Genomic DNA, 191,222 nt, shown 5'->3' on the forward strand with positions numbered 1-191,222 from the left:
GATCGGTGAGATTCGTGACCGTGAGACTGCTTCAATCGCAATCGAGGCGAGTTTGACTGGTCACTTGGTAATGTCGACGCTGCACACCAATACCGCCATTGGTGCGGTAACTCGTTTGCAAGATATGGGCATTGAGCCATTTTTGCTCTCATCCAGTATTACTGCGGTGATGTCACAACGTTTGGTGCGCTTACTGTGTAACCACTGTAAGACCCCGGATCAACCAACACCTGCCGAACAAGCCCATTTGAATCTGAAAGAATCTGACGTTGTCTATCGAGCCAACGGTTGTGAGCACTGCCACAACCAGGGTTATCGCGGACGAAGTGCGATTTACGAGTGGATTGAAATTGACCAAAAAATGCGCCAGCTCATTCACGAAGACGCAGGCGAGCAGGTCATGGAAGCCCAGGCCAGAAGCCAAGCAGATTCCATTACCGAACACGGTCGCAAACGCGTTCTTGCCGGCGACACCAGCATTGAAGAAGTCATGCGCGTAACGACAGCAATTTAATCATGGCCGCATTTACTTACACAGCATTAAACAATACCGGTAAAACGGTAAAAGGCATTATTGAAGGCGACAGCGAACGCCAGGTTCGCTCGCAACTGCGCAGCCAACAACTCAAGCCATTATCAGTAACAGCTGCTGGCGATAAAAAAGTAAAAGCCACCAACGGCAAAAATAAATCCTCATCAACTTCAGCTTTCGGTGGTCTTTTTGCGCCCAAATTAAGCACAAAAGAACGAGCACTCGTAACTCGTCAACTGGCATCGTTATTAATGTCGGGACTGCCGCTAGATGAATCTTTAAACACCGCCGCCAAACAGGCCACCAAAGAATCCACGCAGTCCATTTTGCTGAGCATTCGTGGCCGAGTTCTCGAAGGCCATTCACTGGCGCAAGCGTTCAGCGAACACCCAAAAAGCTTCGACAATATGTACCGCTCCATGGTGAAAGCGGGGGAATCCTCCGGTTATTTGGGCCAGGTACTTGAGCAATTAGCGGAATACATCGAGCGCAGCCAATACACAGCTAGCAAGCTAAAAATGGCCATGATTTACCCAATGGTATTGCTCGCGGTCAGTATTTCGGTTGTGGCAATTTTGATGGTCTTTGTCGTACCCGATCTGGTCGGCATGTTCCAGCGCAGCGAACGAGAATTACCTTTTATCACCAACCTGTTAATTGGCACGAGTAACGTACTAAGCAGCTACGGCCATTTTATTTTGATCGGCTTAGTAGCTTTGGTAGTGGGCTTTAAATACCTGCTGAAAAACGAAGATCGATTGCGCGCGTGGCACCGGTTTTTACTGCGTGTGCCCCTGATTAAAGACGTGATCTTACTGGCCGAAAGTTCTCGATTTGCCGGAACACTGAGTCTGTTATCAGAAAGTGGGGTTCCTTTACTGCAAGGGCTTCGCATTGCCACCCAAGTGTTGGGCAATACCGAATTACGCCACGCCTGTAGCGACGTTACTCGCTCAGTGCAAGAAGGTGGCGCTCTCAACAAAGCGTTGAAACAAGCCGGTTGGTTTCCACCTTTGCTGGTACAAATGACCGCCAGTGGTGAAGCCAACGGCACCTTGGATAAACAGTTAAAACACTGTGCGTCCAACCAAGAGCGCGAGCTGGAAATGACCTTGACGACGGTACTGGGTATTTTTGAGCCTGCCATCGTTGTCATTATGGGTGGCTCAATCGCATTTATTATGATGGCAATTTTGCTGCCAATCTTTGAACTCAATCAGCTGGTGTAGCTCTTAGAAATTACCGATTTACTTCAATTTTTAACGACTTAAGCAAGATGGAATAACCTTATGGACAGACGATCAAAACACTCGGGCTTCTCGCTCATCGAAATTATGGTGGTGTTGGTCATTATGGGGCTACTCGTAGGTATCGTTGCGCCAAATGTTTTGAAAAACGTCGATGATGCTAATGTTAAAACTGTCTACGCAGATTTTCGCAGTATCGAGACATCACTAAAGCTGTACCGCCTAGATAACTTTGTTTACCCATCTACCGAACAAGGTTTGTCAGCGCTAGTTGAAAAAACCGCTCTAGAGCCAGTACCGCGCAAATTCCCGCAAAGCGGCTACTTGGACGATTTACCAACCGATCCTTGGCAGCGTGAATACGTATACATCAGCCCAGGAGAAAGTCACGACTACGACCTAATCTCTTACGGCGCCGATGGCGTTCCAGGTGGTGAAGGTCAAAACGCCGACTTAAACGTTTGGAACAAGCCTGAATAAACGTGAATGCGATATCAACAAATCAACATCGACAACACCAGCGAGGATTCACCTTAATTGAAATCCTCGCGGTGATGTTTGTTATTGCCGTATTTGCTGGTATCGCCGCCGTTAATATCGTCGACTATGATCCCGCTGGAGAATTGCAGGATTACAGCGAAGATTTCTTCGCACAGCTCTCTTTTGGTGCCGATGAAGCCTTATTTACCGGCGAGCACGTCGGGTTAGTCCCGCAACTGAAAGAGCGGACCAACACCAGCCAGCTCAAAGATTTATGGGAATTGGCTTGGTATCGTTGGCGCGACGACGAGTGGCAAGAAATCACTGATATCGAACCGCTTTCACCACCCGATGTGATTCAGTTTGTTATTGAACTGGACGAAGAACCACTGGATTTGTGGGAATGGTTAGAATTTGAAGAACCAACCCCTGCGCTGATTTTTTACGGCGGTGGCGAAGCCTTAGAAGCCACCATTATTTTAGAAATTGATCCCGCCCGCGCCGACGGCATTGATTTTGAGTCTCGTACTCAGCACATGGACATTAACGGTTTAGGCCAAGTTATTTGGCGTGAACGCAAAGAAAGAGAAGATCGCGAAGCGGAATTTGGGAGATAATGCCATGGCTCACTCTATCTCTAAACACCGCAATCCAACACGCACTTTTCAGGGCGCCAAAATAGGCACAAAGCAGTCTGGCTTTACCATTATTGAAGTCATTATTGCGTTAACCATTGTCGCTGTTGCTTTGCCAGCTCTGCTCAATTTGGTGTTAATCCAAACCGATAACACGCATCATCTCAGAGAGCGAACCCTGGCCGAATACGTCGCCAGAAATCAGCTCAACACCCAACGCATTAACTACCAACTGACCGAGCGAATTCTAAACGGACGCCAAACCGGCACCGAAGAATTCAGCGGAATAGAGTGGCACTGGATTGCAGAGTCGGAAGAGACCGCAATCGACGAAATGCGCCGCATCAATATTTCCGTAGCGAGAACCCCACAAGACGCCAGAGACAACCCGAGCGCCCATTTATCAGGGTTTATCTATGAATAAACCAGCTCGTCATCTCTCGGTAGGTCAAACACCTCAAGCGCAAGGCTTCTCATTGATAGAAGTGTTGGTTGCGCTCGCTATTACGGCAACGATTCTGACGCTCGCTTATCAATCGCTGACCTCGGCCATTGACGGTTCTGAAAAAACTCAAGCGGCGATGGATGAAATAGATACCTTCGCACGGGCAATGCACATTTTAGAATCTGACTTTAAACACGTGGTTGCTCGCGACAGCGTCTTATTTAACGTCGAAAGCCCCAACGGTTTTGGGACCGACATCGACAACGAATACCTATTGAAATTTAACCGCGCGGGCCGACCCAATCCGGCCATGTTAAAACGCAGCGCGTTATTGCGAGTCGGCTATCGCTGGAGCGATAACATTCTCTACCGCGACACTTGGCCCGAGGCAGAAGAAGCAGTTATCGATGACGCACGCACGCTGGAACTTTTGCGCGATGTAACAGATTTTGAAATCCTCTACTTACCCTCTGACGCCGACGACAGAGACGGCCCTTGGGTGGACAGCTGGCCGGATCGCGGCACCTCAGGCATGCCCGTCGCCGTTGAAGTAACGCTCGAAACCGAAGAATTCGGTCGCATGAAACGATTATTTTTACTGAGCACCGAAGCCAATATTACCCGCCGTTCGAGTGACGACGATGACGGCAATGGTGATGGAAACAACGGTAATGGTAATAACGGAGGCAACGGCAATGGCGGCTAAGATCTCCACACATCGTCGCCAACAATCGGGCGTTGCACTCATTACTACACTGATTATTGTCGGCCTAGTGACTGCGCTGTCGATCGGTATTGCTGTATCCCACGAACGTACATTACTCAAAGCCGAGAGCCGATTTCACGGAAACCAAGCCTTGGAGTATCTTTTGGGCGCAGAAGAACTTGCCCGCTTTGTGCTTGATGAAGATTACAAGGAAGACCAGGAAGACCAAGAAGAAATAGACTCACTCGATGAAGCGTGGAATCAAGAGCAACAATTCCCGCTAGATGAAGGATCGCTGCTCGGCCAAATTTCCGACGCGCAAGCAAAATTTGATATCAACCGTCTGGCACGACAAGTTGCCACAGAAGATTCTGACAGAACCAGTCCGCAAGCGTATACCGCCGACCAGCGCCGCTTCATTCGACTGCTGCAAATTCTCGATGAAGAAGAGCCTATGTCGCTGACGGATGCACAAAGTGTGTTGGCACCCATCATTGATTGGCTGGATGAAGACGACACACCGTTTGGATTTGAAGGCGCGGAATCCCTCGATTATCAGCGCGAGGAACCGCCGGTGCGACCAACTAACGGGCCGATCAAAAGCATTACCGAGTTGCGGCTAGTAAAATCGATTACTCCAGAGCTCTACGATTTATTGGAGCCACACATTACCGCGCTGCCCGGTGGCGGTACCGGAATGAATTTAAATACCGCAAGCACAACGTTACTGCGGACTATTAATATAGAAAATGATTTTAGACCACTGTCGAAAGCGGACGCAGAACAAATACAATTAGATCGGGGAAGTGGCTACACCGTGTTTTCAGATTTTCTCGACGGTTCTGTGCCCACCACACTCAGACCTCAAGGCGACATCTCCGATGAAGGGCTGACTGTGTCCTCTGAATATTTTATTTTGTCCGCAAAAGTAGAGGTCGGTCGACAAAGGCGAGCCCAAACCAGTTTACTGTTTAGGAACGGCGAAGACACCGAAGTGATTCAACGCAGTGATTTTGGCTTGTAAATTAAGTTGCAAAATTATTGTGTTAACCAGAGCTTGGCAACGCAGTTATGTTTATCTTAAGTCTCAATGGCATGGCAGATAACACCAAACTCTGGATAAAGAAGTGAAATTAAGAACAAAGGCCTGTATGAAACGTCGGAAATTATCCGCGCACGGAAGTATATGAACAGATTAATCGTAATTTACGACAGCTTCTTACCCGACCAAAACCCGTTGGAACCAACGCTGACCTGGCGTTTGGCCCAAGACGGCGACTGGATGGGGCCTGAAACTCGCGGCACCGTCGAGCAACTTGCCGACGCCCAAGTCGAAGCGGGTGCAGAAATTTGGCTCACTCTGACCACACCGGAGGTGGTCATGGTAAACCAAGAGTTCTCCGCAAAAGAAAAGCGCCATCTCACCAATTTGATGCCTTACGAACTGGAAGACCAGTTGTTAGGCAACGTTGAAGATTTTCATTTTGCCTACGGCCACATCGTAGAAGATCAGGTGACCGTCGCTTACACCCCCATCGATTGGCTCACCATACTGATCGATTCCATCGAAAAAGCGGGCGTAGAAATCACTACCTGTTTGCCGCTGTTTTTGCTTCTACCTTGGGAAGCGAATCAATGGTCGATCCGCTGGTTGGGTGACGACAACCTGGCCGAAATTCACTACGGAAAAGACCTGGGCTTCTTAATCGAATTAGATCTGCTCAAAGACGCCCTGGAATCACTCAGCGCCACACTCGAAGAAAAGCATCGCCCGAAAGAAATTAAATTATTCGGGCAAACCTTCGAAGACTTGCAAGTGCTGCAAAATCACCTTCCAGAAAGCTTGCAAGAAATGGCGACCAGCCAGCAGTGGGATCAGTGGTTAAGCCTCAGCCTCGAAACCCTGCCACCGTTTAACCTGCGCCAGCAATCGCTGGGTCGTTCGCTGCCGGTCAATCGCTGGTGGGCGCAATGGCGACCTGCTGCTATTGCGGCGGGAATTGCAGCGGCGCTGTACTTAGGCGGCAACTGGATGCAAACCCATCAGTTAAAGCAAGAGCAACAAGCGCTGATCGCAGAAACCGAACGCACCTACCGCACAGTAATGCCACGTGGTGCATTGGCTGATCCCGAGTTGCAGTTGCGCAATCAGTTGTCGAAATTCAAATCCAATTCTTCCGGTTCTGGCCCGAGCGTAGTTGGTATGCTCGCGCAGATCACGCCGATGATCACTCAAGCGGACGAAATCTCGGTTAGAAACATGAACTTTATTGAAGGCGACATGCGCCTGAACATCGAGTCGCCGAGCTTCCAACAAATTGATCGCTTACGCGCCCAACTCGAAGATCAAAAATTGGCGGCCGAGCTTCTGGGAACCTCGTCTGTTCCCAACGGAGTTCAGGCGCGTTTAAGAATTAGGAGTAACCCATGAGCGCCATCGAACAATATTGGATGACGTTAACTCGCCGCGACCAAATCGCGCTGTTGATTTGCGGTTGTGCTGTGTCATTGGCCGCTATTTGGTGGTTGATCCTAGAACCGTCTGCAAAAGCGCTGGACAACCAAGTACTGTCTACACAATCGAGCGCAGAAAGACTAACTCGTGTACGCGACATGGCACTGGAACTTCAGCAGTATCGCTCAGGGGATACCACTCAAGTTTCCGGCGCACCTTTGAGCGAACTGATCGATCGCAGCCTTCGTGGTCGCGGTTTGCAAATGAGCAGCTTTCAGCCGGTGCGCGAAGGCGAGGTGAGACTGCGTTTAGAAGAAGCGGAATACACTAAGGTCGTGGGTTGGTTGCATCAAATGGAAAGCGAAGAAGGCCTGACCGCAAAAGAGCTTACCGTGACCCCAACCCGAACCAGTGGCCGAGTTTCGGTAAGTGTGCGCCTGGCGCGCTAAATTCATCGTTATTACTGAATGATTGCAACATGAGTCAATACAATATTCTCACCAAAAAACGCCTGTGGGCGATTCTGCTGATTTTACTGCTCGTATTGCTGGTGATGAGAACCCCGGCACAATGGGCAGCTTACGGTTTCACACAAGCGGTGCCGGGTCTTCGCATGGCGGAAATCAGCGGCAGCCTCTGGGACGGTCGCTCTGGCTCAACGCAAATATCCATCGACAGCGAACTCTACAGTCTGGGTGAATTCCACTGGGAAATCAGTCCGTTAAGCTTAGTCACCTTCTCGCCGTGTGCCGATGTCGACTTTTCGTTTCAAAAGCAAAATGCCAGCGGTTACGCCTGCGGCAGCGGCAACGTCATCAGCCTTTCTGACTTCGAACTCAATTTACCCGCAGAACTTGCGTCGTTGTTCGCACCAACACAACTAGCGGGTGATTTCTCACTGGTGGTTATTGAAGGCGAATTTGCCGGTAACCAGGTGGAAAAATTAAACGGCAATTTAGCCTGGCGCGACGGCGCTTTCCACGATGGCGAAAAATGGATCAAAGTTGGCAGTTTCGGCGCTTTGTTATCTGAAGACGGCCAGAAGGGCATTAATATCGATCTCGAAGATCTCGGCGGCCCAGTGATTGCCGATCTAGACGCCAACTTCAATCGAATCGTACGCCCGAACGACGACGTCGGCGTAGAATTTAAAGGCGAAGTAGGTGTTCGCGAATCGGCCCATCCCGATTTACAAACCATCCTTCCCACCATGGCCGGAGCAATCGGCGAACCATCTGAAAGAGGCTTTACGGTCGAATGGAGTCTTTAACCAAGACCCCCATTTTTCGATCTAAATCTAAACAACCGGCAATGTGGACTTTATTGCTGGTTGTTTTATTTAGCAGTCAATTTTCCCAAGCCGAATGGTTTCATAAAACCTGGCCCATCATGGGCACCGAAACCGGCGCGCGTTTTTGGCTCGACGATCCCAATTTCTCAGACCCCACTCAACAAAGCGAAGCACTGAAGGCTCAACAACAGAAAGCACAAGAGCTGCTTGAGTTGGTCCGTCAAGAAATGCACCGCATCGATGTTATTTACAGCCCCTATATCGACACCAGCGCATTATCGAAAATCAATGCAGCGGCGGCTTCGACCCCACAATTGCTGTCACAAGAATTCGCAGCACTGGTCGACAAAGCGCTGTGGGTCAGCCAAGCCAGTGGCGGCGCATTTGATATCACCTACGCTTCCGTCGGCCACTTGTACGACTATCGCAACAAGATCGCACCGGGCGACGAAGACATCAGCAAAACCTTACCGGCCATTGGCAGCGACCGTTTACTGTGGGACCGCAAAAATCGAACCCTAGCGTTTACCCATCCTTTGGTAAAAATTGATTTAGGCGGGCTTGCCAAAGGTTACGCCGTTGATCGCGGCGCAGAAATTCTAAGACATCACGGCATTAAACACGGCAGCGTGAATGCCGGTGGCGATACCGCTCTAATCGGCGACAATCGCGGTCGACCCTGGTTTGTCGGCGTTAAAAACCCACGCTTAACGGGCGAAGAAAAAAACTGGCAAGAACAGCAAGTTCTCAAACTACCTCTAATCAACGAAGCTATCTCCACATCCGGTGATTACGAGCGTTTCTTTATTGACGAGCAAGACGGCAAGCGCGTTCATCACATCATTAACCCAAGAACCGGTAAATCCAGCAATGGCTTAATCAGTGTCAGCGTCTTCGGGCCGCAAGGAATTAATACCGATCCTCTGTCTACTGCGATTTTCGTCATGGGTGTTGAAAAAGGGTTAAACTTAATCAACTCGATTCAGTCATACGAAGCGGTGCTGATAACAGATACAGGTAAAGTCTTGTATTCAGATGGATTAGTCGATCCAAATGCCAATTGATCGATATATATGGAAATCTTGTTGACTGAATTCACAATACTAAAGTTTTAGGTACGAATTTCGTCATTAATACCCGTTAATGTGCTCTTTTTGGCACTTCATATGTTTTTGCCTCGCGTATACTGTTTAAGTAAAAGAGAATTATCGGATTCTTTTTCCCTGACAACGCGCAGGCTCGGAATACAAAAAGGAGCAGGGTTGCCCACTTCAAAACCGGTCAGCCATTGCAAAGATTTAAATCAGGAGAACGCAGTTCCATGTCTGCAGCTTCAGTTTCGGTGATCAACCGAAGTCGTCAATTCGCATCGGCGATTCTTTTAGGTGCGAGCTTACTGCTCGGCACATCCTCAGCAACATTTGCCCAAGACAGCGAAAATTCGCAATCGGTCAGTGATCAAATCGAAGATCTAAAAAAGCAGGTTCTGAGTTTAAATCGCGACCTTCTGATTCTCGAAGAAGAATTGCTCTATCCAGCCAACAGCCAAGTAGCGGTTTATTTATCGATGGATGTGGGCGAGTTTTTCGAGCTCGATGCAGTAAAAGTACACATTGACGACAAACTGGTTGCCAGTGAACTCTACACCGAACACCAAGTTGACGCCCTGTTTCGCGGCGGTGTTCAGCGTTTGTATTTAGGAAATTTAAAAACCGGCGATCATCGCTTAACCGCATTTTTCACCGGCATCGGTCCGCAGGGGCGCGAGTACAAACGTGCCGCTGAGGTCAGCATTAACAAAGAAACAGAAGGTAAGGTTTACGAGCTTAAAATTGTAGACTCAACCGTTAAGTTGCAACCGGTGTTTGAAATTAAAGAATGGCAACTGTAGCGGCAAAAACCCTGCGCTTAAGCCTAGCCGCAGCAACACTCAGTGTTTGCTCGCTGGCCGCGGAAGCTGCAAAAAAAGAAGCACTCTCGTCCGTAGCAGATTTGAGCTACGGGGTTACCTTATACCACTATTTTCAAAACGATTACTTCAACGCGCTCAGTGAATTGTACGTCGCAAAAGAGCGCGGTGGCATCCAAGGTCACAGCGACAATCCGGCAATTATCGAAGGCGGTATCAGCTTAGCGTTTGGCATGCACAACACTGCCAGCGATTTATTCAATGAATTACTCGCCGATGAAAGCAAACCAACGTCGGTAAAAAACGCCGCTTGGTTAAATCTGTCAAAACTCGCCTACCAACGCAGCCAGTGGTCTACCGCCGCACAATCCTTAGCCAATCTCGACGCTGAAAATGCCAGTCATTTGGTGAATATCGAACGCCTTGCGTTACAAACCAATATCCATATTCATCAAGATAATCTGCAAGCGGCTGAAGATTCTTTGAATCTACTGATCGAATCCAAGGGCAAAAAAGACCCAACCGCGTGGCCGTATTATCTTCACCACAATCTCGCCAGCGCCTATGGTCGCAACGGCAATTTCAGCCAAGCGATTTCTCATTATCAATCGGTGTACGCGGCGGATTTAACCGAATACAGTTTGGAACCCGACCTACAGCTAGCACTGCGCGACAAAGCTCACACGGCTGCGGGTTTCAGTCACCTCGCACTCAATGAATACGAAGCCGCACAAGCCGAATTCAATCAGGTACGCTTGGTCGATGGCTTATCCAACCAGGCACTACTCGGCTCAGGTTGGGCCGCTTACGGTCAAGAAGTTTACGGCGATGCCATTCGCCCCTGGCAGGAATTGTTGCGACGCAGCTTGTTTGAACCCGAAGTGCAAGAAGCCAGCCTTGCCTTGCCTTTTGCCTACGAAAAAATGGGCGCTCAGGGCGAAGCGTTGCTCGCCTATCTCGACGCAGAAAATACCTACGAATCAGAACTCGACCGAATTGATACAGCCACCCGGGCGCTGTCCGATATCGCGCTGCTGCCGCTTTTGAATATCGAGGTTGATCGCAACAGCAATTGGCTCAACACACCTGAATTGGTTGAAGCGCCGATAATTAACTATCTGCAACGGCTCGTAACTCGCAACCAATTCCAAGCTCGCGTCCAAGAATTACGCGATATGCAGGCATTGATTGAAGAACTCACCGTTTGGGAACAAAAGCTCACTGATTACCAAGATTTGAATCAGGCCCGAACCGAGCAACGTGCGCAACAAGATCTCGAAATCCAAAACCGAGATTACGACACCTTAATTCAAACATTGGCCGAGCAAAAAGCCACTGTCGATACCGAAATCAGCCGTATTCGATCAGAAGAAGACTATTTTGCGCTCGCCACCGACCCAGACACACTGGATTTGATTAAACGCGCCAAGCGCTCGAAAGCACTGGCAGAAAAAGCCGGTGATTTAGTCAGCCCGCGCAAACAAGCCCAAGCCAAATTGTATTGGGGCATTCTCTACTGGCAGCAATCGCAAAATTTCCACGACAATTTGTGGACCTTGGAGCAACAGCGGGATTCTTTAGCGCGCGAAATAAGCACGGTTAAAGATTCATTCGATCGAGTCATGGACGCCAGCCACAACGCGCCCGACATCATTCCAATGCAACAGCGACTCGACCAAGCAGAGGCAGATATTGCTCAAAAACAAGACAATTTAACGCAACTGTTGGCCACCATCGAAAACGAACTGCGAACCGAATTATTGGCCGAGCTGGAACAGCAAAAGCTGCGCGTGCGTTTTTATCTGGCAGAAACCAAGCTCTCCATCGCCAGACTTTACGATACTCGCCCAATCGACGGCGACCTTCTGATCGATACTAACGAGCAAGAAACACATTCATTACCCGAAGTTTCTCCTGGCAGCGGCAACTCAGATATCAACGGTAATTCGATCATCGACGACGATACCTCCGCGCTAGACTCTGCACCGCAAGAGGAGGGCAGTGATGATGCGTAAGCCATTGCCTTTTACTCTGCGTCGACTGACCCTGGCCGTAACATTGGCAAGCTTAGCTGCGTGTTCGCGCGTCGATGTTGTCGAACCCGGCCCAACGTTAGAAAACCTTGAGCCAGCCCAGCTTCCCAATCCAACGTTACCGGTGCCAAGCATTTCTTTGGATGAAATCGAGCGCAGTTACCGCGAAGCCTTGGCAGTCGCAGACGATCCAGATACCCGTCGTAAAATTCTCATTCGCTTAGCCGGCCTCGAAATGGCACGCAGCGAAGAAGCTCTGGTGAACTCAACCGCACCAGGCCGATTCTTTGATAACTCCATTGCCCTGTACAAAGAGCTTATCGAGTTACAACGCAATCAACCGGCAACCGTGGCCACGCGCATAGACGAGTTGTTGTATCAACTGTCGAAAGCCTACGCATTGGACGGTCGCAGCAAAGAAGCCGACGAAGCACTGAGCCAATTGGCGGCGGAATACCCGGATTCGCCCTTTTTGGCAGAAGCCTATTTCCGGCGCGCAGAACGCAGTTTCAGCAGTCAAGATTACCGAATTTCATCGGATCGATACCAAGCGGTGGTCGACGCAGGGCCGAACACGGCGTTTTTCGAAAACTCCCTGTACATGCTTGGCTGGAGCCAATTTAAGCGCGAAATCTACGAAGATGCGATTGAGTCCTTCACTCAATTGCTGGACGTTTATTTGGTCGATGGCAGTGAATTCGAAATCTTAGAAGGCACGGAAAAAACCCTTGCCGAAGATACGCTGCGCGTAATGAGTTTGTCGTTCTCTTACCTTGAAGGTCCGGCGACCATTTCTGAAACCTACGAGCGCCTCGGCGAGCGACAATACGAGTATTTACTCTACCAAAGCTTGGCAAATCACTACTTAGGCAAAGAGCGCTACAACGACAGTGCTCTAACCTATCAAGCCTTTGTTGATCGCTACCCGTTGAGTGATCGCGCGCCAAGCTTCAGTGCGGAAAAAATTAACGTTTACGAACTCGGCGGCTTCCCCGATAAGTTGGTTCCGAACAAAGAGCAGTACGTTAATCTGTACGGAATTAACAGCGAATACTGGTCGGTAAAACCCGAATCAGTACTAGAAACGCTAAAACCCACACTGCACCAATTTCTAATCGAGTTAGCCAAATACCGCCACGCGCGCGCGCAAGCTTGGCAAAAAGCACTCGCCGAAAAACCCGATCAGAAATTCTTAGTTGAAGATCGAGAGATCGACGATACTTCTGTCATCGAAGAATTTATTTTGGCTGCACGCTGGTACAGCGAATTCGTGCAAACCTTTCCGGACGATCCAGAACGCGGCGAGATCAATTACCTATTGGCCGAAGCCCTTTACGATTCAGGCCAGCTTGAAGCGGCTTATCTGGAATACGAACGTGTCGCTTATGAGTTAGGCGAAGACCAACGTTCGGCAGAACTCGCAGCAGAAGCCGGTTACACCACCGTTTTGCTCGCACAACAGCTGTTGGATCGCGCCGAAGCCGAAAACGAACAGCTGCTTTGGAAAGACCAAGTCATCGCCAGCGGTGTTCGCTTTGCCGATAATTTTCCAAGTGACGATCGAGCCGTCGCGGTGTTAACGCAATCGGCCCAGGGCTATTTAGACGTTGGCAAACTGCCAGAAGCCATCGAAGCAGCACTGCGAGTGACGCAATGGCAACCACAAGCAGAGCCTGAGATTCTCAAAACCGCTTGGTTGATCGCCGCCCAAGGCCAGTTTGATACCGAGCAATTCGTCGCGTCCGAATTCAGTTATCAACAAGTGTTAGGCTTGCTCAGCACCGACGATCCACAACGCGATGGCATTATCGTGCGAATCGCTGCGAGTATTTATCAACAAGCCCAAGTGCTTATCGCGCAAGATAATCTGTCCGAAGCCGTTGACCAATTGCTGCGTGTTCGCACACAAGCGCCCAATACCGACATTGCTCGCACGTCTCATTACGACGCAGCCAACTATTTGATTGATCTTGAGCGTTGGTCACAAGCGCGCGATGAGCTGATCGAATTTCGCATTACCTATCCCAACCATTCTCTAACCCCAACCATTGGCCCAAAACTGGTGGTTGTTTATCAGGCACTGGAAAACTGGGCACAAGCGGCCGAAGAATTGTTGATTGTAATGGAGCAAGACAAAGATCCTGAGGTTCAACGGGAGTCTTTGTTGCTGGTCGCGGAATTGTTCGAGCGCGATGGCAACCTCGAAAAAGCCATTGATAATTATCGCCGTTACGCCCACACCTACCCAGATCCGTTTATTACCAACATGGAAGCTCAATTTAAAATGAGTGAGCTTTATGTCCAAACGGGCAGTGTCGATAAGCGTAATTTCTGGTTGCGCAAAATGGTGACCACACACGATCGTGCGGGCGAGAAAAAAACCGGGCGCAGTATGTTCTTGGCCGCCTGGTCGTCAAACGAACTGGCTGACCAACAATTTAAAATTTTCTCGGCCATCGAGCTGAAACTGCCGCTGCGCTCCAGCCTTAATAAAAAGCGATCGGCATTGGAAAAAACCTTAAAAGCGTACGAAAAAGCACTAAGTTACGACATCTTAGAAGTTTCTACACAAGCCAATTTCCAGGTCGGTGAAATCTATCGCCTGCTCAGTAAAGCCTTATTAGAGTCCGAGCGCCCCAACGGTTTATCAGACCTAGAACTCGAACAGTACGAAATTCTGCTCGAAGAGCAGGCTTATCCATTTGAAGATCAAGCGATCGCCGTTCATACCTCCAACACCGAACGGGCGTGGAACGGCGTTTACGACAAATGGGTGCAAGCCAGCTTCTCAGTGTTAGGGGGTCTTCTTCCCGGACGTTTCGACAAACCCGAACAAAGCCTAGAGGTCAGCGATGAAATTTTTTAAGCCGGTTTTCGTCGCCATTATTCTGCCGTTAGTCGCTCTTGGCGGCTGTAGTTCACAGTTTCCAATCAATATTGGTAAAGCAAGCGGCACAACCAGCGAAAATGCACAACAATCTGAAACACAAGCCAAAACTGATCAAACTAATCAGGAAGGTACACAAGAACTTGTTTCTGGTGAAAACGCCGACGGCGAACTCGCAGCATTAGAGCCTTTGCCGCCGCAAAATCCGTATTTGGCAAATCCTAAATCGGTACCAGAAAACATCGCCTTGTTGTTTGAGCAAGCCAAACAATTGCACATCGCCAAAGATTGGCCTGCGGCAGAATTGGCGTGGCAGGAAATTACCGTAAGCGCCCCGGAATTATCCGGCCCACACCTAAATTTAGGATTGGTGTATGAAGCAACGGATCGATTCGAACTCGCCGAAACCGCATACAGTGCGGCAATCAGCGCGAATTCGTTAAATCTCGATGCCTACAATCAACTGGCAATTTTGAAACGCAAGCAAGGCGAATTTGAGCAGGCAGAAACTCAGTATTTAAACGCGCTGTCGATTTGGCCTGATCACGCCAAGAGCCATCTCAACATCGCCATTTTGTACGATTTGTACATGGGAAGACTGGAGCCGGCGCTGGCCCACTATGAACAGTACCAAGCGCTCGCCGAAGCCCCAGAAAAACGCGTCGTCGGCTGGATCAGTGACTTGCGTCGACGCATCGACAGTTTGGCACAAAGCAGTGCCGGCAACTAAACCTGAATTCGAGATGTAGCAGATGAAGATAAACCGCCCAATACTGCTTACGATCGCGCCGCTTGCTTTGGTCGCGGGGTTTTGCTCACAAATTGCTTACGCTCAGGGTTCTCTGTCGATCGAAGAGACCATCACCGGTAACCAGGAACAACCCAAAGTTTTGTACATCGTGCCGTGGAAAACCGCTGCCGATAACGAAATCTTCGAGCAAACCATCAGTTCCCAGCTGCTCGGCTCGGTGTTCGAACACGTCGAACGCGCGGAGTTACGCCGGGAAGTTCTCTATCTTGAGAAGCTCGCGAAGGATCAAGAATCAACATCTGAATAGCGGTATTTAACAGTTTCGACGGTAAATTCCCTTTACTATTTTTACTAACTCTCACGCAGCGATTTGCGTGATAACTTTTTTGTGAATGTCAGGTAACAAGTTATGGACTTTATTAACAACGTGCTTCGCTTCTTCCAGGACGGTGGCTCTTTCATGTACCCAATTGCTCTGGTGTTGGTGATCGGATTAATCGTGACTGTTGAGCGTTGGATTTACCTAACCTACGCGAAGCAATCCAACCGTCGCGCTTTCAACCAAATCCTTCCGCTGTTGAAAAAGAAAGATTACTCATCGATTGTCAAAATGGGACAAACCGGTGGCGCACCAGTGAGCCGCATGGTTGCTGCTGGCGTGATTCGCATGAGCGAAAGCCCGCGTCGTGACGACATCGAATTGGCAATGGAAGAAGGCGTTTTAGAAACCATGCCGCGTCTTGAAAAACGCACCAACTACTTAGCAACATTGGCGAACATCGCAACGCTTTTGGGTCTTTTGGGTACCATTATCGGTCTTATCGCGGCATTTACCGCTGTTGCTAACGCTGATCCTACCGAAAAAGCAACGCTACTTTCACAGAGTATTTCGGTTGCGATGAACACCACGGCATTCGGTCTTATTGCGGCAATCCCACTGTTGTTAGCACACGCACTTCTGCAAACCAAAACCACAGAGATTATCGATAGCCTAGAGATGGCTGGCGTTAAATGCTTGAACGTATTAGCCGGTGGCGGCAGCGCAAAAACTCGAACCAATGACGCTGGCGCTACCGTACGCTAAATTCTGACCAACTGCCGGATGTAGCAATGTTTAAGCACAGGCGAAAACTGAATCAAGAAGCGGAACTCGACATTACGTCGTTTATGAACCTGATGATCATTCTGGTTCCCGTGTTACTGATGACGATGGTGTTTTCCCGAATTACGGTAATAGACCTGACATTACCGGAAGCCGGGGCAGGAGACGCCAGCGACACAGACAAACCCAAAGTTCTCGAAGTTGTTATTTTCGAGGATTTTATCGATGTAAATTACCCTGCAGGCACACGCCTTAAGCGTATTGAAAAGGTTGAAATTCCAAGTGAAGAGCCTGGGCAACCTGCCACTGTCGATTACAACTACCCATTACTGTCCCTGACGCTTCAAGAAATTAAGCGACAACTGAAAGAACAAGGTACCGAGAAGCGAGACGTATTGCTGTTGTCTCAGCCAGACACCAGTTATCAGACCTTAATTACCGCGATGGATACCGTGCGGTCATTTAAAACAGTTCTGATCACCGATGTCGTTGATGCCGAGTTGTTTCCACAGATTTCTCTGGGTGATGCGCCGACCAATGTGGTTGAGACAGCCGCAGCAGGAGGTGCTCAATGAAGCAATCCCTGCGCGCCAAACGCATGGCAAAACACCACAAGCGAACCGGCGGACAATCTAAGCTGAACCTGGTTTCGTTGATGGACATCTTCACCATCTTGGTGTTCTTCCTACTCATCAACTCTGATGACGTGGAAGTGCTGCAAAATAACGATGCCATCGAGCTGCCAGAATCCGTCTCAGAGCAAAAGCCAGACACCACCTTGGTGATCATGGCCAGTAACGAAGACCTTCTGGTCAACGGCCGCAGCCTCGCCAAAGTCGAAGACATTCTCGCCAGCGACGACCTTGAAATCCAAGTGCTTGCCGACGAGCTGATCTATCTGGCGGAACGTGCTGGACCGTTAACCGAACTCGAAGAAGATAAGGGCCGCGCCGTTACCATTATGGGCGATTCGGCCATTCCCTACGCTCTGCTTAAGCGCATCATGAGCACGTGTGCGGCGAACGAGTACCGCGATATTTCCATGGCCGTGTCGCAAGTCGCTGCCAATGACCCAATCGCACAAGATGGCACCGATTTAGGTACCACAGCGAATGGACAAGGGGAGGGCTAGCATGGCTTTAAACACTGCAATGCTAAACCTCAATTTGCCCTGGCAAACGATTGAGGATGAAAATAAACGGATCAAAAAGCTTTCCATTATTGGCTTGCTGATATTTTTGGTCCTCGCCATCGCGGTTCCGCTGATTCCTGTGCCCGAACTCACGCGCGAAGAAAAGGAGGCGCTACCTCCCGAACTGGCCCGAGTGATTTTAGAAAAGCAGGAATTGCCTGAACCAAAACCGGAACCCAAGCCAGAACCGGAGCCTGAACCCGAACCGGAACCTGAGCCAGAAGAACCGGAAATCGTCGAAAAGAAACCGCCACCACCGAAAATAGATCCGCGTGAAAAAGCGAAAAACAGCGGTTTAGTACAGTTTGCCGACGACCTTGCGCAGATGCGTGATGCTTTCGATGCCAACTCACTAAGTAATCGCTCACTTACTCGCGGTGAAGCACAGGCCGATCAGATTTCACGCTCAGTGATTGCCAACAAAGCAAAAACTACCAGCGGTGGAATCGACGTTGCGGCGACCAGTGTTGATACCGGCGGTGTCGCGCTTTCAGGCAAAGAAAACACGGTGGTTTCCAGCTCACTGGCTGACGCAGAAGGGAAAAATCCCGTTGCCGCGCCACGGCCTGGAACCGAGCGTAAGAAAGGCTTGAGAAGTAGTGAAGATGTACGTCTTACCATGGACCAAAATAACGGCCCAATCCAAGCGATTTATTTCCGTGAATTGCGCCGTGATCCAAGCCTAGAAGGTACCGTGAAAATTAAGATGATCATCGAACCGAATGGGGAAGTGTCAGATGTGATTCTGGTATCCAGCGAGTTGAATAACCCGGCTCTGGAGAGAAAAATTCTGGCTCGAATACGCTTAATTAACTTCGGTCCGAAAAATGTCTTACAGACGCCAGTCAATTACACGCTCAATCTTTTCCCGGCGTAAATTGATAACCTCTGATTCCAGACAAAAGAAACGCGGCTATTTAGCCGCGTTTTTAAATCAAGCCTTCTAACGATTTCAAATTAACTATCTACTAACCTATCAACTAAAGTACTAACTTCTCGGTTACTGCGTCATATCTTCCCGAAAAACGGGAAACAACACTCAAATTCCTTCTTACTGCACCTATATGCTTCCATCAGCCAGTTAGCATTGCTGAGTTTTCATTGGCTTAAATTCATTAGTACGCATTCTTCGACAACAGAGTAAAGGGCGTCATCACAAGGATTTTCAAATCCAGCAGAGGCGTCCAGGAGTTGATGTACTCAAGATCGCTCTTAACACGCGCTTCCATTTCTTCTATGTTCGCCGTCTCGCCACGAAAACCGCGAATCTGCGCCAAACCAGTCATTCCAGGCTTAACACGACCACGGGCCATGTACTGACGGATCTTGTCGCTGTAATACTGGTTGTGGGAAATTGCGTGGGGTCGTGGACCCACCAACGACATGCTGCCAAACAAAACATTAAACAGTTGTGGCAGTTCATCGAGGCTGGTTTTCCTCAAAAAATTGCCGATTGGCGTAATTCTGCTGTCACCGCGCGTAGCCTGTTGTACAAAGCCGTTTTCCTGGTGCTCGTACATACTGCGAAACTTATAAACATTAAACTTACTGCCGTCCCAACCGTCACGTTGTTGCTTAAAGATGATCGCACCAGAAGAGGTGTATTTCACCGCAGCGGCAATCACCAGCAATACCGGGCTCAAAGCAATGATCAGCAATCCGGCAAGAACACGATCAAACATACCTTTCACAAAGGATTTAAATCCGCTGTAGTGCGGTGTTTCGTTGAGTGTGATCAACGGCAAACCGCCAATCTCACGCACACAGTGATTTAACAGATCCAACTCATAAATATCAGGCACCCAAATAACATCGATTTGCTTGTGTTGAAGCGCTTGATAATACTGAGCAATTTCCGGCGTCTTAGCCAAGCTCAAGGTAATATAAACTCGGTTAATTTCCCGATTTTCAATTTTCTTTTCGATCTCTTTTAAATTTGCGATTAAATTTACCGAATCTGACAATTCTGGATTATTGAACTTGCCAGACAAATCGCAGATACCGACAATTTTTTCATCCAACCAAATGTTGTTTACCATCTTCGAAGCAAGTAATTCCACCGCGCTGCCGGAACCAATAATTACAGACGCCGTTCGCTTCGATGAACGATTGACTAAAAATAAGCGCAATCGAAAGCAAAAACCCGACACCAGTATTTGCGCGGCCAAGCTAGACACCAACCAGCCAAATAAAATACCGGGATCTAGCGCTTCTAATGTTGAAGTGAATACCGCAACGGAAATAATAATGGCAACGACCAACGCCCACGCGCGACTTAAACGAGACAACCCCGCTAAACCGACCAGTGATTTTCGACCGATACCTAATTTTGGATAAACTAATAACACCGAAAATGCAGTAATGGCACATAAAAATCGGCAGCCCGAATCAAAGGGGTGACCGGATAAATACAACTGCAAATACAATGGAAAAACTGCGGCAATTAAATATAAACAATATTCGATGTAGCGAAATAACCCATCGTGGGTCTGTAAAAGTCGTTTGTGGAAACGACCGGGTCTGATGTCTTCCTCCGCCTGCGATGAAACAAATGCAGGCAAATCCTGGGTTGAGTTCATGTGTAATTCCTTTTCCTTGGAGCTATTGAGCAGGGTTCACCTCTTCCTGAACAAAAGGTCAAATATTATCATTAGTTATTATTAATGTGCGTTTCATCACATTTTTTTTGTAGCTGTAAGCATAATTAAGCGCGTAAATTCACACAAGTGGCGCGTAAAAACGTTTTTATTCTTAAAATCGTTATTTTTATTTCATATCGAGGTATTCACGGGTTTTGGCCGGTTTTTAATTAGCAGCCGCTTGTGTACCCGTGTAAATCTGTACAAAAAATTTTGCAATCGTAAAAATAAGACGCCGTGTAATTTACAAAACAGCCGCGCCTTAAATACGAAAAAAATAAATCAGAAAAAATTAATTTATGCTTTTCTTAAAATAAAAAATATAATTTAAGAAGAATAATTATTCATTCGCAAACTTTTCTAAATCGTCACCAGCCAATCGATAAATAATCCATTCGCTTTGCGGTTTCGCACCAATGGACTGATAAAATTGAATTGCCGGTTCGTTCCAGTCCAAAACCGCCCACTCAAAACGTCCACAACCTTCTGAATAAGCAAGTTTAGCAAGGTATTTAATTAACGCCTTACCCGCACCCAAATTTCTATAATTAGGAGACACAAATAAATCTTCTAGATAAATACCTTTTTTGCCGAGCCAAGTTGAGTAATTGTAAAAATAAACTGCAAAACCGATCGGTTCATTATTGTATTCACATATTAACGCTTTCGTATTTGAGTCTTCGGAAAAAACCGTCGACTCAATACTTTCTTGCGTTGCTTGTACTTGGTCGAGTGCTTTTTCGTAAATCGCCAACTCTTTTATAAATTGAATAATTGTAGCGCTATCTTCAATGTTTGCTTTTCGAATACGTATTTCAGTCACGAATATTTTTCCTTTTTACAGTTCGTACTGTGTTTGTTCTATGTTTTTTCAATGTAAAAACAATAAAAAATGGCCAATCAATTTTTTATCGATTGGCCATTTTATAGAATCATTAATACTGAGAATATTAGAGTTCTTCTTCCGAACCTCGCCACTGTAAAATTTTAACGAGATTGGTTTGGCCACCGCTTCCAGAAATATCACCACAGGTAATCACAACGCGTTGACCACTGACCAGTTGCCCTGCGGCAGCGACAGTTTCAAGCGCCGAACGATAAACGTCATGGCCGTGTTCAGTTACATCATAAAAAATCGATTTCACGCCGCGATACAACGCCATTTTTCGGCACGTCACACGGTGGCGAGACAACGCATAAATGGGCAAGTGCGATTCTAAACGCGACATCAATAACGCCGTGCTACCCGACTCGGTCAAACAGATAATCGCACCGATGTTGTACAAATGATTGGCCGCATAAATGGCCGACATCGCAATGCACGTATCGATACCATAAAAAGTTTCTTCTACTGCGCGCTTGGTAATTTTTACATCCGGGTGCTGCTCCGCCCCCAAACACGTCGCCGCCATGGCGCGCACCACTTGAGCGGGAAAATTACCGGTGGCGGTTTCAGCTGATAACATCACCGCGTCGGTGCCATCCAGCACCGCATTGGCTACATCAAACACCTCAGCCCGTGTTGGCACCGGAGAACTGATCATCGATTCCATCATTTGCGTGGCCGTGATGACTGGTTTGTTAGCCAAACGAGCAAAACGAATAATTTTCTTTTGCACGCCAATTAATTGCGGGTCACCAATCTCAACGCCCAAATCACCACGTGCAACCATCACGCCATCGGAAGCTTCAATCAACGCTCGCAAGGTATCTTCCGACGCAACCGCTTCTGCGCGTTCAATCTTCGAGACAATACCGGTTTTAATGTTGGCTTGATTGAGTGCATCGCGCACCGGTTTTAAATCCGCAGCGCAACTGGGAAAAGAAACCGCTAAGTAATCGAGCTCTAACTCAATGGCGAGTTTTAAATCCTCTTCGTCTTTTGCCGTAATGGTCGGTGCCGACAAACCACCACCGAGACGATTTAAACCTTTGCGCGGCTTCAACGTACCGCCGGAAATAACTTTGCAGGTGACATCGGACTCATCCACCTGCATGACTTCCAATCGCATTAAGCCATCGTCGAGCAACAAGACATCACCTTTGGTCACAAATTTTGGCAATGCCTTGTAGCCAACGCTAATGCAGGTTTCGCTGTTGGGCTTATTGTCGTCGATAGTCAGTATAATTTCGGAGTCGTTGATCAATTCAACGGTATCTTTAACAAGATCACCGATGCGAATTTTGGGGCCCTGCAAATCCCCCAAAATGGCCGCGTTGCGATTTTTATTTTTGGCAACAGATCGAATGATTTCAGTTTGCTTTCGATGAGACTCGGCGCTGCCGTGGGAAAAATTCAACCGAAATACATTGACGCCTTCGTCCAACAAATTGGCAATCATTTCTGGGCTGGAAGAGGCGGGACCGACAGTCGCAACGATTTTTGTTCGTCGATGATAATGAGACATGATGTTTCCCAAGTTAGCGATTTACTGTAAACGTAATTTGAAACTCTGGTGAATCATCGCAGATTCGCGATCGTCTAAAAATAGAAACCGCACACTCGGTGCCTATGTTTCCAGAGTGCATTAATCAGAAACTCCTAAATCAGTATAATGGGATTTTAGGAATTCACCGAGATTGTGAATTAGCGATTTTCAGACAATAAAATCGCTGACAGAAAGGCAGGAAAGCGCCGGAGCGATCTCACGGCATCGCTCCGGCGTTTAAAAACACATTTAAAGCAGAATGCGCAGCGCTAAGACATAGACGCCGCAGCGCGAGCGGCTTGATCGTACAAGCCCGACAAGCCTCGCATGGTGGCGGCAATGTTCGACAGTTCTTCGGTATTTTTATCCAATCCGTTCAAGCTCGACAGCAAACATTGTCGACGCACTTCTCGGTATTCCTCACACAAATCGTGACCGGCTTTAGTAGTTGCGTAGAACACCTCTTTGCCGCGCTTGGTACCTTCTACCAACCCTAATTTAATCAGCTTTTTCAGCGAATAATTTACCGTGTGAGGATCTTCGATATTCAACATAAAGCTGATATCAATGCGGCGTTGCTCATTGTCGCGATGATGAATATTGTGCAGAGTTAATACATCCACCACGCTCAATTCGGCTTGACCGGCAGCGGCAGAGCAACGAACGATCCACTTGCTGAACGCGTTGTAGAGAATCGTCATGGCGAACTCCACTTCCGACAATGGCCACTCGCTGTCTTCGGCGAGGTGTTTAGAAGAAACGATTTTTCGGTTGTCTTGACTCATGACCAGAACGGTTCCATTGCGACAAAGACTTTGGACATTAGCTTTTGTGGACAAAATATCAAGAACTTTTTCACCACTGGTTCGATCCTTTAAATCGCGCCAAGCGATCGCGCAATGAGTCGCAACCCCAAACCGGCAGTCAGTACCAACACGCAACACCCGGCCAAATTTGCCGCCCACCCGTTAGTGTATTTGCCCAAAAGCTGGCGTTGGTTCAGTGCGTAAATCAAGAAACCGGCCATTACCGGCAACAGCAAGCCATTGGCGAACTGAGCGAGAATAATCAGCTGAATCGGTTTAATGCCCGTCAACGACAACACCGCACCAATAACCAGAATACTCAAACTAATGATGCGCGAGACCAACACTCGGCGTTGATCAGAGATATTTAAAATTTCCGACAGCGCATAGCTAGTCGCCAAAGGCGCGGTGATGGTACTGCTCAAACCTGCGGCAAACAGGCCCACCCCCAACAAATACTTAGAAAAACTGCCAAATAACGGCTCAAACTGAACCGCCATATCTGCCGCATTGGTGACACTTAAGCCTTGAGCAAAAATACTCGCTGCAGCCGTGGAGGCCACCAAAATTGCAATAATGCCGCCGAGACCAATGGACAAAACCGTGTCGGCACGGGCGGAGGCCAAATCGCGTTCGCCTTGCCAGCGATTTTTAGCCGCCGAGGCGTGAAGAAATAAATTGTAGGGCACAACAGTGGTACCAATAAGCGCGATAACGGTCAGCAAACTGCCGTCGGGAATTTTCGGAACGAAAAGCCCAGACAACATGGGTGATAACGCAGGCTTTACCGCAAAGAAAGTCAGTACAAATGCCAAGCCCATGATCAACACCAAACCAATCAAAAATTTTTCGATTTGGCGATAACTCCCAGCAAACAAAATGATGGCAGCAAACACAGACAACACCAAAACCGACGCTTTAAAAATCATCGTATTGTGCGAGGTAATCGCTTCAATACCGAGCGCCGCACCGGCTAGATTGCCCGCTTCGTAGGCGGCGTTACCGCCGAACAGTGCCAAGATGATCAGCACTGTTAGCGGCCATCGCCAAGGCGAGGTTTCCAGGCTTTGGTGCAAAACCGCACCCAGTCCTTTACCCGAAATCGTGCCTAAGCGGGCCGACATTTCTTGGAGCACAATGGTCGCGATGGTTGCAAACAATAGTGCCCACAACAGCGCAAAACCGTAATTGGCGCCAGCGAGAGTACACGCGGTGACCGTTCCAGGACCGATAAATGCGGCCGTCACCAATACACCTGGGCCAATATTCGTTAAACGCTTGATCATTGTTGCTTCCCTATCCGAAATTACACTGTCTGCCTTTAGCGACACCTATACCTTTACCTTTTATACCTTTATCTAGGGCAAAGCTTATTCCTCTTTGCCAAAACCGCCGCCGGTTGGCGTAACCACATTGATCGAATCCCCCGGTTCCACCGATTCGTGAGCGCAACCTCCGAGCGGAATTTCATGCCCGTCGGCTCGCTCAATCCAGTTTTTGCCAATTTCCCCGTCTTGGCCGCCGTGCAAACCGTAGGGTGGAATTTTGCGGTGATCGGATAAGATCGAGCATTGCATGGATTCTAAAAACCGGATGCGTCGATAAATTCCGTCGCCGGCATTCCATTTGCCGCACCCACCGGAACCGCGACGAATCGAAAACTCATCCAGCATGACGGGATACCGCGCTTCCATAATTTCTGGGTCGGTCAAACGGGTGTTGGTCATGTGCGTATGCACTGCCGCCGTACCATTGAAGCCTGGACCGGCAGGACTGCCCGAACAAATGGTTTCGTAGTATTGGTAGCGCGCATTGCCAAAGGTGAGATTGTTCATCGTGCCCTGGCTTGAGCCGAGCACACCCAAGGCCGCAAACAACGCATTGGTCACCGCTTGGCTAGTTTCTACGTTTCCGGCAACTACCGCTGCGGGATAGGTCGGGTTTAACATTGAACCGTCGGGAACCCGAATATCAATGGGTTTCATGCATCCGGCATTGAGCGGAATATCGTCGTTTACCAAGCACCGAAACACGTACAAAACCGCCGCCTGAGTAATCGCTTTGGGGGCGTTGAAATTGGTGTCTAACTGAGCGCTGGTACCAGTGAAATCCACCGCCGCCGAACGCGTGGTTTTATCGACCGTAATCTGAACCTGAACTTGAGCACCGGAATCTAGGCGATGGGTGAATTGACCATCGTCGAGTTTCATGATCGCCGCGCGAACCGATTCCTCGGCACTGGCCTGAATGTGGCCCATGTAGGCGTGAACCACATCGAGCGAATATTGCTTAACGAGCTTACGAAGCTCATTGGCACCGGTGTTGTTCGCCGCAATCTGAGCCATCAAATCGGCAATATTTTGATCGATATTCCTGGCCGGGTAGGGTGCTTTGCCAAGCTCTGCCCGGATTACCTCAGTTTGGAATTCGCCTTGATCCACCAACTTAACGCAATCGAGAATCACGCCTTCCTCGGTGATGTTCTTTCCTTTTGGTGACATCGAGCCCGGCGCAATGCCTCCGACATCTTCGTGGTGAGCACGACTGGCAAGATAAAAGATAATCTTCTGATTATCTTCGTCGTAAACGGGGGTTACGACGGTAATATCGGGAAGATGCGAGCCGCCGTTATAGGGATCGTTTTGCACAAACACATCGCCGGGGCGAATATTGTCAGCGCGATCAATAATCACCTTAACGCTGGAATCCATCGAGCCAAGATGCACCGGTACATGCGGCGCGTTCGCCACCAAATTGCCGTTGTTATCAAACACCGCACAGGAGAAATCTAAGCGCTCTTTCACGTTCACCGACTGCGACGTGTTACGCAAGACAATGCCCATTTGTTCGGCAACCGACATAAACAGGTTGTTAAAAATCTCTAAAGTGACGGGATCGTAAGCGCTGGTGACACTAGATGAAGCCTTAACGGGAGATGTCTCAGAACTAACGTTTTCAGAGACCTGAACGCGATCTAAGACAATGTGTTGATACTCAGTCACGCGGGCGCGCCAGTTGACCTCAACAACAATGGTGCCGGTGGCTTCGATGATAATGGCCGGGCCAACAATTTCGTGGCCAAAGGCAAGATCATCAATGTTGTAAACAGGCGTTTCGTGCCAGCAGCCTGCGGAATGCATCGGCCTGGTGATCACGGCTTCAGGTTTATTGATCGCAGCTTGTGTGGCGCGAATTTCCGGTGGCGATTCGCCGCCGCCAAAAGACGCTAAACCGACGGTTTCAACGACGATGGCTTTATCTTTAGCAACAAAGCCAAACTGACGCTTGTGGTGATTTTCGAAATCAGCCTGCATTTCAGCAATAGAAGCGCAAGCAACCTGAATACTGGTATCGGTGCCTTGGTAGCGTAACAACGCCCAAGGTTTGTGATTTATCTGAGACTGATCCAAGCCTTGTTCGGCTAAATCCTGGCAATTAATCTCGGTCAGCTTGCGGATACTTTGCGTAATTTGTTGGAGTATTTGCTCACTGAGAATTTCTTCGATCACTTCCTGGCGCTCGGTACTGACATCGGCCAAGCCCATACCGTAGGCCGACAACACACCCGACAGCGGATGCAAAAATATCGTGGTCATACCAAGGCGATCAGCCACCAAGCACGCGTGTTGACCACCGGCACCGCCAAAACAATTGAGCACGTAATTCTTAACGTCGTAACCGCGGGAAACAGAAATTTTCTTAATCGCCTGGGCCATGTGCTCAATGGCAACTTCGAGAAAACCCTCCGCAACCGCTTCTGGCGTGCGGCCGTCACCCATTTGCGCGCCGATATCGGCAAACGCTTGCAGAGCCGCCTGGCGGTCCAACGGTTGATTTTGATTGGGACCGAAAATGTGCGGGAAATAATCTGGCTGAATTTTCCCCAAACAGACGTTGATGTCGGTCACTGCTAATTGCCCGCCTCGGCGATAACACACCGGTCCGGGATTGGCACCGGCGGATTCTGGACCAACGCGAAACCGACTGCCGTCGTAAGAAAGCAGAGAACCGCCACCGGCAGCGACCGTATGAATGTACATCATCGGCACACGCATACGAACGCCCGCAACTTCGGTTTCATACACCTTTTCGTAATCACCGGCAAAATGAGAAACGTCGGTGGAGGTGCCCCCCATATCGAAACCGATGATTTTATCGAAACCGGCCAGCTTAGCCGTGTGTGTGGCGCCGACAATACCGCCAGCGGGGCCCGACAAAATGGCGTCGCGACCGCGGAATTTACTCGCGTCGGTAAGGCCACCGGACGATTGCATAAACAGCAATTTACCCGGTTGGTTTTGTTGGCCAACGGCTTCGGCAATACGATCGACGTAACGGCGCAAAATTGGCGTCAGATAGGCGTCAACAACGGTGGTTTCGCCACGCGGTACAATCTTGGTGAGCGGGCTGACTTCTTGGCTCGATGAAATTTGAGTAAAGCCAACTTCTTTCGCCAGCTCCGCTAATTTTTGTTCATGTTGAGGAAATCGATAGGCGTGCATTAACACGATGGCGACGGTGCGAAAGCCCTGATCGTAAGCGTCTTGCAAAGCGGCCAATGCGTGCTCGGTATCCAACGGTTTTAATACGTCGCCGTCGTGGTTGATTCGCTCTTTCACCTCAACAACCGTTTCGTACAAAAGCGTTGGCTTTTTGATGTTCAGGGCAAACGTTTCTGGCCGCGCTTGGTGGCCAATCTCCAAAATATCACCCAAACCTTCTGAAACCATCAACAGGGTGCGCTCGCCTTGGCGCTCAAGCAGCGCGTTGGTGGCGACCGTGGTGCCCATTTTTATCGCGCTAAAACTCTCAGCTGGAATGGCTTGTTCTGAGGTTAGCCCCAAGAATTCACGAATGCCTTGCAGTGCCGCGTCTTTGTATGCCTCGGGGTTTTCCGACAATAACTTCTTGGTGTGCAACTGACCTTCGGGATCTTTGGCCACGATGTCGGTAAAGGTACCGCCACGATCTATCCAGAATTGCCATTGATCTTTACTTCGGTATTGGAGCGAATTTTCCATGGGTCAAATATACCTATTGTCGAATATATCTATGGAGTTATTAATCAGAATGGATAGTTATTATTCATAATACGTTGACAATTTACCAACGTAAAGTCAACATAACCTACAAATCAGAATAAAAAACGTACATAAAATGGATTTTCTTGTCGGGTCAACTCGGCAGGTTTCCGAATAAAAGCCATTCATGAGAGCCGTATATCCAATTACTTGCTAGACACCTAAATAAGGGGAGAAAGAGTTGATATGAAGGGTTCGTTTACCAAATCTGCAATCGCGTGGTCTGTCGCCACCGCTGCATTAACCACCAGCAATGCCTTGCATTCACAAGAATCTGCCCGACAAACTCAGGCAGTGGAAGAAGTAGTCGTTACCGGCACCTACATCAAGCGCAAAAGCCAACTCGATACATCAACACCGCTGAGAACCTACGGACAGGATGAATTTTCAGCAGCAGGCATTAAAGACGCGCGCGATCTTATTCAGTCACTGACGATCAATGCCGGCTCTCAAAACAACGCCGATAACCTGACCCAAAACTTTACCGCCGGAACCTCAAACATTAACTTGCGCGGTTTAGGTGTCTCCCAAACTCTGGTGCTTCTCAACGGTAAACGTCAGGTGGTTTCTTCGGTGGTGACAGACCAAGGCTCAAGCTTTGTCGATACGGCTTCTCTGTTGCCTAACCTTGCCATTGAACGCGTCGAAATTTTAAAGGACGGCGCCTCGGCCATTTATGGATCAGATGCCGTCGCTGGGGTTGCCAACTTTATTACCCGAGACACCCTCGATGGCACCGAACTGCAAATCGAACGTCGCAGTCGTTCGGGCAACGGCTCTCAAGACGATACCAACATTGATTTTGCCTACGGTGGCGACCTCGGCGAAACCGGCCACGTACTTTTTGCCGCCAGTTACCTCGATCGCACCAGTTTATTGTTGGGCGAAGTGGATTTCTTGCGCCCAGCCACCAGCGGCTTCGGCAATCCGGGCAGTTACACCTTATCGTCCACCGGAGAAACCGTGCCGGACCCCAATTGTGTTGAAAACGGAGGCATCGACGGCGGCGCGTTTTGTCGGTTTGATTTTGGCCCGCAAGTCACTGCCGTGCCTGAAGAAGAGCGCTTACAAGCCTTTGCTCGCAGCACTTGGGATTGGGATGAAACCACGCAGGTTTGGGCAGAATTTGGTTACGCTCGCAACAAGGTCACACGAGAAGTATCACCCAGTTTTCCCGCTTTAAGCACGCCAACGGTATTGGCCTCCCACCCAGACAACCCGTTCGGCGAAGATGTTACGTTTTTGGGCCGCCCTTACGGTGTTGGTCAACCGACCGAACTGAATTTCTACGAACACACCACCACGCGTTTTGCCGTCGGTGCAGAAGGTGAAGTCAGCGATTCTGTGTCATGGAATTTCTCGTTTGTACGTGCCGCCAACGACGCAATCCTAAATCCAAGAGACGTGATTGCCTCAAATTTCCAAGCGGCATTAAACGGTTTTGGCGGCATCAATTGTGATCCCACCACAACGGCGGCGGGGGAAGGGGAGTGCTTGTACTTCAATCCGTTCAGCATTGACGATCCCGATAACGACGCCCTGCGCGATTTTATTATCGGCGATTACCTCGGCGATACCGAATCCGAGCTAGACGCGATTGAGTTTATTGTCTCTGGCAATGATTTGTTCGAATTACCCGGCGGTTCCGCAGGCTTTGCCATTGGTGCTCAGTACCGCGACGAATCGGTGTCTGCGGTTTACGATTCCATCACCCAACAAGACGGGTTTTCGTTCTTAATTGGCAACCAGAATTTCTCGGGCAGCCGTGATGTTTACGGTATTTTTGGTGAATTGCTGCTGCCGGTGAGCGACACCGTAGAAATCAGTGCCGCACTTCGCTACGAAGATTACGGCGGCAGCGTTGGCGACACGACCAATCCGAAATTATCGGTTCTTTGGGCGGCAACCGATTCTCTGTCTTTTAGATTCTCAGGCAGCAGTTCATTTCGAGCACCGTCGGTTCATCAGCTCCAAGGCGCGCAAACCAATTTCGCCAATATTTCTGACCCCAACAACAATGGCGAAAGCACGTTTGGTGGCAACCGAACCCTCGGCAATCCCGATTTAGCGCCGGAAGAATCCAACGCCTTTAACCTCGGTGCGTCTTATCAATTGGGCGCGTGGGATATTGATCTCGATTACTGGGATTTTTCGTTTGAAGATGTTCTGACCCGCGAGAGCTTAGTGGATGTGGTCAACGCCGATCCGAATGATCCAGAGCGTGTGGTCAGAACCTCTGCCGGAACCATTGCCATTGTCAATACGCAGTTTATTAACGCCGAATCCATCGATACATCGGGTATTGATCTCGCCTTAAAAGCCACCTACGACACCAACCTAGGCACCTTTTCGCCAATTTTCGATGCCACCTATGTATTGGATTACGAATTTACTTCCGGCGGTGTCACACGCGATGGCGCAGGCGCTCTCAACTTTAATACCGTGGGTAATCCAACGCCGGAATTACGCGCAAACCTGGGATTAAGTTGGTCTCGCGGTATTCATAACGCCAATGTTTTCGTTCGCCATGTTTCCAGTTACGACGACAACCGCGACCCAGAAAACATTGAGTCTATTGATTCGTTTAATACTCTTGATCTGCAATACAGCGTTGATTTGGGGGAGTTAATAAGAAGCGATTCTTCAACAGCACTTACGTTTGGCGTGATTAATGCGACCGGTGAAAACCCGCCATTTGTTGACGTTGCTGGGAGTTACGATTCTCGCACAGGCGATCCACGTGGGAGAAGAATTTATGTGAAAGCAGCGTTTTCTTTTTAACAGTGAAAACGGTTAAGACATGCATGTGATGAAGTTTTAGGTTGGTAACTCCAAAAACCTTTTGGCCAGCAGATAAGGACCACGAATTCTCTGCTGGCACTTTTTCTTTTATCAGTACTTTCTTCTTACTGTACGTTCTTAGCAATCCTTAGCAATCACTGACACAAAAGCGAACGCAGGAATTATTCGCCGTTAGCGTATAATCCCCGCGCACTGTGCTCTTTTATAAATACCTTGTTACTGCAATTTCGTTACAGCCATCTAGTTACAACCATCTAGTTACAACCATCTAGTTACAGCAAGGCCTCAATACGATTCATAATATCTTCCATACGACGCGCCGTAGCTCGGTACGGATCTGGTGTCGCCATATCTAAACCGGCTTTTTTGAGAATTTTATAAGCGTCGTCTGAACCACCGGCTTTTAACACATCAATAAATGCATCGCGGGTTTGTTCGTCACCGGCCAATAATTTTTCAGCAAACCACGCTGCACCAGACATCGATGTAGCGTATTGGAAGACGTAAAAGTTGTAGTAAAAGTGCGGAATGTAAGCCCATTCACTGGCATAAACATCATCGATTAATAACACGCCTTCATCGTGGCCGTGGTATTTTTTCAGAAGATCGCCATAAATTTCATTCAGGTTTGCACCAGTTAAAGGCTCACCAGCCTCAGCAGTTTCATGAATTTTTAATTCAAATTCAGCGAACATGGTTTGACGGAAAAAGGTACCGCGCACCGATTCTAACGCTTGCCCCAAATAAAAGAGTTTTTCTTCTTTGGTTTCAGCGCGTTCAATCAAATATTCTTCTAATAGAATCTCATTAATGATCGACGCGATTTCTGCGGTAAAAGTCGAGTAACTCGCTTTTAAATACGGCTGATTTTCGTTAGCCAACTGAGAATGAACCGCGTGACCAAATTCGTGAGCGTAGGTTGAAAGGCTGTTGTAATCGTCGTTGTGATTTAACAATACGTAAGGATGAACGTCATAGACACTGCCATTCATATAAGCACCCGAACGCTTACCCGGTTGTGGATAAACGTGGGACCAATCAGAATTTACAGCGGTTTTTAAATGCTCGTAATACTCTTCACCCAAAGGCTTGAGCACTTCTAGAGTGATAGCTTTGGATTCTTCGACACCGAATTTATCGTTTAGGGTAACCAACGGTGGGTAGATATCGTAGTAACGCATTTGCTCGATACCCAGAATTTCACCGCGTAATTTAAAGTAACGGTGCAATACCGGAAGCGCGTTATTCACCTCAGAAACCAGGGTTCGATACACTTCTTCAGGAAGGTTTTCTTGTTCTAACTCACGTTGTAATACCGAATCGTATTTACGCGCTTTGGTGGTAAAGATATTCGACTGAACTTCAGTGGATAAAATTTTACCGATGCTGTCGCGGTAGTCGTACCAGGTTTGCCAAAACGTATCGAACACCAATTTGCGATCTTCTCGGTTTGGCGCACTGCGGTAACGAGCGTAACCGGCTTGGTTTAGTGTGACTTTATCGCCAGAAGATAACTCGACTTCGGGCCATTTAACATCGGCGTTGACTAACAATTCGTAGATTTCGTTAGGGCTGCCTAGAACAGCGCTCGCAGAAGCCAGCAGAGTTTCGCCGTCCTCATCCAATAAATGGTCTGCGCTTTTTACGGTGGAGCGCAAATAATAATCGTAAGGCTTTAATCGAGGTTCTTTTTTGATGAAGCGTTCTACTTTTTTACCGCCAATTGCGAGTATTTCTGGGGAAATCCACGACGTTGCCTCGCCAAACTTGGTAAATATGGTGTTGGCTTTAGCAAACATGGCTTGGTTGGCTTCGTCGCGTTGATCGGTGTCGTGTTTCAAACTGGTATAAACGTAAACTCGAACCGCTTCTTTTTGTACGCTGGCAATTTTCTCCATTGCTGTTGCCATGGATTTAGCACTTTTCTTGAGGGTGCCGCGCAAATTTTCTAGGTCAGCTATTTCTTTCTGAACTGCTTCGTACGCTTTTTCCCACTGTTGATCGCTCGCGTAGATTTCAGTCAAATCCCAAGTGATTTGTGTTGGTTCGGCCGGTGTTGCTTCCTGAGCAAAAACCGATGCAGACATGCCAAAACTGGTGACAGCTGCTAACACAAGGGGCAGAAGTTTTTTTCTGTAGTTTTTATTCTTGGACGAGTCAGTCAAAGCCATAACTGTTCCTGATGTTTTTCAATTAAGTGATTAAGTTACCGAATTTTCAATTCATAAAAACCTGACGAGATTGCGTCTAAACACCGCATGAGTTTAAGCCTTGATAACACCGACCAACCATCACCGGAATTTACGACGCAGAAAAATACGCAGTTCGAATACGGTCACAATAGCGAACAAGATTGGCGTATTCGCGTGCCTTTTTATTGAGTGGGCCGTCGATTTCCACCTCAATCAGTTCCGCTAAATGGGCGTAGGCAATGGCATCAAAACTGGAGACGGTGTTGTTAAAAAAGAAATCGTTGTCGCCCAGTAAAACCGACAACTGATCGAGCGTGTCCGCCGCCATTGCCAAAACTTCGTCGGCGTTGTGACGGCTGATGCCTTGCTTGTTTAACGAACTTTTTACCATTCTTCTGGCCACCAACGGCGCGACCCAGCGCACTGGAATGGGAAAAGCTTTAAAGAATCTCGCTTTCACCACGCTCCAACCGTCATCGGCAAACCAACGGCTGTATACCGTCAGCCAATAAAAATACTCATCCAAAGACTTTGTGTATAAGTGGCTTTGCGCACGTTGCTCAGCACTCAAATGACCGTCTAAATCAACGCCGTAGTTTTGGTTGATGTGATCGATAATCATCGAAGAATCGGCAACGGTGGTATTACCATCAACGATAAACGGTAACTTGCCCTTTGGCGCTTTATTGACGTATTTCATGCCCGCTTTAATTTGATACTCAATACCGGCCATTTTCAGGTAGGTATACACCTTTAATACAAAAGGGCTCGCATCGGGCACACCGATTTGTTTACCGAATCCATACACGGTGATCATTGTCGTTGTCCTCGATTAATTGACAAAACGTGAGGCGCAATGAATGCATTTGACGCCCACAATTCTAAAAAGGTTTAAAAAGTTAAGCCTGGCTCTGTTACAGAATTACACTTTCAGAGAACTGGCGACGAATTCATGCAGCAAACCAACAGCTTCGCTGGTGTCGGGCTTTGGTGATAGCAGACTGATGCCAACGTGACCGAGATTGGGTAGCAGCGACACTGGCGCCAAAACCTTAAGACTACTGGGCACCGTGCTGCGGGCAAGGGCGGTCACACCTAAACCTTCTTCAATCGCAGTGGTAATGCCGGTCAAATCTGGGTTGGTGTACACCAAACGAAACTTACTGCGTGCGGCGGTTAAACGCTGAATGACCCGCTGGCGATAAACACACCCTTGCGGCGCGACAATTAAGGGAATGGGATTGTCGGCATCAAAATCTTCGCGGCCGTTCCCCACCCACACCAATTCCTCTTCTTTAACCAAACAATCACCGGCATCTTTGGTATGCAAATGCAGCGCTAAAATAAGATCGAATTCGTCTTTGTAGGGTTCTTGGAGCAGCTCTTTGGTCAACGCACTGGTGACTTCCAGCGTGACATTGGGGTAGGCGCGAACAAATCGGCCGACAATTTTGGGCAACAAGGTGGTGGCAAATTCGCTCGGAATGCCGAAATGGATTTTTCCATTGACCGAGGTTGAATGAAACTGAGCCAAGGCTTCGTCGTTGAGCGCCAAGATTTGCTTGGCGTAGCGATACATCAACTTGCCTTTGCTGTTGAGTTCAATTTGCAGCCCGTTGCGAGACAGCAGCTTTTGTCCGGTCAGATCTTGTAGGCGTTTTAATTGCAGGCTAATCGCCGGTTGAGAGCGTCCCAACACTTCAGCGGCAGCGGTAAAACCGCCCACTTCGACGATAGTCACGAACGTTCGTAGCAGATCGGTAGGGATATTGCGAAACATACGCTAATCCATATTTTATTTGCAGAATTAATACCTGCATTTCGACTATTAATTAAAATTATTGTAAATGTCCAGTTACACTTATAAAACGTTTATCTCTCACTTTTTGTCGACAACGAGCGTTCTATGTCAAACGATCAACAAGCCCTGTTAAACACACCGTTAGCGCCACTGCACGGAGAATTGGGAGCGAAAATGGTTCCTTTTGCGGGCTACTCGATGCCCGTGCAATACAGCGGCGTTAAACCGGAACATTTGCACACCCGAGAAAAAGCCGGCCTGTTTGATGTGTCACACATGGGCCAAGTGATCGTGAAAGGCGAGCACGCCTGCGCCGAGCTTGAGCGTTTAATTCCTGTCGATTTACAAGCGCTGGCCATTGGTCACCAAAGCTACGGTGTGCTTACCAATGAAAACGGCGGCATTATCGATGACCTTATCATTGCCCGCTGGCAAGAAGACGAATTCTTTATTGTTATCAACGCTGCATGTAAGCACAAAGACATAGAACACTTCAAAAAACATCTTATCCACAGCGAATTAGTAGAAATCAACGACCGCGCCCTAATTGCTCTGCAAGGCCCAAGTGCCGCAACAGTCATGGAATCCCTCTGCCCACAAGCAACAAAGCTTACGTTTATGCAGTGCGCAAAATTCGAAATTTCGGGCGAACTCTGTTTTATCAGCCGATCAGGATATACCGGTGAAGACGGTTTCGAAATATCCATTCCAGAAAACGCCGCCATCAACATTGCCGAGCAGATTCTCGCCTTTGACGATGTCAAACCCATTGGCCTTGGCGCCCGCGATTCGCTGCGTCTTGAGTCGGGTCTGTGCCTGTACGGCCAGGATTTACAAGACGACATTTCCGTTGTCGAGTCTTCGCTGGGATGGGCAATTTCTAAATCCCGTCGCCGCCAGGGCGAGCGCAGCGGCGATTTCCTCGGCGCAGAATTAATCTTTAAGCAGCAGCAAGACGGCGTTGGCAAAAAACGCGTCGGTTTTGCGGTAGACGCCAAAACTCCGGTTCGCGCCGGTAGCGACATCGTCGACAGCGACGGCAATGTAGTTGGCACCATCACCAGTGGTACCTTCAGCCCAAGCTTATCCCGCCCCATCGCCATGGGTTACGTCAACACCGACGTCAGTGCTGTTGGCACCTCGCTACACGCGTTAGTCAGAAACAAACCGGTGCCCATTTCAGTCGCCAAAATGCCGTTTGTTCCCCAAAACTATTTCCGCGGTTAACCGTTCCCGTCTTCTATTATTGTTAGTTAAACCTCCTGCCCTTGGGGCAGGCAAAGCCAGAGAGTATTGTTGAGCATGAGCTTGTTGCCTAATTCTTCCCAATCGCAATTGTTTTCGAAACGACATATCGGCCCAGAATCCGCCGACAAAAACACCATGCTGGACGCATTGGGCTTCAAGACCATGGAAGATTTTATCAACACGGTCGTGCCCGAAAGTATTCGCTCGCAACAACCGATGGATCTGCCGGCTGCGCAATCTGAAACCCAGGCACTGGCCACCTTAAAAGCCGCCGCCGAAGAGAATCGCGTGTGTAAATCGTTTATTGGCCAGGGCTACTACGGCACGCACACGCCAGCGGTAATTTTGCGCAATATTCTTGAAAACCCCGCTTGGTATACCGCCTACACGCCTTACCAACCTGAGATTTCCCAAGGTCGTTTGGAAGCTTTATTGAATTTCCAAACCATGATTACCGAGCTTACCGAACTCGATATCGCCAGCGCCTCACTGTTGGACGAAGCCACTGCCGCCGCCGAAGCCATGGCATTGTGTAAACGTGTGGGTAAGAACAAAGGCAATACGTTTTTTATCGATGCCAACTGTTTTGCTCAAACCATCGCAGTGGTTGAAACTCGCGCAGAGCCAATGGGCATTGAGATTAAAATCGGTAATCCTGAAACCGACATCACCGACGATTGTTTTGGCGCTTTGCTGCAAAATCCCGGCAGTAACGGCGAAGTTCGTGACTTTTCTGACGTTATCGAACAAGCGCACAGCCATAAAACCCTGGTCGCAGTGGCTGTGGATATGTTGAGCTTGGTGGTATTGAAAACCCCAGGCGCCATGAATGCCGACATCGCCATTGGCAGCTCTCAACGTTTTGGCGTGCCCATGGGCTTTGGCGGTCCACACGCCGGCTTTATGGCAACACGAGAGAATTTCAAACGCTCGCTGCCGGGCCGACTTGTGGGTGTTTCGCTCGATTCCAACGGCAATACTGCGCTGCGTTTAGCATTGCAAACCCGCGAACAGCACATTCGCCGTGAAAAGGCGACCTCCAACATTTGTACGGCCCAAGTTTTATTGGCCGTTATTGCCAGCATGTACGCGGTGTACCACGGCCCAGAAGGTTTATCCACAATTGCCAAAACCGTACACGCAAAAGCGGTTGCGACCGTTAAACTGCTTGAAACCCTTGGATTTAAAGCCACATCGAGTGAATTTTTCGATACTGTCACCATAAAAACCCCAGGGCTGGCACAAGAAATCCACAAAACTACACACAGTGCAGATATTAACTTACACGTTGTGGATAACGACCACGTGGGAATATCTGTGGATGAAACAACAGAAGCCGCTGACCTTACCACCTTAGTGAATTGTTTTGCTCAAGTTTCAAAAAATACCGACAACACAATTACCGAAAGCAATGTTATCGATGCGCTAAATGCAGCGAATTGGTCGGTAAGTAACGATAAACTTCGCCAAACGGCACCGTTAAGCCATCCGGTATTCAATCGCTACCACAGTGAAACCGAAATGCTGCGCTATTTGCGCAAACTCGCCGACAAAGACATCGCCCTTGATCGCGCTATGATTCCACTGGGCTCATGTACCATGAAGCTCAACGCGACCAGCGAAATGATTCCCGTCACTTGGCCCGAGTTTTCCGACATTCACCCCCACGCGCCAAAAGATCAGTCTTTGGGTTATCAACAGATGATTACCGAGTTGGAACAGTGGTTGTGTGAAATCACCGGTTACGACGCCGTCTCGCTGCAACCCAATGCTGGATCACAAGGCGAATACGCCGGGCTGCTGGCAATTCGCGCGTATCATCGCAGTCGCGGTGAGCAAAAGCGCAACATCTGCTTGATTCCAAGTTCGGCTCACGGCACCAATCCGGCATCCGCGCAAATGTGTGGCATGAAAGTAGTTGTGGTTGCTTGTGACAATGACGGCAACATCAACATCGACGACCTGCGCGAGAAAGCCGAAAAGCACAGCGAAGACCTCTCCGCCATTATGATCACCTATCCGTCGACCCACGGCGTGTTCGAAGATTCGGTGAAAGAAGTCTGCGCGATCGTCCACGATCATGGTGGCCAAGTGTATATCGATGGCGCCAACCTCAACGCCATGGTGGGCTTGTGCCAGCCGGGCAAATTTGGCGGCGATGTGTCTCACCTAAACTTGCACAAAACCTTCTGTATTCCCCACGGCGGCGGCGGCCCAGGCGTTGGTCCGGTGGCTGTGAAATCCCATTTGGCGGAATTTTTGCCCAATCACAAAGGTTTTGAAACTGTGGATAACGGCGTAGGACCAGTATCGGCAGCGCAATTTGGCAGCGCCAGTATTTTACCGATCACTTGGATGTACATTCAGATGATGGGCACCGACGGCCTTACCGATGCTACCGAGTCCGCCATCCTCAATGCCAACTACATTGCCAAACGTCTAGAAGGCGCCTATCCCGTGTTGTACACCGGTGACAATGGCTTGGTCGCCCACGAGTGCATCATCGACATGCGCCCAATCAAAGACGAAACGGGTGTCAGCGTTGATGACATTGCCAAACGCTTAATCGACTTCGGTTTCCACGCGCCAACCATGTCATTCCCCGTGGCAGGCACACTAATGATTGAGCCGACCGAGAGTGAATCCAAGCAAGAACTGGATCGATTTATCGACGCCATGCTCGCCATTAGGCAAGAAATCGACGCGGTAAAATCGGGAATCATCACCTACGAAAACTCACCACTGCACCATGCGCCGCACACCGCAGAATCACTGCTTTCCGACGAATGGACAAAACCCTACAGCCGCGAACAAGCCGCCTACCCAACCAAAACACTGCGCGACAACAAATACTGGCCACCAGTAGGGCGTGTGGATAACGTGCACGGGGATAAAAACCTAATTTGCGCGTGTTTGCCGCTTGAGGTTTATGAGGATTGATTGAAAATCGAAAGTCGATTCAACAGAGAGAAAACGCTCTGTTGAATTAAGTATCTTTTAAAATTAACCTCTTTGTCAGAAACGCAAGCGGTTATGCCTTAGTTAGATAAATTCTTTTATTAAATTAACAAAAAAATAAAACCGGAAAAGCAGAAGAAAAAGAGAGAATTAATGAGATAAAATCGGCAGAGATAAATTTCTCTGCCGTAAATGATTAAGGTTGAAAATATTTCACCCTATCGTTCTGGTGAATCCTCTTAAGAAAAATGCACAAGATCGTAAGGATAGAATTCATTGTCTTTAAATGAGTTGTCATCGATATTAAAAAATTTAACCACCAATGCAGCTTCCCAAGCCCAAAAGCCCTGATAATCATCTCCGATTGCAGCAACTAAAGAAGCGTAATCCCTGACACGATAAGTATTCTCAATACCTATCGAACTAAGACCTCCCAAATGACCCATAAATTTGGGCCAATCCTCTAGGTAAGTTTCTATTAGTTGTGGACGTTCGCTGGGTGGAGCATCAATTACTTTATCGAGCAAACCGAAGGTTTCTGGATTCATGCAAGTTTTAGCAACAACTCTATCGGGCTGAAAACTCTTTAAAACAGTATCGATTAAACGATCTTTTCCCGCCTTACATAAAAAGGGGGCAATCTCGGCAATTTTTGCCGGATCAGAACCAAAGCAAATAAACCAACATAACCAAGTGTACACAGAGTGGTAGGTTGACTCAGGACCATCGGGACGAATACCGGCTGTAGCCTCACTCTGATCACCTAAAGAAAAAATTTCTTCTGCACCATGTCGTTTCATTTCTTGACACAAAAACAAATAACGATCAGTGATTGGCAAAATAGCGCCGTTTTTTATTTCCGTTAAATCGTCACCTCTGGAATACATTCTTGGTACAACCTCGAGAGGCTCCTGTGTATAACCATTCCGTAATGGTCCTATTTTTTGGACCGGATGGGATTCTCGGTCACATGCTTTATTATAAAGTTCTACGCAGTTTCTACGAGATGCGAATTTAATAATTAAGTTAATACTCTTATCAAAAAACTCACGAGGCTTTCTATCATCTCGCATTGCGAAATACTCTCCATCCATAACCAAGACCTATTTTTCAGTCACTTTCATACCCACTATTTTCTAGTGGCACGAGGTGAGTAAATATCTCTATTAGAGGGCTCAAAACAGCTTTATGGCTGGCAATTTGCAAACTGACGATCAAGAAAACCACAAATAATAAAAACCAAGCACTGAACCAAAGCAGCAAATAAAACCTGCCATGTATTCTGCAATGGGACGATTTTTGGGATTGTGGGTTTTGGGATTCGCTTTGAATATCCCGGCGACAAACAGGGAAAACAGGAAGAAGGAAAGGATGACTTTAACAATAACGATAAATACGGCAAGCATCTCTGGAGTTTGGTCGTTGGTGAGTTTCGCTTAGTATAAACTCACCAAGATTCCAGAGATACTTACGATCTTCAATGGCGCTTAAGAGATGGCCTGAATCGCTTTTTTCGCGGTTTTGGTTGCCAGCTCGGTCAATTGAATCAAGATGCGGCGAATAAAACTTTTGGTGATGTCTTCGCGCTTATGCTTTACCTTAATGCCAATGGCTGCGGCCATTTTGCGAATCAACAATTCCACCCAAATACTGATGTTTTCGGCCAAGTTGATGCCTTTTGCGAGAATATAAGCCAATTTATCAGCTAAGGTGAAGCCGGTAATAAACGCACTTTGCAGACCAACCAATGCGGTTACTGCGACTTTTTTCAGTACGTAGATTAACGCTGAATCCAACCAACGCCAGAACGCAGAGCTTTGCGGGTTCACCATAGATTTTGACTTCAGCCAGTTTTCAATGGCGATTTCTACGGAGTAGGGCTCTCTTACGATGGATTTTAGCTGTTCCCAAGATTTGCCTTTCACAGACTCAACGTAGTTACTCATTTTGTGGGCTTCGCCACTGGCCAACGGCTGATTGGAAGGCAGGAAGAAACCGTTGTCTTTGTGCGGTGCGTGTACGTAAGGGTAGAGCGGCACCATCGGTACGGGATCAGTTCGGTGGTAGGAACGGTAGATGTTCTCTAGACCAATCTTGTTGGTGGTGCTGCGCGAGAAGATGGTGGTTCCCACACGCGGCTGACCGAAGGTGTACAAGCTTACCTTGTTGTTGGTGTTTCTCGCTGCCCAGTCTGCCGCGAGGGTAGCTACCGCGCCGCCTAAGCTGTGGCCAACGCAGTGGATGTTCTGGATGGATTTGCTGTGCTCGCCCAGAAAACGTTTGATGTCTGGCAGCATGCTTTTAAACGAATGATTAAACCCACTGTGAACCGGAATGCCTGAGTCCGACAACGAAATACCGATACGGGCATCGGTCAGCCAATCGGCGCGGTTATTGGCGGTGGTGGTGCCTCGGAACAACAAAAACAGATCGTTCGGGTGCTTATCGCCACCGAGGGCACAAGCACCGAAGTTGTCTTTGGTGTTGAGAATAATCCGGCCACCCACTTCTGATTTCAGGGTTTTGTTCACTTGAACGCCCTTGTCAGAAGATTGGCGAAAAACCGGATTGCTGAACAATAAATTGCTCATCTGTGGGTTTTGAATTAAGTAAATATCTCTTGCGAGTACTGCCGCTGCTTTCGGTGAAAGTGTGCTCATTCGTCGTCTTCCTTAAGTTCCGATATACCATCCCATACGCAGCTCGTTTCCATTACCACGCTATCGAACCGATAAGGGGTGAGGTCATCTGTGATTTCGCATTGAATTGCAGACGGTTTGCTACCGCCGAATTCGTCGAACATGTTTGCGGTGAATTTTCCTAAATTCCAGATAACGTATTCGTTACCTTCGTATACTGCGGTAATTCTTTGAGACACAACCAATTGCGCCAAAGGGTTCGAGCTGTAATCGTCCATTTCGACTGGGATTTGATAATTGCCAGCGTCGTCTGTGGTTACTGTTGTTGTCTCACCTTCTTCGTTTTTCCATTGTGTCCAGATTTTAATTTCAGTGTTTTTAGCCGGCTTACCATTAAAAAGTAGCTGGCCTTCCATTCCACTAAAAATGACAATTTGTTCTTTTTTATTATCATTAGAACTAAAAAATGACATTGATACTCCCTTAACCGAAAATGAGAATAAAATAACGAGTAAGAATAGCCTAACGCTTTGGGTGGTTATCATTATATATTCTGTATTCTATTTAAAATCTTGGACATCATCCGATGGCTTTTGATGGCTTTTGATGGCTTTGCAGACGCATCGTTGATTTTGTATGGCCTTACAAATCTTTAAAAGCATTTTTACAGACATTAACAAGCTCTGCCACTCTCAATAATTACTATATTGATGCTCATACAATTCTTTACCCAGATTTTTGCGCTGGTTCCTAATTAAAAAGCGAGCGACTGCAGAGAAAAGAGAGGAAGGGAAGGGAAGATTTTTACAATACAGATTGAGAGGTTATCACATTGAATTCAGCGGCCCACAGAGCAGGCCGCCATTCATTAGCGAATAAGTAATTAACCAACCAGTGATTAACGGGTAAGATAACTTTTAAACACTTAAGAATAAATTAAACGCAATAAAAGCGTTAATAAGCCACACCCGCCAAGGCGTTTTCATCATCAAATATGTATTTTGCGATATTCTTGATAATTGCGTCTTTGTTGCGATCCTGAAAACCCAACTCATGCAATCCTTTTAAATAATTCTTAAATGTCGGTGCTTGCTGCGGCGCTTTTTGATTGTATTTAAAGCCGAGTTCTATGTGAGAAAATATCGGCTCGTAGCCAAATAACTGCAAGCCTACGAGTTCGCGCGCAAACACGCGTGGATTTCCGTTTTCCCACAAAAGGCGCGGCACTTCTTGAAAAAGTTTGAGCCACGTTTCTTTCACATTCAGCTCTTTATAAGGGATATGTTCCGATTTTACGCCGCCGAATTTTTCCGTGTGTTTGGCAACAATGCCTGCGGGAATCTCTGAGCGGTTTGCGGGATTAGGGTTTGCTCGACGAGCCACAGGACGAGTTGTCAATCGATGCCAAACCTTTTGCTCGTCTTCATTAAGCGCGAAGTGAAAGCCTTGGTATTTGCGAATGCCGCCAAGGACAAACGCATCGTTAAGCGCAGGACTCCATCGTTTTGCACTTAAAATACTGCCCGGTCCCATCATTTTTACGGGCGGAGCTAAATAATGCAGACTCGAGGCAATTTTTCTACGCTCAAGCATCAGCTTTGAGACAAGAACTTTATCTTTGTCTTCTTGTGGTGACTTAGCGTTGGATGATAATCCGAAATTCATTAGCAAGCTGGGATCGGAACGAATCTTGGTATCGCCCAGTAATATTAGTTGCAACTGGTTGGGTGAAACGTTCTCATAGATTTTCCAGGCTGCGAGAATAAAATCTTCCCAAGTACCTTGGCTCCACGATTGACCGCCACTTTGAAAACCAAACCACTGATTATCTTTGTCGTATGTGTTTGAACACTCAGCAAGCTGGCGATAAAACTCCTGTTTATTCATAGTTCATACTCTCTTTAACGTGGTTTATTAAATGGATACATTACTGAGGGTTGCTAAGCTGCAACCAAGATTTACAGCGATTTAGTCTTTTTAGAAATTACCCATTGCAAGATTTTTATTTTGCGAGCAACTTGCCACTGTGCAAAAAATAAATTGATCAAACATTCCAATGAGCGACCTTTAAAATTCTAATTAAAAACGAATCAATGAATAAAAATAACAAGCTATTTTTGTTGATTAACGCTAATTACTGTTAATACGGTTTTTATTATCAGGAGGTTCTAAAGTTTCTGTATAAAAAAACTTGCGGCGCTGTTTGATTGTTTAGTGTAGAGAATCGAATTTAAATCGCAGATGAATGTGATCCCACTTTTCATATTTTTACCGGCATAAAAAAACCGGGCATCGCTCTCGCAATGCCCGGTTTTTAAAAAAGTGAAATACTTTTTATTGGACGGTTAAGGTCGCACTGAATCCGGCGGTGGTCGGGAATCGAGTGAGGTTAGGATCAGCACTGTCTCGCACATTCGATTGAATCTGAGTGGTTTGACCTGCGGTACCTAACGCTTGGAAAACCAAGTTAACCAAAGGCACCGAACCTTGCGGTTCGGTAAGCGAGGTTGAATTCACGACAACAATGGCGAAGTTACCTGGGTTGTTTTCATGAAAGCTGAAAACACCGGTAAAGTCGTCGCCTGTTGGGCTGGTCACATCAACCAGCTCAACAACAGCAGCGTCGAAAGTCACTTCGAACTCAACACCCGCGAAGACATTCGGGCCGGAGAAGAACAGGGTAGGTACGGTTACCTGATCCCCGCTCAGCACGGTTATGTCGGTGCTATCAAAAAATACATCACCTTCAAATTGCGCCGTCGCTTGTTGCCAAGAGAGGAGCAGTGTCATTACCAAAAGTAGTCGACTTAATTTCATGTTTTTACTCCTCAACCTCGATAGTTAGATCAATCCCTTCGCCGATCGCGACACCGTTATCAAAGGCTTGCACGCCACCGTTAAAGGTGTCACGCAACTGCGCAATCGGATCATCGTTATTTAGCGTTACACGTCTTGCCAACTCAACGTCTCTCTCCGCTGCACTCAAACCGGCAGGGAAGAAGTTGTTGATGAAGATCAGAGGTGATCCGCCGTTGCCGTTCTCACCGCGAGTAATCACGAACAAGTCGTTTGGTCCTCTCGGTAAATTGAGCGTGACATCTAATGTTGGGTTTTCTGGCACGGTAGTGGTCGCTACAGACTCACCGTTCACTTGCAGTTCGAATACGTCAGAAGCATCGACAGCACCGGTACTGTTGAAGAACGCACCTTGGTCACCGAAGGTCAAACTGATCGATACAATCGCACAGGCAATGTCGATGGTTTTGTTCTGCTCGGCTCCACGAACCTGAGCTTGAGCGCTGATGGCGGCAAATTGCTGGAACTGCATATCATCAGGATCAAAACACGCGAAGTTAGCCAGATCGCTGGAAACAAGGCTTAGGGTGCCACCGGTTGCCGCGTCTGGACCAAACACTTGGGTTGCATCCAATGGCAGCGGTTGATCGATGAACATCATTAAGAAGTTCATTCCGAAGCTTGATACAACACCGGCGATTTCACTGCCAGTCAGCATGCGGCCAGAAGTCTGCTCAATGTCGTCGGACAAACGGGCCAACAAGTCTTGATCGAGTAAATCCAACAGATCAACCAACGCACTTGAGGAAGTTCTTCCAGACAGTAGGTTGCGAATAATCTGATCTTCTAGGATTTGCAGCAACTGCTGATCACCCGTGTTATCCAACGCTTGGGCATCAACCACGTTTCTTAAGTTGTTGGCACCGCTGATTTCTAGCGTAGAGGTGATGTCAGAGGTCACGCCTACTGGCAATTCATCAGGAGAAGCGTCCAGCTCTAGCGCGAATTGGATGTCACCGAACAAGCTAGAAACCGTTGATGCAAAGGCCAGCTCTGAGGTCACAACCGGACACTGAGCAATCCAATCCTGGACTGCATCTGCAGGTAAGCTCTGAACCAACACCGATGACTCCAGTGCGTCACAGCTTAAGCCGATCAATGTGGTTGCTACTCGGCCGATATCCGCAGAATCTTGGATGTTACACAATTCCGGAACAACGGATTCACAGACTTCCAACAAACCGCTTGGGTTAGGAATGACACCGGAAGTAATGGTGTTATCCAAAACGGTCAATCGATCTCTGAAACCTTCCAAGCCATTCGCATAAAGCGTCTGCTGAAGCACGGCGGCGATTTGGCTGTCAGGGTTGTCATTGAGGATACCTCGGAACACATCCAATGCCGTGGCTAGATTCATTCGACCGACGGTTAAGGAGGAGGTCAACACGTCCATCTCTTCAACGGTTGCCGTCGCATTCAACAACAAGTCATCGAGAGAAATCTGTTGCAGCTCGTAAGCGCGTTCGAATTCATCTAAGAACGAAAGAATGTCTCCAGTTGCGTCTGCTGGGAATACAGGCAGGGCACCCAGTTCAACGGAGAAGTTATCCACACTTGGAACACCGCCACGGACAGACGTTACTTCTACATCAGCGGTCACACCGGATAACGCAGGGTCTGCCGGAATCGCGAAGTTAACGTAACCTTGCGCGAACTGGCTGGTCGACTGCACGGGAATACCGTCGACAGTAATCGACAAGCTATCAATAGGCGCGATCAGGTTCGGTGAAATCACCAGCGATGAACCACCCGGTAAATTCGTTGGCGGCGAGATGAATCGAGCCACAAATTCGTCCGCAGCAACGATATTGGCGATTAACTCAACGTCGGTCTGATTGAACTGGCCGTTAACATCAACGTCGGAGGCAACGATTTCAGTGCGATCCAACGGTTCACGCAAACCACCCAAACGCTGGGCCGCCAGTACGGCGTCGTCGAGGGTTATATCGCCGCTGTTGTTCACATCGCCCAACAGTGGGAAGTTAAAGTCTTCAGGGAATGGGTTACTTGGATCTGCAACGTTGATAATCACTTCGCTGCTGATCACTGGGTCCATACCAACAAACACTTGCGCGGTTACCGTAAAGCGGCCAGGCGCGGCAAAGCTAAAGTTGGTCGATGCACCTTCAAACATTTGACCGTCGCTGGTGGTAAACACAATGCGATCAAACACAGCGTTGGCCGGAGCTACGGTTGCAGTAAAGGGCAGTGATTGACCCGCAGTGGCAAGAGTCGTCGGAACATCGATGGCGACAAATTCTGCCATCTGTTCAGTAACAACCACGGTAATTTCTGAGGTTGTGATGGTTTGAGTGCCCGAGAAAACCTGCGCGGTAATGGTGAATTCACCCAAGCTATCAAAGCTGATGGTAGCAGGCGAGCCGTTGATTCTTTGGCCGTCGCTCGAGATAAACAACACGTCATCAACCACAGCGTCTGCTGGCATAACGTTCGCCGTTAAGGTCAACTCTTCGCCAATCACGGCTTGCAGTTCAGAACTGGTTACTGTGGCCGTGATTGCTGAGGCAACCGACACATTCACAGGCGTTGAGGTAATCTCTTCATCGCCGACAAATACCGTAGCCGTTACCGTGAAATCACCAGCGTTTGCGAAGCTAATGTTCGCAGGCGAACCCATAATGGTTTGGCCATCGCTGGTGGTAATCTCGATACGATCAAACGGCGCACCGGCAGGTGTCGTGGTTGCTGTGAAGGTGATGGATTCACCGACAAGCACATCGGTATTGGTAGCCGTCAAGGCAACGGTTGGCGCAGTAACCGCGACAGGGAAACTGCCAGCGTTAATAACTTCGTTACCAATGAACACCTGACCGGTGACGGTAAAGTTACCCACCTCTGGGAAAGTGACATCAACCGGTGAGCCTTCAAACTCTTGCACAACGCCGTCGCCATCGGTGTAGCTGAATAGAATGCGATCAGCGATGGTGCCTGCCGGTTGTAAATCCACCGAGAAGCTCACTGGCTCATTCACCAGAGCACTGCTCGCACCCGCCGTTGGATTGACCGTTGGTAGGCTTACAGTAATGGCAATAGGATCACTTGGGGTGGTTTCACCGTCGACCGTGACTTCACCGACAATGGTAAAGTTGCCGTCGTTAGGAATAGTCAGTGTGGCCGGAGAACCCGAAACACGAGCGACTTCGTTATCGCCACCGTCCAACAAAACAAACTCAATGGCGTCTGCCACGGTACCCGCAGGTTGAACTGTTGCCGTTAAGGCCAGATCGTCACCCACGGTTGGTGTGGTCGAACTGCTGGTGATCGAAACCGACACAGGCTCTTCGATAGTCACGGTTGTGACTTCGCTGACAATCTCATCGCCCACCAATAATTCAGTAGTGACCGTGAAAGTGCCTGCTTCTGGGAACGAAATCTCCGCCGGACTGCCTTCGAAGGTTCTTGCAGGAGTTTCGTTGGTGACAAAGCGAATCAAATCCACCGGAGCATCGGCTGGTGTCACATTAGCAGTGAAGGTGATCGGATCACCAATAACAGCTTCGGTTGCCGTGGTATTCACAACAATGGTCGGCGCTGAAATGGTTACCGGGAATGAACCGGCAGGAATCACTTCATCACCAATGAACACCTGGCCGGTCACGGTAAAGTCACCCGCTTCTGGGAAGGTAATGTCAGCCGGGGAACCTTCAACCTCTTGCACAACGCCGTCACCGTCGGTGTAGCTAAAGACGATGCGATCAGCAACCGTGCCTGCCGGTTGTAAATCTACCGAGAACGTCACTGGCTCGTTAACCAGCGCCGTATTGGCACCGGCGGTTGGAGTTACCGTCGGTAAGGTTGAAGTAATCGCAATTGGATCACTTGAGGTAGTTTCGTCGCCAACGGTAACTTCACCGACAATCGTGAAGTTGCCATCGTTTGGAATCGTGAGAGTCGCTGGAGAACCCGAAACACGATCCACTTCGTTACCGCCGTCGTCCAACAAGACAAATTCAATCGCATCGGCAACGGTGCCAGCAGGCTGAACGTCAGCGGTTAAGGTTAAATCATCGCCAACGGTTGGTGCGGTCGAGTTACTGGTGACCGAAACAGACACCGGCTCTTCGATAGTCACGGTAGTGACTTCGCTGACAATCTCATCGCCCACCAATAATTCGGTGGTAACCGTAAAGGTGCCTGCTTCTGGGAAAGAAATCTCTGCAGGGCTACCTTCGAAGGTTCTTGCAGGGGATTCATTAGTGACAAAGCGAATCAAATCCACCGGTGCGTTCGCAGGCGTCACGTTGGTGGTGAAGGTAATTGGCTCACCGATTAATGCTTCTGTTGCCGTGGTATCGACAACAATGGTTGGTGCATTAATGGTTACTGGGAAATCGCCCAACTCGATGACTTCTTCGCCGATAAAGACTTGACCGGTAACTGTAAAGTCACCCGCTTCTGGGAAGGTGATATCCACAGGCGAGCCATCAAACTCTTGCACAACGCCGTCACCGTCGATGTAACTGAAGACGATGCGATCGGCTTCTGTTCCTGCAGGCTGCAAGTCTACTGAGAAGGTCACAGGTTCGTTAACCAACGCTTCGTTTGCACCAACAGTTGGAGTAACGGTAGGTAGAGTCGAGGTAAACGCGATAGGATCGCTGGAGGTCACTTCACCTTCAACAGTCACTTCAACTACTGCCGTGAAATCACCTGCGTTCAACGCGTCATTAGTAACAACAAAGTTGCCGTCATCTGGGTTGAAGAATGTATCCGCAGGACCGGAAATACGCTCAACTTCATTGCCGCCGTCGTCAAAGATAATAACTTCAATCAATTCGGCAACCGCACCTTCGGGCTGAACGTCAACCGTTAAGGTTACTTCATCGCCTACAGTTGGTGTGGTTGTGCTGCTCGTGATAACAAGCGAAACCGGCTCTTCAATAGTCACCGTGGTTTCTTCGCTGATAACTTCATCGCCAACCACCAATTCAGTAGTGACGGTGAATTCACCCGCTTCTGGGAAGCTGATCTCAGCAGGCGAACCTTCAATGGTTCGACCATCACTGGTCACAAAGCGAATGACATCAACCGGTGCATCAACCGGATCAACATTCGCGGTAAAGGTAATTGGTTCGTCAATGAGCGCTTCGCTCGCCGTGGTATCGACTGTAATCGTTGGCGCGTTAACGGTGACCGGGAAGCTGCCGACTTCAATCACTTCGTCGCCAACAAATACTTGCGCGGTTACCGTAAAGTCACCCGATGAAGGGAAATTAATATCGGCTGGAGAACCTTCAAACTCTCGACCATCGCTGGTGGTAAATAAAATACGATCAGCAACCGTGCCTTCTGGTTGTAAATCAACCGTGAACGGCGAGGGTTCATTAACGAGAATATCTCGCGCCGTTAAATCGGCAGCGATTTCAGGAAGAGCGACATCAAAATTAAAGGTGTCGCTTTCAGTGGTTTCTCCGTCTACCGTTACTCGAGCGGTAACTGAGAAACTGCCTTCATTGGGGAAAGAAATTTCTGCAGAAGGACCTGGAATAACTCTGCCATCACTGGTAACAAATTCTACCGAATCAGCCACGGTTCCTTCGGGTAATACAGTTGCGGTAAATGTCGTTGGGTTGCCAACAACACCTTCTGTTCCAGAGCTAACCAGATCAACCGTCACTGGCGTTTCAGCGGTTACGCTAAATTCGTCTGTCGCAACAACTTCACCACCAGAAAATACTTGCGCGGTTACCGTAAAGTCGCCGTCGTTTGGAAAATTAAAAACGGCGGGTGAGCCTTCAACGGTACGACCGTCACTGGTTGTAAAAACAATGCGATCAACGTCGTCGGAACTTGGCAAAATGCTGGCGGTAAAAGTAATGTCTTCGCCAGTATTCACTTCTGGTCCAGGGCCAATAATATTAATAGAAATCGGCTCGTCTACAGTAATGACAGACTGTGACGTTGCGATAACATTATTGCCTGAGAAAACACGCGCGGTAACGGTAAAGTTACCGGCCTGTACAAAACTCAATTGCGCCGGAGAACCAACAACCGTTTGACCTTCGTTAGTACTGAATTCGATTCGATCAAATTGCACACTTGCCGGTGAAACGCTGGCGGAAAATGTAAATACATCGCCAACTGAACCGCTCGTTGCTGAACTGACGACGCTTACGTTTGCAGGCGCAGGTGGATTTGTTGGATCACCATCGCCATCACCGGAACCGTCGTCGCCGTTACCGGTATCACCACCGGAATTATCGTCGCCGCCGGAATTATCGCCACCTGTGTCGCCGCCGGAATTATCGCCACCTGTGTCGCCGCCGGTATCACCACCAGTGTCACCACCGCCGGAGTTGTCGCCACCGGAATCTCCCCCGGAATTATTACCGCCGCCTGTGGTCGGAGTTCCACCACTTGAAGAACCGCCAGAATCTGACGAGTTGTCGCCGGAACCACCGCTGCCGCCACTTGAGCACGCAGCCAGTAGGCATATTAAGCCCACCAGTAGGAAACGATTGATTTTCATAAAATGTCCTTTTTAATAATCCCTAAACCATCACGATCGAAGAAAAGTGTCGCGTAATTTTTCAAGCGGGGCGAACTAGGGGGAAACCTGCAAGTAAATAGATCACACTTTTTACTTACTCGCTAAATTTTGAACAATAAAATTATATTTATTTTTATTTTTCTCATCAACGAAGACTATTGTCTCTTCTGTTTTTTATTTATACAAACAGATCAAATAAAAATCTACATGTTTTCAATAAATGTAAAACACCAACAAAAATCCTAAGAAAAAGTTATTAAAAATTAACAACTTAAAGTGAGAAAAAACGTAAAAAAAATTTACGTTGTGTGCTCATAAATATTTATTACACGTTATTACACCTGATAAAACTTCCAGGCAATTAAATATTATTTAAACGATAAGAATAATATTTAAACAAAAGACAACCTCGAAACCAATTAATGACGAGGTTGTTTGAAATTAATTATTGTTCAACTTACGACATTTGGCTGATGTAAATCAACTTTTCTCTGTCTTCTAACCAACTCACCTCAAAGCTGTTGATCACTAGTTGATCAATTTCCTGTTTTGTAAAACCGCCTTCATCAATTAACGCAAAAAAGTTTTCATTTAGGTAGGCTCTAAAATAAGCAGGATCGTCCGAATTAATAGTGGCCTTTAAACCGAGCGTTAACATCGTACGAATTTCATCGGTTGTATAGGTTTGACAGACAAACTGATTCGATACCGGACAAATCGTCAAACCTAAATTTTTAGCTTTGACCGCTTTGGTTAATTCGGCTTGGTCCAAACAATTAATGCCGTGATCAATTCGGTCCACGTCTATTAATTCAATGCACTCGCGGATGTGGTCATGAATATCTTTTTGATGAACATCGCAATGCATGGTTAATTTATAACCTTCTTGCCGTGCTCGGGCGAAAACCTCGGCGAATTTACTCGGCGGATTGTCTTTTTCGTCCGAATCTAAGCCCACACCAATAATCCAGTCTTTAAAGGGCAACGACATCTGCAAGTGTTCCATTGCCGATTCTGCCGACATGTCGCGCAAGAAACACAGAATTAAATTGCTTTTAATGCCGAGTTTTTCTTCGGCGTCGATTTGGGCTCTGTGAATACCGGTGATCACGGTTTCAAAAGCAATACCACGCGTTGTGTGGCCTTGGGGATCAAAGAAGGGTTCAACGTAGACAATATTTTGCTGCTTAGCTTTTTCAAAATACCGCCAAGCCAACTCGTAAAAGTCTTGCTCGGTTTGCAACACGTGCATTCCGGCGTAGTAGATTTTAAGAAAAGAGGGCAGGTCGTAAAAATCGTACGCGGCGATCAACTCATCAATCGATTGGTACTCAAGTTCAATGTGGTTGCGTTGTGCAAGTTCAAAAATGTGCTCGGGCTCCAGTGTGCCCTCTAGATGCACATGAAGCTCCGCTTTGGGAAGGTTTGCGATGTACTCTTTCACGATTGTCCTCCAAATCATTTATTTTTAGTCGTTGGAGCAATCGCTGAGCCATCGCAAAACAGGTTAACGGATTTTTACTCAGTAAAACTGACCCGCTGGCCCCGGAAATACTACGGGCGTTTCCGATCCATCTTTGGCAACCGCACTGACGCCAAAAAAGTAATTATCGATAACGATGTTTTTAAGCTCGAATTCGCCGACGTTGCCGACAAATCGCGAATGCGTCCACTCAGACTCTGTCGTCAGTCGCCAATGCACTTTGTAACCGGCTAAATTGCTGGCAACGGATGGCTCGGGCAGATTCCAACTGAGATTCGTTGAAGGTGATACGGCACCAGTGATATCGACACGGTGTGGCACTGGCGGAGCACTGGCAATACCCGCCAAGGTGATGGCATTTAACGCCGTTAATTTTGCCGCGTAATCGGCATCAACACCGTCGATGGTATCGCCGTAGACTCGGCCGTCTTCAGTACGCAAGTCTTGATGCTGGCGGTCGTAGTGCTCGTGGGTTTCCATAATGCGCACGCCTGGAAATCCAGCGTCGTTAAACGGCCGGTGATGACCACCGCGACGGAAACGATCCAAACGATACACCATCATAACGTTTAAATTGGTCAGGTATTGGTCGCCTAACGTTTTTACATAGCGAGCCAAATTCCGCGACGGAGAATCCACCTCGCCACCGGTAAAGCGGCGCAAATTTGCTTCTTCCGGCGTTTCAACCGCACGCGTGCCTTCGGAAAATACTCGCACCGTGGTGTTGTCAATCACGCCATCGATGCCAGCGATATTTGAAATCATGTCGTTGTTAAGAATTCCCACCACATCCCATCGCTGATCTTTGGCGTACTGCGCAACAATTTTGCCGCCGAACAAGCCTTGCTCTTCTCCGGCAAGGGCTGCGTAAATAATGGTTCCGGGAAATTGGTAATCGGTCAGCACCCGCGCGGCCTCAAGGGTTCCTGCGACACCGGAGGCGTTGTCATTTGCGCCGGGACTTAAACTTTGAAAATTCATGGCGTCAGTAACACGGCTGTCGATATCGCCACTCATCATAATCACGCGATTAGGATCAACCGTGCCTTTTTGGATGGCGATAACACTGACCACTTCGGTTTTATTGGGTATGCGTTTTTCGCCTTCGACAAAATCCGAAACGTATTTCACCTCCAAACAGCCACCGCATTGTTTTGAAATAGCTTCGAATTCTTCAAAAATCCAACGTCGAGCGGCACCAATGCCTTGGCTTTTACTTTTAGTATCGGAAAGGGTGTGACGCGTACCAAAATTTACCAGCGTCTCGATATCGGAATAAATTCGCTCAGCACGGATATTTTCAGCGATGGTATAGAGCTTTGGAACTTCAGCCGGCGGCGCGACCCAATCGTTAGCCGCGTGCAATGCAATAGGAGCTGTAATCAACAAAGACGAGAAAGCAACAGCAGAATATCGAAAGTACTTCTTAAACCCAGCGAACACAAAACCCATTACACAGCACCCTTCTTCAATTGATTGGAAGTTTTTAGCCATCCAATGAAGAACGTGCCAGCCAGGCGAAACCTCACTATAGGAGGCTTTTGACTAACGCTGGCAGGGCAGGGCTTTGAACTTGTCGGCTTGAATATCAACAGCGCAATGAATCATCGCTGAGCCGCCTTGGGGAAAATAAAAATCCAAGGTTACTTCTACTGCCGTTTTGGTGATCGACAGTGATTCAACAAACACACCTTGGGAATCGCTGAACGCAAAGGTTTCACCATTTACGGTTAAAGACGTAAGCGCTAGGTAATCCACCACATCTAAACTCGGTGTGTTCAAACGTTCGATTTCAAGCTTGGGATTGATTTCCATATTGTGTTGAATAACGCGAACCAAACTTTTATTAACACGCTTAAGCTCAACGCCAGTAACACTGGTAGGAACCGAACTGCCACTGGCCGCGGCCAAAGGTTTAGGCTCGCTGGATACACAACCAGAAACCAATAAATAGCTGACAAACACCGTCGCTATTGAAAAAAACTGCGAATTTAAAAATCTCATTTACAATGCACAACTATTTAACGTTATTGATGAACTTAGAACGACGGCTAAATCGATCCGCCGGGACTTGCTTCCAGCGAGTTTGATCTGAGATCAATTTTTTAAAGCTCTCCAGATCATTACTTGCGGCGGGCTCCTGAATAAAGCGACGAGCCGCTGGCGTGTAATCGCCACGGAATTTTAAATCCACCAAAATATCTTTGATACCGTAATGGGTTGTATCCCACTGCAATTCACCGTAAAGATTGATGACGTCCTTTTTCGATGATATACGGATAACCTCGGAGGATTCCAGTTCATAACTGATATTAAATAACGTTAATTGCGCCTGTGGCGTGACTTGAAAATCCAACAAGTCGTTATCGACAATAAACCGCTCGGCGCGACTGCCAGACAAACCCACAGCTTTCGCCAACACATCAATGTGAGCCTGCTCAAGCTTTGCCCGAGTTAAATCCATTTTTACCTGCGCGGCACTTTTTAACTTAAGATCGTAACCACGACCCACCGTTAAACCCGAAGCAGAACTGGGAACGTGAAGTTTGCGGCTGTGGAATCGACCGCCTTCAGTGCCCTCGGAATCCCAAGTCACTACACCGGAAGTTGGCGGTGTTACGGTCTCTTTGGCAAATACGGAATCCAAAACACGTTTCAGTGCTTTAAAGCTTTTGCCATTGGGATCAATACGACCGTCTGGATTGGCGGTTTGTAAATGATTGGATTGGAAATGAGTAATTGCCTCGTTAACCTTGGCGTTATTTTTGTCGGACATCGGCAACGGCTTTAAGCCATTCTTTCGGTGATAAACATTGATTAACGCAATAACCAAGTGAACATCGTTCACATTATTACGCCCGCCTTTACCAACGGAACTGGATAACCTTAACGCCGACATAAAAAATTCCTTTTCTAGAATTAAATCGAACAATTAGAAAAACAGTTGGGGGATTAACTGTCAGTTGCGATAAATTCTAATTGTTTTGCCACCAAACCGTTTGTGACAGCGTTAGCAAACTCGGTATTTTTCACAATCGCAGACTCATAGCCATCACGTGTAAATTCGGTAGCGTTTAAATAGGTTTCTGATAAATTGGCGTTGGTTAAATTGGAGCCCATAAACAACACGCCATCTAAGTCAGCGCCGATTAAATTCGCATTGGTTAAATTGCAGTTTAGCAGCGAAGAATTAGACAGGTTAGCTTTGTGCAAATTAGCATTAGAAAAATCACAATCATCCAAGTTACAATTTTTTAAATTTACGCCCGATAAATCCATGCCGGAAAAATCAAGTCCGCTTAAATCCAACGACAGCAACACTTGATCTTTGTAGCGATTAAAGTTTTTTGCCTCTCGCAAACGTTTTAATTCTTTATCCGTTAAATTTCCAGAAACGTATCGTTCCTCTTTATTAAAATCAGCATTATTGTGATAACCACCACGCTCCCAAAAACCGAGTGTGTCTTCCTCAATTAATCGAATTTCTTTCAGCCACTTTAAACTTTTGTAAAAATATTTTGTGGGCGCAAAGGTTCGAACCGGAAAACCGTGCTCTATTGCCAAAGGTTCATCGTTAATTGCGTGCACCAACATAACATCGTCATTTAAGCAAACATCAAGAGGCAAACTGGTGTCGTGATCACGATCCGAATACGCAATAAACTGAACAAACTTTGCCGCTGGAACAATGCCAGATAACTCCAGCACATCGTTTAACATCACACCCGAAATCTTGTTACCCAATTTGCTCCAGCGAGTCACACAATGGATATCAAAGGTTTTAATCGTTTGCGGCAAATTGAGATAGTCATTCCAAGCGTATTGCTTTGGCTGCTCCACCAAACCAGTCACGCTTAGCTGCCAATTCTCGCGGGTAAGTTCCATACCCGAAGAAGACTCACCCACCACTGGGAATTTTTCCGTAGTTTGCTGACGAGGAGGGAGCTGTTCCATAACCGATACCTGTAGTTGTTCATATCACTCAATTTGAGGTAAGACGTACTGTACACCGCTAACAGCAAATGGGTATTCGCATTTCATAGTTATATCAGCTATTTATCCACAGCTCATTCATAACTATTTGTTCTTCTGATCGTCAAGTTTTCACAAGCCAGCTCGTGAACCCGCCAGCCAATAAGAGTACAGTTCTATCAATAACTGATGATGGAAAGAAGCAAAACCTGGAGAGCGTAATGACGGAGAAAAAACGAGATATTACCGAGCTTAGCTTGGATGAAATTTGTGATATTGCAGCGCAGGCGGGCCAAGAAGCTGGGATGGACAGCTTACAAGCAGGATTAGAAGTCGTTTCCCAAGAATTGGAAACAGGCCGATTTTATATCGAAAAGATAGGCGAAGGCGGCCAAATAGTAAAAAACTACATAACTGACGAAGAGTTAGAAAAGAGAAGTGGGGAGGGCACACCAGATGAGTGAACCCAAACCCAAAATGATTCTAATCGCCGGACCCAATGGTTCAGGAAAAACAACCCTAACGGAAAAACTCAAATCTGCTGGTGTTGATTTGGGAGAATATGTAAACCCTGACGATATTGCATTAACACTCGAAGGGAGTGGTGATGAAGTTGTCCGAAAGGCGCAGAAAATTGCAGAAAACAAACGCCAGGAATTACTTAATAGCGGCATAGCACATAGCTTTGAAAGCGTTATGTCCCATCATTCAAAGATAGAATATATGATCGCCGCAAAGGAAAAAGACTTTTATGTCATACTATTTTTTGTAGGTATTAATGATCCATCTATCAATGTAGAGCGTGTAACAAACCGAGTCGCAAAAGGCGGGCACGATGTCCCTACCGAAAAAATTCGCAGTCGCTACAAACGTACCATGAACATGTTGTATGAAGCTGCGATTACAGCGGATGAAGCAGTTATATTCGATAACACGCAACGCTCGGAGGGTTTGAAAAAAGCCGCCGTCGTTAAAAAAGGCCAACTAAAAAGCTTTGATCCCCGTTTTCCTTGGGTTCGAAAATATCTGGTAACAAAGTTTGATAGCGGATTTTAAGGTACCGATAATACCCGCTTTCAGGTCATTGATGACTGTATAACAGTGACCTGAACCATCTCCTCTAGAATCTAGTTCGACACATCACAATTTGATAAACCAACCAAAAACCGGTCAAATAAACGAATGTTCCAGATCCTACGGATGACATTTGTTTAATGAACGGAAGCACCCAATTCTACCTTTCTCGAAAACTGCACGATGGCGAACAAAAGTTCTATACAGAACAAGAACTTAGAGAATCAGAACATACTCAATATGTTGTTATACTCGCGGAGCCGGGGGCTGGGAAAAGTGAGTTGATGAGCAGTATTGCTAAGCAGCTCGGCACTAAAAGCATATCGGCAAATAGGTTTGTACGTTCTCAACTACCAGAATCATGTACAAACTTAGTAATAGACGCACTGGATGAATTAGCAGGCGCCAGTGATGAAAAGCTGCATGATCTTTTCTCAAAAATAGAAAACGTTAATCCTGACAGACTGATTATCTCCAGCCGATCGAGCGAATGGAATTCAAGTACAACTCAAATTTGCAAAGAATACATTGAAAAAAAGTTAATCAACCTTTGGCTTGAGCCTTTCAAGGAAGATGAGCAAAGGGCTATTTTTGATCACCACCGTCCAAATGAAGACTTCTTTCATTTTCAACGCCAAGTTGCTCGCTTTGATTTAGACGCCGTTTTACCCAACCCAGAATTCCTCAAACTACTAACAGACGCTTATATTGAAAGTAATCGCGAGTTTTCAGATAAACGAGACATCTTTCAAAAAGCCATCACATCTTTATCGAAGGAACACAACACCAAAATAGAAGCTAAGAAAAACAACCTTACAACAGGGGCGCGAATTGATGCCGCATCCGAGATATTCGCGAAACTTCTATTGGCCGGTTGTGAAGGAATAGCTTCTTTGGAAAGCCAAGAGACTTCACTTTTCCCTTATTTAAGAACGGTTTACAACGAAGACAAACCGGTGTTCGAAGTTCTAGAAACAAAACTCTTTAAACCAGCAGAAGATGAAAACCATCATTTACCCGTGCATAAAATAGTCTCTGAATACTGCGCAGCTAACTATTTTGTTCAGCGGATTACTAACCCAAAAGATGAATTAACACTTCGGCAATGCCTGTCGGTTATAGCTCCCAATAGCGTTACCAGAACAGAACTACGAGGGTTACTGGGGTGGATGGCAGCCCTTGGTAACGCTCACACTCAAGAAACACTCATCAAACTAGACCCATACGCTGTTCTCGCCAATGGTGACCCTTCACAACTAACACCATCGTCAAAACGCTTATTGATCCAACAGCTTCAAGTCGAAGAGGAAAAAGACCCATATTTTCGTCGAGCAGATTTGTGGAGACAGTTTAGTGTTGCTGGATTTTTTACCGATGATGTAATCCATGAGTTACATAAAATTTTACTTAATAGTAATGGAGGTCATTTACGAGATCTACTTCTAGAGTTGCTAGTGGGATCACCTGTAATTTCCCAACTTGAGAATGAATTAACTAATATTGCATTACGTACCAACATACAAGATCGAACCAGAAAGCTTGCTAGTCAATGCCTTTTCTCAAACTTAATCGATGTAGATCTTCAAATAATTGACACCTTGTTATCAAAAAAAGATATCACATCATTAGCGATAGTAGGTGATGCTTTTCACTCAAAAGGAATCGAAAATATCAATCTGAAGGTACTATGTAATTTTTTCTTCGCATGCTCTAACTTATACCCTGAGGAAGAAACTGCAATGGATAAAAATGGCGGACAAAGATTCTTTATAAAAGAAGTTGTATCTGCTCTAGAAATAACAACTTCAGAAATTCTACTTGACAAGCTATCTGAAAATTTAGAATGTAACTGTATTGAACAACACTATAGATGTACCTGTAAGACTGGCATTAGCAAAATAATAGGTATAATTCTAGATCACTACTTTACTATTAAAACAGATCAATTTAACCCTCATAAAATATGGAATTGGCTTAAAAATCTTCACTTTCATAGCCCTAAAGACCCTGAATACAGCCAGTCTGTCAAAATCTTACAAAACCATTATAATCTTAGACAAAAAATTATCCTTACTGCTTTCAGAAAGCTAACGAAAACAGAAGAGATACATAAAACAAAATGTTTTGATTTCGAATTCAAATGCCACTCTGGTTTATATTTCCAAGAAGACGATTATATTTTACTAGTTGAGTATGCTTATATAAATAAGAACTTTAGCTTATGGAATTATTTTCTTCCTAGAAAATCTTATCAATCAGGCAGAAGTCCAAAAAGCATCAATTCACTAAGAAAATTAATGAGAAAACAATCTCAGACAGATCGAGATTTTCTGAGAGAATGGACCTCAATTAACAGATACGCTCACCAAAAATATTTACAAGACAAAAAAGACGACTCACGCACAAGAAGAGCCATAAAAAAACACAGAAACAAAAATGATAAGGTCATAATCGACAACAGAATTTTTTATCAAAAAAATCGCACCAATATAGAAGCTGGAAAAAACTGGACAAGCTTATTAAACTTCTCAAACTATGTTCTTAAAGAGCCGGAAAAAATCAAAGATCATGTTAGTGATAAAAAGATTGTTATTAACTCACTAATAAACTGCATTAACAGTTTATCTAAAGATATTCCCAATGTAAGGGAAATTGCGCACCTAAAAACACAATCCAAATACTCACCTATAGCTCATGTTCTATATGCCTCTATAATAATAAAGTTCCGCGAGGATCGAACCCTTCATGAAATCGACAGAAATACCTTAACTTCGTTACGAGCAGTTTCGAATATTAGCTATAGAGGAATATCAAACTCGGAAAAAGAAACTCTTGCAAAAGAACTAGATAGATTAATTTTTACAGATGATGAGATAACGGAGAGTTTTCTAAGAGACTATTTTGAACCCCAGCTTAATTCAAACAACAAATTAATTGACTTTAGCTGCATCAGAGATGATTCCTCATTCAGCAAATTTAGAGGGACACTTTCAATAGATTGGTTGGAAAATATTCCTATTACATCAATCAACCCGCTACAAAATTTATTCGAACTTGCAATTGACCATTCAGATATAAAAACATTACGTAGAACTATACTAAGAAACTGTTCTAAATTATCCAAATCAGAACCGTTAGAGAATCTAGGTGAATTATTTGATTTTTGGTATATCCGTGCGTTTTATTTTTTAATAGATCCTCCAAATGAAATCTTGGATTATATAAGATCAAAAAAAGATAATTTACTTTTGTTTCGCAGATATTCTGGTAGTCACAGTCGTTATGACTACCCCAATTGGCCTAATCTGAATGCAACAAAAATTGACTTCCTATTAGAATCATTTATAGATTTTTGGCCGAAGGTTGAGCTATCGAAATTCTTTGGAAGCCATAGTTCTAAAGATGAAAAAGCATACAGGCTATTATCAGATTTGGTCTGGATGTTAGAGGCTAACGAATCTGAGGAATCTATGGATATTTTGAATAGATACCTAAATGATAAAAGGTTTTCCACCTTTCACAAAAAGATAAAAAGCATATTAACCAACAAAATTCGAGCAAAAGCTCACCAACAAACTAAAACACCAACAATTAGTAACATCACCAGATTTTTAGACGACAACCAGATAATATCAACGGGATCTCTACGTACCTTAATAATCGACGAATTACAAATCTACCAAGGTGAGATTAATGGTGGAGAATTTAACCCCGGTAGGCGTTTTTACAAAGATTATAAAATTAAAGAAAGGCTTGGGGAAACAGCATGCGCGGAGGTCATTGCTGAAAGATTACAAACTCGACTTGAACAACGACAAATTCAAATAACACCCGAACATCACTTAAAAGATGAGAAAAGAGCGGATTTTACCCTTAGAAAGCGAATAGAAAACCAAGATTTATTGCTGCCAGTAGAAGTAAAAGGGCAGTGGCATGAAGACCTTTATACTGCCGCAGAAGAGCAATTACATAAGTTTTATTCAAGACACCCAAATGCTGATTTTCAGGGTGTGTACTTAGTTATCTGGTTCGGTTCTCACGAAGTAGTCGCCAAAAGAAAAAAACATGGAATTAATTCAGCGATTGAATTGAAGGAATCAATCGAATGTGAAATTCCCTATGAACTTAGAAATCTTATTGATGTTTTCGTGTTAGACGTATCCGATGCGTAAAGTTATGTACTAGCTGACAATAAACACATCGGACTTTATATCCAAAACTACCGAGCAGGCGATAAAGAACACTGACCACGATCGGGATTAGGCTCAACTTTGGTTTTTAAAATTTCGCTCAGTTCCGACGCGCCACCGACATATTCTCCATCCAACCAAATTTGCGGAACAGTAACAGGGGTTTTTGGACCAATGATGGGTTTCACTCGCGCCAGCATTTCGTAGAGTGCTCTTGGCTCTTTGACAACGTCGCGGTAAACGAAGGGAATATTAGCTTCGGTTAAATATTTTTTTGCTCGAACGCAGTGTGGGCAGCTCTCTTTGCCAAAAACAACATTCTCGGTAATTGACGATCGTTTTGCGTAGGCATCGATTACGGCTTCTGTTAACAAGCCTCGATTTAACGCGCGGCCTTGGCTCACGATTTTGCCGTCGACGAGTACGATGGGTGCGTGCCAGCCACCTTTTAATAGCGGTTTCCACCATTCGCTTAGCCAATCACGCATGTCTAATTCGACGGGAATGCCTTCAAGCTCTGTGGCGATGGTGTCTTGAATAACGTCTTTAGTGAGGGAGCATTCTCCACAAGGAATATTGACCTTAAAAGGCCCCCATTGACCGGCCCAGCGGAAAACCGTAATAGTGACTGCTTGCTCAGACAAAACCCTTCTCCCGACATTAACGATAAGTTGGTGAATTAGAATGAGGGACTGATGTTTAGTTCATCGTAAAATATCACAAAAGTTGAGAGAATTTATTTAATCCTAAAAATATTTTGAATCACTTTTTACTAATAAATGGTTTTTATTTTTCATAAGGTTATAAAGAATAAATAGTATTTTTATTAGTCTTTAGCCAACAAACAACCAAACACCCACCCCCATCATTAAGCTGCCTGAAATCCGGTTGATTAACCGTACATTTTTAGAATGCCCCAATGCGCTCTTTAAGGCTTTTCCGCCAGTGGCATAGATGCTCATACAGATAAATTCGAAGGTTAAAATAATGGCGACCAACACAACCAGTTGCTGAACCAGTGGTTTTTCAACGTCAATGAATGGCGGTAGCAGCGAAATCATAAATGCCCAACCTTTTGGGTTGGCAATGGCGGTTAAGAATCCTTGCATGATCAAATCCCAATGGCGGCTTACATGGGTTTCTGTGTTGGCTTCGCTCAGCGCTAATCGGCCTTTTGATTGCCACATGGAGATGCCTAGATAAAACAAATAAGCCGCACCCACGGATTTTAAAATAGTGAACAACCAGGGGTAGTTGAGCATGATGGAAGAAATCCCCAATACTGCGGCAACCGATACCAAGCCAACGCCGATAACTTCACCAAGCATCATCCACAAAGTTCGACGATAACCGATGCTCATGCCCAAGGTTAACGCCAAGGTCATACACATGCCGGGTGTAATGGATACGAAAAAGAAGGTGGGGATAAACACACTCAACAACGCCAAATTCATGAGTTACTTCTCAGAAGAGTGAATAGATAACGGCGAGTATATCGCAAACACTGTGCCATTCTATTACTGATAAATACTGTCTTATCGGCGCGAATCGCAAGCGATGACCGGTGCTACACACAGGTATTATGTGTGGCAAATAAAGTAACAAAGGTGGTGTTTATTTCTGGTTAGCTCTTTCTTATAAATTTTTTGCTTTGGGCTCAAGGGAATTAAAGGATCGACGCCATTCTTTTATGTCTTTCACGCTATTCGCATTTAGCAAGAGATACAAATACGTACTTATTTTTATTTACCAGTGTCAACATCTGCATTTTACATTTCTTTTACTCGATGTTTTTGAACCATCAAACCTAATTACATACTATAGAAAATCCTAAGAAGCCAACGAAACGAATTTAAGGAAAAAGTTATGGCAATATACCCTCATGGCATTACCGATAAAGTGTTCATGGATATCGACATTAATGGTGATGACGCAGGAAGAATTGTGTTTGGGCTTTACGGTCACGATACACCTAAAACCGCCCGCAATTTTCGTGAGTTGATTAGCGGAGAGTTTGCCCTTTCTTCCGGAGATTCAAAAAATTTCTATAAAAACACAAAATTTCACCGCATTATTCCAGACTTCATGATTCAAGGCGGCGACTTTGAAAATCATAACGGTACCGGTGGAAAATCCATTTATGGGGATACCTTTCCAGATGAGAATTTCAGTTTGAAATTTACCGCACCAGGGCAGTTGGCAATGGCAAACCGTGGGCCCGACACCAACGGTTCTCAATTTTTTATTACCACCGCTGTGACTTCTTGGCTAAATGGCCGCCACGTTGTTTTCGGTGAAGTTGTCGAAAACATGGATCTTGTGAAAAAGATAGAATCTTGTGGTTCTTCTTCAGGCACTCCGAAATACGAAGTAGTTATCAGAGACTGCGGAGCGCTTGTTTAATATTTGGGGGGTAATTATTTAGGTTTTCTGCCTGAGTAATTACTCCACGTTCATCTGAATATAATAATGCATTGAGTTTTTAAAAATTCAAAAAATAACCTACCGATCACATAGTCCAAAGTCATCATCAGATCAGAGTTAACAAATTTTAAGACGACAATACTTTTAATGAATTAATGTATTTTTGTGCTCGTTTTACGTCTTTTTCTTCTACGTGATTCAGTCGAGCAAGATTTAAATTATCTTTGATATCTTCAATTTTAATTTTAGTCGCCAAAGCATTTTGCTTAATTCTTGCGATAAACTCACTGTACGGCTCGCCTTTGCGTTTGGTAAGGCAATCTACCGCATCCAGTATCGCTTGAGAAAACCCTAGCGCTTGAAGATCGGTTAATTCAAATGAACTGTCTTCAACGACATCGTGCAATACGGCAATAATCATGTCTTCTTCTCGCTCAAACTTCATCATGAGCCGAAGAGGGTGAAGAATGTAGGCTTTACCGGCTTTATCAACTTGACCGAGGTGCGCGTCAACAGCCAACTTTATTGCTGTGTCTAGGTTACTCACTTGTTTTCCTCATCAACGGTTTTTCTTGAGCTCCTCGATCGGCGCTTTTGTCAACTATGTATTGAAGTGGAGTACTGAATGCTTAAATATTTATCCCCAGGAATCAATTAGTTTTTTTTGCACTCGTTCGTTTTTCCACACATCTAGTAGATACGCCATGAAATCTTCTTCTTTATCTTCTTCTGGGTTAAGGGGAATGCTCCCAGGAAGCTCAGACCACCAACTGGTGTATTCTATGCTATCGCTCTGACCATCCCCCTCAATAGAGAAATGTGTTTTTGCTAATTTAAAGTCGTGGAAATAATTAAGCTTTACGTTAGGTGAGGCAATGTCCCAACATTTATTTTGTAGCTGTAAAATTAACTTTCCGGAATCACAATACAACGCTACCGGTATATCGCCTTCTAGATGAAATACTCCGCACTCATCTTGATTAGAATCACTCACGAGATGGTGATTTGCCAGCCGAGGGTTAAATTCAACTAACCGATTTTGGTCATAAGGCTTAGATAAAATCATTCGCTTACCCTTTTGGTTTAGCAATTCCAGTAAGTATATCCATAGTGTCATTTGACCGTAAAGCGGCCTCTATCACGGCTTCAGCAGATTGGTATTTCTTCAACTGTGATTCATAGGTCGGCCCATATTTATTTCCATAACGCCTTTCGTTACGCCTATAAACTATGGCTAATTCATCTTCCGTTTTATAATGAGACAGTCTGTCTTGGTTTCTCTGATCCACTATCCGGCGGGCTATACTTTCATCGCTGTTACCATTAGCTCTCAAGTTGTTCACCCATTCTCGCTTTTTTCTCAAGCCTTCATGATATTCAAGCCTGGTATCTCTTGCAGACTCCACTTGTGACGCATTGGTCCAATCGACAGGCCACTTACTTGTATGAAACTGAGAATCTTCGGTGGGTAAATAACCGTATACCCCGCTTGCGTCCTCCGTTAAATCATCTGGCAAATCAACGAGCCTTACGCCATTTTGGGTATAACTTTCCTTCGCCTTTTCCTTAGGTACCGCGTAATCGCTCGTTGCAAAATCCGAAAAATCCGCTGGCTTCGATTTGCTGGTGCTCTCTTCGAGTATTTGTTTCCGACGTTTAAGCACCTTGGCGTATTCCATGACCAGGTCACCCACCTTGGTGAAGTATTTCATCAAGCGCGCTTTCGAAGCCATCACCGCTAGAACAGCGGCACCACCGGTAACTGCGGCTAGAACAACGGTAAGAATGATTTCAAAGACGCCACCACCAGCGATTTTGGCGACTTCAGTGCTGTGTTGGGCTTTGGCGTAATCCTTGGCAAATTGAGTGAAAAGGGTGAATAGAGGTTCGTCAGCGTAGATGAGTTCGGCCAGCCCCAGTGCCGCATAAAGTTGTTCAACCGTGACGGTGGATGGATCGAACCCAAGTACATCGACGAGTTCTTTTTTAGCGCCACTGACAAATTCATTGTGTGATTGTTCGAGTACTTCCTCCGAGAAGCCGCCTGCTTCAATCGCGTTCCGAGTTGTTATATAGGCTTTTCTTACTGGATTGGCATAGACCACAACTTCACCAACATCTTTTGCCCAAACGGCTAGCCCCCAGGCGGCATCTGCCAACCCCTCACCCGTTGCGCTGGTATGAGCAGTAAATTTTTTCCATGTGGATAACTTTTGGTAGTTTGCTTGTATTTGCGCTTTTTCTATCCGCTCTATATTTACAATTTCATAGAGTGCTTGACGAATTTGGACTTTAAGACTGCCTGACAGCGCTTCATTTTCGTAATTTGTTAATGGCGCAGAATTAACAACGATACGTTTACTGATAAACGCTAAATATAACGGCTTATCGATGCTGTAAGAATCAAACTGGTATCGGGCTGCGTAAAGGGAAATATCTTCATTTTTAGCGATCGGACTTAAGGGAGGTCGAGAAACACCATTGCCCGTTGGGTGTTCTTTTTGTTCAACGAACGGATCGATGGGGCGGCCTACACCAAAGAAATGCTCATAGATTTGCTTTTGAGCGTGCTCATCAAAAAGCTGAAGTAATCTATAGGCTTCTGCGGCACTTGGGCCACCCGAGGCAGGTGTTGAAGTACCAAATCCGGGTTTCAGTAGATAACGTTCGCCATTGCGGCATTTTACCTGTAGGTCGAACATAAATTCCCTTTTACTGGCTCCAATTTCAGGTCAATGTCGATAGACATTAGGCGAATGAGAGATTGAGGCTAAATTTTATTCAGGGAATCTGGTGCCGTAAGTTAACTGCATTCAATTTTGCTGAAAAGGTGACGTTATTTAAGGAATGGATTTGATCTGGGTAGGGAAGTGAATACGTTCAAAACTCAGTCTGCAACTCTGTATGTTGCAGACTGAGTTTGTGGATATTTGAATAATTATTCCACGGTTACAGATTTCGCCAAATTCCTTGGCTGATCCACATCAGTACCTTTATTCACTGCAACGTGATACGCCAATAATTGCAGTGGGATGGTATAGATAATCGGCGCAATGCTTTCAGGGCAGTGAGGCACGTTAATAACGATGACTTGATCGTCATTGCGGAAACCTGCATTTTCATCGGCAAAGACATAAAGTTTGCCACCGCGTGCGGCAACTTCTTCGAGATTGGATTTTAATTTTTCCAATAAATCGCCACTGGGGGCGACGGCAATGACGGGCATGTCACTGTCGACTAATGCCAATGGTCCGTGTTTGAGTTCGCCGGATGGATAGGCTTCGGCGTGTATGTAAGAAATTTCTTTTATTTTCAGGGCACCCTCAAGGGCAATGGGGTATTGCACACCGCGACCTAAAAATAAGCTGTGGTGTTTTTCAGTGAAGTGATTGGACACTTCTAAAATAGTATTGTTGAGCTGTAACACCGCTGCGCAAAATACCGGTAAGTCCATTAAGTTGGAGACTAATTCTTTTTCTTTTTCGGCAGTCATTTTTCCGCGTCGACCCAAAGCAATGACCAATAACTGCAACGCAATTAATTGCGTGGTAAATGCCTTGGTCGATGCAACACCAATCTCAGCACCGGCTTGGGTGATTAAGGCAAGATCGGATTGACGCACCAGAGGACTCGCAGCAACATTACAAATCGATAGCGTTGCCAAATAATTTTTTTCTTTGGCTTCTTCCAACGCTGCAAGCGTATCAGCGGTTTGCCCAGATTGAGAAATGGTCACAAACAGTGTGTTGTCTTGCACCACGGGGTTTCGATAACGAAATTCACTGGCCACTTCAACGCTGCAGGGAACACCGGCCCAATCTTCCAACCAATATTTGGCCACAGTGCCTGCGTGATAACTGGTTCCGCAAGCGACGATTTGCACTTGTTTAACTTGATCAAAAATAGCGGGCGCCTCGGCACCAAAACTTTCTTCCAAAATACAGCCATCACCGGTACGACCTAACAACGTATTTTTGAGTGCCTTTGGCTGCTCAAAAATTTCTTTGATCATGTAATGGCGGTAGGTGCCTTTGTCGATGGATTCGACATTGTCTTTAGCGAGTTCAATTTCGCGCTCAACAGGATTTGACTCACTGTCAAAAATGGAAAAATCCGCAGTGGTAATTTCAGCAAATTCTCCGTCCTCAAGGTGAACAAAACGATCGGTTACCTGGCGCAATGCCATAGGATCGGAGGCAACGTAATTTTCTTCAATACCAATACCGATGACTAAAGGACTGTCTTTGCGGGCAATACACAGTAGATCTGGATTGTTCTCGGTGAAACAGGCAAGGGCGTAGGCCCCTTTTAATTGTTTTGCCGCAGCTTTTAACGCTTGCAGTAGCGAGTCAGTTTTTTGAAATTCAAAGTGAATTAGATGCGCGATGGTTTCGGAATCGGTTTGGGTAATAAATTCGTAACCGTGCTTTTTAAGCTCGTCACGCAAAAGCTGATAATTTTCGATAATACCGTTGTGAACAACAACGATATCGTTACTGCGATGGGGATGAGCGTTTTCTTCGGTGGGCTTACCGTGGGTTGCCCATCGGGTGTGAGCGATACCAATGTTACCTTTTAAACCGCTTTCGCAGAGTTTTTCATCTAAATCTGCAACTTTACCAATGGATTTACACAATTCGAGTTTGTCGCTGTCGCGATTAATTAACCCCACACCTGCGGAATCGTAGCCTCGATATTCTAGTCGCTTTAATCCTTCAACAAGGATTTGGGTAATATTACGATTAGCTACAGCGCCAACGATTCCACACATATTGTCTTCCAGTGAGTTTTATTTATTTTCGGGTAAATCTATTTGGGTTCTTTCTTTTGTTTAACCGGGCGTTGCCAATCACTGCGGTGAACTTGGTCACTGCGTGTAACAGCAAGATTATCTTCCGGTACATCTTTGGTAATGGTCGAGCCTGCACCTATTGTCGCTTGGTTGTTTACGGTTACTGGCGCAACTAACGCGGTATTTGAGCCAATAAATACATCGTCACCGATGGTGGTTTTATGTTTATTGACGCCATCGTAATTGCAAGTAATGGTGCCCGCGCCGATATTAACGCCAGTGCCGATTTCGGCATCACCAACGTAACTTAAGTGATTCACTTTACTGCCTTCAGCAATGGTGGATTTTTTCACCTCGACGAAGTTGCCAATTTTAACGTTTGCGGCAAGCTCAGTTCCCGGACGCAAGCGCGCGTATGGGCCAACATCACAACCGGTCTCCACTTTACTATCGACCAAATGTGAAAATGCTTTGATTACGGTGTTATCGCCAATTTCACAATTTTCGATCACGCAGTTGGGCTCAATTTTGACGTTATTACCCAAGCTAACTTTGCCGATAAAAACACAATTCACATCAATGCTGACATCAGCTCCACAGATTAATTCACCGCGCACATCAATACGGTTGGGGTCGAAAATGTGGGTGCCAGAATCCAGTAATTGATTGGCTTTAACAAATTGATAATAGCGCTCAAGCTCGGCTTGCTGATTGCGGTTGTTCACACCGAGTACTTCTTCGGGAGAATCAGGCTCCGTGGTGCGTACGCTTTTTCCTTCCGCCACAGACATAGCGATTAAATCGGTCAGATAAAATTCACCTTGAATATTATTGTTTTCTAATTTCGGCAAATAACGATTTAAGTCTTCGTTATTGACCGCCATAATTCCGGTATTGATTTCATGTATCGCCAATTGCCCGGCATTGGCGTCTTTGTGTTCAACGATGGCAACAACATTGTCGTCTCGATCTCGAACAATACGGCCGTAACCGGTTGGGTCGTCCATGTGAACTGTTAACAACGCCAAGCTATTTTCGTCCACTAATTTAATCAGTTGCTTAAGCGTATTAGAGGAAATAAGCGGCACGTCACCGTATAAAATTAGGCTCACTCCCCATGGTTGCAGTTGGGGTAGGGCAGTTTGTACCGCGTGACCCGTTCCGAGCTGCTCTTCTTGATGAATAATGTTGACGCCTTGACCAGCCAATCGCTCTTCTAGATGGGCAGCACCGTGACCAACAATGACGTGTATTCTGGAGTTGTCGATGCTTTTTGTACTATCGATGACATGCTCAACCATGGGTTTTCCGCCGATTGTGTTCAGCACCTTCGGCAGCGGGGATTTCATTCGAGTGCCTTTACCTGCGGCGAGAATAATTACATCGATCATAAATATGTATTCTTTGAAAGATTAGGTTTATTTTTAAGCGGAATAATTGCTTTGTATTGGCAGTTTTAAGGAGCCGCTTAAACTATTAAATTTGCGAATAAAACACCCAAACTTCAACCAAAAAATATCGAAATTAATACGCAACGACGTGGATGCAACAACACCGACTTACCGTTTAACTATTAAAAACAATAGCAGATCTAATGAATACGTTTGTCTGGAGCTTTAATCAGTACTGTGATTCAAACAGGAGGGTATTATACGCGACAGATGATGCGATAAAACTGAATTGCTTAGAATTAAGCTTGTGTATTAACAACGAGAATAAGAGAAATCAAAAAAAGGCAGCCAATGCCACCTTTTTTTGAATAGACAGCGCCTTAATGACCCATCTTCTTGCGAATCGCTTGCAAAGTACGTAGCTGAGCAGTTGCTTCTGCAAGCTGCGCTGCTGCAAGTGAGTAATCAACTTCACCTGTCTGATTTGCAATGGCAGATTCGGCGTCTTTTTGAGCCTGAAGAGCTTTGGACTCATCAAGATCATCAGCACGCAGTGCGGTATCAGCCAACAAGATAATTACGGATGGTTGCACTTCAATGTAACCACCTGAGAGGTAAAAAATTTCTTCTTCACCACCTTGTTTGATAACGCGAACCGGGCCTGGTTTGATGCCAGTTAACAAAGGTGCATGGCCGTAACCAATACCTACATCACCTTCACTACCTGTGGCGACCACCATCTCTACTAATCCAGAAAAGATGGATTCTTCAGCGCTAACTATGTCGCAATGCACGGTCATAGCCATGATTTCGCCTCTTAGTTTAACCAGGCGCTGATTGCTCAGCGCCGATTTAAGTCATCAAAAAAGAAAAGATAATCGCTAGGCGACTATTACATGCCTTTTGCTTTTTCGATTGCTTCGTCGATGGTACCTACCATGTAGAACGCTTGCTCTGGCATTTGATCGAATTCACCAGAAAGAAGTCCTTTAAAGCCACGGATGGTTTCTTTCAAAGAAACGTATTTACCAGGGGCGCCGGTGAATACTTCCGCAACGTGGAAAGGCTGAGACAAGAAACGTTCGATCTTACGTGCACGACCAACGATTTGCTTATCTTCTTCAGACAATTCATCCATACCCAAGATGGCGATGATGTCTTTTAGCTCTTTGTAGCGCTGAAGAACGGTTTGAACGCCACGCGCAGTGTCGTAGTGCTCGTTACCGATGATCAAAGGATCAAGCTGACGAGAGGTTGAATCCAATGGATCTACCGCTGGGTAAATACCTTTTGCAGCAATATCACGACTCAATACAACGGTTGAGTCCAAGTGAGCAAAGGTGGTAGCAGGAGATGGGTCAGTCAAGTCATCCGCAGGTACGTATACCGCTTGAACCGAGGTAATCGATCCAGTTTTGGTTGAGGTAATACGCTCTTGAAGAACACCCATTTCTTCTGCAAGTGTAGGCTGGTAACCCACCGCAGATGGCATACGACCTAGAAGTGCCGATACCTCAGTACCCGCAAGGGTATAACGGTAGATGTTATCAACGAACAGAAGTACGTCTTTACCTTCATCACGGAATTTCTCCGCCATGGTAAGACCAGTCAATGCTACGCGAAGACGGTTACCTGGAGGCTCATTCATCTGGCCGTATACCATGGCAACTTTGTCCAATACGTTGGACTCTTTCATCTCGTAGTAGAAGTCGTTACCTTCACGAGTACGCTCACCAACACCGGCGAATACAGACAAACCGCTGTGCTCTTTTGCGATGTTGTTGATCAATTCCATCATGTTTACGGTTTTACCAACACCGGCACCACCGAACAGACCAACTTTACCACCCTTAGCGAATGGACAAACAAGGTCGATAACTTTAATACCCGTTTCTAGCAATTCCGCTGAAGCCGCTAGTTCGTCGTAAGCAGGCGCTTTACGGTGAATTGGCATACGATCTTGTTCGCCAATATCGCCTGCTTCATCAATTGGGTTACCTAAAACGTCCATGATACGACCTAGAGTTTCAATACCTACAGGTACTGAAACTGGTGCACCAGTGTTATCAACAGGTAAACCACGACTAACACCTTCGGAAGATCCCATGGCGATTGTACGTACCACACCGTCGCCTAACTGTTGTTGCACTTCAAGGGTTAAACCTTTATCAGCAACTGTTAGAGCGTCGTAAACCTTTGGTACGGAATCCCGTGGAAATTCAACGTCGATAACGGCACCGATAATCTGCACAATGCGTCCGCTACTCATTTCCGATTCCTCTTAAAATTTAAAATTAAAAAGCGTTAACTTTGTCCGAGCTTGGATTAAACAGCAGCGGCACCACCGACGATTTCCGACAGCTCTTGTGTAATTGCTGCCTGACGGGCCTTGTTATAGACCAGTTGTAAACCATCGATAAGGTCGCCTGCGTTGTCGGTTGCGTTTTTCATCGCAATCATACGCGCTGCTTGTTCACAGGCTGCGTTTTCAACAACTGCTTGATACACCTGAGACTCAACATAACGAGTCAACAGGCCTTCCAATAACTCTTCAGCATCGGGCTCGTATATGTAGTCCCAATGATGCTTAAGTTGTTCATCTTGCTCTGCTTCTAGCGGTAATAGCTGTTGAACAGTAGGTTTTTGAACCATCGTGTTCACAAACTCATTGCCAACCAAGTACAAACGATCGATTTTGCCTTCGGCGTAAGCGTCTAACATCACTTTTACGCTACCGATCAAATCAGCAACTGTCGGCGTTTCACCTAAATCGCGTACTTGAGCGACAATATTGCCACCCACGCTTTTGAAGAATGCAGAAGCCTTAGCACCGATCAATGCGAAATCAACATCCACATCTTGATCAGACCACTGCTTACTGGACGCAAGCGCTTTTTTAAATACATTGATGTTCAAACCACCACAAAGGCCGCGATCACTAGAAACAATGATGTAACCCACGCGCTTAACTTCGCGCTCAACCATATAAAGATGGCGATACTCAGGGTTAGCATTGGCAATGTGACCTACAACAGCACGCATGCGCTGTGCGTAGGGCTTACCAGTTTCCATGCGATCTTGAGCTTTACGCATTTTACTCGCCGCTACCATTTCCATAGCGTTCGTAATTTTTTGCGTACCTTTAATGCTGGTAATTTGTGTGCGTATTTCTTTTCCGACTGCCATAACTGGCCCTCGAATTGATTTTCATGAATTACCACTGTTGCTTTAGAAATTACCCTAAAGCAACAGCACCCTGACCGGTATTACCAGGTCTGAGTGGCCTTAAAGTTTTCAAGTGCGGATTTGAACGCAGATTCGATTTCGTCGTTGTAACTACCTGAATCAACGATCTTGGCCATTAACTCGCCATGCTCTGAATTCATGTATGAAATCAACGCAGATTCGAATGAACCAATTTTCGCAACTTCGATATCTTTTAAGAAACCTTCGTTAGCCGCGTAAAGCAATACACCCATTTCAGCGATAGAAAGAGGTTGGAATTGCTTCTGCTTCATCAACTCAGTTACACGCTCACCGTGATCAAGCTGAGCTTTTGTCGCATCATCAAGGTCAGAGGCAAACTGAGAGAACGCAGCCAATTCACGATACTGTGCAAGTGCGGTACGAATACCACCAGACAGCTTCTTAACGATCTTAGTCTGTGCAGAACCACCTACACGAGATACAGAAATACCGGCGTTCATCGCAGGACGGATACCTGAGTTGAACAAGTCAGTTTCCAAGAAGATCTGACCATCGGTAATTGAGATCACGTTGGTCGGTACGAACGCAGATACGTCACCGGCTTGTGTTTCAATAATCGGTAGAGCAGTCAAAGAACCGGTTTGGCCTTTAACTTCACCGTTAGTGAATTTTTCTACGTAATCAGCGTTTACACGTGATGCGCGCTCTAGCAAACGAGAGTGCAAGTAGAAAACGTCACCTGGGTATGCTTCACGACCTGGAGGACGACGTAGCAACAATGAAATTTGACGGTAAGCCCAAGCTTGTTTGGTCAAATCATCATAGATGATCAATGCGTCTTCGCCGCGATCGCGGAAATATTCGCCCATAGTACAACCGGCAAACGGAGCCAAGAACTGCATAGATGCTGGATCAGAAGCAGTTGCTGCAACCACAACGGTGTGGTCCATAGCGCCGTGCTCTTCTAGCTTACGTACAACCGCAGCAACAGAAGAAGCTTTTTGACCTACGGCTACGTAGATACATTTAATGCCAGTGTTTTTCTGGTTGATGATGGCGTCAACTGCGATAGCAGTTTTACCTGTCTGACGGTCACCAATGATCAATTCACGTTGGCCGCGACCAACAGGAACCATGGCGTCAACCGCTTTAAGACCAAGCTGTACTGGCTGATCAACACCTTGACGTGCGATTACACCAGGAGCGATTTTTTCAATCGCGTCGGTCATGGTAGTTTTTAGTGGACCTTTACCGTCGATTGGATTACCCAATGCGTCGACAACGCGGCCCAACATTTCATTACCAACAGGTACTTCAAGAATACGACCAGTACACTTACATGTTTGGCCTTCGGCAACTGTTTGGTAGTCGCCAAGAATTACTGCACCAACAGAGTCTTGCTCTAAGTTAAGTGCCAAACCGTATACGCCGCCTTCGAATTCGATCATCTCACCGTACATGGCTTCTGCAAGACCGTGAATGCGAATAATACCGTCGGTTACGGATACGACCGTGCCCTCGTTTTGGGCTTCGGATTTCACATCAAGAGAATCGATACGTCCCTTGATGATTTCACTGATTTCAGAAGGGTTCAGTTGCTGCATGCTAGTTCCTACCCTATAAATTAGGCGTTCATTGCTTCGGCGAGTTTGGCGAGGCGACCTTTAATGGATTCATCAATCACGGTATCTCCGGCGCGAATAACCACACCACCGATAAGACTAGAATCCACCGAACCTTGTACCTTTACTTCTCGGCCAAGATTGGTCTTAAGCGCTTGCGCCAATTTGTCTAGGGTTGTTTCTGATAATTCAAAGGCACTGGCAACATCCACTTCAACGGATTGTTCAAGCTGTGCTTTAAATTGTTCGTAAAGATCAGAAATCTGTGGGAGTAACCCAAGACGTTTATTCGCCGCCAGATTGCGGATAAAGTTTTGACCTTTGTCATTAATGGCATCGCCACAAACATCGACAAAGGTTTCGCCTTTCTGCGCTGCGGTTAGCGTAGGAGAAGCCAGCACTTTGGCTACGGTATCGGATTGCGATACTGCAGCTGCAACCGACAACATTTCCGCCCAGTTACCCAATGCATTGGCATCTTTTGCAAATTCAAAAGCTGCTTTTGCGTAGGGGCGGGCTAGTGTCGTGAGTTCAGCCATAATCTCCTCGCTTATAGTTCGCCGGCCAGCTTATTTACCAATTCGGTATTAGCGGCCTCGTCGATGTTCGATTGCAGTACTTTTTCAGCACCAGCGATCGCCAATGCAGCAACTTTAGAGCGAAGTTCTTCTTTGGCACGGTTCGCCATTTGTTCAACTTCTGCTTCGGCAGCAGCTTTAATGCGGTCTGCTTCAGCGGTTGCTTGTTGCTTGGCTTCATCAACGATTTGATTAGCGCGTTTGTTTGCTTGATCAAGAATGGACGCAGCTTGCTCTTTTGCTTCGTGCAATTTTTTGGTCGCTTCTTTCTGAGCAAGCTCCAAATCTTTGTCTGCACGATCAGCGGCTTCTAAGCCCGCAGCAATTTTCTGCTCGCGCTCTTCCATTACGTTGATCAACGCAGGCCATACATACTTCCAGCAAAATGCGATGAAGATGAGGAAGGTAATGGACTGACCAATGAGTGTTAAGTTGATATTCATATCAACACCTCTTGCTTAATGAATGAATGGATTTAAGCAATTAAAGCGAATTAACCCGCTACACCTGGTGCTACTACGAAGATCAAGTACATGCCGATACCAACACCGATCATTGGAACAGCATCCAATAGACCCGCCATAAGGAACATTTTACCTTGAAGGGCAGGGCCTTGCTCTGGCTGACGTGCAGAACCTTCGAGTAACTTACCACCCAAAGAACCGAAACCAATCGCGGTACCTAGAGCACCTAAACCGATCAAAAGGGCTGCTGCAACGTAAACTAAACCTAAAGCTTCCATCGTTTTCTCCTACTTTTAAGTTTTAAAAAAATAAAATTGTGAATTAAAAAATTGTTTCTTCCAGGCGATACCAGACCCCGCTCATGCGCGGTCTGGAAATCAAATAAGACTTAGTGATCTTCGCCTGTATCGTGCGCCATCGCCATGTACACAGTAGTAAGAACCATGAACACGAAAGCTTGAAGAGTGATAACCAAAATGTGGAATACTGCCCACGCCCACTGTAAAACACCGCCGAACACGCCAAGTACTAGACCGGCACCAAACATCAAAGCGATCAGGATGAAAATCATCTCACCGGCGTACAAGTTTCCGAACAATCGCAAGCCAAGAGAAATAGGTTTAGCGATTAGAGAAACGGTTTCCAAAATCAAGTTAATCGGAATCAAGAAGATGTCGATATAGATTTTGCCGGAGTGGAACGGGTGAAGCGTTAATTCTTTAATGAAACCCATCAAACCTTTTTCTTTGATACTGAAAACAATCATCAAAGCAAATACGGTTAACGCCATACCCAAAGTGGCATTTGGATCGGTCGTAGGAACGACTTTAAAGAATAAATGATCGTTACCAGAAATTTTTGCCGCCGCAACTGGCAACCAATCAACTGGTATTAAATCCATTAAGTTCATCAAAAATACCCAGGCAAAAATAGTTAATGCCATCGGTGCAATCATGCGATTTTTATGATGAAAAATATCTTGAACGGTGTTGTTAATGAAGCTAACGATAAGCTCAACAAAGCTCTGCATACCCGTTGGTTTGCCGGTAGTCGCTTTCGCTGCAACACGTGAAAAAATAAAAATAAAGAGAGCGCCTAAAACAATTGACCAACCTAATGTATCAACGTGAACAGCGTTAAAGCCCATATCAGTCGCTTCTTGACTGCTGTGAGCGAATGTCCACTGCGCTTGCTCTAATACGTGAACGTGACCTTCTTCGTCAACCCGCTCGTAACCGGCAGGTAATTTTCCGAACGTCATATTTTGGAGATGGTGCTGGATATATCCAGTCGAGTCTTGTGCTTCGCTTGCCATGTTATTCCACACCTAAAAAGTAAAAAATATTCTTCTAGCCCTGGCTACTCGATTTCGTGAATATAAATATTCTTCGTATTTTTTGGAGTAATACACCAGAGGTTCGGTCAACTCGCAGCTTGCAGTAATGATTCACTTCAATAAAAGCCAAATTATTTTGGCTTTGCAGTTACCATCTTGGCGGTAACGATCCAGTGAATTCCTGTAGCAACGATAAACGCGCCGAACAAGGCCGCACTGTGTAATGGCTTGACGAGCAAAAACACCAGAGCGAACCCTACTAAGGTGAGAGTGAACTTTCCCATCTCACCTCGATAAATACTATGTAAGGCGATGCTTGCCTGACGCGATCCCATAAAACGAAACGCATAGAAAGCAAAATAAACATTTGGCAAAACAACTAAAGAACCACCGAGGAATGCGGAGTAGGACAACACGTTATCCACAGGCCAAAGAACGCAACAAATTGCAATCAATAGAATAAGCTGGATTAAGCTCGCTCTAAAAACTGGTGGCCTTTTTATACTACCTTGGTTCATAACACGGGTGAACTCGTCAGAACAGTAACTGAACAGGTTCTGCCTAATCCCTCGGTAACCACACAACAGTTTGTTTTGGCTTCTGATTTTCTCGGCAAATACGCCCTTTAATTGTGCCTTTTTCCCTGCTGGGTAAAGAGCGTCGCGAATTATAGGGTTAAACCTGCTCGGGTTCAATAAACCCTAATACGAATAATTCAGCCTAAAGTTGAAATTTTGTCTTTAAAAATCAAAATTTTATTGAGGATGCGTGACAAAAAAATACGAACGATATTTCAACCAAACCGATATTTTCGCACACTATGGCAACAGCGAGATATTATTTGTAAGTATTTACTCACCCTGCAAGTTCTAGAAATTAAGGATATGCAGAGTTCAGAACACGGCAAAGACAGTAGCGGGGCGAGCGGAAAATCGACGGTATTTACACCAGCTGACCGCGATTAAATTCGGTGATATTTAAAGGGATAGGTTACACCAAAGTATAATACGGATTATGATACTTTTTCATAAACCCAATGTTTCTTGCTTTATTGCCGTGCATAAAGAACGGGATTATCGCTATTTATTGCGAGTTGTGCACAGATATCGAACTGCAGTAAGAAAAATGTTTAGAGGGGATAGTAGGCTGTGAGTAACTCTAAAAGTTACTCACAAGCGATGTTACTAAAGGCAGGTCTTAATTAATCGTCGTTCGTGGAATACTGCAAATGCGCCAATATTCCGTCCAATTCATCTAAGTTGGTGTATTTCAAAACCAGCTTACCAGCCCCTTTGGCTGAGTGCTGTATCGTTACCGGCACACCGACTTTTTCAGATAATCCCTGTTCCAGGTTTTTTAAATCTGGGCTTTGACGCTCCAACGGCAGTGATTCTTGAGATTGCGCCTGAGTTTTTCTCACCAGTGCTTCGGTTTGTCGAACCGACAAGCCTCTACCCACAACCTGTTCAGCAATATCGCGCTGGCTGCTTGCCTCAAGCGTTAATAACGCCCGTGCATGACCCATTTCAATGTCACCATTTTCCAGCAAGCGTTTTACTTCATCGCACAGTGACAACAAACGAAGTAAATTCGTTACAGTCGTCCTCGATTTTCCAACGGCTTCGGCAACCTCTTGATGGGTTAACTCAAACTCATCTTGCAATCGTTTGAGCGCGAACGCTTCTTCCATCGGATTTAAATCTTCGCGCTGAATGTTTTCGATCAAAGCCATTGCAATGGCGGCATCGTCGGAAACATCGCGAATAATCGCTGGGATTTTATCCAATTGAGCCAGTTGAGTAGCGCGCCAACGTCGCTCACCAGCGATAATTTCATACCGATCTTTGGCAACAGTGCGAACCACAATCGGTTGCATCACACCTTGTACCTTGATGGAATCGGCCAGTTCTTGCAGCGCTTCTTGGTTCATATCGCGCCGGGGCTGATATTTGCCACGCTGGATAAACTCAACGGGTAATTCTACGAAGGTGCCTTCGGGACCTGGATCAGACGAGGTAACGGCTTCAATCGCTTCGCTGACGGTCGATGAAGGTTTTTGATTTGCACTGGCTCCGCCGAGCAGTGCATCTAGCCCACGACCTAGGCCTTTTCGTTTCGCTGCCATGTTTAAAGTATTTTTTGCTAATTAGTAGTTAATGCGGTTGACGGTGTTAATGGAAAACACCTAACTCTAGTGCACGGGAATCTCGGGTTAACTCAGTGGCTTAACCTACTTCGGCCTCAACCGGTGAGGCGGCAACGTGCCGGCGTTGCATTTCTGCGGCCAGAGCTAAATACGCGATGGCCCCTTTGGATTGTCGATCATAGGCGAGCACCGGCAAACCGTGGCTGGGAGCTTCTGCCAAACGCACATTTCTTGGAATGCAGGTTCGGTAGAGACGTTCGCCAAAGTGATGAGAGAGCTGTGCTGACACGTCGTTGGTCAAACTGTTGCGAGGGTCGTACATGGTTCGCAATATGCCCTCAATGTACAGTTTTGGGTTGGTGTAACCCTGAATTTGCTCGATCGTGCTCAACAGCGCCGACAATCCCTCCAGCGCGTAGTATTCACACTGCATCGGGATAATTACGCCATCGCAAGCAGTGAGTGCGTTGACGGTGAGCATATTGAGCGAGGGAGGGCAGTCAATCAGAATGTAATCGTAATTGTCTTTAACGCGTTTTAACGCCTTTCTCAAACGCATTTCGCGGTTATCGAATTCCAACAATTGCACTTCAGCAGCGGTGAGATCACCATTGGCAGGCAGCACATCGTAGCCGCCTTCGGTCGTTACGATTGCTTCGCTGGTATCGACGCTGGTCACTAAAACATCGTACACAGAAATTTCTAGATCATTTTTACTTACCCCAGAGCCCATAGTGGCGTTGCCCTGAGGGTCCAAATCGACCAGCAATACGGACTTTTTTGTCGCCGCCAAGGACGCGGATAAGTTTACACACGTTGTGGTTTTACCCACGCCACCTTTTTGGTTGGTAATGGCGAAAACGCGATTCAAATTAGTCACCTATAAATGTGTGGTTTTGATCTTTTTAATTATGCTTGCAAACCCAGACCCAAATAAACCACGTGGGTTTTATTTTTATCGGTTTATCATCAAATGTTGGAAAATGGAGTAGCGGCCAGACTATCAGTTTTTCGATGGTGAGTATTTGCACACCTTCGAGCATTTTGAAACTCTATCGGTTAAATCTTCAACATTCAGCCTTTCACAATGGCAAGCAAATGTCGTTCGCCGTCTTCATCAGGCACTTCGATAGAGCGACAGTGTTGCACAGTATACTCATCAGGCAAAGCGTCTATCTCGGTTGTCGGAAACTGGCCTTTCATCGCCCAAAAAACACCGCTGTCATCCACCAGGTGTTTGCAGTAGTTAATCATGTCTTCCAAGCTCGCAAACGCGCGACTGATAACCCCTTGATAAGGTGTTTCAGGAACATGGCTTTCGACTCGACAGTTATGAATTTCTACATTAGCTAGTTCTAGTTCTAGTTTAACTTGAACTAAAAATCGAGTTTTTTTGCCATTGCTGTCCAACAACGATAGCTGCCAAGACGGGCGCATGATCGCCAGGGGAATTCCCGGCAAGCCACCGCCAGTGCCGACATCGATCATTCGATAATCACTGAGATCAGGCAATAAATTCAACACTGACAAGCTGTCGACGATATGACGATCAATAATGCTCGGTAAATCTCGAATGGCGGATAAGTTATACGCTTTATTCCACTTGTGAAACAACTGTGCATAACTCACCAATTGCTCGATCTGATGCGCCGAGCATTGCACGCCCAGCCGTTTTAGGCGAGCGGTCAGAAATTTGTGGGGGTCGAATGCACTCATACAACGTCGGCCTTTTTCAATGCGCCACGTTTTTTCAGATAGATTAACAACAGCGAAATTGCCGCCGGAGTGATACCGGGTAATCGCGACGCACGTGCCAGCGTCTGTGGTTTGGCTTCTTTGAGCTTTTGCGTCAGCTCGTTCGATAAACCTTGCACTGAATCGTAGTCAAAGTCTTCGGGAATCAAGGTATTTTCGTGCTGACGTAAGCGTTCAATGTCTTGCTGCTGACGCTCAATGTAGCCTGAGTATTTAGCTGCAATTTCGACTTGTTCGGCAACTTGCGGTTCGACCTCAACATTGCCTTTGAGGCAGCCAATATCTCGGTAGGTCAGCTCGGGGCGCTTAAGCAAATCCAACAAACTGTATTCCCGAGTTAACGGTGCCGACAGTTTAGGTTCGAGTAATTTTGCCTCGGCACTGCCCGCTTGAATCCAGGTAGATTTCATTCGCTGATGCTCAACAGCCACTTGCTCGCGCTTGTCACTGAATACCTGCCAGCGTTCATCGTCGACCAGCCCTAAGTTACGACCAATTTCCGTCAGACGGACATCAGCGTTGTCTTCACGCAGCATCAAACGGTATTCAGCACGGCTGGTAAACATGCGGTAGGGTTCTTTGGTGCCGAGACTGATCAAATCGTCGATCATCACGCCAATGTAGGCTTCATCTCGGCGCGGGCACCAGGGTTCTTTCCCCTGAACCGCCAAAGCGGCGTTGGCCCCGGCAAGTAAGCCTTGAGCGGCCGCCTCTTCGTAACCGGTGGTGCCGTTGATTTGTCCGGCAAAGTACAAACCTTGGATGTAACGGTTTTCCATGCTGTATTTCAGTTCACGCGGATCGAAGAAATCGTACTCGATGGCGTAACCCGGACGCATGATGTGGGCGTTTTCAAATCCCTTAATTGAGTGAACCGCGCGCTGTTGGATATCAAACGGCAAACTTGTGGATATCCCATTCGGGTATAGCTCGTGGGTGGTTAGACCCTCGGGCTCAATAAAAATCTGGTGGGAATCTTTGTCGGCGAAACGATTAATTTTGTCTTCAATGGACGGGCAATAACGGGGGCCAACACCTTCGATAACCCCCGTAAACATGGGCGAGCGCTCGAAACCTTCACGAATAATATCGTGGGTTTGGGCATTGGTGTGGGTAATCCAGCAGCAGATTTGCTCTGGATGTTGATCGACGTTGCCCAGATACGACATCACCGGCAGTGGTGTATCACCCCATTGTTCTTCCAAGCCATCGAAGTTTACGCTGCGAGCGTCGATTCTGGGTGGGGTGCCGGTTTTAAGTCGATCAACCGTAAGCGGCAGTTCTCGTAACCGGTTGGCCAGACCAATCGAAGGCGGATCGCCTGCGCGACCACCGCTGTAATTTTCCAAGCCGATATGGATTTTACCGCCCAAAAAGGTCCCGGCCGTTAACACCACGGTATCGGCGTAAAAGCGCACACCCATCTGGGTGATAACACCGATGACTTTGTCGTTTTCAACAATCAGGTCTTCGGCGGCCTGTTGGAAAATATCCAAGTTCTCTTGGTTTTCGAGAATTTCACGAATGGCGGCTTTGTAGAGTACGCGATCTGCCTGAGCTCGAGTGGCTCTTACTGCGGGCCCTTTGCGAGCGTTGAGTATCCGAAATTGAATACCGGCGAGGTCCGTGGCCTTGGCCATAGCGCCACCGAGGGCATCGATTTCTTTAACCAGATGACTTTTGCCGATACCACCGATCGCGGGATTACAAGACATTTGTCCCAGCGTTTCGATGTTGTGGCTAAGTAGCAGGGTAGAACACCCCATTCTTGCTGCCGCAAGGCAGGCTTCGGTACCAGCGTGACCGCCGCCGATCACAATAACTTGATAGCGCTTTTGAGCTTGCATGAATTCACCGTTCTATCATCACCCACTGATAGGGGCAGATAAAATGAAAAAAGGGCGGCAATTATACGGTTTAATTTAATTTGGTCAATTCATCGGCAATCGCGTTTTGATTAATAAATTATTAAATAAATGAATTATTTATATGAATATATATAAAGATGATTTTTATAGATGTTATTAGGTCAGCGGGAATTCAAGGATAACTCAATTTTTTTCTTTAAAATCAATAAATTATTGAAATCATAACCCTGTCTATTAACCGTCATTTTGCTCTTGATTAGTTGCGGGTTAACTGTTGAGGAAACTGGAATAAGTTTTGTTGTTGTGGTTTTCACGGTGAATTTCCCACAAATATGCACCTGTTATTCGAGGTTTTATTCGATATTGGTATTCAATGAATAAGTCGTTGCTTGTTTTTATACCGCAATAATTAATAAATACGTTAATAAGCTTGTGGATTCTTGTTCATAACTTAATACCAATGAATAAATATGGGGTTTTCTTGTTAGTTATTTGTCTTTTTTATGTCATAAAGCTTGGTATGTTTTCATGAAAAGAATAACTTGTGCGTAGAGCTTACTAACAATCGTGCATATCTCTGTGATTTTATTCATTTAGAGACAGCAGAAGAAAAAATTATCAACAATTGAAAAAAATTTAATTATTTATCGGCGGGAGTTTTGATGGCAAAGAACGCCGAGTTTTAGCGTTCTTTTATATGAATAAAGTAATTGCAGTGGCTGTGAATAGGTTTTGAATAAAGACTTTATCGGTGTGTTTTTATTATTTACCAATACAGAAGCTGGAAAAGATTTCTCCTAATAAATCGTCACTTGAAAACTCGCCGGTAATTTCACTGAGCGATTCCTGAGCCTGGCGTAGATCTTCTGCCACCAGTTCGCCGGCGTTTGCGCTCAGTAATTGATGGTGCGCTGATTCGACCATTGTTTTTGCTTTTGAAAGTGCAATCAAATGACGTTCGCGCGCAGTGAAGCCAGTTTCACCGATATTTTTAAAGCCCGCTTGTTGTTTTAGATATTGTTTGAGTTCTTCCAAACCGATCCCCGATTTTGCGGACAAACCAAAAATCGCATTGTTATCGTGGTATTTCCCCGGTGTTATTAAACTCAGGTCAATTTTGTTGAGCACAAAACACATTTTACTTTGTGCTTGTTGATCGATTCCTAACGCGTTTACTTCTTTGTCCAATTCGGCTTGTAACTGCTCGCCGGTATTGATGGTGGTACTGTCGATTAAAACCAAAATCACCTGAGCTTTTTCGATTTCGGTTTTTGCCCGTTCTACCCCCATTTTTTCCACAATGTTATCCGTTTCTCGGATACCGGCGGTGTCAGTAACTCTGATGGGTAAGCCGTCAATTTGAATGTTTTCGTGCAACACATCTCGAGTGGTACCGGCAATGTCAGTAACAATTGCGGTTTCTTGTTGCGATAAGGCATTGAGGAGGCTGGATTTTCCCGCGTTCGGGCGCCCGGCAATAACAACTTTAAGGCCTTCCTGTAAGAGTGCGCCTTGCTTTGCTTGTTGTTGAATATTAATGAGGCGTTGATTAATTGTGGATAAATCGTTTTCCACTTTGCCATCAGACAAAAAGTCGATTTCTTCTTCTGGAAAATCGATGGCGGCCTCAACGTACACTCGCAATTGAATAACCGATTCCACCAAGTTGTTGATCAGTTGTTTGAAGGTCCCTTGCAGAGAAGATAAGGCGTTATCCACAGCGACTTCAGATGCTGCGTCAATCAAATCGGCCACAGCTTCGGCCTGGGTTAAATCCATTTTGTCGTTGATAAAGGCACGCTTAGAAAATTCGCCGGGCTCGGCCAATCTCGCGCCAAGGGCGACGACTTCTCTCAACACTCTTTGCAAGATAATCGGACCGCCGTGCCCTTGCAGTTCAACAACATCTTCACCGGTGAAAGAGTGGGGCCCCTTAAAGTACAAAACAATCGCTTCATCCAGCACACGGTGGTCACGGTTTTTTAGAAAGCACAATTTGGCGTAGCGGGGCTTCAATGATTCTTGGGTCAGCTGCTGCGCGATTGCTAAGGCGTTGTTTCCCGATAGACGAATCACACCAATTCCCGCGCGGCCGTTTGCGGTTGCAATTGCTGCGATCGTATCTGAGTCAGATGCTAATTTGGCCATGTGAAGTCCATCGGTTGGTTAATTTCGGCGCAAGTGTAATCTCTCGCCCGTTGTTTTTCATCCATATTTACGCATAAAAAAAGGCGCCAATCGGCGCCTTTTAGGAGTTCAGTCGAAGCTAATTTAGGACGCTTCGGCTTCAATTTTGCGAGTGATAATCCACTGTTGCAAGATCGATAAGCTGTTATTCACAACCCAGTAAAGTACCAAACCTGCTGGGAAGAATAAGAACATTACCGTGAATACCACTGGTAAGAATTGCATCATTTTTGCTTGCATTGGGTCCGGTGGTGTCGGATTCAATTTTTGCTGTAAGAACATGGTCGCACCCATGATTAACGGCAAAATAAAGTACGGATCCATCACCGAGAGATCGTCAATGTAGCCCAAAAACGGCGTATGACGAAGCTCAACGCTCTCTAGCAACACCCAATACAACGATAAGAATACCGGCATCTGAATCAAAATTGGCAAACAACCGGCCATTGGGTTGACGCCTTCTTTGCGGTAAATCTTCATGATTTCAGCAGAAATCTTTTGGCGATCATCACCGTAGCGCTCTTTCAGTTCCTGCATTTTCGGACCCAATTTGCGCATTTTCGCCATGGAGCGGAAACTGATGGCACTTGGAATATAGAAAATCGCTTTGATCAGAACTGTCAGCAAAATGATTGACCAACCCCAGCTGGCGACCACACTGTAGATAAACTGCAGAATGTGGAACAACGGCTTGGCAATCCACCACAACCAGCCGTAATCAACGGTTAGGTCGAGATAAGGCGCGAGTTTTTCCAGGCGGTCAATATCTTTAGGGCCCGAGTAGAAAGACGCTTTAACGCTGTGCTTTTCTCCGGTGGGAACCACAAACGGTGATGTTTGGAAGGTCAGTAAATAGTTACCGCCACCGCTTCTCAAACTGTAATAGTTTTTGCTTTCCTGTGGTGGCACCCAAGCACTTAAGAAGTAGTGTTGAACCATGGCCACCCAACCGCCGGTTAGGTCGGTTTTGAATTCGCCTTCGGATAAATCCCCGAAATCCAATTTTTTATAACGGTCTTCTTCAGTCGTAATGGCTGCGCCCAGGAACGGCTGCACACCAAAGCCACCGCCAGATTTTGGTGGTTTATGGCTGTCGCGTTTGATCTGACCGTAGAACGCTCCTGACCACTGTTCTTGGGATTGGTTGTTGATGATGTATTCGACATCAACAATGTGCTCACCGCGAACGAAGGTAAAGCGTTTAGTAATTTCAACGTCGCCCTGTTGATAATTAAGGTCGACGTTTAATTTGTCCGAAGAATCCGAAAGTCGGTATTCGCTTTGGCTGACCGTGTAAGTCGGGCGTAATTTGTTTTTATCTGTGCCGTTTTTGCCAATCAAACCACTCTGTGCCACATACAGTGAATTCGGGGTTTGTTGCAGAATAGAAAAGGGCGCTTTCGACTCTAGGTCTGAGTAGTGATCCATCAACCACAGGCCGACAATATCACCGCCGTAGGGATTAATTTCGACTTTTAACGTGTCCGTGGTTACTGTGATCACGTCAGTTGGTGCGCTTACCGGTTGTTCGGCAACCTCGTTTTCACCTGCCAGCGTTGGGATGCTGTCATCTTCAATGACGGTGTTAGGAATTTCTCCCACACTAGAAGGCGCAGTCGTAGAAAGTGAATCAGAGGAGGTAGAGTTCGATTGGGAAGCAACAGGTACTTCCTGCGGTCGATCTTGGAAGTCGACCCATTCTCTGACCAATAATAAAGATACCGCAAGTATCGCGGCGAGTATCGTTGCTCTTTGCCAGTCCATCAGTATTAGCCGTGCGTTGAAATTACGTTAGTGTGGGTATTTATCCGGAACCGGGTCAATGCCACCTTTGTGGAAAGGATTGCATTTAACCAATCGCTTTAAGCCTAACCAGCCACCTTTGATGGCGCCGTGCTTTTCAAGACACTCAATACAGTACTGTGAGCAAGTGGGTTCGAATCGACAGTTATCGCCAAGCCAAGGACTCAAAAAGTAGCGGTACATGCGTATCAAGAAAATTAAGCACTGCTTCATGACTAAGCTCTTGCCGTAGGTTTCTCAGAGGTTTGCGATGGCGGATTCAATTTTTTTTGAATTCGTTTCCATTGCTTATTCAGTATTTTAACGATTTCTGGGTTATCTAATGTGTCCAGATTACGCCGGGCGAGCACTATAACATCTAAATGATTAAATTGGTGTTGTTGATGGCGAAAGGTTTCGCGAATCAGGCGCTTAACGCGATTGCGCTGGGTTGCTAGTCGCAGATTCTTTTTGGCGATAACCATCCCCAGGCGAGAACTGGTCTGAGAATTGATTCGGCAGAGGATCAAAAAATTGGGGTGGGAAAGGCGTAAATCGGGTTTATCAAAAACCGACTGATATTCGCGGGCATTCAAAAGGCGGTTTTGTTTTGGAAAACCTGGCAATTGGCACCCGCAATATCAAGCAATTAAGCAGCGAGTTGCTTACGACCTTTAGAGCGTCTGCGAGCTAATACTTTTCTGCCACCTTTCGTTGCCATGCGAGAGCGGAAACCGTGGGTGCGTTTGCGTTTCAATACACTAGGTTGAAAAGTACGTTTCATCGTAAATACCTATTAATACACTTAATAAGAAAGCAGAGTTAGTTTACAGAGCCTGAGTTCGATGTCGCTGTAACTCTAAATCGCAGTTTTATTTTTGATGACTTTATTCCCGATTAACCCGTTTGTTTGATTAACCTGTTTTTAAGTTTCATTAAAAATAAAAGCTAATTTAATGACGATTTAAATTTGCTCAATTTTTGAGGAGGCGGGATTCTAATGAAACTCAGATAAATAAGCAATGGTTTTGTCAGGGCTATTTGATGATTTTGTTAAAATATTTTTGCTTTAGGGGCTTCCCACAATTTATCGATATTGTATCCACAGGTTGATGACAGATTTTTGTGGATAACTTTGTCTTTGGTGGTGAATCTACGTGGATTAAAAAAAATTACGCCTTTAATTGGTTGTTTTATTTGGTTTTTTGTTTAAGTTTAAGTGTTAATTTATTTGTTGTTGGTGTGGATAAGTTTGGGTTTAAACGCTAGAATTGATTCCCAGATCAATAAGAATTCTAGCGGAGACCCCCTTGCCACATTCTGTTTGGGACAAATGTGTATCCTGTTTGCAGTCAGAACTTCCTCGCCAACAATTCAATACGTGGATTCGCCCATTGGTGCTCGATGAGAACACCGGGAGCGAGTTGAGCCTAATTGCGCCTAACCGATTTGTACTCGATTGGGTAAACGCAAAGTTTCTCAACCGTATTGAAGAGCTTGTCAGCGAACACAATACCGGACAGGTACAAGGGATCAATTTAAAGGTCGCTACGGTTCGCCGTGGCGCTCGCACCTCTGCGGCACCGGCGCGTGGTTTCAGTACCCGCAAGCCGGCACCAGAGGTTGCGAAAGAGCCGCAATACGGCGGCTTTGAGCCGGCAGCTCGGTCTCAGTCCTTTAACGACGAGCTAAATTCCGGCGAGATAAAAAACAGTTCTCAGTTTAACGATCAAGCCGTCGGTGAAATCAACGCCGAATTGGCAGCGTTTAACAACGCTGGTGCTGCGGAAGTTTCTATGGCCTCAGAGTCTAACTTCGGCCAGGCATCACAGAATACCGATAGTCGCGACGATCGCTTCTGGGGTAATAACGATTGGAATATCAGTGATTCCGACGTTTCTCAGGGTGCTAATGGCGGCTCGTCAGAAGTTTCTCGCGCTAGAAATAACGATTTTTCCGATCAACAGGCAGGTTTGAGCTTCGGTGGTGAAGATAACACCCGGTTTAACAATCGCGATGCTCAAGACGGCTTTATGCCTAATTCCGCCTCTTCTTATCGCCGTGGCGGTGAAGACTCAAATCGAGGCCGGTTTGGTCATTCGGGTCCGCGCTCAGCGGCATCTAGCTTAAACATCGACCCAAGACTACTGAATAAAAAACCCAACGGTCGCGCTTCCGGTCCGGGCATTCAGGTAGAAGGGGCGATAAAACACGCCGGCAGTTTGAATCCGAGTTTTACCTTTAAGTCTTTTGTCGAAGGTAAATCCAACCAATTGGGCTTAGCCGCAGCGCAGCAGGTTTCCGAGAATCCGGGTGGGGCTTACAACCCATTGTTTATTTACGGTGGCGTCGGTCTTGGTAAAACTCACTTGATGCACGCTGTGGGTAACGCGATGCTCGATCGTAACCCCAACGCCAAGGTTATTTATCTGCATTCAGAGCGTTTTGTTGCCGACATGGTAAAGGCGCTCCAGCTGAACGCCATCAACGATTTTAAACGTTATTACCGTTCAGTTGATGCCTTGCTGATTGATGACATTCAGTTCTTCTCCGGCAAAGAGCGCTCCCAAGAAGAGTTTTTCCACACCTTTAATGCGTTGTTAGAGGGTGGCCAGCAAATCATTCTTACCTGTGATCGCTACCCCAAAGAGATTAAAGGGGTAGAGGAGCGGTTAAAATCTCGTTTCGGCTGGGGTTTAACCGTCGCTGTTGAGCCGCCGGAGCTTGAAACTCGGGTCGCAATTCTGAAGAAAAAAGCCGTGCAGTCGAACATGGAATTACCCAACGACGCCGCGTTCTTTATCGCCCAGCGGATTCGCTCCAATGTTCGTGAGCTTGAGGGTGCCCTTAAGCGAGTTATCGCTAATGCGCACTTCACTGGCCGTTCCATTGATGTACCTTTGGTGACCGAGGCGCTGAAAGATCTCTTGGCACTGCAAGATAAGCAAGTCAGTATCGATAATATTCAGCGCGTTGTTGCAGAGTATTACAAAATCAAAGTCAGTGATTTGCACTCCAAACGTCGCAGCCGCTCAGTGGCTCGACCTAGACAGGTAGCGATGGCATTGTCTAAGGAATTGACTAACCACAGCTTGCCGGAAATTGGCGATGCATTTGGTGGTCGTGACCATACAACCGTACTTCACGCCTGTCGTAAGATTAAGGAATTGCGGGAGCTTGAGCCCGACATTCAAACCGATTGGAAAAATCTAACTAGGCTGTTAACTACCTGATGAACAAAAACGGTGGCTGTGCCCTAAATTATCTTCCTTTTTAACAGATTATTTCCCGTAATGCCCCCGTGAGCCGGACATTTTAGCCCGATTTGCGGTATTATGGGACGTTAGATTAATTGCACTTTAGCGTGCTGCGTAATTAAAACGCCAGAGTTCGAAACATGAAATTTAAGGTTATTCGCGAGCAGTTATTAAAACCGCTGCAATTAGTAGTTGGTGTGATCGAAAAGCGCCAAACTATGCCCATTTTATCCAACGTCTACATGTCCATTGTTGATGGTATTTTGTCGTTGACTGGTACCGACATGGAAGTGGAAATGGTGGTGCGAATTCAACTGACAGACAATTTTGAAGAAGGTGAAATCACCATTCCGGCAAAGAAACTTGCCGATATCTGTCGCTCATTGCCCGATGAATCTGAAATCAGTGTTGAGCTTAAAGATGAGCGTGTTTTATTGAAATCTGGCCGCAGCCGTTTCCAACTTTCGACACTGCCTGCCAGCGATTACCCGATTACCGAATCCGGCAGCAGCGACGTTCGTTTCCAATGCAGTAAAGGTACGATCAAGCGCTTGATTGATAAAACTGGCTTTGCCATGGCGCAACAGGACGTTCGTTACTATTTAAACGGCATGCTCTGGGAAATCACCTCCGACCGATTCCGCGCGGTATCCACCGATGGCCACCGTTTGGCTTTGTGTGAAAATACCGACGTCAGCGTAGGCGTGAGCGATAAGTTGAGCTGCATTGTGCCACGCAAAGGCATCATGGAATTGAGTCGTTTACTCGACGATAGCGAAGATTCTGTTGAAGTCTCCATTGGCGCAACTCACGTTCAGGTAAGCTCAGAGCACTTTACGTTCACCTCCAAATTGGTCGACGGTAAATTCCCTGAATACGAGCGCGTTCTTCCTAAGGGTGGCGACAAAATCGTGTTCGGCCCGCGCAGTAAGTTAAAAGAGTCTTTCTCGCGCGCGGCGATTTTATCGAATGAAAAGTACCGTGGTGTGCGTTTGTATTTGACCGATGGCTTGCTGAGCATCACGGCAAACAACCCAGAGCAGGAAGAAGCTAACGAAGAAGTGGTTGTTGATTATCAAGGTGAAGAGTTAGAGATTGGCTTCAACGTCAGTTATCTACAGGATGTAACCAACGTTATCGACAGCGATTCCATCAAGTTAACCCTTGCGAATCCAAATGCCAGCGCCTTGATTGAAGAGCCAGAAGGCGGAGATTGTTTGTACGTCGTCATGCCGATGCGTATGTAAAAATGGTGCTTTTGTTTGTACATCAAGCGACTGCAAGTCAATAACATAAGAAATCTAAAGCCCGTAGATGTTCGTTTTTCAGAAAGCGTCAATCTTATCTACGGCCTAAACGGTAGCGGCAAAACCTCATTCTTAGAGTCGCTATCGGTTTTATCCAGCGGTAAATCCTTTCGATCCCACCTGTCTACACCCATTATTGCTAGAGATTTAAAATCAGCCACTGTCTTTGGTGAGGTGGATATTAAAGGTGCCACTCATCGAGTTGGCGTCGAGAAAACCATTGGTAAGGGATCGTTTATACGAGTTGATCAAAAGACCGTAACCAACAATTCAGTGCTTGCTCGCATGGTGCCGATGTTGGCTATTGATAATCAGTCTTTTGAACTTGTAACTGGTGGTTCGAAGTTTCGTCGCAAATTGTTGGACTGGTTAGTGTTTCACGTGAAACATGGTTTCCATTCCGATTGGCTGACGTTCAGAGAAAGCTTAAAGCAGAGAAACGCCCAGTTAAAAACGAAAGGTATTTCAAAGCGCGAGCTAGCCGCTTGGCTGCCTCAGTTAGTGAGTAGTGGTGAAGCAATCACCGAGCAGCGAATAGAGTGTGCTGACTTTTTAATAAATACGATTAACGCACTATTCGAAGTAGAGAAAGATTTTAACTTAACAACAGAGTTCGACCGAGGCTGGTCGATAGAGAAGTCACTTGAAGAAATTCTTAATGATAATCTCGAAATAGACCTGCGATACCAAAACACAAGAAAGGGCCCACACAGAGCCGACATTCTGTTTACTACCGATAAGAAAAAGGTTTCAGAAGTACTTTCCAGAGGCCAGCTTAAATCAGTGGTATGTCGTTTCTACTTAGCTTTGTGTCAGTGTTTTAAAGAGTCCTTTGGTGTCGCTCCAATTTTGTTGATCGACGATTTGCCTTCTGAACTGGATCAAGAGAGAGCCCAAATTCTGATAAATCAATTCTTATCGCTTGGATCTCAATTATTTATCACTGGTGTTGAGTTAAACTACTTCGATGGTTTTTTGAAACAGAATAAACACGCGAAAGTGTTTCACGTGAAACATGGAACAATTTCGGAAGAAACATTTGGCAGTGAATCCTTCACTGCGTAATGGAGAATAGAATGACTGAAGAACAAAATTACGATTCCTCCAGTATTAAAGTGCTTAAAGGTTTGGACGCCGTTAGAAAACGTCCTGGAATGTACATCGGTGATACCGACGACGGTTCCGGCCTTCACCACATGGTATTTGAGATCGTTGATAACTCAATCGACGAAGCGCTGGCAGGGTTTTGTTCTGAAATTAACGTGGTAATTCACACCGACGAATCCGTTACCGTCAGTGATAATGGCCGTGGTATTCCAACGGAAATCCACGAAGAGGGTGTATCTGCCGCTGAAGTGATTATGACTGTGCTTCACGCTGGTGGTAAATTCGATGACAACACCTACAAGGTATCCGGCGGTTTGCACGGCGTGGGTGTATCCGTAGTCAATGCGCTGTCTAAAGAATTAAAGCTGACCATTCGACGTGATAACAAAGTGCATGAGCAGGTTTATCACCACGGTGTTCCACAAGCGCCTTTAACCGTTATCGGCGATACCGAGAGCACCGGTACAATGGTGCACTTTAAGCCATCGGCTGAAACCTTCACCAACATCGAATTCCATTTCGATTACCTCGCCAAGCGCCTGCGTGAGCTGTCTTTCCTTAATGCTGGTGTTCGCATTGTATTGAGTGATGAGCGCTCCGGTAAGCAAGAAATTTTCGAATACGAGGGCGGTTTAAAAGCGTTTGTCGAGCATTTGAATCAAACCAAAACCCCAATCAACAACGTGCTGCACTTCACTACCACCCGTGAAGATGGCATTGGTGTTGAAGTTGCCTTGCAGTGGAACGACAGCTTCCAAGAGAACATCTTCTGCTACACCAACAACATTCCTCAACGCGACGGTGGCACCCACTTGGCGGGCTTCCGAGGCGCCTTAACACGAAGCCTAAACAGTTACATCGAATCTGAAGGTTTTGCCAAAAAGCAAAAGGTAAACACCACCGGTGACGACGCCCGCGAAGGCTTAACTGCGATTATCTCCGTTAAAGTGCCCGATCCAAAGTTCAGTTCCCAAACTAAAGACAAGCTGGTTTCTTCGGAAGTGAAATCGGCAGTAGAGCAGGAAATGGGCGCAGCTTTTACTGAATTCCTATTAGAAAACCCAGCAGATTCCAAGGCGATTGTTTCCAAGATGATCGACGCTGCTCGTGCTCGTGAAGCGGCCCGCAAAGCCCGCGAAATGACTCGCCGTAAAGGGGCGTTAGACATCGCTGGATTGCCTGGCAAGCTCGCTGACTGCCAAGAAAAAGACCCATCTTTGTCAGAGGTGTACTTGGTGGAGGGTGACTCCGCTGGCGGTTCCGCTAAACAAGGTCGCGACCGACGCACCCAAGCCATTCTGCCATTGAAAGGTAAGATTCTTAACGTAGAGAAAGCACGCTTCGACAAAATGCTTTCCAGCGCCGAAGTGGGCACCTTAATTACCGCCCTGGGTTGTGGTATTGGTACCTCGGAATTTAATCCCGATAAGCTTCGTTACCACAGCATTATTATCATGACCGATGCGGACGTGGACGGCTCCCACATTCGAACGCTTCTCCTAACGTTCTTCTTCCGTCACATGCGCGAACTCATCGAACGAGGGCACGTATTCATTGCTCAACCGCCGCTGTACAAAATTGCCAAAGGCAAACAAGAGCAATACCTAAAAGACGACGAAGCCATGACGCAATTCTTGCTGCAAGCGGCAATGGAAGGCGCTGCGCTGCACGTAAACGCCGATGCGCCACCTATTCAGGGTTCAGCGCTAGAGTCGCTGATCAACGAGTACCGTGCCGTTATGGCGACCATCTCGCGCTTGGATAAGGTCTTCCCAGCGGAAGTACTCGAAGAGATGATCTACATTCCTAAATTGTCGGTAGAAGCGCTAGAAAGCGAAGACCAGGTCAATCAATGGTGTGCACAGCTTGAAGGTAAAATGCTGGTAGACGCTAAATCCGGCAGCGCCAGTTACGTGATTACCGCCAACCTCGACGAAGAGAGAAACATCTATCTTCCGAAAGTAACCATCACCGCACACGGTGTACCAACGGAATACAAATTCAGTCTCGACTTCTTCAACAGTGCAGAATACCGCTCTATTTGCGAGCTGGGTGAAAAGCTTGATGGCTTACTTGAAGAAAGCGCCTACATGGCTCGTGGCGAAAAACAGCAAGCCGTGGAATCCTTCAAAGAAGCCCTAGATTGGCTGATGAACGAATCCAAGCGCGGCTACGCCATTCAGCGCTACAAAGGGTTGGGTGAGATGAACCCAGAGCAACTGTGGGACACCACCATGAACCCAGAAACCCGCCGCATGCTTCAAGTCAGCATCGAAGACGCCATCGGCGCCGACCAAATGTTTGCCACCTTAATGGGCGACCAGGTAGAGCCGCGACGCGACTTTATCGAAACCAATGCATTGTCGGTTTCTAATTTGGATGTTTGATTTTTAAATTAAAGTCAGTCGTTAAACCCGAAAACCCGCTGGTAGAAATGCCCGCGGGTTTTTTAATCATTTTCCCATCTAAATACTTCAGTTAATCCAATTCGAATAAATTGTGAAAACTCATTATATGAGTCACATTCATTCACCAATGAAATAAAATCGATTTTATTCATAGAACAACCCACGTATAAAACACCCACTGCTCTTGACCCATCCACTATCGAGCATCGAAGTGGGTGTGCGATTCAATTGCTAGCGACATATCCGCTAAAGCTGATTGTGACAAAAGAGCAAATCACACGTTTAGATTTCGTCTCAAAATACAGGGTGCAAGATCACGATGAATACCGATTTTTCATTTGCCATTAACAGCATTTGCTTTGATGAAAATTATCATCCTTCAGATAAAACGCGCATGACCACAAATTTTGCTAATTTAGCAAGAGGGGAGCATCGCCAAGAGAATTTACGCAATGCGTTGAAGATGATCGACAACCGTTTTAATGCACTGGCTCATTGGGATAATCCAAACGCTGATCGTTATTCCGTTGAGCTTGAAATTATTTCTGTCGATATGGATGTTGAAGGCAAGGGCAATGGTTTTCCGACAATAGAAATACTCAAAACAAATATTGTCGATCATCAAACCAATAAACGTTTTGAAGGTATTGTTGGCAATAATCTTTCTTCCTACGTACGCGATTACGATTTCAGCGTTTTGTTGTTAAACCACAATAAAGACCAACAAAAATTCAGTCTGCCCAATAATTTTGGTGATCTACATGGAAAGCTATTTAATTATTTTGTTAATTCCAGCGCTTACCAGCAACATTTTAATAAACCACCGGTTATTTGTTTGAGTGTCTCTCACGATAAAACTTACCACCGAACCGAAAATCATCACCCGGTGTTGGGCACAGAATACGAAACCAATGAGCCTTCGTTAACGGTAGATTACTTTAGAAAAATGGGAATGCAGGTTCGCTATTTTATTCCGCCTAATAGCGTTGCACCTTTGGCATTTTATTATTTTGGTGATTTACTGAATGATTACAATAATCTCGAATTAATCAGTACCATCGCGACGATGGAAACCTTCCAGAAAATTTATCGCCCAGAAATTTATAACGCCAATGCGGTTGCTGGGAAATGCTATCAGCCGGATTTAAAACACCGAGACCATTCCCTCACACAAATTGATTACGATCGAGAAGAGCGCAGTCTGTTGGCGGTGGAACAAGGGAAATACGCCGAGGAGCATTTTATTAAACCTTACCAAACCATTCTTGAGCAGTGGTCGGCTAATTACGCGCTTTAATTCTCGTTAACAACAGCATTTATTATGAAAACATTATTACCTACCTCAACCGCTGGCAGCTTACCAAAACCTTCCTGGTTGGCAGAGCCCGAAAAACTGTGGTCGCCTTGGAAACTTAACGGTGAGGAATTAATTCAAGGCAAGCAAGATGCGTTGCGTTTGTCATTACACGACCAGCAACACGCCGGTATTGATATCGTCAGCGACGGCGAGCAAACGCGCCAACATTTTGTCACCACATTTATCGAGCACCTCAGCGGCGTGGACTTCGAAAAACGTAAAACCGTAAAAATTCGTGATCGTTACGAGGCGAGTGTACCGGTGGTGGTCGATGCAGTTTCACGGCAAAAACCGGTATTTGTGAAAGACGCAAAATACCTGCGCAGCCAAACCAAGCAAGCCATCAAATGGGCGTTGCCTGGCCCCATGACCATGGTCGATACATTGTACGATGACCATTACCAAAGCCGCGAAAAATTAGCCTGGGAATTTGCCAAGATTCTCAACCAAGAAGCCAAGGAATTAGCCGCCGCAGGTGTTGATATCATTCAATTTGATGAACCCGCGTTTAATGTCTTTTTTGATGAGGTGAACGATTGGGGCATTGCTGCGTTAGAAAAAGCCATCGAAGGTGTCAGTTGTGAAACCGCCGTGCACATTTGTTACGGCTACGGCATTAAAGCCAATACCGACTGGAAAAAAACCTTGGGTTCCGAGTGGCGACAGTACGAAGAGATTTTCCCCAAGCTTCAGCAATCCAATATTGATCTGATCTCACTGGAATGTCACAACTCTCGTGTGCCCATCGATCTGATAGAACTGATTCGCGGCAAGAAAGTGATGGTCGGCGCAATTGACGTGGCTACTGATAAGGTTGAAACACCGGAGGAGGTCGCCAGCACGCTGCGTAAAGCGCTTCAATTTGTCGACGCAGATAAACTCTATCCGTGTACCAACTGCGGCATGGCGCCCTTACCGAGCCGCGTAGCAAAAGCAAAACTGAATGCATTAAGTGCGGGCGCGGAACTGGTTCGAAGAGAGCTTTAACAGGCCCTAGGAACCTCTGTTATTCTCAATGCAATATAAGAACTGGACGCATGAGATAACGCTAATAAAGCTCTGGTGAAACAGAGGTTCCTTGTAAAATCCTGGTGTATTAGAAAACAATAACCGTAGAATAAAATCCGTCGGCTTTCATTTAGGTTTAATATTGTGTCATTATTAGATCACTTCAAAGAGCGATAGCGACGAGTATCTCAAGCGGAGTAAGTACAAACTTACAGCCGATAAACCCATTCTTAAAACACACCAATTACGCCACAATAATTGGCGTATCCTGTTAGTGTTCACTCCCGCTCTATCAGCTACACTGGCATAGATTGCAATTTCTTTATTACGTATCAAACGTTCGTCTTAAAGCATCCGTACTTTAACCATTGCTGTTTACCAAACGCTAAATTAAATGCCAATCCACGGTATCTCTATGTCTATTTTCGCCAAAGTCACTGTTTATCTTTCCTTGTTTGCATCTCTTGTTTTGTTAACCGCGTGCGGAGAACAAGCGTCCGACATCCCCGCGGAAGCAACCCTTCGACCGGTTAAATCCGTTGTTGTGAATGGCACTGGAAGTTCGAAGCAATGGCACTTTCCGGGCAAGGTAAGAGCCTTCGAAAAAGTCGATTTATCGTTCCAGGTGTCGGGTCAATTAACAAAACTGAATGTTCTCTCGGGCCAAGAAGTGAAAGCAGGGGATATTCTCGCCGAGCTTGATCAGCGCAATTTTGCCAGTGACGTGAAAGCGGCTCAGGCCGAGCTCGATCGCGCCAGCGCCGAGTTCAATCGCATGGGGCCACTGCTTGAGAAAAGATTAGTATCGCAATCGGAGTTCGATCAAAAACGCGCTCAGCGAGACATCGCCGAGGCGAGACTAGAGCAAGCGAAAAAAGCTTTAGACGACACTCAATTGAAAGCGCCTTTTGATGGCGTGATTGCCAACCGTTCGGTGGAGAATTTCGAAGACATCACCGCCAAGCAAACCATCATGAGTCTGCAAAACCCAGAAGCCTTAGAAGTCATTATTAATATTCCTGAAAACAGGATTGTTGAGTTAGACGCCGAACGAGATTTCATTCAATCCTTCGCCAGTACCACGGCCGACCCGAGCAAACAATACGCCTTGGATTTGCGAGAATATTCCACCGAAGTTGATCCCGCCACACAAACCTACGAAGCGATTTTAAATTTAATCGCAACCGAAGAAGATCGTATATTTTCTGGCATGAGTGTGGATGTGTTGCTTACCAGTACTCGCAAACAAAGCGATACCTTTTGGTTACCTGCCAGTGCAGTAATTGCCGATCGCGAGAATATCGAGACTAAAATTGTTTGGGTGTTAAGCCAGCAAGCGGCAAGTGAACAATACCAAGTGAGTAAACGTGAAATTACGATTGGTAAACTCGAAAACGAAAATATTGAAATACTGACGGGCATTAATTCAGGTGAAAGAATCGTAACCGCCGGCAGCCATTATCTTCGCAATGGTGATCTTGTAAAACTGTATCAAGGTGAAGACTTCTAAGGCGGCCCTATGAATATTGCACAATTTGCTATTGAGAAAAAAGTCGTTACCTTAACGTTGAGCATCGCGCTTTTTATTGCCGGTGTTATGGCGTTTTTTAACTTATCGCGTTTAGAAGATCCTGAATTTACCATTAAAGACGCGCTAATTATTACCCGTTATCCTGGGGCAACGCCGCAAGAAGTTGAACAGCAAGTTACCGACTTAATCGAGACCCAAATTCAGCGGATGCCACAATTAAAAGAAGTGGTTTCGGTATCTAAAGCGGGTTTATCAACCATCACGGTGTCAATGCAGGATAAATACGATAAACACACGCTGCCCGAAATTTGGCAACAACTGCGCAGCAAAATTGATGACATTAAATCCGATTTACCGCCGGGTGCCTCCGAGCCACAAATTCTCGATGATTATGGCGATGTGTTTGGTATTGTCTACGCGCTAACAGGCGACGGCTTTAGCAACAAAGAACTGTACGAATACGCCAAGCTATTGCGCAAAGAATTATTGTTAGTCGATGACGTTGCTAAAATTGATTTGTGGGGCGTGCAACAAGAAGCGATTTACGTCGAGTTTTCTCGCAACACCATGAACCGCCTGCAAATCAATCCGCAATCCATTGCGCAATTATTTTCTAATCAAAACTCGGTGGCGTCGTCTGGCCAAGTAAAAATTGGCGAAGATTATGTGCGCATCAATAGCACGCAAGGTCTTAATGCCGTTAAAGACATTGAGAATTTAATTATTCCCAGCCAATCCGGTAACGGTCGATTAATTTATTTAAAAGACATTGCCACGGTAACGCGTGAATACGTAACCCCCGCGCAAACCCATATGATTTTTAACGGCGAGAATGCCGTCGGTTTGGCCATCTCCAATACCTCGGGCGCCAACGTTATTACCCTTGCTGAAAACGTTGAAAGCCGATTGCAGGAAATTCAAAAAACCATTCCCGTCGGCCTAGAAGCCACTGCCGTCATTAAACAGGCCGACGCCGTAACCCGAGCAATCGATGGCTTTTTGGTGAGCCTTGCTCAAGCCATTGCAATTGTTATTGTCGTGCTGCTTATTTTTATGGGCTGGCGTTCGGGATTAATTATTGGCGTGGTATTGTTGGTGACGGTCATCGCAACCTTTTTACTCATGGATTGGTCCGACGTTGCCTTAGAGCGAATTTCCTTGGGCGCATTGATTATCGCTCTGGGAATGCTGGTGGATAACGCCATTGTTATTTGCGAGGCCATGTTGGTAAAAATACAGCACGGCGAAGATCGCATGAAAACCGCAAAGCTTGTGGTGCAACAAAATGCCTTGCCATTATTAGGAGCAACGTTTATTGCAATTCTCGCGTTTGCGGCCATTGGTTTATCGGACGACGCAACCGGAGAATTCTGCCGCAGTTTATTCCAAGTAATGTTGTTCTCACTATTAACCAGTTGGGTACTCGCATTAACGTTAACACCGTTAATGTGCTACTGGTTAATTCCGGCGAAAAAACAGATTGCGACCGAACAAAGCGGAGACAAGCAAACAGACGATGCTTATTCTGGCAGTTTATTTACTGCCTACCGAAAGCTGCTCACCTTTTGCGTGAGTAACCGTGCGATCACCTGTTTAATTTCCATTATTTTAATGGCGAGTTCGATTTACGGATTTTCACACATTAAAGGTCAATTCTTTCCGAAATCCACCATGCCGTTTTTAATGGTGCATTACTGGTTACCAGAAGGCTCGGACATTCGTGAAACCAAAGATGACGTCAGTCGCTTAGAACGCTTTATTGCTGAGCAAAATGAAGTGAAGTCGGTTTCTAATTTTATCGGTCAGGGTGCACCGCGTTTTATTTTGACCTACGCACCTGAAATTACCAACAGCAGCTACGGATTCGTGTTGATTGAAACCAACAGTTACCAAGAAATTAACAGTTTGTATCCAAAGCTTGAACAACATCTGGCGGCAGAATTTCCCCAGGCGCAACCGAAAATCCAGCGCTTTAATTTAGGACCATCGCCCAAAAATTCGTTGGAAGTTCGTTTTATTGGGCCAAACCCGCAAGAATTAAGAAAGCTATCGGAACAAGCAAAGCAAATTTTTGAAGACGCCGGAACCATTGTTGTTCGTGACGACTGGCGCAATCCGGTTAAAACCATCAACCCGCAATACGCCGAAAACCAAGCGCAATTAGCTGGTGTGACTCGCGACGATTTAAATACCGCGTTGGAAACCAACTTTGTTGGTCAGGCGCTCGGATTGTATCGCGAGAACGACGAATTAATTCCCATCGTATCGCGAGCCACCATCAGTGAGCGCCAGGACATTTCTGAGATCGAAAATGTTCAGGTGTGGAGTGCCAGCGCCAACGCGTATATTCCCATTGGTCAGGTGGTCAATGAATTCAATACCGAATGGGAAAACGCGCAAATTCATCGCCGCGATCGCCATCAAGCCATTACCGCAGGGGGCGAACCCATTGACGGTAAGCTTGCCAGTGAACTGTTTGAGCAGGTGAAAGCGGATATCGAAGCCATTGAGCTACCCGAAGGCTATTCCATGGAGTGGGGCGGTGAGCACGAGTCTTCCAGTGACGCGCAAAGTGCGCTTAACGCCGGTATCACCGGGTCGTTTATCTTGATGGTGTTGATTTCAATTGTATTATTCAACTCCATCAAAAAGCCGATTGTGATTTGGTTGGTGGTGCCGTTTGCCATCATTGGTGTCAGCTTTGGCCTATTGGGAACCGGTACGCCGTTTGGCTTTATGTCGCTACTGGGCTTTTTAAGCTTGTCTGGAATGCTGATTAAAAACGCCATCGTGCTGATCGAGCAAATCGCCATCGAAGAAAACGACGGCAAGCCGCCTTACCGAGCCCTAATCGACGCTGCGATCTCCAGAAGTCGGCCAGTGTTGATGGCCGCTGCCACGACGGTATTGGGCATGATTCCCTTATTGAGCGACGATTTCTTTATTGGAATGGCAATTACTATCATGGCAGGTTTGAGTTTTGCGACACTTCTGACACTGATATTGGTTCCTGTATTCTATAGTTTATTATTTAATGTAAGACAAACCGCGCATTAGTGATAAACAAAAGGACAAAGGATTGGAAACAGCCGATATATTAATCAACTTATTGCTATTCTTGTTTTTACCGTTGTGGGGAATAGCCGGCTTTGTGGACTGGTGTTGCCACAAAGCCACCAAAATTGAAATTACCTCTGGCGTGAAAGAAAGCTTGATGCACTGCGTGATGGGAATTCAAATTGGCATTCCCATCATTTTGTGTCTCACATTCCGAGTGAATGTGCTGATTTTACTGATCTGTTTTGCCGCACTCATACTGCACGAACTGGTCGCCCATTGGGACGTTAATTACGCCCAAAACCTCCGCAAAATTTCCATCTGGGAAATGCACGCCCACAGTTATCTCGCCACCTTACCGTTGTATTTATTAGTGATTATTTTGGTCATTAATTGGGAAGTTTTGTTAGACCTTGTGCAATTCAATTGGGCGGGGCAATTACACTTCGAAAAATTGGACTTTAAACCCGGTGGCAGTGGTTATTTACCCCTGTATCTCGCCTTTATGGCCGTCGCCTGTGTTTTTCCTTACCTCGAAGAATTAATTCGATGTTTGAAAGTTAAATTAAATCAAGGAAGATAGTATGAAAAAACCAATGAAAAGATTTTTTACCTCGACTGGTATTGTTAATAAAGAAGCAATAATAAAAAGAATAAATGAGTTTTTACAAACTCATGGTGTATCAAATTCAAATAGAATAAGAGAAATTATTAAAATTGTTAGCGATAGCGATAACTCAAACGTACAAGATACTTTGGTGCACCATGAATTGTATGAAATTGGTAAGATAATAATTTTTTTAGGTGAGCAATATCCAGAGCTTGTAGTGAAAGCAATAACTACGGATGGGATATCGGAAACTAACAGAAATAAAGATTCAAAAGGTAGAAATACTCAATTTGAATTGTTAGTTGCAAGCATTTTTTTACAAGCAGGGTTTGATATTGAATTTGGAGAACCTGATATATATTTTCACTTCAGAGATCAAAGATACAACATTGCATGCAAGAGACCTAAGAGTAAAAGGAAGGTTCTATACAATATAAAATCGGCATGCAATCAAATTGACCAACAAAACGGCATTGGGATTGTGTTATTGGATTTAACACCAACATTTTCAGAAAAAATAGCGGAATACGGCTCTTTACAAAATATGCCAGGAATGTCGAAGAAGTTGATATGGGATGATTTTCTGTGTGCTCATTACAAAAAAATAGAGAAATTTTCTAAGGAAAAAGTTGCGGCTATTCATTGTTTTAGTTCCATGAATAGCAGGGTTCAAAATAGTACAGTCTGTCATCTATTTGATTATAATATTGAAATTAAAAAAAATAGAACAGAAGAAGATAATCTACATTATATAATTAATAAAATTCAAAGTATAGATCCCTCTAATTTTGGACCATTAGTATAGATGCAAGCTTACATAAATTATACCGGCTCGTTTTTACCGGGCGAGCCCGTCGATAATAACGATATTGAAAATCATCTGGGCTTAGTTAATGGCAAGTCCAGTCGATTAAAACATAAAATACTCAAAGCCAACGGTATTAAAACGCGTCACTACGCCATCGATAGCCAACAAAAAACACTGTATTTAAATCAGCAATTGGCCGCTAAAGCTGCCGAAAATTGCTTAGATCGCGCAGCCATTAATCCCGAAAAAATAAAACTCTTAAGCGTTGCCACCAGTCAAGGCGATTTAGTATTGCCAGGATTTGGCTCGCAGGTGCAAGCAGAGTTAGGCATGCAAGACGTGGAATTATTTTCCAGCCACGGTATTTGTTCTTGCAGCATGATGGCGTTAAAAAATGCCGCAAATCTTATTCGCCTGGGCGAACACAAACGCGCATTAGTGGTTGCCAGCGAAATGCCATCGCGCTTATTTAAAGCCAGCCGCTATGAAGCCTGTGCGAAGGCAGTCGATTTTAACGCTGAATTTTTACGGTGGATGTTATCCGATGGTGCTGGCGCGTTGTTATTGGAAGACACGCCTAAACCCGGTGGCGTAAAAATCGAATGGCAACGCAGTTTTTCTCACGCCGATACCTTACCGGTGTGTATGTCGGTGGGTATGCCCAAAGGCTCAACCAATCCAGAAGCAGGTGCGACATGGCAGGATTTTTCAACCTACACCGAAGCAGAAGAGGCCGGTGCTCTGTTGCTCAGGCAAGATGTTCGTCTGTTGGATAACATCGTTAAATTAGGTGTCGAAGGGTTCTTACGTTTGTTGGAAGAACAGTTAGTTGCCATCGACGAGATTGATCACGTGCTTTGTCATTACTCTTCCGATCACTTTCGCGGAAAAATCTTCGAACTGCTTAAAGACTCCGGCTCAATGGTGCCCGAAGAAAAGTGGTACACCAATTTGTATACTCGCGGTAACACCGGCTGTGCCTCTATTTTTATTATGTTGGACGAATTCTTAAAAACACAAGATTACCAAAGCGGCGACAAAATATTTTGCATGGTGCCCGAAAGCGGACGCTTTAATACGGCTTACATGTTACTCACGGTTAATTAATACATGACTACCTCAAAAAAAGAATCATTAAACCCCATCGCACAACAGTGTTTGCAATCATTAATCGGTATTTGGTTGGGGTTTGAAAAACAATTAAATCGCACTGAAATTATCAGAAAATTACAACAAGGCGTTTTAACTCAAAGCGATTATCAAACACTGTTATTAAATTTGCGCCAACAAGTGATTGAGGGTTCGCGTTGGATCAGCCGCGCGGCATCAAGCTTTGATCGCGATTTTTCCGATATTCGCTCTATTGTTATCGGTCACGCCAAAGAAGAGCACAAAGACTATCAAATGCTGGAGAAAGATTTTGTCGCCGCTGGCGGTGAAATCGCCGACATTCAATCGGCCAGTAAAAATATCGGTAGCGAAGCCCTACACGGTTATATGATGCATAAATCCAGCGAAGCCAATCCTGTTGGTTTAATTGGCGCTATGTGGATCATCGAAGGCTTGGGCGAGAAAATGGCGAACGAGTGGGCAGGCCGAATTGACGAGCTGTTGGACCTTCCGCAATCGGCAACGCAATTTATGCAATACCACGGAGAAAACGACGATTCCCACATGGAAAAACTTTACGCTATGTTAAATCGCGTATGCACAAGTGAGGCGGTGACAGAAGAGATTACCACTACCGCAAAAGTAGTCGCGAGACTTTATGCGCTGCAACTGGATGTTATCGACTATGAGTAGAAGTCCGTTTTTGCAAGCGATCGAATACGACGATAGCTTGCCCATCGAAAAAGAAGCGCTAAAGCTTTGGATGAAAGACTTAGACAATCCTTTTCGTTGGTCACTGCGGCCGTTTTTTCAGTTTTTGTTTGCGATTCTTTTACATCTAACTTGGTTTATTAAACGCTTACCGCTACCGCAATTTTCAGCACATAATTTTCTGCAAAAAACCATTTGTTGGTTTTGTGAAAATTTTGTCAGCGTTGAAGCCAATGTCCTTATTTTGCGTCATTACAGTTGCGAATCAAACATCATTAATTTTTTGATTGATAATCAGTATTTAGACGGCGAAGAATTACCGGTGGACCCCATCAAGTTGTACCCCAAAAAAATCGGCGACATGATGGAGGATTCTTTTGTTAAACACGACCAAGAGCTGTTTCGTTGTTTTAAAGAAATGGGGCATTGGCAATACAAAAAAAATTCTGAAGAAAACGTCAGCTGGCAACACTGGCAAACCGTGGATATCGAATTGTTAGAAATCCATAAAAAGAAAACCCAAGTATTCGACTTCGAAACCTCCCATGCACTGTTTATGTGCTTATTTTGTTTGCTGTTAACACGAGAAGAATATCGCGACGCCATAAACGGTTTTAACCTCGACCAATCCATGGCAATTCGTGTGGGTGAAATCATCGAAGATAAAAGTCTGGTTGAAATGGCTTATAACAAATTTCCCCATTATTTGGTGGGGCCGTGGAATTTAAGCCAACGCTTTTTAATGCACGGCTTTTTTTGTGAGTACGTGTATTCCGTATTGCATAACCTGAAAGAAAAATCAGTATAAAACTGTGTTTTCGTACGTCTTATTGTCAGAAGATCTGAGTTAGACTCAATTGTTTAAAATGAGACGTTGGGGGCACTATGTTAAAACCAGTACTGATTGGCATGGGTTTGTTGATTTCATCGGTTGCCTTTGCCGGTGGTAAAACCATTACCTATGAAGTTGAAGGTGAAAAATACGAAGGTTACTTTGTTGAAGGCAAACAAAAAGACGCTCCTCTGGTCGTGCTTATGCACGACTGGGATGGATTAACCGAATACGAAGTTCAACGAGCCCATATGTTGGCTGATTTAGGCTATTCGGTGTTTGCAGCGGATATGTTTGGTGCGGGAATTCGACCCACCAAAGTAGAGGATCGCCGTCAACATACCGGTGAGCTTTATACCGATCGAGAAAAAATGCGAGCGCTGGCCGAAGGTGCAATTAAGACGGCCAAGTCTGAGGGCGCTAATACCGACAATGCCGTGGCTATGGGTTATTGTTTTGGCGGAGCAGTGGTATTAGAAATGGCTCGTGCAGGCTTGGATTTAGACGGCTTTGCAACGTTTCACGGCGGTTTGAAAACACCAAAAGGGCAGAACTACTCGGCTACCAAAGGTGAGTTATTGGTGCTTCACGGCACGGCAGACGCTGCCATTCCCATGAGCCAGTTTGCTGAACTTGCCACCGAGTTAGAATCAACCGGTATTTCTCATGAGATGATCACCTACAGTGGTGCGCCGCATGCATTTACGGTGTTTGATGGTCGCAATTACCGTGAGGATGCCGACGTTAAATCTTGGCAGCGTTTTACTGAGTTTTTAACCAAAGTAACTAATCAGTAAATTTAATAACTTCGCTTTGGCATAATTTTTACTGCGGTGCCGTAGGCCAACAATTCTGCGGCACCTTGCATAACCGGCGAAGTAACAAAGCGCATACAAACAATGGCATCGGCATTTAAAATTTTGGCCTGAGCTACCATTCTATCCACCGACTGCTCGCGCGCCTCGGCCATCATCTTTGTGTACTCTTGAATTTCTCCACCCACCAAGGTGCGTAGACCGGCGAGAATATCTTTACCGATATGACGCGCTCGAATGGTATTTCCGCGCACCAGCCCTAAGGTCTCAATAATGTCGTAACCGGATAATTCATCTTGAGTGGTAATAATCATTACTTGTCCACGTTTTTAGAGTAGTAATCGTCTTCTTTGTTATTTAATCGGTCTTTAACGACTTTGATAAATAACACGCCAATTCCGGTTAGAACAATCAATCCAATAATGCCAAACGGAAACGCGGCAACCATTCCAATAACCAAGGCGACGAGATACAAAACGGCTATCAATCCCAATAAAACGTAGCCAATTTTTTCAAATTTATCCACGAGTTATGATCTCCTGTTGTTAACGCTGGAAGAGGTCGTTGTCATAAAATCCAAAGTAAACCAAGTAATGCAAAAAACCAAGCGATTAACCACACACTTTGTACATACCAATTGATATTGGCATGATCATTTAAAATGTCTTGAGAGCTTATCAAGGTTATTTGACCAGAATTTGAAGGATTAAATTCGAGTTTGAAAACCGACGAATAATGCCCAAGCGAAATAACTCCCAGAGTCACAAAAAAGCCGAGCGGGTTCCACCACAGCCAGGAAATATCCGGAGCCAATTGCCACAGCATGCCGTTGACGATAATTCCCAATACCAAACCAAAACATGCGAATAAACCGTGACGATTTTTAAATACGAGTGCACCGGTAAATACCGCGAGAATAGAGCCGTTCGCCAACGAGCCAATTTTGTTGATTGCCTCTAATACCGTTGGTGCAATATCACCGACAAAAAACGCCATGGTTAAGGTGATGATTCCCCAAATAACAGTAATCAAGCGAGATAGCCAAAGTTCTTGCTGATGACTTAATGGCGAGGAGCGAAAGCGAACAACAAAGTCTTCCATGGTGGTTGCGCTTAAGGAATTTAATACTGAATCCAACGACGACATCGCCGCGGCAAATAAAGCCACCAAGCCTAAGCCAACTAAACCGATGGGCAACTCAGAAATCATAAACGCGGGAACGGCTAAATTGTATTGCGGTGTTCCGTTTTCGGTGGTGGGTAAAAGATTTAAAAATTCGGGATTATTTACCGCAAACACCGCAATGCCGACGCCGACAAAACAGTACAACAACACCAGCGGAAAGCGCAGTAAACCGTTAATCAATAAGGATTGATTGGTGGTATCAATATTTTTGGTACTCAATTCTCGTTGTACCTGGCTTTGATCACACCCGTAATAAGCCAAATACAAAAATAAACCGCCAAATAACATCGGCCAAAAGGCAAAGGTCTGGCCGTCTCCGAACCCGTGGTGTGCAAAATCCAAGGCGTTTAAACGTTCTTCGGGCACGGTGTGAATTAATTGTGTGAAGCCGCCTGAGTCGGTTAAGAGAATAAAAAATAAAATCACCAACACGGCCACCAAAATCAGCATTTGGATGACATCGCTGTAGATAACACCCTTAATGCCGCCAAAGACATCGTAAACAACCGTAAACACCCCCAGAATGACCACCGACCAAAAAAAGCCAATTCCAGTGATGAGATCGACAACAATGGCAATGCTGTAGACGGTAACGGCGGTGGCAAACGCACGCACCCATAAAAACAAACCACTGAGCAATAACCGAGTTTTTAAATCGTAGCGGTGCTCGATAAATTCATACACAGATACCAGCTTTAATTGCCGCAGCATGGGCATCAAAACCAGCATCAGGCCAATCATTGCCAACGGTAGGGCTAATTCATACTGCAACCACACCAAACCACCGCCGGCGGCGAAGGCGACAAACGCAGGTGCGCCTAAAATGCTGTTGGTCGAGCACTGGGTTGCCAATATTGAAATCGCCACCGGCCAAGGGCCAATGGCGCGACCACCGACGTAATAATCGGCGCGGTCTTCTTGTGTGCGCGACAGCCACACCGCCATTGCCATTAAGCCAAATAGGTAAGTGCCAATCACCCACCAATCCACAACTGAGATGTGCGCCATTGCTGCCAATCCTTATGAGCCGTCACTGATATTTACGGGGTTATTTTGATGATCACCGGCCCTGGTTATCCACAGGCAAATTGTCAGCCGACAGTGCCCGTTGCCTCGTGTTAACAGTGATTTTGTTATTCGTTGTACAAATATGGACGGATTTTAGGCGATTTACAGTAATTTACTTGAACTAAACATTAATGAGAATTATTATTATTTACATCTTTGTTTGAAAAATTAAGTGTTACCAATGAGTTCCAGAAACAATTTATCCTTTTGCCTTTCTTCTTTAACGCTGTCTTTGTTGTTGCCATGTTCCGTTTATGCCCAGCAAAACCAAGACGTCATCGAAGAAGTGAACGTCATTGGTAAGCTTACCGAGTTTGGTGCAACCAAGTCACGTATTCCTGTGGTGGAAACTTCGCGTTCGGTATCGATTGAAACCGCCGCCAACTTTTTGGAAAAAGGCGCACTGAATTTATCTCAGGTGGCGACCTATTCAGCGGGTGTATCCGGTGAAGCCTTTGGCTACGCCACTCGCGGCGACACCATTTATTCGCGCGGTGTGGCCATTCCTCGTTATCGCGATTCTATTCAGGAATTATTCGGCAGCTTTAATACCACCCGTGTCGAAACCTACGTGCTTGAGCAAGTAGAAATATTAAAGGGACCGGCATCGGTACTTTATGGGCAAGGGACGCCCGGCGGCATCGTTAACGGCGTGTCGAAAACGCCTAAAGAAGATACCTTTCGAGAAATCTTTACCGAAGTGGGCAACAATGATCGCGTTGCCGGTGGTTTGGATTTTAACGGTAAATTGGACGACGACGGCAAATGGTTAGGTCGCTTTGTTGCCTACGGTCGCGAATCCGATACCCAGGTAGATTTTGTTAACGACGATACCTTCGTGTTTCTGCCGTCGGTAACCTACAAGCCAAACGACAATACTGAATTTACTGCCACTTATGAGTTTCATAAAACCGACAGCGTTACAGCAGCGCAGTTCGTGCCGGTTGAAGGAACGCTGTTCCCGATAGAAGGTGTTGGATTTATCGATCCAGACGTTTTTATCGGTGTTCCAGGGTTTGATCGCTACGACTCTGAATCCGATCAAGTGAGCTTTTTAGCGAAGCACCAAATTAACGCTTGGTTGGGTGTCGAAGCGACCGCATTGTACCGTTCCGGTGAGGTCGATTATCAACAGGCTTGGCCGACGTTTACCGGTGCTGGCAACAGCCGTTACCTCAATCAAATTATCGGTGCACCAGTTGCCACGCCAAGTACGGTCGCGAGAACTTTCTTCCAAACCACAAATACCTTCGATCAAGCGGCAGTAGATGTGCGTTTCTTATTTGATTTCACCACCGGAGACTTAACCCACGAAGTCTTAGCCGGTGTTCAGTATCAAGACGTAGCGACCGATGACAGTCGCTCATTTATTGCTGCTGCCGGTATAGCGCAAGGTAACTTTGATTTTGTATTGGATTTGGCAAACCCGGTTTATAACGGCTTGTTTCCAGATCAAGCAGCTTTCGATGCGGCATTAGTGGATCGACCAGAGCAAACCGTTGAAGACATTGGTTTCTATATTTCTGACCAGATATCGTGGAATCAGTGGCGCTTCACCCTTGGTCTTCGATCCGACGAAGTCGACAATGAAGATGGCACACGCACGCAAAGCGACGATGCCATTTCTACCAGTGTTGGAGCACTGTATCGATTTGAAAACGGACTTTCACCCTACATCAACTATTCGGAATCATTCGAAACCGTTGTTGGCATTGACAGTGATGGCAATCAGCTAGAACCCGAAGAAGCAGAACAGTACGAAGTCGGCGTGAAATATGCCAGTAATGATGGTAAATCATTAGTGACGCTCGCCGCTTACGACATAAAAATTACTAACTTACCGAACCCGAATGCAACGCCGGTTTCCGCTGGGCAACAGCAAGGCGAAGCCAGCATCAAAGGTGTTGAACTAGAGGGGAGGGGTTATTGGGGTGACTTCTATTGGCAACTGGCTGCATCACTGTTAAATGCAAGGGACCCGAACGATTTTGCCCTGCAAGCCGTGGCCGAAAAACAAGCCAGCGCTTGGGTGACCTGGAAGCCAACCTTCGGCAATTTAACAGGTTTTAAAGCCGGTCTTGGTGTTCGATACTTCGGTGAATCCGTTGCCGAAACGTTGATTAATCAAGATACAAATCCTGAATTATTAAAATACGTAACACCCAGTTACACCTTGGCGGATTTCATGATTGGTTATGAATTCCCAAATTGGGACGTAACATTGAACGTGAGAAACCTGGAAGACAAAGAATATTTAACCTCTTGTTTAACCCGTGGCGATTGCTTCCCCGGTGTAAGACGGACCGCGGTCGCTAAAGTGACGTACAACTTCTAATTATTGGATTTCTTATGAACGCATGGGTTTTGGTTGGCTTAATTACGCAATTGGTTGGCATCTCGTGTTTCTACATGGCATGGAGAGGCCTGGTTAAAATAAAAAGTCTATTTACCTCGTTGGGCATCATCTTAGAAGTGTTAGGGATTCTTTTATGGTGCGAAGGTGTTGGCTACGAGTTTGGTATCGCACTGGGATTATTTAGCATTGCGGTAATTTCCTGGGCAATTATTGTCGGTCATAACTTTTCTGAAAAAGATTTAAAACTCAAAGAAACGCAATGGCGCAATAACCATCCTGACCCTAAAAAAGTGTATCGATACTTTTTAAAATTTATTGTAGGTGTTTTATTGGCGGGCATTGCCAGCATTTTTATTGTTACCCTAATGATTCAAATGCTGCCTTGGGAATCCGCTAATCGCCTAGCGTTTGGGATTATTGCCTTACCGCTATTGTGGGGTGGCCTGTGTGTTTGGAGTTACGGTAAGAAGTCTCTCATTCAGCCATCAATCATTATGTTCACTGCAGCCAGCTTGTGTTCAATTAATTTAATTATTTAATGCTTAAAAATTATGGCAAATCCACCGGCAAACTTTGTTAAAACCTGCGCTGTCAGTCACTCCACATTAGGTTTATTTATAGCGGCTCTACTTTATTTAGTTTGCATCAGTGGCAGCCTTGCAGTTTTTAAAGATGATATCGAACGCTGGGAACAACCCTTAGCGCAAGAAACGCAACTGCCGCCAATCTCTGCCATCGAAAAGAGTTTCAACGAGGCTTTAAACGACTCTCAAAAAGTCACGGAACACATGTATCTTGTGTTTCCGTCGGAGTCGTTGCCGCGTTACAAAATTGCCAGTGAAAAAGAAGGTTGGTATTTAAATGAAAGCGGCGAACCAGACGCATCTGCGTACACTTATTTTGCTGACTTATTAAGTCATTTACACACCTATTTACATCTTCCTTCGGCCATCGGTATTTATGTGGTCAGTTTGATGGGGATTCTACTGACCGCGTTAATTATTTCGGGTTTTCTATCGCACCCAAACATTATTAAAGACGCGTTTAAATGGCGCAAACAAAACAGTGCACGTTTGTATGAAACCGATTTGCACAATCGCTTGAGTGTGTGGGGCGCACCGTTTTATTTAATGCTTGCCATTACCGGCGCTTATTTTGGTTTTATTGGTTTACTGTTGGCAAGCTTTGCCCAATTCGAATACGACGGAGATCGACAAGCAGTCATTACTGAAGTGTTCGGTGAAGAACCCAAACTCACAGAACAACCCAAATACATACAACTCGAAAAAATCATTGATGCCGCCTCAGAAATAGATTCGGGTCAAAAGTTGTTTGCGGTAGTTCACGACAGTGGCACCGACAGCCAATTTGTAGAGCTTTATATTCAACAAGCCAATCGCTTTTTGTATTCCGAGGTTTACCGCTTTGATGTCAACGGTAATTACTTGGGCTCAGACGATTATCTCAATGGCAGTGTTGGTAAACAAATTGGCTTCTCAACTTATCGTTTGCACTTCGGTTTATTTTTCGGTTTTAGCGTAAAGCTTTTGTACTTCGTATTAGGCATGTGCCTAACCATGATTTGTGTCACCGGAGTGAATATCTGGCTGTTAAAAAGAAAACATCAAGACTTTGTAAACCCGTTGTGGGCAGCGGTAGTGTGGGGCGCGCCACTGAGCATTATCGTCGCTGCAATCAGTTCCTTGATATTGCATACCAGCTCAGCCGTGAGTTTTTGGCTGCCGTATGTTCTTTGTATGCTAGCCAGCCTTAGCTCGAAAAATGCCGCTGTATTCAAAAACCAGCTAATGATTGCCAATGCTGCATCAGCGATTTTATTACTGTTGGTTCATGTATCCCTATTCGGCTGGACATTATTTTCTCCCGCCTCCATTTTACTCACAGTAGCGCTAATAACTTATGTTGGTGTGCTCACTTATTTCTTAAATTATAAGAATCGTATTGGTGATGAAAAATCCGTGAGCAAAGATTTAGGCGATAAAAATACCGGTGTCGCATCAAGCTAGTTTGGTGAGTGTGATTCAGCTTAGAGTTTGTTAAGAATTTCTGATGAAATATGAATATTTTGGCAGGAATTATCGTCGGTCTAATAAGCGCTGCGAGTTCAATTAAATCTAAATTAAATTGTAGCGCTTATTGTTTTATCGTGTTAACTAAAATCTAACTTTCAATCCGCTCCTGTTGCGCTTCAATCCAAGCTCTAACTTCCTCAGTTACTTCGCGAGAGGTCTTTCCTTCTGTTGAAATTGGCTCGCCAATAATGACAGAAACGGTTCCTGGAATTTTGCTGAATTCTTTATTAATCCAATAACTGCCTGCATTGTGAGCCACGGGAATAATTTCGGCGTTGGTGGCGAGTGCAATTTCGGCGCCGCTGCGTGCGTATTTGCCGGCGGTTTTTGGTTCGACTCGTGTACCTTCGGGAAAAACAATTAAGTTTCTGCCAGAGGCGACACACTGGGTGCCTAGTTGCTTAACTTGTTTCAGTGCTTGAATAGGGTTGGCGCGATCAATGGCGACGGGATCGAGTCGACCAAGGCCCCAACCAAAAAACGGAATTTTTAATAATTCGTGTTTTAAAATGGTACTGGCGGGTTCAAATAACGTTTGCAGAAAAAATGTTTCCCACGCGCTTTGATGCTTTGCCATCACAACGTAACGTTTTGTGTTGTCAGGTAATTCACCGTCTATTTGATATTTAATTCCACAAATTGTTTTTGCCGCAAAAACAACGAAAAAATTCCAGCGATTAATAATGATTTGGGCACGGCTTTTCGGGAACACATAATAAAGCGTTACCGAAAAGGTGCCGAATACAAACGCTGAAAGCGCATAAACAATGTGAAATAAAACGGCGCGTAAAAAATTTATCATAAACCTAAACTGGTTCTGTGGTTGTTAACGTGTGTTCAGAGAATGCTAAATTATCGGTCCACGGATGAATTAATAGTGACAGATAATATGATCTACAGCTTGGCGAACGTCAGGAAAGGTTTCTACTGCTGAATCTGATTCTGTGTTTGCGGTGCGAATCCAAAAAGCTTGGGCACCGACTTTTTGCGCAAGCTCAATGTCGTCGTGGGTATTGGTCACGAGCAACATATCGGTTGCTGGCACTGAGAATTCCAACTCAATGGCATCGATCAAGCCGGTGTTTGGCTTGCGGCAAGGGCATTGACTGTCTTCTGAGTGCGGGCAGTAGAAAATTGCTGAAATAGTACCACCGCGATTTTCTACTAACTCGTTTAAGCGTGTGTGGATGGCTTCGAGTGTATCAAGCTCCAATTTGCCTTCAGCAATTTCTGGCTGATTGTTGGCAACCACAAGTGTAAATCCAGCTTGGCTGAGCTTTGCCAAGGCTTCAATGGCGCCGGTAATGGGTCTCCAATCGGACAGCTGAGTGATACCGTTGTCGGTTGGCTCATTCAGCAAGCCGTCGCGATTGAAGACTACAAGGCGCATAAGGATGTCCAGATGATCAGTGCTTAAGCTTTTGCCGGAACAAGGTAAGAAATATCGGCCACTTCTAAGAATAGGGCTCGAAGCTCTTTTAGTAAGGCTAGACGGTTATTGCGCAACGTCTCGTCTTCGGCCATTACCATAACCTGATCAAAAAACGCATCCACAGGCTCGCGCAATTTAGATAACGCCGTTAACGCCTGCGCGTATTGGCTGTCGGCAAACAACGGAGTGACTTCAGCAGAGATCGACTCAACCGCTTGAGCGAGGTCTTTCTCGGCAGCTTCCACTAGGTGTGCTTGGGAAAGCGCACCGGGTTCGCTGTCTTGCTTGGCCAAAATATTGGATACACGCTTGTTGGCAGCGGCAAGTGAGGCGGCAGCATCGAGTTTAGAGAACTCAGCAACCGCAGCAATGCGCGCGTCGATATCGGTCGGTGTGGATAAGTTCTTGGCACTCACCGATTGGAAAATCTCGGCGCTGATGTCGGCGTCTTCGTACCAGGCTTTTAAGCGCTCAATCATGTAGTTAAGCACGGTGGTGCTCAAGCCGTCGGATTTTGGCAGTTCTGGGTATTGGCTGATGGCCAATTCAAGCAGCTCGGCCAAATCTAGGCTGATCTTGTTTTCGATCAACAAGCGCAACACGGCAACACTGGCACGACGTAAAGCAAATGGGTCTTTCGAACCGGTAGGCTGTTCGCCAATACCAAAGATGCCTACTAAGGTGTCTAGGCGATCGGCCAGCGCAACGACGGTACCAATGTTTGATGCCGGTAATTTATCGCCTGCAAATTTCGGTAGATACTGCTCGGCCAAGGCTTCGGCAACTTCCGGTGCTTCACCTTGATTCAGCGCGTAGTAACGACCAGCAATGCCTTGCATTTTGTCGAATTCGAGCACCATTTCCGAGGCCAAATCACTCTTTGAGAGGCTACCAGCGCGGGCGGCTTGTTCGCCGTTGTGACCCAATTTTTCTGCGATGGCTTTGGCAAGGCCGGCAATGCGTTCGGTCTTTTCGAACACGGTGCCAAGCTTGGCTTGGAAAACGATGTTTTTCAGGCGCTCGCGGTAGTCATCAAGGGTGTGTTTTTTGTCGGTTTCAAAGAAGAAGGCGGCATCGGCCAAACGTGGGCGAATCACGCGCTCGTTACCGTCAATAACCGCTTCTGGGTTTTGGCTGACGATGTTGGCTACAGTGATAAAGTTGGGCAGCAATTTGCCGTTTTTATCCACCACGTGGAAATACTTCTGGTGTTCCGACATGGAAGAAATCAGGGCTTCGGCCGGTACTTCCAAGAAGGATTCATCAAACTTACCGGTGAGCGCAACGGGCCATTCAACCAAGGCGGTTACTTCGTCGAGAAGGTCGTCTTCAATAACGGCAATACCGCCGATTTTTTCAGCCTCAGCTTCAACTTGTTTGCGAATGTCGGCTTGACGAATTTCGAAATCAGCTTGTACGAAAGCGGTTTCAGAGAGAGTGAGTGCATACTCACTTGGAGTGTTAATCGCCAAAGTTTGGTTGTAATGGAAGCGGTGACCGCGAGTTTCACGACCAGATTTCAATCCCAATACTTCACCTTCAACCACGTCGTTGCCAAACAACATCACTAACCAGTGCACCGGACGAACGAACTCCGTGCGTGTAGCGCCCCAGCGCATGCGCTTTGGAATCGGTAATTGTGCAAGGGATTGGCTGACGATATCGGTCAGTAATTCCGTGGTTTTCTCGCCACCAGAAATTTGAGTAAACGCCAGTTTCTCGACTTTACCGTCATTTTGCGTGCTTAATTCGTCGATGTTCAGACCGTTCTTTTTCGCGAACGCTTCTGCGGCTTTGGTGGGCTTGCCTTCGGCGTCAAAAGCGATTTTCGCTGGTGGGCCAAACATTAAGCTTTCTTTCTTTGGCGTGGTTTCGGCAAGACCAGTTACCAATACCGCCAAACGACGCGGGGCGGCGTAGGCTTTGATGCCTTCAAAGGAGAGATCGGCGCTTTTCAGGCCAGATTCGATTCCACTGGTGAAGGCATTCGACAGTGATTTAAGGGCTTTTGGTGGCAGCTCTTCGGTGCCGAGTTCTACTAGAAAATCTTGACTCATGATTTGTCTCCCGCGGCGTCTTGAGCTTCACAGGCGGCTAATACTTCGTTGCGTAAATCTTCCGGCGCTAATGGGAAACCCAGTGCGCGGCGGCGATCAAAATAAGCTTGGGCAACCGCGCGGGCAAGCGTTCGAACGCGCAAAATGTAGCGCTGACGTTCGGTTACGGAAATCGCGTGGCGGGCATCCAACAGGTTAAACGTGTGCGAGGCTTTCATGACCATCTCGTAAGCCGGTAGCGGCAAGCCTTTTTCAACCAGGCGCTTACTTTCGCTTTCGTACTTATCGAAGCATTGGAACAAGAACGGAACGTCGGCTTCTTCGTAGTTAAAATGCGACATTTCCACTTCATTTTGGTGGAATACATCGCCATAAGTCACGATCTCACCGTTTGGATCTTTCGCCCAAACAAGGTCGTAAACGGTATCGGCGCCTTGCAAATACATGGCGATACGCTCAAGACCGTAAGTGATTTCACCGGTTACCGGGTAGCATTCGATGCCGCCGACGGCTTGGAAATAGGTAAACTGAGTGACTTCCATACCGTTGAGCCACACTTCCCATCCCAAACCCCAGGCGCCAAGCGTGGGTGATTCCCAGTTGTCTTCCACGAAACGAATGTCGTGAACGAGGGGATCAATGCCCAAGTGCTTGAGAGAATTTAAATACAATTCTTGGATATTCTTAGGCGATGGTTTCATCACTACCTGGAACTGGTAGTAGTGCTGCAACCGATTTGGGTTCTCACCAAAGCGGCCATCGGTAGGGCGACGGCTTGGTTGCACGTAGGCTGCGTTCCAGGTTTCTGGGCCAAGAGCGCGCAAAACAGTTGCCGGATGGAAGGTGCCTGCGCCGACTTCCATATCCAAGGGTTGTAAAATTACGCAGCCCTGTTCGGCCCAGTACTGCTGTAATGCGAAAATGAGCCCTTGAAAGGTGCTGACGTCGGGCCCGGACGCGGGAGTGGATTCGGCCACGGTTATGCTCGCTCCAAAAATAAAATTAACGGCTTAAAAGTCGAGGGCGGATTATAGACGTGTCTCGGCAATTTCTCACCCGGCAAATGATCCGCAAATGAGCGATTGAGTTGGCAATTGTGGTAAAACCCAAGCAACGGTAAAGCTGAGCTTACGTAATGCATTGAAATAAAAAGAAAATTTAACCATTCTAAGATTAATTTAGACCATCGATGAAATCAAAACCTGGGTCAGATTTGGCCGTTAAAGTTTTGAAAATTCGCTGAAATTTGAGTCAGTTCCACTATTTGAGTTAGTCTTCGCGCCATCGAATGCGAGAAGGTGAAGCACTATGGCCGAGCGGCCCGCGACAAATAAAGACAGTAAAGGGCGTAGTTCCCGTCGAAAAGATGCCCGCAATCAAGAGGCTAAGTTTGACGTGAAAGGGCGTCTGGCCGTTTCGTTAATGAAAGCGCTGTCGTTTTTGCCTTTTCGCCAAGCCCGTGGCCTCGGCCGTTTTGTGGGCAAACTGTTGTGGTCTTTTAATGCCAGCGCAGCGAAAGTGACCAAAGAAAATATCGGTTACGCGTTTAAAGAATTATCCGCTTTGGAGCAAACCGCGCTCGCCCGAGAGAGTGTGATTCAGTCTTCGCAAACCTTCTCAGAAATGGGAAAGGTTTGGCTCAATGACGATCAGTGGTTGATGAACTCGGTGACAGAAACCGAAAACAAAGAACGTCTCGATGAACTGCTGGCCGAAGATCGCGGTGTTATCTTGCTGGCGCCACACCTGGGTAACTGGGAAGTGCTGGGTCGATATTTGGGCATTGTTTGCCCGGTAATTACCTGCATGTATCAACCCGTGCAATTGCGGGCAATGGACGACATGATCAAAGGCGCGCGCAGCAAAAATATGGTTATGGCGCCCACCGATAAACGCGGCGTTATGCAATTAATGAAGGCGTTGAAAAACAACGAAATTATCGGTGTGCTTCCCGATCAATTGCCGTTGGATGGTGGCGGTGATTTTGCTGACTTCTTTGGCAAGCCCGCCTTAACCATGACGCTGATTCGCCAGCTGCAACAAAAAACCAATTCTGCGGTAATCATGGCGTTTGCGAAACGCATTGATTCTGGGTTTCGTGTCATTTTTATGGAGCCCGATCCGCTCATTTACTCCAAAAATCCCGATGAAGCGTTGCTGGGTTTGAATTGCTCGGTAGAATTGTGTGTTCACCGAGCGCCTGAGCAATACCAATGGGAATACAAACGCTACCGCCGCCAGCCCGAAGGCATTCCACGGCCCTATCAGTTTAAGTAACCAGTAAGCAGTTAAATCCAACTGCGTGACAGCGTTAGTTGGTGAGTCCGGTATTCCTGTTAAAGTTCGCCACAATCGACGGCAGCGAGTTTGCGATAACGTCGGCTTTTACGGGTGAGAAATAATAGCCGTGGTAATCGCCGTTAGGATTAATGATAACCACTTGGCTGCCGTGATTAATGTCGTAGGTGGGTTCGGCGTCTTCCATCATATGATGGTGATGTGCGTGTTCGTCGGCGGGAGCCAGCGCATCTTCACGAATTTTAAAAAACGGAACGTACAAGCTTTCGGCGAAAGATTTTAGTGTCACAAAATCCCCCGTTAAACCGGAAAATTCCTGATTAAAATTACTTACGTAACTCGCTAGCTTTTCGGGGCTGTCTCGTTCGGGATCAACCGTAATTAAATAAACGTTGGTTTGTGACTGAATTTCTTGTGGCAAACCTTTGTAGGCTCGATTAATTTCATTGAGCGCCATTGGGCAAATGTGCGGACAGTGGGTAAATCCAAAAAACACCAGGTTCCAATTTTTTTCAAAGGCCGTATTAGAAAAAGCAGCGTTATCTTGGTTTATTAAATTAACCTCTTGCAATGGTCTGGGTTCGTTTAATACCCGAACACCATCTAAGGTAAGCTGTAATTGAGTTTGTGGCGGCTGGGTAAACAGTTTATTTAAAAACAACAAAAACACTAAAAATATAAAAAATACGATACCAGCAACGGTCATAAAAATACCGCGCTTATTTTTCACTACTCTGTCATCTGCCGCAAAATCGTTTGCGTTTTGGGTGAGTGGTTTAGCCATAAAAATGCCTTCGGAAAATAAATGGGTCAAACGGTTTATTACAGCATAAAGTGATCAAAAAGCATGGCGGCAAACAACAACAATAAATACGTGATGGAAAATTTAAACGTATTCAATGCTAAATTAATGTCTGACGAAAAATACGTGCGCACGCTTTTGTAAATAAACATCACACCAAGTGTGGTGGCCGAGAACAAATAAATCCAAGAAAACATGCCCGTGCAAAATGGCAGTAAGGTGACGGCCAATAAAATAAACGAATACAACACAATATGCAGTTTTGTGTATTGAATGCCATGGGTTACCGGCAACATGGGAACTCCAGCTTTGGCGTAGTCGTCTTTTTTGTAAACCGCCAGCGCCCAAAAGTGTGGAGGTGTCCAAGCAAAAATAATCAGCACTAACAACAAGGCGTCTGGATGAATGGAACCTGTGACGGCAACCCAACCCAACAGTGGTGGAGCCGCACCAGCAATGCCGCCAATAACAATGTTCTGCGGTGTGGCTCTTTTTAGAAATAATGTATATATCAACGCGTAACCCACCAATGAAGCAAGGGTAAGCCACGCAGTGAGCGAATTAACAAAAACAAACAACACCGACTGACCAATAATGCCGAGCAAGAACGCAAAAATAATTGCCCGGTGTATTGGAACGCGGCCGGTAGCGACGGGTCGTTTTTTGGTGCGCGACATTTTTTGGTCGATCTCGCGATCAACAATATGATTAATAGCAGCAGCGCTGGCCGCACTTAAACCAATGCCAAGGTTTCCCCAGAATATAATGGATAAATCCGACAAATAATCTTCTGCCAGCAGCATGCCAATTAAACTTGTCATTAACATAACGATAACAACGTTGGGTTTGCATAGTGCGTAATAATCGCGCCAGCTTACCGAGACATTGTAAGATTGGGTCGCAAGTGCCTTAGATTTCATACCAGGCTCCTAAAAAGGAATTTAATTATTATTGTTAACTGCGTGGTGATAAATTTTTATCAGACTGAATCGATTGTAAATTGAATTTTTTAAAATACAGTAAGTGCGACAGGCAAAAAATAAGAGACAACAATAAAATGACGCCGAACAAATTATGGAGTATCGCCACGGGTAATGGTGTGATAAACACCACATTTGAAATACCAAGCGCAATTTGAATTGTCAGTGCCGACAATAAAATAACAGCACTGCTTTTAAGAAACGGTTGTCGGTACAGTAAAATAATAAGAGGAATGCAAAAAAGAAAAACTAATCCCGCACCTATGCGATGACTCATGTGTATGGCTGTACGAGAAGGGCCATCCAATTGGCCACCTAAGTAGTTCGGGCCGATGGTTTGGGTAATATTAAAACCGGATTTAAAATCCATTGTTGGCCAGAGTGTGCCTTGGCAGGTTGGAAAATCATGGCACGGAAGTGCTGCGTAATTTGCTGCAGTCCAACCGCCCAAGCTAATTTGTGTCACAACCAACAGCAAACAAATAATCGATAATCTTTTGATGATTTTTACGTTGGGCTGTTGTGGTAAATCACTGGCAGGGTAATTGGAAAAATGTTTAAACAATCGCTCTTGGTTGAGTTTTATATTTAATAAACCCAGCAATGCCAGAGTAGTAAAGCCGCCTAATAAATGCAGCGTTACCACCTGTGGCCACAGTTTTAAGGTGACTGTCCACATACCAAATGCGGCTTGCACAATGACAATCGCTAAAATTAAAAAAGGTAATTTAATCGGTTGCTGGGATTTAGCGTTGGATTTTTTGTTGAGTACGCTCACGGTAACAATGGCAAGCACCAATAAGCCCAGTGTTCCGGCGAAATACCGATGCACCATCTCTGGCCAGGTTTTATCGAGTTCGACGGGAGTTTCTGGGAATTTTGCTTCGGCGGCAGAAATTTCTTGTTGGCTGGTCGGCCAGGTTAAATGGCCGTAGCATCCCGGCCAATCTGGGCAGCCTAAACCGGCGTGAACCAAACGTGTATAAGCACCGAGGCCAACAACCACAAACGCCAATAAAAAAGCCGCTAGCGCTAGCATTTTATAACACTGAGCTAAAGTAAAACCGGTGCTGTTTGTTGAATCTGAATGAGTGTGCGTGTTGTTGTGCAGTGTTGCTGGGATCTTAGATTGCGTGTGTATCGACGTAATCGGAGCAGAATTCATAAGACACCCTTTATATTCTTATTTTCTCATATTCATTCTAGAACACTGTCAGAAATGTGCATTTTAATTTCGTGACAGTTTCTAGAATCAATCGGTTAGGTGTGTATGGTCTATTTTGGTCAGCTTTTAACTGAACGGTCTACTCGTAAGAGTATTTAAGCAGTCGAGATAAATCGGTTAACAAATCATTACCGGAATGATCTTGGTTGTATATCATCATGGCGAAACCTTCTTGATCTACCAAAATGATGGACGGAGTTTTTGATGAATTTAACGCGTTGGTATCTGAGAATAAATTCATCCACAGCGATTGGTTCACTTGAGCAATAGCTAACCCCGGATCTTCAATTTCTAGCGTGCGAATAAAGCCGGGGTCTAAATCAATATGGCTGTCATTAATCTGTAACAAAAACCGCTCAATTCGATGGCTTTCTTTTGCCAGCCGTTTGTGAACTTGTCGGGTTGTGTAAATATTTTCGGCGCAAGCTTCGTCGCATTGATTGTCTATGGGGATAATCATGCGCCACAACTTACTGCTTTTGTCTGCAACAGCTGCGGTATTGCCTTGTGAGTCTTTCGCCATCAGTGAACTGATGTCGGTTGCCGGGAACAACAAAGTCCCTTTGTTGACCGTGGCATCCGGTATGCCCATGCCTGTGTGGTAAATCCAGTAGGCGATTAACATAGGAGCGGCAAAGGTAATGACTAAGAAAATGCCTGTCAGCCGTCCTCGGGTTTGTGCCGTGTGTTTCGGTAAAACATTATTATTTGTTATTTCCACGCTGCCACCTCTGTGCGAGATCGCTATTGGTTAACAGAAATGCAAAAGCCAGAGTAATCGCCATTGCAAACCACTGTATTGCGTAACCAATATGCTTAGATGCTTTTATTGATTTGTCTTGCCAGTGAGTTCTCAATGCAGCTGGGTGGTCGGGAGAAATTTGTAAGTACCAACTTGATTCCATACCCGAATAAGGAAAACTCTCTGGAGTAATTTCTAATATAGAATCATTTCCGACATTTTGGAAAATATTTTCTACAAAAGGCAGGTCCATCGGCTTTCTTGCGTTGCCAAAAATCGACGGCATATCGAGAAGGTGTATGAGTTGGTTGTGGTTGATCTCTGGCGGTCGACTCGACGTACCATCTACCCAACCCAAGTTCACCAACAGGGTTTCGCCCTGAACGGTATTGAACGGTATCAGTAGATCGTAGCCGTATTCGCCTTTGATGATTTGATTCTTCAAGAACCAAATATTGTGAATATCAAATTCGCCTTTGAGTGAGACAGATTGAAATTCTGCCGGTGTGTGTTTAAGGGATAGCAAATCAATCGGTTCAAATTGCGCATACTGTAATTTCTGCTGGCTGATTGCGCGTTTATCCGCTGCTCGATCTAACTGCCAAACGCCCAATGTGAGAAATAACAAAAAGAATAAACCAAATAAAATTGCCGCTTTTACGTCGATTGTCCAATGTATTTGCCTGACTGACAGGCTGCCAATAATATTCATAATCCAGGTCTACGGTTGGTGAGTCAAAAAGTTTTCAATTTGGTGTCCATACGCATAGGTAGTAAATTATGTAAAACAAAAAATTTGCGATTTATCAGCATCGCTTATATAAGTTAATAATAATTTTATACATCCATATTTTTTGATTGGGTTTATCAGTGGTTGTATTTGTCGCAGATCAAATTGGAGTCTTCAAAATCAGTCTGTGTAATTTTAAGACACCTTTGTGTATTTGGCTCTGTGTAATACAACTTTTTACAGCTTAAAATTTTACTAATTTAAAAATTCACGTTTGTACGTGTGTTATTTTGAAGTTGAATAATACGTGTCAATTATTTAGTGATTAATAATATTAAAAATGGTTACTAAATTATGATAATTAAATTTCTAATTATTCTTTTGTTAGTTTTAGTGGTTCTAAGTTTAGCTCGTGCTCTGTATTGCTTGTTGGTCGACCGGCAAGAAGCGAATAAAAAACGAACACTCTATGCCTTGGGTTTTCGTGTAACGGTTGCTGCTGCTTTGTTGTGTTTAACGTTTTACGCCTTCTACAGCGGAAAAATTACGCCAACGGCGCCATGGGAATATCAGCAAAAAGGCATTAATTAATTCGATTTTGATTTAAGTACAAATTTACTCCTATCAATTTAGCCGCCAATTTGCGTTATCAAAATAATTGCAAGCGTATATAAATCATTTAAGAACAATTAGTCAAATTTGTATTTAGAATAATTATTACTATTAAAATCCAAAAATACGTTCCCTACTTTTTATAACAATTTTTAATTGTGATATTTGTAATTAAAATTTGAAGGTTATTAACCTAATACGTATACAAAAATAAACAAACATAACCAAACGACATCAACAAAGTGCCAATACCAGCTTGCGGCCTCAAATCCAAAACAATCGTCACTTTTAAAATGGTTTTTTAGAACTGCCCTTAAAAACATCACCAACAGCATAAAAGTTCCCAAAGCAACGTGTGCACCGTGAAAACCTGTCAACATAAAGAAGGTGGCGCCGTAAATACCAGAGCTGAGGGTTAAGCCCATATGGTGATACGCTTCTATGTATTCTTCGGCTTGCAGGATCAAAAATATAATCCCTAAACATACCGTAATGCCCAGCCACAAATGAAAACTTTTTCGATTCGAATTTTTAAGTGCGGTGTGAGCAATGTGTACCGTAACGCTTGAAGTCAGTAATACCGCAGTATTCCAAAACGGAAGCCACGACCAAATCGATGGCGCAGCAGACAAGCTCATGCTTTGTTCGGGCCCTAATTTTAAGGCGTTGTCGCCATTGGCAGCGGCGTCGGGGGTTGTTAGCAGTGGCCATTGGTGCTCAAAACCGGGCCAGAGAATGGTGTTGGTAAAACTGTCGTGGGTGCCATCTCCCGACAGCCAGGGCAGGGCGAAGGTTCGTACATAGAATAAGGCGCCGAAGAACGCGGCAAAAAACATAACTTCGCTGAAAATAAACCAGCCCATGCCCCACACATAAGAACGCTGTAATTGATCATTGGCGAGACCGGCAATGTTTTCGCCGATCACGGCGTGAAACCAACACCACAAAACCAACGCAAAAATCAGAAATCCGACAAACAGTATGGTGGTTCCGTATTCACCGCCATTGAGCCAGCTTGCCAATCCCCAAACGGTAGTGGCTAAGCCAAGCGATGCAAATATTGGAAGCTTACTTTGTTCCGGCACATAGTATTGCGATTGTGAAGACATATTAGCCTCGTTAATGTGTGGCGCGAGCAATACCGCTGCCCGAAGTTTCGTTCATTGAATATTGGGTAATATCAAAAATGGTGTACGCCAGCGTGATGGTGTGAATGTGGTCGGGAATGTCGGGATCGATGATAAATTGCAACACCAGATCGGCTTGTTCCCCCGCCGAAAGCGGTTGATTCTGAAAACAAAAACATTCGGTTTTGTGAAAATACTGCGCCGCTTCGAAGGGTACAACACTGGGTACTGCCTGACCCACCATATCGATTTGAGTGGGATTGAGCGCGAAATAGCTGACTTGTTTGACCTGAGTTGGCTCGACGGTCACGGAGCTTTCGTTGGGACGAAATTCCCAGGGCATGGTTTCGTTATTATTGGCAATAAACTGGACTTTGATTGAACGATCGCGGTTGTGGTTTTCAACCGTCATGTCCGACAAAGACGCGGTGTAGCGACCACCGGTCTTGCCATTAAGACCGGTAATTTCGCAAAAAACATCGTACAGCGGTGGCATCAAAAACATCGCGAAGGCAAACATTCCAACGCCAAAAAATAACAACTTGGCGATGAGTTTGCCGTGGTACTGAGCGCCTTTGTTTTTATTTTCACTCGTATTCACATCAAAGCCTTAAACGTTTAATCCGCCCTTATCGAATCACAGGAGGAGTTGAAAAGGTGTGGTAGGGCGCGGGTGTGGGTAATTCCCATTCCAGGCCGGTTGGTTTTTCCCATACTTCGTCGGTTGCTTTTTTCGAGCTGCGAATGGTTCGCACGACATTAAATAGAAACAGCAATTGCGCACCGCCAAACAAGAACGCCCCGCAACTGGAGATCATATTAAAGTCGGCAAACTGCAAGGCGTAGTCTGGAATTCTGCGCGGCATACCCGCTAAGCCGACAAAATGCATTGGGAAAAAGGTAAGGTTTAATCCGATAAACGCCATCCAAAAATGGGTTTTGCCCATCAGCTCGTTGTACATGTTGCCGCACCACTTTGGCAGCCAATAATAAACTGCAGCCGTAATGGAGAAAATCGCGCCGGGCACCAGCACATAGTGGAAGTGAGCCACCACAAAATAGGTGTCGTGGTATTGGAAATCGGCCGGGGCAATGGCCAGCATTAATCCAGAGAAGCCGCCGATGGTAAATAGAATTACGAATGCGACAGAGAATAACATGGGGGTTTCAAACGTGAGAGAGCCGCGAAACATCGTCGTGACCCAATTAAACACTTTCACTCCCGTAGGTACGGCAATGAGCATGGTGGCGTACATAAAGAATAGCTCGCCAGCTAAAGGAATGCCGACGGTAAACATGTGATGCGCCCAAACAATAAAGCTTAAGAACGCGATCGACGCCGTGGCGTACACCATAGAAGCGTAGCCAAACAGAGGTTTGCGAGCGAAGGTAGGAATAATCGCGCTGACAATCCCGAAGGCGGGCAGAATCATGATGTACACTTCGGGGTGACCAAAGAACCAGAAGACATGCTGGAACAACACCGGATCGCCACCGCCTGCGGCATCAAAGAAACTGGTGCCGAAGTGAATGTCCATCAACATCATGGTAACTACGCCTGCAAGAACGGGCATCACTGCAATCAGCAAATACGCGGTAATTAACCAGGTCCAAACAAACAATGGCATTTTCATGAGTGTCATACCAGGGGCGCGCATATTCAGAATGGTGGCAATAATATTAATCGCCCCCATAATCGAGCTGGCGCCCATGATATGAACCGCAACAATAAAGAAGGTCACACTGGGAGGCGCGTAGGTGGTAGACAGCGGAGCGTAAAAAGTCCAACCAAAATTGGGGGCGCCGCCTTCCATAAATAAGGTCGATAACAAAATAGCGAAGGCAAAGGGCAAAATCCAAAACGACCAATTATTCATTCTGGGCAGTGCCATATCTGGTGCGCCAATCATGATCGGAATCATCCAGTTGGCTAAGCCCACAAACGCGGGCATAACCGCGCCGAACACCATAATTAACCCGTGCAGGGTAGTCATTTGGTTAAAAAATTCAGGCTCGATAATTTGCAGTCCGGGCTCAAACAATTCTGCGCGAATCACTAACGCAAAAAAGCCGCCGATAAAAAACATGCTAAAGCTAAACCATAAATACATGGTACCAATGTCTTTATGGTTGGTTGTAAAAAACCATCGAGTTACACCTTGTGCCGGGCCGTGTGCCATGGAGCTATCTCCGATGTTTAACGAAGTATTATATTTTTTAAACGTTAAATACTGATACGGTAAATGAAATTTAACCTGTTAAGGCGTCATCATTTGTGCCGATTTTTTTAGTGAACGCTTGCTGTTGAATTGCAATGCGTTTATTTAAAAGCGGTTATTCCGACTGCGTTTTATAAGTGAGAATATCGATCGGTTGAATCGTATCGCCCATATTATTGCCAAACGCATTTCTCTGATACGTAATTACAGCCGCAAGATCCGACTCGGGCAGCTGTTCACCAAACGCTTGCATGGCAGGGTTTTCTCGACTGCCAAACACCACCATCGATAAATGCTCTGAAATATCGCCAGTGGCGATCGCACTTTTGGCAATGGCAGGAAAAACTCCGGGAACCCCTTGACCGTCGGCTTGGTGACAAGCAGCACAACTGCTTTGATAAACTTGCTCGCCGCGCTCCATTAATTCAGAGAAGCTAAAGGTTTTATTGGTCAGTTCCCGAACTTTAGCAGCAGCGGTTTTTTGTTCGCCGATCCACAACGCGTAATCTTCGGGAGATTTTGCTTCCACCACAATGGGCATAAAGCCGTGGTCTTTTCCGCACAATTCTGCGCATTGGCCGCGATAAATACCGGGCTCTTCTACGTAGGTCCACGCTTCATTGATAAAGCCGGGAATGGCGTCTTTTTTTACCGCAAAGGCCGGAACCCACCAAGCGTGAATAACATCATTGGCAGTAATTAAGAAACGTACCTTAGTATCGGTTGGAATAACCAGTGGATTATCCACTTCTAAAAGATAATTCGGGTTTTTATCGATGCGGTTGTATATCTCATCTTGAGACGTGGAGAGATTGGAGAAAAAGCTAACTTCTTCACCGAGGTATTCGTATTTCCATTTCCACTGATAGCCGGTAATGACAACATCGACATCGGCTTCGCGGGTGTCGTAAATTTTGATGAGGCTGCTGGTGGCAGGCACTGCCATAATCACCAAAATTACAAAGGGAATGATGGTCCACAGGATTTCTAAGGCGGTGCTTTCGTGAAAGTTCGCAGACTTTGCACCGTTTTCTTTGCGGTGAACAATCATGGAATAAAACATCACGCCGAAAACCACGACACCAATACCCACACACCACCAGAAAATATCCATGTGTAAGCCATAGATATCTCGGCTGACGGCTGTTACGCCTTCGGTCATGTTGGTTTGCCAGCGAGGAACAGTTTCTTCAGCGACGGCTGTATTACTAAAAAGGAAAGACACTGGCACAAGCCAGTAGCACCGCGTCAATTGGGTGAGCCCCATAGCTCAGATCTCCGTTGAATCGTTTTTATCGTTTTACAACTGGGATGATCTGCCAAAGTGATTCGTATTTTTCGAAAAACTAACGAGCTATCACGGTAATCGGGTCGTTGAGTCTCAGTATAAAGCGCTGGGTTGCGCTCGGTGTTGGTAGCGACTCACGACTAAAATACGAATCAATAAATAATTAACAGCAAAAGTTGGCAGTAACATTTAATACAAATGAAACGCAATCTACAGAAAAGCTTATTAATTACTTTCTAAACGAAAGATTTAGTTAAGGAATCTCTGATTCATTTTGAAATTGGTCAGAGTTTCGTTAAATGCATTTAAGATTCTTATTAAGGTTAGATCAAATTTAGCATTAAGAGCGTTAGTTTTATTAATCTACAAAATAAGAATAGTTAATCTAAATTAGATTTTCCAATGTCTGGAGTGTGGAATTATTATTATAATCGATAAAAATTCAATATTATTAAATTTAAGAATAATTAATAATTATTCTTCTACGCTTTATAGCTTGGTCCACTAAAAATTTCAACCAAATCTCAGGGTTCAAATTTATCGTTAGTTTCTTTCCAAAAATTTATGAATGAATCATCACATTAGGGCAATAATAAATGCGCTTTTGCAATGACCAGTCGTTCATTGGATGCTTTTGAAAATAACCTTTAATACATTAAACCATTACTTTGGTATTGGTACTGACACACGTTAATGCGAATAAGCTTTCGTGACTGTGAATAAATTGTCGGTTTTATATCCGTTTTTAATTTAAAAAATTGTTTTCACTGCCAAGCTTCATATAGCGACCGTAACTCGTTATCATGCGCGCTCAATTAACTGGCGATATTTATGTCGCACATTTGAGAATTTGAGTATAGCTCATGCGGCAAAAAAGCAAATCTGAGGTCAGCCATTCGCAGATATTTCATCTGGCCTGGCCGATGATCATCAGCAATTTAACAGTTCCTCTGTTGGGTATTGTTGATACCGCCATTTTGGGGCACCTTGATAACAGCATTTACCTGGCAGCAGTTGCCACCGGTTCTGGCTTGTTGACGTTTTTGCTGTGGAGCTTCGGTTTTTTAAAAATGGGCACCTCGGGAATTGTCGCGAGAGCCTATGGAGCGAAAGACTTCAACCAGATCATTGCCTGCCTTTGGCAGAGTGGAACGCTGGCGCTGGTTTTGGGGGTGGCGTTGCTCGGGGTTCAGTGGTTGTTGTTTCCGGTGTTAATTAAATTAATTAACCCAAACCCTGAGGTCTTCCCGCTGGCGTTGGAATACGCACAAATTAGGATGCTGGCGGCACCGTTCACGCTCGCTAACTATGTCATTGTTGGCTGGTTTATCGGTCGTCAAAATACCAAGATCCCTTTGCTATTGCTGGTTGTGATCAATGTCCTCAATATCATTTTTGACTATGCGTTTATCGTCGGTTGGGATTTAAAGAGTGAAGGCGCCGCCTGGGCGAGTGTGTTGGCCGATGTTTTAGGCTGTCTGCTTGGCTTAGTATTAATTTATCGATTCTTGTTGAACGATGGCATTGAATTAAAAGTCCCGTTTGCTTCTGTGTTCAACAAAAGTGCGTTCAGAAAATTATTTCAAATAAATTCTGATTTGTTTATCCGAACCAGTTTTTTGCTGGGTGTACTATTATTTTTTAATTCCCAAAGCGCACGTTTAGGACAAGACATTTTGTCGGCCAACGCCATCTTGTTGCAAATTGTAGCTGTCATTTCTTACGGTTTAGACGGTTTTGCGCACGCAGCAGAAGCGCTGGTTGGTAAAGCGACTGGGGCAAAAGACGACAGAGCCTTTCAAAGTGCTTGTGTTAAATCGGGAATTTGGGCGCTTATTACGGCTATTGCGTTAAGTATTGTTTTGTTGATTGGCCAGTCGTCAATTATACAACTCTTTACTGATATTCCATCAGTGATGGCAGTGGCCGAGCAATATTATTTTTGGTTAATTGGGTTTGCCTTAGTGTCGTTTCTCGGCTACCACTTAGATGGTATTTTTATTGGATGGGGGGAAGTGAAGTTTATGCGTATCAGCATGATTTTTTGCACGCTCGGTGTCTTTTTTCCTGTTTGGTACTTAACGCAATCGATGGGCAATCACGGCTTGTGGTTGGCTTTTTTGCTGTTTAATTTCTTCCGTGGCGTTTCTCTTCTTGTTTTCCTAAACTCTAAAAAACGTATAAACCTTGGGGTAATCTAAAAAGGTGTTTCGTATTCTCTTTTTTAATCCAATATCTCAATAACGTATTAAAAGAGAACTGGTTAATATTAGCATTTAATTTCTGGTGATATTTTTTACAATCAGAAAAGGGAGAGGTACTCATTCCATTTCCGGACAGATATACGGCGACGCAACAGTTATGTTTGAGGAAAAAATAGCACTGATTCGCTCTGTGATAGACAGAGAGTCATCATGTACTGATTCTGATCTCTTGTTGGAACAATGGGTTGCAGATAATCGAGCGAACTTACATCGATTAATTCATATTCCTGAAGAGAAAACCAACCAGGCATTAAAACAATTTGTGGTTCGTTATGTAGCTCTTATTCCCGAATGTTTAGAAGCGTTTTACGACATCAGTAAAAGAATTAATATTACTGATTATTCACTGATGTTTTTAACGATTGCGGCGGATTTTATCCTGTCTGAAAAACAGTGTCCGTCAAACGGTAAAGGCATTGTGAGGCTCATTGATGAAGCCTATCTCGCCCATCGCGTTTTTGAAGAACTCAATGATCGTTTCAATCACGCAGTGGGTCGGCCACTGCTTCCGGTCGATACATTTCAAGCCAACTTAATCATGCATGATTTGCTGGGCGATCAATACGCGAATGAATTAGATACGGCTGTTTTATACGCAATGGAAGTGAACTACGAAGCGGAAAAACGGGCATTATCAAAATTGCAGCCCGTTCCTGTGGAGCAGTTAGTAACCGCGATTGAGATGTGGCCCAAACTGGGTGAAGAACTTTTTATTCACATTAAATTTATGTACGAATAAAAAGCCGTTATTTTTTCTCGGTATTCAAAGGTTCCAAGGTCAGCACTTGGGTTTCCGCCTGTTTTACGGCCTCAGTGACGTTCACTCGGGTATCCAATTCTCGAACCTGAGCTTGAATGTGTAACTCATCGGAAAAATCACAGCTGACGCACTCGCGAAAATCTTTGCTGTCTTTTTTGTACATCACAATACGGTCCATTTCACCGCATTTAGGGCATACCGCACCGGCGATAAATTGTTTTTTGATTGGTTGGTCCACAACAGTTGTTCCCGCGTTAATTGTTAAATTGCTGTTGTTGAAAACTTGTTGAAAGCTCGTTAAAAGCAATTCTAACGTTTTCTTGGCTCGGAAAATTTCAGAGCGCTTAATCAGTCATACGCACTGTCGGAGTATTTAGATAAATGCAGTTCGCGTAACAGCAGAAATAGTGGCAGTCCCAGTGACACACCAACGACGACGGTTGCCAAAATCGGCAACCACAAATACGTCATTCGCAGTCGTAACCCTTCGGCGCCAATAAACACCACCAGCACCACAGCCGAAATAATCACATCGAGCCAGGCAAACAAGCTGACGGACGACCCCGCTGCGGTATTGAGCAGCAGGGTGATGTCGAGCCCGTGCTCCGATAACCAGGGTAAAAAAGCACCGTAGGGTGCTATGGTGCCAAGAATGCATAACAAGGCATAAAAATACTTCATACTGCTAACAACGGCTGATGACTTTAGTTTTCGATTATACGCGGATTCCGCTGTGGCGCAGCAAGGCATCGGTATTGGGATCGCGTCCTCGAAAGGCGACAAACAACTCGTTGGCGTCTTTACTGCCACCTTTTTGGAGGATCTCGGTCAAGAAGCGCTTGCCGCTGTCGGCATCGAAGATTCCGTTTTCTTCAAATACGCTGAACGCGTCCGATGACAGTACCTCGGCCCACTTGTAGCTGTAGTATCCGGCTGCGTAGCCACCGGCAAAGATGTGGCTGAAGCCGTTCTCGAAACGATTGAAATCCGGTGGTGTGATTACCGCAACGCGCTCGCGCACTGCGTTCAATACACCCGAAACACTGACAGGATCGAGCGTGGGGTACTGCCAGTGTAAGCGCAGATCAAACAGGGCGAATTCGATTTGTCGCAACATCTGCATGCCCGATTGAAAGTTCTTTGCCGCCAGCATTTTATCGAGCAAATCTTTGGGGAGCGGTTCGTTGGTTTCAAAATGGCCAGACAACAGAGCGATCACATCGGGGTGCCAACACCAGTTTTCCAAAAATTGGCTTGGCAGCTCTACGGCATCCCACTCGACGCCGTTGATTCCACTGACCGCAGCAACGTCGATTTCGGTGAGCATATGATGCAAACCGTGGCCAAATTCGTGGAAAAGGGTGGTTACTTCGTCGTGAGTTAACAACGACGGCAGTTCGGCGCTCGGTGGGTTGAAGTTGCACGTCAGATACGCCACGGGTAACTGCATGCCCGATTGGGTGCGTCGACGAACGCGGCATTCGTCCATCCAGGCGCCGCCGCGTTTGTGTTCGCGGGCGTAAAGGTCGAGATAAAAGCCTGCGATTTGCTGACCTTCGCGGGAGACCGTGTAGTATTTCGCGTCGTTGTGCCAAGTGGTAATGTCGCTATCTTCGGCGATATCTAAGCCAAAAAGCTTATTAGCGACAGTAAATAGACCGTTGACGACTTTATCGGCTGGAAAGTAGGGGCGCAAAGATTCTTGGGAAATGGAATGCTGTTCTTGCTTGAGTTGTTCCGAATAAAAACTGGCGTCCCAAGGTTGGTAATCGGTGATTCCATCTTGGGCGGCAAATGCTTTTAATTCGCTGAGTTCTTGCTCGGCCATAGCGCGACTGCGATCGGCCAAATCCAACAGAAACTCTTCCACCTGCGCAGGAGTCTTGGCCATCTTTTTCGCCAGTGATAATTCCGCGTAGTTGGCAAAGCCCAACAGCTCGGCCTGTTGTTGACGAAGTTTGAGTGTCTCTAGAATGAGATCGCTGTTATCCCATTCATCAGCACTGGAGCCATCGGCCTTGGTGCCAAATTCGGATGCGCGTGTGCAATACGCTCGATACATCTCTTCGCGCAAACTGCGATCCTGTGCATAAGTCATTACCGCCAGATAGGACGGTATATCCAGGGTCACCACAAATCCTTCGAGTTGCTTGTTTTGTGCCGCTTGTTTCGCCAATGCGAGAGCGGAATCCGGCAATCCCGCTAGAGCGGATTCGTCGGTAAAGTGTTTGTGCCAAGCGTGGGTGGCATCAAGCACATTGTTGGAAAACTGGCTGGATAACTCCGACAAACGTTGACTGTTTTTGGCGAACTGAGCTTGTTGCTCTTTCGGCAGGCCAATGCCGGACAAAGTGAAATCGCGTAGACTATTTTGCACCGCTTTCTGGTGCGCCTGGGACAATGACTGGAATGATTCGCTCTCAACAAGCTGTTGATAAGCTTGGTATAACCCTTGGTGTTGGCCAAGCTCAGTCCCGTATTGGGTCAATTTCATGAGCGCCTGATTGTAGGCTTCGCGCAGTTCTTGGCTGTTGAGTACGCCGTTCAAATGGCTCACAGGAGACCAGGCTTTGCCGAGTTCGTCTTCATTGGCTTCCAGTTTGGCAAACAAGTTATCCCAGGTGGGTGCTTCGTTTGCGGCAAGCAACGTTTCCAGTGCTTCTTTATTGCGTGTGATCAATTGATCGATAGCACCAACAACATGTTCTGGCTTGATGGATTCGAAAGGCGGCAGCAGCGGATTGGCCAATAAAGGATTGTCGGCAGTGCTTGGGGTCTCTGTGTTGCTCATTGGAACTCCTCAGAACGAAAAATGACTTCAATGTGTAAGGTATTCGACGCCAAAACAGACGCACGGTATCCTTGGTACAAAACTTATTTGAATAACAATATGGGGGTGCAAGTGGCAAGATCAATCCGTGAATTTGCAGGGTTTACACCAAAGATAGGGAAGAGTACCTACGTTGACGAAGCTGCCGTGGTTCTCGGCGATGTTGAGTTGGGAGAGGACGTTTCGGTTTGGCCGTGTGCCGTGATTCGTGGTGATATGCACCGAATTCGCATCGGCGCGCGCACCAGCGTGCAAGATAACAGCACCTTACACATCACTCACGCCGGGCCGTTCAACGAAGATGGCTGGCCGCTGATTATTGGTGAAGATGTCACCATTGGTCACGGAGCGACATTGCATGGCTGTACTATTGGCAATGAAGTTTTGATTGGTATCGGGTCAACGATTCTCGACGGCGCCATCGTCGAAGACCAAGTGGTGATTGGCGCGGGCACATTAGTGCCGCCCGGAAAACGCCTTGAAAGCGGTTACATGTACATGGGCGCACCGGCCAAACAAATTCGGCCGTTAAAAGACAAAGAGAGAGACTTCTTTAAATATTCGGCGAGTAATTACGTAAAACTAAAAAATAAGTTTATCGACGAGTACGGCTCTGGCCAATAAACCCATCGAGAAAAGCAGGCAGGTATTGGGATTCCTGCCTGCTTTTGGTCGTTCTAAAGCTAATCCGTGCTAGGCGGTTAGCGATTGTCGGATTTTATTAATAACCGATTGCGTTTCTGGTCTTACACCGCGCCACAAATAAAAAGACTCAGCGGCTTGGCAAACCAACATGCCTAAGCCATCGGCAATATTCACCGCTTTATTCTCCGCAGCCCAATTCATAAATACGGTCGGCTTGGCGCCGTAGGTTAAATCGTAAGCAAAAGTGTTCTTATCAATAATATTTTCTGGCAACGGTGGTAATTCACCAGTAAGGCTTGCCGATGTACCATTGATAATCATATCGAAAGGCGAGTTCTCCAGATCGGTAAATCCGCAGCCTTTAATGTTGCCGTAACGGGAGAAAAGCTTGGCTAACTCATCGGCTTTACTGGCAGTGCGATTGGCAACAACAACGGAGCTTGGGTTTGCTTCTAAAATTGGTTGCAGAATTCCACGAACAGCACCACCAGCGCCAAGAACTAATAGTTTTTTGCCGGCTAACGACCAACCTAAGTTTTCGGTAATGTCATACACCAATCCAAAACCGTCTGTATTGTCGCCGTAAAACTTTCCATCCTTTATTAATAAGGTATTAACCGCACCGGCATTTTCTGCTCTCTCTGATAATTCCTGAGCCATCGAAAAAGCATCCAATTTAAATGGCGCGGTAATATTCAAACCTCGACCGCCATCGGCAAAAAATGCCTTTGCTGCTGGAACAAATTCCCCAACTTCTGCTAATCGTTTTTCGTAAACCAACTTTTCACCCGTCGATTGTGCAAACGCTGTGTGAATGTCAGGAGATTTTGATTGAGCAATTGGGTTGCCGAATACGGCGTATAAATCTGTCACGTGTCACCTGTGCAATGTCAGTACTCTGAAGCCGATAGTCTAAACCAAAATAGCAACTTTAGTTTAGTTTATTTAATACGTTAGAAGGTCTTTACCGTCAAAAGATTTTTTTATGGTCACTGGTGAGTATAACAGTGAGAGAATTAATTGAAGGATTACACCAAATTCAACGAGTATTTATTTTAATGATTATGGCTTTGAATTAAAAATACACAGGGATAATTTTGATGAGAGTGATAAACCCAAACAATTACTTTTTTGTAAGTTTTAGTTTGATTTTCATGCTGTTAATTTCAGGTTGTGGTGGCGGAGGAAATGAAAACGACGACAATATTTTCCCCGTCATTACAGTGTCCACCAATAGTGAATCAGCAGAGGCTTTAAGTGGGTTTGTTATCGATATTGACGTAGATGTACCTAACGGCGATGAGTTATTGGAATTACTAGTTTTTGATATACCTGACTGGGCATTTTATGACGAAGAAAATCGCCGAGTTTTTGGTAGACCTGATTTGGCATCCGTTGGTGAATTTTCCATAACGGTTCAAGCGTCCGCAGGCATTGCAGTCACTCAAGAATTATTTAATTTTGAAGTGGTGGACACCGGTAATATTTTACTCAGTGGTAACATCGTTGGTTCTGAAGTTAGCGGGAATGTTAATATCTCTCTCGAAGACTTTAGTGCAATACAAGATTCTCCGTTTCCGAAGTTCTCAGTTCGGTTTAATGCGCCATCAGTCCCGTCTTATTCAATGCCTATACCTGGAGATTTGATAGAGTCTCGAGAATCAACTCTGGTTTTGATTAGGGTGGAATACCGAGATGATAGTGATCGCCTTGTTGAATTAGTGTCAACATTATCGGATATCGATCAACTACTTATAATGGCGGGGGATAATCGTGAATTGAGCTCGGAAGAATTTCCTCGCCTGTCTGTATCAGCACTATCGACGGCACGTTTTATCCTCTCTCACGATGAAAATGGTCTACTCCCGAATACCGCTGCAGAGTTAATAGCAACTGAAAATAGCCTGTTGGCCGAAGATGTATTAAACCTAGGCGCACTCTATCAGTTTGCTATTGATCAAGAGATTTTAGGATCAAGTGATCGGAGTTTGCTCGATGTGTTTTTAGAGGTTAATTACGAACCTTCACGAGTACTTAATAATGCCATCGAACAACTGAATTTAATCGAAGAAAGCGGATTGACCGAAGATGAATTTTTTCGAATATTGGATGAGATCACCACAGATGTAAGCCAGCAAAGCGATGTGACTGCGTCGTTCATTGCGGAAAACCTGCCGGGTATGTCTGTAATGACTGCCCCTTTTTTATCGGAAGAATTACCCAATGCAATCTCGGATCCACTGGTAATTTCAGTTCAGAACACTGGCGAAATTTATCGTAGGGTTGATGAACAAATTTCATTGGCGAGACGCTTCAATTGGCGCGCGGGTGAAAGTAATTTCAGGCTCAATTTTTTAACGTCACAAGAATCTAGTCGAACCTTCATCGATCCAATTGAGCTAATAGACCTAAATTTTGATTCTTCTACTATGACGTTCTTTATCGACCGGTTGGAAGACTCGGAAACCATCGAAATAGAAACCACCGACATCAACTCGCAAGTTGACGTGATTTTTACTACCGAAGACCGTTGGCATGTCGTTGTTGATCGAGAAGTTGAACACAGTATTACCAATGCCGTTACCGCCGCAGGTGGTAATCCTGACGACTTTCCACCAGTACGTCAGACAATAAGGGAAAGCCGTGTTTTATTTTTGCCGAGCGAAATTAGCAATCAGAATTTAATTGCTGACGATGACTTGCAAAATAATACATGGGTAATTCCTTCAAGAAATATTTCCGAATTTAATGATCAAAATCTAAATTCAGCAAATATAACCATCGTTGATACCTACACATTCAACGAAGACGGTACCACCAGTGAAGGAGATGCGGGTGGTCCGGTGCTTGGTTGGCAAATCACTGAAAACAATCGTATCCGTCTAGAAAACTCAAATCGAGAGAACTTTGAGATTATTCCCTTTATACAAGTTGAAAATCGTTATTTAGGACTTGTAATAAAAGAAGTGGAGGATGCAATAGAAAATATCAGTATTGTTGAGTTTGCTTCAGTTGACACTGACAGTATCGATAGGTTTTTAGAAGAACTTGAATTGCCTGCTAGAACAATGAACTCAGCGCCATTTTGGTTGCAGGTTAATGGAGACCGTAGACCAAATAATTTCCGTGATGATGGACTATTAAATGTTGATCAAATTAATGGCTTCTTGTTTGATTCAAGTCGAGATTTAAGACAAGTCAACGGTATTCTAGGTCCGTGTATACAGGGTATTGAAGGCTGTTTTATATCATCAACAAATACCAATCGTTTAGATAATCTTTCGAATCCAATTCGATTTAATCGCGTGATCAACCCCAATGCGCCATTAAATGAACAAATTACCGAAACGGTTGAATGGCAAGTTATTAGTTACGATGCAATGTCAGAAACTGCAGTTGTGATTTTATCCATCCAAACTAATGAAGCGGTCAATAATTTCTCTGTAGCGCCACGAATTCTTGTGTTGCAGCAGAGAAATTTGAATGAATGGCGCGACGCCTTTTTTTCCTCACCACTTGCAATTCAATAAGCTATCTACAAAAAGCCCAGCAAACCTGGGCTAGTAATAATGGATTAGATCGGCAGGAAAAATAGGAAATTCTATCAGAAGGATGAATCTTAATTCTTGCTGATAATGTTATCAGAGCTTTATATTTTGCTACCTAATTAACGCTCTTAAATTGTTAAAACGAGTCATTTAGTTTCTTGAGTGATACAAATTTTTTCAGTTCTGAATTTCCTAGATTTAAAAAAGTGTACGTAAGATGAACGTATTTATATCGAATATGACATACAAATCCACCTAATACACTTTAAAATTAATGTTTAGTGGGAGTTCTAAATGAGTATAGACACTTGTAATTAGGTTTATAAGTTTGTGGTTGCTGAAGTTCAAGACTAGGGTCTGTACCACACTCAGATGTGGTTGAAAATTATACATAATTAAAGGGGGTGTGAGATTAATATTTCGTCGATTGTGTCTAAAGCTACGATAATGGCTGCTTTCTGCTCACTGGTAGCTTGTGGGGGAGGTTCGAATAACACAGACTCTGAAAGAGTGTCGAATAATTCACCGATATTGAGTGCGCCGGAGCCTGTATTTGTTTTTGAAGATCAAGAAATCACAATACAGCTAATGGCGACTGATAGAGATAATGATGAACTAACTTTTTCTGGTTCAAATCTCCCTCAATGGTTAAGTCTTGATTCTGAGACAGGTGTTTTGATGGGCACGCCGACCCGGGCCGATGTTGGTGTATTTGATTCTGTATCTGTATTTGTGAGTGACGGAAGTAATATTGCCAGTTCAGAGATTTCTTTAGAAGTTATCCAAGCAGAGAACCTTACCATTACAGGCCGTGTAACCGGTGTGGATCTGCCTGAAACACAATTTATCGTTTCTATTCTAGACAATATCGGGCGAGCGGCATTTAGGAACTTTCAGCCCTCGGTTAATTCTAGGTTTGCATCGACAGGCAACCCAGATAATCAATCAAACCTTATTAGAGATGCCGTTATTGGTGATGATGGTGACTTTCAATTTAATTTAATAATTCCAGAAAATTCTTTTTCCGGTAGCGAATTGTTAGAGATCAGGGCAGTTGGTGTTGGAGTACAAGATCATATTGAATTGGTTAGCCAAGTAGGTAGTTTAGATTTTTTACTTGAATCTGCAGATGAAAATAAAGTTGTCAGTGAGAACAACTTACTTAGGTTAAATATCTCACCCGTTTCTACAGCGTTAGCAATTCAAACTCAAACTTTAAATGGTAATGTAGCAACAACCGATTGGGAATTGATTCAAGATATAGAACGGTCTATTTTATTGGATGATCTATTAGCTCTTGCAGCAGACATTACTGCACTAGGCCGATTGCCGAACGTAGAGATTCCGTTCGGTCAAAGTTTATTAGAAGTTTTGACCTCACCTGATAATTCATTGGAAGATACAGTAGACCAATTATTTTTACTAAATAACCTATTTAACGTTGATGGTTCTTTAATTGAAAGTTTTGATGACTTAATGACTGAAGTTCAGGCTGATGTTATCGCTACAGAATTTATTAACGATGAATTTGTGACAAATAGTCTAATCGGCGAACCAATAATAATTGGGCGTGAGTTTATTCCTGGGACTCATCCCTCGATATTTTCAGTTAACATACAGTTAAATGCCAATGGCACAGGCAGTCTAAATCAGTTCAATAATACGGATATTGATACAATAGACATAAGTTGGGAAGTGTCAGATGGCGCAATATCGATAGCTATTGAAGATCAAGTGTTATCTGATGTGGATACTTTTAGACTAAGAGAAGATTTCGGAGTCGACCCTGAAATAGCTAACCTTATAATAAACAATATACTCAACGGTACATTAGAGAATAGGTTTATTGATTTGGAAATTACTGATCAACAAATTGTAATTAATGGCTTGTCTCAAACTGAGTTAGGAATTGCCGCCGTTATCGAACACACATTTGTTGTGCAGTTAGCAGCTATTTTAGCTGAAATAGGATTTGAGGAAGAATTTTCTGAGTCTCCAAGTATTGGTACATTGAGTGGTAATCGTCAATTACTTACTGGTACCAATCTTCAATTTGAAGTCGAAGACTTTTCAAATCAAAGTTGGGCGATTCCAGTTCTTTCAAGCTTTGGTATTCCTCTTGGCGGTGGCACTATCGAAAGGTCTGTTCATGACCTATTTGAATTTAATTCTGATGGTACCTCTACCCCGGGATTATTATCAGATGAGACTTTTACATGGAGTATAGTAGAAGGCAAATTAGAAATAGAAACTCTAGATGAACAATTCACAATTACTCCTTTAATTGAAACCAATGACGATACTTTTATTTTAGTTGATAGAGTAAATAGCTTCGGTGATAGAGTCATAACCACAGACAATATGACAAAACTTGAGTCAGAAAATATAGAGCTGTTCGGACAGGATTTCGTATTACCAAATTTAACATCTGGTTCAGGCGTAATATGGCAGACAGGGGTCACCGCTCGTTCTAATCCGGGAAATTTCAACTCTCAAGGCCAGCTAAATGTTGACGTTATATTTGGCTGGGGTTTTGTGCAAGGTAGCGACAATCAAGTCTCATGGATTTCGGGTAGCCCGGACGAAAGTGACTGCTTAGAGCGTCGCAATGAAGAGTGTTTTTCAACTTTCACTGGAAGAAACCTCGAAATAGACGGTTCGAGTCTTACATTAAATGTGCAAGATCGAGAAAACTTATTCCGTCAAAGGCATTGGAATGTTTTAAGTTATGATCCACTAGCTGGTCGAGCCAGAATCTTAGAATTTACGATAATAGAGCTGGATGGTTTGGAAGGTAATATAGCCATCGAGCCAAGGATTAATGTATTTCAATTGATTGATTTAGCCGATTATTCAAGAGAATACGCCGATTCAACGTCATTATTTGAAGTTGAAGAGTAAAGAAGGAAGAATTTACATGGAAATAAAAAATAATCTTTCATTATTTAGCATGAAGTTTTTAGTGTTAATTTTTCCCGTTTTCATTATTGCTTGTGGCGGCTCTAATTCCAATCGAGAAAATGATAGAATAACAAATAATCGGGAAAATGCTGCACCCATCGTAAATGTAGAGTTGAGTGACACAGTCGCTAGAGAATTTAATGAATTTACTATTAATATTTTGATTGTAGATGAAGATGAAGATGATATTTTAGTAGAAATCGAAAATTTACCTTCCTGGGCGGAGTTTGATCCTGAGCTGTTAATAATTTCTGGGTTGCCACAACCTGCAGATGTCGGAAGTGTTAATAACGTTACAATTATTGCTGACGACGGTACGAACCAAACAAGATTAACAACAGTTGTTGAAGTGGTGGATACAGAAAGTCTTGTTTTATCTGGAAATATTTACGGTGTTGAGTTCGATGAGTATGTAGTCTCTTTAGAGATTGTTGGCGGACAGCTGGAAGGGTTTGAATTCTTTCAAAATTTCAAGCCAGATAATTTTACTGGTAATTTTTCGATTGATATACCGGTTGATATACTCAGCCAGCTTCCTGATGATTTAATAATGCTTAGAGTCCAGGAAAATTCTGATGATACACCAACGTTAAATGAGCTCGTGTCGGTATTGGGCGTCGTTGATGATCTCATTAATTTGGCTGGAGAAGATAACGAACTAACTTCGGACGAATTTCCAAGACTTAACTTGTCTCCTGTTTCAACGGCGAAATACCTCTATTCGATTTCAAATGGATTACCTGAGACGTTTGATGAGCTAATCGATAGTGAAAATTCACTTCTTGCTGAAGATATTATTAAACTTGCTGCGCTTTATCGATTTACAATAGAGGAGTCAATTGACTTTAATGCGAATCGATTAACAACCGTTTTCTCTCGATTAGATTTGAATCCGTTATTTGAAATTACAAATGTAATTGAGCAATTGGATCTGGAGTCACTTTCAACTCAATCAGCCGAAGCAATTATTGTTTCAATAGAAGAGTTAAAACCTATAGTTATGGCTGAAAGTGGAATCTCGAGTTCGTTTATTGTTAAGGAACTACCGGGGATATCTGTTATTACTCAACCTTTCTTATCTGGTGAATTACCTTATGTAGTTGCCGATGTAGCCGATATTGGTTTTAACGGGCGCGGAGAATTCCATCATCGATACAACGAAGGACTACAATGGATTCGTAGATTTGGATGGAGGGTATCTGATTCTCAGTTCACTATGGAATTCGATTCTGCTCAAGAACCAGGACGTGTGGTTGTTCCAAGAAATAGATTAATTGAGGACTTTGGTTTTGATCAAGATGTTGTCGATTTTTTTGCAAACCTTGAAGTTCCTCAAGATTTGATTCAGGTGAGAAGTACAGATTTGAGAACTGATTATAACGTGGTATTTGTCACTGAAGATCGGTGGCAATTGGTTGTTGAGCGAGAAGTGGAGAACAACATTGGATTCGCTGTTAGCCAAGCGGGAGGATCTTTTGATCAATTCTCTCCAGTTACCCATTCTATAAGGGAAAATCGAGTTTTAATCACTTCCGCGATCACTGATAATAGAGGACTAATCCTTTCGGAAGATTTAATTGATCGGCCTTGGGCTTTACCTTCGAGAAATATTATAGATTTTGATAGACGGGGACTCGATAGAGGAAATGTAGTTCTCCCGGAAATATACACGCTATTTGGCGACGGGTTCTCTAGTGAGGGGGACAACGGTGGACCTGTCTACGAATGGTCAATCCAAGATACTGATGCAATAGTTTTGGATGTGCCACTTCGAGAATCTTATACGATACATCCAATATTCGAATTAGATAATCGTTATTTTGGTTACGTAAGGGAAGAATTTAACGGGTTTTTGGAGCTTCTTGGAACCGTTGAATTTGCACAGGTTGATGAACAATCATCGGTATTATTTAACGATGAATTGGTTTTGCCAGAAATTTCCTCAGAGTCTGCGCCGTTTTGGCTTCGAATTAATGGGAAACGATCACCAGAAAACTTCCGGGAAGATGGGCTTTTAAGTATAGAGAATATTTCAGGTTTTTTATTTGATACAAACGGAAATTTAAGGGAAGTTAATGGAATAAACAATGACTGTTTAGAAAATAATACCCCTTGTTTTCAGGTTTCCGAAGAAGCGTCGTCATTAGACAATAACGATAATCCTGTGGCTTTTTCGAGGCAAGGAGATTTTAATTTTTCTTTGGGTGATTTCAGTATAATAAATACTCGTTGGAGAGTGTTGGATTATGATCAAGAAACAGAGCTGGTGTTGATTATCCTGAGTGAATTAGATAGTTCAGAGTCTACTAATGCAGTAACTCCACCTAAACTAATACAGCTGCAAAAGCGTAATCTTAATGAATGGCGAGAGGAGTTTTTAGCATCTGGATTAGTAGTAAATTAAATATTACGTAAAAAAAGCCCGGCAAAGCCGGGCTAGTAATGATGGATTAGACAGATAGGAAACAAAAATAAATTCCATCAAAAAAAGATGGCAGCTTATTAAACCCAGTCGCGATCTTTAAGGAAGTATTCGGTTAATTTCGCTTCTTCGGTTCCGGATTCAGGTGCATAGTTATAACCCCAGCGAACCTGCGGTGGAAGCGACATTAAAATGGATTCGGTACGACCGCCGGTTTGTAAACCGAACAAAGTGCCTCTATCAAACACTAAATTAAACTCCACATAACGGCCGCGGCGATACTGTTGGAATTCAACGTGTTTTTCTTCATAAGGTGTGTTTTTGCGTTTTTCTAAAATTGGGCAAATGGCTTCTGCGTAGCTGTTACCAACCGACTGCATAAACGCGAACGATTTTTCGAAACCCCATTCGTTTAGATCATCGAAAAATAAACCGCCAATACCGCGTGGTTCATTGCGGTGTTTTAAATAAAAGTATTCGTCGCACCATTTTTTAAAACGTGGGTATACATCATCACCGAATGGCTCACAGGCATTTTTTGCGGTTTGGTGCCAATAAATACAGTCTTCATCGTAACCATAATACGGCGTTAAATCGTAACCACCGCCAAACCACCAAACCGGTTCTTCACCTTCTTTTTCAGCAATAAAGAAACGTACGTTTGCGTGGCTGGTTGGGGCAAACGGGTTTTTGGGATGGATAACTAGTGATACACCCATAGCTTCAAAATTACGACCGGCTAACTCGGGGCGATGCGCTGTTGCTGAGGCTGGCATTTTTGCACCCGTTACGTGAGAAAAATTAACGCCGCCTTTTTCGATAACGCCACCGTTAGCCATAACCCGCGTTCGGCCACCGCCGCCTTCTTCGCGCTCCCAATTTTCTTCCACAAATTGAGATTGACCATCCACCTTTTCCAAAGCAGCACAGATTTCATCTTGTACTTTGAGTAAATAGGCTTTAACAGCGGCTTTATCCACGGAGCTCATTTTAATTGCCTCTTAGCATTACGTTTTAATACGCATTCGATATGAGCGACTGACAATATGAGTCCAGTCACTTTAACTTGCGCGCAGTGTATCAGGGAAGGTTATGGCATTACTGAGATAAATCAAGCCGGACGCAACACCGCACCATTAAGCAAATTGCGAATTTGTGTTGGCTGCGATTGCGGGCCAACGTTGCCGGGCGCATAAGCCAAGGGTTCACCAGGAAAATATTTCCGCACTTGAATCATGGTTTTTGCTGCTGGTAAACCACCAGGGTTGGCAGAAGTAGACACAATCGGCCCGCCGTAAAGCTCGCATATCGCTTTTACGATGGGATGGGCGCTCACCCGTACCGCAAGGGAGTTGTGTTCGCCGCGAATCCACGGTGGCGCCGTACCGTTGTGAGGAATCACCCAAGTGTTTGGCCCTGGCCAAGACTGTTCTAAGGCTTGCAAATGGTTATTAGAAAGACCTTTCAAAAATGGCGATAATTGCTCAATACTGGCCGCAACTAAAATAACACCTTTTTTATAAGGTCTTTGTTTGAGGTGCAGAATTTTAAAAACCGATTGCTCATTAAACGGATCACAACCCAAGCCCCAAACGGCCTCAGTAGGGTAAGTGATTAACTCGCCGCGGTGTAACGCTTGCGCAAGTTGTATGATTTTTGAATTGGATTGCCAGTGTTGCACGTTCAATTACCAGGCTTTATTAAATTGTTAAAAATACAATGAGATTAACTGAAGATCTTATCACACGAAACTCTATGAACGACTTGTACTTAACTAGAATTGGAGTTTTATGTCAGTTTATACCTCTAAATACGTTACAGCCTTAGAAGATGGGATTTTATATCTATGCTTCGATACATTCGACGAAATATCAATAAAAACCATTATTCAGTTCCTTATAAATGAACCTGAGAAAAGGTTACAGAAAGATGGTGACTACAGCAGCGTCTTTCCAGTTTCGATTCGAATTGGAGAAAATCTGATTTTCGATGAGCATGCGTTTTGGGATTTTTATGTTCAAAGCTCAATTTTTGATGTGGAGGATATTGAAGCATATTTTGAAACAGCAAAAAATTACTTTCTTTATAGTGAAGATCAGATGCATCGTGATGACGATTTCGGTGTAGTGGGAATCTGTTCCGTATTTTCATTTTTAAAATATTCATTACCTGAGTATGAGATCGGTAAATATCGAGATAGAGAGAGCATTAAGAGAGTGATTCAAGTATTTGTTGAAGCATTAAGATACGAAGATTTGGACCACGAAATGTTACATAATGATTATATCGTAAGGGTATTATCTTTTCTTAGAAGTTGGGATGAAAGTGAAAAGCAGTTGTTTATTAAACTGTTGTTAATTCGACTTACGAGAGGTCAAATTAATCTTACTACTGGATTTATGTCTGATGCATTCGAACACTATTTGACGAGAGGAGGCTTGCGTTATTTTGTGCATTATTTGTTGGAGCATTTACAAGGAAATATTGAAGATGTGATTTCATTGTGTGGTTACGTATATGTATTTGATGATCAACCGACTAAAGATGTGCTTGAATACTGTCATATTCGTTGGCCGGAAGTTATCCCGAGAAGTGCTGTTTCAAATTATAAGAGTAATCGTAGAACCATAAGTTTGGACCAAAAGTTCCTTGAACTCTGGAATACAAAATCCAGTTTTAATACCGGTTTTCATACTGGTGCTGACTATCAATGGAAAAAAATTGAGTATACCGAAGAAAGAATTAAAAACTCATCTGTGAAAAGAATTGAGAATTTTTTGTAATTTATTCATTTTATGAACTAAGTGATATTAACCAATTTGAATGGTTGTGGAGAATTTTGTGAAATACCTAGTTATGCTGTTTTTATTATTAATGTCTATCTCTTCTAATGCCGCTTTTATTGCCAATGCTTCAACGAAAAATATGTATGTAAATTCGTTTGTGTATTTTGGTATTGATAACGCACCTGAAGATACTTGCAATTATTTTGGTCGTCACTTCCGTTTTGATGCCACGACAGAGACTGGAAAAAATATGTTCAGTGTCTTGCTTGCTGCAGAAATGGCAGATCGTAAGATTGCAATCTGGTATACCGAAAGTAGTGTGGCAGGTACGAATGAAACTAATGGATGCCATCAAGGCAATATGGCGTTGGTTTCTCAAATCGGTTTTATTGAGTAATTATGTTGATTTATATTGGTTCCCTTTATAAGGAGGGAGCCATTGTCTGTTTGTGTTTTATCAAACTACTCCCTGATAAATGAATTAATTCTCGTCTTTATTAGGAAAAATTGTTCTATCGTATACCGTGGAAATTAGTCATTTCTGCTTGCCTGCATTTTTCGATGATTTAAGCTAAGGAAGGGTTATGTTTTCTCGTTTGACGATCATTATCATAGGAATTAACAGATCTGGTTGAAGAGAAAAGTTTATTTTATACAAGATTGATTAAAGTTTTGATTTGAAAATTAACTCTTTGAATATTATAGGGTTTTAAGAAATACATCAGTTCGAATGGGTGACTCCAATATGTCTTATGAGTCCGTTTATTTAATCTGTCAGCAAGCCTCGGTGTCAGAGCGTTCTCCTATCAATATGGATGGTTCTGAATTTGTCGTCGGTGTTGCTGTGGTTCCAGCTGAGACTCGTGATCAAGCATTAGATTTGCTGAACGATTACTTTCATCGTAACCATATGGCACTGATGACTCTTGAGAGTGTTCATAAATACGAGGATAACTCTGCTGAGTTATCTGACATCGTAACCGACGACGTTACTTATGCCATTGCTAGTGCTCGCCAGCGTGGTGAGGTGATGTATGTTTGCACTGAGACTTCCGAAACACTGAATGATCAATAGGTATCTCAACAGGAGTGGGGTATGACATTTAATATAGCGAAAACCGCTGTAAATGGCGTTATGAGAAGCGCTGGGTTTACGGTTGCCGAAGGTTCTTTTCTTCCTAATTTATTAACCAATACCAATCTCATTATCAAAAATGAGACGTTAATTGAAGTTCCGCGTAAGTTGGTTTTGCGAACGTGTTTTGATCCGATAGAAGTGTGGAGAGCGAAACATAACTTTCCGCAGTTACACACAGAATCAACTTCTGGCGTTTTTAAAGGCGAATCCAAAACAGAAAAATGGTTTGCAGAAATTAATAACGATCTTTGGTTTTTTGGTATTGATGGTACAAACCCAGATGACATTATTACCTCGGTGCAAGGATTAATGCATTACACTCATTCCAGAATGGGATTTACCATGACACCTGGAGAAATCTTGGGTGAAGTGTATATTAAAAACTTGAATGCCGAGCGAGAGTCTGATCTCTCTAATATCGATTTAATCAAACAAAATAAGCGGCTTTATGAATCAACATTTACATCAGTCGTAGATGCTGCGAAAGCTCTAAATGTTCTCCATGACTTGGATATTTACGTTTATAGCAACAATAGAAACCCAAAAATTTCAGGTGGGGATATTTTGGATGCTATGAACCAAGCCGATGCCACACGAGCCTTCACCTACAGTAAGCGAATTAAACAACAATCTCAAAGTAATGATGCCACAGCTGTGACACCGGCTAATATGGTCACTAACTTACACATGGGAACTTTCTCAACGAAAACCACATAGTGTTGTTTAATCCAGCTTTGGCCAAGATTGAGTTTAGGCATGAATAAACTGATGAGAGAAATTTTTAACTGCCGAGGATTGGCGCGTTAAAACTTTCTCTCAATCACACCGTCTATGTGGCTAATTAATCCATCCAACTCCAACATTAAAATTTCCGTTTGCAATTGTTCAATAGGCAGCTGGGTTTTTTCCGCAAGTTCATCGACGGTAATACTGTCAAATTCTATCACGGCCAAAATAGGATGATTATTTTGTTCCGTTTCTGTTTTGTTTAAATTTGTTGATGTGTCATTAATTTGAAGTTTATTGAGTTCTTCAACTTTTATTGAAAGCGCGCCTTTGAGTTCATCAATAATATCTTGACTGCTTTCAACCAATTTAGCGCCGGTTTTAATTAATTGATGACATCCTTTTGCCATTGGATTATGAATGGAGCCGGGAATGGCAAATACTTCCCGATTTTGTTTTACGGCGGTGTTGGCGGTAATGAGTGATCCGCTTTTTAATTTTGCTTCTACCACCAGTGTTCCCAAACTCAATCCGCTGATAATTCTGTTGCGTTTTGGAAAACTGGAACGTAAGGGTTTGGCGCCGAGTGGAAATTCTGTCATTACGCAGCCGCCTTTGCTGATGATGTCTTCGGCAAGCCTTCGGTTTGCGGCGGGATAAATTTGGTCGATTCCGGTGGCCATTACGGCAACTGTTGCGCCTTCGCCGTTGAGCGCCCCCAGGTGTGCTTGTGTGTCAATGCCAAGCGCTAAACCACTGACTACACAAAATCCACTGGCGGCTAAATGTTTGGAAAAATCGTGCGCGTTGGCTGCGCCTTGCGAGGTGCAATTTCTGCCGCCAACAATGGCAATGGCTGGAAGGTGAAGGGCAGTAGGGTTGCCCTGGCAATAAAGCAGTTTGGGTGGATCGGGAATCTCCGCCAGTAACGTTGGGTATTGTGGGCTACCCAGTGGGATGACGCTTGTGTTTAACCGTTGCAGTGCTTCCCAAGTGGTGAAAGCGTGGCTGGTAATGGCTGCGCTTTCGGGGGTTTCTAAGAATTCTCTATAGCTAGGAAAAGACTCGGGCTTGAGTAAGGGCGAGAGAACAGACGGGTTTTCCAACAGTGCTTGAGCGTCGCCCAGTTCCCGTAAGGTTTTGGTCAATCGCGACGGAGATTTTGGCGCAAGTTGTTCGAGTATTAAGGCGTAAAGCTGATGTGTGCTGCAATGACTTGGTGGTTCTAACGTGGTGTGCATTTGCCCTCCGTGGCATGCATTTGTTCGGTTGGAAAGCACCAGTGGCGGTTTGCCTTGGGAGCTTTCGTGGTCCGGCGATTTCTGGAAACTTAATCACCGGACACTTGAGCGATTAAGCTATGGTCTTACCGGGCTGTAGAGCTTGTCGTTAGCATTGATTGGACGCTCAGCTTCTAAAACCAGCGCGTAACTGACTTTTTCAAAGGTTCTGAACACCATGGCTAAACCGACTTGTTCTTCGGGCAATTGCACCGAATTCTTCGCGATGCGGTCGTGAATGATTTCGCCTTTTTTGTAAATGGCCAGCACGTCACCGTCTTTAAGGTTTTCACGCATGCCGCGATTGACCACGATGACGTTGAATTTACCGGCGTGGGTTACGCCGTTATCCACTTCTAAAATCACACCTTCGAAGTTTTCGTCTTCTGGGGCAGAAGGATAAAACGTGGGTTCAACAGAGCGCTCTTCGTTGGGCAGCAATCGGTCGCCAATGCTGATTTCACGGGCCATGCGATTGACCAACATGGTAGAAATCTCGCCCTGGAAAGCGGTTACACGGGCGGAGCCGATATCCAAGGAGTTATAGCCGAGCACTTCTTTGGTGAATGGATCGACGTAAGCATCGCCTAAGCGGTACATGTTGTACGAAGCGATGTCGGGATTGAATTCACCGCGAGCGTAAATGCGATCACCGGTGCCGAGCACAATGCGCTGCTCCTGGCCGCCAACCACGTAAGGGGCGGAATCAAATAAGTTTTTGCTGACTACTCGGTTTTTGTTCAAAAACGCGTCGATCACATCCAGAGGAATCGCAGGAATGGCCTCACCCAGCGGAATCACACGTACTGCCGGAGACAGCTTAACGGCGTTAGGATCGCGAGTGGATGGCGACAAGCGCGTGGTTCGGCGATCGATGGTTAAACGCGGCTGACCGTCGAGATAAACAAGACGGATAACATCGCCTGGGTAAATCAAATGCGGGTTATTGATTTGTGGATTGACCTGCCAGATTTCGGGCCACATCCAAGGGTTTTGCAAAAAGGTATCGGAAATGTCCCAAAGTGTGTCGCCTTCGGCAACGATATACTCATCCGGATGATCGGCTCTGAGTTGGGCATTTTGCGCAGCGGCGCCGAAGCTGACTAACGCGCTGGTCATAGCCGCAATCACGGCCCTTTTAAGGAATTTTTTCATAGAATCCAATCCTGTGTACTCGGCCAAACGAGCATCTGCGGGTTAATATAGGCGACTCAAAACGTATTTTTGTGACGTTTCGTCGAAAATTCGCCCGCGTTGCAACCCTTGTTACAAAAAATACTCTATGTTTCTAAAATAGCAGCCTCGCTAGAGACTGTGTTATTTTATAAAATGACCGAGTTCCATACTGGGCCATTAATGTAAATTTTTGCTTGTAATTGGTGTTCAACCCATTCGATTGAAAGAAATTACAGGCTTAAGCAATCGATACGATTGCGTGCAAAAACCTTTGGTTGATCATAATGTTAGCAGCGGTTGTTGCGTATTTGCTAGAGGTTTGTCACAAAGGTATCGGCCAAACGAATCCAACGATTAAAGGTAGCGGCAAGAAAGCATGGCATTGTTAAACGTATTAGAGTTTCCAGACCCTCGTCTGCGTACGGTAGCGGAACCTGTGAAAGACGTCGATGATAGTGTACGCAAAATCGTCGACGATATGTTCGAAACTATGTATGACGCGCCTGGAATTGGGCTTGCGGCGACTCAAGTGAACATTCATCGGCAAATTATTGTGATTGATGTTTCCGAAGAGCAGAACGAGCCGCTGGTGTTTATCAACCCAGAGATTCACGCCGACGATGAAGAGTTGTACAGCTACGACGAAGGCTGTCTGTCGGTGCCGGGTTTCTACGAAAGCGTTGAACGCCCAGCCCATATCACGGTAAAAGCGTTAAACCGTGACGGCGAAGCGTTTGAAATTCAGCCTGAAGGCTTGCTTGCGGTTTGTATTCAACATGAAATTGACCACCTAAAAGGGAAATTGTTTGTCGATTATGTATCGCCAATGAAGCGCAACCGCATTCGTAAAAAGCTCGAAAAGCAACATCGCGCACGAGCGTAATGGCGTAATTCCTTCAGCCAGATTTCTTACCAAGCACTCACTTTTACGTGAGTGCTTACTTCACATCAATAAAGCCCCCATCGAGAGAACAAAAATTCGTGACGACACCGTCTTTGAATATCGTATTTGCAGGCACGCCTGATTTTGCCGCGACTCATCTAAAAGCCCTGATCGACAGCCATCACAACGTGATCGCCGTGTATTCTCAGCCAGACCGACCGGCCGGGCGTGGCAAAAAACTGCAAAAAAGCGCGGTTAAGCAGGTAGCTGAACTACACGAATTACCCGTTTATCAGCCGCTGAATTTCAAAGAGCAGGCCGATCGAGACGAACTTGCTAGCCTCAACGCCGATATCATGGTGGTGGTTGCCTACGGCTTGATTCTTCCCGTGCCAGTATTAGAGACGCCCAAGTACGGCTGTGTGAACGTGCACGCCTCTCTGTTACCACGCTGGCGCGGTGCGGCGCCGATTCAACGAGCGGTTGAAGCCGGTGACAGCGAAAGCGGTGTGACTATTATGCAGATGGAAAAAGGGCTCGATACCGGCCCGATGCTAGAAGTGGTTACCTGCGATATCACAGCGGATGAAACCGGCGGCAGTTTGCACGATAAGTTGATGGCAATCGGTTCGCCTGCGTTGATTAAAGCCTTGGACGACATTGCCCTTGGCCAAGCGACGCCAGAGGTTCAAAACCACGATTTGGCCAACTACGCCCATAAAATCGAAAAGCCCGATCTAGACGTTCAATGGAGCGAAAGCGCCGAGATAATCGAGCGAAAAATCCGTGCTTTTAATCCGTTTCCTGTGTGTTTCTCACAGCTCAATGGCGAGCGCATCAAGCTCTTTGACGCCGAGTGTGTTTCTGTTGCTGATGGCAAGCAGCCCGGTGAAATTGTTGAGGTTTCCAAAGCGGGCATTTGTGTGGCTACCGCAGACGGTGGCTTGTTGCTGAAGCGATTGCAAATTCCCGGTAAAAAGCCGATGCCGATTGCCGACTTGCTGAACGGTTACAGCGATAAATTCCAAGTTGGTCAGTGCTTTAACAGCGCTAACTCGTAACCGCGTAGCTTAATTATGACAAGTCCAGTTCGATTGGTGGCGGCACAGGTCATCGCCAGGCTTAACAGCCATCAAGAGACGCTCGCGCAATTGCTGCCCAACGCCCAAAGCCAGGTAGCAGATCGAGAGAAACCGCTGTTGCAGGAGCTGTGTTTTGGCACCTTGCGTTGGTACCCGCGCATCAAGCAAATCTATTTGCAGTTGATGGCAAAACCGCTGAAAGCCAAAGACGGCGATATCGAAGCTCTGGTGTTTTTGGGGCTCTATCAGTTGGGGTATATGCGCATCCCTGAGCATGCCGCCATCAGCGAAACCGTAGACGCGGTTAAAAAGCTGAAAAAACACTGGGCGGTTAAGCTTGTGAATGCAGTGCTGCGCCGTTATCAGCGTGAAAAAGACACCTTGAACGCAGCGGCGCTAGAATCTGATCAAGGTCGTTTGGCACATCCTAATTGGTTGATTAAAGCCATCAACAAGCACTGGCCCGATCAGGCCGACGCTATCTTCGAAGCCAACAATGCTCATCCGCCGTTTACCTTGCGTGTGAACACCGCAAAAACCACGCGGGAAGCGTATTTGTCTGAGCTGGAAGCCGCTGGAGTTTCGGCTACGGCCACACCGTTTTCAAGCGATGGTATGTTGCTCGCAGAGGCTGCCCCGGTTTTAAGTTTGCCGAAATTTACGGAAGGTTTCTCTAGCGTTCAGGACGAAGCGGCGCAGTTGGCGGCGCATTTACTGAACCTAAAACCCGGTCAATCTGTGCTGGATACCTGTAGTGCTCCCGGTGGTAAAACCGGCCATATTCTCGAAAAAGCCGACGATCTTGCCTTAGTAAGCATGGATATTTCCAATTCACGCTTAGTGCGCGTGGAAGAGAATCTCAATCGCATCGGCTTTGGCTTTTGTTACCAAGAAAAAATCAGCCAATTGGATTCGAGCAACGTACAACTGGTTGCCGGTGATGCCGTTACGCCTGAGCAATGGTGTGACGAGGGTGTGCAGTTTGATCGAATCCTGCTGGATGCGCCTTGCTCGGCGACCGGTGTTATTCGTCGCCACCCCGACATCAAACAGTTGCGTGTTGCCAATCAGATTGACGCCTTGGCGGACTTACAGTTGGCGATTCTCAACGCGTTGTGGAGCAAGCTAAAACCCGGCGGCCGTTTGGTGTACGCCACGTGCTCGATTTTTCCCGTTGAGAATACCGACAACATCGCTCGCTTTTTAGAAAGCACTGATGATGCAACAGAAATTGAGCTGGATGTGGATTGGGGAATCGCTCAGCCTCACGGCCGACAATTATTACCCCGCAATGCGGGTCACGACGGTTTTTATTACGCCGTTCTCAGCAAAAGCATTTCTGATTAAAAGAACAGATAGATTAATAATGAGTGTAGAAGAAACCGAACAAAAGAAGCTGGTTGTTATTCGAATCAGCGGTTGGATTAACGTTCTTATTTTTGTCGTTTTATTAATGACCGCAAAAAATAATTCCGCCATTCACCAGTTTTTTACCTACATTACCGCAGCAGTGTGTGTGATTGGCACCATTGCGCTGTATGGATTTTGGGATAAACTCTTTGTTCACCAGCGCAAAGAAGACGCCGACAGTTACATCAAACCCTACCGCTTTGGTTCCATTATTATTATCTTCGGTGCGTTATATATCTTAGGGGTTAAATTCCTTGGTGTGTAACACGGGTTGGTAATTTATAGGTGCGTAATATTACTGCGTAACGCCTGCGAAGCTTGTGAATCAAGCAGTGTGAATAACAAGCTTCGAGGTGAACATCAACACCAGCACTAACTGGCAACCGATAAATCGTAATCCGCCGCCGCATTGTTTAGCGTTTTATCTTCGAACAACAACCGGTGAACATCAATAATCATTGTCTCTTCGAATTCAGCCGGAATCAGCCAATTAATTAGATGATCACTGGTGCCAATCATTAAATTGCGCACCGGATAATCCGCCAAGTAAGCCAATAATTTTTGAATCAACAGGTGGTTGTTACAAAAACCGTCACCAATAATGCTGATTAAACTCAAATCCGTTTCAACATTAACCGCTCCTAAATCAGCCAGCTCGTGCTCAATCTCGGCGACTACAGCATTGGCATTGTTCAACACCGGTTGATTCACAATTACGTTGAGCACATTATCGGTGTAGGTTAACCAATCGGAATACAGCTGCGTGTTGCTGAGTTTTTTTAAAATCGAATCTGGGTCAATTCTTTCAGCAACCGAACCCACCTCAACGGTAATTAACGCCTGCGATTTTCGTCGCGTAATCGACAGCGCTCGATTGTCGGTTTTATCTTGAGTATCGTATTGCTTCACCCAAGTTCGATTTCCGTTGGGGTATTTGGTTGCGGCAATTAATACCGGAATATTGTTGCGCATTACCGGCGCGATGGTATCGGGGTGAACCACCTTAGCGCCAAACCTTGCCATGCGATTGGCCTGATTAAACGATACGGTTTCTAACAACTGCGCGGATTTAACCACGCGTGGATCGGCGGTGAAAATACCTTCCACATCGGTCCACAATTGCAGTTCGTCGGCTTTCACGGCTTCCGCTAAAAGTGCTGCGGAGAAGTCGCTGCCGCCGCGCCCTAGAGTGAGAAATTCCTGCGTGTTAACGTCGGAACCGATAAACCCTTGAGTGACGGTGATTGAATCGTGGCTGAGTTTTGATAAATAGGCCCGGCACGCAAACGAAATTCGATTGAGGTCCGGTTTTACACCCACTTCTCCGAGCTTGTGAACTTTAATTAATTGGCTGGCATCGACCACGCAATTTTTAATTTGGCTGTGGGTGAGCACTTCGCCGATCAACTCAGACGATAAATATTCCCCTTGCGCCAGTAATCGGTGGCGCAGGGTATCCGAAACCGGGAAGTCACTGTTATTGACTAAGGTTTGGAATTGCTCCAACCAGCGATCAATAATTGAATTTAATTTCGGTTTCAGAAATTCCAACGAGCAGCCGTTGATAAAATCCGTTTGGCGCTGAGTGATCTTGAGAATTACGGCGTGAGCTTGCTGCAAATCGTCCGACAAGGTCAATTCTGTTAACAGATCGGTCATCCCGGATTGAGCACTGACAACCACCAATTTAATCGAAGGATCCGACGTTATAATGTGCGCACAAGCAAACATCGCATCGACTGAGGCGACACTGGTGCCGCCGAATTTCGCTACGCTCAGTCGATCGTAATGAGTTATTTCCAACATAATTAGGCCACCTGATAAGTTCCTGCCTCAGTACCAATGGCAAGGATCATTCGATTCCAACTGTTAATGGCGATAACCGCGAGAATTAATTTGCCAATGGTGGCTTTATCAAAAAATGAAGCCAGTTGTTCGTACGCCGAATCGGGAACCTGTTGATCGGCGAGCCGAGTTAAGGTGTCGACCCAATTCAGTACGGCTTTTTCTTGATCGGTGTAATAGGGCGCTTCGGCCCAAGTATTTAAGCCGTAAATTTCTTGCGTGGTTAAGCCCAATTTTAAAGCTTCTTTGCAATGCATATCGATGCAAAAAGCACAGCCGTTAATGATTGATGCTCTAATTTTAATGAATGCGAGCAAGCGTTTATCTAAACCGCTGTCGCGAACCGTGCCCTCAACGTGGAGCAAACTGCTGTAAATTTCACTGGGAAAATCTTTGTAGGTTAGGCGAACTGTCATGACGAATCCTTATAGAGCTAAAATGTTATTGGAAGAGCAACGCGCGCAATTCATCTTTAATATCGGGTTGATAATCAAAACCCGAAACCAGCAACGCCACTTCGGAATCTTCGATGTCGCGCTGCTCAACTTGGCTGAATAACTCACAGGCTAAGGTACACAAAACATTGCGGTTGGATTTTATGGCGGCAATGATTTCATCGTTAGATAAATCCAACGGCAGTCGATTTTGCAAACGCTGAGTAAAATTCAAAGTGCCATCGACAATGATTGACGGATTGACGCCTTTGTCTTCGAGAGTGTTAGACCAACGCGTAAATACTTGTTGCATGGTTAAGTGCAATTGGCCGATGACAAATAAATCTTCGCCGACGGCATCAATCAACTCGAAGTCTGTGAGTTTGTCGTTGCAAAAAATCAAACTTAAACCCGACCACGCAAGTGTTGCGTCCCACAGGATTTTACTTGCGGTGGCAAGGTTGTGGGCGAACAAACCGTATTTACCGTCAACGGTATTGAGTAACAAATGAAAACCTTGGTAAAAGCTTTTTTCGTAACGCATTAAGCGATCACTGATGTCTTCTTTTGCCAAGTCGCGATTAATTAAGTCGGTAATGTATGTGTTGGCTATGGCGATAAAATCCGAACCTGGCGAATAAAAAGGATCAGAGAATAAGCCAGCAATGCCGGTGATTGCCCAGCGGTTTTCAGAGAAAATTTGGGAGCAACCATGACTGAAATTAATCATCTTTTTGAAATCGAGCGCAGTTGCCGAACAGTTTTTTAACCGGTCACCCAATTGCGGTTCCTTCTCTGAAATCCACTCTAACGCTTTTGGTAGTGAGAGCATATCTTTGGGGGAGTGGATTTTAGCGTCGGCAACAATACCAATACTGGTGTTGCCATTTTGTAACGGAATAATCCAAATCCAATAACCTTCACCCAGCAAATGATTGGTGCATAAATCCCGTGCAGCTTCCGATACTCGGTTTAACCACTCGGGTTCGTCGCTAAGCTCATTGATTAATACTTTTTCAGACACTCGAAACCACACCGAAAAATGATCGGTTTGTACGGTCTCATGTAATTCCAATTGGTTTTTTAACAATTGCGCCTGACCACTCGCGTCAATTAACCAGCGACTGGAAAATTCCGTTGTTTTGTTTTCTTTGGTACTTACAACAACTTGGTGATTGTCTTCGTTGTTAGCCACCGAAATAGTCTCGACAAAACTGGAATCGAAAAAGTCGACGTTATTTTCGAGTAAGGTATCGTGTAAAAAATTTTCGAAGAGGCCTCGATCAATCTGATAACTCTTTGAGTTTGGACGTTTACAATTGCCAATTTCCACGCGCTGGCTGATGTCGGAGTTATCGCCGTTAGGCAAAAAAAAGCGTAACCCGTATTTGGGTAGTTGTTGATTTTCAAGGTGATCTTTTAATTCCAACACGTTACGTAAGTAGTGCCCAGCGATATCAACAGTGGATTCACCGATTTTAAATTTAGCTTCTGGCACGGGAAACTCATTGGCATCAATCACTGCGATAGACAGTTCGCTGTTCGATTTTTTGAGTTGTAGGGCTAAGGTCGCGCCGGCCATACCGCCGCCCATAATAGTTACATCGTACTTAGATTGTTCGTACTGGGATACTTGCTTAGTCACATGGATTCTCCGTCGTTACGGACTCGCTGCTTGCACATTTGCGTGCTCGCATAACATCGGCCCGTTGTTTAACTGATTGAAAGCTGTGTGAGGAAAACGCAATATCGTTTAATGAAGAATTTCGGTTTAACGATATTTTTAAAAAGTAATCAAACCAGAGCGGTTTTCCTCGGCTTGAGTCGGTAAAAAGGCTGATGCCAGACAATAAATTATTTTTGTGGTGCTCAGCCGCTTGATGTATTTTCTCGAACCAACTGTTGCGCGAAAGGTTGTTATCAGAAGTTACGCCTAGAAACTGGAGCGTGTCTGCTAGTGATAGAGCTTCGTAAGGTAACAAGTGGGAAACTGCAAACGTAGTTCGAGAAGAAGATTGTGTTATAAATTTCGTTGCAACATTAATTGGCACGGCGTCGAAAAACAGGTTTTCCAAATTATTACGCGACGGGCACACACCAACCAGGGTAAATAAAATTAATAGGTTGTGAATGATGTCGTCCGTTCTGCCAGTACCGGTATCATTGTGTGCAGTAATTTCTCCTGCTCTAATGATGGAGGTTGAGATTCCTGTGCGTTGATGGATGTTATGACAAAGCTGTTCACCCAACCATTTACTGATTCCGTAGCCACTGGAAATTTCTTCGGGTTGGTCGTGCAAGGTTTCTGGTGAATGAGTCTCACCCGATGAAAAGCGACAGGCCGCAATGGAAGACGTAAATAACAGTGACTCAACCTCAGAGTGGTTAATGATGTTAATAATTAAATGCCACAGTTTATTGTTGCCGTCACTTAATGCAGAATAATCGGCAAGATGGTTTACGTCCGCGGCGGTGTGATAAATATGAGTTATCTCGCTTAACGTATTTAATAAATGTGGCTCTAATTCGCAGTCGTGAGAAAGAGGAATAAAAGTGATACCTCTATTTTCTGTTAGGTTGCTCAGTTGGTATCGGGCTGCGTTTGTCGTAAATTTAAGTTGTGCACTGATGGTGTTCTCAGCGCGAACAAAACAATAAATTTTGTCGAAGTTTTTACTCAGTAAATCTTCAATCAAAAAAGGTCCAAGAAATCCGGTGCTTCCCGTTACCAAAGCAATCTTTGGCCGGTTTTTTCTTATTCCTTTTAATTGCTTACGTTTAGTGATCGTTTTCGATAGCGTTTCTAGATCACCCCTAACCTGGATCTGCGTTTTTTGTACTAGGTCATTAACTTTATTTGAATTATTTAGGTTTGGAGTATTTTCTGTTTGTTGTTCAATCAACGACAGTAACGATTTAAAGTCAGCATTTTCAAGCAGGTCAGTTGGACTCAGTTCTAGGTTGAACTGTGTGTTTATTTGAGATAACAATTCCACCATTTGCAGAGAGTGAATGCCCAGCTCTGCAAAATCAGAATGCATGGCAAGCTCATGGCTGAGCGGTAATTCAGTCAGTTGACGAAATGTTTTTAGAAGCTGATCCGATAAAGTATTGCCAAGATCGTTATCTTGCTGCTGTATCGAAGTGAGTATTGTTTGGCGATCTAGTTTTCCGTTCGGTAACAGCGGTAAATGATCAACTTGATAAAAGAATGTTGGCCTCTGGTTTAGCGGTAATTTTTGAGACGTTATTCTCTGTAAATCAATAGGCGTGTATTGCGAACTGGAGTAAACAAAAAAGATTTGTTTTTCTTGAGATTGGGTTTCTCTGATCAGTAATCGAAATTCTACCGTTGGTAACAGTTGTGATAACCGCGTGCTAAGACCCGATAAATTAATACGAATGCCGCGCGTTTTTATCTGATCGTCATTGCGGCCTAAATTAACAATAAAACCCCCATCGTCGAAAAATACGCGATCACCCGTGGGATAATAGTCAGCGGCTTGTGCCAAAGGCACGATTCCCTTATTCAGATAGCCCAGTGCTAAAGACTCTCCGCGCACACTTAGAAATCCAGGTTGGAACGGTGCGCACGCATTTCCGTTGTTATCAACGATGCGAATGTCTACCGTGGGGTTGGGTTGGCCGAGGCGATTTAATTGGGCACTGTTCGGGGTTTTGAAATGTAAGCGTTCGAAAAATAATGTGTTGGTTTCTGTGGTGCCAAAATCGGAGAAGAATGTCGTATTCGGCATCAAGCATTTCAAGTGATTGTAATCGGTGATTGAAAGCGGCTCACCGGCAAAGCTCAACAGCGACAATGAGGTGAGCTTCTCACTAACTTGTGCAGAATCCAATGAAGCGAAAATGTATTTGAGTTGAGAAGGGACAAACGATAATCGTGTTATTTGATGCTGATAAACGCAATTTGCCAAGGCGCTCGGGTCTGAAAATACCGCGCGCTCAATAACAGCAATGGTGACGCCTTGTAAAAGCGGCCCCCAATATTCCCACAGGTGAGGACCAAAACCGATATCGGTTCGCTGACCGAGTAGATCATGCGGTTCGAAGGGGGCTTGTTGCCACATCCAAGTAAAACGATTGATAAACGATTGCTGGTGGTGAACAACAGCCTTTGCCTGGCCGGTACTGCCGGAAGTAAATAATACCGTGAAAGGGGACAGTAGCTGCTGAGTCGAATTTCCAGAATCGGCTATTTGCCAGAGTGAACTTAGCGCATCGTCGTAGTGGCAGTGTTTATTTTGGCAAAAGTTAAACTCGGCACTGATGACGACCACTTCGTCAGCCACTGGGGCGCTGAGTAGATCATCGGTAAAAAATATTTTGGGTTGGATCTGTTCTATTCGTCTTTGTATTTCAGTGTGCGTCAATGTGTTATCGATGGGAACGTACACTAAATTCAGTGCCGCGCACGCCGCCATAAGCACAAACAGATTGCGGCCCCGATCAATAGCAACACCAACAGCATCACCCGCTGTAATATTGTGTTGGCGTAACATTTGGCAGCAGAAGTAAATCTCTACACACAGGTCGCCAAAAGAATGGTTTTTCGCATTGTCTATGATGGCGATTTTATCGCGATTTGCTTCAATGGCAGTTAGCAACTGTTGAAAAAGCGGCGTGGTGTTCTCGCCAGGTTTATATGGAAACAAACGGTTCTGAAGCTCGTGGTAATCCAGACAGTTACCGTCATGATCACCGTTGTTTTTGATCGTATAGACCCAGGCTCCAGCCTCAGACGTATTTGATTGCAGCTCAAATAAAGGAATCAATTGCCTGATACCGTCTAGGAAAATGCGCACTCCTGACGGTAATAAACGTGAAGAATCAAACTCAAATCGCAGATTACCGTCGTGCAAAGTCAGACTTGCACAGTCACTCAGCGGCTCATTCAGTGTCGTCTCACCGATAACGAGTGGATAGCGGTATTGCGTGTTTACCGCAATATCTGCGTCGTTACTTATCCCGTGGTATTTGCGAATGCTGACCTCGTGATCCTGCCAGTGACACAGATAGATCGACACTTGAGAGTCGTGTGTGTTATCGCGTATCAACAGTTGCGAAGGCAGGTCGCCGGTAAATTGCTCGAACGCCTTAGCCGCTGCCAGTGCTAAAGAGATTGTCGAACAATTATCCGAATAGGATAACGCCTCAGAAACCGGCGAGCTGCTAGGCGTGTGTTGGTAGAACAACACATTTGAGAGATCCATAATGAGTTAGTCTCAGGCTATTGATTAGGAGCTATTGGTAATTGGCTAGACGTAATTGGGCTACAAATAAACGGTTAATTCGTCCAAAGGTATTTTCGAGCCGCGCGCAAGTGGACGTTTTGCTCGTTTTCCTAACGTGACCAGATTGGTAATAACCTGATGGTCGGGTTTATTGAGAAGCTCGCCTGCTGGCTGAAATTTAAAACCGATAAGCGGGCAGCTGTCTAAACCTCTTGCGGCAGCCGCAAGCATCACCGCTTGAGAAAATACGCCGCCGAGAATCATGGCGTTATTGCGCAGTATCTCGTCGGTCACATCTTGATCGGAATACGCACTGGCAAGCACATTCATATCGATAGACACAAACAGTAATGTACTGGCGTTGGTAAACTGCGGTTGATCAAAACCAATTTCGCGCAATTGAGTGCGCAACTCAGTGTTGTCTTCAATTTTTAAAATTCGAAACGGATTACAGCCACCGGGAGTTGGAACGCGAAAACCCATCGTGAGTATTTCACTGAGTAGTTGTGAATCAATTTTAAAATCCGGCTGAAAATGTTTGATGGCTCGTCTATCGTTGATGGCTTGATGAAAACGCGTAAATAATAAGTCTTTCATAAAATTACCATTGATCGTTGGCTAGCATAGTGTCTAAGTGCGAAGGATTGAGTGGCATGCTTAACTCGGCAGTTGCATCGGAATACAAATAGACACAGCACAGAGGTACGGTGGCCTCGTTGAGGTTTAATTCAGATATAATGGCCGCAAGATTATTTGGCGAGGCCACAGAGACACCAATATTGTCTTCAAGGGCTGAAAAAATAATATTGGTCAAAAAGAACCCACAGGATCGTGCGGCTTCATCGAGCTGAGTACGATGATTAGTACCGTAAACCGCTGTTGCTTTTTTCAGAGACAACGCTTGAAAATCTGGATCTAGGTGTTTTGCGTATTCAGGCGCATTTTCCCAAGCAGAGTAATCGCCGGAAATAATAATTGCCGATTCCGGTGGTGCTTGCACTGACGTTGTTTTCCAGTCGCATTCACTGAATAAATGACTGACTTTTTCTGGGTTTTCAACAACGTGAAAGCGCCAATGTTGCAAATTAAAAGAAGACGGCGCAAGCAGTCCGTGAGTTAGTAGTTTATTAATTACTTCAATAGTGTGTTTAGCCATTATGTATTCACTGAGTAAAAAAGTTGAAATGGATAAATTTGGTGTCTTCGATGAAATCGTGTTTCCGATACAAGCGTTGAGCGGATTGATTGATATTTTCTGTGGAGATTCGAACCGCCTTGATTTGTTTCAATTGTGCCTGGCTCAAAGCGTGTTGAATTAACGCAGAGCCGATACCCGATTCGCGACTACTTTTAGAAACGAATAAATCATTAATCAACCAAACCGGGCCCATCTGAATCGAAGAGAAAGTTGGGTAGATCTGCAAAAAACCGACAGCTTTCTTGTCAATAACCGCGAGGTAAATAATAGAATCATTAAGAGTGGTGCGATCGCGAATAAATTGCTCGGCTGCTGTAAGGTTTGATGGTTGCTGATAAAAAACACGATACTCATCAAAAAGCTGAGCCGTGCTTTCAATACAATCCGATGTGTGTGGTTGTATCGAAATCATCGTACTAGCTTTCCTAAGTTAAGAATAACTTTCTCAGCCACGTTTAACTGACCATCCAGTGACCAATGCAAGCCATCTTCTAAAAACATATCGCCTGCGTTGGGTCCGTTAAAAATAGATCGAATGTCAATAACCGGAGACAATTCGTCGACAATAAAATCCCCGAGAGATTTAAGGTGAGCGTTATCCCACTTGGCATTCATAGCCGTAAGCAACCAGTCGTTAGAAATCCTGTCTTCATCAACACCTACAGGTGGAAGAAAAATAACGGAACCTTTGGTGTAGTGTTCGCACGATAATTTCAATGCTTTTAAGTTTTCGAAAGATTCGCTCAGGCTTGTGCAGTGTTTTGAGCAGTTAGCGTGAATTCGAGAATCGTTAGTGCCGATAAAACAAAAGGTTAAATCCGGTTGTAATTGTTTTACCTTGCCGAGGCTCGCAAAGGTTTGCATTGAGGTATCGCCGGAATGGGCCAGATTAATCCAGTTTACAGTTTTTCCCGTCACTTCTTTGTAGGCAACAGTCAATATTTCAAACCACGATTGATAATCGTCAGACAAGCTGTCGCCAACCACGGCAACGGTGTTTCCATTTTCTAACGGCAATTGTTGCAAGATTGTAACAATGTTTGGTTTTTCGGTGAGCTGCTTGGCTGCTAAACAGACGTTTTTTTTGAAACCATCTTTGATCGCAGAGAATTCTTCTAAGTTTGCTTCAAAAAAACTGGCGAGTGCTTCATCCGAAATTTTTCCGGGTAAAAAGTCCAAGCGTTTGTCGGGATGAAAAAAACGGACGAGTCGAGTTGTTCTGCTCAGAAAATCCATAGCAAGTTTCCACATAAAATTAATTTTGGGTTTTACGTGAATATGCAACTGAGATGCCAGTGAAAAAATACGTAAATACGTGCCTATGTTTTACAAATAAGCTTGAGAGAAAACGTTTTTTATTAGGGTAGGTTTATAATTTGATACAGGCCGTTTTGGCATAAATACAGAGTGGTATTAAATTGCAATCGATTAAATAGCGAGGAAGGCTTGATGGATTAATTTAAAGGTAGTCTCAATATTGTGGTTGTCCAGCTAGAGAAGATAAAAAATAAAATTCTTCATGGTTGAATTGTTTGGCATAAATTTTTCTACTTCGATTACATATTTTGGACGTTGATTAAATTTCAAAATTATTATCTAAAATACTTTACATACTATACGAAGAGGCCAACATGGTACAAACCAACAATGTACAGCAATTAGTAGATAAGACGAACGAGCATAGTTTTTGGCAAGTAAATATCTTAAAAATGTTTGAGGCCGGTAAGCTAAGCATTGATGAAATTCAGTATTTCTTTTCACAACATATCAGTTACTCGAAAAATTTTACAAAGTTATTATCGCTAGTCACATCTCGGTTAGATAATCCTGAACACAGAGCACAAATTGTAGAAAATTTGTGGGAAGAAGCGGGTGAGGGAGATATTGAGAATAACCATGCCCGTATGTATAACGACTTTTTGAAAGATATAGCCATTGATGTATCACTAGGTCAAAAAGATTCACGAAGTTATGCGAAATATTATGCGGACTCTTGCTTGAAATACTTGTCCAATTGCAGCCCAGCGCAGGCGTGTGCATTTATAGGGTTTGGTACTGAAATGATTGTACCGAGACTGTATTCGACCTACATAAAAAACTTTAAAGCCGTTGAGATGCCAGAGGATATTTATAAATTTTTCTCGCTGCACGTAGAGTGTGATGATGGTCATGCAGATACACTAATCGATATTGCGGTAGATTATTTGGATCAGTACGATTCGGTCGAGCGTTGGCAAGCAGACTGTTGGGATGCTGTGGATCACGCATTAACACTGCGCTCTGAGTTCTACGATAATATTTACGAAGATATCATTAATAATAAAGTGAAAAGTCTAAACTCTGAGGTTTTATCAATCGATGGTTTTAAATCCAGAAATCATCGCTGCTTAGATGACGTGAATGAAGCGCAAATACTGTATAAAAATTCCGAAGGAGACAAGAATTTTCAAGTGCAGCGTTTTAATGTCAGTGCGTCTGTCCTCGATCCAAGATACATCCGTATTCCACAAGGTGGACGCAATGAACATCATCTTCATGCACACGAGTCAGTGTTTTTTGTTGAGCGTGGTGAAGGTAAGGTGATTGTCGGAGATAAAGAAATTCCAGTCTCTGCCGGTTCAGTGGCCTACGTGCCAAGATGGATTGCTCATCACACCGAAAATACCGGTTCCGAAGATCTGTGTATTTTTGCGATCACCGATTACGGTTATACGAAAAGGTTTTCAGGTAATACGGAAGAAAGCTACCGTGAGCAACCTAAAAACCTTGGCGTTGCCGCAACACTGTCTGAATAATTCGTAAAATTTATTGTGAACAGTACGCATTCATGCGTCTATGAATGCGTACTGTTCACGGTACTTAATTTTTCTTTGTCATATAATAGAAGCACCTTTGAGTAATTCTTGGATTAATTGAAGGCACTCGAATAATAATTTTTTGTGATTGATCAAAGCTTGTGTGAATTGAGTTGTATTTTATTTAATGCTGTTAATTAAGACAGTGTTGTATTTCGTAATACGCTTGTATTCTCGATGGCTCTCTTAGAATTAATAACTATAAAATCGCCGATGTAAAAGGGTGTGTCTAAGTAAAGCTGAGTTCTTATTTTTATTTTAAATTTTTCCAGGTATCAGATTGAATTTTTAATAATGTCATTGGTCTTGATTCCTACGACATTTTTGAGAGAACTAGCTTCTATCATTTTATATATAAAGTGCATATCACCGTAGCGGTGATATAAGTCTGGCTTATATATAACAATCTAGGATGTCATTTCACAACGTTCTGTAATTTAAAATTGTATTTTATGAAATATTATTTTGCATACAGTGTCATTGCAGGATGGATGACAAGGTCGTTATTATTAATTTTGTAATTGTTACCCGGTTTTTAACTATAAAATTTCACTAGGAAAAATATTATGGAACGTATTGGCTTCGCAGATATTCCCAAAGGCTTGTTTGATGCAATGATGAACGTGGAGGAATATATTCAATCCACGAACATCGATTATAAATTATTAGAACTTGTGAGATTGCGTGCGTCTCAAATTAATGGCTGTGCTTATTGTGTTGATATGCATTACAAAGAAGCCGGCGCTGCGGGTGAAAGTTTGCAACGTTTGTATTCTTTAAGCTGTTGGCGTGAAACGAATTACTATTCTGATAAAGAACGCGCAGTACTTGATTGGGTGGAAACTGTTACCACCGTTGAAAAAGCGGAGATAGACGAAAAATTTAATACATTACTTAAATTTTTCGACAAAAATGACATCGCCAATTTAACCCTGGTGATTACTTCTATTAATAGTTGGAATCGACTTATGGTTACTTTTGGTATCGAGGCTGGTAATTACCAAGTTGCCAGTTAGCTAACCAACTAAAACCCAGTGTTTTTCATTGGGTTTTTTCGTATGGGGGAGTTATGACTGTTCACTTACCACTGAATTCGGTAGGTTTAGACGATATTGTTTTAAGTGATGATGTATGTGGTCTGGCGACAATTTTGGCAAAAAATAAAAAGTTGCCCAGTGTGATTTATGGTGAAACAGGCACTGGCAAAGAAGAGTTTGCAAAAATAGTACATAAACGTCGATGCGTACTTGAATCAAATATTCCTTTTATTTCTGTTAATTGCGCGAATATTAATAATGATTTGGCAGCTTCTATACTGTTTGGTCATGTCAGAGGTGCATTTTCTGGCGCTGATAAAAGTACCGAAGGTTTAGTGGCAGCAGCGCATGGCGGTATCTTATTTCTTGATGAAATTCAGGCGTTATCCTACGAAGTTCAACAGCGAATGTTACGAGTGTTGAATGATGGCAGTTACAATCGCTTAGGGGATGTGAAAACGTGTTATTCGAATTTTCAAGTCATTGCAGCAACGACGAAAGATTTGGATGAAGAAGTTGAAAAAGGTAATTTCATTATTGATTTGCGATCTCGTTTATTGGGTGTGGAAGTTAAATTGCCACCTTTGCGGGAGCGTAAAGAAGATATCCCAAAATTTATTGATATTTTTACCCGACAGAATAAGGTGGAATTGTTAGATCAAGAGAAACAACAACTTGTTGATATTTGCGAAAGCTATTATTGGCAGGGCAATATTCGTCAGCTATTTCAAGTGCTATCGGCTTGGGTAGCGTTGTGTGACGGTCATTTGAATGTTGATCGCTTTCCTTCTTACAAAAGTATGTTTGCACCGAGAGCTAAGAATTCCTGCGATTACGATCATTATGTTGAAGTATTAGACGCGGTTACCCAAGCCATTGGTTTATACATTCCGTTGAATACGGCTATCGAGACAATTGAAAGTTTTATTTTACGCAATGCCATCCAAGATGCGGGTAATCTGACCGAAGTCTATGAAGGAATGAAGTTAAGTAGAAATAATTTCTACATTAAACGCAGAAAGTATGGCTTAACAACTGAAGTAATGACAGAGTGAAAAGAGGATAAATTCTATGTCTAGTGTACTGGTTGTGTATGGCTCTGTTTCCGGTACAGCAGCCATTGTCGCTGAAGAAATCGTAAGAGAATTAACGGAAAAAGATTTTCAAACGGAATTATCCGATTCCTCAGACGTTTATACAAAAATACCCAATTACGACCTGGTTCTAGTAGTCACATCAACAACGGGTGCAGGTAACTTTCCCGATAATATTGATGGTTTTTACCAAGAGTTATTTCAAAATAAAAATAATCAACGTTTAACAGAGACTCAATTTTCTGTCTTGGCGTTAGGCGATACCAGTTTTACAACGACCTATTGTCGTGCGGGTGAATTATTTCATGATGTATTCATTCAAAGCGGTAGTGATCCTATTTTGGAATGTTTCAAGTTGGATGCCTGTGAGGTTATGGACCCTGTTGGCGCGGGCATAGAGTGGGCGCATTCCGTGGTTGCTAAGGTGAGCAATCAGCTAAGCCAAGATGTAGTTTAATTAATAAAGTTTGGCTTTTTGAGCTTGGAGCTTGCTGGCCTTTTTTGCTGGTAAGCTTCAAGTTATCTATCGTTATCTTCTCTTTGTGTTTTACCTTTTCTTTCTTTCTTTCTCTCTTTCTCTTCATATCTTTATTATTATAAGATTTTCTTGATCTGATTAGTTTGTATTGTGTTTTTCTATTGCTATTTTCATTGTTTTTTTTCAGTCTGATTTTAATGTTTTAAAAATAATTCGTATCGTATCTGTTTTCTTACGTGGGGTGGTTGTTTTTGGGCTGTTCTAAAGTGTGCGATGATGCTTTTGATTTTTATTTCTAAAAAAGTGTTTTGTTTTATTGTGGGGTTGCTTGTTGTTAGGTCTGTGTGTCGTATTTTTTGATTAATTATTTTCATTGTTGTTAAATTTTTACTGAATTTTTAATTCTGGCAAGTCAGTTGCAATAAGGGAGGTGAGTTTACTTACTTTACTTATTTCAGAGAAATTATTATGACTACTGTTGTTGAGCCAGAACTAGAAAAGAAAAATGCAGTCGTAGCGGACAAAAGCGAAACTGAATCTTACATGACCGATGCAAACCTTCGTAATCGTACGGCGGTTAAGCTTTCAAATATCGAAAAACAACTCAAATCGAAACGTGATGATTTGAATGGTCCAGTGGTTTGGTTTGATACCGCGGTATTAAAAACCAATACACCTAACGACGAAATCTACGCAAGAATTATTAATTTGGAGTACAGCGGTATTGTCTTGTACTTAAATAACATTGATGCGTTTATCGATACTGTTCCAACACGTATGTTAATTATCTTGCGTTTGAATTCAAAAGAAGAGTTGGCAGAATTTAAAAAATCTAAAACAGCAACGCGTTTCAAAAAAGATAAATCAAAACGTCTTATTGTCGCTTACAACGATATCGATACATTAATCACCTTAAAAGAAGAATCGTTAACCACGTGTTATGAATGTTACGTCGATGATCAAGAAAGCTTACACAGTTCAATCTATGACGGTTTGAAGGCGGATTATCTAACCATTCTCTTTAAAGACCCTACCAATATTCCTCTCGAATTGGTTATTGCCTCATTGCAGAAAACCAATACGATTCTGATGAAAAACATCGCAGATTCTGCGGACGTAGACGACGCTATCGTGACCCTGGGTGTTATGGAATACGGCGCTGAAGGTGTGATTTTCTCACCGACCAATCATGAAACACTCGATAACTTTGTTAATCGCCTAGCCAATAAGCAGCACCCAGAATTGCCGTTGCAAGTTGGTACTGTTAAAGCAACTTACCCCGTTGGTATGGGTTATCGCGCCTGCATTGATACCGGCACTTTGTTTGATGACGATGAAGGTATGTTGGTGGGCTCTACCTCTGGTGGCGGTATTTTGTGTTGCCCAGAAGTGTACTTTTTGCCGTACATGGAATTGCGACCATTTCGCGTGAACGCAGGCGCTGTCCACAGTTACGTGTACAACGTTAATGATCGCACCGATTACATGTCGGAACTAAAAGCCGGTTCTAGCGTGATGTTGGTGAACTCCAAAGGTCGCGTGCGCACAGCTCCGGTAGGCCGCATGAAGATAGAACAGCGTCCGTTGCGTTTGATTGAGGTGGTTTTCCCAGGCGGTGAAGAAATCAACGTAATCATGCAGGACGACTGGCATGTGCGCATTTTCTCCGGTGACGGTAAGCCGTTGAATATTTCTCACCTACAACCGGGCGACAAAGTATTGGGTTACACCACCGAAAGTGGCCGCCACGTGGGTATTAAAATCGATGAGAGCATCATTGAAAAATAACGATAACAACAAGGAGAAGATATGAGCTACATCGGTAAAATACTGCGGCAAAAGCGATTTTATTTTCCAAACGAAAACTTTGGAACCATTATTCCTATCGATCACGGGCTAACCTTTGGGCCGATGGCTGGAATAGAAACCGACCGAGAAATCGGTCAGTGGATTTCTAACCAAAATATCAGTGCTGTAATTTTGCATCGCGGATTATTGGAAAAGTTAGCCGTTAATAATGCCTTAAATTCTACCACCGGAATTATTCTGCATTTAAATGGTATGTCTTGTGTATCAACAGATTTAGATACCAAGGAATTATTAACTTCCGTTGATCACGCTCAAGCACTGGGTGCTGACGGCATCTCATTCCAAGTGAATTTTACGGAACTCAATACCAGTCACAATTTAAAACTGATTGCGCAACTGACCGAGCAGGCGCATCGACGTGGCTTGCCGGTCTTGGCAATGCTTTACGATAAAGTCGATGTACCGAAAGAAGAAAAACTGCCGCGAATGCGCTCGATTATGCGCGCGGCTGTGGAACTCGGTTGCGATGCGTTAAAGGTGGCGTTTCCGAGCAGCATTATCGAGATTGAATCCTTGATGGCCGGATTTAACGATAAGCCCCAGGTTTTTTTCGCCGGCGGCGATTTAACCTCCGAGCAAGACTTTATCAATAAAACCATTGCTGGTGTTTCTTGTGGTGCGGGCGGATTGTGTGTTGGCCGTAATGTCTTTCAAAATCCTAATAAGGATGTATTCCTACAGAAATTACGTTTCAACATGGAAAAATGCGCCGAATCGGCCAGTCGAGAAAATTCGATGGAAACGCTTCCGGCTTAATTATTAACGGTGTAATCGAGGGAGGAATACGTATGACTCGTCTGCCCCAACACATAATCGATAATCTTGTGTCGGATCGAACGCTCGGCGCCGGTAATTTTTTATTTCAGGCGTTAGCCGTCAACCCTAATCCTGAAAAAGAATATTTGTTTTTACAACAACCGGTAACAGGTTTTAATAAATCCAGTTACAGTGCGTTTTCGTTGTCGAGCTTGTCAAAGTTAACCAGCCAATGGTCGTCGTTTTATCATCGCGAGGGCGTTTGTGAAAAAGATGTTGTTGCGATTTTTCTCGACGACACGATTGATTATTTTATTCACTACGTGGCTCTCACCAGTATCGGTGCTGTACCGGCGTTATTAAACAGTAAATTACCCCCGCACACAGCGGCGGGTTTTATTGAGCGCGTCCAGGCGGTTGCGTTTTTATCGGCGGATGAACGTTTGCTTGAAACGCAATCGGAGTTGGAGAAATTAAATTTTCAACCCAAGTTGCTGAACTTAACTGAGCTGTGTTCACAAGCAATGGAATTGGAATTACCCAAGGTCTTTCCATTTGAGCATTATGAAAAAGACCCGGTATTAATCACTCACACATCCGGTACCACTGGCATTCCAAAAGCGGTAACTGCGGCTCACCAGGCGTATTTACACGGGGTGAAATACCGCTTGGAGAACCCAACGCCGAACATTGAGCATTACTTTACCGCGTTGCCGCATTCTCATAACTCCGGTATTGCCTATTTAATGGAAGCAACTTTGCGAGGCTGTCCGGTTTGGGTTCAAAGCGATAAATCGCCGCAAGCAATGGCTCGGGCCATCGAAAACTTTGAAGCGGATTTTGTGATTGCCTTTCCGAAAATATTTGTCGAAATGGTTCGTGCTGAGCTGGAACCCACGCGCATGCCGAGCGTGTATTACTGGCGCAGTACGGGTGATGCGGCGCACGAACGGCACGTGCGTGAAATCACTCGCTGGGGCCGGCATTTAGAAGGCAATACCGAAGTGCCGGGGTCGTTTTACATCGACGGTTTGGGATCGTCAGAGATGGGATCATCGTTGTTTACAACGCTGCACCACAAAGACAAGAAAAACTACGACCGTTGCGTAGGCAAACCTCAGCCTTGGGTGGATGCTCAGGTGTTGGATGATTACGGCAATCGCTTGGGTGTCGGAACCGTGGGTAAGCTCGGAATTAAATCGCCGTCGTTAACCCCCGGTTACTGGAACAGTACCGGTTTAACGGAGAAATTCCGCTGCAAAGGTTACTGGATAACGGGTGATCTGGTTTATCGCGACAGCCAGGGTCGTTTTTATCACGTCGATCGAATTACCGATGCAATCAACACCGAAGCGGGCGTTGTTTATAGCTTGCAGACCGAAGAGCTGATCATGAAGAAATTCAATGAAATTTTCGATTGTTCAGTTTACGCCGATACCGACTCCAGTGGTCAAACTCGGGCGTCAATTCGCGTTGATTTGGTGGAATACACACGCGATGAAAGCGCGCTTTTGCAGCTGCTAGATCGGGTCAATGATTGGCTTGCAGAAAATGGCAAAGCGTCGCTGTTTTCGTTGTCGGTGATGGATAACGACAGCCAATACGCGCCTGAAGGTGTTACCGGTAAAGTGTTAAAGCGACAATTACGGCAGTTGGACCAAGCGGCGGTAAGCGTCTCATGCTAGCCCTGGGTAGTGCAGCCTATGATTATGGCTGCACGTTATTTCGATGGTTGCTCAGCAAAGCCTATATTTTATTTCCCATAGGCGCCTTTATTTTTTGGCTTACCTACAACAGCCCGGTTTGGGCTGTTGAAAATTTGCGTGAGCACATCGAAATATCGCTGACGATGGTGGTCGGTTCGTTTGTCGCTGGTGCTACGGCACTTGGCGGTGGCGCGGTGGCGTTTCCAGTGCTGACTAAAGCGCTGCACATTGAACCCTATGACGCCAAATTATTTTCGCTCGCCATTCAGAGCTTTGGCATGACCGCAGCGAGTTTGACCATTCTGAGCCAACGCCTGCCATTTTTTGTAAATGCGGCGAAATTGTCGATTTCTGCGGCGATCCCCGGTGTTATTGTCAGCATTTTGTGGATCAGTGAGTTTTTGTCGCGCTCACTGACTAAGTTTATTTTCAGTTTGTTATTACTGAGTTTTGCGGTGGTGTTAGTGTGGCTAAAAAGCCATCGTTTTTCATCCGATAAAACCGATATCAAAGCTTCTCAAATTCGTGATCGACGGTTGATTATCGTCGGCAGTTTTTTGGGAGGAATGATCAGCGGCATTATTGGTTCTGGCGCTGATATTTTGTTGTTTATTGTGTTGGTTGTTTTGTTACGCAAAGACGTTAAATGTGCCACGGCGACGTCCGTGATTGTGATGGCCAGCGTGTCACTTGTCTCAACTCTTATTCATGTTTGGGGCATGCAGGTAATGACGCCAGAGGTTGCCTCTTATGTTCACGCTGCCATTCCAATCGTTGTGATTGGCGCGCCAGTAGGTGCTTATTTGTGCGCAAAATTGCCACCCACGGCGGTTCTGGCGTTGTTATTAATGTTAATTGGCTGTGAAGTAAGTTTTACCTTTTATCAGGCTCTGGCCGAATTTGGGCCGGTTAGCTAAGGTTTTGTTGTTAAAAGTGGTTCAAGCATGAGTGATACTTAGCTCAGAAACCACGAAATACTCGCAAAACTTTCAAGATATGCGAAAATAACTGCGACTCGCAGTTATTTTTTCGGCTATGAAAATCATTATTCTTGGGGCCGGTCAGGTTGGCGGTACATTGGCCGAAAACCTCACCAACGAAGCCAATGACATCGTTATTATTGATACGGATGAAGCGCGCCTTCGAGAATTGCGTGACCGCATCGATATTGGCGTAGTCACCGGTGAAGGTTCACATCCACGGACCTTAATTCAAGCCGGAATCGAAGACGCAGAAATGCTGATTGCGGTAACCAGCAATGACGAGATCAATATGATTGCTTGTCAGGTTGCCCACAGTTTATTCAATACGCCCACCAAAATTGCTCGTATTCGTCACCGCGCTTATTTGGCTAAGCCCGAATTGTTCTGTAACGAACGCATTCCCATTGATGTGTTGATCAGTCCGGAAAAACTCGTTTCCGATAATATCTATCGCTTAATTCAACAGCCAGGTGCGTTGCAGGTGCTGGATTTTGCCGACGGCGTTGCGCAATTGGTTGCGGTAAAAGCGTATTACGGTGGGCCCTTGGTGGGTCAAGAACTGCGCTTCTTACGCCAGCACATGCCTTCCGTTGAAACCCGAGTGGCGGCAATTTATCGGCGTAACCGCGCCATCATGCCCGAGGGTTCGACAGTAATCGAAGCCGACGACGAAGTTTTCTTTATCGCTGCGCGCAACGATATTCGCGCGGTCATGAGTGAGTTGAGAAAACTGGAGCGCCCTTATCGACGAATTTTAATTGCCGGTGGCGGTAATATTGGCGCAGGTTTGGCGCGTCAGTTGGAAAAATCCTATTCGGTAAAAATCATTGAATACAGCCGCGAGCGCAGTCAGCAACTGGCCGAGCAATTGCGCAACACGATTGTTTTGCACGGTAGCGCCTCTGACCAAGATTTACTCCTGCAAGAAAATATCGAAGACACCGACGTCTTTTTAGCGCTCACCAACGACGACGAAGCTAATATTATGTCGTCGATGTTGGCCAAGCGTTTGGGTGCACGCAAAGTGATGACCTTAATTAACAACCCTGCGTACGTTGATTTGGTTCAGGGCGGTGAAATCGATATTGCGTTTTCGCCGCAGGCAACAACGATTGGCAGTTTATTAACTCATGTTCGCCGTGGCGATATGGTTAATGTTCACTCGTTGCGCCGAGGTGCGGCGGAAGCCATTGAAGTAGTGGCCCACGGTGATCAGAACTCTTCCAAGGTTGTTGGCAAAACATTGGATATGATCGATTTGCCCGAAGGCGCAACCATTGGTGCTATCGTTCGCGAAGACGCCAGTGGTCCTGATGTGATTATTGCTCACGACGATATTGTCGTTGAAAGCGGAGATCACGTGATCGTATTTTTGGTGGACAAAAAATACACCCGAGACGTTGAGAAGCTTTTCCAGGTTGGATTCAGCTTTTTTTAATGATGTTAAAAGCGACCTAAAACGACGAATTTTCTATGCATATTCGTGTTATTTTCCGAATTTTAGGAGTGTTGCTGATGTTGTTCAGCATCACTCTGATGCCACCGGTTGCTGTGTCTCTGTGGTATAACGATCAAAGCTATCCTGCTTTTTTACTCGCCTTTTTTATTACCTTCGGCACAGGCTTTGTCGCCTGGATTCCGTTTTATAACATCAAGCAAGATCTCCACACCCGCGACGGTTTTATTATTACCGCGCTGTTTTGGTTGGTACTGGGATTGTTTGGTAGCTTGCCTTTTGTGTTCTCCCAAAGCCCGAATTTGAGCTTTACCGATGCGGTGTTTGAATCGCTCTCTGGATTGACGACTACTGGCGCGACGGTGATCACGGGTTTGGATGAATTACCGAAAGCGATTCTCTACTATCGCCAGCAACTCCAGTGGTTGGGCGGCATCGGTATTATTGTTATTGCTGTCGCTATTTTGCCAATGTTGGGTATTGGCGGCATGCAGCTGTACCGTACGGAAGCGCCCGGTCCAATCAAAGACTCAAAGCTGACGCCGCGTATTACCGAAACCGCCAAAGCGCTGTTTTTTATCTATTTTAATTTAACGGTGATTTGTGCGTTGAGTTACTGGGCCGCGGGCATGACTTTGTTTGATGCCATTGGCCATGCCTACGCCACCGTTGCCATTGGCGGTTTTTCTACCCACGACGCCAGTATTGCCTACTTCGACAGCCATTTGATCATGGCGATTTGTATGTTTTTTATGGTGCTGTCGGGGATTAATTTTGCGTTGCACTTTTTCTCTTGGCGAGAAAAAAAGCTGGTTCATTATTGGTACGACCCGGAGTGCCGCTTCTACATCAATATGATTGCTGTAGGTATGGTGGTGACGGTGTGTTATTTGATTCTCACCAATACCTATTCACCGGAAGAAGCGTTTTGGCAGGGCAGTTTTGAGCTGGTTTCTCTGTTAACCACAACGGGTTTTGGCGTTACGGATTTCAGTATTTGGCCGGCGTTTTTACCGTTCTTCTTGTTTTATATGTCATTTATGGGTGGCTGTGCGGGCTCTACCGGTGGCGGTATGAAAGTGGTTCGCGTGCTGTTGGTTTTAAAGCAGGGCGTGCGTGAGCTGAATCGACTGATTCATCCGAATGCGGTGATTTCGGTAAAACTGGGTAATAAGTCCGTTCCTGATCGCGTGGTTGAAGCGGTATGGGGCTTTTTCGCCGTTTACGTGATCTCGTTTATGGTTATGTTCTTGGTGTTGTTGGGCACGGGCTTGGACTTTCTGACGTCTTTTTCTGCCGTTGGCGCGAGCATTAATAACCTTGGCCCGGGTCTCGGTGAGGTCGCTGCCCATTACGGCGACATCAACGATACGGCGAAATGGGTGCTTTGTTTTGCCATGCTGTTAGGGCGTTTAGAGGTATTTACGCTGTTAGTGTTGTTTTCCCCGATGTTTTGGCGACGATAGCGTTTATTTAGCGCTTCTATCTATCGCTTTTTAGCCAAGGGTAAACTCAGTAAGAACAGCACTGCTGAGGCCAGCACAATGGACGGCCCGGCGGGAGAATCCCAAAGGTAAGAGCTACCAATGCCGAGCGCAATCGACGTCATTCCCAACAAACTGGCGATCACGGCCATTTGTTCGGGAGTTTTGCTTAAGTTCCTACTGGTTGCTGCTGGAATAATCAGTAGTGCCGTAATCAACAACACCCCAACCACCTTCATTGCGATAGCAATCACCAACGCCATCAGCAGCATTAAGCTGGTTCTAACCCAAAAAACATTGATGCCTTCGACGTGGGCGAGATCTTCGTCGACCGTTAACGCGAGCAATTTTCGCCAGAGCATCGCCAGTGCAGCAAGAACCAGGATGCTAACGATGGCAACGGTACTTAAATCCGCTATCGATACCGCCAGCAAATCCCCAAACAAGTAAGCCGTGATATCGATTCTGATATTGGCTTGAGTGCTCGCGATCACCAAGCCCAGGGCCAGAGTTGAGTGGGACAAAATTCCCAGCAGAGTATCGGTGGCCAGCAATCGTTTTTGCTGCAACAGAACCAACAACATTGCCAAAATTAAGCAACCGCAAGCGACGGCGATGTTCAAGTTTATGGATAGCAGCCAACCAAAACTAACGCCTAATAACGCAGAGTGAGCCAGAGTATCGCCAAAGTAGGCCATGCGTCGCCAAACAATAAAACAGCCGAGTGGACCTGCAACTAACGCAACAGCAATTCCCGTAAGTAGAGCAATAATCAAAAATTCAGGCATGGAAATCGGCCGCTAATGTTGGTGGGGGTGGCGTGTTTCACCCGAATCGTGCTGGTGGTCGTGGTGGTGTGTATAAACTGCAACCCCGGTGTCGGTTTGTTGGCCGAATAACTCTAGGAATGCGGGATCGGTACTGATGCTTTCGGGGTGTCCCTGGCAACAGATGTGGTGATTCAAACAAACCACGGTATCGGTTTGCGCCATGACCAGATGCAAGTCATGGGAAATCATCAACACCGCGCAATTGAGTTCAGAGCGCAGTTCGCCGATCAATCGATACAACTTCGATTGGCCGGTGATATCCACGCCTTGCACGGGCTCATCTAGCACCAATAAATCGGGTTTGCGAACAATGGCGCGAGCCAGCATAACTCGTTGCAGTTCACCGCCAGAGAGTTTCGACATTAACTGGCGGCCAATCGCGGGAACATCGACACGAGCCAGCGCCTCACCAATGGCCGCCGGTTTCGAGCCGGTGAGTGCCAAAAATCGATCCACCGTCAACGGCATGGAGCCATCGAGACTGAGTTTTTGTGGCATATAACCGATAGTTAGATTTTTTGAACGTTTAATATTGCCTTTGTCTGGGGACAACAAGCCCAGTAAAATCCTGACTAATGTAGTTTTCCCCGCGCCATTAGGTCCAATCAACGTCAAAATTTCACCGCGCTGAATCTGAATATCGACGCCGTCTAGAATGGCTTTGCCATTTCTTTGGAATAAGACGTTATTGGCACTGAGTAATGGCTGCAATGGAAGCTCCATTATTATTGGTGGTGAATCGGCAAGCATCGCCAAAAAGGGTCGGTATCTTAGACCATTTGTCGCTAAACTGTTTATAAAAACTAACTGATTTTAAAACCAATCGTTGATAGCCCTTCACACTCATTGGTCAGAAGGACCCGTAAATTGGAAGCCCCGTTGTACATGCAGAGAGTTCTTTATTTTATATGTTGTAACATGATGTTGCTTTTGCCAACATTGGTGAGTGCTACGACCGAAAAGCCAAAAGTCGTCGCCAGTATTCAACCGTTGTATTTGATCAGTCAGGAGTTACTCGGCGATCAAGCCGATGTAGAGCGGCTTATGCCGTTGGGGGCGAGTCCGCACGGTTTTCAACTTTCGTGGTCCCAACGCCGTTTACTGGATGAAGCAGATCTTATTGTTTGGGTGGGTCCGTCGCTTGAGTTGTTTATTGAAAAGGTAATCAGTACTCGACCTAATTTGTCCCTCGATTCTGTGCCTTCGGCCATAGAAACCACGGTAACTGTCGGCACGGGTCATGCGCACTCGCCGGGTGAGTCCCACAACCATGAATCCCACGACCACCAAGCGCACGGGCGTGATCCGCATTTATGGCTGGACCCGGAAAACGCCTTAATCATTGCGCGGCAATTGATTGATCACTTGAAAAAGTCGTTGAATGACGAACAAGAGCACGCTCGTTTGGAGGAGAAATACCGGTTATTCGCCGAAAAAATCGACGCCACCAATCAACAACTGCAGGCCGATTTAAAGCCGGTTCAATCAGTCCCGTTTATTGTTTTTCACGACGCACTTCAGCATTTTCAGCAACATTACGGCCTGATGCCTTATCAAGTGGTAACGCGTCTGCCCGAACAACGGCCCGGTGCAAAGCATTTGCATGAGTTGCGACAACGTATTAAACAGGGCCAATGTTTGTTGGTGGAACCGTATTATTCTGCGGCGCAAACGCGTCGATTGCAGAGTGAGTTCAATTTAGTGGTGGAAGAAATTGATATTCTTGGTGCAGAGGCGAACAGCTACACCGATTTTCTATTAACACTGGCTTCCGGTATCAAACACTGCTTGGTCAGCTCGGCTGAGTAGATTTACGGTTTCTTTGCATAGAGTGTTTGATTCACCGTCGTTCTGGGGTTTAATCCCCAGCTACTCAATTGAATATCAAAAGACAACAGAATTCACGTCATGGCAGAAAAACAACCACCGCTAATTTTAGTTGATGGCTCATCGTATTTATTTCGCGCATTTCACGCGCTCCCGCCGCTTACCAACAGTAAAGGCCAGCCCACGGGTGCGATTAAAGGTGTGGTCAACATGCTGCGACGCATGGAAAAGGACTATCCCGGCAGCCCAGTAACGGCGATTTTCGATGCCAAAGGCAAAACTTTTCGCAGCGATATTTACCCGGAATACAAAGCCAATCGACCGCCCATGCCGGATGAATTGCGCAGTCAGATTCAACCCATTCACGACATCATCCGCGCGATGGGAATTCCGTTGCTGATTATCGATGGTGTCGAGGCTGACGATGTGATCGGTACACTCACATCCCAAGCCATCGACCACGGTATGGAAGTGGTGGTTTCTACCGGTGATAAAGACATGGCGCAGCTGGTTAACAGCCATGTGACTTTGGTGAACACCATGAACGATACCGTTATGGATCGCGAAGGGGTTGAGAAAAAATTCGGAATTCCGCCGGAGTTAATCATCGATTTTCTTGCTCTAATGGGAGACAAGGTCGACAACATTCCCGGTGTTGCTGGGGTAGGTGAAAAAACCGCGTTAGCCTTGTTGCAAGGTTTAGGCAATTTGGAAGAGATCTACGGCAATCTCGATAAAGTCAAAGAGCTTACCTTCCGTGGTGCTAAAACCATGGCTGCAAAACTGGAAGCGAAAAAAGACGATGCGTTTTTATCGTATGAATTAGCCACGATTAAAACCGACGTTGATTTAGAGGTGAGTCTTGCCGATCTAAAACCGATTGCCGAAGACAACGAAAAGCTGTTGGCATTATTTCAAGATCTTGAATTTAAAACCTGGATTCGCGAACAGGAAAATATCATTGCTAATCCCGGCGCTTCAAACGATGTTGTCGAAGAACAACAACAGCCGGCCAATTATGAAATCGTAACTGATGAAAGTGCGTTAGATGCTTGGTTGGAAAAATTAAAAGCCTCCGATGTTTTCGCTTTTGATACCGAAACCACGAGTCTCAATTATATGCAAGCGCGTGTTGTCGGTGTGTCGTTTGCGGTAGAGGCGGGTGCTGCTGCCTATATTCCTTGTGCCCACGATTACATGGGGGCGCCAGAGCAAATCAGCGAAGAGGTTTTATTTTCAAAATTAAAACCAATTTTAGAAGACGAGAACATTAAAAAAGTTGGGCAGAATTTAAAATACGATAAAAGTGTTCTCGAAAACCACGGCATTCAATTAAATGGTATCGCCTACGACACTATGCTTGAATCCTACGTTTTAAATTCTGTAGCAACTCGTCACGATATGGACAGTCTCGCGGAATTTTATCTCGGTAAAAAAACCATTCATTTTGAAGACATTGCGGGCAAAGGTGCGAAGCAACTGACGTTCAATCAAATTGAATTAGATAAGGCCGGACCTTACGCAGCAGAAGATGCTGACATTACCTTACAGCTGCATCAAAAATTAGCGCCGCAATTAGATGATGAACCAAGCTTGCAAAAAGTCTTGGCCGAAGTAGAAATGCCATTAGTGCCGGTGCTTTCTAAAATCGAACGTACCGGTGCGTTGATTGATGCCAATTTATTGAACACACAAAGCCAAGAGTTGGCTGGGCGTTTAAAAGAGCTAGAAAAAGAAGCCTTTGATATGGCGGGTGAGGAATTTAATTTAGCTTCACCAAAGCAGCTCGGTGCGGTGATGTTCGATAAACTGCAAATTCCGGCGATTAAAAAAACCAAAACCGGTGCGCCATCGACTGCGGAAGATGTTCTGCAAGAATTGGCCTTGGATTATCCACTGCCGAAATTAATTTTAGAATACCGTGGGTTGGCCAAGCTAAAATCCACTTATACCGATAAGCTGCCGCAAATGTGCAACCCAGAAACAGGGCGTGTGCATACTTCTTATCATCAAGCGGTTGCAGCGACGGGGCGATTGTCTTCGACCGATCCCAACCTGCAAAATATTCCCATTAAAAATGCCGAGGGCCGTAGAATTCGCCAGGCGTTTATTGCACCCCAAGGTTATAAAATTCTTGCGGCGGATTATTCCCAAATTGAATTGCGTATTATGGCGCATTTATCGGGTGATAAAGGTTTATTGGATGCTTTCCAAAACGATGTCGATGTTCATAAAGCCACAGCCGCAGAAGTTTTTGGTGTTGATGTCGACGCCGTGACTACTGAGCAACGTCGCAGCGCCAAGGCCATTAATTTTGGCTTAATTTACGGTATGTCGGCGTTTGGTTTAGGCAAGCAATTGAATATCGGCCGCAATGATGCTCAGGGTTACATCGATAAATACTTTGAGCGTTATCCTGGAGTTGCCGAATTTATGGATGAGATTCGAGCCAGTGCGGCAGAAAAAGGTTACGTAGAAACACTCGTGGGTCGTCGTTTGTATTTGCCTGAAATTAATTCCCGCAACGGTATGCGTCGCCAAGCGGCTGAACGTACGGCCATTAATGCACCCATGCAAGGCAGCGCCGCCGACATCATCAAAAAGGCTATGGTCATGGTGGATCAATGGCTTGAGAGTGACGGGTATGACGCTCGCGTGATTATGCAAGTTCACGATGAATTGGTGTTGGAAGTTAACGAATCCATTGTCGATGAAATCAGTGACAAGCTGTGCCAGATTATGTCTTCAGCGTTGACACTTAATGTGCCGTTATTAGTTGAAGCCGGCGTTGGCAATAACTGGGATGAAGCCCATTAATTCGGATTGTATTTTACAGAAGGTGAGGAGAGCAGTATGAGTATTACATTGTATGGATCGAAACCGTCTCCCTATGTGCGTCGCATTCGAATGCTTCTGCACGGAACCGATTTTGAGTTCTCTGTTGTCAACGTTTATGACGACAGTGGCCGAGCTGATTACGCGAAAATCACACCGATTAGAAAATTGCCATTGGTTGTTGATGGCGATAAAACCATTTTCGATTCCCATGTGATTGCTAATTATCTGATTGAAAAGTTAAATCTAGCGCCAGTTACACTTGAGCAACATAATTTAATCAGTGGCGTTGATGCCGTGACTGATTCATTGATTATTTTGTTTATGGGTAAAAACTCTGGCCTTGAACTATCAAAAGACACATTAATCTTTAAACTTCAGTATGAACGTATTCATGACACGTTGACTTGGTTAGAAAAAGAAGCTGAGTCTGGCGCATTCTCTGAATGGAATTACGCGGCTATCAGTTTGATTACATTGATCGATTGGGTGGAATTTCGTGAACTTTACGATTTATCTGCTTTTCCGAATTTGGTTGCGGTCAGAAATAATTTCTCTGATGTTGAGGCAGCAAAATCAACATTGCCAGAATAGTATCTGTTTATTAGCATGCGGTTATATGTATTTGCTTGTTGAGCTTTCATTGTAATCGACGCTTTCTTATAAAAGTTCTGACAGCTGTTCTACATGGCTTCAGAACTTTTTATTATCAGTATTTATTTCATTAATTCCTGCGTTTTATTTTCTTCTCTTCTTCTCTCTTTTCTTAAGTTTCTTAATAAATTTTTTAATGTTTCTTTTAGGTGTTGCTATTATTTTACATTTGTTGTGTTGTTGTTTCCTATTTGACGTAAGTGCAGGCGCTTTTATTCGTTATGTTAGTAACGTTTATTTTTCGGTATTTTGTGTTGGCTTTTTAGTTAGTTGGGTTTTTTTGAAATAGATATAACGGGTATTTAGTATATTTGTTTTTTTACATGTGATTCTCAAGAGAATATTTCTTACGCCTTTTTATAATTTAAATGTGTCAATTTTTGTTATCGGCAATAAAGTGGTGTTGGCTTTAATCTATTTGATTCTAATTGATATTAATTTTTTGTTGTATGATTGAATCATTGTTTTCATTTTCTGTTCCTAGCATAGCTTGACTGGCTTTCTGTGCATCGAGATATGCGAATTTATCCATTTAAATTATTTCTATAAAAAATTATTTTCCTGTGAGGATCATGATGAGCTTTAATCATCGGCAGTGTGATCTAAATGTTTTGGTTATTGCGGAAGCAGCAAATCCGGAGTGGACGAGTGTTCCTCTTTTGGGGTGGTTGCACACCCAAGCACTTTCAAAAAAATGCAATGTACATTTGGTTACGCAAATTAGAAATAAAAAAGACATTGAATCAGAAGGATGGAAAATCGAAAAAGACTTTACGGCAATCGATACTGAATTTATAGCTGCTTTTATTCATAAGTTGTCAAAGTTGTTACGTGGAAATTCTGGTTTGGCGTGGACAATTAATACTGCGTTAGAAAGTCTTTCTTATCCATTCTTCGAGTATTTGGTGTGGAAGCAGTTTAAGCAACAATTAAAATCCGGAAAATACGATGTGGTTCATCGAATTACACCGGTAAGCCCGACGGCGCCCAGTTATTTAGCAAAAAAACTTCACAGTATTAATGTCCCATTTGTAGTCGGTCCTATGAATGGCGGAGTTCCTTGGCCAAAGCAATTTCGAGAAGTTCGCCACAAAGAGCGAGAGTGGTTATCTTACGTGCGAGATTTTTATAAATTGTTGCCGGGCTATTTGTCGCTAAGAAAACACAGTGATTGTTTATTGGCGGGTTCTCTTGCTACTAAAAATCAAATTCCCGATCAGTTTCAAGATAAAGTTTTGTACATCCCAGAAAATGCGATTGACCTGAATCGTTTTTCTGTAAACCATACTCATAAAACAAATAATATTATCAAGGCGGCATTTGTGGGTCGGCTGGTTCCATACAAAGGGCCTGACATCGCCTTAAGAGCCATTGCTCCGTTTTTGAAATCGGGCAGTATGGAATTTGATATATTCGGCGATGGCCCAATGCGTGAAGAACTGAGCCAACTGATAAAACAGTTAGGTGTTGAGAGTTCGGTAAAAATGCATGGTTTTGTTGAAAACAAAAAACTTCAACAAAAGTTACAAGACTCCGATTTGTTTTTATTTCCCAGCTTAAGAGAATTTGGCGGCGCCGCGGTTATGGAGGCAATGGCGCTTGGTTTGGTTCCGGTGGTTGTGGATTATGCTGGTCCTAGTGAATACGTTACCGAAATGAGCGGGTATAAAATTCCGTTGGCTCCAAGAGAGGAGTTAATTAGAGCGTTTCAGGAAAAGCTGTATTACATCAAAAATAATATCAGAGAACTTGAGCGTAAACGCTCTATGGGTAAAAAGCGTATCACCGAGCATTATTCGTGGGAGAGAAAAACCGATCAAATATTAGAAGTGTATGATTGGGTGCTGGGTCGTTCGAGTAAGCCTCAGTTTTATACTCCACCTCTGGACAACCTTGATGTCGATAAGATTCCTATCGCGGCACCTTTGGAAGAAATTCAAACGGCTTGAGTGCGTTGGATTTTGAAAACGGTAATCAGTATTACTCATTACTGATAATACTGATTTAACCGTTTTACGCCTTTAATCTTTTGAACGCCTGTATTCGATTAAGTTGGGCTGTCTTCTGTTTCAATTAATGTGTCTGATTCTGGTTCAATGTGTAACCACTGAGTCAGAACTTGTTCTAACTGAGTTATTCCTTCTTTTTTCAACGCTGAAAAAGTCTGTACGCTGACTAAATCGTCAACATTGGCTTCCTTTACGTGTTTTCTCACTGACAGAAGTGTATTTTTTGCAGGCCCTTTTTTAAGTTTATCGGATTTGGTCAGTAGAATGTGTACTGGCATTTCCGCTTCTACTGCCCAATTGAGCATCATCGTGTCGAACTCTTTCATAGGTTGTCGGACATCCATTAATAGGATTAGCCCTTTCAATGACTGCCTTTCTCGCAAATATTGCGAAAGATTTTGGTCCCATTGTCGTTTTACAGCCAGAGGAACCTTGGCAAATCCATACCCTGGTAGATCCACGAGGCGCTGTTGCGGCGTAATGTTAAAAAAATTTATGAGCTGGGTTCGCCCTGGGGTTTTACTGGTTCGTGCCAGTTTCCTGTTGCCCGCTAAGCAATTGATAGCACTGGATTTTCCGGCATTAGAGCGGCCGGCAAATGCGACTTCTCGGCCGCTCTCTGGTGGGCATTGTTGTAGGGTTGGAGCACTTTGAAAGAACTCTGCTTTTGTAAAATTTAGTTTTGACATAGGTCGGCCTTTAGCCAAGTCCTTATAAAAATTAGTGCCTCGAACACGGCTTTGTATATAATATCGGGCTTTTGAGCCAGGAGGCCAGCATATCTAGCAAGTAAATGAGAGGCTTGGTAGTGGCTGATCTGCCTAAATCACAAGATTAGAATCGAAAGTTCGGCTCAAGCTTTTGATATACTAACAACAACTAGACCTTACGGATTAGCCAATGTACAAGACAGTTAAGCAAGTATTCATGGCCGCATTTTTAGTAGTGAGTGCACAGGCGGCCGTTGCAGAAGGTAACCCTGAAGCTGGTAAAGCAAAAACACTCGTGTGTGCCGCTTGTCACGGAACAGATGGAAACTCTCCTGCTCCAAATTTTCCAAAACTCGCAGGCCTCGGTGAAAAATACTTGTACAAACAATTGGCTGATATTAAAGAAGGCCGTCGCAATGTTTTAGAAATGACAGGCATGTTAACTAACATGAGCGACCAAGACCTTAAAGATATCGCCGCCTATTTTAACAGCCAAACCATACAACTTTCTGGTGCCAAGCCATTAAATGTATTAACAAACTCTGGTGAAGAAGTTGATGCATTAGCTCTTGGTCAAAAAATATTCCGCGCTGGTAACAAAGAAACCTCTGTTGCCGCCTGTATGGGTTGTCATTCTCCAACCGGTAAAGGTAATGATCCTGCTGGTTTCCCACGTTTGAGTGGTCAACACCCTGAATACATTGAAAAGCAATTGCGCGCATTCCGCGCTGGTGAGCGTACTAACGACGGTGAAACTGCCATTATGCGTCAAGTTGCCGCTAATTTGAGCGACGCTGAATTAAAAGCAGTTGCTAACTTTGTTGCAGGCTTGAACTAATCTGTAGCATTCCTGTTTGTGAAAAAGCGGCTCAGGCCGCTTTTTTTATGTTTGACGTTATCGTTTTACGAATTCGTACAATTGTAATATTTGTGAACGACCATTTGAGGCTTTGGAACTGAGTGAGTTTTCAGTGTCTAAAGCTCAGACCTAAAAAATAATACCGGAGATACCAAATGCGATTGACCTTAAGCATGCTGATGTTGCTGCTTTCTATGGCGGTGGGTGTTCAGGCCCAAGATTCCTATAAAGAAGGTGTTCATTATCAAGCGCTAAAGCAGCCTGTACCTACTCAGGACCCAACCAAAATTGAAGTAACCGAAGTGTTTTGGTACGGATGTGGTCACTGTTTCTCATTCGAACCTATGATCCAGCAATGGAAAAAGGGCTTAGACAGTGACGTGACGTTTGTTCACTCACCAGCTATCTGGAATGGCCCAATGGAAGTTCACGCACGTGCTTTCTATGTGGCTAAAGCGTTGAACATGTTCGATAAGATTCATCAGCCTTTATTCAACGCATTGAACATTGATCGTAAGCGTCTAGCCAATGAAAAATCGCTAGGTCAGTTCTTCGCAGACTTCGGTGTCGACGCTGAAACTTTCAAAAAGACATACAATTCTTTTGGTGTTGTTAGCCAAGTGAGCCAAGCTAATGCCCGAGCGCGCAGCTACGGTATTCAGGGTACACCTGAGATTGTGGTTGATGGCAAGTATCGTGTGAGTGCTAGCCTTGCGGGCAGCCAAGAAAAGATGCTTCAAGTAACTAATTATCTTGTGAATAAGATTCGCCAAGAAAAAAGCTAATCAGCTCTCTTATTGAATCTAAAAAACCCGGGTTAATCCTGGGTTTTTTTATGTCTGAGAGAAATATGAGTTCCAGCTGCGTGACTATACTTTAGCCAATTACGTGTGAGGAGCGGACATGGCTGCAAGTTGGCGTGACAAATATTTGGCTGCGTTGGATGAACAAGAGTCTCAAGAGCGTCGTTTTCAACATCAAATCAAACAGCTAAGAAGCTGTATTGATCATCTCTCTCAAGCGGCCGACGGTATTGATCCAACCTTGGACGAATTACTGGCTCCTTTAAATAAGAAGAAAAGCTCATCCAGAATTAACGTAGAAGATATAACAAACGCAGCAAAACAGGTTTCTGATCGACGAGAAACTAGGACTGGTGTGAGTCAAGATGCATTGAATGCTTTGGTTGATTACCTGAAAAATCTCAATCCATCACGTTCAGTGAAAACTGATCTCAATAAATATCAAGGCAATATCGGCAAGCGAGTTGGAAAGCTACACGCTTATCCACAGTTATTGCGTGAGTTGTCTGAGTTACATGCAGCGACGCTGGATAATGTTATCCACAAACGCCCCAATTGGATGGCGAGCTTATTGGGCGCACCGCCGTCGTTTAAAGAACACGTTAATGAAGGGGATTCTGGAAATCCTGCTGACGATACCACTGATGTGTTTGAGCAAGACAAAGCTAATGATGATCCAATAATAGAAGAGGGTGATTTAGCTGAAAAAGAAACTGCGCTCGAACCATCGGTTATTGAAGGTGAATATCACATTGTTTCCACAGAAAACACTGAGGAAGATGTAGATAACTTGTTGGTGAGCTCTGATAAAGATGTGGCTAGTTTTGAACAAAGTGATCATCAATCAGAAAAACACACAGAGATTTCTAACCGTTCAGGCATTGATAAGCATTCTAAATTCACCAAAATCGAAGATAAAATTTCAATCATTCTGACTGAAATGCTCGATAGCGTAGATGTCGAAGAATGTGTGAAAGAGAAGTTCAACCAATCGAAAGTCAGAATTAGCCAGGGATTGAACTGGTACGAAATGGTGGCAACGCTGGAAGATGTTCGGGATTTATTTTTACAGGCACTGTGTTCTGCGAATCAGGATTTTGAATCTTATTTAGAGAATATTGATACGGCTTTATCTGAGCTGAAGCAGTTGATACCTGAGCAGGCTCATCATAACCAGTTACAAAAAGCATTGGTTGGTGACATTCAGCAGGGGTTATCCGAGCGTTCGACTGCACTTGTTGAAAACTTAGACCAAGTAACGGATTTAGACGTACTTAAAAAATCTGTTGCCGATCACGTCACTGGTTTAGCTATACAACTTCAAAACTTAGATACCTTATCCACAAGGCTCGCAGAAAGTAGTGATGAGTCCCTGTTACTAAAACAGAAAATACAGGAGTTGGAAGATAATCAACAAAAGCTTAAGCAAGAGTTATCGGAACAAAAACATCGAGCCTTGCACGACGTTTTGACGGGTCTTCCCAATAGAGACTTTTACAATCAGTGGATATATAAAAAATACTCGCTCTGGAAAAATGGGGAGCACGAGTTGGTTATTTCCATTTGCGATGTGGATAACTTCAAATCATTTAACGATACCTATGGCCATCAAACCGGGGATCGTGTTCTTAAGTTGATTGGGAAATTATTAGGTTCAATTAAAAACCCCGAAAACTTTGTAGGACGATACGGCGGTGAGGAATTTATCCTCGTATTCTCATCTCAAGAGGTAAGCCAATGCGAAGCGTTGATTGAAAAGGTGAGAAAGAAGCTGGCGACGACCTCATTTCGATTCAAGGAAAAGCCGGTCACTATTACTGCATCTTTTGGATTGGCGCAGTTTACATTAGGGGACTCTATTGAAACTGCGTTAAAAAGAGCAGACGATGCACTGTATAAAGCAAAAGCTAATGGAAAAAATTGTCTCTACTGCGCTTAAACAATTATAAAGTTCAAATACGATGAATCTACTTATCATACTTGCCATTTTAGGAATTGCTCTTTTGGTTATCATTCCTATACTGGAAAAACACGGTCGATCCTATACTCCTGAAGAAACCCGCAAACTTTCAAAATGGATTTTGCCTATGGTTGCGCTTTTATTAGTGCTGCAAATTCTTGTTTATTATTTCGGCTAAAAAATAATTTTAAAAAAGTGCTTGCGTGGCAGAAATCTATTCCGTATAGTTCGCGCCCTCTCAACGACGAAGAGCAACAAAAACAAGGTCATTGGCTTTTGTTTAAGTTGTTTAAAGAGTTGAGAAAGTCTTCTCTCGGTTATTGAAGAAAAGACATTTTTAGTGAGTT

159 protein-coding genes (1 of these 159 cut by a window edge) are annotated in these 191,222 nt (G+C 44.9%); 79 read left to right on the forward strand and 80 right to left on the reverse strand.

Annotated elements, in window-relative coordinates; all coding sequences use genetic code 11:
* The 20 genes from gspE to LU361_RS06655 all read left to right on the forward strand — a co-directional run.
* Positions 1 to 514 carry the end of a type II secretion system ATPase GspE gene (gspE, locus tag LU361_RS06560; protein WP_233088019.1) on the forward strand. Its footprint begins 1,034 nt before the window's first position, so only the last 514 of its 1,548 coding nucleotides appear in the window; the start codon falls outside the window, past its left edge; the stop codon is at positions 512 to 514.
* 2 nt (positions 515 to 516) lie between these two features.
* Complete coding sequence (gspF, locus tag LU361_RS06565; protein ID WP_233088020.1) at positions 517 to 1,761, forward strand: type II secretion system inner membrane protein GspF; 1,245 nt, start codon at positions 517 to 519, stop codon at positions 1,759 to 1,761.
* Between the two features lie 60 nt (positions 1,762 to 1,821).
* The gene (gene gspG, locus LU361_RS06570) at positions 1,822 to 2,259 is read left to right on the forward strand and encodes a type II secretion system major pseudopilin GspG (protein ID WP_233088021.1); all 438 of its coding nucleotides are present in this window, start codon (positions 1,822 to 1,824) and stop codon (positions 2,257 to 2,259) included.
* A gap of 2 nt (positions 2,260 to 2,261) precedes the next feature.
* A complete protein-coding gene (locus LU361_RS06575; RefSeq protein ID WP_233088022.1) occupies positions 2,262 to 2,876 on the forward strand; it encodes a pilus assembly FimT family protein in 615 nt (204 codons plus the stop codon).
* Positions 2,877 to 2,880: 4 nt separating this feature from the next.
* Entirely contained in the window at positions 2,881 to 3,318 is a 438-nt protein-coding gene (gspI, locus tag LU361_RS06580) for a type II secretion system minor pseudopilin GspI (RefSeq protein WP_233088023.1), read from the forward strand.
* Entirely contained in the window at positions 3,311 to 4,045 is a 735-nt protein-coding gene (gene gspJ, locus LU361_RS06585) for a type II secretion system minor pseudopilin GspJ (RefSeq protein WP_233088024.1), read from the forward strand. Before gspI ends, gspJ begins: the two co-directional genes overlap by 8 nt.
* Positions 3,996 to 5,069, forward strand: coding sequence for a type II secretion system minor pseudopilin GspK (gene gspK / locus LU361_RS06590; RefSeq protein ID WP_233088025.1), 1,074 nt, complete (start codon positions 3,996 to 3,998; stop codon positions 5,067 to 5,069). Before gspJ ends, gspK begins: the two co-directional genes overlap by 50 nt.
* A 162-nt stretch (positions 5,070 to 5,231) precedes the next feature.
* Positions 5,232 to 6,476, forward strand: coding sequence for a type II secretion system protein GspL (gene gspL, locus LU361_RS06595; RefSeq protein WP_233088026.1), 1,245 nt, complete (start codon positions 5,232 to 5,234; stop codon positions 6,474 to 6,476).
* Positions 6,473 to 6,949, forward strand: coding sequence for a type II secretion system protein M (locus LU361_RS06600; protein WP_233088027.1), 477 nt, complete (start codon positions 6,473 to 6,475; stop codon positions 6,947 to 6,949). Before gspL ends, LU361_RS06600 begins: the two co-directional genes overlap by 4 nt.
* A gap of 29 nt (positions 6,950 to 6,978) precedes the next feature.
* Complete coding sequence (locus LU361_RS06605) at positions 6,979 to 7,770, forward strand: type II secretion system protein N (RefSeq protein WP_233088028.1); 792 nt, start codon at positions 6,979 to 6,981, stop codon at positions 7,768 to 7,770.
* Positions 7,758 to 8,855: an FAD:protein FMN transferase gene (locus LU361_RS06610; RefSeq protein ID WP_233088029.1), complete on the forward strand. Its 1,098-nt coding sequence runs from the start codon at positions 7,758 to 7,760 to the stop codon at positions 8,853 to 8,855. The genes LU361_RS06605 and LU361_RS06610 overlap by 13 nt, the downstream gene beginning before the upstream one ends.
* A 257-nt stretch (positions 8,856 to 9,112) precedes the next feature.
* Positions 9,113 to 9,682 (forward strand): AraC family transcriptional regulator, encoded by a 570-nt coding sequence (locus LU361_RS06615; RefSeq protein WP_233088030.1) that lies wholly within the window; start codon positions 9,113 to 9,115, stop codon positions 9,680 to 9,682.
* Positions 9,670 to 11,715, forward strand: a complete 2,046-nt coding sequence (locus LU361_RS06620; protein WP_233088031.1) for a coiled-coil domain-containing protein — start codon at positions 9,670 to 9,672, stop codon at positions 11,713 to 11,715. The genes LU361_RS06615 and LU361_RS06620 overlap by 13 nt, the downstream gene beginning before the upstream one ends.
* Positions 11,705 to 14,599 (forward strand): tetratricopeptide repeat protein, encoded by a 2,895-nt coding sequence (locus LU361_RS06625; RefSeq protein ID WP_233088032.1) that lies wholly within the window; start codon positions 11,705 to 11,707, stop codon positions 14,597 to 14,599. Before LU361_RS06620 ends, LU361_RS06625 begins: the two co-directional genes overlap by 11 nt.
* Positions 14,586 to 15,350 (forward strand): tetratricopeptide repeat protein, encoded by a 765-nt coding sequence (locus tag LU361_RS06630; RefSeq protein ID WP_233088033.1) that lies wholly within the window; start codon positions 14,586 to 14,588, stop codon positions 15,348 to 15,350. Before LU361_RS06625 ends, LU361_RS06630 begins: the two co-directional genes overlap by 14 nt.
* Positions 15,351 to 15,372: 22 nt before the next feature.
* Entirely contained in the window at positions 15,373 to 15,678 is a 306-nt protein-coding gene (locus tag LU361_RS06635; RefSeq protein WP_233088034.1) for a hypothetical protein, read from the forward strand.
* A 102-nt stretch (positions 15,679 to 15,780) separates the two neighbouring features.
* Positions 15,781 to 16,455: a MotA/TolQ/ExbB proton channel family protein gene (locus LU361_RS06640; RefSeq protein ID WP_233088035.1), complete on the forward strand. Its 675-nt coding sequence runs from the start codon at positions 15,781 to 15,783 to the stop codon at positions 16,453 to 16,455.
* 26 nt (positions 16,456 to 16,481) lie between these two features.
* Positions 16,482 to 17,048, forward strand: coding sequence for an ExbD/TolR family protein (locus LU361_RS06645; protein WP_233088036.1), 567 nt, complete (start codon positions 16,482 to 16,484; stop codon positions 17,046 to 17,048).
* On the forward strand, positions 17,045 to 17,605 hold the full coding sequence (locus LU361_RS06650; protein ID WP_233088037.1) for an ExbD/TolR family protein: 561 nt from the start codon (positions 17,045 to 17,047) through the stop codon (positions 17,603 to 17,605). The genes LU361_RS06645 and LU361_RS06650 overlap by 4 nt, the downstream gene beginning before the upstream one ends.
* Before the next feature lies 1 nt (position 17,606).
* Positions 17,607 to 18,542 (forward strand): AgmX/PglI C-terminal domain-containing protein, encoded by a 936-nt coding sequence (locus tag LU361_RS06655; RefSeq protein ID WP_233088038.1) that lies wholly within the window; start codon positions 17,607 to 17,609, stop codon positions 18,540 to 18,542.
* Positions 18,543 to 18,780: 238 nt separating this feature from the next.
* Here the strand turns inward: LU361_RS06655 and LU361_RS06660 are convergent, their stop codons facing one another.
* From LU361_RS06660 to LU361_RS06685, 6 genes are all read right to left on the reverse strand, one after another.
* A complete protein-coding gene (locus LU361_RS06660) occupies positions 18,781 to 20,244 on the reverse strand; it encodes an undecaprenyl-phosphate glucose phosphotransferase (protein WP_233088039.1) in 1,464 nt (487 codons plus the stop codon).
* Between the two features lie 400 nt (positions 20,245 to 20,644).
* Complete coding sequence (locus tag LU361_RS06665; protein ID WP_233088040.1) at positions 20,645 to 21,127, reverse strand: GNAT family N-acetyltransferase; 483 nt, start codon at positions 21,125 to 21,127, stop codon at positions 20,645 to 20,647.
* Positions 21,128 to 21,254: 127 nt separating this feature from the next.
* Positions 21,255 to 22,712 carry a pyruvate kinase gene (gene pyk / locus LU361_RS06670; protein WP_233088041.1) on the reverse strand — a complete coding sequence of 486 codons (1,458 nt, stop codon included), beginning with the start codon at positions 22,710 to 22,712 and terminating at the stop codon, positions 21,255 to 21,257.
* Positions 22,713 to 23,002: 290 nt separating this feature from the next.
* A complete protein-coding gene (locus tag LU361_RS06675; protein WP_233088042.1) occupies positions 23,003 to 23,518 on the reverse strand; it encodes a winged helix DNA-binding protein in 516 nt (171 codons plus the stop codon).
* An 89-nt stretch (positions 23,519 to 23,607) separates the two neighbouring features.
* Entirely contained in the window at positions 23,608 to 24,825 is a 1,218-nt protein-coding gene (locus tag LU361_RS06680; RefSeq protein ID WP_233088043.1) for an Nramp family divalent metal transporter, read from the reverse strand.
* 84 nt (positions 24,826 to 24,909) lie between these two features.
* The gene (locus LU361_RS06685) at positions 24,910 to 28,560 is read right to left on the reverse strand and encodes a hydantoinase B/oxoprolinase family protein (RefSeq protein WP_233088044.1); all 3,651 of its coding nucleotides are present in this window, start codon (positions 28,558 to 28,560) and stop codon (positions 24,910 to 24,912) included.
* Positions 28,561 to 28,806: 246 nt separating this feature from the next.
* Between LU361_RS06685 and LU361_RS06690 the strand changes: the two genes are divergently transcribed.
* Positions 28,807 to 31,401, forward strand: a complete 2,595-nt coding sequence (locus LU361_RS06690) for a TonB-dependent receptor plug domain-containing protein (protein ID WP_233088045.1) — start codon at positions 28,807 to 28,809, stop codon at positions 31,399 to 31,401.
* Positions 31,402 to 31,694: 293 nt separating this feature from the next.
* On the opposite strand, the gene pepF is transcribed toward LU361_RS06690, so the two are convergent.
* From pepF to LU361_RS06705, 3 genes are all read right to left on the reverse strand, one after another.
* Complete coding sequence (gene pepF, locus LU361_RS06695) at positions 31,695 to 33,593, reverse strand: oligoendopeptidase F (RefSeq protein ID WP_233088046.1); 1,899 nt, start codon at positions 33,591 to 33,593, stop codon at positions 31,695 to 31,697.
* A gap of 130 nt (positions 33,594 to 33,723) precedes the next feature.
* The gene (locus LU361_RS06700; protein ID WP_233088047.1) at positions 33,724 to 34,431 is read right to left on the reverse strand and encodes a glutathione S-transferase C-terminal domain-containing protein; all 708 of its coding nucleotides are present in this window, start codon (positions 34,429 to 34,431) and stop codon (positions 33,724 to 33,726) included.
* Positions 34,432 to 34,536: 105 nt separating this feature from the next.
* A complete protein-coding gene (locus LU361_RS06705) occupies positions 34,537 to 35,394 on the reverse strand; it encodes a LysR family transcriptional regulator (protein ID WP_233088048.1) in 858 nt (285 codons plus the stop codon).
* A gap of 126 nt (positions 35,395 to 35,520) precedes the next feature.
* Here LU361_RS06705 and gcvT point away from each other — a divergent pair, with 126 nt between their 5' ends.
* Together gcvT and gcvP are read left to right on the forward strand one after the other, a co-directional pair.
* Positions 35,521 to 36,642 carry a glycine cleavage system aminomethyltransferase GcvT gene (gene gcvT / locus LU361_RS06710; RefSeq protein WP_233088049.1) on the forward strand — a complete coding sequence of 374 codons (1,122 nt, stop codon included), beginning with the start codon at positions 35,521 to 35,523 and terminating at the stop codon, positions 36,640 to 36,642.
* 75 nt (positions 36,643 to 36,717) lie between these two features.
* Complete coding sequence (gene gcvP, locus LU361_RS06715; RefSeq protein WP_233088050.1) at positions 36,718 to 39,603, forward strand: aminomethyl-transferring glycine dehydrogenase; 2,886 nt, start codon at positions 36,718 to 36,720, stop codon at positions 39,601 to 39,603.
* Between the two features lie 257 nt (positions 39,604 to 39,860).
* Here gcvP and LU361_RS06720 read toward each other — a convergent pair whose 3' ends face one another.
* Entirely contained in the window at positions 39,861 to 40,715 is an 855-nt protein-coding gene (locus LU361_RS06720; RefSeq protein WP_233088051.1) for a PoNe immunity protein domain-containing protein, read from the reverse strand.
* Positions 40,716 to 40,928: 213 nt separating this feature from the next.
* Between LU361_RS06720 and LU361_RS06725 the strand changes: the two genes are divergently transcribed.
* Positions 40,929 to 41,066 (forward strand): hypothetical protein, encoded by a 138-nt coding sequence (locus LU361_RS06725; protein WP_233088052.1) that lies wholly within the window; start codon positions 40,929 to 40,931, stop codon positions 41,064 to 41,066.
* Positions 41,067 to 41,108: 42 nt separating this feature from the next.
* Here LU361_RS06725 and LU361_RS06730 read toward each other — a convergent pair whose 3' ends face one another.
* The 10 genes from LU361_RS06730 to LU361_RS06775 form a co-directional block, all read right to left on the reverse strand.
* A complete protein-coding gene (locus tag LU361_RS06730; protein ID WP_233088053.1) occupies positions 41,109 to 42,281 on the reverse strand; it encodes a lipase family protein in 1,173 nt (390 codons plus the stop codon).
* Positions 42,278 to 42,733 carry a DUF6795 domain-containing protein gene (locus tag LU361_RS06735; protein WP_233088054.1) on the reverse strand — a complete coding sequence of 152 codons (456 nt, stop codon included), beginning with the start codon at positions 42,731 to 42,733 and terminating at the stop codon, positions 42,278 to 42,280. Before LU361_RS06735 ends, LU361_RS06730 begins: the two co-directional genes overlap by 4 nt.
* A 481-nt stretch (positions 42,734 to 43,214) precedes the next feature.
* On the reverse strand, positions 43,215 to 44,147 hold the full coding sequence (locus LU361_RS06740) for a hypothetical protein (RefSeq protein ID WP_233088055.1): 933 nt from the start codon (positions 44,145 to 44,147) through the stop codon (positions 43,215 to 43,217).
* Positions 44,148 to 44,594: 447 nt separating this feature from the next.
* Positions 44,595 to 45,077: a cohesin domain-containing protein gene (locus LU361_RS06745; protein WP_233088056.1), complete on the reverse strand. Its 483-nt coding sequence runs from the start codon at positions 45,075 to 45,077 to the stop codon at positions 44,595 to 44,597.
* A 4-nt stretch (positions 45,078 to 45,081) separates the two neighbouring features.
* Positions 45,082 to 51,606: a beta strand repeat-containing protein gene (locus LU361_RS06750; protein ID WP_233088057.1), complete on the reverse strand. Its 6,525-nt coding sequence runs from the start codon at positions 51,604 to 51,606 to the stop codon at positions 45,082 to 45,084.
* A gap of 478 nt (positions 51,607 to 52,084) precedes the next feature.
* The gene (add, locus tag LU361_RS06755; RefSeq protein ID WP_233088058.1) at positions 52,085 to 53,071 is read right to left on the reverse strand and encodes an adenosine deaminase; all 987 of its coding nucleotides are present in this window, start codon (positions 53,069 to 53,071) and stop codon (positions 52,085 to 52,087) included.
* Positions 53,072 to 53,149: 78 nt separating this feature from the next.
* The gene (locus LU361_RS06760) at positions 53,150 to 54,562 is read right to left on the reverse strand and encodes a M28 family metallopeptidase (RefSeq protein WP_233088059.1); all 1,413 of its coding nucleotides are present in this window, start codon (positions 54,560 to 54,562) and stop codon (positions 53,150 to 53,152) included.
* A 93-nt stretch (positions 54,563 to 54,655) separates the two neighbouring features.
* Positions 54,656 to 55,114 carry a hypothetical protein gene (locus LU361_RS06765; protein ID WP_233088060.1) on the reverse strand — a complete coding sequence of 153 codons (459 nt, stop codon included), beginning with the start codon at positions 55,112 to 55,114 and terminating at the stop codon, positions 54,656 to 54,658.
* A 13-nt stretch (positions 55,115 to 55,127) separates the two neighbouring features.
* Positions 55,128 to 56,009, reverse strand: a complete 882-nt coding sequence (locus LU361_RS06770; RefSeq protein WP_233088061.1) for a DUF8812 domain-containing protein — start codon at positions 56,007 to 56,009, stop codon at positions 55,128 to 55,130.
* A 53-nt stretch (positions 56,010 to 56,062) separates the two neighbouring features.
* Positions 56,063 to 57,064, reverse strand: coding sequence for a molybdopterin-dependent oxidoreductase (locus LU361_RS06775; RefSeq protein ID WP_233088062.1), 1,002 nt, complete (start codon positions 57,062 to 57,064; stop codon positions 56,063 to 56,065).
* Between the two features lie 239 nt (positions 57,065 to 57,303).
* Between LU361_RS06775 and LU361_RS06780 the strand changes: the two genes are divergently transcribed.
* From LU361_RS06780 to eruA, 3 genes are all read left to right on the forward strand, one after another.
* Positions 57,304 to 57,546 (forward strand): hypothetical protein, encoded by a 243-nt coding sequence (locus tag LU361_RS06780; RefSeq protein WP_233088063.1) that lies wholly within the window; start codon positions 57,304 to 57,306, stop codon positions 57,544 to 57,546.
* Positions 57,539 to 58,138, forward strand: coding sequence for an ATPase (locus LU361_RS06785; protein ID WP_233088064.1), 600 nt, complete (start codon positions 57,539 to 57,541; stop codon positions 58,136 to 58,138). Before LU361_RS06780 ends, LU361_RS06785 begins: the two co-directional genes overlap by 8 nt.
* Positions 58,139 to 58,296: 158 nt before the next feature.
* Positions 58,297 to 62,328 carry an NACHT domain-containing antiphage protein EruA gene (eruA, locus tag LU361_RS06790; RefSeq protein ID WP_233088065.1) on the forward strand — a complete coding sequence of 1,344 codons (4,032 nt, stop codon included), beginning with the start codon at positions 58,297 to 58,299 and terminating at the stop codon, positions 62,326 to 62,328.
* Between the two features lie 47 nt (positions 62,329 to 62,375).
* Here eruA and LU361_RS06795 read toward each other — a convergent pair whose 3' ends face one another.
* Positions 62,376 to 62,990 carry a glutaredoxin family protein gene (locus tag LU361_RS06795; RefSeq protein WP_233088066.1) on the reverse strand — a complete coding sequence of 205 codons (615 nt, stop codon included), beginning with the start codon at positions 62,988 to 62,990 and terminating at the stop codon, positions 62,376 to 62,378.
* A 189-nt stretch (positions 62,991 to 63,179) separates the two neighbouring features.
* On the reverse strand, positions 63,180 to 63,800 hold the full coding sequence (locus LU361_RS06800) for a LysE family translocator (protein ID WP_233088067.1): 621 nt from the start codon (positions 63,798 to 63,800) through the stop codon (positions 63,180 to 63,182).
* A gap of 412 nt (positions 63,801 to 64,212) precedes the next feature.
* Between LU361_RS06800 and LU361_RS06805 the strand changes: the two genes are divergently transcribed.
* Positions 64,213 to 64,749: a peptidylprolyl isomerase gene (locus LU361_RS06805; RefSeq protein ID WP_233088068.1), complete on the forward strand. Its 537-nt coding sequence runs from the start codon at positions 64,213 to 64,215 to the stop codon at positions 64,747 to 64,749.
* Between the two features lie 148 nt (positions 64,750 to 64,897).
* Here LU361_RS06805 and LU361_RS06810 read toward each other — a convergent pair whose 3' ends face one another.
* From LU361_RS06810 to rpmH, 23 genes are all read right to left on the reverse strand, one after another.
* A complete protein-coding gene (locus tag LU361_RS06810; RefSeq protein WP_233088069.1) occupies positions 64,898 to 65,317 on the reverse strand; it encodes a GTP pyrophosphokinase in 420 nt (139 codons plus the stop codon).
* Positions 65,318 to 65,407: 90 nt separating this feature from the next.
* Positions 65,408 to 65,836, reverse strand: coding sequence for a hypothetical protein (locus LU361_RS06815; RefSeq protein ID WP_233088070.1), 429 nt, complete (start codon positions 65,834 to 65,836; stop codon positions 65,408 to 65,410).
* 4 nt (positions 65,837 to 65,840) lie between these two features.
* The gene (locus LU361_RS06820) at positions 65,841 to 67,472 is read right to left on the reverse strand and encodes a hypothetical protein (RefSeq protein WP_233088071.1); all 1,632 of its coding nucleotides are present in this window, start codon (positions 67,470 to 67,472) and stop codon (positions 65,841 to 65,843) included.
* Between the two features lie 236 nt (positions 67,473 to 67,708).
* Positions 67,709 to 69,541 carry a glutamine--fructose-6-phosphate transaminase (isomerizing) gene (gene glmS / locus LU361_RS06825; protein ID WP_233088072.1) on the reverse strand — a complete coding sequence of 611 codons (1,833 nt, stop codon included), beginning with the start codon at positions 69,539 to 69,541 and terminating at the stop codon, positions 67,709 to 67,711.
* A 38-nt stretch (positions 69,542 to 69,579) separates the two neighbouring features.
* Positions 69,580 to 70,953 carry a bifunctional UDP-N-acetylglucosamine diphosphorylase/glucosamine-1-phosphate N-acetyltransferase GlmU gene (gene glmU / locus LU361_RS06830; protein ID WP_233088073.1) on the reverse strand — a complete coding sequence of 458 codons (1,374 nt, stop codon included), beginning with the start codon at positions 70,951 to 70,953 and terminating at the stop codon, positions 69,580 to 69,582.
* 380 nt (positions 70,954 to 71,333) lie between these two features.
* A complete protein-coding gene (locus LU361_RS06835) occupies positions 71,334 to 71,759 on the reverse strand; it encodes a F0F1 ATP synthase subunit epsilon (RefSeq protein ID WP_233088074.1) in 426 nt (141 codons plus the stop codon).
* Between the two features lie 86 nt (positions 71,760 to 71,845).
* The gene (gene atpD, locus LU361_RS06840; protein ID WP_233088075.1) at positions 71,846 to 73,222 is read right to left on the reverse strand and encodes a F0F1 ATP synthase subunit beta; all 1,377 of its coding nucleotides are present in this window, start codon (positions 73,220 to 73,222) and stop codon (positions 71,846 to 71,848) included.
* 56 nt (positions 73,223 to 73,278) lie between these two features.
* Entirely contained in the window at positions 73,279 to 74,139 is an 861-nt protein-coding gene (gene atpG, locus LU361_RS06845) for a F0F1 ATP synthase subunit gamma (RefSeq protein WP_233088076.1), read from the reverse strand.
* Between the two features lie 80 nt (positions 74,140 to 74,219).
* Complete coding sequence (gene atpA, locus LU361_RS06850; protein WP_233088077.1) at positions 74,220 to 75,764, reverse strand: F0F1 ATP synthase subunit alpha; 1,545 nt, start codon at positions 75,762 to 75,764, stop codon at positions 74,220 to 74,222.
* A gap of 20 nt (positions 75,765 to 75,784) precedes the next feature.
* Complete coding sequence (locus tag LU361_RS06855; RefSeq protein ID WP_233088078.1) at positions 75,785 to 76,321, reverse strand: F0F1 ATP synthase subunit delta; 537 nt, start codon at positions 76,319 to 76,321, stop codon at positions 75,785 to 75,787.
* Between the two features lie 11 nt (positions 76,322 to 76,332).
* Positions 76,333 to 76,803 carry a F0F1 ATP synthase subunit B gene (locus tag LU361_RS06860; RefSeq protein ID WP_233088079.1) on the reverse strand — a complete coding sequence of 157 codons (471 nt, stop codon included), beginning with the start codon at positions 76,801 to 76,803 and terminating at the stop codon, positions 76,333 to 76,335.
* A 50-nt stretch (positions 76,804 to 76,853) separates the two neighbouring features.
* A complete protein-coding gene (gene atpE / locus LU361_RS06865) occupies positions 76,854 to 77,102 on the reverse strand; it encodes a F0F1 ATP synthase subunit C (protein WP_233088080.1) in 249 nt (82 codons plus the stop codon).
* 110 nt (positions 77,103 to 77,212) lie between these two features.
* Positions 77,213 to 78,139, reverse strand: a complete 927-nt coding sequence (gene atpB, locus LU361_RS06870; RefSeq protein ID WP_233088081.1) for a F0F1 ATP synthase subunit A — start codon at positions 78,137 to 78,139, stop codon at positions 77,213 to 77,215.
* A 152-nt stretch (positions 78,140 to 78,291) separates the two neighbouring features.
* Positions 78,292 to 78,678, reverse strand: coding sequence for an ATP synthase subunit I (locus LU361_RS06875; protein WP_233088082.1), 387 nt, complete (start codon positions 78,676 to 78,678; stop codon positions 78,292 to 78,294).
* Positions 78,679 to 79,361: 683 nt separating this feature from the next.
* The gene (locus LU361_RS06880) at positions 79,362 to 80,285 is read right to left on the reverse strand and encodes a ParB/RepB/Spo0J family partition protein (RefSeq protein ID WP_233088083.1); all 924 of its coding nucleotides are present in this window, start codon (positions 80,283 to 80,285) and stop codon (positions 79,362 to 79,364) included.
* A gap of 100 nt (positions 80,286 to 80,385) precedes the next feature.
* A complete protein-coding gene (locus tag LU361_RS06885; protein ID WP_233088084.1) occupies positions 80,386 to 81,177 on the reverse strand; it encodes a ParA family protein in 792 nt (263 codons plus the stop codon).
* 203 nt (positions 81,178 to 81,380) lie between these two features.
* Complete coding sequence (gene rsmG, locus LU361_RS06890) at positions 81,381 to 82,022, reverse strand: 16S rRNA (guanine(527)-N(7))-methyltransferase RsmG (RefSeq protein WP_233088085.1); 642 nt, start codon at positions 82,020 to 82,022, stop codon at positions 81,381 to 81,383.
* Complete coding sequence (gene mnmG / locus LU361_RS06895; RefSeq protein WP_233088086.1) at positions 82,019 to 83,908, reverse strand: tRNA uridine-5-carboxymethylaminomethyl(34) synthesis enzyme MnmG; 1,890 nt, start codon at positions 83,906 to 83,908, stop codon at positions 82,019 to 82,021. The genes rsmG and mnmG overlap by 4 nt, the downstream gene beginning before the upstream one ends.
* Before the next feature lie 783 nt (positions 83,909 to 84,691).
* On the reverse strand, positions 84,692 to 86,077 hold the full coding sequence (gene mnmE, locus LU361_RS06900; RefSeq protein ID WP_233088087.1) for a tRNA uridine-5-carboxymethylaminomethyl(34) synthesis GTPase MnmE: 1,386 nt from the start codon (positions 86,075 to 86,077) through the stop codon (positions 84,692 to 84,694).
* A gap of 123 nt (positions 86,078 to 86,200) precedes the next feature.
* On the reverse strand, positions 86,201 to 87,880 hold the full coding sequence (gene yidC / locus LU361_RS06905) for a membrane protein insertase YidC (RefSeq protein ID WP_233088088.1): 1,680 nt from the start codon (positions 87,878 to 87,880) through the stop codon (positions 86,201 to 86,203).
* Between the two features lie 27 nt (positions 87,881 to 87,907).
* On the reverse strand, positions 87,908 to 88,132 hold the full coding sequence (gene yidD / locus LU361_RS06910) for a membrane protein insertion efficiency factor YidD (RefSeq protein ID WP_233088089.1): 225 nt from the start codon (positions 88,130 to 88,132) through the stop codon (positions 87,908 to 87,910).
* 2 nt (positions 88,133 to 88,134) lie between these two features.
* A complete protein-coding gene (gene rnpA / locus LU361_RS06915) occupies positions 88,135 to 88,524 on the reverse strand; it encodes a ribonuclease P protein component (RefSeq protein WP_233088090.1) in 390 nt (129 codons plus the stop codon).
* 23 nt (positions 88,525 to 88,547) lie between these two features.
* Positions 88,548 to 88,682 (reverse strand): 50S ribosomal protein L34, encoded by a 135-nt coding sequence (gene rpmH / locus LU361_RS06920; RefSeq protein WP_233088091.1) that lies wholly within the window; start codon positions 88,680 to 88,682, stop codon positions 88,548 to 88,550.
* A gap of 526 nt (positions 88,683 to 89,208) precedes the next feature.
* On the opposite strand from rpmH, the gene dnaA reads away from it, so the two are divergent.
* The 14 genes from dnaA (at position 89,209) to LU361_RS06990 (ending at position 107,798) form a co-directional block, all read left to right on the forward strand.
* Entirely contained in the window at positions 89,209 to 91,131 is a 1,923-nt protein-coding gene (gene dnaA / locus LU361_RS06925; protein WP_233088092.1) for a chromosomal replication initiator protein DnaA, read from the forward strand.
* A gap of 164 nt (positions 91,132 to 91,295) precedes the next feature.
* A complete protein-coding gene (gene dnaN, locus LU361_RS06930) occupies positions 91,296 to 92,402 on the forward strand; it encodes a DNA polymerase III subunit beta (RefSeq protein WP_233088093.1) in 1,107 nt (368 codons plus the stop codon).
* Positions 92,403 to 92,417: 15 nt separating this feature from the next.
* A complete protein-coding gene (gene recF, locus LU361_RS06935; protein ID WP_233088094.1) occupies positions 92,418 to 93,527 on the forward strand; it encodes a DNA replication/repair protein RecF in 1,110 nt (369 codons plus the stop codon).
* 11 nt (positions 93,528 to 93,538) lie between these two features.
* Positions 93,539 to 95,956 carry a DNA topoisomerase (ATP-hydrolyzing) subunit B gene (gyrB, locus tag LU361_RS06940; protein WP_233088095.1) on the forward strand — a complete coding sequence of 806 codons (2,418 nt, stop codon included), beginning with the start codon at positions 93,539 to 93,541 and terminating at the stop codon, positions 95,954 to 95,956.
* Between the two features lie 340 nt (positions 95,957 to 96,296).
* The gene (locus LU361_RS06945; RefSeq protein WP_233088096.1) at positions 96,297 to 97,274 is read left to right on the forward strand and encodes a DUF1852 domain-containing protein; all 978 of its coding nucleotides are present in this window, start codon (positions 96,297 to 96,299) and stop codon (positions 97,272 to 97,274) included.
* A gap of 24 nt (positions 97,275 to 97,298) precedes the next feature.
* Positions 97,299 to 98,321: a methionine synthase gene (locus tag LU361_RS06950; RefSeq protein ID WP_233088097.1), complete on the forward strand. Its 1,023-nt coding sequence runs from the start codon at positions 97,299 to 97,301 to the stop codon at positions 98,319 to 98,321.
* 436 nt (positions 98,322 to 98,757) lie between these two features.
* Positions 98,758 to 99,852 (forward strand): efflux RND transporter periplasmic adaptor subunit, encoded by a 1,095-nt coding sequence (locus LU361_RS06955; protein ID WP_233088098.1) that lies wholly within the window; start codon positions 98,758 to 98,760, stop codon positions 99,850 to 99,852.
* 9 nt (positions 99,853 to 99,861) lie between these two features.
* The gene (locus LU361_RS06960) at positions 99,862 to 102,930 is read left to right on the forward strand and encodes an efflux RND transporter permease subunit (RefSeq protein ID WP_233088099.1); all 3,069 of its coding nucleotides are present in this window, start codon (positions 99,862 to 99,864) and stop codon (positions 102,928 to 102,930) included.
* 22 nt (positions 102,931 to 102,952) lie between these two features.
* Complete coding sequence (locus LU361_RS06965; RefSeq protein WP_233088100.1) at positions 102,953 to 103,513, forward strand: diguanylate cyclase; 561 nt, start codon at positions 102,953 to 102,955, stop codon at positions 103,511 to 103,513.
* A 1-nt stretch (position 103,514) separates the two neighbouring features.
* Entirely contained in the window at positions 103,515 to 104,345 is an 831-nt protein-coding gene (locus LU361_RS06970) for a hypothetical protein (protein ID WP_233088101.1), read from the forward strand.
* Positions 104,346 to 105,455, forward strand: a complete 1,110-nt coding sequence (locus LU361_RS06975; RefSeq protein ID WP_233088102.1) for a beta-ketoacyl-ACP synthase III — start codon at positions 104,346 to 104,348, stop codon at positions 105,453 to 105,455. It begins immediately after the preceding gene.
* A gap of 3 nt (positions 105,456 to 105,458) precedes the next feature.
* A complete protein-coding gene (locus tag LU361_RS06980) occupies positions 105,459 to 106,151 on the forward strand; it encodes an iron-containing redox enzyme family protein (RefSeq protein ID WP_233088103.1) in 693 nt (230 codons plus the stop codon).
* The gene (locus LU361_RS06985; RefSeq protein ID WP_233088104.1) at positions 106,144 to 106,977 is read left to right on the forward strand and encodes a DUF6999 family protein; all 834 of its coding nucleotides are present in this window, start codon (positions 106,144 to 106,146) and stop codon (positions 106,975 to 106,977) included. The genes LU361_RS06980 and LU361_RS06985 overlap by 8 nt, the downstream gene beginning before the upstream one ends.
* A gap of 77 nt (positions 106,978 to 107,054) precedes the next feature.
* The gene (locus tag LU361_RS06990; RefSeq protein WP_233088105.1) at positions 107,055 to 107,798 is read left to right on the forward strand and encodes a dienelactone hydrolase family protein; all 744 of its coding nucleotides are present in this window, start codon (positions 107,055 to 107,057) and stop codon (positions 107,796 to 107,798) included.
* 2 nt (positions 107,799 to 107,800) lie between these two features.
* Here the strand turns inward: LU361_RS06990 and LU361_RS06995 are convergent, their stop codons facing one another.
* Genes LU361_RS06995 through LU361_RS07005 form a run of 3 tightly spaced genes read right to left on the reverse strand, consistent with a single transcriptional unit; the run spans position 107,801 to position 110,009 of the window.
* Positions 107,801 to 108,130, reverse strand: coding sequence for a YbjQ family protein (locus LU361_RS06995; RefSeq protein WP_233088106.1), 330 nt, complete (start codon positions 108,128 to 108,130; stop codon positions 107,801 to 107,803).
* Positions 108,130 to 108,342: a hypothetical protein gene (locus LU361_RS07000; RefSeq protein WP_233088107.1), complete on the reverse strand. Its 213-nt coding sequence runs from the start codon at positions 108,340 to 108,342 to the stop codon at positions 108,130 to 108,132. Before LU361_RS07000 ends, LU361_RS06995 begins: the two co-directional genes overlap by 1 nt.
* Before the next feature lie 41 nt (positions 108,343 to 108,383).
* Positions 108,384 to 110,009 carry a sodium:solute symporter family protein gene (locus LU361_RS07005; protein WP_233088108.1) on the reverse strand — a complete coding sequence of 542 codons (1,626 nt, stop codon included), beginning with the start codon at positions 110,007 to 110,009 and terminating at the stop codon, positions 108,384 to 108,386.
* 241 nt (positions 110,010 to 110,250) lie between these two features.
* Here LU361_RS07005 and LU361_RS07010 point away from each other — a divergent pair, with 241 nt between their 5' ends.
* Genes LU361_RS07010 through LU361_RS07020 form a run of 3 tightly spaced genes read left to right on the forward strand, consistent with a single transcriptional unit; the run spans position 110,251 to position 114,452 of the window.
* Positions 110,251 to 112,404 (forward strand): TonB-dependent siderophore receptor, encoded by a 2,154-nt coding sequence (locus LU361_RS07010; RefSeq protein ID WP_233088109.1) that lies wholly within the window; start codon positions 110,251 to 110,253, stop codon positions 112,402 to 112,404.
* A gap of 14 nt (positions 112,405 to 112,418) precedes the next feature.
* Positions 112,419 to 112,964: a hypothetical protein gene (locus LU361_RS07015; protein ID WP_233088110.1), complete on the forward strand. Its 546-nt coding sequence runs from the start codon at positions 112,419 to 112,421 to the stop codon at positions 112,962 to 112,964.
* A 12-nt stretch (positions 112,965 to 112,976) separates the two neighbouring features.
* Positions 112,977 to 114,452, forward strand: a complete 1,476-nt coding sequence (locus tag LU361_RS07020) for a PepSY-associated TM helix domain-containing protein (protein WP_233088111.1) — start codon at positions 112,977 to 112,979, stop codon at positions 114,450 to 114,452.
* Positions 114,453 to 114,606: 154 nt separating this feature from the next.
* On the opposite strand, the gene LU361_RS07025 is transcribed toward LU361_RS07020, so the two are convergent.
* The 4 genes from LU361_RS07025 to glyQ all read right to left on the reverse strand — a co-directional run bounded on the left by LU361_RS07025 (position 114,607) and on the right by glyQ (position 118,984).
* The gene (locus tag LU361_RS07025) at positions 114,607 to 115,320 is read right to left on the reverse strand and encodes a lysophospholipid acyltransferase family protein (RefSeq protein ID WP_233088112.1); all 714 of its coding nucleotides are present in this window, start codon (positions 115,318 to 115,320) and stop codon (positions 114,607 to 114,609) included.
* A 69-nt stretch (positions 115,321 to 115,389) separates the two neighbouring features.
* Complete coding sequence (locus tag LU361_RS07030) at positions 115,390 to 115,908, reverse strand: D-glycero-alpha-D-manno-heptose-1,7-bisphosphate 7-phosphatase (protein WP_233088113.1); 519 nt, start codon at positions 115,906 to 115,908, stop codon at positions 115,390 to 115,392.
* 23 nt (positions 115,909 to 115,931) lie between these two features.
* Positions 115,932 to 118,007, reverse strand: a complete 2,076-nt coding sequence (gene glyS / locus LU361_RS07035) for a glycine--tRNA ligase subunit beta (protein WP_233088114.1) — start codon at positions 118,005 to 118,007, stop codon at positions 115,932 to 115,934.
* Positions 118,004 to 118,984, reverse strand: a complete 981-nt coding sequence (gene glyQ, locus LU361_RS07040) for a glycine--tRNA ligase subunit alpha (protein WP_233088115.1) — start codon at positions 118,982 to 118,984, stop codon at positions 118,004 to 118,006. Before glyQ ends, glyS begins: the two co-directional genes overlap by 4 nt.
* Before the next feature lie 331 nt (positions 118,985 to 119,315).
* On the opposite strand from glyQ, the gene LU361_RS07045 reads away from it, so the two are divergent.
* A complete protein-coding gene (locus LU361_RS07045) occupies positions 119,316 to 120,284 on the forward strand; it encodes a lysophospholipid acyltransferase family protein (RefSeq protein WP_233088116.1) in 969 nt (322 codons plus the stop codon).
* Between the two features lie 34 nt (positions 120,285 to 120,318).
* On the opposite strand, the gene LU361_RS07050 is transcribed toward LU361_RS07045, so the two are convergent.
* The 5 genes from LU361_RS07050 to LU361_RS07070 all read right to left on the reverse strand — a co-directional run bounded on the left by LU361_RS07050 (position 120,319) and on the right by LU361_RS07070 (position 124,766).
* The gene (locus tag LU361_RS07050; RefSeq protein WP_233088117.1) at positions 120,319 to 121,089 is read right to left on the reverse strand and encodes an SCO family protein; all 771 of its coding nucleotides are present in this window, start codon (positions 121,087 to 121,089) and stop codon (positions 120,319 to 120,321) included.
* Between the two features lie 38 nt (positions 121,090 to 121,127).
* Positions 121,128 to 122,027 (reverse strand): heme o synthase, encoded by a 900-nt coding sequence (gene cyoE / locus LU361_RS07055; protein ID WP_233088118.1) that lies wholly within the window; start codon positions 122,025 to 122,027, stop codon positions 121,128 to 121,130.
* Positions 122,028 to 122,061: 34 nt separating this feature from the next.
* Positions 122,062 to 123,252 (reverse strand): COX15/CtaA family protein, encoded by a 1,191-nt coding sequence (locus tag LU361_RS07060; protein WP_233088119.1) that lies wholly within the window; start codon positions 123,250 to 123,252, stop codon positions 122,062 to 122,064.
* Between the two features lie 139 nt (positions 123,253 to 123,391).
* Positions 123,392 to 124,033, reverse strand: a complete 642-nt coding sequence (locus LU361_RS07065; protein WP_233088120.1) for a redox-active disulfide-containing membrane protein — start codon at positions 124,031 to 124,033, stop codon at positions 123,392 to 123,394.
* Positions 124,017 to 124,766 (reverse strand): SURF1 family protein, encoded by a 750-nt coding sequence (locus LU361_RS07070; protein ID WP_233088121.1) that lies wholly within the window; start codon positions 124,764 to 124,766, stop codon positions 124,017 to 124,019. The genes LU361_RS07065 and LU361_RS07070 overlap by 17 nt, the downstream gene beginning before the upstream one ends.
* Before the next feature lie 372 nt (positions 124,767 to 125,138).
* Between LU361_RS07070 and LU361_RS07075 the strand changes: the two genes are divergently transcribed.
* The gene (locus LU361_RS07075) at positions 125,139 to 125,375 is read left to right on the forward strand and encodes a DUF2909 domain-containing protein (protein WP_233088122.1); all 237 of its coding nucleotides are present in this window, start codon (positions 125,139 to 125,141) and stop codon (positions 125,373 to 125,375) included.
* A gap of 209 nt (positions 125,376 to 125,584) precedes the next feature.
* Here LU361_RS07075 and LU361_RS07080 read toward each other — a convergent pair whose 3' ends face one another.
* The 4 genes from LU361_RS07080 to coxB form a co-directional block, all read right to left on the reverse strand.
* The gene (locus tag LU361_RS07080) at positions 125,585 to 126,505 is read right to left on the reverse strand and encodes a cytochrome c oxidase subunit 3 (protein WP_233088123.1); all 921 of its coding nucleotides are present in this window, start codon (positions 126,503 to 126,505) and stop codon (positions 125,585 to 125,587) included.
* 10 nt (positions 126,506 to 126,515) lie between these two features.
* Positions 126,516 to 127,124 (reverse strand): cytochrome c oxidase assembly protein, encoded by a 609-nt coding sequence (locus tag LU361_RS07085; RefSeq protein ID WP_233088124.1) that lies wholly within the window; start codon positions 127,122 to 127,124, stop codon positions 126,516 to 126,518.
* 28 nt (positions 127,125 to 127,152) lie between these two features.
* On the reverse strand, positions 127,153 to 128,703 hold the full coding sequence (ctaD, locus tag LU361_RS07090; RefSeq protein ID WP_233088125.1) for a cytochrome c oxidase subunit I: 1,551 nt from the start codon (positions 128,701 to 128,703) through the stop codon (positions 127,153 to 127,155).
* A 154-nt stretch (positions 128,704 to 128,857) separates the two neighbouring features.
* On the reverse strand, positions 128,858 to 130,009 hold the full coding sequence (gene coxB / locus LU361_RS07095) for a cytochrome c oxidase subunit II (RefSeq protein WP_286206432.1): 1,152 nt from the start codon (positions 130,007 to 130,009) through the stop codon (positions 128,858 to 128,860).
* An 884-nt stretch (positions 130,010 to 130,893) separates the two neighbouring features.
* Between coxB and LU361_RS07100 the strand changes: the two genes are divergently transcribed.
* Together LU361_RS07100 and LU361_RS07105 are read left to right on the forward strand one after the other, a co-directional pair.
* Complete coding sequence (locus LU361_RS07100; protein ID WP_233088126.1) at positions 130,894 to 132,231, forward strand: MATE family efflux transporter; 1,338 nt, start codon at positions 130,894 to 130,896, stop codon at positions 132,229 to 132,231.
* Positions 132,232 to 132,391: 160 nt separating this feature from the next.
* Positions 132,392 to 133,033 carry a hypothetical protein gene (locus LU361_RS07105; protein ID WP_233088127.1) on the forward strand — a complete coding sequence of 214 codons (642 nt, stop codon included), beginning with the start codon at positions 132,392 to 132,394 and terminating at the stop codon, positions 133,031 to 133,033.
* A gap of 7 nt (positions 133,034 to 133,040) precedes the next feature.
* On the opposite strand, the gene LU361_RS07110 is transcribed toward LU361_RS07105, so the two are convergent.
* The 3 genes from LU361_RS07110 to prlC form a co-directional block, all read right to left on the reverse strand.
* Entirely contained in the window at positions 133,041 to 133,280 is a 240-nt protein-coding gene (locus LU361_RS07110) for a YheV family putative zinc ribbon protein (protein ID WP_233088208.1), read from the reverse strand.
* Between the two features lie 122 nt (positions 133,281 to 133,402).
* Entirely contained in the window at positions 133,403 to 133,735 is a 333-nt protein-coding gene (locus LU361_RS07115) for a DUF2834 domain-containing protein (protein ID WP_233088128.1), read from the reverse strand.
* 34 nt (positions 133,736 to 133,769) lie between these two features.
* Positions 133,770 to 135,845 carry an oligopeptidase A gene (gene prlC, locus LU361_RS07120; protein ID WP_233088129.1) on the reverse strand — a complete coding sequence of 692 codons (2,076 nt, stop codon included), beginning with the start codon at positions 135,843 to 135,845 and terminating at the stop codon, positions 133,770 to 133,772.
* A 99-nt stretch (positions 135,846 to 135,944) separates the two neighbouring features.
* On the opposite strand from prlC, the gene LU361_RS07125 reads away from it, so the two are divergent.
* Positions 135,945 to 136,508, forward strand: coding sequence for a gamma carbonic anhydrase family protein (locus tag LU361_RS07125; RefSeq protein WP_233088209.1), 564 nt, complete (start codon positions 135,945 to 135,947; stop codon positions 136,506 to 136,508).
* A 69-nt stretch (positions 136,509 to 136,577) separates the two neighbouring features.
* Here LU361_RS07125 and aroE read toward each other — a convergent pair whose 3' ends face one another.
* Positions 136,578 to 137,402: a shikimate dehydrogenase gene (gene aroE / locus LU361_RS07130; protein WP_233088130.1), complete on the reverse strand. Its 825-nt coding sequence runs from the start codon at positions 137,400 to 137,402 to the stop codon at positions 136,578 to 136,580.
* Positions 137,403 to 137,683: 281 nt separating this feature from the next.
* Here aroE and LU361_RS07135 point away from each other — a divergent pair, with 281 nt between their 5' ends.
* The 3 genes from LU361_RS07135 (at position 137,684) to LU361_RS07145 (ending at position 145,442) form a co-directional block, all read left to right on the forward strand.
* Positions 137,684 to 140,059 carry a hypothetical protein gene (locus LU361_RS07135; RefSeq protein WP_233088131.1) on the forward strand — a complete coding sequence of 792 codons (2,376 nt, stop codon included), beginning with the start codon at positions 137,684 to 137,686 and terminating at the stop codon, positions 140,057 to 140,059.
* Positions 140,060 to 140,524: 465 nt separating this feature from the next.
* On the forward strand, positions 140,525 to 142,978 hold the full coding sequence (locus LU361_RS07140; protein WP_233088132.1) for a putative Ig domain-containing protein: 2,454 nt from the start codon (positions 140,525 to 140,527) through the stop codon (positions 142,976 to 142,978).
* A gap of 16 nt (positions 142,979 to 142,994) precedes the next feature.
* A complete protein-coding gene (locus tag LU361_RS07145; RefSeq protein ID WP_233088133.1) occupies positions 142,995 to 145,442 on the forward strand; it encodes a hypothetical protein in 2,448 nt (815 codons plus the stop codon).
* 98 nt (positions 145,443 to 145,540) lie between these two features.
* Here LU361_RS07145 and hemF read toward each other — a convergent pair whose 3' ends face one another.
* A complete protein-coding gene (hemF, locus tag LU361_RS07150; RefSeq protein WP_233088134.1) occupies positions 145,541 to 146,449 on the reverse strand; it encodes an oxygen-dependent coproporphyrinogen oxidase in 909 nt (302 codons plus the stop codon).
* Between the two features lie 122 nt (positions 146,450 to 146,571).
* A complete protein-coding gene (tsaC, locus tag LU361_RS07155) occupies positions 146,572 to 147,141 on the reverse strand; it encodes an L-threonylcarbamoyladenylate synthase type 1 TsaC (RefSeq protein ID WP_233088135.1) in 570 nt (189 codons plus the stop codon).
* Positions 147,142 to 147,250: 109 nt separating this feature from the next.
* Between tsaC and LU361_RS07160 the strand changes: the two genes are divergently transcribed.
* From LU361_RS07160 to LU361_RS07175, 4 genes are all read left to right on the forward strand, one after another.
* Entirely contained in the window at positions 147,251 to 148,243 is a 993-nt protein-coding gene (locus LU361_RS07160) for a hypothetical protein (protein WP_233088136.1), read from the forward strand.
* A gap of 58 nt (positions 148,244 to 148,301) precedes the next feature.
* Positions 148,302 to 148,643, forward strand: a complete 342-nt coding sequence (locus LU361_RS07165; protein WP_233088137.1) for a hypothetical protein — start codon at positions 148,302 to 148,304, stop codon at positions 148,641 to 148,643.
* Positions 148,644 to 148,991: 348 nt separating this feature from the next.
* A complete protein-coding gene (locus LU361_RS07170; protein ID WP_233088138.1) occupies positions 148,992 to 149,321 on the forward strand; it encodes a hypothetical protein in 330 nt (109 codons plus the stop codon).
* Positions 149,322 to 149,342: 21 nt separating this feature from the next.
* Complete coding sequence (locus LU361_RS07175; RefSeq protein ID WP_233088139.1) at positions 149,343 to 150,101, forward strand: hypothetical protein; 759 nt, start codon at positions 149,343 to 149,345, stop codon at positions 150,099 to 150,101.
* 86 nt (positions 150,102 to 150,187) lie between these two features.
* Here the strand turns inward: LU361_RS07175 and dprA are convergent, their stop codons facing one another.
* Both dprA and LU361_RS07185 read right to left on the reverse strand, forming a co-directional pair.
* Positions 150,188 to 151,351 carry a DNA-processing protein DprA gene (gene dprA / locus LU361_RS07180; protein ID WP_233088140.1) on the reverse strand — a complete coding sequence of 388 codons (1,164 nt, stop codon included), beginning with the start codon at positions 151,349 to 151,351 and terminating at the stop codon, positions 150,188 to 150,190.
* A 117-nt stretch (positions 151,352 to 151,468) separates the two neighbouring features.
* Positions 151,469 to 152,545 carry a LysM peptidoglycan-binding domain-containing protein gene (locus tag LU361_RS07185; RefSeq protein WP_233088141.1) on the reverse strand — a complete coding sequence of 359 codons (1,077 nt, stop codon included), beginning with the start codon at positions 152,543 to 152,545 and terminating at the stop codon, positions 151,469 to 151,471.
* A gap of 397 nt (positions 152,546 to 152,942) precedes the next feature.
* On the opposite strand from LU361_RS07185, the gene def reads away from it, so the two are divergent.
* The 4 genes from def (at position 152,943) to LU361_RS07205 (ending at position 156,206) form a co-directional block, all read left to right on the forward strand.
* On the forward strand, positions 152,943 to 153,449 hold the full coding sequence (gene def / locus LU361_RS07190; protein WP_233088142.1) for a peptide deformylase: 507 nt from the start codon (positions 152,943 to 152,945) through the stop codon (positions 153,447 to 153,449).
* Positions 153,450 to 153,547: 98 nt separating this feature from the next.
* Complete coding sequence (fmt, locus tag LU361_RS07195; protein ID WP_233088143.1) at positions 153,548 to 154,510, forward strand: methionyl-tRNA formyltransferase; 963 nt, start codon at positions 153,548 to 153,550, stop codon at positions 154,508 to 154,510.
* Between the two features lie 15 nt (positions 154,511 to 154,525).
* Entirely contained in the window at positions 154,526 to 155,878 is a 1,353-nt protein-coding gene (rsmB, locus tag LU361_RS07200; RefSeq protein WP_233088144.1) for a 16S rRNA (cytosine(967)-C(5))-methyltransferase RsmB, read from the forward strand.
* Between the two features lie 19 nt (positions 155,879 to 155,897).
* Positions 155,898 to 156,206, forward strand: coding sequence for a hypothetical protein (locus LU361_RS07205; protein ID WP_233088145.1), 309 nt, complete (start codon positions 155,898 to 155,900; stop codon positions 156,204 to 156,206).
* A gap of 107 nt (positions 156,207 to 156,313) precedes the next feature.
* Here the strand turns inward: LU361_RS07205 and LU361_RS07210 are convergent, their stop codons facing one another.
* From LU361_RS07210 to LU361_RS07245, 8 genes are read right to left on the reverse strand one after another with little or no spacing between them, the layout of a single operon-like run.
* Positions 156,314 to 157,747, reverse strand: a complete 1,434-nt coding sequence (locus tag LU361_RS07210; protein ID WP_233088146.1) for an aspartate kinase — start codon at positions 157,745 to 157,747, stop codon at positions 156,314 to 156,316.
* Between the two features lie 2 nt (positions 157,748 to 157,749).
* Positions 157,750 to 158,202: a carboxymuconolactone decarboxylase family protein gene (locus LU361_RS07215; RefSeq protein ID WP_233088147.1), complete on the reverse strand. Its 453-nt coding sequence runs from the start codon at positions 158,200 to 158,202 to the stop codon at positions 157,750 to 157,752.
* Positions 158,203 to 158,227: 25 nt separating this feature from the next.
* A complete protein-coding gene (locus tag LU361_RS07220; protein WP_233088148.1) occupies positions 158,228 to 159,865 on the reverse strand; it encodes an NAD(P)/FAD-dependent oxidoreductase in 1,638 nt (545 codons plus the stop codon).
* Positions 159,858 to 163,451, reverse strand: coding sequence for an AMP-binding protein (locus tag LU361_RS07225; RefSeq protein WP_233088149.1), 3,594 nt, complete (start codon positions 163,449 to 163,451; stop codon positions 159,858 to 159,860). Before LU361_RS07225 ends, LU361_RS07220 begins: the two co-directional genes overlap by 8 nt.
* Before the next feature lie 60 nt (positions 163,452 to 163,511).
* Complete coding sequence (locus LU361_RS07230; RefSeq protein ID WP_233088150.1) at positions 163,512 to 164,069, reverse strand: nitroreductase family protein; 558 nt, start codon at positions 164,067 to 164,069, stop codon at positions 163,512 to 163,514.
* A gap of 4 nt (positions 164,070 to 164,073) precedes the next feature.
* On the reverse strand, positions 164,074 to 164,628 hold the full coding sequence (locus tag LU361_RS07235) for a nitroreductase family protein (protein WP_233088151.1): 555 nt from the start codon (positions 164,626 to 164,628) through the stop codon (positions 164,074 to 164,076).
* A 7-nt stretch (positions 164,629 to 164,635) separates the two neighbouring features.
* On the reverse strand, positions 164,636 to 165,082 hold the full coding sequence (locus LU361_RS07240; protein ID WP_233088152.1) for a GNAT family N-acetyltransferase: 447 nt from the start codon (positions 165,080 to 165,082) through the stop codon (positions 164,636 to 164,638).
* On the reverse strand, positions 165,079 to 165,906 hold the full coding sequence (locus LU361_RS07245) for an SGNH/GDSL hydrolase family protein (RefSeq protein ID WP_233088153.1): 828 nt from the start codon (positions 165,904 to 165,906) through the stop codon (positions 165,079 to 165,081). The genes LU361_RS07240 and LU361_RS07245 overlap by 4 nt, the downstream gene beginning before the upstream one ends.
* 395 nt (positions 165,907 to 166,301) lie before the next feature.
* Here LU361_RS07245 and LU361_RS07250 point away from each other — a divergent pair, with 395 nt between their 5' ends.
* From LU361_RS07250 to LU361_RS07295, 10 genes are all read left to right on the forward strand, one after another.
* Complete coding sequence (locus tag LU361_RS07250) at positions 166,302 to 167,465, forward strand: iron-containing redox enzyme family protein (protein WP_233088154.1); 1,164 nt, start codon at positions 166,302 to 166,304, stop codon at positions 167,463 to 167,465.
* Positions 167,466 to 168,091: 626 nt separating this feature from the next.
* Positions 168,092 to 168,541 (forward strand): carboxymuconolactone decarboxylase family protein, encoded by a 450-nt coding sequence (locus LU361_RS07255; protein ID WP_233088155.1) that lies wholly within the window; start codon positions 168,092 to 168,094, stop codon positions 168,539 to 168,541.
* A 53-nt stretch (positions 168,542 to 168,594) separates the two neighbouring features.
* A complete protein-coding gene (locus tag LU361_RS07260) occupies positions 168,595 to 169,617 on the forward strand; it encodes a sigma 54-interacting transcriptional regulator (RefSeq protein WP_233088156.1) in 1,023 nt (340 codons plus the stop codon).
* Positions 169,618 to 169,633: 16 nt separating this feature from the next.
* A complete protein-coding gene (locus LU361_RS07265) occupies positions 169,634 to 170,113 on the forward strand; it encodes a flavodoxin domain-containing protein (RefSeq protein ID WP_233088157.1) in 480 nt (159 codons plus the stop codon).
* 489 nt (positions 170,114 to 170,602) lie between these two features.
* Positions 170,603 to 171,922 (forward strand): 3-dehydroquinate synthase II domain-containing protein, encoded by a 1,320-nt coding sequence (locus tag LU361_RS07270; protein ID WP_233088158.1) that lies wholly within the window; start codon positions 170,603 to 170,605, stop codon positions 171,920 to 171,922.
* Between the two features lie 21 nt (positions 171,923 to 171,943).
* On the forward strand, positions 171,944 to 172,759 hold the full coding sequence (locus LU361_RS07275) for a class I fructose-bisphosphate aldolase (RefSeq protein WP_233088159.1): 816 nt from the start codon (positions 171,944 to 171,946) through the stop codon (positions 172,757 to 172,759).
* A gap of 32 nt (positions 172,760 to 172,791) precedes the next feature.
* Positions 172,792 to 174,444: a class I adenylate-forming enzyme family protein gene (locus tag LU361_RS07280; RefSeq protein ID WP_233088160.1), complete on the forward strand. Its 1,653-nt coding sequence runs from the start codon at positions 172,792 to 172,794 to the stop codon at positions 174,442 to 174,444.
* Entirely contained in the window at positions 174,438 to 175,382 is a 945-nt protein-coding gene (locus LU361_RS07285; protein WP_233088161.1) for a sulfite exporter TauE/SafE family protein, read from the forward strand. The genes LU361_RS07280 and LU361_RS07285 overlap by 7 nt, the downstream gene beginning before the upstream one ends.
* A gap of 118 nt (positions 175,383 to 175,500) precedes the next feature.
* Positions 175,501 to 176,886, forward strand: coding sequence for a Trk system potassium transporter TrkA (gene trkA / locus LU361_RS07290; protein ID WP_233088162.1), 1,386 nt, complete (start codon positions 175,501 to 175,503; stop codon positions 176,884 to 176,886).
* A gap of 35 nt (positions 176,887 to 176,921) precedes the next feature.
* Positions 176,922 to 178,370 (forward strand): TrkH family potassium uptake protein, encoded by a 1,449-nt coding sequence (locus tag LU361_RS07295; protein ID WP_233088163.1) that lies wholly within the window; start codon positions 176,922 to 176,924, stop codon positions 178,368 to 178,370.
* 20 nt (positions 178,371 to 178,390) lie between these two features.
* On the opposite strand, the gene znuB is transcribed toward LU361_RS07295, so the two are convergent.
* Both znuB and znuC read right to left on the reverse strand, forming a co-directional pair.
* Positions 178,391 to 179,176, reverse strand: a complete 786-nt coding sequence (gene znuB, locus LU361_RS07300; RefSeq protein ID WP_233088164.1) for a zinc ABC transporter permease subunit ZnuB — start codon at positions 179,174 to 179,176, stop codon at positions 178,391 to 178,393.
* 12 nt (positions 179,177 to 179,188) lie between these two features.
* Positions 179,189 to 179,941 (reverse strand): zinc ABC transporter ATP-binding protein ZnuC, encoded by a 753-nt coding sequence (znuC, locus tag LU361_RS07305; protein ID WP_434064654.1) that lies wholly within the window; start codon positions 179,939 to 179,941, stop codon positions 179,189 to 179,191.
* Positions 179,942 to 180,136: 195 nt separating this feature from the next.
* Between znuC and LU361_RS07310 the strand changes: the two genes are divergently transcribed.
* The 4 genes from LU361_RS07310 (at position 180,137) to LU361_RS07325 (ending at position 186,483) form a co-directional block, all read left to right on the forward strand.
* Positions 180,137 to 181,027 (forward strand): zinc ABC transporter substrate-binding protein, encoded by an 891-nt coding sequence (locus LU361_RS07310; protein WP_233088166.1) that lies wholly within the window; start codon positions 180,137 to 180,139, stop codon positions 181,025 to 181,027.
* Positions 181,028 to 181,126: 99 nt separating this feature from the next.
* Positions 181,127 to 183,862, forward strand: coding sequence for a DNA polymerase I (gene polA / locus LU361_RS07315; protein ID WP_233088167.1), 2,736 nt, complete (start codon positions 181,127 to 181,129; stop codon positions 183,860 to 183,862).
* Positions 183,863 to 183,898: 36 nt separating this feature from the next.
* Entirely contained in the window at positions 183,899 to 184,474 is a 576-nt protein-coding gene (locus LU361_RS07320; protein ID WP_233088168.1) for a glutathione S-transferase family protein, read from the forward strand.
* A 632-nt stretch (positions 184,475 to 185,106) separates the two neighbouring features.
* Positions 185,107 to 186,483, forward strand: a complete 1,377-nt coding sequence (locus LU361_RS07325; RefSeq protein WP_233088169.1) for a glycosyltransferase family 4 protein — start codon at positions 185,107 to 185,109, stop codon at positions 186,481 to 186,483.
* A 98-nt stretch (positions 186,484 to 186,581) separates the two neighbouring features.
* On the opposite strand, the gene yihA is transcribed toward LU361_RS07325, so the two are convergent.
* Positions 186,582 to 187,232: a ribosome biogenesis GTP-binding protein YihA/YsxC gene (gene yihA / locus LU361_RS07330; RefSeq protein ID WP_233088170.1), complete on the reverse strand. Its 651-nt coding sequence runs from the start codon at positions 187,230 to 187,232 to the stop codon at positions 186,582 to 186,584.
* A 211-nt stretch (positions 187,233 to 187,443) separates the two neighbouring features.
* Here yihA and LU361_RS07335 point away from each other — a divergent pair, with 211 nt between their 5' ends.
* The 4 genes from LU361_RS07335 (at position 187,444) to LU361_RS07350 (ending at position 191,053) form a co-directional block, all read left to right on the forward strand.
* Positions 187,444 to 188,091 (forward strand): c-type cytochrome, encoded by a 648-nt coding sequence (locus tag LU361_RS07335; RefSeq protein ID WP_233088171.1) that lies wholly within the window; start codon positions 187,444 to 187,446, stop codon positions 188,089 to 188,091.
* Between the two features lie 176 nt (positions 188,092 to 188,267).
* Positions 188,268 to 188,897 carry a thiol:disulfide interchange protein DsbA/DsbL gene (locus tag LU361_RS07340; protein ID WP_233088172.1) on the forward strand — a complete coding sequence of 210 codons (630 nt, stop codon included), beginning with the start codon at positions 188,268 to 188,270 and terminating at the stop codon, positions 188,895 to 188,897.
* 118 nt (positions 188,898 to 189,015) lie between these two features.
* Positions 189,016 to 190,854 (forward strand): GGDEF domain-containing protein, encoded by a 1,839-nt coding sequence (locus LU361_RS07345; protein WP_233088173.1) that lies wholly within the window; start codon positions 189,016 to 189,018, stop codon positions 190,852 to 190,854.
* Between the two features lie 22 nt (positions 190,855 to 190,876).
* Positions 190,877 to 191,053 carry a hypothetical protein gene (locus LU361_RS07350; RefSeq protein ID WP_233088174.1) on the forward strand — a complete coding sequence of 59 codons (177 nt, stop codon included), beginning with the start codon at positions 190,877 to 190,879 and terminating at the stop codon, positions 191,051 to 191,053.
* The last annotated feature ends 169 nt before the right edge of the window (positions 191,054 to 191,222 follow it).

Origin of the sequence: Sessilibacter corallicola, assembly GCF_021290925.1 — a bacterium.
In the GTDB taxonomy this organism is placed as follows: domain Bacteria; phylum Pseudomonadota; class Gammaproteobacteria; order Pseudomonadales; family Cellvibrionaceae; genus Sessilibacter; species Sessilibacter corallicola.

Bases quoted from the DNA above. Each gene is read 5' to 3' on its own strand.
- gspF (WP_233088020.1), top strand. From the start codon at position 517: ATGGCCGCATTTACTTACACAGCATTAAACAATACCGGTAAAACGGTA.
- gspG (WP_233088021.1), top strand. From the start codon at position 1,822: ATGGACAGACGATCAAAACACTCGGGCTTCTCGCTCATCGAAATTATG.
- gspI (WP_233088023.1), top strand. From the start codon at position 2,881: ATGGCTCACTCTATCTCTAAACACCGCAATCCAACACGCACTTTTCAG.
- gspJ (WP_233088024.1), top strand. From the start codon at position 3,311: ATGAATAAACCAGCTCGTCATCTCTCGGTAGGTCAAACACCTCAAGCG.
- gspK (WP_233088025.1), top strand. From the start codon at position 3,996: ATGGAAACAACGGTAATGGTAATAACGGAGGCAACGGCAATGGCGGCT.
- gspL (WP_233088026.1), top strand. From the start codon at position 5,232: ATGAACAGATTAATCGTAATTTACGACAGCTTCTTACCCGACCAAAAC.
- LU361_RS06600 (WP_233088027.1), top strand. From the start codon at position 6,473: ATGAGCGCCATCGAACAATATTGGATGACGTTAACTCGCCGCGACCAA.
- LU361_RS06605 (WP_233088028.1), top strand. From the start codon at position 6,979: ATGAGTCAATACAATATTCTCACCAAAAAACGCCTGTGGGCGATTCTG.
- LU361_RS06610 (WP_233088029.1), top strand. From the start codon at position 7,758: ATGGAGTCTTTAACCAAGACCCCCATTTTTCGATCTAAATCTAAACAA.
- LU361_RS06615 (WP_233088030.1), top strand. From the start codon at position 9,113: ATGTCTGCAGCTTCAGTTTCGGTGATCAACCGAAGTCGTCAATTCGCA.
- LU361_RS06620 (WP_233088031.1), top strand. From the start codon at position 9,670: ATGGCAACTGTAGCGGCAAAAACCCTGCGCTTAAGCCTAGCCGCAGCA.
- LU361_RS06625 (WP_233088032.1), top strand. From the start codon at position 11,705: ATGATGCGTAAGCCATTGCCTTTTACTCTGCGTCGACTGACCCTGGCC.
- LU361_RS06630 (WP_233088033.1), top strand. From the start codon at position 14,586: ATGAAATTTTTTAAGCCGGTTTTCGTCGCCATTATTCTGCCGTTAGTC.
- LU361_RS06635 (WP_233088034.1), top strand. From the start codon at position 15,373: ATGAAGATAAACCGCCCAATACTGCTTACGATCGCGCCGCTTGCTTTG.
- LU361_RS06640 (WP_233088035.1), top strand. From the start codon at position 15,781: ATGGACTTTATTAACAACGTGCTTCGCTTCTTCCAGGACGGTGGCTCT.
- LU361_RS06645 (WP_233088036.1), top strand. From the start codon at position 16,482: ATGTTTAAGCACAGGCGAAAACTGAATCAAGAAGCGGAACTCGACATT.
- LU361_RS06650 (WP_233088037.1), top strand. From the start codon at position 17,045: ATGAAGCAATCCCTGCGCGCCAAACGCATGGCAAAACACCACAAGCGA.
- LU361_RS06655 (WP_233088038.1), top strand. From the start codon at position 17,607: ATGGCTTTAAACACTGCAATGCTAAACCTCAATTTGCCCTGGCAAACG.
- LU361_RS06660 (WP_233088039.1), bottom strand. From the start codon at position 20,244: ATGAACTCAACCCAGGATTTGCCTGCATTTGTTTCATCGCAGGCGGAG.
- pyk (WP_233088041.1), bottom strand. From the start codon at position 22,712: ATGTCTCATTATCATCGACGAACAAAAATCGTTGCGACTGTCGGTCCC.
- LU361_RS06675 (WP_233088042.1), bottom strand. From the start codon at position 23,518: ATGAGTCAAGACAACCGAAAAATCGTTTCTTCTAAACACCTCGCCGAA.
- LU361_RS06680 (WP_233088043.1), bottom strand. From the start codon at position 24,825: ATGATCAAGCGTTTAACGAATATTGGCCCAGGTGTATTGGTGACGGCC.
- LU361_RS06685 (WP_233088044.1), bottom strand. From the start codon at position 28,560: ATGGAAAATTCGCTCCAATACCGAAGTAAAGATCAATGGCAATTCTGG.
- LU361_RS06690 (WP_233088045.1), top strand. From the start codon at position 28,807: ATGAAGGGTTCGTTTACCAAATCTGCAATCGCGTGGTCTGTCGCCACC.
- pepF (WP_233088046.1), bottom strand. From the start codon at position 33,593: ATGGCTTTGACTGACTCGTCCAAGAATAAAAACTACAGAAAAAAACTT.
- LU361_RS06700 (WP_233088047.1), bottom strand. From the start codon at position 34,431: ATGATCACCGTGTATGGATTCGGTAAACAAATCGGTGTGCCCGATGCG.
- LU361_RS06705 (WP_233088048.1), bottom strand. From the start codon at position 35,394: ATGTTTCGCAATATCCCTACCGATCTGCTACGAACGTTCGTGACTATC.
- gcvT (WP_233088049.1), top strand. From the start codon at position 35,521: ATGTCAAACGATCAACAAGCCCTGTTAAACACACCGTTAGCGCCACTG.
- gcvP (WP_233088050.1), top strand. From the start codon at position 36,718: ATGAGCTTGTTGCCTAATTCTTCCCAATCGCAATTGTTTTCGAAACGA.
- LU361_RS06720 (WP_233088051.1), bottom strand. From the start codon at position 40,715: ATGGATGGAGAGTATTTCGCAATGCGAGATGATAGAAAGCCTCGTGAG.
- LU361_RS06730 (WP_233088053.1), bottom strand. From the start codon at position 42,281: ATGAGCACACTTTCACCGAAAGCAGCGGCAGTACTCGCAAGAGATATT.
- LU361_RS06735 (WP_233088054.1), bottom strand. From the start codon at position 42,733: ATGTCATTTTTTAGTTCTAATGATAATAAAAAAGAACAAATTGTCATT.
- LU361_RS06740 (WP_233088055.1), bottom strand. From the start codon at position 44,147: ATGAATAAACAGGAGTTTTATCGCCAGCTTGCTGAGTGTTCAAACACA.
- LU361_RS06745 (WP_233088056.1), bottom strand. From the start codon at position 45,077: ATGAAATTAAGTCGACTACTTTTGGTAATGACACTGCTCCTCTCTTGG.
- LU361_RS06750 (WP_233088057.1), bottom strand. From the start codon at position 51,606: ATGAAAATCAATCGTTTCCTACTGGTGGGCTTAATATGCCTACTGGCT.
- LU361_RS06760 (WP_233088059.1), bottom strand. From the start codon at position 54,562: ATGGGTTTTGTGTTCGCTGGGTTTAAGAAGTACTTTCGATATTCTGCT.
- LU361_RS06765 (WP_233088060.1), bottom strand. From the start codon at position 55,114: ATGAGATTTTTAAATTCGCAGTTTTTTTCAATAGCGACGGTGTTTGTC.
- LU361_RS06770 (WP_233088061.1), bottom strand. From the start codon at position 56,009: ATGTCGGCGTTAAGGTTATCCAGTTCCGTTGGTAAAGGCGGGCGTAAT.
- LU361_RS06775 (WP_233088062.1), bottom strand. From the start codon at position 57,064: ATGGAACAGCTCCCTCCTCGTCAGCAAACTACGGAAAAATTCCCAGTG.
- LU361_RS06780 (WP_233088063.1), top strand. From the start codon at position 57,304: ATGACGGAGAAAAAACGAGATATTACCGAGCTTAGCTTGGATGAAATT.
- LU361_RS06785 (WP_233088064.1), top strand. From the start codon at position 57,539: ATGAGTGAACCCAAACCCAAAATGATTCTAATCGCCGGACCCAATGGT.
- eruA (WP_233088065.1), top strand. From the start codon at position 58,297: ATGAACGGAAGCACCCAATTCTACCTTTCTCGAAAACTGCACGATGGC.
- LU361_RS06800 (WP_233088067.1), bottom strand. From the start codon at position 63,800: ATGAATTTGGCGTTGTTGAGTGTGTTTATCCCCACCTTCTTTTTCGTA.
- LU361_RS06805 (WP_233088068.1), top strand. From the start codon at position 64,213: ATGGCAATATACCCTCATGGCATTACCGATAAAGTGTTCATGGATATC.
- LU361_RS06815 (WP_233088070.1), bottom strand. From the start codon at position 65,836: ATGATTTTATCTAAGCCTTATGACCAAAATCGGTTAGTTGAATTTAAC.
- LU361_RS06820 (WP_233088071.1), bottom strand. From the start codon at position 67,472: ATGTTCGACCTACAGGTAAAATGCCGCAATGGCGAACGTTATCTACTG.
- glmS (WP_233088072.1), bottom strand. From the start codon at position 69,541: ATGTGTGGAATCGTTGGCGCTGTAGCTAATCGTAATATTACCCAAATC.
- glmU (WP_233088073.1), bottom strand. From the start codon at position 70,953: ATGATCGATGTAATTATTCTCGCCGCAGGTAAAGGCACTCGAATGAAA.
- LU361_RS06835 (WP_233088074.1), bottom strand. From the start codon at position 71,759: ATGGCTATGACCGTGCATTGCGACATAGTTAGCGCTGAAGAATCCATC.
- atpD (WP_233088075.1), bottom strand. From the start codon at position 73,222: ATGAGTAGCGGACGCATTGTGCAGATTATCGGTGCCGTTATCGACGTT.
- atpG (WP_233088076.1), bottom strand. From the start codon at position 74,139: ATGGCAGTCGGAAAAGAAATACGCACACAAATTACCAGCATTAAAGGT.
- atpA (WP_233088077.1), bottom strand. From the start codon at position 75,764: ATGCAGCAACTGAACCCTTCTGAAATCAGTGAAATCATCAAGGGACGT.
- LU361_RS06855 (WP_233088078.1), bottom strand. From the start codon at position 76,321: ATGGCTGAACTCACGACACTAGCCCGCCCCTACGCAAAAGCAGCTTTT.
- LU361_RS06860 (WP_233088079.1), bottom strand. From the start codon at position 76,803: ATGAATATCAACTTAACACTCATTGGTCAGTCCATTACCTTCCTCATC.
- atpE (WP_233088080.1), bottom strand. From the start codon at position 77,102: ATGGAAGCTTTAGGTTTAGTTTACGTTGCAGCAGCCCTTTTGATCGGT.
- atpB (WP_233088081.1), bottom strand. From the start codon at position 78,139: ATGGCAAGCGAAGCACAAGACTCGACTGGATATATCCAGCACCATCTC.
- LU361_RS06875 (WP_233088082.1), bottom strand. From the start codon at position 78,678: ATGAACCAAGGTAGTATAAAAAGGCCACCAGTTTTTAGAGCGAGCTTA.
- LU361_RS06880 (WP_233088083.1), bottom strand. From the start codon at position 80,285: ATGGCAGCGAAACGAAAAGGCCTAGGTCGTGGGCTAGATGCACTGCTC.
- rsmG (WP_233088085.1), bottom strand. From the start codon at position 82,022: ATGAGTGCATTCGACCCCCACAAATTTCTGACCGCTCGCCTAAAACGG.
- mnmG (WP_233088086.1), bottom strand. From the start codon at position 83,908: ATGCAAGCTCAAAAGCGCTATCAAGTTATTGTGATCGGCGGCGGTCAC.
- mnmE (WP_233088087.1), bottom strand. From the start codon at position 86,077: ATGGCCAAATTAGCATCTGACTCAGATACGATCGCAGCAATTGCAACC.
- yidC (WP_233088088.1), bottom strand. From the start codon at position 87,880: ATGGACTGGCAAAGAGCAACGATACTCGCCGCGATACTTGCGGTATCT.
- yidD (WP_233088089.1), bottom strand. From the start codon at position 88,132: ATGAAGCAGTGCTTAATTTTCTTGATACGCATGTACCGCTACTTTTTG.
- rpmH (WP_233088091.1), bottom strand. From the start codon at position 88,682: ATGAAACGTACTTTTCAACCTAGTGTATTGAAACGCAAACGCACCCAC.
- dnaN (WP_233088093.1), top strand. From the start codon at position 91,296: ATGAAATTTAAGGTTATTCGCGAGCAGTTATTAAAACCGCTGCAATTA.
- gyrB (WP_233088095.1), top strand. From the start codon at position 93,539: ATGACTGAAGAACAAAATTACGATTCCTCCAGTATTAAAGTGCTTAAA.
- LU361_RS06945 (WP_233088096.1), top strand. From the start codon at position 96,297: ATGAATACCGATTTTTCATTTGCCATTAACAGCATTTGCTTTGATGAA.
- LU361_RS06950 (WP_233088097.1), top strand. From the start codon at position 97,299: ATGAAAACATTATTACCTACCTCAACCGCTGGCAGCTTACCAAAACCT.
- LU361_RS06955 (WP_233088098.1), top strand. From the start codon at position 98,758: ATGTCTATTTTCGCCAAAGTCACTGTTTATCTTTCCTTGTTTGCATCT.
- LU361_RS06960 (WP_233088099.1), top strand. From the start codon at position 99,862: ATGAATATTGCACAATTTGCTATTGAGAAAAAAGTCGTTACCTTAACG.
- LU361_RS06970 (WP_233088101.1), top strand. From the start codon at position 103,515: ATGAAAAAACCAATGAAAAGATTTTTTACCTCGACTGGTATTGTTAAT.
- LU361_RS06975 (WP_233088102.1), top strand. From the start codon at position 104,346: ATGCAAGCTTACATAAATTATACCGGCTCGTTTTTACCGGGCGAGCCC.
- LU361_RS06980 (WP_233088103.1), top strand. From the start codon at position 105,459: ATGACTACCTCAAAAAAAGAATCATTAAACCCCATCGCACAACAGTGT.
- LU361_RS06985 (WP_233088104.1), top strand. From the start codon at position 106,144: ATGAGTAGAAGTCCGTTTTTGCAAGCGATCGAATACGACGATAGCTTG.
- LU361_RS06990 (WP_233088105.1), top strand. From the start codon at position 107,055: ATGTTAAAACCAGTACTGATTGGCATGGGTTTGTTGATTTCATCGGTT.
- LU361_RS06995 (WP_233088106.1), bottom strand. From the start codon at position 108,130: ATGATTATTACCACTCAAGATGAATTATCCGGTTACGACATTATTGAG.
- LU361_RS07005 (WP_233088108.1), bottom strand. From the start codon at position 110,009: ATGGCGCACATCTCAGTTGTGGATTGGTGGGTGATTGGCACTTACCTA.
- LU361_RS07010 (WP_233088109.1), top strand. From the start codon at position 110,251: ATGAGTTCCAGAAACAATTTATCCTTTTGCCTTTCTTCTTTAACGCTG.
- LU361_RS07015 (WP_233088110.1), top strand. From the start codon at position 112,419: ATGAACGCATGGGTTTTGGTTGGCTTAATTACGCAATTGGTTGGCATC.
- LU361_RS07020 (WP_233088111.1), top strand. From the start codon at position 112,977: ATGGCAAATCCACCGGCAAACTTTGTTAAAACCTGCGCTGTCAGTCAC.
- LU361_RS07025 (WP_233088112.1), bottom strand. From the start codon at position 115,320: ATGATAAATTTTTTACGCGCCGTTTTATTTCACATTGTTTATGCGCTT.
- LU361_RS07030 (WP_233088113.1), bottom strand. From the start codon at position 115,908: ATGCGCCTTGTAGTCTTCAATCGCGACGGCTTGCTGAATGAGCCAACC.
- glyS (WP_233088114.1), bottom strand. From the start codon at position 118,007: ATGAGTCAAGATTTTCTAGTAGAACTCGGCACCGAAGAGCTGCCACCA.
- LU361_RS07045 (WP_233088116.1), top strand. From the start codon at position 119,316: ATGGCCGAGCGGCCCGCGACAAATAAAGACAGTAAAGGGCGTAGTTCC.
- LU361_RS07050 (WP_233088117.1), bottom strand. From the start codon at position 121,089: ATGGCTAAACCACTCACCCAAAACGCAAACGATTTTGCGGCAGATGAC.
- cyoE (WP_233088118.1), bottom strand. From the start codon at position 122,027: ATGAAATCTAAGGCACTTGCGACCCAATCTTACAATGTCTCGGTAAGC.
- LU361_RS07060 (WP_233088119.1), bottom strand. From the start codon at position 123,252: ATGAATTCTGCTCCGATTACGTCGATACACACGCAATCTAAGATCCCA.
- LU361_RS07070 (WP_233088121.1), bottom strand. From the start codon at position 124,766: ATGAATATTATTGGCAGCCTGTCAGTCAGGCAAATACATTGGACAATC.
- LU361_RS07075 (WP_233088122.1), top strand. From the start codon at position 125,139: ATGATAATTAAATTTCTAATTATTCTTTTGTTAGTTTTAGTGGTTCTA.
- LU361_RS07080 (WP_233088123.1), bottom strand. From the start codon at position 126,505: ATGTCTTCACAATCGCAATACTATGTGCCGGAACAAAGTAAGCTTCCA.
- ctaD (WP_233088125.1), bottom strand. From the start codon at position 128,703: ATGGCACACGGCCCGGCACAAGGTGTAACTCGATGGTTTTTTACAACC.
- coxB (WP_286206432.1), bottom strand. From the start codon at position 130,009: ATGGGGCTCACCCAATTGACGCGGTGCTACTGGCTTGTGCCAGTGTCT.
- LU361_RS07100 (WP_233088126.1), top strand. From the start codon at position 130,894: ATGCGGCAAAAAAGCAAATCTGAGGTCAGCCATTCGCAGATATTTCAT.
- LU361_RS07105 (WP_233088127.1), top strand. From the start codon at position 132,392: ATGTTTGAGGAAAAAATAGCACTGATTCGCTCTGTGATAGACAGAGAG.
- LU361_RS07115 (WP_233088128.1), bottom strand. From the start codon at position 133,735: ATGAAGTATTTTTATGCCTTGTTATGCATTCTTGGCACCATAGCACCC.
- prlC (WP_233088129.1), bottom strand. From the start codon at position 135,845: ATGAGCAACACAGAGACCCCAAGCACTGCCGACAATCCTTTATTGGCC.
- LU361_RS07125 (WP_233088209.1), top strand. From the start codon at position 135,945: ATGGGGGTGCAAGTGGCAAGATCAATCCGTGAATTTGCAGGGTTTACA.
- LU361_RS07135 (WP_233088131.1), top strand. From the start codon at position 137,684: ATGCTGTTAATTTCAGGTTGTGGTGGCGGAGGAAATGAAAACGACGAC.
- LU361_RS07140 (WP_233088132.1), top strand. From the start codon at position 140,525: ATGGCTGCTTTCTGCTCACTGGTAGCTTGTGGGGGAGGTTCGAATAAC.
- LU361_RS07145 (WP_233088133.1), top strand. From the start codon at position 142,995: ATGGAAATAAAAAATAATCTTTCATTATTTAGCATGAAGTTTTTAGTG.
- hemF (WP_233088134.1), bottom strand. From the start codon at position 146,449: ATGAGCTCCGTGGATAAAGCCGCTGTTAAAGCCTATTTACTCAAAGTA.
- LU361_RS07160 (WP_233088136.1), top strand. From the start codon at position 147,251: ATGTCAGTTTATACCTCTAAATACGTTACAGCCTTAGAAGATGGGATT.
- LU361_RS07170 (WP_233088138.1), top strand. From the start codon at position 148,992: ATGTCTTATGAGTCCGTTTATTTAATCTGTCAGCAAGCCTCGGTGTCA.
- LU361_RS07175 (WP_233088139.1), top strand. From the start codon at position 149,343: ATGACATTTAATATAGCGAAAACCGCTGTAAATGGCGTTATGAGAAGC.
- dprA (WP_233088140.1), bottom strand. From the start codon at position 151,351: ATGCACACCACGTTAGAACCACCAAGTCATTGCAGCACACATCAGCTT.
- LU361_RS07185 (WP_233088141.1), bottom strand. From the start codon at position 152,545: ATGAAAAAATTCCTTAAAAGGGCCGTGATTGCGGCTATGACCAGCGCG.
- def (WP_233088142.1), top strand. From the start codon at position 152,943: ATGGCATTGTTAAACGTATTAGAGTTTCCAGACCCTCGTCTGCGTACG.
- rsmB (WP_233088144.1), top strand. From the start codon at position 154,526: ATGACAAGTCCAGTTCGATTGGTGGCGGCACAGGTCATCGCCAGGCTT.
- LU361_RS07205 (WP_233088145.1), top strand. From the start codon at position 155,898: ATGAGTGTAGAAGAAACCGAACAAAAGAAGCTGGTTGTTATTCGAATC.
- LU361_RS07210 (WP_233088146.1), bottom strand. From the start codon at position 157,747: ATGTTGGAAATAACTCATTACGATCGACTGAGCGTAGCGAAATTCGGC.
- LU361_RS07215 (WP_233088147.1), bottom strand. From the start codon at position 158,202: ATGACAGTTCGCCTAACCTACAAAGATTTTCCCAGTGAAATTTACAGC.
- LU361_RS07225 (WP_233088149.1), bottom strand. From the start codon at position 163,451: ATGGATCTCTCAAATGTGTTGTTCTACCAACACACGCCTAGCAGCTCG.
- LU361_RS07230 (WP_233088150.1), bottom strand. From the start codon at position 164,069: ATGAAAGACTTATTATTTACGCGTTTTCATCAAGCCATCAACGATAGA.
- LU361_RS07235 (WP_233088151.1), bottom strand. From the start codon at position 164,628: ATGGCTAAACACACTATTGAAGTAATTAATAAACTACTAACTCACGGA.
- LU361_RS07240 (WP_233088152.1), bottom strand. From the start codon at position 165,082: ATGATTTCGATACAACCACACACATCGGATTGTATTGAAAGCACGGCT.
- LU361_RS07245 (WP_233088153.1), bottom strand. From the start codon at position 165,906: ATGGATTTTCTGAGCAGAACAACTCGACTCGTCCGTTTTTTTCATCCC.
- LU361_RS07250 (WP_233088154.1), top strand. From the start codon at position 166,302: ATGGTACAAACCAACAATGTACAGCAATTAGTAGATAAGACGAACGAG.
- LU361_RS07255 (WP_233088155.1), top strand. From the start codon at position 168,092: ATGGAACGTATTGGCTTCGCAGATATTCCCAAAGGCTTGTTTGATGCA.
- LU361_RS07260 (WP_233088156.1), top strand. From the start codon at position 168,595: ATGACTGTTCACTTACCACTGAATTCGGTAGGTTTAGACGATATTGTT.
- LU361_RS07265 (WP_233088157.1), top strand. From the start codon at position 169,634: ATGTCTAGTGTACTGGTTGTGTATGGCTCTGTTTCCGGTACAGCAGCC.
- LU361_RS07270 (WP_233088158.1), top strand. From the start codon at position 170,603: ATGACTACTGTTGTTGAGCCAGAACTAGAAAAGAAAAATGCAGTCGTA.
- LU361_RS07275 (WP_233088159.1), top strand. From the start codon at position 171,944: ATGAGCTACATCGGTAAAATACTGCGGCAAAAGCGATTTTATTTTCCA.
- LU361_RS07280 (WP_233088160.1), top strand. From the start codon at position 172,792: ATGACTCGTCTGCCCCAACACATAATCGATAATCTTGTGTCGGATCGA.
- LU361_RS07285 (WP_233088161.1), top strand. From the start codon at position 174,438: ATGCTAGCCCTGGGTAGTGCAGCCTATGATTATGGCTGCACGTTATTT.
- trkA (WP_233088162.1), top strand. From the start codon at position 175,501: ATGAAAATCATTATTCTTGGGGCCGGTCAGGTTGGCGGTACATTGGCC.
- LU361_RS07295 (WP_233088163.1), top strand. From the start codon at position 176,922: ATGCATATTCGTGTTATTTTCCGAATTTTAGGAGTGTTGCTGATGTTG.
- znuB (WP_233088164.1), bottom strand. From the start codon at position 179,176: ATGCCTGAATTTTTGATTATTGCTCTACTTACGGGAATTGCTGTTGCG.
- znuC (WP_434064654.1), bottom strand. From the start codon at position 179,941: ATGGAGCTTCCATTGCAGCCATTACTCAGTGCCAATAACGTCTTATTC.
- LU361_RS07310 (WP_233088166.1), top strand. From the start codon at position 180,137: ATGATGTTGCTTTTGCCAACATTGGTGAGTGCTACGACCGAAAAGCCA.
- polA (WP_233088167.1), top strand. From the start codon at position 181,127: ATGGCAGAAAAACAACCACCGCTAATTTTAGTTGATGGCTCATCGTAT.
- LU361_RS07320 (WP_233088168.1), top strand. From the start codon at position 183,899: ATGAGTATTACATTGTATGGATCGAAACCGTCTCCCTATGTGCGTCGC.
- LU361_RS07325 (WP_233088169.1), top strand. From the start codon at position 185,107: ATGATGAGCTTTAATCATCGGCAGTGTGATCTAAATGTTTTGGTTATT.
- yihA (WP_233088170.1), bottom strand. From the start codon at position 187,232: ATGTCAAAACTAAATTTTACAAAAGCAGAGTTCTTTCAAAGTGCTCCA.
- LU361_RS07335 (WP_233088171.1), top strand. From the start codon at position 187,444: ATGTACAAGACAGTTAAGCAAGTATTCATGGCCGCATTTTTAGTAGTG.
- LU361_RS07340 (WP_233088172.1), top strand. From the start codon at position 188,268: ATGCGATTGACCTTAAGCATGCTGATGTTGCTGCTTTCTATGGCGGTG.
- LU361_RS07345 (WP_233088173.1), top strand. From the start codon at position 189,016: ATGGCTGCAAGTTGGCGTGACAAATATTTGGCTGCGTTGGATGAACAA.
- LU361_RS07350 (WP_233088174.1), top strand. From the start codon at position 190,877: ATGAATCTACTTATCATACTTGCCATTTTAGGAATTGCTCTTTTGGTT.